Origin of the sequence: Isoptericola sp. NPDC019693 (assembly GCF_044389085.1) — a bacterium.
In the GTDB taxonomy this organism is placed as follows: domain Bacteria; phylum Actinomycetota; class Actinomycetes; order Actinomycetales; family Cellulomonadaceae; genus Isoptericola.
In genome coordinates this window covers 361659-592344 of the sequence record NZ_JBIRXP010000003.1, presented here as the reverse complement: position 1 = coordinate 592344, position 230686 = coordinate 361659, and the positions used below count along the sequence as shown (strand labels likewise).

Below are 230686 nucleotides of genomic sequence, written 5' to 3'. Positions count from 1 at the left end.
CGGAGCGTGGCTACGACGCGATGGGGTCCTACCGGCAGTCGAAGCTGGCCTGCGCCCTGTTCGGGTTCGAGCTGGGCCGCCGCGCCCGGGCGGCCGGGTGGGGTGTCACGAGCGCCGTGTCGCACCCGGGGGTGGCCCCGACGAGCCTGCTGGCGGCGCGCCCGGAGGTGGACCGGGCGTCGGACACCCGCGAGGTGCGGGTCATCCGCTGGCTCTCGGCGCGCGGCCTCGTCGTGGGGACGGTCGAGTCGGCGGCGCTGCCCGCGCTGCTCGCCGCGACGTCGCCCGCGGCCCGCGACGGCGGCTTCTACGGCCCCGGGTGGCCGGGGCACATGGGCGGCCCTCCTCGTGAACAGGCGCCGTGGCGGACGCTGCGCGCCACGGCGGACGCGGCGCGGCTGTGGGCGGTGTCCGAGGAGCTGACGAGCGTCGCGTTCACGTGACCCGGGCACGCAGGCACGCGGGCACGCGTGCCCGACGGGGAGGTTCGTGCCCGCCCGGTTCAGGGAGGACGGGCGAGCGCGTCAGTCGCGCAGCGCGAGCCGGCGCGCGAGCACGGCGCAGACCACGAGCTGGAGCTGGTGGAAGATGATCACGGGCACGGCGATCACGCCGGCCGCGGCGACGGGGAACAGCACGCTGGCCATGGGCAGGCCGGTGGCGAGGGACTTCTTCGACCCGCACATGAGCAGCGCGACCCGGTCCTCCGCCGGCAGCCCGAGAGCCGCCCCACCCCACCAGGTCAGGCCCAGCATGATCGCGAGGAACACCCCGCTGACCGCAACCAGCGCGACGATCGCCCAGGCCGAGGTGCCGGCCCACACGCCCGCGGAGCTCGCCGCCGCCACGGCCGAGAAGACCACGACGAGGATGGTGCCGCGATCGACGGACAGGGTGAGCCAGCGCCGGGCCCGGACCGCGTCGCCCACCCACGGCTGGAGCAGCTGACCGACGACGAACGGGAGCAGCAGCTGCAGCAGCACGGTCTGCAGCCCGTCGAGCCCGTGCCCTGCCGTCGCGCCGGCACCGCCCTCGGCGTCGGTCATCAGCCACAGCACCAGCAGCGGGGTGAGCACCATGCCGAGCACGTTCGACACCGTGGCGCCGCAGATCGCGCCCGCGACGTTGCCGCGCGCCACGGACGTGAACGCCACCGACGACTGCACGGTGGAGGGCAGCAGCGACAGGTAGAGCATCCCGGCGGCGAGCGGCGCGCCGACCAGCGGCGTGACCGCCCACGCGACGACGAGGCCGATCACCGGGAACACCACGTACGTGGCGGCGAGGATGCCGCCCTGCAACCGCCAGTTGCGCAGCCCCGCCCACACCTCGCTGGTCGACAGGCGCGCGCCGTAGACGAGGAACAGGACCGTCACCGCGACGTCGGCCACGACGTCGACGACCCGCTGCACCCCCGGGCCGACCGGCACCACCAGCCCGAGCACCATCACCACGACGAGCGTGACGACGAACGGGTCCACCCACCGGCTCAGCACACGACGCACCGGGCGAGTGTAGTGAGGTTCGTGCCCCGGGCAGCGGCATGCCCGGGGCACGGGACGTCAGACCCCGACGCCGGGGGCGGCGGCCTGGGACTCAGGCGGCGAGGCCCTGGCGCAGCCCCTCGGCCAGCGGCGTGGTGGGGCGACCGATCAGCCGGGCGAGGTCGCCGGTCGTCTCCGCGAGGAGCCCGTCGCGCGTGTTGCCGTCGAGGGCGACGACGAACCCTGCGGTCGCCTCGTCCAGGCCGGCGCCGCGCAGGATCTCGAGGTGCTCCTCCGGGCTCACCCGCCGGTAGGTGACGGGACGGCCGAGCACCTCCGCGGCCGTGCGGGCCAGCTCGTCGAAGTCCCACGCGACGTCGCCGGTGAGCTCGTGGACGGCGTCGTCGTGCGCGCCGTCCTCGGCGAGGGCGACGACGGCCGCGGCCTCGGCATAGTCGGCGCGGCTCGCGCTGGCGACGCGGCCCTCCCCGACCGAGGCGACGATCTCGCCGGTCTCCCGGGCCCGCTCGACGTCGGGCAGGTAGTTCTCCGTGTACCAGCCGTTGCGCAGGATCGTCGTCGTCAGGCCGGAGGCCGCGAGCAGCTCCTCGGTGGCCTTGTGCTCGGGGGCGAGGATCAGCGGCGAGGTGTCGGCGTGCGGGGCGCTCGTGTACACGACGCGGCGGACCCCGGCGCCCTTGGCGGCGTCGATCACGGCGCCGTGCTGGCGCACCCGCTGCCCCACGGCCGAGCCGGAGACCAGCACCAGCACCTCGACCCCGTCCAGGGCGGGGGCGAGCGTCTCCGGGCGGTCGTAGTCGGCGTCGCGGACGACGACGCCGCGCTCCGCGAGGTCCGCGACCTTGTCGGTCGAGCGGGCGAGCGCGACGACGTCGGCGGGCGCGGCGCCGCGGGCGAGGAGGGACTCGACGACGAGACGGCCCAGGTGGCCGCTGGTGCCGGTGACGGCGATGGTCATGGTGATGCTCCTTCGGTGCAGGCTTGTCGGTCGCGCGCGGCCGGTCCGTCGACCGGACCGCCCCGCCAACATGCGCTTACTTTTCGATAGTGCCAACCACTAGAGAGTGCGGCGCTCGTCACAGTGCCTGCGCGCGGAGCGCGCCGTATCCTGTCCGGGTGACCCCCGACTCCCCCACCGTCGATACCGTCGACACCGTCGACACCGGCCCGACGGACGCGATGATCGCCGACGTGTTCTCGCGCGGGTGCACCTCACGCCAGGCGCTGGAGGCGGTCACCGGGCGGTGGGGCGTGCTCACGGTGGCCGGGCTGCGCGACGGGGCCGTGCGGTTCAACGCCCTGCGGCGCCGCATCGAGGGTGTCAGCGAGAAGATGCTCGCCCAGACCCTGCAGACGCTCGAGCGCGACGGCATGGTCGTGCGCGAGGTCCGCACCACCATCCCGCCGCACGTCGAGTACTCGCTCACCGACCTGGGCCGGCGCGTCGCCGACCGGCTCGTGGGCCTGCTCGACGTCCTCGAGGGCTCGGTCGACGAGGTCGACGCGGCCCAACGGGCGTACGACGCGCGCCGCGGCGCCTGACGCTCACGTCCGCGACGTCACGTACCAGAGGACGAGCGCCGCGACGACGAGGAGCCCGACGACGACCGCGACGGCGATCTTCACCGCGCTGAACGGCCGCCGCCCGACCACCTGGCCCGTGTTCGCGTTGACCATGACCTGCCACTGCCGGCCCGCGTACACGTAGGTCGCGATCCACAGCGGGAGCAGGACCAGCTTGAACATGACGTCGGCGTAGGCGGTCGTCACCGTGCCCACCCGCTGCTCGTCGCCGCCGATGTCACGGCGGACGTCGGCCCGGACGGCCTTCGCCATCGTCCCCTTGGCCCGCTCGAGCCCGGCGGCAGGCTCCACCTCGTACCGGGCCGCCGAGTACCCGGCGAGGTACTCCGCCCGGAACGGCACGGCGTCCTCGAGAGGCCACGGCCCCAGCCGGCGGAGGTCGGTCTCGGACACCTGGGACGACGCCGGGACCAGGACGTCGTCGAAGGACCGCTCGACCCGGCCCGAGACCGGCGTCCAGCGCACCCGCCGCTCCTGCCGCTCGGTGTCACCGTCCTTCACGGTGACGTGGTAGGCGTCGCCGCGCTGGCCCGTGTACGACGACGACGTCTCGGCGTCGAAGGTCCAGTGGGGCACGTACGAGCCGTGCAGCGACTCCGTGTCGCCGACCTTCTTGAGCTCGCTCGGCGCGAACGGGCGCGAGCGCACCCAGCGGCGGAACGCCTCGCGCGCCCGCGCCCGCTCCACGCCGAACGGCACGACCGCCTCCGGCTGCACGAGCCCCTCCACCTCCGCGGCCGCGACGAGGTGGCCGCCGCAGAAGCGGCACGCGGCGGACAGGTCGGTGCCGCGCGTCGTCGCGCCGCACCCGTCGCACGTGAGCAGACGGTCGTCGAGCACCCCCGCGTGCGACCCGTCCTGCGCGGCGGACCAGGCGTCGAACGAGTGCTCGTCGACGGCGTCGCCCGCCGCATGGACGATCCCCACCTCGCCGCCGCACGCCCCGCACCGCAGGTGCTGCGTGCCGGGCACGTAGGCCAGCTGGGACCCGCACGCGTCGCATCGCGTGCGGACGAGGTCGTCCCGCACGTCGCTCACGGTCGCGCCCCCGTGCCGCTCGACGGGCCGGCCTGGGGCGGCAGCGGGGGCGGCGTCGCCGCGAAGAGCGGGGCGAGCGCGGGCACCTGCCCGGCCGGGGTCCACGCGGTCATGCCCTGCTGCCACACGAGGGTCTCGCGCGCCACGTCGCCGGCGCGGACGAGCGCGGCGACGTCCGCGGCGGTGCCGGGCCCGGCCTGCGCCCCGCCGGCCGACCAGTACCACGGGGACTCGGCGGCCGGCAGCGGCGGCGGGCCCGCGGGGGCCGGCGTCGCCGCCCCGGCGGGCTGCACCGTCGAGGCCAGGGCCTGGGCCATCTGCTGCCCCATCGCCACGCCCATCCCCATGCCCATCCCCGTGCCGAGCCCCTCACCGGCCCCGCCCGGGTTGGCGGCGGCGGTCTCGATCGCGGTCGCCGACTGGAACTTCGTGTACTGGTCCAGGTCCCCGATGACGGCCATCCGGGACCGCTTGTCGAGCGCCGCCTCGACCTCCGGCGGGAAGGAGACGTTCTCCAGGACGAAGCGCGGCACGGCGACGCCGTACTCCGACAGGTCCTCGGAGAGCTGGCCGGCCAGGCGGCCGGCGAGCTCGCGCTGGTTCGCGGCGAGGTCGATCACGGCGACCCCCGCCTCCGCCAGCGCCGGGCCGAGCCGGCCCACGACGAGGCTGCGGAACCAGTCGCCGATCTCGTCGGTGCGGAACTGTGGGTCGGTGCCCACGAGCTGGCGCAGGAGCGCGGCCGGGTCGACCACCCGCAGCGCGTAGGTGCCGTACGCCCGGACCCGGACCGCGCCGAGCTCGGGGTCCCGCAGGATCACCGGGTTCTGCGTGCCCCACGTGAGGTCCGTGAACTGGCGGGTCGCGACGAAGTAGACCTCCGCCTTGAACGGCGAGCTGAAGCCGTGCTTCCAGCCCTGGAGAGCGGACAGGACCGGCAGGTTCTTCGTCTCCAGCGTGTACGTGCCCGGGGCGAAGACGTCGGCGAGCCGCCCCTCGCTGACGAACACCGCCGCCTGTCCCTCGCGCACGACCAGCCTCGCCTGGTTCTTGATCTCGTTGCCCTGGCGGGGGAAGCGCCAGACGATCGTGTCCCGGCTCTCGTCGAGGAACTCGACGATGTCGATCAGCTGTCCGCGCAGCTTCTCCAAGAAGCTCATCCGGAATCCTTCCGTGTCGTTCGGGTCGCACCGTTCGGGTCGCACCGTTCGGGTCGCACCGTTCGAGTCGGGCCGTCCGGGTCGCGCGACCGCGGCGCCGCGCCGAGCATAGCGGCGTCTGGGACTGCCGATGACGGGATCAAGTCCCGGCAAAACCTCCTGGTCGGCGCGATGCTGCCACGGACTCTCCGGCCCCGCCGCGCGCGGGACCTATCCTGGCCGGGTGCCCGCCGCGCCCGTGTCCCCCGACCCGACGGACGCCGTCGCGGTGCTCCTCGCGGCCGGCGCCGGGACGCGGCTGGGACGCGGTCCCAAGGCCCTGCTCCCCCACCGGGGACGCCCGCTGGTCGCGCACCTCGTGGACGTGCTGCGCGACGGCGGCTGCGTGCCGGTCGTCGTCGTCCTCGGCGCCGGGGCGGACCGCGTGCGCGCGCGGGCGCCCCTCGACGTCCCGGGGGTCCGGGTCGTGGTCAACGCCGACTGGGCGACCGGGATGGCCTCCTCCCTGAGGTCCGGCGTCGCCGCGGCGCTGGGTGACCGGGCGCAGGACGGCGGGGCCGCCGGGCCCGTGGTCGTCGCGCACGTCGACCAGCCCGGTGTCACCGCCGCGGACGTCGCGCGCCTGCTCGCGGCGCACCGTCCCGGCCGCGTCGCCGCCTCACGGTGGGCGGATGCCCCCGCCGCCGCCGCCGCGGCGAGCGGGCCGGACGGCGCCCGCCCGCGCTGGGCGCACCCCCTCGTGCTGGACGCCGCGCTCGCCGGGCCGGCCGCCGCGAGCGCCGTCGGCGACGCCGGGGCGCGGGCGTTCCTGCGCGCGCACCCGGACCTCATCGACGTCGTCGTGCACCCCGGCGACGGCCGCGACGTCGACACCGAGGCCGATCTCGACCTGCTCGCCTGACCGCGAGATCGAGGTACCCGCGCCGAGATCGACCCTCGGTGGGTCGACGTCGCGACGGATACCTCGATCTCGCGCTCAGGACGTCGCGTCGCGCATGCCCAGGTAGACCTTGTCCCGCGAGAGCGGGAGCTCGGTGAACCGCACGCCCGTGGCCGCGCGCAGCGCGTTGGCGAGCGCGGGGGCGACGGGGTTGAACGGGCTCTCGCTCATCGACTTCGCCCCCATCGGCCCGGTGGCGTCCGAGGTCTCGGCGAAGTAGACCTCGCTACGCGGCACGTCCGCGAAGGTGGGCAGGTGGTACTGCCGGAAGATGTCGGTCGTGACGCGGCCGGCGCCGTCGACGACGACGTCCTCGTACAGCGCGGCGCCGAGGGCCTGCGCGATGCCGCCCTCGACCTGGCCCCGGCACTGCCGGGGGTTGACGACCTCGCCCGCGTCGGCGGCCTGCACGCTCTGCAGGATCCGGATCTCGCCGGTGCCCCGGTGCACCGCGACCCGGAAGCCGTGCACGTTGAACGCCACGGAGCGCGGGGTGCCGCCCCAGCGGCCCTCGGCCTCGAGGCGCACGCCCGCCGCCTCCGCGTGCCGGGCGACGTCGGCGAGGGGCACCACGGCACCGCCCTCGTACTCGACCCCGCCGGGCACCAGCCGGCAGTCCGCCGACGGCGTGCCCGTGAGCGACGACGCGACCACGCGCACCCGCTCGGCGAGCTCGGTCGCCGCCGCGAGCGACGCCTTGCCCGCCACCACCGTGCCGGTGGACCCGAAGGCCCCGGTGTCGTGCTCCACGAGGTCGGTGTCGGACTGTCGCACGACGACGTCGGCCGCCCGCTGCCCGAGGGCCGACGCGACGAGCTGCGCGTGCACCGTCGTGGTGCCGTTGCCGAACTCGGCCGTGCCGACCTCGGCCTCCACCACGCCGTCCGGGCGCAGCCGCGCGCGGGCGTGCGCCACGTGGCCCCGGGGCGGCACGGTGTCGATCATCGACACGGCCGTGCCCTCGCCGACGCCCCACTCCTCGCCGAGCCACGGGCGTGCCGGGTCGGCGGGGTCCGCGCCGTACGCCGCGACGTCGCGCGCCCGGCCGCGGGCGAGGGCGTCGTCGGCGAGCTCGATGCACTGGTCGAGGCCGTAGCTGCCGTACAGCACGTCCTCCTCGGGCTCGGGGCTGGTGGAGAGCATCGGGTCGCCGGCGCGCACCACGTTGCGGCGGCGCAGCTCCAGCGGGTCGAGGCCGAGCTGCCGCGCGAGCTCGTCCATCGCGGACTCGACGGCGAAGATCATCTGGCTCAGGCCGTAGCCGCGGAAGGCGCCGGCGGGCAGCGTGTGCGTGTACACGCAGTGCGCGTCGACCTTCTTGTTGGCGCACGTGTAGACGGCGATCGACTCGCCGCAGCCGTGGAACATCACGCCGGGCCCGTGGTTGCCGTACGCGCCGGTGTTGCTCAGCACGTCGAGGTGCAGCGCGGTGAGGGTCCCGTCACGCCGGGCCCCCGCCCGCACCCTGATCCGGAAGGGGTGCCGCGTCGTCGTGCCCACGAACGTCTCCGTGCGCGTGAGCTCGAGCTGCACGGGGCGGCCGAGCCTCAGCGCCGCGAGGGCCGCGACGTCCTCGACCAGCACCTCCTGCTTGCCGCCGAACCCGCCGCCGACGCGCTCGCAGTACACGCGCACGCGGTCCGCCGGCAGGTCGAGCACGCGTGCCAGGTGACGGCGGGCGAGGAACGGCACCTGGGTGGACGAGCGCACCACGAGGCGGCCCTCGTCGTCGAACGACGCGATCGCGGCGTGCGTCTCGAGCGCCGCGTTCTGCACGCGCTGCGTGCGGTACGTCGCCTCGTGCACGACGTCGGCCTCCGCCAGCCCCGCCTCGACGTCGCCGAGCTCGCTGTGCAGCTCCGCGACGACGTTCGCCTGCGGGCGCGACACCCGCGCCTGCGCCGCGTCGAGCTCCGGGTGCACGAGCGGGACGCCGGGCGTCATGGCCTGCTCCGGGTCGATCAGGGCGGGCAGCACCTCGTAGTCGACGCGCAGCCGGCGCACGCCCTCCTCCGCGGCGGCGACCGAGTCGGCGACGACCGCCGCCACCCGCTGCCCGACGTACCGCACGACGTCGTCCAGGATCCGCGTGTCGTCGGGGTCGTCGGTCCACAGCTCGTGCTGGGCCGTGCTGAACCGCGCGGTCGGCGTGTCCTCGTGCGTGAGCACCGCGTGCACCCCGGGCACCGCGAGCGCGTCCGTCCGGTCGATCGACCGGATGCGCGCGTGCGCGTGCGGCGAGCGCGCGAGCCTGAGGTGCAGCAGCCCCGGGTAGGCCGCCGGGTCGACGTCGAGCGTGTAGCGCACCTGCCCCGTCACCACGCCCCGGCTGGCGGGGGCGGGCTCCGAGGTACCGAACGCCGTACCGCAGCCGCCGATCGTCTCGGCGTTCTCGGTGCCCCGCACCGCGTCCTCGATCGCCCGGTAGCCAGTGCAGCGGCACAGGTTGCCCTTGAGGCTGCGGGGCAGGTTCGCGCGCTGCTCGTCGTCGAACGTGGCCGCGGTCATGACCATGCCCGCGGTGCAGAAGCCGCACTGGAAGCCCTGGGCGTCGTGGAACCGCTGCTGCACGGGGTGCAGCCCGTCCGGCGTCGGCTCCTCGGCCGTGGCCGCGAGGCCGCCGATGGTGGTGACGTCGCGCCCGGCGGCGCGGCGCGCGGGGTACACGCAGCTGTGCACCGGCACACCGTCCACGTGGACGGTGCAGGCGCCGCAGTCGCCGCCGTCGCAGCCCTTCTTGACGCCGAGCGCACCCTGCTCCCGCAGGAACGTGCGCAGGCACTGCCCGGCCCCCGGGACGGCGTCGACGTCGCGGCCGTCGACGCGCAGCGCGGGCAACGCCCCGGTGGGCGAGGTGGTGGGTCGGGTGGTCGCGTCGGTCATCGCCTGCCTCCGTCGGTCCTGCCGGCGCCCGCGTCGGGCGCGGTCGGCGGGTTCGTCAGCTCGGCGCGGATCTCCTGCGCGAGCCGGTAGGTCATGTCGCGGCGCCACGCGGGCAGGCCGTGGATGTCGTCGTGGTAGAGGTCGGCCGGGATCGCGGCGTCGATCGTGGCGGCCAGCCCGGCGGCGTCCGGGTGCGCGCCGGCGGGGAACCGCAGCTGCACGGGCCGGCGGGTCGACGCGGTCACCGTGATGACCAGCTCGCCGCCGTCGTCGGGGGCGTCGACGCGTCCGATCAGCAGCACGCCCGAGCGGCCGAGGTTCGACAGCGACAGGCGACGGAACGCCGTGCGGGCGCGCAGCGCGGCGGCCGGCAGGCGGATCGCGCGCAGCAGCTCGCCCGGTGCGAGCGTGTTGCGCATCTCGCCCGTGACGAGCTCCGACACGGGCTGCGTGCGCCGGGCGCCGCCCGGCCCCCACACCTCCACGACACCGTCGAGCGCGGCGGTGAGCGACGTCATCGGGCCCGCGGGCAGCGACGTGGCGACGTTGCCGCCGACGGTCGAGGTGTTCCAGATCTTGAACGAGGCGACGAACGCGTCGCAGCACGGCCGCACGAGGTCCAGCGCGCCCCAGGAGCCCCACACCGGTGCGGCCGCCGGGGCCTCGGGGAAGGCGTACAGCTCGGCGATCGTGCAGGTCGCCGCGATCTCCAGCCCGTCGTCGGTCACCGTGAGCGCCGGCCACCCCGCGCTCGTGAGGTCGAGCAGCCGGCGGAGCGTCCGGCTGCCGTAGGAGAACAGGACGGTGCCGCCGGCCAGCCACGCGTCGCCCTCGCGCCAGTCGGCGGGGTCGGCCGTGGGGACCAGGTCGGTGACGGTGTTCAGGTCCACCGGTGGTGCTCCTTGCTGTGCGTGGTTCGGGGTGTGTCCGGCGGCGCGTGCAGCGGGCCGTCGGTGCGGCTCAGGGGGACGGCGGCGTCGCGGCCGTGGCGGACCGCGACGAGCTCCGCGACGACGGACACGGCCACCTCCTCGGGGGTCACCGCGCCGAGGTCGAGCCCGATCGGCGAGCGCAGCCGGGCCAGCTGGTCGGACGTCACGCCCTCGTCGTGCAGGGCCCGCACCCGCTGCGCGTGCGAGCGGCGCGACCCCATCGCGCCCACGTAGGCCAGCGGCAGGCCGAGCGCGAGCCGCAGGGTCGGGACGTCGAACTTCGCGTCGTGGGTGAGGACGGCGACGCCCGTCCGTTCGTCGAGGCGGCCCGCGGCGGCCTCGGCCGCCAGGTAGCGGTCCGGCCAGTCCACGACGACCTCGTCGGCCTGCGGGAAGCGACGCGGCGCGGCGAACACCTCGCGGGCGTCGACGAGGGTCACGCGGTACCCGAGCAGCCGCACGGCACGCACGAGCGCGCCCGCGAAGTCGTTGGCGCCGACGACGACGAAGCGCGGCGGCGGCAGCCGCGTCTCGACGATCAGCGTGACCGGCTCGTCGAGGGCGCCGTCGTCGCACGCGCCGTCGGGCACACCGGGAGCCGCGTGCACGGTGGCGGTGCCGCCCGCCCGCAGCACGGCCGCGACCTGCGCGGACACCGCGGGCAACGCACCGTCGTCGACCAGCCCCCGCAGCGAGTTGTCAGGGCCGGCGCCGGGAATATCGCTCCCTGGTCCTGACAGGTCCCCCAGGACGACGGCGGTGGGGCGTGCGACGTCGAGGCGGCGCACGAGGGCGGCGGGGGCCCCGACATCGCCGGCGGCCAGGCGTGCGAGCGCGACGGCGGCGGGGTCGCCGTCGTCGCCGGGCCGCACGGGCTGGACGTGCACCTCCAGGCTGCCGCCGCAGGTGAGCCCGACGGCGAACGCGTCGTCGTCGGACCACCCGAAGGTCTCGCGGTGGCACGCGCCGACGCCGATCGCGTCGAGCGCGGCCGCGTGCACGGCGGCCTCCACGCAACCGCCCGACAGGCTGCCGATCACGGCGCCGTCGGCGCGCACGGCCATCGCCGTGCCCACGGGCCGTGGCACGGAGCCGGACGCGCCGACGACCGTCGCGACGGCGAACGGCTCCGCGCCGGGCTCGAGCCACGCGGTGAGCTGGTCGACCAGGGTGAGCATCAGGGTCCTTCCCCGCCGGTCGGGGCCGCCAGGTCGCGGCGGCCCCGACCGACGTCGCCGTCAGGCGCCGAGCGCCGCCGAGAGCGGGCCGCGCACGAAGTACACGAGGAACCCCGCGGCGACCACCCACAGCAGCGGGTGCAGCTCGCGCGCCCGGCCGCAGGCGAACCGCAGCAGCACCCACGTGATGAAGCCGATCCCGATCCCGTTGGCGATGGAGTACGTCAGCGGCATCGTCACGACCGTGAGGAACACCGGCAGGGCGACCGAGAAGTCGCCCAGGTCGATCTCCCTGATCTCTCGCATCATCATCGCGCCGACCACCACGAGGGCGCCGCTGGCGACCTCGATCGGCACGACGGCGGTGAGCGGCGTGAGGAACATGGCCACGAGGAACAGGCCGCCCGTCACGACCGACGCCAGGCCGGTGCGCGCCCCCTCGCCGACCCCGGCGGCCGAGTCCACGAACACCGTGTTCGAGGAGGACGACGAGGCGCCGCCGACGACGGCGCCCACGCCCTCGACCACCAGCGCGGACTTGATCCGGGGGAAGTTCCCGTCGGCGTCGGCGAGGCCGCCCTGCTTGGCGAGGCCCGTCATCGTGCCCATCGCGTCGAAGAAGTTCGTGAAGAACAGCGTGAACACGAGCATCGTGGCGGCGAGCGCCCCGATCCGGTCGAACGCGCCGAGGCTGAACTGCCCCAGGAGGGACAGGTCGGGCACGGAGACCAGGGAGTCCGGCAGGGCGGGCACCGACAGGTGCCACCCGCCGGGGTTGTCCTCGCTCGCGGGCCCGAGCTGGAGCACGGCCTCGACGACGATCGCCACGACCGTCGTGGCGACGAGTCCGATCAGCAGCCCGCCCTTGACCTTGCGGGCCACGAGGACGCCCATGAGCAGCAGGCCGAGGACGAAGACCGTCGTCGGGACGGTGGTGATCGAGCCGCCGTCGCCGAGCTGCACCGGCGGGCCGCCCGCGGTGCGGGTGACGAAGCCGGCGTCGACGAAGCCGATGAAGGCGATGAACAGCCCGATGCCGACCGTGATCGCCGCCTTGAGCTGGCGCGGGACGGCGTTGAAGATCGCCGACCGCGCGCCCGTCGCGGCGAGCAGCACGATGAGCAGGCCGTTGACGAGCACGAGGCCCATGGCCTCGGGCCAGGTGACGTCGCCGACGACGGCCACGGCGAGGAACGAGTTGATCCCGAGCCCGGCCGCGAGCGCGAACGGCAGGTTCGCGACCAGCCCGAACACGATGGTCAGCACGCCCGCGGCGAGGCCGGTGACGGCGCCCACCTGGGCGGTCTGGAGCCAGCCGCCCGCGACGTCGGTCGGGGCGTTCTCGGCGCTGGTGCCGCCGAGGATCAGCGGGTTGAGGATGACGATGTACGCCATCGCGAAGAAGGTCACCAGCCCGCCACGGATCTCGCGTCCCGTGGTGGAGCCTCGTTCGGTGATCTTGAACAGCCTCTCCAGCAGGCCGCGGCGGGCGCTGGTGGGGGGCGTCTCGTCGTTCTCGGCGGTGTCCCGCCGGGTTCCCAGGACGGTCACGTCTTCGGGTCCTCTCCGGGTCGCGCGCGTCAGTAGTCGACGCGGGTCTCGAGGACACGCCACGCGTCGAACGGCGCGAGCGCGCTGCCGGTGCGCTCGTGGCGCACGAGCATGACGCCGGCGCCCGGGCTCCCGGGCTGCTCCCGCAGGCGCGCGGCGAAGAAGTCGTAGAACGCGGCGTCGTCGAACCCGGCCGCGGCCGCGTCGTGACGGTCGGCGGCGAAGTAGACGGCGTCCACCCGCGCCCAGAGGGCGGAGGCGAGGCACATCGGGCACGGTTCGCAGCTGGAGTAGAGGACGGCGCCCGACAGGTCGAAGGTGCCGAGCTCGGCGCACGCGCGCCGGATGGCGGTCACCTCCGCGTGCGCGGTGGGGTCGTTGTCCTGGGTCACGCGGTTGTTGCCCTCGACGACGCGACCGTCGCGGGTGACGACGACGGCGCCGAAGGGGCCGCCGGCGTTCGCCACGCTGTCGACGGCCAGGGCGACGGCCTGCTCGAGGTGCGCTGCGACCGGAGGGCCGGCCGGAGCGTCGGCCGGGCTGACTGCGTGCGGGTGGATCACGGCATTGCGGTCCATGGTGAGTCTCCACGGTTCGGGCAGCGGCCCCCGGGTGCTCGGGTCCATCCGTCGGCCCTTCGAGGTCCCGGTGGAGGCCGGGCGCTCGGCGGGTCGCTGCAGGCGAGTTGTCCTTCATGCCGCCTGGTAGATAGCTGCCGGTGTCGGATCGATGTCGTCGACCACCGCGCGGCCGTCGTCGTCGACGTCTGCGCGGCCCGGGCCCGCCGTTGGCAGCTGCGACGCTAGCACCCGGTGACGCGCGCCACAACCATTTCGGAATCACATTTCCGTATCGCGGTTGTTTCGTCGGGATAAATCGCGTCTCGCATCGTGGTCCCACATGATGGACACGGGCTGTCGCCGCAGGTCCGCCTGTTCCTAGAGTGTGCGAGGACCCGAGCGGCCACGACCCACCGCTACCCGGGCGGCGCCCCGACGCCGCACAGATGGAGGAACCCATGCCTGCACCCACCGACCCGACGCCGCGCCTCGCCGAGTACGCGCACCCCGAGCGCCTCGTGACGACGTCGTGGCTCGCCGAGAACCTCGACACCCCGGGCCTGGTGGTCGTGGAGTCCGACGAGGACGTGCTGCTGTACGAGACCGGCCACATCCCGGGCTCCGTGAAGATCGACTGGCACACGGACCTGCTGCAGCCGGTGGAGCGCGACTACCTCGACGGTGCCGGCTTCGCCGACCTGCTCGCGAGCCGCGGCATCTCCCGCGACACGACGATCGTGCTGTACGGCGACAAGAACAACTGGTGGGCCGCGTACACCGCGTGGGTCTTCACGCTGTTCGGCCACGAGGACGTCCGCCTGCTCGACGGCGGCCGCAACCTGTGGGTGGCGGAGGGTCGCGAGCTCACCACCGACGTGCCCTCCCCCGCCCGCGGCGAGTACCCCGTCGTCGAGCGCGACGACTCGACGTTCCGCGCCTTCAAGGAGGACGTGCTCGCCCACCTCGGCAACGGCCCCCTGGTGGACATCCGCTCCCCGCAGGAGTTCTCCGGCGAGCGCCTGCACATCCCGGACTACCCGGAGGAGGGCGTGCTGCGCGGCGGCCACATCCCGTCGGCCCGCAACGTGCCCTGGGCCACCGCGGTCGCCGAGGACGGCACCTACAAGCCGCGCGCCGAGCTCGAGGCCATCTACCAGGAGGGCGGCCTGGGCCTCACCGAGGGCGACTCGGTGATCACGTACTGCCGCATCGGCGAGCGTTCCAGCCACACGTGGTTCGCGCTGCGCTACCTGCTCGGCATCGACGACGTCCGCAACTACGACGGCTCCTGGACCGAGTGGGGCAACGCCGTGCGCGTCCCGATCGTCGCCGGCTCCGAGCCCGGCGAGGTCCCGGCGAGCGTCAAGCAGCAGCAGGCCGCCTGACCCTCCCCTTCGCGAGGTAGTTCAGCTGCTGGCGAGGTAGTTCAACCTCCGGCGAGGTAGTTCCCCTCTCGCCGAGGTAGTGGTCCAGTCCACTACCTCGGCGAGACGAGAACTACCTCGCGCCGTCTCGGACTACCTCGCCGGAACTCGAACGACCTCACGCTGAGCGAGACTGGAGCCATGACCGACGCCGCCACCCTGCCCGAGCCGCTCGCCGAGATCCGCGAGGAGTTCCTCGCCCTGCCCGAGCGCGACCGGCTGCAGCTCCTGCTCGAGTTCTCCCGCGAGCTGCCGGGGCTGCCGCCGCGCTACGAGAGCGCACCGGGGCTGCTCGAGGCGGTCGAGGAGTGCCAGTCCCCCGTCCGCGCGTTCGCCGAGGTCGACGGCGACGTCGTGCACTTCTTCGCGACCGCCCCGCAGGAGGCGCCCACCACCCGGGGGTTCGCGTCGATCCTCGCCCAGGGGCTGTCCGGGCTCTCGGCCCAGCAGGTGCTGGACGTGCCCGACGACTTCCCGCTGATGATCGGCCTCACGCGCGCGGTCAGCCCGCTGCGCCTCAACGGCATGGCCGGCATGCTCACCCGCGCCAAGCGGCAGGTGCGCGAGCAGCTCGCCGCCGCCTGACGGCGCCCGGCGTCAGAAGTCGAACAGGTCGCCGAGGAACGAGTCCTTCTTCTTGCGCTTGCGGTAGCGGGGGTCGTACCCGCGGTCGTCGTACCGCTTGTCGTCATAGCGCTTGTCGTCGTAGCGCTCGTCGAAGCGCCGTTCGTCGTACCTCGGCCCGTCGTAACGCCGCTCGTCGTACGACGCCGGGGGCGGCCCGGGGGACGCCGGCGGCGACACCGGACCCCGCGCCTCGGCCGCGATCTCCGACTCGAGGGAACGCTCGATGATCTTGTCGAGCTCGCCCCGGTCGAGCCACACGCCACGGCACTGCGGGCAGTAGTCGATCTCGATCCCCTTGCGCTCGGACATCACGAGGACGGACTGGTCGTGGGGGCACTGCATGATGCGCTGCTCCTTCGTCGGCTGGAGTGGTCAACGGGCCGGACCGGCGCGAGGTTCCCTCCGTGTGCGAGAGTGTGCGCATGACGGTGCTCGTGGCCTACAACCCGTCGCCCCACGGTGAGGCGGCCGTCCGGACGGCGATCGCGGAGGCGTCCCGGCGGGGGGTCCCCTTGCACGTGGTCCACCTCGCGCGTTCGGAGGACCCCGAGGGCGGCGACCCGCTCGACGGCCTGCTCGCCGCGGCCGGCGACGGCGTCGAGGTCCGGCCGGTCACCCGCCGGTCCCCCGGCACCGAGCCCGCGGACGTGATCCTCGACACCGCCGAGGCCGACGGTGCGACGCTCGTCGTCCTCGGCTCCCGCAAGCGGTCCAGCGCCGGCACCTTCCTCATCGGGACGACGACGCAGCGCGTGCTGCTCGACTCCCCCGTCCCCGTGCTCGTCGTCAAGGACGCCTACGACGGCTGAGCGCGCCACGGCGCCTCGGGCTTCCGGCCGCCGACACGCTCCGGTACGCCCGCCCGGGTGACGCCGGCCACGGGTTACGGTGCGCGGCGTGGATTCTTTCGCTGACTTCATCGCCGCAGCCAGCTCCTTCGTCTGGGGCCCGTTCCTGCTGATCCCGTTGCTGCTGGGCACGGGCCTGTTCCTCACGATCCGGCTCAAGGGGCTGCAGTTCCGCAAGCTCGGACCCGCCCTCCGGCTCGGCCTCCTGCAACGCAAGGAGGCCTCGGCGGGCGGCGAGGGCGACATCTCGCACTACCAGGCGCTGACCACCGCGCTCGCGGCCACGGTCGGCGTCGGCAACATCGCCGGCGTCGCGACCGCGATCGGCATCGGCGGTCCCGGCGCCCTGTTCTGGATGTGGGTCACCGGGTTGCTGGGCATGGCGTCCAAGTACTCCGAGGCGTTCCTCGGCTCGAAGTTCCGCGTCGTCGACGAGAAGGGCGAGCAGCGCGGCGGGCCGCAGGAGTACCTCAAGCGGGGCATCCGCGGGCCGCTGGGCAAGATCCTCGCCGTCGCGTTCGCGGTGTTCGCCGCGCTCGCCGCGTTCGGCATCGGCAACATGACGCAGACCAACACGATCGCGCAGTCGCTCGACGACACGTTCGGGGTGCCGCCGCTCGCCACCGGCATCGTCATCGTGCTGTTCGTGGGCGTGGTGCTGCTCGGCGGCATCAAGCGGATCGGCGCGGTCACGGCGTCGTTCGTGCCGACCATGATCCTCTTCTACATCGTCGCCGGGCTCCTCGTGCTCGGTGCCAACGTCACCGCGATCCCCGACGCCCTCGCGCTCGTGTTCACGGACGCGTTCACCGGCACCGCCGCCACCGGCGGCTTCGTCGGCTCCACCGTGGCCCTCGCCCTGCAGTTCGGCGTCGCGCGCGGCCTGTTCTCCAACGAGTCCGGGCTGGGCTCGGCCGCCATCGTGGCCGCGGCGGCCAAGACGCACCACCCGGTGCGCCAGGGCCTGGTGTCCATGACGCAGACCTTCATCGACACGATCATCGTGGTGTCGTTCACCGGCCTGGTCATCATCACGTCCGGCGCGTGGACCTCCGGCGAGGAGGGCGCCGCGATGACCTCGACGGCGATGTCGTCCGGCCCGCTCGGGCAGTTCGGCGCCGCCGTGGTGGCGATCGCCGTCGTCTTCTTCGCGCTCTCGACGGTGATCGGGTGGGCGTACTACGGCGAGCGGTGCGCCACGTCGCTCTTCGGCATCAGGGTGTCGCTGCCGTACCGGGCGATCTTCACCCTCGTGTGCCTCGTCGGCGCCCTCTGGGAGCTGGACCTCGTGTGGGGCGTGGCCGACGTCCTCAACGGGCTGATGGCGCTGCCCAACCTCGTCGGGCTGCTCCTGCTGTCCGGCCTCATCGCGCGGGAGACCAAGGCCTACCTCGCGAAGGACCCGGACCTCACCGACCCACCGGCAGCGCTCGAGGACTTCGCGCCGGTGCGATGACGTCGTCCCCGGGGACCACGAACGGGCGCAGGTCCCCGCGGGCGGCCTCCACCCGCTCGACGGGGACCCGCTCCACTCCCCCGGCCTCGGTGATCCACCAGCCGAGGTTGGGGGCGAGGGCGGCGTAGCCGTCGCGCAGCACGTGCCGCAGCACGGTGTCCGCGAGGCGCACGCCGTCACGCCACGCCCGCACGGCGTCAGCGGCCACGACGTCGTGCGCGGAGGTGCCGGCCGGGAGCTCCGCCGGGGCCGACGTCGCGGCCGGCAGCGCGAGCACCCGCAGGCCGCGGCGGAAGACGACGCGCCCGTCGACCGTCGCGTACCGCGGCCGCACGCGGGTGACCGCGTTGAGGATGCGGAACGGCCACGGTGGCGCCTGGTCCAGGATCAGCGCGGCACGCGGGGTGAGCTGGCGGGCGAGGCGGCGCTCGTCGAACTGCACGCCCACGGCCCGCAGCTCCGCCGCCATCCACTGCAGCGCCACGTCGGAGAGCCCGCAGCGTGCGCCCCCGCCGCCCACGTCGCCGTGCGTGCCGGGGAACCACACCTGCTGCACCCGGTCGTGCGGGTCGCCGTCCGGCACGGACCACAGGCAGGGCGCGAACGTGAGGCGCCGCTCGTCGATGGCGAGCGCCTGGCGCGCGGTGCGCACGACGGGCGACAGGGAGACGTCGTGGAACCGGTTCTTGCGCCGCGACGGCCCGGGGACGCCCAGCGCGCCGACGGTGTCGAAGACGCCGAGGAACCGGACCGGCACCTCCGTCCCGTGCTGCGCGCGGAACCGGTCCTTCTCCTGCCGGACCTCGTCGCCCTGCCGCAGCACGGCCTCCGCGCGACGTCGCCGCCACGACCCGGGCCGCGTCCGACCGGCGGTGCGCTCCGCCCGGGCGACGCGGCGCGCCGTCGGCGGCTTGAGCCGGTAGACGCGTTCGGCCTCGCAGAGCAGGCCGGCGTCCGTGGCCTCCGGCGTGAGCAGGCCGACCTGCGACAACATGCCCACGACGCTGCGGGCCGTGTACGCCCCACGCGAGTAGCCGAGCACGACGATCTCGTCGCCGGGCTCGTAGTTCATGGCCAGGAACCGGTAGCCGTCGACCACGTTGCGGGTGAACCCGTACCCGAACGCGCCGCCCAGCAGCTGGTCCACCAGGTAGCCGCGGGCGCCGACGCCCGCCACGTACCCGACGACCTGCTCGACGTCCGGATCCGCGCGCCCGCCCGAGCGCAGCACGGAGCGCGCGAGCTTCTCGATGTTGGACACCTGCGGGTTCACCGCGTGGTTCCACGTCCCGTCGCAGCACAGCACCAGTCGCTTCATCGTCGTCCCCTCCATGTACCTCGGAGGGGCGCGGGGCAGCTCTGATACGCCGCTGATACGCCGGGTCAGACGACGACGCGGATGACGGCGCTGTGGTCGAGCTCGGCGTCGCCGCGGTCGACCATCCGCCGGTACCGGTCGCGGGCGACCGCCGTGAGCGCCGTGTCCACGCCGAGCCGCTCCCCGACCGCGAGGCCGAACTCGAGGTCCTTGAGCTGGGTGCGGCACGCGGCGCCGTGCGCGTAGTCGCCCGAGAGGTAGCGCCGCGACTTGTCCGTGAGCACCTGCGAGCCGGCCAGGCCGGCGCCCAGCACCTCCAGGACCGTGGCGAGGTCCAGGCCGCCGGCCTGCGCGACGGCGACCGCCTCGGCGAGCGCGTTGAGGGTGCCGCCCACGACGATCTGGTTGCACGTCTTGGTGAGCGAGCCGGCGCCGACCGGGCCGAGGTGGCGGACGGTCGACCCCATCGCCTCCAGCACCGGGCGCACGGCGGCGAGGTCGTCGTCCGCGCCGCCCGCCATGATGCTGAGGCTGCCCGCGACCGCGCCCTCGACGCCGCCGCTCACGGGCGCGTCGACCAGTCGGATCCCGTCGGCGGCGAGCTCCTCCGCCCACGCCGTCACCTCGACCGGGCTCACCGTGCTCATCACGACCAGGACGGGGTCGGGCACCTGGGCCGCACGCCATCCCGCCCGCAGCCCGTCCGGGCGGTCGACGACGTCGCGCACCTGCGGCAGGTCGGGGAGCATCACGACCACCACCGGCCGGGCGACCTCCGCAGGCGTCGCGGCGACCGTCGCCCGTGCCTGGCCCTCGGCGACCGCCTCCGCCTTCGCAGCGGTCCGGTTCCACAGCGCGACGTCGAACCCCGCCGCCAGCAGGTTCCGCGCCATCGGCGCCCCCATCGGCCCCGTGCCGACGAAACCGATCGACATGCCCTGCATCCCTGACCTCCACGCCGTCGTCGCCGGTCGGACCGTCCCTGGCGCCCGGTACGACGGCGGCACCGGGCCGCCTCAGGCTAGCCCGGTGTCGTCTCGCGTCGGACCGCGGCTCAGTAGACGCTGGCCTCGACGACCTCGAAGGTGGCGTCCCTCATCGCGTCGAGGTCCCCCTCCTCGACGAACTGGAACACGTCGACCTGCTGAGACTGGCCTGCCCGGAGATCGGACACGTAGGCCACGTCCTCGGCGATCCGCTGACCGGACTCGTCGACGGCCTCGACAGTCACGTCGTACGACTGCGTCTCGTCCGAGGTGTTGGTCAGGGTCACGGGCAGCGCGGTCGTGGCCAGGCCGTACTCGTCCTCGTCGGCCGTGAAGTCACCGATCTCGACCGTGACGTCATCGGCGAGGACCTGCTCCGTGGCGTCACCGGAGATCTTGTCGAGGTCTGCCGACACCGAGTCGAGGGCGTTGCTGTAGAACGCCTGCGATGCGACGACGCCGATCCCCGCGATGACGGCGACGATGATCGATGCGATCGCGATCCCCTTGCGGGGCGCACCCTTGCGCGTCTTGACCAGGCCGATGATCCCGAAGACCAGGCCGACGAGCGCCAGGAAGAACGCGAAGTTGTTGATGATCGGCACGAAGCACAGGACGAGCGCGACGACCGCGATCACGAACCCTGTGATGGCCATGGCATTGCCCCGCGTCGCAGGCGGCGAGACAGGGGCGCCCGGGACCGGCGGGACGGGGTAGCCCTGGCTGGGCGGGAGGGTCTGAGACACGGGAGTGCTCCTCGGTGCGATGCGGTGAACGGTTGCGGGTCCGTTGCCGACATCGGGCACCGGACGATCTGCCGTCCACCACGGTGCGCCCGGACGACTGTCGGCCACATCGCCCGATCGGGCACACCGGGGGTACCCGGTCGGGCATGCTGGTGATGCGGCTCGAGCCCGGTCGGCGGACGCGCTCCGGAGCGTCCCGCCGTACTGTCGACGCATGTTCGCTCGAGCGACGGGCCGCTCGGAGCCGCGACGGGCTGCGGGCCAGGGACGCGCCGCCGTGCTGCGCTGGGCTCCTGTGGCCGGCACTGTCGTCGCCGTCGCGGTGTCGGCGGGGAGCTCCCTCATGGCGGTGGGTTTCGCATCGCGCGCCGCCGACCCGCAGAGCGTGCTGCACCCCGCCCTGTACGCGGTGAGCGCGCTGGTGGGACTCGTGCTCGCCGGCCTGCTCGTGCTCCGGCAGCGCTACCCGCTCGCGCTGTGCCTGGGCGCGTCGGCGTGCTCGGTGCTCCTGCCGCTCGACGCGTCCGCCGCCCTCCTCGCGCTGCCGTGGGTGCTGGCCACCCGCACGGTCCGCACCTGCCTGGTCGCGGTCGGGGCGACCGCCGCCGGGACGGGCGCGTCCCTCGCCCGGGACGCCCTGCGCGGCCATGAGGCCCGGGTCCTGTTGACGATCGACAGCGAGACGCACGTCCTCGCGTCGGAGCCGACGGCCGCCGCGTTCGTCGTCGTGGGTCTCGCCCTCCTGGCGCTGTCCGTCGGTGCGGGCGTGGTGCGTCGCGCGCAGGAGGCGGCGGTGCGGGCGCGTGACGCGCAGGAGGCGCAGGCGGCCGCCACGGCCGTGCTGCGCGACCAGGTGCGGCGCCAGGAGGAGCGGCGCCTCATCGCGCGCGAGGTCCACGACACCGTGGCCCACCACGTCGCCGAGATCTCCCTGCAGGCCTCCGCCCTCGAGGTCACCAGCGCGGACGACCCGGATGCCGCGCGAGCGGCGAGAGAGATGCGCGCGTCGGCCCAGCAGGCCATCCGGGAGCTGCGCTCCCTGGTGACCACGCTGCGCTCCGGCGACACGTTGACCGGGTTCCCCGGCGCGACCCTCGACGACCTGTCCTCCCTCGTCGACCGCATGAGCCGCGACGAGCCCCGCACGACCTCGACCGTGTTCGTCGCGGGCGGGGCCGACGCCGCACCCACCCTGGTGCGTGCCACCTTCCGGGTGGTGCAGGAGGCCGTGACCAACGCCCGCAAGCACGCCCGCGGGCAGCCGGTCGACATCCGTGTCGATGCGTTCCCCGACCGCGGGGTGGACGTCGTGGTGCGCAACGGCCTGCCGGACCACGCCCTTCGTGACGGCGCCGCCCGGGGGGCTGCGGTGCCGGGCACGGGCTCGGGGATCCTCGGCATGCACGAGCGTGCCGACTCCGTCGGGGGCACGCTGTCCGCCGGCCGTGAGGACGCCGCCTTCGTGGTGCGCGCCCACCTGCCGTGGGTCGCCCGCGAGTCGTGACCTGGGCGTTCACCCGGCGAGCTCCTGCGCCCGAGGCTATGGTTCGCAGGCATGGAGGTCCGAGTCCTCGTGGTCGACGACGACCCGATGGTGCGGCGGCTCCTCACGACGGTGCTGGCCGCCCAGGGCATCGACGTCGTCGGCGAGGCGACCGACGGCGACGAGGTCGTGCAGGCCGTCGCCGAGCACCGGCCCGACGTCGTCCTCATGGACCTGCACATGCGCCGCACCGGCGGTCTCGAGGCGATCCGCGAGCTCCGGCGACGACCGAACCCGCCGGCAGTCATCGCCCTCACCTCGTTCGGCACGGACGAGACCGTCGTCGCCGCGCTGACGGCGGGGGCGCAGGGCTTCCTCGGCAAGGACGATGACCCGGAGGACATCGCCGCCCACGTGCGGGACGTCGCCGCCGGGTCGGGTGCGCTGGACCATGCCTCCGCGGGAGCGGTGATCCGCCACCTGAGCGGCGGCCGCCGGCTGGACAGCCGACGCGACGAGGCGCGGCTGGCGCTCGACGCGCTCACGGCCCGCGAGCAGGAGATCGCCTCGTTCCTGCCGCACGGCCTGTCGAACCGCGAGATCGGTCGGCGGATCTTCCTCTCCGAGTCGACCGTGAAGGCCCATCTGGGGCGCGCGATGGCGAAGCTCGACCTCACGGCGCGCGAACAGCTGGCCGTGCTCGTGGACCGGGCGGGCGCGACGGCGACGGAACGCGGCACCTGACCGGGTCCTCGACAGGCACGACCAGCGGCCTCAGCGCAGTCGGCGCAGGAACTCGCGCGTCCGCTCCTGCTGCGGCTGGCTCAGCACCTGCTCGGGCGTGCCGCGCTCGTGCACGCGCCCGGCGTGCAGGAAGACCACCTCGTCGGCGACCTCGCGGGCGAAGCCCATCTCGTGCGTGGCGACGAGCATCGTCGTCGGCCGCCCGGCGACGCCGTCGCTGCGCAGCGAGAGCAGGAGGTCGAGCACCTCCCCCACCAGCTCGGGGTCGAGGGCGGACGTCACCTCGTCGAGCAGGAGCAGCTCGGGCCCGTTCACCAGCGCGCGGGCGATGGCGGCGCGCTGCTGCTGCCCGCCCGAGAGCTGGTCGGGGTACGCCCGCGCCTTGTCCGCGAGGCCGACCCGCTCGAGCATCGCCATCGCCGCCGCCTCGGCCTCGGCGCGGGGCACCCGGTGCACGACGCGCGGTGCCAGGGTCACGTTGTCGAGGACCCGCAGGTGCGGGAAGAGGTTGTACTGCTGGAACACCATCGCGAGCCGGGCGCGCACGGCGTCGGCGTCCACCCACGGGTCGGCGACGTCCTCGCCGTCGAGCAGCACCTGGCCGTCGTCGACCTCCTCGAGCAGGTCGACGACGCGCAGCAGCGTGGACTTGCCGGACCCGGACGACCCGACCACCACGACGCACGACCCCTCGTCCACGTCGAGGTCGACGCCGTCGAGCACCACCTTGCGGTCGGCGCCGGTGCCGAAGGACTTGCGCACGCCGCGCAGCGCGAGCAGGGGCGTCCCGTCGACGGTGGTGCGGGAGGTCATCGGACCACCCCCGCGCCGGCGACGCCGCGCAGCTCGCCGCGCCAGCCCTGGCGCGCCGACCAGGCGTCGACCAGCCGGGTGAGCGGGATCGAGATCGCCAGGAAGAGCAGGCCCGCCACCACGTACGGCGTGAAGTTGTAGTCGCCGGTGGTCGCGATCTGCGCCGCGCGGATCGCGTCCACGGCGCCGAGGATCGAGATCAGCCCGGAGTCCTTCTGGAGCGACACGAGCATGCTCGCCACGGGCGCGGTGACGTTCCGCACCGCCTGCGGCAGCACGACGCGCCGCACCGCCTGCCCGCGGGTCAGCCCCAGCGACCGGGCGGCGGCCACCTGGGACGGGTGCACGGCCTCGATGCCCGCCCGGAAGATCTCCGCGAGGTAGGCGGTGTAGCAGACGACGATCGACAGGCCGCCGAGGAACGCCGCGCTCACCGGGAGCCACGGCAGCCGCAGCGCCGGCAGGCCGAAGCCGACGAGCAGCAGCACGAGCAGCAACGGGACGCCGCGGAAGACGTCCACGTACCCGACGGCGAACAGGCGCAGCGGGAACAGCGCCGGCACCCGGGACGTCCGCACGACGGCGAGCAGCAGCCCCACGACCAGCGCGACGACGCTCGCCACGACCCACACCCGCAGGTTGAGCCACAGCCCCGCCGCGACCTCGGGCAGCACCTCCCAGGCTCTCTCCGGGGAGAAGAACGCCTCGCGCGCCCGCTCCCACCCGGGGGCCGTCGTCACGACGGACACGACGGCGGCGACCACGAGCGCCGTCGCGACACCCGCCACCAGCAGCGCCCGCCAGTGCTGCGCCCGCCGGTACGCCGCGCGGGCGCGCGCCCGCTCCGACGGCTGCCAGCCGCCGGTGGGCGTCGTCGCGGGCCCGGTCACGTGCGTCAGGACAGCTCGGGGACGTCGTCGGACTTCAGCCAGGTGGTGCGCAGCTCGGCGAGGGTGCCGTTCTCCTCGAGGGTGTCGACGGCGGCCGAGACGCACGCCGTGAGCGACGAGCCCTTGTCGAGCACGAGCCCGAGCTGCTCAGGCTCGCCCACGGGCGGCAGCGAGCCGACCACGTGCGTGTCCGGGAAGTACACGGTCGAGGCGGCGACACCCTGGTCGACGTCCATCACCATGGCGTCGATGGTGCCCGAGCTCAGCGCGGTCATGCCGTCGCCCGCGGCGTTGAACGGCGTGACCTCGACGTCGTCGCCCCACGCCGCCTCGGCGACGTCGAGCGACGTCTGCGAGGCGGTGACGCCGATCTTCGCGCCCTGGAGGTCCGCGAGGCTCGCGGCGTCGGAGTACTCGCCGTCGTCCGCGACGATGACACCCTGCCGGCTGGTCAGGTACGGGCTGGAGAAGTCGACGGCGTTCCTGCGCTCGTCGGTGATCGTCGTCTGGTACGCGGCGACGTCGAACGGCTTCACGGCCGGGCTGATGATCTGCTCGAACGTGACCGACGTCCACTTCACGTCGTCCTTCGCGAAGCCCAGCTCGTCGGCGACGGCGTACACGAGCGCGGACTCGAACCCCTCGCCGCTGGTCGGCTCACCCACGTACCAGGGCTCGAACGGGTCGCTCGCGCCCACGGTCAGCGTGCCGTCGGTGAGGGTCTGCATCCCCTCGGGCGTGCAGTCGGCCGCGCTGCCGGAGGCCGCGGGCGCGCCGTCGCCGCCGTCGTCCGACGACGAGCAGCCGGCGAACGCGAGCGTGGCGGCCGACGCGAGGGCGACCGCGAGGACAGGACGGGAGGTGCGCACGGGTGGAGCCTTTCCGACGAGGGTAGACGCGGCGGATCACGCCGCCGACGAGCCTATGCCGACGGCGGGTCCCTGCGGCATGGCGGTCGTCACAGGGGAACCTCGTCGGGGTTGTCGATCTTCCCCGGGTTGTCGAACCACGTCGTCCTCGCGCGTCATCACCGTGTACGAGCCGCCACGAGGAAGGACGATGGAACCATGACCACGTACGTCGTACTGCTGCCCGGCGTCGAGGACGTCTGGGAGCGGGCGAGCGCCGAGGAGCGCGCCGCCGTCTACGCGAAGCACGAGGAGTTCGCCCGGCTGCTCGCGGAGCGCGGCCACCGCGTCACCGGGGGCGCCGAGCTCACGCACTCCCGCACCACCAAGCAGGTCTCCCGCGACGCCGCGGGCCGGGTCGTCGTCACCGACGGGCCGTTCGCCGAGACGGTGGAGCAGCTGTCCGGGTTCTACCTGGTCGAGTCGGACGACCTCGACGACCTGCTCCAGGTCAGCGCCGTCCTCGTCGGTTCGACCGGCGGTGGCGACGCCGACGGTGTCGTCGAGGTGCGCGCCGCCGTGGACCACGAGGAGGGGAACGCATGAAGGTCGTCGTCCTGCTCACGCAGCCGAACCACTACGAGATCTGGGGCGCCGCCGACGACGCGCACCGCGAGCGCTTCTACGCCCGGCTGGAGGCGTTCGACTCGGCGGTCACGGCGCGGGGCGCGGTCGTGGCCGGCGAGGGCCTCGGCCACCCCGGTACGGCCCGCACCCTCGGGCCCGGGACGAACGGGGACCGCGCCGTCACGGACGGCCCGTACGCCGAGGCGGCCGAGCAGCTCGGCGGCTTCTACGTCGTCGACGTGCCCGACCTGGACACCGCGGTCGAGCTGGCGCGGCTGCTCCCGGACGAGCTCACGGTCGAGCTGCGGCCGGCCGAGGCCGGGTAGGGCGGCCGTGGAGGGACGCCGGTGACGGTCCTCGAGGCCCTCATGCGCGACGAGTGGGGCCGCCTCCTGGCGCTGCTCGTCGCGCGGTACCGCCGCCTCGACCTGGCCGAGGACGGGCTCGCGGACGCGTTCGAGGCGGCGGCCCGCACCTGGCCGCGCGACGGCGTGCCGGCGAACGGACCGGCCTGGCTGCTCACCGCCGCCCGGCGCCGGGTGCTCGACCGGCTCCGGTCGGAGCGAGTGCTGGCGCGCTCCATGCCGCTGCTGGAGGTCGAGGCGGACCTCGCCGCCCGCGCACAGCGGGTGATGGCCGACACGGGCGAGCCCCTGACCGACGAGCGGCTGCGTCTCGTGCTCCTGTGCGCGCATCCTCGGCTGTCGCGGGAGACGGCTGCCGCGCTCTCCCTGCGCCTGGTGCTCGGCGTGCCCACGGCCGACGTCGCCCGCCTGTTCCTCCGGTCCACGCCGACGATGGCGGCGCGCCTCACCCGGGCGCGCAAGAAGCTCGCCGGCGAACGGTTCGCGCTGCCGCCCGCCGACGAGGTCGCCGGCCGTCTCGGCGTCGCGGCCGACGTCGCCTACCTCGCGTTCACCGCGGGCTACGCGCCCGCCAGCGGGGACGACGTCGTGCGGGCCGGGCTCGCCGGCGAGGCGGTACGCCTCGTCCGCGTGCTGCGCGACGTGCGCCCCACGCTGGGCGGCGGCGGGGAGCGCGACGGCGCGGGCGACAGCGTGGCGGCACGCGACCTCGACGCGCTCCTCGCGCTCGTCCTGCTCCAGCACTCGCGCCGAGACGCCCGTGTGCACGACGGCGCCCTCGTGCTGCTGCCGGACCAGGACCGCTCGCGCTGGCACCAGGACGAGATCGCCGAGGCGCTCGACCTGCTCACGCCGCTGGCTGCCGCTCCCCCGACGCCGTACCTGCTGCAGGCCCTCGTCGCCGCCGAGCACGCCGTCGCCCCCACGCCGGACGCGACGGCGTGGGACCGCATCCTCGCCCGCTACGACGAGCTGTTGAGCCTGACGGACACCCCGGTGGTGCGCCTCAACCGGGCCGTCGCCGTCGCGGAGGTCGCGGGCCCGCGGGCGGGCCTCGACGCCCTCGCCGGGGTGGCCCTGCCCGGCCACCGGCTTCCCGCGCTGCGGGCGGAGCTCCTGCGGCGCGTGGGCGACCCGGAGAACGCCCGCCGGGCCTACGACGCGGCGCTCGCGCTGTCCGGGAGCGGCCCCGAGCACGACCACCTGCGTCGCCGCCGGGACGAGCTGGGGTGAGCCCGCGCCGCGACCCCGTCAGGATCGTCAGGGATGCACGTGCGCGCGATGCCCCGTCTGGGTGGAGATGTCCTGCTCCGCCTGGTCGAGCAGTGCGTCCGCCAGCCGGCGCAGCGCCCGCGCCGCCGCCACCTCGTCCCCGATGACCGGGATCTGCAGGTCGCCCGGGTCCTTGCGCGCGTGCCCGACGCCGCGCAAGGAGCCGACGTCCGGCCCGGGGGTCAGCATCGCCTCCGCCGTCGTGCTCCCGGCCGACTCCACGAGCGACACCCGCACGTCCCAGGTGAGGGCCCTCGCCGGTGACGACCGCGGCGGCCGTGCCTGCTCGGACGCACCGCCCTCGTGCTGCACGAGGGTGTCGGCGCCGGGGAAGACCAGCGTCTCCTCCCCCGAGTCCGACCAGCGCACCTGGTACGGCGGAGAGCCGTCCTCGTGGGGGCAGCCCACGACCACGCCGTCGCGCACCGCCCCGCCGACCACCCCGGACGCCACCACGATCCGGTCGCCCACCGTGGCTCTCATCGCCGCCTCCTCGCGTCGTCGGGTGCCCGCCGCCTGGGCGGTGGCTCCCTCCATCATGCGCCGGGCGCGGGCCTCCGGCACGGCGCGGTCAGTGCGAGCGCAGCGCCTCGACGAGCTCGGCCTTGCGCATCGACGACCGACCCTCGATGCCGATCTCCGACGCCCGCTTCCGCAGGTCGGCCACCGTCCAGTCGTCGTAGGAGCCGGACTTCCCGCCCTTGGCGCCGACCTTCTTCCGGCCGCGCGCCGCGGCGGCGTTCGCGATCCGCGCCGACTTCTCCTTACTGTTGCCCTCGTCGCGCAGCTCCTCGTAGAGCTCCTTGTCCTTCACGCTCGGTCCCGCATCCCGTCGCGGCATCCTTGAGCTCCCTCCGGTCCGTCGTCGGCGGCCGCGCGTGGTCTCCACGCGTCCGTTGCTGTGCGAGGTGTCAACCACCACCGAGGCTAGGCCGGGTGCCAGGTCCTCGCCCGACCGGGCCGGTCACCGTCACCGCACCGGGCCGGCCGTCGGCCTCGCGCGGGGGATCACCATCGGTGCGCCCGTCTCAGGATCGGCGACGATGCGGCACGGCAGCTGGTACACGTCCTCGATCAGCTCTTCCGTGATGATCTCCGAGGGCGGACCGGCGGTGACGACGGCCCCGTCCTTCATGACGATGAGGTGGGAGGCGTAACGAGCCGCCTGGTTCAGGTCGTGCAGCACGATGACGACGGTGCGATCGAGGTCTCGCCGCAGGTTCTCGAACAGCTCCAGCAGGCCGAACTGGTGGGTGATGTCGAGGAAGGTCGTCGGTTCGTCGAGCAGGAGCACGGGCGTCTCCTGCGCGAGAACCATCGCCACCCACACCCGCTGCCTCTGACCACCGGAGAGCTCGTCGACCAGACGCCCGGAGAGGTCGGAGATGCCGGTGGCCTCCATCGCCTCGGCGACGATCGCCTCGTCGGTCGCGGACCAGCGGTCGAACATGCCCTGGTGAGGGTGGCGACCGCGGCCGACGAGGTCGGCCACGCGGATCCCCTCCGGCGAGAGGGAGGTCTGCGGGAGGAGTCCCAGCCGGGTGGCGAGTCCTCGGGTGGGGATCGCGGCGATCTCCTCGCCGTCGAGCAGGATGCTGCCGGAGCGGTATGGAAGGATGCGGGCGATCGCGCGCAGCATCGTCGACTTCCCGCACGCGTTCGGTCCGATGATGGCGGTGTAGCTGCCTCGGGGGATCGTGAGGCTCAGGTTGTCGCAGACGACGTGCCGGTCATAGCCGACGCGCACACCGTCCAGCCGGATCGCGGCCTGTTCGGCCTGTGCGGTTGCTGTGGTTGTCATGGTGTCCTTCGGTATTCGGCCGTCAGCAGCCAGACCAGATATCCGCCACCGACGCTGACGGTCACGACGCCTACGGGGAAGCCGAGCTGTTGGGCCGCGACGTCGGAGGCGAGCAGGAGGAAGGCCCCCACCAGCGCGGAAGGCACGAGGACGAGACCGCTGCCCCGGGTGAGGCGACGCGCGACATGCGGCGCCGCCAGGGCGATGAACGCGATGGGTCCCGCGGCGGCGGTGACCAGAGCCGTCAGCGCGACGCCGACGATCACCGCGCTGACCTGCACCCGGCTCGCGCGGACGCCGAGGCCACGCGCGGCGTCGTCACCGAGCTCCAGCTGTCGCAGGCTGGGGGCGAGCAGCGCCGCCAGCGGCAGCAGCACCAGGAGCAGGGCGACCATCGGCCAGAGCTGGGCATGACCGAGCCCGTACAGGGACCCCGCAGCCCACACCGCGGTGAGCATGGCGGCGTCCAGGTCCGTGGAGAGCATGAGCGCGGAGTTGAGGGAGCCCAGCAGCGCGCCGACGCCGATGCCCATGATGATCAGCCGGAACGGACGGACGCTGTTGCGGCTGAGCGAAAGCAGGTAGACGACAGCGGCCGTGGCGCAGCCACCGACGAGGGCGGCAGCGGCCCGGTCGAGGTATCCGGTGGAGCCGACCACGAGCGTCATCAGCACCACGCCCGTGTAGGAGCCCGTCGAGAAGCCGATGACGTCAGGGGAGCCCAGCGGGTTACGGGTGAGGGACTGAAAGATCGCGCCGGAGATGGCCAAGGAGATGCCGCACGCGACGGCGAACAGCACCCGGGGCAGGCGCCAGGTGACCACGAGCAGCCGCGCCTTCGCGTCGTCGTCCGTACCCAGCAGCGCACCGACCACCTGGGCCGGCGACAGCTGATAGGTGCCGATCCCCAGCGCGACGATCCCCAGCGCGAGGACGAGGGCGACGAGGAGGGCGCACACGACGGCGCTGCGGACGCCGACGAGCCCCGACACCCGGCCGCGCCGCACGACGAGCGTCCGGTAGCCGTGGTCGAGGGTGCGCGGCGGCGGCTGCCGCACCGCGCTCACAGGGCGCTCGCCGACGTACGGCGGGCGAGCAGGATCAGCACCGGGGCGCCGATGATCCCCGTCACGAGTCCCACGCGCAGCTCCCCGCTGGGGAGGACGATGCGGCCGACGATGTCGGCGACCAGCAGCAGGATCGGTGACACCACCATGGTGAACGCGAGGATCCATCGTTGGTCCGGACCGACGAACCAGCGCACCACGTGGGGAACCATCAGGCCGACGAAACCGATCGGCCCGGCGAGCGCGGTGGCCGTACCCGCCAGGAGCGTCACGGCGACCACCACGACGACACGGGTGCGCCCGGTCCGGACCCCCAGCGAGACACCGAGGTCGTCGCCCAACGCGAGGGCGTTCAGCGGACGCGCGACACAGAGACCCAGCACCAGCCCCACGGCGATCAGTGGTGCGAACGACAGGACGACGTCCAGCGAGCGGCCGCCGATGGCGCCGACGCCCCAGAACCGCATGTCGTCGAAGGTCTCCCGGTCGGCCAGGATGATCGCGCTGGTCATGCCGCCGAGCACGGCACTGATGGCGACGCCGGCCATGGTGAGCTTGACCGGCGTCGCCCCGCTCCCCCCGATCGCTCCGAGGGCGTAGACGAGGAGGGTGACCGCAGCGGCTCCGGCCAGCGCGAACCAGATGTAGGCCAGCGGGGCGACCAACCCGAGCAGCCCGGTCGCCAGTGCCACGCCGAAGGTGGCTCCCGCGTTGACGCCCAGGATGCCCGGGTCGGCGAGCGGGTTGCGGGTGTAGGCCTGGATCAGGGCTCCGCACACACCCAGCGCCGGTCCGACGATCAGGCCGACGACCGTGCGGGGCACCCGCAGCTCCCGGATCATGACGTGCTCGTCGTTCGCCGCGCTGAAGTTCGTGATCGCCTCCCAGACGGTGGCAGGCGCGATCTCGCGCGCACCGACCCCGATGCTGGCGACGACGGTGACGGCGAGGGCCGCGACGGCGACCAGCAGGCACAGCAGCCGCATCCAGTCGGTCGCCGCGACGCCGGTGACGCCCGCGGAGCGCCGGGCTTCGAGGGTCACCGGTGCTGTCACAGCCCGGCGACCTCGTACATCCGCTGGACGTCGTCGACGATCTCCTCCGAGTCGCGCTCCTTGTCCGTCCACAGCGTGCGGATCCTGTCCCGGAACTCCTCGCCCAGCTCGTCGTAGCGGGCGCGCCATGCCTCGGAGTCGTCCTGCCAGTACGCGATGCACTTGTAGTGGCCCGCGGGGAGCCCCAGGCCGTGCCGAAGGTACTTGCGGATGGCCCGGTTCAAACGGCCCTCGGTGGCGACCCAGACATAGGTGTCGTCGCCGATGTCGAGGCGGCGCAGCGCCTCCTCGAGCTGGCTGGGCGTCTGCCCGTTCCCCGTGCCGCACAGCCACCGGTAGCTCGCGCCATCGACGTCGGCGACCATCCGGTGGCCCTCACCGCGGACCTCGAGGACAAGCGTGGTGGGCACCAGGCCGGCCGTCTGCTCGGCGACGCGCAGGGCGGCGGGCAAGCCGGGCTCGTCCGCCACCAGGATCTGGCGCCTCGCGGTGCCGGGCAGCTCGTACTGCCCGTACGGCGGGTTGATGCCGAGCACCTGGCCGGGACGGGCCTGTGACGCCCACGCGGCGGCGATGCCGCCGTCGTGGACGACGAAGTCCACCGTGATCTCCTCGGGGGCATGCCTGCGGATGGTGTACACCCGCGCCTCGGACGGCTTCACCCCGTCGGCGAACGCCCACCCGCGCTCGGAGACAGAGGGCAGGCGAGGAATCTCGTCGGGGTCCTCGGGGAAGAACAGCCGGACGTACTCGTCGCCCACCCCCGTGGTGGGGAAGTCACGCAGGTCGGCGCCGCCGAAGGTCACGCGGACCATGCCGGGCCCCACCCTCCGCGCGGCTGTCACTTCCGCTCGGTGGATGCGTGGTTCATAGGTCGCTGGCAACGGGGGCATGCGGGCTTCACTTTCTAGGACGAGGAGGTGCGAGATCAGGGGGCTTCGTGTCCCTAGCGGATGACGGCACCGCCGGCGACGGCGCTGGACAGGTCGTCGAGGAAGCCTTCGTCGAGCACCCACGGGATGCTCAGCACCGTCGGTGCGCTGGTCGCCATCGCGAAGCCCTTGTCGTTCATGACGTAGTACGTACCGGCGGCGATGGGACCCCAGCGGGACACGAGCGGGTCCTGCAGCGTCGCGTCGGTGCGTCCCGCGCCGCCCTCCCAGGCCACGAACACGTCCGTCTCGAGGGTGTCGAGGTTCTCCAGGCTCACCCCACCGGCGAAGTCCTCCGCGTCCTCCGTCGCCGCCTCGAGGCTCGGGCTGATGACGAGGCCGAACTGCTCGACGAACTGGACCCGTGGGTCGTCGGACACGTAGATGCCCATCTCGGTCTCCCCCTCCCACAGCGTCACCCCGTAGATGAAGTCGGTGCCCTGCAGCTCCGGGTGCTCGGCCGCGGTCTGCGCGATGGTCTCCTCGGTCTGGTCGATGCGTTCCTCGGCCAGCTCGCTCTCGCCCATGGCCGTGCCGATCTCCCGCGTGAAGTCCTGCCACGGGCCGGAGAGCCAGGGGGTCTCGGCGTAGGGGACCGTCGGGGCGATCTCGCTCATCCGCTCGTACTGCACCTCGGTCATGCCCGAATGGGGCGCGAGGATCAGGTCCGGCTCCAGGGCGAGGATCTGCTCGAGGTCGAACTCTCCCTCGCCGTCGACCTCGATGATCTCGGGCAGCTCGCCGTCGAGCTCCTCGGTCACGTACTCGCTGAACCAGGGCGAGTACCCGTCCTCGCCCGCATAGTTGGTGGGCACTCCGACCGGGACGATTCCGAGGGAGGCGACCACGTCCTCCGCCATCCAGCCGAGGGTCACGATGCGCTCGGGCTTGGCATCGATCGTCGTCGTCCCGTGCGCGTGCTCGAGGGAGACGGGGAAGGCGTCGTCGGAGGACGCCGGAGCGCCGGTGCCGGCGGCCGCGTCCGGGTCGGCGGCGCCGCACGCCCCGAGCATCAGGGTGGCGCTGACGAGGAGCGCGGCAAGACTGGACGAACCGGGACGACGACGCATGAAGGCTCTCTCTGTAGACGTGGAGGGACCACGAGGTGAGGTTAGGAATGCCTAACCGATGGTAGGAGGGAGCGCTGTCGGCTAGCCGACACGTCCTTTCGCGGATCAGACACCTCGGCGCTGCCGGCCCTGCCCGTCAGTCGCGCGTCGCCTGGTAATGACGCGGCGGGCGGCCCATCGTCCGGCTGAAGGCGGCGCTGAAGGCGCTGATGGTCGCGTACCCGACCCGCCTGGCCACGACCCCCACCGGCTTGCCGGCACCCAGGAGCTCGACGGCGTTCACCATCCGCACGCGGGTGCGCCACTGGGTGAAGGTCATGCCCGTCTCGGCACGGAAGGCTCTGGCGATCGTCCGTGCGCTCGTCGAGGTGCGCCAGGCCCACTCCTCGAGCGACCGGTCGTCGGACGGGTCGGCCATGATCGACTCGGCGACCGTCCTGATCCTGGGGTCGCGTGGCACCGGAAGCGTCACCACGGGCCGGGCCTCGTCGGCGATCGTCTCCAGGCACACCCGCTGCGCGCGGAGCCTGCGATCACGGGGCATCCCGGTGCGGGCGAGATGGAGCAGCATCTCGCGCAGGGCGGCGTTCACGGTGACGATGTGCGGCTCGCCGACGTCCCCTTCCCAGGCGAGGGGTTGGATGTGCGTGCAGCACAGCACCGTCGAGCTCTCGCCGTTCGTCGAGTGCGAGGTGCCTGCGGGCAGCCAAGCGCCTTCACCGAGCGTGAGCGGCCACAGCTGCCCCTCGACGGTGATCGTCGCCGACCCGACCTCGGGCCACACGACGACGTGCTCGCCGTGGCGATGGGGCGTGCTCGAGCACCGATGCTCGATCGTGCGGTGCCACCCCACGTTCTGGCTGGTGGTCGTGAGCAGGTATCCGTCGGGCACCGCTCCCGAGCGGAGGCCGGGTCCCCCGTCATCGATCGACAGTTCACCCACCGCCGCCGTCATGGGGCCTCCACGCGTCGAGTCTTCATAGGTAAGGGCAACCTTACCTCTCGGGACCAGGGGTGGAGATCGGGGCTGTCCGATCGGCGACACCATCCGTCCGCCACGGACGAGCGGCTCTGGCTACTGTCGCTGGCCATGCAGACCAGCCCCGAGCCGCCCCCCGCCGTCACGGTCCGGTCGATGCTCGAGGTCGCTCTGTCCCGGGAGGGACGCGGCCGGCGCCTCGGCCTCGCCACGTTCGGCTACGTCCTGCACCAGGCCTGCGAGACGGCCGTCCCGATCCTCATCGGCGTGATCGTGGACCAGGCGATCGTGCGCCGCGACGCCGCGTCCCTGGCCCTCTGGCTCGGGGTGCTCGCCGTGCTCTTCGTCGTGCTGTCGCTGAGCTACCAGGGGGCGGCGCTGGGCATGGTCCGCGTGTACGGACACGGTGAGCACGACCTCCGCCAGCTCGCGATCGGCAGGGTGCTGCACCCTCGAGGCATGGTCGCGCACCGCGGGGCCGGGGAGGTGCTGTCGGTCACCAGCTCCGACACGTACCGGGTGGCAGGTGTGGCCTGGAGCATCGTCCAGCAGGGCGCGACGGTGGCCGCACTGCTGACGGCCAGCATCGCGCTGCTGGTGATCTCGGTGCCCCTCGGGGTCGGCGTGCTCGCCGGAGCCGTCGTGGTCCTCCTGGGGATGCAGGCTCTCGCACGGCCGCTGGAGAGGGTGGGTCTGGCGGAGCAGTCGTCGGCCGCCGCGGCCAGCGAGCTGGCCACCGACGTGATGTCGGGGCTGCGGATCGTGCGCGGGCTCGGTGCCGAGGACGAAGTGGTGCGGCGCTACCGAGAGGCATCGGCGGCATCGTTGCGGGGCGCCGTGGCGTCGGCACGCAAGCTCCTCACCTATCAGACTGTGAGCACCGCCGTCTCGGTGGTGTATCTGGGCGGCCTCACGTTCGCGGCGGCGTGGATGGCACTCCGCGGGGACATCACGCCGGGTCAGCTGGTGACCGTCGTCGCGCTGGCGCAGTTCCTCCAGGGGGCGCTCGCGCACATCGGCACCTTCGGCGCCAACTGGGCGCACAAGCGCGCGTCGTCGCACCGCGTGCACGCGCTCGTGGCCGAACCGTTCGCCCTCCCCGCGGGTGGCCGGGCTCCCGCCGCGACCGGGGCCGCCGCGTTGGCCTGGCAGACGGGGTCGGGCGTCGTGGAGGCGGTACCCGGCCGCCTCGTGGGTCTCCAGGTCAGCGGTGCCGCGACGGCGCGTGCCGTCTCGGCGCGGCTGGGGCTGCGCGTCAGGCCGGATGTCGGCGAGCTGAGAGTGAACGGAGTCGATGCGCTGACGCTCGGTCCCGAGCAGTACCGGAAGGTGGTGGCGTCACCGCCGCACGACGGGACGGTCTTCACGGGCACGCTGCGCGAGAACGTCATCGGGATCGGGGCCGGCGCGCGCTCCCGCGCCTGGGACCAGGACGTCGTCCGCGCGGTCGCGCTCGACGACGTGCTGGAGCATGTCGGGTCGCCCGAGGCCCTGGTCGGGGAGAGCGGCAGGCGGATCTCCGGCGGGCAGCGCCAGCGAGTGCTGCTCGCCCGCGCGCTGCACGAGCCGGTCGACGTGGTCGTCCTCGACGAACCGACGTCCGCACTGGACCCTCTGACCGAGCAGCACGTCGCCGACGGGCTGCGCCGGCTCAGGCGCGCGATCGTGGTCGTGACCTCCAGCCCACTGCTACTGAGCGCCTGCCATCGCGTCTACGACCTGACCGCCGTCGCCCCCTGCCCGTCGGGCCGATCTGCCCACGCCCCCATGACGGAGGCCGCACGATGACGACCGACCCCGGGACCGCGAACGGCACCGCTGACGGCGAGCTCGCCGTCGCGGGTGCCCGCCAGAGCTGGGGGCATGTGGCGGTGCTCCTGCGGCGACAGTGGGGCACGCTGGTGGCGACGACGGCGCTGCTGCTGGTCGGGTCGGCGTCGTCCCTGCTCACGCCGTTCCTCCTCGGCCGCATCGTCGACGCCGTCCTCGCCGGCTCCGGGCCCGGGGAGATCGCCGTCCTTGCGGGCCTCGTGGCCGCGGCGGGCATCGTGTCGGCGCTGTTGCTGCTGTGGGGCGGACGCCTGCTCGTCGCCTGCCTGCAGCGGGCACTCGCCGAGCTCCGCGAAGAGGTCTTCGCCGCTGCGGTGCGCCTCGATCAGGGTGTCGTCGAGGACGCCGGGACCTCGGACGTCGTCTCCCGTGTGACCGGCGACGTCGAGGCGATCACCCGATCGGCCTCGGGCGTGCTGCCGCGCGTCGTACAGGCCGGTTTCGTCATCCTGCTGACGCTCGCGGGCCTGACGGCCCTCGACCCCTGGCTGGCGCTGGCAGCCCTGGTGGCCGTACCGGCGGAGGCGTTCGCGACCGTGCGGTTCCTGCGCCGGTCGCGCCCGCTGTACCGGCGACTGCGCCGCGAGGAGTCCGCGCGGGGCCAGGCGATCATCGAGGGCGTCCGTGGTGCTGACACCGTGATCGCCGGCAGCTCCCACACCCACCACCTGGCGCGGATCTCGCTCCGGAGCCGCATCGCCGTCGAGACCCAGCGTGAGGCAACCCGAGCCCGCAACCGGTTCAACGGCGGCCTCAACCTCGGGGAGTTCCTCGGCCTGGCGGCCGTCCTCGCCGTGGGGTTCTGGCGTATCGAGAACGCCGGGCTGACCGTGGGCGCCGTGACCGCAGCGGCGCTGTTCTTCCACCGCCTGTTCGCCCCCGTCGGCGCGCTGCTGTCGAGCATCGACGACCTGCAGCGCGCGGCCGCAGGGCTCGGGCGCCTGGTGGGTGTGCTCCTGGTTCGTCCCCGCCGGACAGCGCACACGGAGATCGCCGACGCAGGGATCCGCGTCCGCTCGCTGGCGTACCGGTACCGGCCGGATGCCGCGGACGTCCTCGACGACATCACCCTCGAGGTCCCTGAGGGGACCACCGCGGTGCTCGTCGGCGCCTCGGGTTCGGGCAAGTCCACCCTCGCGCAGCTCATCGCGGGCGTCTTCGGACCCACGTCGGGAGAGGTCCTCGTCGGCGGGGTGCCCGCCACCCAGGCCTGGCACGACGGACGGCCGGCGGTCCAGCTGGTCACGCAGGAGACCCACCTGTTCGCGGGGACGCTCGCCGCCAACCTCAGGCTGGCCGCGCCCGACGCGTCCGATCCTGAGCTGTGGCAGGCGCTCGACGAGGTGGGTGCCGGGTGGGCTCGTGAACTGGCTGACGGCCTCGACACCGTGCTCGTGAACGACCTCGACGACGCCCGTGTCCAACAGCTCGCGCTCGCCCGTGTCCTGCTGCTCGACCCGCCGGTCGTCGTGCTGGACGAGGCCACCGCCCAGGGCGGTGCAGACGGGGGCCTGGACGCGGCCGTGCGCGCCGTGCTCCGGACGCGGACCGCGGTCATCGTCGCTCACCGCTTCGCACAGTCCGAGACTGCCGACCGCATCGTCGTCCTGGAGCGCGGACGCATGCTCGAGAACGGCACCCACGCCGAGCTGCTCCGCGCGGAGGGCGGCGCGTACGCCCGGCTGCACGCCGCGGCGCACGGGACCCGCCCCGGATAACGCGAGTCGAGGGAAGTCCGACAGAGGCAGAAGAGGGTGGGCGACACGCATCTCCGCCACTCACCCGTAGCCCGCTCATCCGACATCACGAAGGCCGGACATGACGAAGGCCCCGACCGGATCCCGGTCGGGGCCTTCTGGATGTCGACGACATCCCCTGGTAGCGGGGGCAGGATTTGAACCTGCGACCTCTGGGTTATGAGCCCAGCGAGCTACCGAGCTGCTCCACCCCGCGTCGACTCCCTGAACATTACGGCGTCCCCCGGCGCGAATCAAATCGGATCGGGCGAATGGGACTCAGGTCACACCTGGCCGCCATCCTGCCCGGCCGTACGCCCGGCCTCCCCGACGACGACGGGGCCGCCGGTCCCGACGGACCGACGACCCCGCGCCTCGCACCACCGACCGGTCAGCCGGCGGCCTCGATCTCCTTCTCCGCGGCGACCGCGTCCTCGATCGCCTTCTGCAGGCGGTCCTGCGCCTGGCCGTACGCGGTGAAGTCGCCCGCCTTCAGCGCCTCGTCGCTGGCGGTCATCGCGTCGTTCGCCTCCTGCAGGGCGGTGTTCAGCCGCGACTGCGGGTCACCGGCCGGCGTGGAGCCACCGGTCGGCTCCGCGCTCGGCTCCGTGGTGGGCTCGGCGCTCGGCTCCGTGGTGGGCTCCGCGGACGGCTGCGTCGCCCCGTCCTCGCCCTCGACGGGCGCGGTGGGCACCTCCGTCTCCACCTCGCCGTCGGCGTCGCCGGCGTTCGCCCCGGAGTCGCCGCCGAAGACCTGGTCCAGGGCCTCGTCCAGCGTCTCCGCGTACCCGGTCTGGTCACCGAAGGCGACGAGCACCCGACGCAGCAGCGGGTAGGCCGTGCCACCCGCCGACTGGATGTACACCGGCTGCACGTACAGCAGGCCACCGCCCACGGGCAGGGTCAGCTGGTTGCCTCGCACGACGTTCGACGAGCCGCGCTCCAGGATGTTCAGCTGCTCCGAGATCGTCGGGTTCGAGTCGAAGTTGTTCTGCACCTGACCCGGTCCGGGGACGGTCGAGTCGCGTGGCAGCTCGAGCATCCGTAGCTTCCCGTACCCCTCCGACACCTCGCCCGCGGTCGACCCGGCGTCGCCGTCGGCGGCCAGGTACCCGGTGAGGATCTCGCGGTCGGTGTTACCGCCCGGGATGAAGGTGCTCGTCAACGAGAACGCCGAGGCGTTCTGTCCCGGCATCTGCAGCGACATGTAGTACGGGGGCTGCTTCGCCGCGTTCGGGCCCGTGGCGCCACCGGTCGACACCGGGTCCGCCGGGTTCGCCCAGAAGTCCTGGCCGGAGAAGAACTGGCCCGCGTCCTCGACGTGGTACTGGGTCAGCAACGTGCGCTGGACCTTGAACATGTCCTCCGGGTACCGGATGTGGCTCATCAGGTCGCCGGAGATCTCGGACATCGGCTCCACCGAGGTCGGGAACACGTCGGACCACGCCTTGAGGATCGGGTCCTGCGTGTCCCAGGCGTACAGGGTCACGGAGCCGTCGTAGGCGTCGACCGTGGCCTTCACCGAGTTGCGGATGTAGTTGACCTCCGGCGGCATCTCCACCGGCACGCCCTGGGCGGCCAGCGTCAGCGAGTCCGCCGTCGCCTCCTGCATCGGGCGGCTGGTCGAGTACGGGTACGCGTCCGAGGTGGTGTACCCGTCGATGATCCACTTGACCCGGCCGTCGACGACCGCGGGGTACATGCCCTGGTCGAGCGTCAGCCACGGGGCGACCTTCTGCACGCGCGTCATCGGGTCACGGTCGTAGAGGATCTGCGACTCGTCGGTCACACGCTCGGAGAACAGCATCTCCTGCGCGCCGAACTTCAGCGCGTAGAGCAGCTTGCTGCCGAACGACCCGACGGACGGGCCGGCGGTCACCTCGTCGGTCGGGAACGTCGTGTTGACCTGCTGGCCGCCCTGCTCGTCGTCGGCCTGGTAGTCGAGCTCCCACGGCTCGACGTCCTCCGGTGCGCCCACGATGGAGTAGTCCGTGGTGGACGGGCTGAAGTAGATGCGCGGCTCGTACCCCTTGTCGGTGAGCGCACCCTGGGTCGGGATGCCGCCCTCGTAGAAGGCGGGCTGCCCGTCCGGGCCGGGCTGGTTGCCGTACGCGGCGACGACGCCGTAGCCGTGCGTGAAGACCGTGTGGTCGTTCACCCAGTTGCGCTGGCCGTCACCCAGGCCGTCGAGGTTCAGCTCGCGCACCGCGATCACGGTGTCGCGCGACTCCCCGTCGATCTCGTACCGGTCCACCGACAGGTTGTCGGCGAAGTTGTAGTACTGCTTGTTCTGCTGCAGCTGCCGGAACGACGGGCTGACGATCTGCGGGTCGAGCAGACGCACCGACGCCGTCGTGTCGGCGTCCTCGCGCAGCGCGCCCTGCTCGGCCTCCGTCGTGGCGTCGTACGGCTGGGTCTCGATGTCGTCCAGCCCGTACGCCGCGTGCGTGGCGTCGATGTTGCGCTGGATGTAGTCGGCCTCGAGCTCCTGGGCGTTGGGGTTCACCTGGAAGCGCTGCACCACGGCGGGGTAGATGCCGCCGATCGCGATCGCCGAGACGACCATGAGCCCGACGCCGATGGCCGGCAGCCGCCACGTGCCGCGGACGGCCGCCACGACGAACAGCATCGCCACGAGGACCGCGACGCCGGTGAGGATCTCCTTCGAGGGGATGACGGCGTGCACGTCCGAGTAGGAGGCGCCGTTGTAGGTAGTCGCGGTGCCGCCGTTCGTCGCGGTGAGCAGCGAGTACCTGTCGAGCCAGTAGTTCGCGCCGATCACGAGCATCAGGACGGCGCCCAGGACCGCGAGGTGGACGCGGGACGCACGGGTGGTGCGCGGGGTGCCCGCCGGGACGGGGCCGAGCCGCAGCCCGCCGTACAGGTAGTGGGTCACCAGCGCGGCGATCCCGGCGACGATCACGACCGCCATGAGGAAGCTGACCGCGAACCGCAGCGCGGGCAGCGAGAAGACGAAGAACCCGAGGTCGATCCCGAACTGCGGGTCCTTCTCGCCGAACGACGAGGGGTTGAGCGCCAGGAGCACGGTGCGCCACTGCGCGGACGCCGCGACGCCGGCGAAGAACCCGACCACGACCGGTCCAGCGATCGTCACGACGCGCCGCAGCGGCTCGACCGCCTCGCGGTACTGGTCGAGGGTCGCCTGCTCAGGCGTCGACGGCGCGTAGACCGGGCGCACCCGGTACGCGATGGCGAAGGACGAGAACACGGCGGCCGCCATCACGAGGAAGCCGACGACGAAGAGGATGCCGCGGGTGATCCACTCCGTCCAGATCACGTTGCCGAAGCCGAGCGCGTCGAACCACATGATCTCGGTCCAGAACTGCGCGAGGAGCAGCAGCGCGACGACGACCGCGGCGACCACGACCAGCGTGATCGCGAGGGGGCTCCGGCGACGCTTGGCGGGCGGACCGCCTGGTCGTCGACGGGGTGGGGCAGCGAAGGACACGGTGCGGGCACCTCACTCGTGCTCGGGACGGACGGACGTTCTGATGGGGAACGTCCCTGTCATCCCTCAGGTTCCCACGCTTCGCCCACCGGTGGGCGACCGGCGCTTCACCAGCCGGTCACGAGCACGTCGGCAGGTCCGCGCCCTTGCCCGCGCCGATCGCCTCGACGGCGGCCCGCGCCTCCTCGAGGGTCGCCACCCGGGCCACCCGCAGCCCGTCGGGCACGTGCCCGACGACCTCGTCACAGTTGTCCGCCGGGGCGAGGAACCATTGCGCGCCGTCGTCCACCGCGCCGAACAGCTTCTGCTGGATGCCGCCGATCGGGCCGACCGTGCCGTCGACGCTCATCGTGCCCGTCCCCGCGACGCGCGCCCCGTCGAGCTCGTCCTCCGGCGTCATCTTCGTGATGATGGCCAGCGCGAACATCGTCCCCGCGCTCGGCCCGCCGATGTCGCCCGGCCGGATCGTCACCTGGACGGGCCACGCGTACTTGGGGTCCAGGAGCACGCCGAGCGCCGCGCGCCCGTCACCCTCGGACGTCGTCACCGTGACGTCCGTCGTCGTGCCGTCCCGCTCGACGCCCAGCGTGACCTCCTCGCCCGGGGTCACGTCGTCGAGGCCCTCGAGCAGGTCCTGGTGCGTCGTGACCTCCTGGCCGTCGATGCTGCGCACCACGTCGCCCGGCTCGACGACGCCGTCGGCGCCGGAGTCCGGCACGGTCCCGGCCACCGTGAGGGTGGCGGGCACCTCGTACCCCAGCTCCGTCAGCGCGGCCACGGTCGCGGCCGACTCGGAACCCGCCATCTGCGCCTGACCGACCTCCTGCTGCTGCTCGCGCGTCGTCTGCTGCGGGAAGACCGCCTCGACGGGCTGCACCGACCGTTCGCGCGAGCCCCAGCCCCACAGCACGTCTCCCAGCAGGACGTCGCCACCGGGCCCGCCGTAGACCGACACGGTGGTGAGCCGCAGCTCGCCGGACACGTCGTAGGTCTCGGCGCCCTTGATCTCGACGACAGGCTTCGCGGTCGCGCTCCCGCCGCCGCTCGACGTCTCCCCCGAGTCGCCCTGCACGTCCGCGCCCTGCAGCCCGAGGGTGTCCTCCGTCGGACCCGGGGCGCGGATGGCGTACGGGGTCGGGAGCACCAGGAGCACCGCGGCGAGGAGCGCGGTCACCAGCAGCGACACGCCGAGCGTCACGCTGCGCCGCGACGCTCGCGCGGCGGGGAACGTCTCCTCGTCGGGCGACGACGGGTCGTCGGGCGCGAGGACGTCGCGGTCGAAGGTCACCGGCACATCATCGCCGACGTTCCTGGGCGCTGCGTGCGGGCGCCGGCCCCGCCCCAGGGTCTCCGGGAGATCTGCGCCCAGAGCGAACTGCCGGAACCCCACGGCCCGGCCGGGCGTCGTCGGTGGTTACGGTGAACCCGTCGGGCGACGGCCGCCGTCGCCGCCGCCCGTCCCCCGCCGCGTCCCTCCACCGCACAGCCGAGGAGTCCCCGCATGAGCAACCTTCCCGACGACCCCGAGGGTGCCGAGGAGCGCGAGCGCATGCTGCGCTCGATGCTGGAGGGCTTCTTCGGCGACCGCACCGACGAGGTCCTCGCCCAGATGCGCGCGCAGGGCATCGACCCGGCAGCGCTCGCGGGGATGCCGGGCGCCGGGACCCCCGACCCGGCGACGATGCAGCACGTCCTGGCGCAGGTGCAGCGGCTGCTGTCGGCGTCCGGTGACGGCCCCGTCAACACCGACGTCGCGCACGACATCGCGCGCCAGGTGGCGGTCGCCGAGGGCGACCCGTCCCTCACGGGCGGGCAGGCCAAGGCGGCGACGGACGCGCTCGGGGTGGCGGAGCTGTGGCTCGACGCGGTGACCGACCTGCCGCCCGCCGGCGGCCGCGCGCACGCGTGGAGCCGTTCGGAGTGGGTCGAGGCCACCCTGCCCGCGTGGCACCGGCTGGTGGCACCGGTCGCGACGTCCGTCGCCGACGCGCTCGCCACGGTGCTGCGCGACCAGCTCCCCGGGGACCTGGGCGACGCCGACGCGCTGGGCATGCCGGGGCTCGCCGGGCTGCCCGCCGGCGCCCTCGGCGGCGGCCTCGATCCGGCGCAGATGATGCGGCGGCTCGGGTCGGCCGTCTTCGGCATGCAGGTGGGTCAGGCCGCCGGGACCCTGTCGCGGGAGGTGTTCGGCGCCACCGACGTCGGCGTCCCGCTGCTGTCCGAGCCGGCCACCGTGCTGCTGCCCACGAACGTCGCCGCGTTCGCCGACGGGCTCGACGCGCCGATGGAGGAGGTGCGCCACTTCCTGGCGCTGCGCGAGGCCGCGCACGCCCGCCTGTTCACGCACGTCCCGTGGCTCGCGGCGCACCTGCACGGGCTCGTCGAGCAGTACGCGCGCGGCATCACGATCGACCTGGACGTGCTCGAGCAGCAGGTGCGGGACATCGACCCGGGCGACCCCGAGGCGCTGCGCGGCGCGCTGACCGGTGGCGTCTTCGGCCTGCAGCACACGCCGGAGCAGGAGGCCACCCTGCTGCGGCTCGAGACGGCGCTGGCGCTCGTCGAGGGCTGGGTCACGGAGGTCGCGGCGACCGCGGCGCTGCCCCACCTGCCGCACACCTACCCGCTGCGGGAGATGATCCGGCGCCGCCGCGCCGCGGGCGGGCCCGCGGAGCACACCTTCGCCACGCTCGTCGGGCTCGAGCTGCGCCCGCGCCGCTCCCGCGACGCCACGGCGCTCTTCGCGCACGTGCTCGCCGAGGGCGGCCCCCAGGCCAGGGACGCCGTCTGGGAGCACCCGGACCTGCTGCCCGGAACCGCGGACCTCGACGACCCCGCCGGTTACTTCACGCGCCGGCAGGCGCAGGCGGACGAGCAGTCCGACGTCGACGCGGCGCTGGCGCAGATCCTGGACGCGGCGGACCAGACCGGCACGGACCAGACCGGCACGGAACAGACCGGCACGGAAGGATCCGGCGAGGACGGGGACAAGCCCGCCTCCTGAACCGGGCCGTGGCGCTCAGCCGGCGGCGGCCCCGTCGTCGGAGAGCGCCGGCGACACGCCGCCGTCGTCCTGGACGAACGACACGCCCTCCAGGAACCCGCGCGCCCGGTCGGTGCGCGGGTAGGCGTCGAGCAGCTGCCAGAACGCGGGGCCGTGGCCGGCGTGCAGCAGGTGCGCCAGCTCGTGCAGCAGCACGTAGTCGAGCACCCACTCGGGCATCCCCTGCACCCGGGTGGAGATCCGGATCGAGCCGTCGACCAGCGTGCACGACCCCCACCGGCGCCCCTGGTGGGGCGACCAGGAGACGCTCGTCGGATGGGCGCGACCGCCCAGGTACCGCTCGGAGAGCTCCTTGGCCCGCTCGACGAGCTGCTCGTCGGACGGGCGCCGACGGCGCTCCTTGTCCTCGAGCCGTGCGAGCATCTTCGCCACCCACTCGCGCTCCTGGGCGCGCGAGAAGCGCGCGGGAATGGCCACGACGGTGCGTTCGCCGTCGCGGTACGCGCTCACCGTGGCGGTCCGCCGACGGCTGCGCCGGACCTCCACCGACGTCATCATCGTGTCGTGGGCCACGGCACGACGGTACCGGGGAATCATGAATTTTGTGTGTCAGAACACACGAACCGGGCGGCGTCGAGGGCGGCGCGGACCGGCCGAAGGGCCTGTGGACGACGCCCCGGACCGCCCACCGGCACGTGCCAGGCTGGCCGCATGGCAGACGCCGACAGCCCGCCCGCCGTGACGGCCCCCCACCTCACGCTGCGCCCGGCGACCCCCGTCCTCGACCACGGCGACGGCGAGATCCAGCTCGGGACGGACCCCCGGTGGAGCCTCGTGCTGTCCGGGCTCGACGACCACGAGGCGCGCTGGCTGCGCGACGCGGGGTCGCGGCGGCACCGGTCCCTCGACCGCGGCGCCCGGCGCTGGGGCGTGAGCCCGGAACGCCGCGAGCTGATCGTGCGCGCGCTGCGCGACGGCGGGTTCCTCGTCCGTCCCGCTGCGGACCGGGCGCCCACGTCGGCCGGGACCGGGGCGGACTGGACGCCGGACGCCACCGTGCTGGGCGCCCTGCGCCCCGACGGGGCGGGCGCGCACACCCTCGCCCGCCGCGACGCCCGCACCGTCGGGGTGCACGGTCTCGGCCGGACCGGCACCGCGCTGGCAGGCCTCCTCGCCGGCGCCGGCGTCGGCACCCTGGTCCTGGACGACCGGAGCCCGGTGCAGGTGGGTGACCTCGGGCTCGGCGGGCACGGCCCCGGGGACGTCGGTCGTCCGCGGGAACGCTCCGCGGCCGAGCGGCTCGCGGCCGCGCACCCCCGCCTCCGGGTGCGCACCGAGCTCGAGGTCACCGCAGGCGGAGAGCCACGGCTGCCGGACGTCGTCGTGGTCGTGGAGTCGCACGCGGCACGCCCGGAGCGGTACGAGCGGCTGCTGGGGGCGGGCATCCCCCACCTGCCGGTCGTCGTGCGGGAGGCGGACGTCGTCGTGGGCCCGCTGGTGCTGCCCGGGCGCTCGGCCTGCGTGGGCTGCTGCGACCGGCACGCCGCCGACGCCGACCCCGGCTGGCGTCACGTCGTGGCGGACCTCGGACGCCGGCCGGCCGACGCGGCCCAGGAGACGACGCTCGCCGCGACGGCCGCAGCGCTCGCGGCCGGCCAGGTGCTCGCGCTGCTCGACGGCGCAGCGCCGGCGACCGTGGGGCGTCGCCTGGAGGTCGCGCTGCCCGAGGCGGTGCCCCGCGCACGCGACGTCGCGGCGCACCCCGGCTGCGGGTGCACCACCTTGCCGGTCCCGGCCTGCAGGACGGCAGGTGGTACGACAGAGCGCGAGGCCGGCCGAACGCTCGCGAGGTAGTGGTGCACCACCTGCGAGGTTCGGGCGACCTCGCGCTCTGTCGTACCACCTCGGCCCGCCCGGGCGAGGTGGGGGATGCCGCTCGACGCGGCCCCCGCGGTCATGCTGCGACGGTCTCCGACTTCCGGGGCCGGCCGCGACCGCGCTTGCGGGCCACGACCTTGCCGTCGACGAAGACCTCACCACCCCAGACGCCCCACGGCTCCTGCCGCTCGAGAGCGCCCGCGAGGCAGCCGGACTGCAGCGGGCAGCCGCGGCACAGGGCCTTGGCCTCCTCGACCTGGGCGGTGTGCTCGGCGAACCACAGCTCCGGGTCGTTGGTACGGCACGGCAGCAGCGCCGCGAACTGGCGGTCGAGCTCGGCCACCTCGGCCGGGCTCTGGGTGAGGGGTTGATGCGGGGTCCAGGGGCCGGATCCGCCCTGGGGGATCGTGTCGAGCAGCCGCTCGTCCAACAGCTGTGCGAGGCGCACGAGTTCCTCCGTCAGGTCCTGGGTCTTGAAATGAACGTCGGTGTTCAGGACCTGCGGGTGGACCTCTGGTGTCAGAGGTCCGGCTCGAACGACCTGGTGAGGTCTTCTTCCCTGAGCGGAAAGACGAAGGCCGCGGGTCCCGGGGGGACTCCGCGGCCTGGATCCGGTTCTAGACCGGATGGCTCCAGGGGGCGGAGTCGGGTGCGATGTGGAGATCGGCGTTGCCTGCTCCGTGCTTGCGCGCGCGGAACGGACGGACGGCGCTGAGCTCGCCACGGGCAGACGTGTACCCGGGCGCGCCGGCAGACGCGGTCGCCATCACGATCTGAGTCATCGTGTCCATCTTGTGCACCCACCTCCTCACTGCTCTCGGACCTCCGCCTCTCGGCAGACGCCACTCCGTCTGGGACTCTCCGAGCATAGACGGCCTCGCCCGGGCCGCCACATCTTTTTTCGAGTTTTTCTTCGGCGAGTTTTTCCGGGCGTCCGATCGGGGCCCGAGAGGGGCCGGATCGGGGCCGGATCAGCCCGCGTGCTCCGCGACGATCGCCAGGATCGTCTGCCCGTAGCGGTCGATCTTCGCAGGGCCCACGCCGTTCACGCGGGCGAGCTGTGCCACCGACGTCGGCCTGAGCTCCGCGATGGCGGCCAGCGTGGCGTCGCCCAGCACGGTGAACGCCGGCTTGTCGGTCTCGCGCGCCACCGACAGCCGCCACTCGCGCAGCGCGTCGAACAGCGCGACGTCGTGCTCCCCCGTGAGCTGCTGACGGGCCTGACCGCGCACGGCACGCCCGCGGCCCCGGCGGTCGGACGGGTCGTCCGGCCACAGCCCGTCGAGGAAGCGGGTGCGCTTGCGCGTCGCCCGACCGCCCGGGTTGCGCGACCGCGCGAACGACAGCTCCAGGTGCTCGCGGGCGCGGGTGATCCCCACGTACAGGAGGCGCCGCTCCTCCGCGACCCCCTCGTCCGTCTCCGCCAGCGAGATGGGCATGAGGCCCTCGCTCACCCCCGCGAGGAAGACGGCGTCCCACTCGAGGCCCTTCGCCGCGTGCAGCGACGCCAGCGTCACGCCCTCGACGGTGGGCGCGTGCTGCGCCGAGGCCCGCTCCTCCAGCTCGCCGACCAGCGTCGCCATCGTGGCCGGCGCGTCCTCGGGCGCCGCTGCCGCGACGTCGTCGGCCAGCCCGACGAGCGCCTGCATCGCCTCCCACCGCTCGCGTGCGGCACCGCGCGCCGCCGGCGGCTGCTCCGTCCAGCCGGCGGTGGTGAGCACGTCGCGCACCTGCTCCGGCATCGGCTGGTCCGGGTCGGCTGACCGGGCGGCGCCGCGCAGCAGCACGATCGCGTCGCGCACCTCCTTGCGCTGGAAGAACCGCTCGCCCCCGCGGACGAGGTAGCTGATCCCCGCGTCGGCGAGCGCGGACTCGAACGCGGCCGACTGGGCGTTCGTGCGGTAGAGCACCGCGATCTCGCTGGGCCGGACGCCCGACGCGATCAGCCGGCCCGCGCGAGCGGCGATGCCTGCCGCCTCCGCGTCGTCGTCGTCGTACGCCGTGAAGCTCGCGGGCGGGCCGGCCGGGCGCTGCGCGACGAGCTCGAGCGCCCCCGGGACGCGGCCGCGCCGCAGCACCTGGTTCGCGAGGTGCACGACCTGCGGCGTGGAACGGTAGTCGCGCACCAGCCGCACCACCTGCGCGTCGGCGTAGGTGCGCGTGAAGTCGAGCAGGTAGTGCGGCGTCGCGCCCGTGAAGGAGTAGATCGTCTGCGACGGGTCGCCCACGACGCACAGCTCCCTGCGGTCGCCCAGCCACTGGTCGAGCAGGAACTGCTGCAGGGGCGAGACGTCCTGGTACTCGTCGACGACGAAGTGCCGGTACTGCGAGCGGACCTCGTCGGCCACCTGCCGGTGGGAGTTGAGCATGTCCGCGAGCATCAGCAGGACGTCCTCGAAGTCGATGACCCCGCGCTCGGTCTTGACGTCCTCGTACGCCGTGATGAGGCGGGCCACCGTCTGGTGGTCGTAGCCCGACGGCGCGGGACGGTCGTCGACGAGCGCCGCCTTGACGTAGTCCTCCGCGGTGACGAGCGACACCTTGGCCCACTCGACCTCGGAGGACAGGTCCCGCACGGCGACCCGGTCCACGCTCACACCCACGCGGCGGGCGGCCTCGGCGACGGCGGGCGCCTTGTGCTCGAGGATCCGCGGCGGTGCGCCGCCCACGACGCGCGGCCAGAAGTACCCGAGCTGGCGCAGCGCCGCCGCGTGGAAGGTGCGCGCCTGGACGCCCACCACGCCCAGGTCGCGCAGCCGGGTGCGCATCTCCCCTGCCGCGCGGGCCGTGAACGTCACCGCGAGCACCGACGTCGGCTTGTAGGTGCCGGTGCGCACGCCGTAGGCGATGCGGTGCGTGATCGCCCGCGTCTTGCCGGTGCCCGCACCCGCCAGCACGCAGACCGGCCCCGTGAGGGCCAGCGCCACGTCCCGCTGCTCGGGATCGAGGGCGTCGAGGATCGCGTCGGGATGAAGCGGGGCGCTCGGGGAGTTGGTGGTGGTCGACATCGTCTGCGATTCTCGCAGCCGTCGCCGACACGCCGCTCCCGTCGTCCCCAGGCCGTGGCACGGGGTACCGGGAAGCGGCACCCATGATCAGGAGGACCCGATGACCACCGCCACCCCGCAGCTCCCCGAGCCGGGCACCGTCACGATGTACTCGACCGCGTGGTGCGGCTACTGCCGGCGCCTGCGCACCCAGCTCGACTCCGAGGGCATCGCGTACACGGTCGTCGACATCGAGGAGCAGCCGGAGACGGCGGAGTTCGTGGAGCAGGTCAACGGCGGCAACCGCACCGTGCCGACGGTCGTCTTCCCCGACGGCAGCGCCGCGACCAACCCGTCGCTGCTCGACGTGAAGGCGCGCCTCACCGCCTGACCCGGGCCGCGGGGTCGCGCGGTCGCGGGGTCGCCCGGACCTCAGCCGGGCAGCTCTCCCCCGTACCACTCCTCCACGAGCGCGCGGGCGATCGACGGGCGACCCGGCAGGCCCACCTCGCCGGCCCGCACGCCCGCGAGCAGCTCGTCACGGGTGAACCAGCGCGCCGCCGTCACCTCCGCGCCGTCCACCTCGACGTCGGTCGCCACGGCCCGCGCCCGGAAGCCGAGCATGAGCGAAGCCGGGAACGGCCAGGGCTGGCTGCCGCGGTACACGACGTCGCCGGGCCCCTCGCCGATCACGACGGACGTCTCCTCGGCCACCTCCCGGCGCACCGCCTGCTCCAGCCCCTCCCCCGGCTCCACGTAGCCGGCGAGGGTCGAGAACCGCCCCTCGGGCCAGTGCGCGGCGTGCCCGAGCAGCAGCCGGTCGGCGTCGTCGACGACCGCCATGATCACCGCCGGGTCGGTGCGCGGGTAGATCTCGACGTCCTGCGCCAGGCATCGGCGCACCCACCCCGCCTGCTCCACGACCGTCGGCTCGCCGCACCGCGGGCACCGTTCGTGCGACGCGTGCCACGCGGCGAGCGCCACCGCCTCCGCGGCAAGGGCGTCGCCCGGCCGCCCGCCCACCTCGCGCAGCCCGGCCCACCGGTGCTCGCGCGCCAGCCGCGGGGCCGGGGCCGCCGGGGAGACGCCCTCGATCCCCACGGCGTCCGCGTCCGCCTCGTCGGGCAGCACGAGACCGAGCAGCCCCGCGCCGTCCTGCACGCCGAGGAACAGCCAGCGGTGACCCGGCACGTGCGCGTCCGGGCGGTCGGCCCGCTCGGGCTCGGCCGGCAGGCCGTCCGCGTCCGCGACGCCGACCAGGGCGAGGTCGCCTGCGTCGTCGACGGCGACGCGGCCGCGCAGCACCAGGACGACTCGCGTGGCGGGGTCGGCCAGCAGCCGCGGGATCAGGCCCGGCTCGGCACGGCGCTCGGACGCCCGGTCGTGGGTGGCGCGGGTGTAGGAGAGGTCAGGGAGCGGGGTGGCGGGCGTCACGGGGAGACGGTACCCGCCGTCGTGGCTAGACCGCCTCGGCCGGCATCTCGAGGTCGTCCACGTGCAGCGCCTCGCCGCAGCGTGCGCACCGCACCTCGGCGTGCGTGGCCTCCCCGCACGTGCGGTGCCGGTAGACGACGGGCGGCCCGTCCGGACCGGCGAGCCAGCGGTCGCCCCACGCCGACATCACGAGGAGCACCTCGCACAGCTCGCGCCCACGCTGCGTGAGCCGGTACTCGGAGCGCGGCGGGCGGTCGCTGTAGGGGACGCGGTCGAGGACGCCCTGCTCGACCAGCCAGCCCAGGCGTTCCGTGAGGACCTTGCGCGAGACGCCGAGATCGGCGCGGATCTGGTCGAAGCGGTGGAGGCCCATGAGCACGTCGCGCAGGACGAGCGGGGACCAGACCTCGCCGACGACGTGGAGCGTCCGCGCGATCGAGCAGTGCATCTGGCTGAAGTCGGTGCGTTGCACCCTGCCAGCCTACGTCAGTGGGTTCCCTGAAGAGACCATCGGGTCTACCGTGGAACGGTTCCCTGAAGAGACGGAGCAGCCATGTCCCCCGACCGCACCCCCCTGCCGCAGGGCGACCCCGCCCTGCTCGACACACCCGTCGCCCGCGAGCTCCTGGCCGGCACCGCGCCGGCCCGCGTGGCCTACCTCGCCCCCGACGGATCCCCGCGCGTCGTGCCGACCTGGTTCCACTGGACCGGCACCGAGCTCGTGACGGTCACCTACGTGGCCGGGCCGGCCGTCCGGCACCCGGCCCGGCGCCTGGCCGCGCTGCGTGCGGACCCTCGCGTCGCGGTCACCGTCGACGACGACGGGCCGCCGCCCCGCGTCCTCACCCTGCGCGGGCGCGTCACCCTGGCCGAGGTCCGGGGCGTGGCGCCCGAGTACGCCGCCGCCGCGCGACGCTATCTGGGCACGGAGGCGGCCGCCGAGATGCTCGCGGAGGTCGACCACCCCGCGCTGCGCCAGGCGCGGATCGGGCTGCGGCCGGAGTGGGTCGGCCTGCTCGATTTCACCTCCCGGCTCCCGAGCGCCCAGGGCGGCCTCGTGCCGGAGGCGGCGCACCTCGGGTGAGCGGGCCCGGCCAGGTCCGGCGCCCGGCGGCGCCGTCCGAGCAGCAGGGCGCGCCACACGTCCGAGGGAGCCCCACGAATCGCGGCACACGCGCGTGGTGGAGCCATCGCGCTTCGGCGAGCGTCTACGGTGGGCGGGTGCCACGCAGCCCGCTCGCCCTCGCCGCCCTCGCGACGGCCGCCGTCCCGGGCCTGGACGCCCGCTCGGTCCGCCCCGAGGAGCTGCCGGGCGACTACGACGTCGCCGTCGTCACGGCCGACGACGGCGTCGACTGGCTCGTGCGCGCGCCCCGCACCACGATGGCCGGCGCCGCCCTCGAGGCGGAGACCGAGCTGCTAGAGGCCCTGCACCTGTACGTCGACGCGGGCGTGCTGCCCTTCACCGTGCCGCAGGTGGCCGGGTTCGCGCTGCTGCCCGAGGGCGGGCGCGCCGTCGTGCACCGGCACGTGACCGGCACGGCCCTGGACCTCGACGCCCTGCGCCCGGGCCCGGGCCTCGCCGCCGACCTCGGCCGCACCCTCGCCGCGGTGCACGAGCTGCCCGCGTCCGTCGTCGAGTCCTGCGGCCTGCCGTCGTACACCGCGGCCGAGTACCGCGAGCGCCGGCTCGTCGAGCTCGACGAGGCGGCCGCGACCGGCAAGGTGCCGCCGACGCTGCTGCGGCGCTGGGAGGCCGCGCTCGAGGACGTCGCCCTGTGGCGGTTCCAGCCCGTCGTCGTGCACGGCGACCTCGCCACCGACCAGATGCTCGTCACGGGCGGGCGGGTCACCGCGATCAGCGGCTGGTCCGACGCGCGGGTGGCCGACCCGGCCGACGACCTCGCCTGGCTGCTCGTCGCGGCCCCGCCCGACGCGGTGGACTCGATCATGGAGGCGTACCAGCTGCGGCGCACCGAGCTGCACGACCCGCGGCTCGTCGACCGCGCCCTGCTGGTCGGCGAGCTGGCCCTCGCCCGCTGGCTGCTGCACGGCGTCCGGCGCGGCCTGGACGACGTCGTCGCCGACGCCGAGGCGATGCTCGCCGACCTGGACGAGGCCACCCGCGAGGACGCCCCCGCCTGACCCCGCCGTCGCAACGTGCGTGCTGACTCTTTCCTCTACGTAGCGCTGTGAGGAAAGAGTCAGCACGCACGTTGCTCCTCACCGGCTCCCGCCCTGGCCTGCGAGGTCGGCGAAACCTCGGGCTCACCGGTCCGGGACGGACCGAAACACGACCTCAACGTCGTGGCGACGTGCCCACAACCTGCGACGACGAGACTCGGCGGCGACCCAGCGCCTCCACCCCCGCCGAAGGATCCGTCATGTCGTACGTGATGCCGCAGGACTTCGTCTCGCAGATGATCGCCACGGGCGAGAAGAAGCTGTTCATGTCCACCCGGGACACGCTCATCCGCTCGTTCATGGGTGGTGCCATCCTCGCCCTGGCCGCGGCCATGGCGGTGACCATCTCGACCAACACCGGGAACCCGCTCCTCGGGGCGGCGTTCTTCCCGATCGGTTTCATCATGCTCTACCTGATGGGCTTCGACCTGCTCACCGGCGTCTTCACCCTCGTGCCGTTCGCGGTCATCGCCCGCCGGCCCGGCGCCACCTGGGCGGGCATGTGGCGCAACTGGGGCCTCGTGTTCTGCGGCAACTTCGCCGGCGCGTTCATGGTGGCCCTGCTCATGGCGATCACCTTCACCTACGGGTTCTCCACGCCGCCCAACGAGATCGGGCAGGCCATCGGGCACATCGGCGAGGGGCGCACCGTCGGCTACGCCGACCACGGCGCCGCCGGCATGCTCACGCTGTTCGTGCGGGGCGTGCTGTGCAACTGGATGGTCTCCACCGGCGTGGTCGCCTTCCTGATGTCGAAGGACACGATCAGCAAGGCCGTCGTCATGTGGATGCCGGTGTTCCTGTTCTTCTACATGGGCTTCGAGCACTCCGTGGTGAACATGTTCCTGTTCCCCTCCGGCCTGCTGCTGGGCGGCGACTTCACCGTCATGGACTACCTGGTGTGGAACGAGCTCCCGACCGTGGTCGGCAACCTCGTCGGCGGCCTGACGTTCGTGGGGCTGCCGCTCTACCTCACCCACTACCGGACCCGGCCCGAGCGCCGTCGGCCCGTGCCCGCCGCCCCCGTCGAGGAGCGCGTGGCCACGCCGGTCGGCTGAGCCGCCGCCAGGCACCGCTGTCAGACCGAACGTCCCCCGACCGAAGGACCCCGATGGACCCGATCATGACCAAGGCCGCCGCCGCCGAGCAGGTCGTCACCGCCCGCCTGCGCTCCGGCCTCACCTGGCAGGAGATCGCCGACAAGGTCGGCGCACCCGTCGTCTGGACGACGGCGGCCCTGCTCGGCAACCACCCGATGACGGCCGACCAGGCGTCCGCGGCGTGCACGCTGCTCGGCCTGGGCGAGGACGTCGCGGAGGCGCTGCGGCTGCAGCCCTACCGCGTGCGCGACGAGGCGGTGCTCACCGACCCGACGATCTACCGCTTCACCGAGGCGCTGGCGGTGTACGGGCCCGCGCTCAAGGAGCTCATCCACGAGGAGTTCGGCGACGGCATCATGTCGGCGATCAACTTCCAGGTGGACATCGCCCGCCGGCCGCACCCGGACGGCGACCGGGTCGTGGTGACCCTCGACGGGAAGTTCCTCGACTACCGCTGGTGAGCCGCGGGCCCCGCCGTCAGGCCCCGCGGACCAGCGCCTCCAGCTCGGCCTCGTCGAGCAGGCGGCGCGGCCGCACGGTGGTGCCGCTCGCGACGTAGACGAACGCGGCGGACACCCTGTCGAGCGGCAGCCCCGTGTAGCGGGACCAGGCGAGGCGGTAGACGGCGAGCTGCACCTCGCGGGCCGACCGCGCCCCCGCGTCGCGCGGCTCGTGCCCGGTCTTCCAGTCCACGACGACGACGGCCGGCGCCTCGCCCTCGCCCGGGGGCGGGGCGTCCGGGTCGGGGAAGACGGCGTCGATCCGGCTGCGGAGCATCACGCCCGCCACCGGCGTCTCGACGTCCACCTCGACCGCGAGCGGGGTGCGCGACGCCCACGGGGACTCTGTGAACCGCTGGCGCAGCGTCTCGAGGTCGACGTCGGGCGCGATCTCGCCGTCCTCGGCGCCCGGCAGGTCGTCGACGTCGACCAGCGACGAGGACGTGAAGAACCGTTCCACCCACTCGTGGAAGTGCGTGCCGCGACGGGCGTGCACGGTGGGCTCCTGCGGCACGGGACGGCGCAGCTGGAGCGCGAAGCCGTCGCGGTCCCCCGCGAGCCGGACCAGGCCCGACGCCGAGACGTGGGCCGGCAGCTCCACCTCGCGCGCCCCGCGCTCGCCGCGCTCGGTGAGCAGCGTGCGGGCCAGGAGCACGAGGTCGCGGCCGGACGCGTCGCGCAGGACTCCCGTGGGGATACCGTCCGACCTCCCCGGGTCACGACGCGCCGCGTCGACCCGGGCCGCCGACGCGCGCAGGACGTCGCGCGGGCTCGGCCCACCGTCGGCGCCGGCCGTCTCGGCGGGGTCGGCGGTGTCGGCGGGGTCGGCGGGGTCGGCATCCTCGGCGATGTCCGCGGGGCGCTCGGGCACGGGCCACGGCGCGGCGTGCTCCACCGCGTCGCGCGGGTTGCCGGCCGCGGGGTCGGGCTGGTCGGCCCAGCCGCCGGCGTCCACCACCCCGGCCTCGACGAGCTCCGCGAGGAACGGCGAGACGCGGCGCGGCGTGCTGCCCGTCCCCCACCAGTGCGCGGTGAGGAACAGCTCGCGGCGGGCGCGCGTGAACGCGACGTAGGCGAGCCGCCGCTCCTCGGCGAGGCGGTGCGCTCCGCTGTCCGCGCGGAACTGGTCGCGGCGCGCCGCGAGGTCCTTGGTGTCGACGGCCTCCGCCCAGCTGAACTCGGGCAGGTCGGGCGCGTCGCCGCGCAGGTGGTAGGGCAGGGCGGAGACGTCGGTGAGCCAGCCACCGTCCAGCCGGCCCTGCGAGGACTCGGCCTGGCTCGGGAACACGCCGTCGACCAGCCCGGGCACCGCGACCACGTCCCACTCCAGCCCCTTGGCGGCGTGCGCCGTGATGACCTGCACCGCGTCGGGGTCGGGCTCGCGCACGGGCATGTCGAGACCGCGCTCCTGGTCCCCGGCGACGCCCAGCCAGGCGAGGAACGCGCCGAGCGTCGCGACGTCCGCCGACTGCGCGAAGCCGGCGGCCACGTCGCGGAACGCGTCGAGGTGCTCCCGGCCCCGCAGGCTCACGCCCGCGGCCGCGCCGCCACCGGGTCCACCGCCGGGTCCGCCACCGGGCCGACCGCCGACCACCGCGGGCGCGAGCGTGTCCGCGAGCACCTGCGCCGTGGCGACCTCGACGTCGAGCCCGAGGGCACGCTCGGCCGTCACCACCAGCTCGGGCAGCGACAGGTAGGTGAGCCCTCGCAGCTCGCGCAGCAGCCGTGCCAGGGCGGTCAGCCGGCCGTGGCCGGCGACCGACAGGACGCGGCCGTCGCGCGCCGGGCGGCCCGGGGCGGGCAGGTCGTCGAGCGCGTCGACGATCGAGCGGTGGTCCACGACGTCACCCTCGACGACCACCGGGGCGTCGCCGTCGTCCTCCTCCCCGCCCGCGGCGTGGCCGCCCGGGCGGGCCCCGTCCGCGCGGGCCAGGTCCGACGCCCACGACCCGAGCGCGTGCAGGTCGGACGCCCCGAGGTTGACGCGCGGCCCGGTGAGCAGCCGCAGGAGCGAGTCGCCGCGCGACGGGTCGTGCACGGCCTCGAGCAGCGCGACGACGTCCACCACCTCCGGCGTGGACAGCAGCCCGCCCAGGCCGACGACCTCGACCGGCAGCCCCCGCCGGCGCAGCGCGACCTCGACCGTCGCGAACTGGGACCGCGCCCGGCACAGGACGGCGGCCGTCACGCGGTCGGAGCCGTCCCGGCGGGTCGCGCGGCGCCAGCGTGCCGCGACGAACTCGGCGGCGGCCTCGGCCTCCTCCTCGCTGGTGGCGGCGACGTGGGCGCGCACGGCGCCGGTGCCCGCGCCGGGACGCAGGTCCAGGGGCGGCACGTCCACGCCCGTGCCGGTCTGCCGGGCGCGGTCGCGCAGCGGCGCCGCGGCCACGTTCGCGGCCGCCAGCACGGCGGCGTCGTTGCGCCACGACGTGCTCAGGTAGCGCACGGCCGCCGGGGCCCCGGCGCGCGTCCGGAACCGCTCGCCGAAGCGCGCCAGCCCGGACGCCGACGCGCCCCGCCAGCCGTAGATCGACTGGTGCGGGTCGCCCACGGCCGTGACGGCGTGCCCGCCGCCGAAGAGCCCCGCCAGCAGCTCCACCTGGGCGTACGAGGTGTCCTGGTACTCGTCGAGCAGCACCACGGGGAAGCGGGAACGCTCCGTCGCCCCCACGGCCGGCACCGACCGCGCCAGCTCGGCCGCGAACGCGATCTGGTCCCCGAAGTCCAGCGAGTCCGCGACGCGCTTGCGGCGCCGGTACTCCGCGACGAGGTCGAGCAGCCGGGTGCGCTCCGCCACCGAGTCGATCAGCCCCTGGATCTCCTTGGTGCGCTTCTTCTGCCGTGGCCCGAGCGGCAGCGCGTCCATGCGGGCGACGACGTCCGCCAGGGCGTCGCGCGCCTCGTCCACGGGCAGCAGGTGCTCGCCGAGCTCGCCCGACAGCGCCAGGACCGCTCCGGTGACCGTGCTCACCGCCCGGTCCGTGTCGAGGTCGCCGGCCCACGACTCCACGACCTGCGCCGCGAGCTGCCACTGGTTCGCCTCGCCCAGCAGGCGCGAGCCCGGCTCGATGCCGAGCCGCAGCCCGTGGTCGGTCACCAGCGACGCCGCGTACGCGTTGTACGTCGCGACGGTGGGCCGGGCGAGCAGGTCCAGCCCCGACGTCGCGCGCCCCTGCGCGCGGGCGAGCTGCGCGAGGCGGGACTGCACCCGCTGGGTCAGCTCGGCCGCGGCCTTGCGCGTGAACGTCAGCCCGAGCACCTCCTCGGGGGCCACGAGATCGTTGGCGATGAGCCACACCACGCGCGCCGCCATCGTCTCCGTCTTGCCCGAGCCGGCGCCCGCGACGACGAGCACGGGCTCCAGCGGCGCCTCGATGACCGCGACCTGCTCGTCCGTGGGCGCCGGACGCCCGAGCAGCTCGGCGATGGCGCGCGCGGACAGCCGCGGCTCCGCGGCCCGGGGTGCGCCCGGCCCGCCGTCGGCCGCCGTGCCGCCGGCCGGGTCGGCCGCGGCGAACAGGGTGTCGTCGTCGAACAGCACCGCGTCGGGGGACGTCGCGGCGACCCCACCGAGGGCACCGGGCCCTGCGAGCTCGGGAAACCCGAGGTCGTCCTCCCGGCCCGGCTCGCCGAGCGCCGCCCAGGCGTCGTCCGCGAACGCCCCGGCGAGGTCGTCGGCGTCGGGTCCGTCGCCGTCGCGCCGCGGCTCGGGTGCGGCCGGGCCGGTGGCGGGGTCGCCGGTCACTCGATCACGTTCCTTCCCTCGGGCTGCACGGGGCACGACCGGCGCACCGGGCACATGGGGCACAGGTCGTTCTCGTGCGCGGTGAAGCGCCCGGCAGCCATGGTGTCAGCGGCGGTCTCCACCAGCGCCCGCGCCCAGCTCGACCCGTCGTCGCCGACCTCCAGCGCCGGCTGGTCGCGCAGCGTCGGCGCCACGGTGGGCGTCCCGACGTAGACCAGGCGCGCGCCCGCGCTCGGCGTCCCCGGCGGCAGGTCGAGCGCCCCCTCGGACACCGCGAGCTGGTAGGCGCCGAGCTGCGGGTGCTCGGTGGCCTTCGCGCGCGCGGGTGCGCTGCGCCCGGTCTTGAGGTCGGCCACGGTCACGCCCTCGTCCCCCGCGTCCTCGACCCGGTCGATCTTGCCGCGCAGGTGCGCCCTGCCCACGGTCAGCTCGAACTCCGGCTCGACGAGGACCGGGTCGCCCGCCTCCGCGTAGTAGGCGGCGAGGCGCTCGATCATCCGCTCGGCCCGGTTCCGCAGCTGGCGCGACGGCCAGCCGTCGGGGAGCGCGAGCTCGGGCCAGCGGCGGTCGAGCTCCGCACGCAGCTCGGTGAGCGACGCCTTCGGGAGGTCCTCCGCGATCGCGTGGACCAGGGTGCCGAGCGTCTGGTGGGTGGCGTCGGGCGCCGTCGCCCCCGCGGACTCGAACGCCCATCTCAGGGCGCACGTGCTGACGGTCTCCACCTTGGACGGCGAGACCGTCACGACGTCGTCCGGCCCCCACAGCGGCGCCTCGCTGGACGTCGTCGCCACCCCGTACCAGGTGCGCGGGTCCGCCTCCGGGACCCCCGCGTCGGCCAGGTCGGCGAGGAGGGCGGCGGCGACGTCTGCCGGGTCGTCGCCGGGGCGCCCCGCGTCGGTCTCCCCCGCGGCACGCACCAGGGTGGCGCGGGCCTCGGCCACGACTCCCCGCAGGTCGAGCGGCGGGCCCACCGTCACCCGGCGCGGGTCCGGACCGTCACCGGAGGCACCGTCGGCACCGTCGGCGGCGGGCGGTGCGACGAGGTCGAGGAACACCGACGGTGCGTCCTCGGCGTCCTCCACCGCCGTGACGACCAGACGGCGCCGCGCACGCGACGTCGCGACCGCGAACGCCCGCAGCTCGTCCGCCAGGACCTGCCGGCGGGCCTCCGGGCCCATGCCGTGAGCGTCGTCGGAGCGGCCTGCGAGCAGCTCGACGAGCGCCTGCGAGCCCAGCAGCGAGTCACGGAGCCGCAGGTCGGGCCACACGCCGTCCTGCACGCCCACCACGACGACGACGTCCCACTCCCGTCCCGCCGCGCCCGCGGGCGTCAGCGCCTCGACCGCGCGCGCGCCGCTCGCGGAGGCCGCGAGCGAGTCGGCGGGCAGGTCCTGCGACGCCAGGTAGTCGACGAAGGCGGCCACCGGGGCGCCGGGCATGCGGTCCACGTAGGTCTCGGCGGCACGGAACAGCGCCAGCACGGCGTCCAGGTCGCGGTCGGCGCGCGCACCGGCCGGCCCGCCCGCCAGCGCGGCGTCCCGCCACCGGTCCGCGAGCCCCGTGGCCGCCCACACGGCCCACAGCACGGTCTGTGCCGTGGCCCCGGGCTCCCCCGCCGCCGCCCGACCGGCAGCGAGCACGCGCGCGACGGCGACCGGGCCGCGGCGCACGGGCGCGGGGAGGGTCTCGGCCCGCGCCGGGTCGTCCAGCACCTCGACGAGCAGCGCGTCGGACGACCGTCCGCCCCCACCCGACAGCTCCTCCGCCCGCAGCGCGCGCCGCAGCCGGCGCAGCGCCACGGCGTCGAGCCCGCCCACCGGTGAGGTGAGCAGCAGCGCCGCCGTCTCCGGGTCGAGCGCGGAGCCCACACCAGGATCCCCGAGCTCGTCCGCGATCAGCCGGTCGACACCACCGCCCGCGGCGCACACGCGCAGGGCCGCCAGCAGGGGCGACACCGCCGGCTCGTCGCGCAGCGGGAGGTCGGAGCCGAGCAGCGCCACCGGCACCGACGCCGCGACCAGGTCGCGGCGCAGGGACACCAGCCGGTCGCCGCTGCGCGCCACGACCGCCATCCGCTCCCACGGGGTGCCGTGCAGCAGGTGCTCGGCACGCAGCTCGCGCGCCACGAACGCCGCCTCCTGCGCCGGCCCGGCGAGCACCGCGACCTGCACGCCCGTGGGCTGTCCGGCGTCGGGCCCGCCGGCGTCCGCCGCGGCGTCGGACGGCCCGTCCGCCTCGCGCTCGTCGCGGACCGGGTCGACCTCCGCGGGCGTCCCTGCTCCCTCCGGCCGGGGGCCGGCGCCGCGGTGCAGCGCGCCCGAGACGGTCGCGATGCGTGACGTCACCGCCCGCGTCACCGCTCGCAGCCCCTCCGGCTGGCGCCACGCCGTGCCCAGCACCACGGTGCGCGCGTCGAACGCGCCCACGACGCCGCCGCGCGCGGGTGCCGCCGCCCGCCCGACGAGCCCCGGGGACGCGCCACGGAACCCCTGCACCGCGGAGTCCGGGTCCGCCAGCAGCACGAGCCGCGCGCCCGCGTCCCGCAGCACGTGCAGCAGCCGTGCCGTCGCGACCGTCGCCTCCTGGTAGTCGTCCACGACGACGAGGTCCCACGACGGGCGCGGCACGTCCGGCAGCTCCTCGTCCCACGCCGCCAGCGCGTGCGCCGCCTCGTCGATCACGCCCGCCGGGTCGTACCGGGCGCCCGCGTCCGGGGTGCCCAGCCGCAGCGTCGTGACGTCCAGGTACTCCTCGTAGAGCTGCGCGGCGAGGACCCACTCGGGTCGGTCGTGCCGCCGGCCCAGCTCGTCGAGGTCCACCGGCCCCAGCCCGCGCTCGGCAGCGCGCATGAGCAGGTCGCGCAGCTCCTGGCGCAGCCCGCGCAGCCCCAGCGACTCCTCGGGCAGCCCGGGCGGCAGGGCGAGGCCGGTGCCCTCCCCCGACAGGTGGCCCTCGAGCAGCTCGGCGAGCACGAGGTCCTGCTCCGGGCCCGAGACCAGCGTCGGGGTCGCGTCGCCGTGCGCCGCGGCCCGCGACCGCAGCACCGCGAACGCCGCCGACGCCGGCGTGCGCACCATCGGCGCGCCCAGCGTCCGGCCCGCGCGGGCGGTCACCTCGTCGCGCAGCCTCGCCGCCGACCGGCGGGACGCCGCGAGCACCAGCACGCGGCCCGGGTCCAGCCCCGGGGTTCCGCCGTCCCCCGCGAGCGCCCGCACCGCGACGGTCGTCGCCACCGTGGTGCGCCCCGTGCCCGGCGCGCCGACCACGAGGGTCACGTCGCCGTCGAGCGCTGTCGCGACCGCCGCCTCCTGCGTCGGGTCGAGCGCGACGCCGGCGCCCACGACGTCGGCCGGCTCCGGCGCCACGAGGCGCACGGCGGGAGAGGCTGCTGACGTCACGGCACCGATTCGACCATGCCCCACCGACAGCCCCACCGAGAGCCCCACCGACAGCCCCACCGACAGCTCCAACGCCGGCCGGAGCGGCAGCCGCGCGCCCCGCCCGCGACGCGCCGGTTTCACCCTCCGCTGACAAACGCGTCCTGGGCCCGGCGCCGGCCCGGCCGTGACTAGGATCGACCAGACGTCCGGGTGACCGGGAACGACAGACGAGCGCCGTCCGGCGGCGCTGCTCGCGAAGGAGACAACGTGGAGATCACGATCGGTGTGCAGAACCTGGCCCGCGAGCTGGTCGTCGAGACCGACCAGACGGCCGAGGACGTGACCGCCGCGGTGCGCAGCGCGATCGCCGACGGCGGGATCCTCGAGCTCACCGACTCGCGCGGGCGCACGATCCTCGTGCCCACCGCCACGATCGGGTACGTCGAGGTCGGCTCGACCGAGCAGCCCCGGGTGGGCTTCGGCGCCCTCTGACCCCGGGCGAACCCCAGCGGGCCCCCAGCGCCCGCCGGCGTCGCGTCAGGCCGCGAGGCCCAGACGGTCCATCCGCCGCGTGTGCTCGGCCGTGAGGCGGGAGACGAGCCACGCCTGCACGGACGCCCCGCCGTCGTCGTCGGCCGCCCGTGCGCGGGCGGCCAGCTCGGCGAGCGGCGGGTGCGCCGCGAGCAGCACCGGCACGAGACCCAGCGCCTCGCCGACGACACGCCGCCCCCAGAGCGCCAGGCGGGCCGAGAGCACGCCGTCCGCCGCCGCGGCCGCCGCCAGCACGGCGGTCGCGGGGTCGGCGGGGCGGGGCTCGCCCACCGCGGCGACGAAGTCCGCCGCGTCGTCGGCCAGCCCGGCCGCGAGCTCGCGGCACAGGTCCTGCGCCACGCCCAGCCCCACGACGGCCTTGAGCAGGCCCTCCGCCCAGCCGGACGGCGTCGTGCGGGCGTCGAAGTCGGCGAGGACCCCGTCGAAGGGGGCCATCGCCGCCGCCGCGCCGCCGGGGCCCACCACGGTCGTCAGCCCGAGCAGGCGCTCCTGACGGCCGAGCGAGTCCCCCGCCGCCGTCGCCAGGGTCTGGCGGGCACCGAGGTCCGGGGCATCCGCCGACCGGGCCGCGAGCAGCCCGAACGCCGCCAGCTCCGTGTAGGCCGCGAGCCCCACGAGCGTCGTCAGGGCAGGGTCCGGGGTGCTCGGCTGCTGGCTCACGCGCCCAGGATAGGGGCGGCGGACCGGCCTCGGCGGGGTCGCCGTCGTGTCCCGCCCAGCTCCGCGCCCGGTCGCGTACCATGGAGGAGTACTTCGGTTGCCCGGTCGTCACGCTATGGGTCTTCATGCATCGACTCGACCGCCGCGGCCAGGCGGGACTCCGCCGGCCTGAGCGACGTTCTTCCACGATCGGCTGCCGACCACCTCGGCGCTCCTCGCGACCCGACGAGTGTGACCGGAACGGTGCGGCCCGTCGACGGACCCGGCCCGTTCGGGAGCCCCTCGGTTCGCACGCGCCGACGAGCAGACGAAGGTACCCGTGACCACGACCGACCCCGCCGCCACCGCGGCCCCCACGACGCCCGCCACCGGCGAGCCCGACTACTCCACCCCCGCCGCCATCCAGGCGCAGGACGTCTCCTTCGCCGACTTCGGCGTCCGCCCGGAGATCGTCGAGGCCCTGCGCGAGTCCGGCATCACCCACCCCTTCCCCATCCAGGCGATGACGCTGCCGGTGGCGCTGCAGGGGCACGACATCATCGGCCAGGCCAAGACCGGCACGGGCAAGACCCTCGGTTTCGGCGTCCCGCTGCTGCACCGCGTCGTCGCGCCCGGCGAGCCCGGTTTCGACGAGCTGCCCGCCCCGGGCAAGCCGCAGGCCATCGTCGTCGCGCCCACCCGCGAGCTCGCGGTCCAGGTCGCCAACGACCTCGCCACCGCCTCGAAGAAGCGGTCGGTGCGCATCGCGCAGATCTACGGCGGGCGCGCCTACGAGCCCCAGATCGACATGCTGAACAACGGCGTCGAGGTCGTCGTCGGCACGCCGGGGCGCATGGTCGACCTCCTCAACCAGGGCCACCTCAACCTGACCCGTGCGGCCACGGTCGTGCTGGACGAGGCCGACGAGATGCTCGACCTCGGCTTCCTGCCCGACGTCGAGAAGATCCTCGCCCGCACGCCCGCGGTGCGGCACACGATGCTGTTCAGCGCGACGATGCCCGGCCCGGTCGTCTCGATGGCCCGCCGCTACATGTCGCAGCCCACGCACATCCGCGCGGCCGAGCCGGACGACGACGGCGCCACCGTGAAGAACACGCGCCAGGTGGTCTACCGCGCCCACGCCCTCGACAAGGTCGAGGTGCTCGCGCGCCTGCTGCAGGCCGAGGGTCGCGGCCGCACCATCGTGTTCGCGCGCACCAAGCGCACCGCGGCGAAGGTCTCCGACGACCTGCGCGACCGCGGGTTCGCCGCCGGCGCCATCCACGGCGACCTGGGCCAGGGCGCCCGCGAGCAGGCGCTGCGCGCGTTCCGCCACGGCCACATCGACGTCCTCGTCGCGACCGACGTCGCGGCGCGCGGCATCGACGTCGACGACGTCACGCACGTCGTCAACTACCAGTGCCCCGAGGACGAGCGCACCTACCTGCACCGCATCGGCCGTACCGGCCGCGCGGGCAAGCAGGGCACCGCGGTGACCTTCGTCGACTGGGACGACGTGCCCCGCTGGCAGCTCATCGACCGCACCCTGAACCTGGGCTTCCCGGAGCCGGTCGAGACGTACTCCAGCTCGCCGCACCTCTACACCGACCTCGGCATCCCCGAGGGCACCAAGGGCCGCCTGCCCAAGGAGAAGCGCAAGCTCGCCGGCCTGGAGGCCGAGGAGCTCGAGGACCTCGGCGAGACGGGCAAGCGGCACAGCTCGTCCGGTCAGCGCGACGGCCACCGCGGTGGACGTGACGGCGGTCGGGACGGCGGTCGTCGGGACGGCGGCTCCCGCGGCGGCCGCGGCGGCTCGCGGTCCGGCCAGGGCTCGCGCGAGGCCTCCGGCGAGCGCTCCGCGGCCTCGGCCTCCGGTGCCGGTGCCGGTGCCGGTGCCGGTGCCGGTGAGCAGCGCGACGGCGAGGAGCGCCGCCGCCGCAACCGCAACCGTCGCCGTACTCGCGGCGGCCGTCCGGTCGAGGGCGGCTCGGCCCCGCAGGCTCCTGCCGAGGGCTGACCCTCCCGCACGACCACCGGTACGCAACGAGCGTGCTGACCTGATCCTCACCTGCCATGCGTGAGGTTCAGGTCAGCACGCTCGTTGCGTCAGGGGGCATGTCCGGGGCGGGTCGTAGCGTGCGGATATGCGTCTGACGTTCTCCGCCCCGCTGTGGCAGTGGCAGGTGCGCACGGACTCGTGGTGGTTCGTCACCGTGCCGCCGGAGGAGTCCGACACCCTCGCCGAGCTCCCCCTGCCGCCGCGCGGGTTCGGGTCGATCAGGGTGACCGTCACCGTCGGCGCCACCACATGGTCGACGTCGGTGTTCCCCAGCGACGAGCAGCAGGGCTACGTGCTGCCGATGAAGAAGGCCGTCCGCGAGGCCGAGGGTCTCCAGCCGGGCGGCACGGTGCGGGTCACGCTGGAGCCGGTCGGCCTCTGAGCCCTGCTCCGGCGCCGGGGTCAGCGCACGATCTCGTCCCGCCCGGCGAACCACGCCGCCACGCCCTGCACCAGCGACGCCACCACGAGCAGCACCAGCGGCACCGTCCAGGAGCCGGTGGCGTCGTGCGCGACGCCGAGTCCCAGCGGCCCGCAGGCCGCCAGCACGTAGCCCGCGCTCTGCGCCATGCCCGACAGCTCCGACGTGCGGGCGGCGTCCTCGGTCCGCAGGGCCATGAGCGTCAGCGCGAGGCTGATGCCGCCGCCCTGGCCCAGCCCCAGCAGCACCACCCAGAGCACGGCCGCGCCGGGGGCAAGGATCAGCCCCGTCAGGCCCGCGGTGATGAGCGCGACGATGACCACGCCGATCCCCCGCTGCCGTCGCATCCGCCCCGCGAGCACGGGCGTGACGAACGAGCCGACGATGCCGAGCAGGTTGGTCAGCGCGAGCAGCCAGCCGCCCACCGCGACGCTCCGCCCGGCGGCGACGAAGATCTCCGGCAGCCACGCGTTCACCGCGTAGAACGACAGCGACTGCGTGCCCATGAGCACCGTGACCGCCCAGGCCAGCGGGCTGCGCCACACCGACCGCGCGGCGTCCGCGGGGGTGGCCCCCGGCGGACGGACCCGTGCGGCCCGGCCGCCCGCACGCAGCGCTCGCGGCGCCCAGACGACCGCGCCCAGCACGGCCAGCAGCCCCCACGAGGCCAGCGTGGCGCGCCAGTCCATGCCCGTCGCCGTCGCGATGGGCACGGTGAGGCCCGCGGCCAGCGCGGCGCCGCCCGACAGCGCCATGGAGTACAGCCCCGTCATGAGGCCGACCCGGTCGGCGAAGTCGCGCTTGATCAGGGCGGGCAGCAGCACGTTGCCGAGCCCGATCGCGGAGCCGACGGCGAGCGTGCCCACCAGCAGCGGCCCGGTCCCGGGCACCAGGCGCAGGGCGAACCCGAGGCACAGCAGCACGAGGCTGCCGAACAGCGCGCGCTCCAGCCCGACCCGGCGGGCCAGCCCGGGCGCCACGGGGGCGAGGATCCCGAAGCACAGCACCGGGAGCGTCGTGAGGACGCCGCCGGCCGTGGCGCTCAGCCCTTCGCTGGCAAGGATCTCGCCCAGCAGCGGCGAGACGGCGACGACGCCGGGGCGCAGGTTGAGCGCGGCGAGGACGATGGCCAGGACGGCCCCGGCACCGAGCGGGCGACGCAGCCTCACGCGCCCTCCCCCGCCGTCGGGCCGGACGCGGGGCCTGCCGCCGCGGCGGCACGCTCGACCAGGTGCGCCCGGACGGCGGCCATCGTGACCTCGACGGCGCGCTCCGCCGCGTCGGGGTCCCCCGCGGCGACGGCGTCCACGACCTCCCGGTGCCCGGGCACGTCCCGGTGGTGGCGCCCGTGGGCGTCGGTCGCGAGCGTGCGGACCAGCACGTGGTCGATCCCGTCGTACAGCTCGGCGAGCAGCGTGTTCCCGGCCGAGCGGACCAGCTCGGCGTGGAAGGCGATGTCCGCGGCACGGAACTCGTCCTCCCCGCCGTCGCGGGCGGCCGCCTCCTGGGCCTCCAGGGCGGCACGCAGCCCGGCCAGGGCGTCGCCGTCGGACCGGCCGGCGGCGAGCCGCGCGGCGCCGCGCTCGAGCACGCTGCGCACGTCGAGCACCTGCAGCGCGTCGGAGGTGCGCGCCCGGCGCCCGATGGCGGCGTCCAGGCCGCTGGCGGCCCGCACGTAGGTGCCGTCGCCGCGGCGCGGCGCGAGGATGCCCGCGTGCTCCAGGGCGCGCACGGCCTCGCGGACGGTGTTGCGCCCGACGCCGAGCTGGGCGACGAGCTCCGGCTCGGCGGGGATGCGGGACCCGACGGGCCACTCGCCCCGCTCGACGAGGCCGGTCAGGTGCTCGACGACGAGCTCGGAGACCTTGCGGGGCGGGGAGATCGGCGACGTCATGGGCAGGGCCGGGGGGAGGGCGGGTTCGGACACCGAAAGACCCTAACATCCCATGTTTCCGCGCCGACGCCGGCCGGGAGGTTCCCCGGCCGGCTGCCGCCCGCGGGCGCTACTGCGCCATCTTGACGAACTCGGTGACCGCCGTCGCGATCTGCTGCACCGCGATCGCCGCGAGCAGCAGGCCCGCGATCCGCGTGACCAGCGTGACGCCCGACTCCCGCAGCACGCGGTGGATGACGTTCGCGAACCGCATCGACAGGTACAGGCACACGTGCACCAGCACGATCGCCACCGCGATCGCGACCAGCTGCGGGGCGCCGCCCTCGTCCGACACCCGCGTCTGCTGGACGAACACCATCGTCGCGACGATCGCGCCCGGCCCCGCCAGGAGCGGGGTGCCCAGCGGGACGAGGGCCACGTTGACGCCCTTGTTGCCCGACGGCGACGGCTCCTCCATCTTGCCGGTGAGCAGCTCCATCGCGATGAGCAGCAGCAGCAGACCCCCGGACGCCTGGAGCGCCGGCAGCGTGATGCCCATGTAGTGCAGCACCTGCTGGCCGAACAGCGCGAAGACCACGATCACGCCGAAGGCGACGAGGATCGCCTGGCGCGCCGCCCGGTTGCGCTGCTTGGCCCCCATCGCCGACGTCAGCCCCAGGAAGACGGGCACGGTGCCGGGCGGGTCCATGATGACGAACAGGGTGACGAACACCTCGGTGAACAGTGCGGTGTCCAGCACCGCGCTCACGGACGGATCACGTCCAGCCGACCTCTTTCCTCGATCTGTGCGAGCACCTCGGGAGCGGTGGTGTGCTCCCCGATGCGGTTGAGCTTTCCGGTGCCGTGGTAGTCGCTGGAGCCGGTGACGAGCAGGCCCAGGTCCCCCGCCAGGCCGCGCAGCCGGTCGCGGGTGCCGACGTCGTGGTCCCGGTGGTCCACCTCGAGCCCGGCCAGCCCGACGGCGGCGAGCGCCGCGATCGTCGCCTCGCTCACCGTGCGGCCGCGGGCCCCCGCCCCGGGGTGCGCCATCACGGGCACGCCGCCCGCGCCCAGCACGGCCCGGACGGCCGCGTCGGTGTCCGGGGCGTAGTGCGGCACGTAGTAGCGGGCCCCGGGGTGCAGCATCGTGGCGAACGCCTCGTCGCGCGACGCGACCACGCCGGCCGCGACCAGCGCGTCCGCGAGGTGCGGGCGGCCGACCGTCGCGTCGTCACCCGTCTGCGCGACGACGTCCTCCCACGTCAGCGGGAAGTCCTCCGCGAGACGCTCGGTCATGCGCCGGGCCCGCGTGAGCCGGTCGACGCGGGTGCGGTCGCACTCGGCGCGCAGGACGGCGTCGTCGGGGTCGTGCAGGTAGGACAGCAGGTGCACCGAGATGCTGCCGCCCTCGGTCGTGACGCGGGTGGAGATCTCGGTGCCGCGCACCAGCGCGACCCCCGTCGCGACGACGGCGTCGGCCGCCTCGTCCCACCCGGCGGTGGTGTCGTGGTCGGTGAGAGCGACGACGTCCAGCCCGGCCCCGGCCGCCGCCTCGAGCACGCCACGCGGGGAGTCCGTCCCGTCGGACGCCCGCGAGTGGGTGTGGAGGTCGATCCGGGACGGTGTCACGATCACCGATTCTAGGGACGCCCGCCCGCCCGCACGCGCGAAAGGGCGCCCCCGCGGTGCGACGTCCGACACCTTCGGCCCCCGCACCCGTGAAGGAGTCGGCACAACCTCTCCACCGCCCCCGCCGCCGGCGCCCCCCACACGCCCCGACGCGCAGGGGACGATCGTTCGCGATGAACTTCCCCAGCGCCGACGTCGCCCCTGCCCCCGCCGCGCCCGCAGCGGCCGGCACCTCGCTCGACCCCGCACCCCGGCAGGCCGGGATCGTCTTCGTGCACGGCATGCGCACGTCGTCGGCCATCTGGGAGCGGCAGGTCGAGCACGTGCACCAGGCCGGGCACGACGCCGTCGCCGTCGACCTGCCCGCCCACGGCGCGCTCCACCGGGAGCGGTTCTCCATGCCCCGGGCCTTCGAGGTGCTCGACGAGGCGGCGGCGTCGTTCGGCGCGGGGACCCCCGTCGTCGTCGTGGGGCTGTCCCTCGGCGGGTACACCTCGCTCGCGTGGGCGGCGCACCAGGCGGCCGCCCCCGCGGGGTCGCCGCTCGCCGGCGTCGTCGCCGCGGGCTGCTCGTCGGACCCCAAGGGCAAGCCCGTGGCCCTGTTCCGCGACGTCGCGCACCTCGCCGTCACCGGGACGACGGCGGTGCGCCGCGGGCTGCGGGACGCCTCGCAGGCCTGGCGCGCGGCCCTCACCGGCGGCCGGTCGCGCGCGGGCGGGCTCGAGGTCGCGGCGCTGCTCGGCGACGGCGTCCCGCGGCCGGGCTGGGACATCGTCACGGACGCGCTCACGCACCTCGCGGGCCGCTCGTCGGTGGCCAGCACGCGCGCCCTGCAGGTGCCCGTGTGGTTCGTCAACGGCGCCCGCGACCGGATGCGGCTCGAGGAGTCGCGTCACGTGGCGGCCGCCGAGCGCGGTGCCCTCGTCGTCGTGCCGGACGCGGGGCACGACGTCAACTCCGACGCCCCGGACGCCTTCAACCGCGTCCTGAGCCGCGCCCTGCACGACTTCGCGCGCGTCTGACGCGTCGTCCGGGGGCCCGGCCGGTGGCCCGTCGAGCGGTGGGACACTGGGGAGCATGACCGACACCACCCCCGTCGACGAGACCGCGCCCGCTCCCCGCTCGGAGGACCGCGGCAGCAACCGTTCCCAGCGCCCCGTCTCGGAGGCGTTCAAGGCGTTCATCACCTCGCAGTGGGGCGAGCGCGCCGACCTCGACGTCGAGCCCGGCGAGGCCGTGCCGTACACCGCCGAGCGCCGTGCGAAGCTGTCCGCCCGGTTCCCCGGCGCGCGGCTGGTGGTCCCCGCCGGCCCGCTCAAGGTGCGCTCGAACGACACCGACTACCGGTTCCGTCCGCACTCCGCGTTCGCGCACCTCACCGGGCTCGGCACGGACCAGGAGCCCGACGCCGTGCTCGTGCTGCACCCCGTGGCCGACGGCGAGGGCGACCCCGACGGGAACGGCAACGGCACGCACCACCACGCCGTGCTGTACGTGCGGCCCCTCGCGGCGCGCGACACCGAGGAGTTCTACGCCGACGCCCGCTACGGCGAGTTCTGGGTGGGCGCACGGCCGTCGCTCGACGACGTCACGACGCTGACGGGCGTCGAGGCCCGCCACGTGGACGAGCTGCGCGACGCGCTCGCCAAGGACGTCGGCGTCGACGGCGTGCGCGTGCTGGTCGTGACCGGCGCGGACGAGACCGTCGAGACGCTCGTCGAGGCCATCCGCGAGGAGGCCGGCGTCGAGTCCGAGGCCGACGACGCGGAGCTCGTCGAGGCGACGTCCGAGATCCGCCTCGTCAAGGACGCGCTCGAGCTGGAGCACCTGCGCGAGGCCGTGGCCCGCACCGTCGAGGGCTTCGAGCAGGTCGTGCCGGCGCTGCCCCGCGCCGTCGCGCACCGCCGCGGCGAGCGCGTCATCGAGACGACGTTCGACGCGCACGCCCGCCTCGAGGGCAACACCGTCGGCTACGAGACCATCGCCGCCGCCGGCGAGCACGCCACCACGCTGCACTGGATCACCAACGACGGCGTCGTGCGCTCGGGCGAGCTCGTGCTGCTGGACGCCGGCGTCGAGGTCGACTCCCTCTACACCGCGGACATCACCCGCACCCTGCCCGTGGACGGCGAGTTCACCGACGTGCAGCGCCGCATCTACACCGCGGTGCTCGACGCCGCCGACGCCGCGTTCGCCGTCGCGAAGCCGGGGACGAAGTTCCGCGACATCCACGCCGCCGCCATGGAGGTCATCGCGGCCCGCCTCGAGGAGTGGGGCCTGCTGCCCGACGGCGTGACGGCGGAGGTCTCCCTCTCCCCCGAGGGCCAGCAGCACCGCCGCTGGATGGTGCACGGCACCAGCCACCACCTCGGCCTCGACGTGCACGACTGCGCCCAGGCGCGGCGCGAGCTCTACCTGGACGGCGTGCTCGAGCCCGGCATGGTCTTCACCATCGAGCCGGGGCTGTACTTCAAGGCCGACGACCTCGCGGTGCCCGAGGAGTACCGGGGCATCGGCGTGCGCATCGAGGACGACGTCCTCGTCACCGCCGACGGCAACGAGAACCTCTCCGCCGCCCTCCCCCGCCGCCCCGAGGACGTCGAGGCCTGGATGGCCCGCCTGCGCGGCTGATCCCCCTCGTCCGTTCGGCACCGGGTGGATCTCTTCGGCACGTGAGCATGCCGAAGAGATCCACCTGCTGCCGAACAGACGGCGCCCGTCCACAGGCCGCCGCCGGAAGGCGGGGAGTTGCGGCACGCTCGTGCGCATGATCGACGACGAGCCGGTGATTCTCGCAGGCGAGCTCCAGCGCCACGTGCTGGATCAGGCGCGGCGCGGCGGTGAGCTCGAGCGGCTGCGTCGCGGCGCCTACCGGACGGTCGAGAAGCGCCGCGACGAGCACCGGTCCCAGACGGCACGACGGCGTGCCCGGGCGCTCGCCGCGGCCGCGCACCGCCAGCTCGACGCGGACCACGTCTTCAGCCACGAGACTGCTGCGATGCTCCACGGTCTCCGGCTGTGGCGCGTCCCCGCCGTGACGCACGTCGTGCAGGCGTACCGCCGGTCAGGGGGCGCGGCTGCGGACCTCGCGCGGCACCTGGGCACGGTGCCCTCCGCACACCGCGTGGACCAGGGCGGCCTGCCCGTCACGACCGTCTCACGCACGGTGGCGGACTGTGCCCGGTCGATGCATCCCCTCGAAGGCCTGGTGATCGCCGACCACGCCCTGGCACGGGGCGTCGACCTCGATGAGTGCCGTGCCGCGCTCGAGGTCACGCGCCGGCGCAACGGCACGCGCCGGGCGAGGTGGGTCCTGGACCATGCGGACGCCGGCGCCGACTCCGCCTGGGAGACCTGGCTCCGGTACGTGGCGCTGCGATCCGGCCTGCCCCGGCCGATCACCCAGGCGCCGATCACCACCGCACGCGGCGTCTTCCACTGCGACCTCGGCTGGCCGGACTGGTCCGTGTACGCGGAGTTCGACGGGCTGGTGAAGTACCGCGACGACGGCGTGCGGCCCGGTCACCACGCCGCCCAGGAGCTGCTGCGGGAGAAGGAGCGCTTTGATGCCATCCGTGCGACCGGCATCAACCCCGTGCGGGTGACCGCCGTCGGCAGCTCCCGCCTCGGTGAGGTCACGCGAGCACTGACCGCACGCTTTCCGGAGCAGCTCCGACGGACGCTCCGGCAGCACCCCCTGCTGCCGCCACCGCCGTGAGCGCGGTTCTGTTCGGCATGGCCTTGATCTCCTCGGCAGGCCGACGTGTCGACCAGATCACAGGGCTGCCGAACTGATCTGGGCAGGGCGATTCAGGGCTGCGGCGGACGGTACGGGTCGTCGTGCTCCGGCGCCTTCGGCTGCTCGGGGTCGCCCTCCTGCGGCTGCCGAGGCTCAGGCTGGTGGGTGCCCGGCTGAGGGCTCTGCGGCTCCGGCGTCGGGGTGCCCTCCGGCGCAGGAGCCTGCTCCTGCGCGGGCCGCATCGCGCCGTACCGCGGCGCGCCGCTGGGGGTGGTCCAGCGCGGGTCGGGCGTGCGCGGCGCGGCGGGGGCCGCGGGGGCGGCCGGGCCGCCGGCGACCGGGGACCCGACGGCGGGGGCGCCGACCGGCGGGGTCGGCGCCGCGCCGGCTCCCCGGCGCGCCTTGCCCAGCCCGCCGGGCGACTGCATCAGCATCGAGCGGGCCTCGCCCGCCTGCTCCGCCGCGCAGAGGATGGCGTAGGTGGACGCGACGATCTGCGACGACGACGTGAAGTCACGACGCCCGCCGGTGAGCGCGTAGGACAGCACGGAGAACAGCAGGCCGAAGCCGGCGCCGAGGCCGATGCCGACCAGCAGCACCCCGCCCGCCTGCGCACCGCCGAACAGGCTGAGCAGCAGGCCCACGAAGAACCCGAACCAGGCGCCCGACAGCGCGCCGGCGAGCGCCACACGCCCGTAGGTCAGCCGCCCGGTCACCCGCTCGACCATGCGCAGGTCGGTGCCGACGATGGTGACGTGCTCGACGGCGAACTTGTGGTCCGACAGGTAGTCGACGGCCTGCTGGGCCTCGAGGTACGTGTCGTACGCGGCGACCTCGTCGCCCGCCGGGAGGGTCGGGACGCGTGGCACGGCGTTCGGGCGGCTGAAGCTCATGGGCCCAGTCTGGCCCAGCCGCGCCCCTGACACCACCAGGCCACCGGCGCCCCGCGCCTCCTACCAGGACCGACGGGGCCGCCCCGCGTAGGCTGACCGACGTGAGCGCGGCAACCAGGGTCTTCGTGGCACGGCTCGCCGGCACCCAGGTCTTCGACCCGATCGGTGACGAGGTGGGGCGCGTGCGCGACGCCGTCGTGCTGGTCCGTGCCAAGGGCGCGCCCCGCGCCGTCGGCCTGGTCGTCGAGGTGCCCGGCCGGCGACGTGTCTTCCTCCCGCTGACGCGGGTCACCGCGATCGACGCGGGCCAGGTGATCTCGACCGGCCTGCTCAACATGCGCCGGTTCGAGCAGCGCGCGATGGAGTCCCTCGTGCTGGGCGAGCTGCTGGACCGCACCGTGCGGTTCACGGACGGGTCGGGCGAGGCCACGGTCGAGGACCTGTCGATCACGCGCCAGCGCACGGGCGACTGGCTGGTGGACCAGCTCTTCGTGCGCCGTCGGCAGGCGAGCAAGGGCCTGTCGCTGCGCCGGCGCGGCGAGACGCTCGTCGTGCCGGTCGACGCCGTCACGGGGCTCGCCGGTTCCACTGAGGAGCAGGGCGCCACCAAGCTGCTGGAGGCGTACGAGGATCTCCGGCCCGCGGACCTGGCGGACGTGCTGCACGAGCTGGGCGACATCCGGCGCCTCGAGGTGGCGAGCGCCCTCGACGACGAGCGCCTGGCCGACGTGCTCGAGGAGCTGCCGGAGGACGACCAGGTCGCGATCGTGTCCCGCCTGGACTCCGGCCGTGCGGCCGACGTCCTGGAGGCCATGCAGCCGGACGACGCCGCCGACCTGCTCAACGAGCTGCCCGACGAGCAGGCGACCCGCCTCCTGGAGCTCATGGAGCCGGAGGAGGCGAAGGACGTGCGCCGCCTGCTGTCCTACGACGAGGACACGGCGGGCGGCCTCATGACCACCGAGCCCGTCATCCTCGGCCCGGAGACGACGATCGCGACGGCGCTGGCGCAGATCCGCAAGCAGGACCTGCCGCCCGCGCTGGCCTCGATGGTGTTCGTGGTGCGCCCGCCGCTGGAGACCCCGACCGGCCGGTTCCTCGGCGTCGCGCACTTCCAGCGGCTGCTGCGCGAGCCCCCGCACGCGTCGGTCGGGTCGGTGCTGGACACGGACACGGAGTGGCTGACGCCGGACGCCCCGGTGGGCCGGGTGACCCGCCTGCTGGCGGCCTACGACCTGCTCGCGCTGCCCGTCCTCGACTCCGAGAAGCGGCTGCTGGGCGCGGTCTCCGTCGACGACGTGCTCGACCACATCCTCCCGGACGACTGGCGCGAGCACATCGACGAGAACCTGGAGGAGGTGCCGCGTGGCTGACCGCCTCGACCAGCCGAAGGAGTCCCGCCGCACCCTCATCCCGCGCCCGCAGATGGACCAGGACGCGGTGGGCAGGGCGACGGAGGCGATCGCCCGCTTCCTCGGCACGCCGCGCTTCCTCATCTACCTGACGGTGTTCTGCGCGCTGTGGCTGGCATGGAACTCGTGGGGCCCGGAGTCGCTGCGGTTCGACAGCGCGTCGAACGGCTTCACCGCACTGACCCTCATGCTGTCGCTGCAGGCGAGCTACGCCGCGCCGCTCATCCTGCTCGCGCAGAACCGGCAGGACGACCGCGACCGTGTCACGGCCGAGCAGGACCGCCAGCGCGCGGAGCGCAACCTCGCCGACACGGAGTACCTGGCGAGGGAGATGGCGGCGCTGCGCATCGCGCTGGGCGAGGTCGCCACGCGCGACTTCGTCCGGTCGGAGATCCGCAACCTCCTGGAGGAGCTGGACGAGAAGGACTCGGGGCGCAGTCGCGACGCGGCGCCGTGAGCCGGGACCGCGGTCACTGCATGGCGCCGACGGCGGCCGCCCGCAGCGCGTCGGCCGCGCCCGTCGCGCCGGTCACGCGCAGCTCCTGGCGCCCGGACCGTCCCCACAACCACAGGTCGAGGTCGGCGGCGGCGCCGGCGACGACGGCGTCCGGCTCGCCGCCGTCGTCGACCAGCAGCCCGCCGGGCACGTCGTAGTACCGGCCCGACCCCGGGCCGGTGCCGCGCACCCGCCCGAGCCCCACGTCCCAACGGTGCGGCGCCTCGCCCGGGGCGTCCACCACGACGGCGACGGTGCCGCCGTCCGGGGCGAACGTCGTCCATGCGGGGTGACCGCCGAGGAGGACGTCGAGCACCTCGTCCACGCCGTCGGCCGCGATGTCGGGGTCCAGGGGTGTGACGCCCTGGCCCGCCGTCCGCTCGGCGTCGACGCGGTGGACGAGCGCCTCGTGCTGCTGTCGCCGGGTCACCCACCCCACGGAGCGCCCCTCGGGGTGCCACGACCAGCAGGGCTCGAGGGGGTCACGACCCGCGAGCGCGGTGACGAGCCGCGCCGTGGCGTCGCGCAGGAGACCGGCGAGCAGGGCGTCGTCCGCGGGCCGCTCGAGCGGGACGACGTCGCCGCCCGGACGCCCGGAGCCCGGCTCGCGCCCCACCACGGACGCCCAGAACGACTGCACCAGCGCCACGTGGTGGGCCAGGTCGGCGGCGGTCCACCCCGGGCACGCGGGCACCTCGGCGCCGGTGGGCGCGGCCTCGACGGCCGTCACGAGCAGTGCCGAGTCTCGGGCCAGCGAGGCCAGGGCGTCCATGCGGTCAACGTAGCCGCGGGCAGGGCCGACCGCGCGGCGCCCGGACGGCGCCGGGGTGGGGACGTTAGTCTCCCGTGGACGGATCCGGTGACGAGCGGGCGGTGGGCGTGGCACGGCAGGTGGTGCTGGTCAACGGGCTTCCCGGGGCGGGCAAGACGACGCTGGCCGGCCCGCTCGCGGCCCGCCTGGACGCCCCGTCGCTGGGCAAGGACAGCGTCAAGGAGGCCCTGGCGGACGCCGTCGGGCCGGGCGCACCGACCCTGGTCGGGACCGACACGGTCGGCGCCGTGGCGATGGAGGCGGTGTGGCGCCTGGCCGCGGCCCCCGTGTCGCGCGTCGTCGTCGAGTCGTGGTGGTTCCGGCCCCGCGACCTCGACCACGCGCTGCGCGGGCTCGCGACCGCGGGCGCGGACGCCGTCGTCGAGGTCTGGTGCGACGTGCCGCTCGAGGTCGCCCGACGGCGCCACGCGGCCCGCGCCGGCCGCCGGCACCCCGTGCACGCCGACGACAGGGACATGACGGCCGAGTGGGCGGCGTGGGCCGCCGGGGCCGCGCCGCTCGGGCTCGGCCCGGTCGTGCGGCAGGACACCATCGCACCGGTGGACGTGCCCGCGCTGGCCCGCCGGGTCTCGGCCGCGCTGTCCGGCCGGGGCGCCCGGCCGTGACCCACGACGCACCGGCGCCGCCGCCGGGCGGACCTAGGATCGAGGCATGACCTCCGGCTCCCCCGACGGCCCCGTACCGCTGAGCGACCGCGTCCGCACCGCCCTGACGTCGGTGGTCGACCCGGAGATCAGGCGGCCCATCACCGACCTGGGCATGGTGCGCTCGGTGGACGTGCACGACGGCGGCCGGGTCACGGTGGGCGTGGACCTCACGGTGGCCGGCTGCCCCATGAAGGGCACGCTGGTGCGCGACGTCACCGCCGCCGTGGAGGCGCTCGACGACGTCACCGGCGTGGACGTGCAGCTGGGCGTCATGACCCCGGAGCAGCGGCAGTCCCTGCGCTCGCAGCTGCGCGGCGGTGCCGGCGACCCGGTGATCCCGTTCGCCCAGCCCGGCTCGCTGACCAAGGTGTACGCGATCGCGTCGGGCAAGGGCGGCGTGGGCAAGTCGAGCGTGACGGCCAACCTCGCGGCCGCGATGGCGGCCGACGGGCTGAACGTCGGCGTCGTGGACGCGGACATCTACGGCTTCTCGATCCCCCGCATGCTCGGCGTGGACCGCCAGCCCACCCGCGTGGACTCGATGCTGCTGCCCCCGATCGAGCACGGCGTGAAGGTCGTGTCGATCGGCATGTTCGTGCCCGAGGGGCAGCCGGTCGTGTGGCGCGGGCCGATGCTGCACCGCGCCCTGGAGCAGTTCCTCGCGGACGTGTTCTGGGGCGACCTGGACGTGCTGCTCCTCGACCTGCCGCCCGGCACCGGCGACATCGCCATCTCCGTGGCGCAGCTCCTGCCGGGCAGCGAGATCGTCGTCGTGACGACGCCGCAGGCCGCCGCCGCGGAGGTCGCCGAGCGCGCCGGGTCGATCGCCACCCAGACCTCGCAGGGCGTGGTCGGCGTGGTGGAGAACATGTCGTGGCTGGAGCAGCCGGACGGGTCCCGGCTGGAGGTGTTCGGGTCCGGCGGCGGGCAGCGCGTCGCGGACCGGCTGGGCGCCACCCTCGGCACGCAGGTGCCGCTGCTCGGCCAGGTGCCGCTCGACGTCGCCGTGCGCGCGGCGGGCGACGACGGCACGCCGGTCGTGCTCTCCGACCCCGACTCCGCGGGCGCGCGGGTGCTGCGCGACGTCGCAGGCACCCTGGCGGGCCGGTCGCGCGGCCTCGCGGGGATGCGCCTGAACCTCAGCCCTGTCACCAGCTGACCCGCGATACCCTCCCCCGGGCGCCTCGCCGGCGCCCCGCAATGCCGTCCCCTGCGAAGGAGCTGTCCTGCCATGAGCACGCCCGAGTGGCTCGAGTCCTGGTCCGACGACGAGGGCGCGCGGCGCGTCCGGGACCTGTTCGCCCAGACCTTCGGGGACGGCGGCGCGCCCGACGGCGTCTGGTCGGCGCCGGGCCGGGTCAACCTCATCGGCGAGCACACCGACTACAACGGCGGTCTCGCGCTGCCGACCGCGCTGCCGCACCGCACCTACGTCGCCCTGCGGCACCGGGACGACGACGTCGTGCGCCTCGGGTCCGCGCAGGCGCCGGGCGAGGTCTGGTCGGCGCGGCTGGCCGACGTCGCGCCGGGAGCCGTGACGGGCTGGGGCGCGTACGTCGTCGGGGTCGCGTGGGCGCTCGCGCAGGACGGGCACGAGGTGCGCGGCTTCGACGCCGTCGTCGACTCGTGCGTGCCGTTCGGCGCGGGGCTGTCGTCGTCGGCCGCGCTGGAGTGCGCGGTCGCGGTCGCGCTCGACGAGACCGGGCGCCTGGGGCTCGCCGACGACGACGCCGGCCGCGCGGCCCTCGTCGCGGCCTGCGTGCGCGCGGAGAACGAGATCGCCGGCGCACCGACCGGCGGCATGGACCAGGCCGCGTCGCTGCGCGCCACCGCCGGGCACGCGCTGCTCGTCGACTCCCGGCCCGGGCTGTCCGCGCTGGAGTCCGGCACCCCCGTGCCGTTCGACCTGGCGGCGGCCGGGCTCACGCTGCTCGTCGTGGACACGCGGGCGGAGCACGCCCTCGTGGACGGCCAGTACGCCGAGCGGCGCGCCACCTGCGAGCGCGCGGCCGCGCTGCTCGGCGTGGAGACCCTGCGCGACGTCGACCCGGCACGCCTGGACGAGACGCTCGCCGCGCTCGCGCCGCACGACGCCGAAGGCGTCCTGGCCCGCCGCGTGCGGCACGTGGTCACGGAGATCGACCGCGCCGCCCGGTTCCGCGACCTCGTCGCGGCCGGCCGCGCGGACGAGGTCGGGCCGCTGATGGTCGCCTCGCACACCTCCCTGCGCGACGACTACGAGGTCTCGGCCCGCGAGCTGGACCTCGTCGTGGACGCCGCGCTGGCCGCCGGCGCTCTCGGGGCCCGCATGACCGGCGGTGGCTTCGGCGGCTCGGCGATCGCCCTGGTGCGCGCGGACGCCGTCGACGACGTGGCGGCGGCGGTGCAGGAGGCGTTCGACGCCGCCGGCCTGCGCTCCCCCGGCTTCCTCCTCGCGCCGCCGTCGGCGCCCGCGGGCCGCACCGCCTGACCCCGGCGCGGCCCCCCGGCCGGCCGCGACCTGCGGCGACGTCGCCCGGATGCCGGTGACGCGGGGGCCTGCCTACGGTGCGAGGGCGCGGCGGCACGACCGCCGCCGTGCCCGATCGTTCGAGGAGGAGCGATGCCAGCACGCACCACCATGCGCCGCGTCGGGGCGGCGGCGCTCACGGCGCTCGTCGCCGCGGGGGCGGCCGTCGGGTCGACGGCCGCGAGCGACCGCGGCCACGGCAACCACCACGGGGGCAAGGACCGGGCGCGGAACGTCATCGTGCTCCAGGGCGACGGCATGGGCCTGGCCGCCCGGGAGCTGATCCGGCTCGCGAGCGTGGGCAAGGACGGCCACCTCGTCATGGACTCCCTCGACGAGGCCGGCTGGACCGCGACCGACTCCGCCGACCCCGAGGACGCGGTCACCGACTCCGCCGCCGGCGCGACGGCGTTCGCCACGGGCGTGCGGACGTTCAACGGCGCCGTGGGCGTCGACGCCGACGGCACCCCGGTCCCGACGCTGCTCGAGGACGCGAGGCAGGCCGGCAAGGCCACCGGGCTCGTCTCGACGGCGCAGATCACCGACGCCAGCCCGGCGGCGTTCGGCGCGCACGTCACCGACCGCTACGACCAGAGCGAGATCGCCCGGCAGTACCTCGAGGAGTCACGCCCCGACGTGCTGCTCGGTGGCGGGGAGGACTTCTGGTACCCGGAGGGCGAGCCCGGCGCGTGGCCGGACAACCCGCCAGAGGATCCCGAGGAGCAGAGCAAGGGCACCGAGGGGAACCTCGTCGAGCGGGCCCAGGAGCTCGGGTACACGTACGTGAGCGACGCCGAGGGGCTCGCCGGCGCGGACGGCCGGAGGCTGCTCGGCCTGTTCGCGAACGAGGAGATGTTCCAGCAGGCGAACGAGGGCGAGGGCGACGTCTACTCCCCCGAGGTGCCGCTGGTCGACATGGCCGCCAAGGCGCTCGACGTGCTCCAGCGCGACCGCGACGGCTTCTTCCTCTTCCTCGAGGAGGAGGCGATCGACGAGTTCGCCCACCAGAGCAACGCGACCCGCACCATCGAGGCCGGCCGGTCGCTCGACGAGACCGTGGCGCTCGCCCTCGACTTCCAGAAGAAGCACCGGGACACCCTGGTGCTCGTCGTCGGCGACCACGCCACGGGCGGGCTCGCGATCGAGAACGTCGACCCCGAGGACGAGTCGGGCGAGGGCCAGACCGCCGAGGACGGACCGTTCCCGATCCCCGGCACCGACCTGGAGTTCACCGTCGACTGGACCACCGGCGGCCACACCGGCGAGGCCACGCCGATCACCGCGCAGGGGCCGGGCGCCGAGCGGCTGTCGGGGCCGCAGCTCAACACCGACGTGCACGACGCCGTGCAGAAGGCGATGTTCCCCCGCGGCCACCGCTGACCAGGGTGTGGTGAGCGGGCGTCTGGCCCTGTTCGGGATCGACACAGGGCCAGACGCCCGCTCACAGCGTGCCTACAGGTCGTAGGTGGCGACGACCGCGGCGTGGTCGGACCAGCGCTCCTCGTACGTGGGCGCACGGTCGACCTCGACCTTGACGGCGCGCGGCGCCAGCGCGGCGTTGGCGAGCTGGTAGTCGATGCGCCAGCCGCGGTCGTTGACGTACGACTGCCCGCGCCACGACCACCACGTGTACGGGCCGGGGCCCTCGCCGCCGTGGGCCCGGCCGAGATCGGCCCAGCCGAGCTCGCCCGTCCAGCGGTCCACGTAGGCGCGCTCCTCGGGCAGGAACCCCGCGTTCTTGAGGTTGCCCTTCCAGTTGGCGATGTCGACGTTCCGGTGGGCGATGTTGAGGTCGCCGGCGACGACGGCGGGGTGCTCGGCCGCGGCGAGCTCGGTCAGGCGCGCCGTCACCTTGTCCAGGTGCGCGTACTTGGCGGTCATCGTGTGCTCCTGGCCTGGGCCGGTGGACCCGGAGTGCAGGTAGGCGGAGACGACCGTCAGCAGGCCGCCGTCCGGCAGCTCGACGTCGGCCTCCACCCAGCGGCCCGTGTCCACAGGCGGCTCGGGCTCCCCGTCCGGGCCGTGGGCGGCGAGGCCCATGCGCACGGCGCGCAGCGGGAGCCGCGAGGCGACGGCCACCCCGGCACGGCCCTTGAGCTCGCTGGGCAGGTGCGCCACGTGCCAGCCGTCGAGGTACTCGTGCACCAGCTCGTCGGGCGCACGGACCTCCTGCAGCAGCAGGACGTCGGGGGTGCGGGTGGCGATCCAGGCGTCCATGCGGCGGCGGAAGGCGGCACGGATGCCGTTGACGTTGGCGGTGGCGACGGTCAGCACGCCGGCCATTCGATCACACGCACCCGACACCCCCGCCCTGCGGGCGCGTCGGGTGCGTCACTCCCCGCGGTACGCGGCCTCCAGGGCGGCGACGTCGATCTTGTGCATCTGCAGCATCGCGTTCATCACCCGCAGGTTCGCCTCGGTCGTGTAGTCGCCGGACAGCTCCTCGAGCTGGCGCGGGATGACCTGCCACGAGATGCCGAACCTGTCCTTGCACCAGCCGCACGGCCCGGGCTCGCCGCCGTCGGACGTCAGGACGTCCCAGAAGTGGTCGACCTCGTCCTGGGAGTCGACCCGCAGGTAGAAGCTGAACGACTCGTTCAGCCGGAACTCCGGCCCGGCGTTCAGACCGGTCACCGGCAGACCCGCCACCGTGAACTCCACGACGAACGGGGCCCCGGCCTCCGCGCCCGGCACCCCCTCGGGCGAGATGAGCACCGACTCCACCGACGACCCCGGGATGTGCTCGGCGTAGAACGCCGCCGCCTCGTGCGCGCGGTTGTTGCCGAACCACAGGTGGGTGCGTGCGTCGACCATGTCCGTCTCCCGTCGTCGGGGCCCGCCGCAGGTGGTGCGCGGTGCCGTCAGCAGGGGTGACCGCCACGGCCGCGACAACTCATCGCCCGGCGTGCCCCACCCTGCCGACCGCGCCGGTGACGAGAGGCACGACGGTCACGACGCCGCGAGGCGCGCCTTCTCGTGCTCGACGTCGAACGTCGCGACGGGCCACTGCGGGTCGATGTCCTCGAGGGCGTCCAGCAGCAGCGCCTGGACCGCCAGGCGCGCGTACCACTTGGCGTTCGCGGGCACGACGTACCACGGCGCGTGCTCGGTGGACGTGCGCTCGAAGACGGTCTGGAACGCGTCCATGTACGCCGGCCACAGGAGGCGCTCGTCGACGTCCCCGGGGTTGTACTTCCAGTGCTTGTCCGGGCGCTCGAGGCGTTCGCCGAGACGCGCCTTCTGCTCGTCGGGCGAGATGTGCAGCATCACCTTGACGATCCGCGTGCCCCGCGCGACCAGCTCCGCCTCGAACGCGTTGATCGCGCCGTACCGCCGCTCGATCTCCTCGGGCGGCGCGAGCTCGCGCACCTTCCCGATGAGCACGTCCTCGTAGTGCGAGCGGTCGAAGACCCCGATGTACCCGGCCTCGGGCACCTCCTTCTCGACGCGCCACAGGAAGTCGTGCGCGAGCTCCTGCGGCGTCGGCTTCTTGAACGCCACGAGATGCACGCCCTGCGGGTCGGTGGCGCCGATGACGTGCCGCACGATGCCGCCCTTGCCCGCCGAGTCCATCGCCTGCAGCACCAGCAGCACCGCGGGCGCGGACGGGTCCTCCCGGCTCTGCGCGTACAGGCGCTCCTGCAGCTCGTCGAGCTCCTCCTCGCCCGCGAGGAGGTCGGCCGCGCCGTCCTTCTTCTTCCCGTCGTACCCGGGCTTCGCGTCCGGGTCGACGTCCGCGAGGCGGAACCCCGGCCCCACCCTCAGCAGCTCGCCCGGTTCTCCCGACCACCCACGCTGGCTTCTCGCGACCATGCGCACATCATGCCCCGAGTCCGACCCGACAACGAGCGTGCTGACTTGTTCCTCAAACCTCGGGTTTGAGGAACAAGTCAGCACGCTCGTTGCAGGGGCGGGCCTGCGTCAGGCGACCGCTCGCTCCGCGGCCTCGACCGCGTTGCGGAACAGCATGGCGATCGTCGTCGGTCCCACGCCGCCGACGCGCGGCGTGATCGCCCCGGCGACCTCGGCGCACGACTCGTCCACGTCCGGCAGGAGCCTGCGGCCCTCGTACCGCACACCGCCGCCGACCACCGTGACGCCGGGCGACAGGTGCTCGGGCTGCAGGATGCCCGGCACGCCGGCGGCCGCGATCACGATGTCGGCGCGCTTCGTGTACTCGGGCCAGTCCCGCACCCCGGTGTGGACCACGGTGACGGCGGCGTTCGCCGTCGGGCGCTTCTGCGAGAGCAGCAGGGCCAGGGGCCGCCCGAGCGTCGTGCCGCGGCCCAGGATGCAGACCTCGCGACCGGCGACCGGGATCTCGTAGTGCGCCAGGATCGTCTCGATCCCGGCCGGCGTCGCCGGCACCGGACCGGGCATGCCCAGCGCCAGGCGCCCCATGTTCACGGGGTGCAGGCCGTCGACGTCCTTGTCCGGGTCCAGCGCGAGCATGGCCGCGTCGAAGTCGATCTGCGGGGGCGTCGGGTTCTGGATGAGGACGGAGTCGACGTCGTCGGCGTCGTTCATCTCGCGGACCGCCGCCAGGACGTCCGCCTGGGTGGCGTCCTGCGGGAGGTGGATGTGCGGCGAGGTGAAGCCGAGCTCGGTCGCCTTGTCCATCTTCATCCGGATGTACCCGGCGCTCGCCGAGTCGTCCCCGACGAGGATCGTGCCGAGCCCGGGCCGGTGCCCGGCGGCGACGAGGGCGTCGATCCGCGGGGCGAGGTCCGCGAAGACCGCGTCCGCGACCGGCTTGCCGGGCAGCAGGCGGGCCGTCACTGCTGCAGCCCGGGGTAGAGCGGGAAGTCGGCGGTGAGCTTCGCGACGCGGGCCGCGAGGGCGTCGACGTCGGCCGCGGCGCCGTCCCGCAGCGCGACGGCGATGATGTCGGCGACCTCGGTGAACTCGGCGTCGCCGAACCCGCGCGTGGCGAGGGCGGGCGTGCCGATCCGCAGGCCGGAGGTGACGCGCGGCGGGCGCGGGTCGAACGGCACGGCGTTGCGGTTCACGGTGATGCCGGCGTCGTGCAGGAGGTCTTCGGCCTGCTGGCCGTCGAGCGCGGAGTGGCGCAGGTCCACGAGCACCAGGTGCACGTCGGTGCCGCCGGTGAGGACGGAGACGCCCTGCTCGGCGACGTCGGCCTGGGACAGCCGCTCGGCGATGATCTGCGCGCCGCGCAGCGTGCGCTCCTGGCGCTCCTTGAACTCGTCGGTGCCGGCGACCTTGAACGCCACGGCCTTGGCGGCGATGACGTGCATGAGCGGGCCGCCCTGCTGGCCGGGGAACACGGCCGAGTTGATCTTCTTGGCGTGCTCCTCCTTGCTCAGGATGAAGCCGGAGCGGGGCCCGCCGATCGTCTTGTGCACGGTGGAGGACACGACGTCGGCGTGCGGCACGGGGCTCGGGTGCAGCCCGGCGGCCACGAGGCCGGCGAAGTGCGCCATGTCCACCCAGAGCTTGGCGCCGACCTCGTCCGCGATCTCGCGGAACGCGGCGAAGTCGAGGTGGCGCGGGTACGCGGACCAGCCGGCGATGATGACGTCCGGGCGGTGCTCGAGGGCGCGCTTGCGCACCTCGTCCATCTCGATCCGGTACGACTGCGGGTCCACGCCGTAGGCGCCGACGTCGTAGAGCTTGCCGGAGAAGTTGATCTTCATGCCGTGCGTGAGGTGGCCGCCGTGCGCCAGCTCGAGGCCGAGGATCTTGTCCCCCGCGTTGATGAGGGCGTGCAGCACGGCCGCGTTGGCCTGCGCGCCCGAGTGGGGCTGCACGTTGGCGGCCTCGGCGCCGAACAGGTCCTTGGCGCGGGCGATCGCGAGGTTCTCCGCGATGTCGACCTGCTCGCAGCCGCCGTAGTACCGGCGGCCCGGGTAGCCCTCGGCGTACTTGTTCGTCAGGACGCTGCCCTGCGCCTGCAGCACCGCGCGCGGGACGAAGTTCTCGCTCGCGATCATCTCGAGGGTGTCGCGCTGGCGGGCCAGCTCCCCGTCGAGGACGGCCGCGATCTCCGGGTCGAGCTCGGCCAGGGGCGCGTTGAACGTGGGGTCGGGAGTGCTCATCGGCGTTCTCCAGCTGTGTCGGACGGACGTGTCGGACGACGACCGGGCCCAGGCGAACGACCCGTCGTCTGCACAGCGCGTCGCTCCCCGGTGGTGATCCACCTGTACGCCAGTCGCGACCTTCGCGATCCTAGCCGATCACCCCGTCCCGGTCGCCCTTCCGACCAGGACGCCGCGTCGAACTACCTCGGCGGCTCGCGAACTACCTCGGCGAGCGATGAACTACCTCGGCGGCCCGCGAACTACCTCGGCGAGCGATGAACTACCTCGGCAGCCCGCGAACTACCTCGGCGGGCGGCGGCGGGTTCTTCATCGTTGCAGATGCGTGACCTGGGCCACTTGACCCGGGCTGCGGGCCCATGCCAGATTGGGCGCCGTCGATGGTTCTTCATCGATGTAAACCGCATCGGGGCGACGCCGCGCCGGGGCGGAACCGATCTCCCCGAGAGGACCCCGTGATGAGGAAGTCACGCCTGATCGCCGGCATCGCCGCCGCCCTGGTGGCCACCAGCACCCTCGCCGCCTGCGGCTCCGGCGCCGGCGGGAGCAGCGCCGAGGACGGAACGCTCACGTTCATGTTCCGCGGTGGCGACGACGAGAAGAAGGCCTACCAGGACGCCATCGACCGCTTCACCGAGGACACCGGTGTGAAGGTGAAGGTCATCGTCACGGACGCGGACCAGTACGCCACCAAGCTGCAGGCCGCCGTCGCCGGGAACAAGGTGCCCGACGTCTTCTACGTCGAGCAGGGCAGCCTCCAGTCGTACGTGAGCTCCGGCGTCCTCATGGACATCACGGACGAGGTGGCCGAGCAGGGCGTCGACCTCGACAACATCTGGCCCTACGGCATCGACTCCTACCGCTTCGACGGCACTCTCCAGGGCACCCCCGACGGTCAGCTCTACGCGCTGCCCAAGGACGTCGGCCCCATGGCGCTGGGCTACAACAAGACCATGCTCGAGGAGGCAGGTGTCGAGCTGCCCGACGCCGACGAGCCGATGACCCGCGAGGACTGGCTGAAGGTCCTCAAGAAGGTCACGAAGGACACGGACGGCGACGGCGAGGTCGACCAGTGGGGCACCGGCCTCAACGTCAACTGGACCCTGCAGTCGTTCGTCTGGAGCAACGGCGGCGACTGGACCAACGACGACCGCACCCAGGTCACCGTCGACACGCCGGAGTTCGCCGACGCGCTGCAGTTCTTCGCCGACCTCACCACCAAGGACAAGGTCACCCCCGACCCGGAGCAGGCGGCGACGCTCGACACGTACCAGCGGTTCATGGAGGGCCAGATCGCCTTCTTCCCGGTGGGCCCGTGGGACGTGAGCACCTACAACGACCTCGACTTCGACTACGACCTGATGCCGTGGCCGACCGGCACGACCGGCGACCCCGCCACGTACATCGGCTCGCTCGGCATCGGCGTCTCGAACACCACCGCCCTGCCCGAGGACGCGGTGAAGCTGGCCACCTACCTGTCCACCGACGAGACCGCGCAGCAGACCCTCGTCGACGCCAACATCCAGATCCCCAACCGCATCGACACGGCGGAGCAGTGGGCGACGGCGGAGGACGCCGAGCCGGCCAACCGCCAGGAGTTCCTCGACATCATCGAGCAGTACGGCCGCGCGATGCCGGCGGCGTACACCTACAGCCCGCAGTGGTACGACGAGCTGTTCGTCGGCATCCAGCCGGTGCTCGACGGCAAGACCCCGGCCGCGGACTACCTCGCCGAGGTGCAGCCCCGCATGCAGGAGCTCCTCGACCAGACGAACGAGCAGGCCGAGCAGGCGGCCGCGGCCGGCTCCGCGCCGTGACGCACCAGGTCCGCGCGCGGGCCTGACCCCCTCCCCTGCCCCCTGGCGCGGTGCGGCCACCCTCCTGGGCGGCCGCACCGCCCGCCCCCGCACGTTCCTGGACGAAGGAGTCTGCGATGACGTCCACCGCCACGCCGGCGCAGACCGGCACCCTCCCCGCGGCGCCGGGCCCCGACCTCGCGCCGCCCCCACGCGGCGGGACCTCGCGGCTCCACCGCATCGAGAAGAGATGGGCGCTGCTGTTCGTCGCCGCGCCCGTGCTCGGCTACCTGATGTTCGTCCTGTACCCGACGCTGTTCGCGCTGTACGCGTCGCTGACCAGGTGGAACGGCCTGGGGCCGATGCAGTTCATCGGCCTCGACAACTACGTCGCCCTGCTGAGCGACGAGCGCTTCCACCAGGCGCTCTTCAACACGTTCTTCTACATGATCGGCATCCCGATCGGCCTCGCGATCTCCCTCGCGCTGGCCATCGCCATGAACCGCAAGATCATCGGGCTCACCGCCTTCCGCACGATCTACTACATCCCGGTGATCTCGTCGATCGCCGCGGTCGCGATCCTGTGGCAGTGGGCCTACAACGGCGACTTCGGCCTGGTGAACCAGTTCCTCGGGTTCTTCGGCATCGACGGACCCAACTGGCTGGCCGACACGACCTGGGCCAAGCCCGCGATCATCCTCATGGCGGTCTGGAAGGGCCTCGGGTACTCGATGCTGCTCTACCTGGCCGCGATCCAGTCGGTGCCGCGGTCCCTGTACGAGGCGACGGCGCTCGACGGCGCCGGCGCGTGGCGCCAGTTCCGCGCGATCACGCTGCCGATGGTGCGCCCGGTGACGTTCTTCCTCGTGGTCACGCAGGTGATCGCCGGCGCGATGATCTTCACCGAGATCAACATCATGACGCCGACGGGCGGGCCCGAGTACTCCACGGCGTCGGCCGTCTTCTACATCTGGAAGCAGGCCTTCCAGTACCGCCAGATGGGCTATGCGACGGCGGCGGCGATCGTGCTCGGGGTCCTCATCCTCATCATCACGCTCATCCAGTTCCGCCTGAACAAGCGCAACAGCTTCGCGATCGACTGAGGCCCGGAGACTCCCATGACCACCACCACGGCCCCGGCCGCCCATCACCTCGGCCGCAAGGCACGCTCGCGGCTCACCGACACCGCCGTCTGGATCGTCCTCGCCGCCGGCGCGATCTTCATGATCGCGCCCCTGGTGTGGATGTTCTCCACGTCCCTGAAGACGAAGCTCGAGGTCTTCGCCCTGCCGCCCGTCTGGATCCCCGAGGTGCCCCAGTGGGACACCTACGTGCGGATGTGGACCGACTCGTACGTGCTCGACGGCATCCGCAACAGCCTGGTCGTCTCGCTCAGCGTCACGGTGGTCGGGACGTTCACCTGCGCCCTGGCCGCGTTCGCCCTGGCCAAGATGCGCATGCCGTTCAAGAACGCGATCTTCATCGGGCTGCTGTCGGGGATCATGATCCCCTTCCCGACGCTGATGATCCCGCAGTTCGTCATGTTCTCGAAGATCGGCTGGGTCGACACGCTGCTGCCGCTCATCGTCCCGGCGGTCTTCGGCAACATCGTGATGATCTTCTTCCTGCGCCAGTACCTGTCGAGCGTGCCCGACTCGCTCGTCGAGGCGGCCAAGATCGACGGCGCGTCCCACTGGCAGATCTTCTGGCGCATGATCATGCCGATCATCCGCCCCGCCGTCGCGGCGCAGTTCATCCTCTGGTTCATGGCGGTCTGGAACGACTACCTGGCGCCGATCCTCTACCTGAACACGCCCGAGCGGCAGACCCTCCAGGTGGTCATCGCCAACATGAACGTCCAGTACGCGACGCAGCGCGACTACCCGCTCATCATGGCGGCCTCCGTGGTGGCGCTGCTGCCCATCCTCGTGGTCTTCCTGATCTTCCAGCGACAGATCATCGAGTCCGTCGCGCTCACCGGCACGAAGGGCTGACGATGACGGACACGACGGCACGCACCGTCCCCGACGTGCCGGCGCCCGCGCAGGTGGACACGGCCGCCTGGGGCGGCCGCCACGTGCACGACCCCACCGCGGTGCGCGACGACGACGGCACCTACTGGCTCTTCTCCACGGACGCGCGGTCGGACGGCCCCGTGCGCGGGGGCGTGCAGGTGCGCCGCTCCGCCGACCTCGTGACGTGGGAGGTCCACGGCTGGGCGCTGCCCGGCGTGCCCGCACCGGCGGCGGCCTGGTCCGGGGCCGAGGGCCTCTGGGCGCCGGAGGTGGTGCGCGTCGAGACCCCGGCCGGAACCACGTGGCGGATGTACTACTCGGCGTCGACGTTCGGGTCGCGCCGCTCGGCCATCGGGCTCGCGGAGGCGCCGCACCCCGGCGGCCCGTGGGCCGACCGCGGGATCGTCGTGGCGAGCGACCACGCCGACCCGCCCGTGGGGCTCGGCCACCCCAACGCCATCGACGCCAACGTCGTGACGGAGCCGGACGGGTCGCAGTGGCTCGTGTACGGGTCGTTCTTCAGCGGCATCCACGTGCTCCCGCTCGACGCCGGCACGGGGCTCGTGGCCGACGGGTTCGCCCCGGCGCCCGGCGAGCTGCACACCGCGCCGGGCCGTCTCCTGGCGCGCCGGGCCCGGGCCGCCGACGGCGCGGTCGAGGGGGCGTTCGTGCTCCCCCGCCCCGGCGGCGGCTGGGCGCTGCTCGTCTCCTACGACTCCCTCGGCAACAGCTACCACCTGCGAGCCGCCGTGGGGGACGCCGTCACCGGCCCGTTCCACGACCGTCGCGGCCTGCTGATGACCGACATCGACGCCGACCCGTGGTCGGTGGGCGTGCCCGTCCTGTCGGGGCACCGGCTCGGCGGCGGGCCTGGCGTCCTCGCCCCGGGCCACGCCTCGGTGCTCACCGAGCGGGTGCCCGCCGCGGCGCCCGAGACCGGCTCGCACGTGCGCCAGCTCCTGGTGCACCACGTGCGCGACGCCGACGCCCCCACCGAGCACCGGCTCCAGCTGCGGCGCCTCGTGTGGACGCACGACGGGTGGCCGCTCGTCGCGCCGCAGCCGTGGTCCGGCGCCGGGCGCGAGGTGGACGACGTGTCGCTCTGGCCCGCCGACCCCGCCGTCCTGGACGGCACGTGGGAGGTCCTGACGCCGGGCACCGACCCGACGGGCGTGCAGGACGGCGTCGTCGCCCCGCTCGACGCCCGCGAGCAGGTGCGGGCGCTGGGCGGCGGCCGCTTCGCCTGGACCGCCCCCGACGGCGCGGCCGTGACCGCCGTCGTGCACCCCGCGTGGGACGCCGTGCGCGACCGCGCCACGCTGTGCCTCGAGTCCCTGGACGACGCCGGCCGCGTCACCCTCGCCACGAGGCTCCCGTGACGGCCCCCGCACCGGACCGCACGGCCGCGCGCACCTCCGTCGCCGAGGCGGAGGTGCCCGGCTGGGCGGGCGGGGTCATGCTGGCGCTGCGCTGGGTGACGCTCCTGGTCGAGGTCACCGTCATGGTCGTGCTCGGCACCCTCGCCGGTGGCGTGCTGCTCGGCCTCGGTCCGGCGCTGCGCGCCGGCGGCGTCGTCGCCGCGCGGATGACCGCGGAGCCCACGCCCTGGCGCACGTTCTGGGGCGCCTGGCGCGACGGCTTCGGGCGGTCCGCGGCGCTCTTCGCGCCCGTGTGGGTCGTCGCCGTCCTGCTGTGGCTCGACGGCGTGGCGCTCGGGCTGCTCGACGGGCCGGCGCGCGCCCTGCTCACGGGCGGCCTCCTCGTCGTCGGCGCGTGGGGCGCCGTCGTGCTCGCCTGCTGGCCGGCGGTCGTGACCCGCTACGCGAGCGGGGCCGCCGCCACGTGGCGGCTCCTGCTGCTGCTCCCCCTGCTCGCCCCGGCGACGTCGCTCGCGGTGCTGGTCGTGACGGCAGCCCTGCTCGCCGCGGCCTGGGTGCTCCCCCTGCTGGCCGTCCTCGTGGGCCCCGGGTTCTGGCTGTGGGCGACCGGCCGCCTCGCGACCGACCGCCTCGAGCGGATCGACGCCCAGATCACGCCGTCGCGCTGACCGGCGGCAGGATCTCCTCGTTGCCGCCGCCCTGGACGGCGACCACCTTCTCCCGACCCTCCGGCGCGTCGCCGGTGGACTCGCGGCCGACCACCCGGGAGTCGGGGACCACACGGCGGTACGGCCGCCCGTCGCCCCCGGCGATCCGCTCGACGAGCAGGTCCACCGCGGTGCGCGCGATCTGCTCGCGACCAGGGTCGACGGAGCTGATGGTCGGCACGGAGTACCGCACGTCGTCGACGTCGTCGAAACCGATCAGCGCGACGTCGCCCGGGACCTCGATCCGGCGGGCGTGCAGCGCGTGGAGCGCGCCGAGGGCCATCGCGTCGTTGAGGGCGAAGACGGCGTCCAGCTCGACGCCCGAGTCGAGCAGGCGGCCCATCGACTCGGACCCGGTCGAGCGGTGCCACAGCCCCGCCTCGGCCACGAGCGCCGGGTCGTACGGCAGGCCGGCCGCCTCCAGGCCCTGGCGGTAGCCCTCGGTGCGGAGCGCCGCCGAGCCGACCAGCTCGCCCTCGTGCGCGCCGAGGACGGCGATCCGCCTGCGGCCCAGCGACGCCAGGTGCAGCGTGGCCGCGCGGGCCGCGGCCACGTTGTTCATCGTGACGTGGTCGGCGGGGGCGTCGAAGACCCGCTCGCCCAGCACCACCAGCGGGAAGTCGACCGCGAAGAGCGCGACGTCGTCCTGGCCGAGCGCCAGCGGCGAGAAGATCACGCCGTCCGTGAGGTGACGCCGTCGGCCGTCGAGCAGCTCGATCTCGCGGTCGCGGACCGCGCCGGTCTGCTCGATGAGCACCGTGAGGCCCTGCTCCTCCGCCGAGCGGATGACGGAGTCCGCGAGCTCGGCGAAGTACGGGAGCCGGAGCTCCGGCACGGCCAGCGTGATCATGTCCGTGCGCTGCGTGCGCAGGTTGCGGGCCGTGGTGTTGAGCCGGTAGCCGAGGTGCTCGATGGCCTCCTCGACGCGCTCGCGCGTCTCCGGCCGGATGTGCGGGTACCCGTTGACGACGTTCGACACCGTCTTGATCGACACGCCGGCCCGCTGGGCCACGTCGTGCATGGTCACACGCATGCCGCTCACCTTCCCGACCGCCGTCGGTCGCCGGGCCGCGGGGGTGCCGCGACCGGGATCCAGACCCGCATCGGGCCCTCTCCTCGATTGCCCCACACAGCGTAGGGCACGGCCCGGACAGGCAGCTCCACGCCACCCTCCACGCCACCGCCGGCGGCGTCCCGGGCACGGTCGCGGTACAGCGGCGTGCCGGCGGCCGGCGTGGCACGCCCGGTGCCGACCAGCGTCGCGCCCACGCCGAGGGTGTCGTCGGGCGGCCCCACCTCGAGGCCGGCGGCGACGTCGAGCACCACGTCCTCGAGGACGACCCCGGCATGGTCGACCTGCTCCAGGCAGTGCACCACCGGCCCGCGGGCCAGGGCGACGCAGCCGCGGACGGCGTCCACGTGGGGGTGGGCGGTGATCGCCCGGGGCTCCATCGGCAGGCTCAGGCGCACGACCCGCGCGCCCGCGCCGATGCGCAGGTAGCCGCGGCCGTCGAGCGCGGTGGGGACGTCGACCTCGACGCCGTCCACGTCCAGCCGGGTGCGCGCGGCGTCGGCCCAGCCCGGCAGGCGCAGCGCGAGCGGCACCGGCGACGGCGCGTCCGCCGTGAGCACGACGTCACCGTCCCACGGGTAGCCGGTCCGCATCGCCAGGCGCAGGGGCGCGCCGGTCCCGGGGCCCGCCCCGAGCTCGGAGCCGAGGTCGGCCTCGAGGTCCGCGTCGCCGTACAGGTGCACGACGAGCGCGCCGTCGCCGTCCCGGGTGGCGACCATCGTGTGCAGCGACGCGACGAGGCGCGCCAGGTTCGGCGGGCAGCAGGCGCAGGCGAACCAGCCGCGCCGGCCGGACGCCTGGTACTCGTCCGCCCCGTCGTGCCCCGTGCGCACCTGCAGCGGGTTGGAGTAGAAGAACGCCGTGCCGTCCGTCGAGGTCGCCGCCGCGACCACGTTGAGCAGGGCGTGCTCGAGGGAGTCGGCGTACCTGGCCTCGCCCGTGGCGAGGAGCATCCGCCAGTCCCACAGCACGCTCGCCACCCCGGCGCACGACTCGGCGTACGCGCGGTCGGGCGGCAGCTCGAACGGGTCCCCGAAGGACTCGTCCTTGTGCCGCGAGCCCATCCCGCCGGTGACGTAGGTGCGGCGCCCGTGCACGTCGTCCCACTGCCGTGCGGCCGCCGCGAGCAGCGCGTCCTCCCCCGTCTCCAGGTAGAGGTCGACGACGCCCGCCAGCAGGTAGAGCTGGCGCACCGCGTGCCCCGCCACCTCGGTGGCCTCGCGCACGGGGGTCGCGTCCTGGTGATAGGCGGGTTCGAACGGGCCGGAGCCGAGCCGGCCGTGCCCGCGCAGCTCGAGCATCCGCCGTACGGCCTCGAGGTACGCGGCGTCGCCCGTCTCGCGGAACAGCTCGACGAAGGCCGACTCCACCTCCGGGTGCCCGCACACGAGCTCCTCGCCGGCGGCCAGCCGGGACACGACGTCGTCGGCCCACGTCATCGCGACGTCGAGCAGGTCGTCCTGGCCGGTCGCCCGTGCCCGTGCCACGCCCGCCTGCACCAGGTGGCCGAGCACGTACAGCTCGTGCCCCCACCGCAGGTCGGCGTACGGCTCGGGGGACGGCGCCGTGCCGGCCGTGCCGTCGGAGCCGAGCACGTGCGAGTCCAGGTAGCCGGACGGGCCCTGCACCCGGCGCAGCAGGTCGACGACGCGCCGCACCTCCGCCTCGTGCGGCGCCGCGCCGGAGCGCGCCGACTCCCAGGCGATCGCCTCGAGCGTCTTGTGCACGTCCGAGTCGGCGAAGTTGAAGCCGCGGTACGGGCCGGCGTGGTGCTCGGGGTCGGCAGGGTCGAGCAGGCGGCGCAGGTTGTCCAGCGCCCCCGACGTCTCGAGCGCCCCGAGGCAGTGCGGCACGGTGGCGGCGGCGTTGCGCTGCTGCCACCGTCCCAGGAGCCCGGACGGCCCGAGGCGGACCGCCCCGGCGGGCAGCGGACGGGTGCGCGCGGACGGGAGCGTGCCGCCGACCGGCCCGGGCCGGGCCCCCGTCCCGGGCGCCGTGGCGGTCACTTGATCGACCCGAGGGACAGCCCGCCCTGCCAGTACTTCTGCAGGCCGAGGAACGCCACGATCAGCGGCAGGATCGAGACGAGCGCCCCCGTGGTGATGAGGTTCCACACCTGCTCGCCGCCCGCTCCCGCGTTCGACAGCGCCTGCCACTGGTTGATCCCCACCGTGACGGGCAGCAGCTGCGGGTCGCGCAGCACCGCCAGCGGGAGGAAGAAGTTGTTCCACGTCGCGACGGTCGTCAGCAGCAGGACCGTGACGAACGCCGGCCGCAGCAGCGGCAGCGCGACCCGGAAGAACAGCCGCAGCTCCCCCGCGCCGTCGACGCGCCCGGCGTCGAGCATCTCGTCCGGGATGGCGTCGACGGCGTACACGCGCACGAGGTACACGCCGATCGGGCTGAGCAGGGACGGCAGGATCACGGCCCACATCGTGTTGATCATGCCGAGCTGGCTGAGCAGCACGAACGTGGGGATCGTCAGGGCCGTCAGCGGCACCATGACCGAGCCGAGCAGCATGGAGAAGTAGAGGTTGCGCCCGCGGAACCGGTACTTGGCCAGGGCGTACCCCGCCAGCACGGCGAGCACCGTGGACCCGACGCCGCCGACGATCGCGTACACGAACGAGTTGCGCATCCACGTCCAGAAGATGCCCCCGGAGTACGTGAAGAGCTGCTTCAGGTTGTCCCACAGCGCGAACTCGTCGTTGAACCACAGGGCGCCGCCGGACCCCACGAACAGGCCGCTGTTCGACTTGGTGGAGCCGACGACGAGCCACCACAGCGGCACGACGAAGTACGCCACCGCGAGGAGGAGGAACAGGTGGGAGCCGATCCGGCGCTGCCCCGGCCGGCGCGAGTTGGTCTTCGGCGTCGTCACGGTCGTCATCACTTCAGTCCGCTCTGCTTGCGGGTGGCGTACAGGAAGACGTACGACCCGATGAACACGAGGATCCCCAGCGCGAACGCGATCGTGGAGGCGTAGTTGAACTGGCTGTAGGAGAACGCCATCGAGTACGCGTACATGTTCGGGGTGTAGGTGGTGGGGATCGCGCCCTGCGCGACCGACCGCAGCACCGTCGGCTCGGTGAAGAACTGCAGGGTGCCGATGAGGGCGAACACGACGATCATCACCATCGACGACGCGATCATCGGGATCTTGATCCGGAAGGCGATCGCCCAGTTCCCGGCGCCGTCGAGCTTGGCCGCCTCGTACACCGACGGGTCGATCGCCCGCAGCGCCGCGTAGACGATGATCATGTAGTAGCCCACCCACTGCCAGGTCACGATGTTGACCAGCGAGCCGAACACGAGGTCGCGGCTGAGGAAGTCGGGGGCGGCCAGGCCGAAGACGCCGAAGATGTCGTTCGCCGGGCCGAAGCGCGGGCTGTACAGGAAGCCCCACATGAGCGCGCCGATCACGGCCGGGATCGCGTACGGCACGAAGACGAGCAGCCGCGAGGCCTTCGACAGCCGGGTGGCCAGCGTGTCCAGGACCAGCGCGATCGCCACGGCGAGGCCGATCTGGATCGGCACCATGACCAGCACGAACTGGGCCACGCGCCCCATGCCGGACAGGAAGTCCGCGTCGGTGAACACGCGCACGTAGTTGGCCACGCCGGTGAAGACGCTCTCGCCACCGGTCGCGATGCCCTTGGTGTGGAGGCTGAGCCAGAAGGCGTACGCCAGCGGCACCAGCAGGAAGAGGACGAACACGACGGTGAACGGGGCGAGGAAGAGCCAGCCCCACCACTGCCGCTTGGTGTCCAGCAGGCTCTGCCCGCCGCGCCGGGCGGCGGCCCGGGCCGGCGCGGCGGCGGGCTTCGTCGTCGTCGAGACCATCGAGGCGCTCCCTCCGGTCGGTCGTGTGCTGGTCGTCTCTGCGCGTGTCATCGGACCGTGAACCCCTGCTGCTCGGCGTACCGCACCAGGCTGTCCTGGATGGTCGCCAGGGCGTCGGCGGAGGTCGAGCCGCCCTCGACCATGTCGTAGAGGGCCATGGTCTGGCGGTCGTAGGCGTACACCTGGAACGGGCTGAACGTGAAGCCCGGGTACTGCGCGGCGGCGTCCAGGAAGACGTCGCGGTTGACCTGCTGCCCCCCGAAGAACGGGTAGCGGCGGTCGGTGAACCACGGTGCGTCGAGGGCGAGGTTCCACAGCGGGAACAGGCCGGCGTCCTCGACGCCGATCTTCCAGGTGGCCTCGTCGTCGAAGAGCTCCATCGCGACGGTGGCGGCCGCCTCGGGGTCGGTCGCCTGGGAGGTGACCGCGAGGGCCGAGCCGCCCTGGTTGACCTGCACCGGGTCCGCCGGGTCCCACTGCGGCAGCGGCGCGGCCTTCCACTCGGCGCCGGAGTCGGCGTCCGACAGCCCCTCGAGGTAGCCCGGCCCCCAGGCGGCGGCGATGTACACGGCGTAGGTGCCGTCCACCAGGGACGTGTTGTAGTCGCTGGTGAAGGCGTCGTCGCTGGACACGAGGCCGCGGTCGATCAGGTCCTCCCAGTAGGACAGGACGTGCCGCGCCTCCGGGGTGTCGACGTCGATGCCGATCTGGTCGCGCCGGGCGGGGTCGTACTCGAAGGGCGCCCAGCCGGCCTGCGCGAACAGGGCGTAGTTGAACGCGCCGCCGTTCGTCGCGTAGTTGGTGATGTAGCCCTCGTAGCCGCCGTCGCGCAGGTCCTGCGCGGCCCGGGCGAACTCGTCCCAGGTGGTCGGCGGCTCGACGCCGTACTTCTCGAAGATGTCCGCGCGGTAGAGCATGCCCACGGGGCCGCCGTCGACCGGGACCGCGTACACCGAGTCGCCGGAGGAGACGTCGGACCACGCGCCCGCCGGGAACTGGTCCTCGAGGTCGGCCGCGCCGTAGGGCGCCAGGTCGGCGAGGCCGTCCAGGATCGTGTACGTCGGCAGGATCTCGGACTCGAGCTGGATGACGTCGGGCGCCCCGGTGCCCGCCTCGAGGGCGGTGGAGAACTTGCCGTACTCGTCGGCGCCCTGGCCCGCGTTGGTCCAGCAGATCTGGACGTCGTCGTGCTCGGCGTTGAACGTGTCCACGATCTGCTCGACGGCGGGGTACCAGGCCCACAGCGTGACGCGGGTGGCGTCGGGCTTGGGGATGTCGTTGGTGCAGCTCGTGTTGTTCGCCGTGGGGGCGTCGCCGCCGGGCGCGCACGCCGCGAGCGACAGGCCGGCCAGCCCCGCGGCTGTCGCCGCCACGGCGCGTCGCAAGCCTCTGCGCATGCCGATTCCTCCTCGAGTCGTCCGGACCCAGATCCTCCTGGGCCGATTGGTGCCGCGCACGGCGACCGTGGTTGACTCTACATCGTTGTACAAGGTGGCTTCACCATCGCCCACTTCGACGAGGAAGAGACCCATGACGGCTCCCCAGACCGATGCCCGCCCCGACACCGCTGCCCCCGAGCAGACCCCCGGCGCCGCCGCCGGTGCCCGCGTCACCCTGCACCCCGACTTCCGCCGCGGCGCCGTCGACCGTCGCCTGTTCGGCTCGTTCGTCGAGCACCTCGGCCGCGCGGTGTACACCGGCATCTACGAGCCGGAGCACCCCACCGCGGACGAGCACGGCTTCCGCCGCGACGTCGCCGACCTGGTCCACGAGCTGGGCGTGCCGATGGTGCGCTACCCGGGCGGCAACTTCGTCTCCAACTACGTGTGGGAGGACGCCGTCGGCCCCGTCGAGCAGCGCAAGCCGTTCCTCGACCTCGCCTGGCGCACCGTGGAGCCGAACCTCGTCGGCACCGACGAGTTCCTGCAGTGGGCCGAGCGCGAGGGCGTCGAGCCGATGATGGCGGTCAACCTCGGCACCCGCGGGGTCGCGGCCGCCGCCGCCCTGGTCGAGTACTGCAACGGCGAGGCCGGCACCCGCTGGGCCGACCTGCGCATCGCCAACGGCCGCGAGAAGCCCTACGGCGTGAAGCTCTGGTGCCTCGGCAACGAGATGGACGGTCCCTGGCAGATCGGGCACAAGGACGCCCACGAGTACGGCAAGCTCGCCGCCGAGGCCGGCAAGGCCATGAAGCTCGTCGACCCGTCGATCTCGCTCATCGTGTGCGGCTCGTCGTCGATGCAGATGGCCACGTTCGGCGAGTGGGAGCGCACCGTCCTGTCGTACACGTACGACCTGGTCGACCACATCTCCATGCACGCCTACTACGAGGAGGTCGGCGGCGACCGCGCGTCCTTCCTCGCCTCGGGCACCGCCATGGACCGCTTCATCGACCGCGTCGTCGCCTCCGCGGACGCCGTCGGCGCCGAGCGCCGCAGCGACAAGAAGATCACCATCAGCTTCGACGAGTGGAACGTCTGGTACCTCGAGACCCGCTTCCCCGGCGAGGAGAACCTGCCGATCCAGCGAGACGCCCCACGCATCATCGAGGACGTCTACTCCGGCCTCGACGCGGTCGTCGTCGGCGACCTCATGGTGACGCTGCTCAACCACGCCGACCGCGTGCCGGTCGCCTGCCTCGCGCAGCTCGTCAACGTCATCGCGCCGATCATGACCGCCCCGGGCGGCGAGGCGTGGCGCCAGCCCACGTTCCACCCGTTCGCGACGACGTCGCGCCTCGCCCGCGGCACCGCACTCGACGTGCGCGTGGACGCGCCGTCGTACGACACCGCGCGGCACGGCGCGGCACCCGTCGTGACGGCCGCCGCGACGGTGGACGACGACGGCTCGCTCGGCCTGTTCCTCACCAACCGGTCCGACCGCGTGGTCGAGGTGGAGCTGGCCCATGTCGGCGCCGAGCTCGGCCTGGCCGAGGGCTGGCAGATGGTCGCGGACCACGAGCCCGCCGTCGAGGGCCCGGAGCACGCCGCGAAGGTCGCCCAGACCTGCTGGTCCGTCGTCGACGTCGCGTCCTCCACCACGGCGGGCGACGCCGGCACCACGCGCGTGCGCCTCGCCCCCGAGTCCTGGACCGCCTTCGGCGGGACCTTCGCCCGCGCCTGACCCGACGCGAGATCGAGGCATCCGTCGCGAGATCGACCCACTGAGGGTCGATCTCGCAGCGGGTGCCTCGATCTCGTCGTGGCGGCCCCTGCCAGGACTCAGACGGTGGCGTACCGCTTCACGACGCGGCTCACCGTCGCGCGCGACACGTCGAAGCGCTCGGCGATCTCCCGGTGCGAGAGCCCGTCGTCGGCGAGCTCGACGATCCGGCGGTCGCGGTCGCCCCGGTCCTCGGGCTGCGCGTCGGCCGTCGTGGCCGGCGGCTCCTCCGCCGGGACCGTGGGCGCCTGCGGCGTGGCAGGCGGGGACACGTCGAGCTGGGCGTCGGCCGTGGCCGCCTCCTCCGTCGCCTCACCGTGCGCCGTGAGGAACGCCGACCGCTGGGCCAGGGCGCCGCCCAGCGCCGGGTCCGACTGCCGCAGCAGGTCGAACACCTCGACCCGGCGGGTGTGCCCCGTCTCCGGCAGCGGCTCGCGCGTGCCCGGCAGACCCGCCTCCACCTCGGCCTCCGCGGGCGCCGGGACGTCGTCGGCCACGACACCGCGGTCCTCCGCCTCGTCGACCGTGCCGCCGTCCTTCGCCGCGCCGTCGACCGCGCCGCCGTCCTTCGCCGCGCCGTCGACCGCGCCGCCGTCCTTCGCCGCGCCGTCGACCGGCGTGCCGTCGACCGCGCCGCCGTCGACGCCCGGCTCCTGCGCCGGGTCGGAGCCCAGGTCCTCGGCCAGGTCCCCGTCGAGGTCGTCGAACCAGGCCCGGACGGACTCGTCGTCCGCCGTCCCGGGCCGCCGCTCGTCCTCCACGACCGGCGTCGCACCCGTGAGCGCGGCCTGCAGGTCGTCGGCGAAGGCGTCCGACGCGCCGTCGGCCGCCGCCTCGTCGGCCGACCGCACGACGACCGGCTCCGCGTCCGCCCGGGGCGCCACGTCGGACGCCACCGGTGCGGCGATCGCCGGGACGGTGCGGGGGCCGTCGACGGCGGCGCCGCGGGCGACGCCGCGCTCCACCGAGCTGGCGCCGATGACGTCGAGGCGGCTGCCGTGCCGCTCGGCGGCCTCGAGCCGCTCCACCCAGACCTGCATGCGACGCTCGAAGTCCTCGACCGTGAGCAGCTTCAGCGCGGCGTCGCGGGCGGCCCGCTGACGGCCGTGCGCCGCGCGGACCTTGCGCATCCCACGGTGCGTGCCGCCGCTGTCGAGACGCGCGTCCCGCCACAGCTCGAGCGCCGTGACGTACTGGTGCACCCGGTGCTCGCGGCGGCGCTCGTCGAGCGTGTGCCCCGTGACGAGGTGGCGCTCGCCCACCAGCGCCAGGTGCCACATGAGCGCGGCGACCAGCGGCGGCACGAAGCGGAACGCGACCATGTACGGGGTGCTCGCGTCCGGCACGGCGATCTCGTGCAGCGCCGCGAACATGCCCGAGGTGCCCGACAGGATCCACGTCAGGGTGAGGAGCACGCCGTACGGCCGCCCCTCCAGGGCGGCGTTGCGCGCCATGAGGGCGACGGCGACGAGGCTGACCTCGAGGAAGCCGGCCAGGGCGTAGGCCTCCGCGGGAGACATGCCCGCGACCTCCAGGCCGAACAGCACCATGCCGCTGTACGCCAGGGCGGTCGCGATGGTCGCGGCGACCACGACCGCGACCATCGGCAGGTGCCGCCCGCGGTAGCGCACCGTGCTCCGGGCGGGTCCCCGGGTGTCCGTCGTCGGGTCGAGCTGGGTCACGTCGTTCCTCCGGGTGTCTGCTGATCAGGGCATATACCAGCATTCGGACTATCCCGGCGTCAATGACGGAACGGGTGAACGGTGCGGACGTGGGCGCGGACCCGTCAGGCCACGGGCGTGGTCGACTCCCGCGTGACGATGCGGCAGGGCAGCTCCTCGACGCCCGCCCCACGCTCCCCGTCGATCGCGGCGAAGAGCCGCTGCGCGGCCACGCGCCCGACCTCCTCCAGGTTCATGTCGATGCTCGTGAGCCGGGGGCGCGCGTTCGCCGCGAGGACCTCCCAGTTGTCGAAGCCGATCACGGAGATGTCGTCCGGCACGTCGCGCCCCGCCTCGCGCAGGCTGTCGAGCACGCCACGGGCGATCTGGTCGCTGCCGCAGAAGAAGCCGTCGACGTCGGGGTACCGCTCGACGATGGTCCGTGCGGCGCCACGACCCCAGCTCTCGCTCCACGCGCCGAAGAAGGCTCGGCCCCCCACGAGCTCCAGGCCGGCCGCGGCCATCGCCTCGGACGCCCCCTGGGACCGGTCCTGCGCGGCCTTGTAGCCGGGGTCTCCGGCCACGTACGCGATGCGCCGCCGGCCGCACGCCAGCAGGTGGTCGATCGCCATGCGCCCGGCGTCCACGTTGTTCGCGGTGATGGAAACGTCGGACGGGTCGCTCGACGGCGCATACGCGTACACGACCGGGACGGGCACGTCACCGGCGAGCGGCGGACGCGGGTCGGTCCGCGACCCGACGACGATCAGGCCGTCCACCCGCCGCGACAGGAGCGCCCGGATGTGGTGCTGCTCGCGGATCGCGTCCCCGCGCGCGTCGCAGAGGAACACCGAGACCTGGCCCGCGCCGAACGCGTCCTCGGCGCCCATGAGCACGGGGATCGAGAAGCGGCCCTCGAGGTCCGAGGTCAGCAGGCCGACGGTGCCCGTCCGCCCCTGCAGCAGTCCCCGCGCCAGCGCGTTCGGCGCGAACGACAGCTGCGCGGCGGCCTCCAGCACCCGCGTGCGCGTCTCGGCGCGCACCTGGGCGCGGCCGTTGATCGCCTTGGACGCGGTGGCGATGGACACGCCCGCGAGCCTCGCGACGTCCGTGAGCGTCGCGGCCCGCGCCGACGCGGCGTCCTCTGCCGCCATGCGGTGCCTCCCTCCCCGTGGCGGTCGCCACGGTGGTCATGATCGCACTGCGGGAAGCCCGCCCCGCGCAGCGCGGACCAGGGACGTCAGGAGGCGACCGGCTCGCGCCGGGAGCCCAGCGCGCTGCGGACGGACTCCTCCTGCCGCTCGTACCGGCGGTACGCGAGCACGACGAGCGCGCCGATCGCGAAGAAGATGGCCGGCAGGAGCGAGACGCTGAACTGGATGGCGTCCTGCACGGCCGGCGTCTGCTCCTGGTTCGCGACGTAGCCGGCGTTCCCCAGGATGACCGACGGCACCCAGCCGCCGATGCCCGAACCGAGCTTGATCGCGAAGGAGCTCCCGATCGCGGTGAGGAAGCCCGCCGCGCGGACCCCGTTGCGCCACTCGCCGTAGTCGACCGTGTCCGAGAGCATCGCGAAGGGCATGGAGACCGCGATCCCGGTGCCGACGGACGCCACGCTCCACGCGACCGACAGGCCCAGCAGGGACCCGTCCACCAGCGGCAGCACGGCCTGCCCGAGCGCCGCGAGCGCGAACCCGAGGACGAGCGTCTGCCACTTGGCGAGCACCTTGACGAGGTACGGGATGGCGAGCATCCCGACGATCTGGAACATCACCAGGCCGTTGAGCACCGAGGCCCACTCCCGGTGCCCGAGGTTGTACTCGGTGTAGTAGATCAGCACCGAGGTGCGCGACGCGTTGCCCAGCCAGTAGAAGACGAACGCGACGACCAGGACCACCCACGGCCAGTTGTTCCGCGCCGCACGGATCGACTCCTTGATCGGCAGCGAGCGCACGCGGTCGCGGTTCAGCTCCTTGGTGTTGAAGAAGGCGAAGAGGAGCAGCGCGAGGCCCACGACGGCGAAGGCGATCGCCGTCCACCGCCACCCGGCCTGCTCGTCGCCGCCGCCGAACCAGGCGACGATGCTCAGCGTGAAGGTCGCGGTGATGAAGTACCCGACCATGCCGCCGATCATGCGGAAGCTGTTGAGCGTGATCCGTTCGCCCGAGTCGTTGCTGAGGTTCGGCAGGATCGCCGTGATCGGCGTGCTGATGCCGGTGTACGCGATGCCGAACAGCAGGTAGGACACGAGGGCCCAGACGTACTTGCCGCTGCTCGAGAGGTCGGGCGACCAGAACATCATGACGAGGAACAGCGCGAACGGCACCGACGCGAAGAGCCACCAGGGCCGCGACTGACCCCACCGGGTGTTCGTGTGGTCGATGATGAATCCCCACACGGGCGCGTCGAACGCGTCGAGGATCCGCGCGATCAGGAGGATCGACCCGGCCGCCGCGACCGACAGCCCGAACACGTCCGTGTAGTAGTACAGGACGAACGTGGACACGGTCGTGTACAGCAGGTTGCCCGCCATGTCGGTGCTCGCGTAACCGAGCCGTCGGCGCAGCGGCACCTTCGCCGTCCCGGTCGCGGGGTGCGTCTCAGCGGTCGTCGTCATCGTCCGTCCTCGGGGATCAGCGCGTCGTCGGTGAGGACGACCCGGGGGGTGGCGACCGGGGTGACGAGGTGCAGCCCTCGGTCGCGGTAGCGGAACTCGTGGGGGTAGGGGGCGAAGCTCTCGACGACGTAGCCGTCGGCCGTCCTGGTGAGCGAGCCGTTGACGACGCGCGGGGTGCCGTCGGGGCCGTCGTAGAGGTAGGTCGTGCGGCCGAAGCCGTCGAGGTAGGCGACAAGCTCCTCGCCCATGTCCCAGTCGGGCGACTGGTCGCCGTCGCTGAACAGGCGGGCGAAGATACCGCCGTCGCGGTGGAAGGTCGCCTGCCCGAAGCGGTTGCGGGACAGGTCGGGGCGGTTCACGTGCGGCCCGGTGACGGCGTAGGTCGACGCCGCCTCGCCGGGCTGCAGCCGCAGCGCGGTGGCCGTCGCGGCCGAGTCGTAGCAGTACAGCACCGCGACCGTCGCCCGGTAGGCGGCCTCCAGGTGGGCCGGGTCTCCCGTGGCGTCGTGGACCTTGAGCATCGCCGCGGCGGAGACCCCGCCCCACAGGGCGTGGATCATGGGGGCCAGCGCCTCCCACCAGCGGTCGGGGTTCTGCGCCCGGAAGTCGTTCGAGTACCCGATGTTCGCGAGCAGCAGCTCGGCGTACCGGTCCGCCTCCGCGCGCCCCGCGGCCGCGAGCGCACCCGCCGAGGGCCCGAATCCCGCGTTGTCGTAGTAGTGCTCGGTCACCGCACCCCGGTAGGTCGCGGAGTCCGCGGCGACGCGGTCGACGACCGCCTCCCAGCGGGCGCGGACGCGCTCGTACGTGTCGGTCATCCCGGCGTCCCGGATCGCGGCGAGGAGGTCGTCGACGTAGAGGAAGTAGACGCCGAGCATCTGCGTCTCCTCCTTCGCCCGCTCGTCGGTGTGCCGGTCGGGGTTGACGCGCAGGTCGAGGACGTCGGCCGCCCACCGCAGGTACGTCCTCGCCGGGTGGATCGTCAGGACGTCGTCGTCGAACCTGCTGAGCAGGTAGAACAGGTGGGCGACGTACTCCAGGTCCATCACGCGGTAGAAGGAGCCGTAGAGCGGCGCGGGGCGCGAGAGGTCGCCGTCGGTGAACCACTTCGCGCGCACGTACCGCACGGCGGACTCCTCGACGCGGCGGACCTGCGCCGGGTCGACGTCGCGCGCCAGGTTGGCGGCGAGCACGAGGTTGAGCTTGCCCAGCGACTCCCCCTGGTTCGACACCGGGGAGAAGGCGTGCGGCGTCGGCCCGTCCGGCCCCTGGTAGAGCACGTCGCTGATGTGGCGCACCCGCGCGTCGATCACGCGCGCCAGCGGCGGCACGACGTTCACGACGACCTGGTCGGCCGAGCCGTCGTCCAGCTCGACCCGCACCACGTGCTCGCCCGGGTCGTGCACGACGGCCCGCAGGTGGACGACGCCGTCCGGGGTCGCGCGGGGCACCGTGACCGGCGCGGTGCGGGCGCCGCCCTCCCCGTGCGTCACCTGCGCGCGCGCCACCGACCGCCCGGGCGGGGCGGTGACCGCGAGCTCGATCGCCCCGCCCGCGGGGACCATCGGCGAGTACTCCACGTCCGGGTGCCCGAGCTCGCGCCCGACGCGGGCGAGGTCGGCCCGGTCGTCGTACCCGCGCAGGCGGTACGACCAGCGCACCTCCTCGCCCGCGGTCAGGCGGAGGGCGTCGCTGCGGTAGATCCAGTCGTCGGGGCGCGCGTCCTCGCCCGGGTAGCCGCCGGCCAGGACGAGACGGTGGAACAGCACGCCGTCGAGCGACGGCGAGACGTCCTCGAAGAAGAGGTTGCGGTACGCGCAGTACGTCCCGACGGACAGCGTCTCCCCCGCGGTCTGGAACAGCCCGAGGTGCGGCCCGCGGCCGGAGCGGCGGTGCATCGCCAGGCGGGTGAACGACGGGGAGATCGACGGGAAGGCCGCGGCCGAGTGCTCGGTGTTCCGCCGCACGTCCGCGTCGCGGAACATGACGTGCGAGAACGGCACCCACAGCCCGAGGTCCTCGACGACGGCGTCGGCGTCGCTGACGACGGCGAACGTGAGCTCGATCCCGTCGGGGTCGCTGCCGAGGTCGTAGGTCGTCGTGACCCGCAGCCCCCCGAGGTCCGACCTGACGTCGACCCGGTCGCTCCCGACCCGGTCGCTCCCGACCCGGACGTCCCGCACGGCGTCCCGGCTCGTGCGCCGCACGCCCCCGACCATGAGGTCGAACTCTCCGAAGAGCTTGTCGTCCTCGGCGAACCCCGCACGGTCCAGGTACTCCGGGTCGACCACCCAGCTCATCCCGGTCGCGTCGCCGCGCCGGCGCAGGTCGACCAGGTTGCCGGCCGCGGAGAAGCGGGCCGAGAACGCCCGGTTCGCCGTCATCGGGCGGCCAGGCCCGGACGACGACGGGAGGAGCCCCGCGCCGGGGCCACGCCTCCTGCCGGGGCCCCGCTGGGAATGCACGCCATCGGTCGTCCTCCTTCACCGCGTCTGCGCGACGTCGCCGACGGGGCGCCCTCGGCCCCGACGGAAAGGTTTCGGCCATCACGAGATCACTGTTGATCCCGAGATCTCGGCCCGTGGCTGCCTACCGTACGTTCCGATCCCGAAAATCCCGAAATGCATTTCCGTGATCTGCGCCACGCCCGCGTGGAGCCCGCCCCGTCCCGTGACGCACGACGGCGCCCACGCCCCAGGACGGGACGTGGGCGCCGCAGAGAGCTGCCCGCAGTCGGCGCGACTACCTCCGGGAGGCGCGGACCGTGAGCCCCTTCGTCACCTCGCTCGGCGCGTAGCGCGCGTCGCCGCCGTAGCGGACGACGACGTCGTGCCGGCCGGGCTCGACGCCGGCCGTCGGCAGCGACACGGTGGCCCGCCCGTCCTCCAGCGCCGCCGTCACGGTCTCGCCGCCGAGCTCGACCGTCACCGTCCCGGTCGCCCGGGGCGCCTTCCCACGGGCCCGCTCCGCCGTGACCGTGACGTCGACGCGCGCGTCGTCGCCCGCCACCACGGACCCGGGCTTCACCTGCGCGCGGACCGCGCTGGCCGTGTCCCCGGTCTCCGGGCTCGACGGCGCGAGCCGGAGGAACGTGATCGAGTGCGCCGGGAAGTCGTAGGTGAACGACGTCCCCGCCCCCTCGAACGTCCGGTCCACCGGCACCACGCGCTCGGGCCGGGTCTTGGTGTTGGTCGCCGTCGGGTCGGCCGACATCTCGGTGACCCGGGCGGTGCCGGCCGGCTCGAAGCCGCCCGTCACCTCGACGTCGGTCCGCGCGACGGCGTCGCCGACGTTGACCACCTTGGCCACGAGCTCGCCGGTCTCCTCGTCGTGGGTCACGACCTGGAACAGCGACTTCGTCACCGGCTCGGTGTAGGTGAGCTGCAGCTCGCCGTCGAGGTAGAGCTGGATGGTGCGGCCCTCGACGACGACCTTGACCCGGTAGTCGCGGCCGTTCTCCAGCGGAGTGAACGACTCCGCCGCGGCGACCTCGCCCTGGCGCGCGCCGTCGGCCCGCTCCAGCACGGACCGGGTGTTGCCCCAGCCGCCCACGTTCCACCAGTAGAAGTCGTCGCTCGCGCTCGCGCCGAACCCGACCAGGAAGCCCTCGGCGCCTCCCGTCTTCCGCGCCGTCACCTCCATCGTGTAGTCGTGCCAGTCCTCGTCGTAGGCGCCGGTGACGATGCTGCGCGCGTCCTCGACGCCCGCGTCGGACTGCACGTACCGGCCGTCCTGGACCGACCAGGCCCCGCGCTGCGCCTCCCAGCGCGACGCGTCGTCGAACGAGTCCGCGAACAGCACGTCGCCCGTCGCGTTGTCGGTGACCCGCACGTCGTCGTACTGCGCCTGCGTGGCCCACGTGGACAGGAAGACGCCGCCGTCGACGTCCGGCGGGACGACGTCCGGCCCGTCACCCAGCTCCGACGGGACCACCTGGTCGCCGGTGTTCGTCATGAACAGCTGCTGGGTGTAGTAGTTCACCGAGCCCCACGACTGGTCGTTGTCGAACCACATCATGTCGGGCGACCACTGCACGTAGTCCTCGTTGGCGAACATCGGCGCGTACGAGGCCAGCTCGACGACGTCGGAGTTGCGCTCCAGGCCGGTCATGTACGCCGCCTCCGCGAGCGCGTTGCCGAAGGTGTTGCCCTTCGACGCGTACTCGCCGAGGAAGACGTGCGGGCCGTTCCGGTCGTAGGAGTCGTACCGCTCGGTGTTAGTGAGGAACCACGACGGGTCGTTGTAGTAGTGCTCGTCGACCATCGCGACGCCCTGCTCGCGGTTGAAGTCCCACAGCTCGTCGAACCGGGTCCCGGCGTCGTCGGGCCCGGAGTTGGAGATCACCGTGATGTCGGGGTACTCGGCCTCGATCGCGTCGCGGAAGGCCGGGAAGTTCTCCTGGAACTTCGGGGTGTTCTCCTCGTTGCCGAGCCCGATGTACGGCAGCTCGAAAGGCTCCGGGTGCCCCAGCTCGGCGCGCTTCGCGCCCCACTCGGTGTCGGTGGAGCCCGTGGCGAACTCGATGAGGTCGAGCGTGTCCTGGATCCAGCGCGGGCGCTGCTCGTCGGTCATCTCGGGAATGCGCGAGCCGCAGCCGTTGGCGCCCACCGACACGACCGGCAGGGCGAAGGCACCGAGGTCCTCCGCGAACTCCAGGTACTCGAGGTAGCCGATGCCGTACGACTGGTTGTAGCCCCAGAAGTTCCAGTTGGTCGGCCGCTCCTCGACCGGGCCGATGGTCTCCTTCCACTGGTACGTGCGCTGCCGGTCCTGGCCGTCGGACTCGAGGTAGGAGTCGAAGGTGCCGACGTTGGTCACGCAGCCGCCCGGGAACCGCAGGAAGCTCGGGTCGAGCTCCGCCACCTTCTCGGCGAGGTCCTTGCGCAGCGCGCTCTTGCCGTTGACCGGCCCCACCCACGTGTCCTGCGGGAACAGGGACACCATGTCGAGCCGCAGCGTGCTCTCGGCGCCCGAGGCCACCTGCAGGCGCGCGGCGTTCGTCGTCGCGGACGCCGTCACCGTCGCCGTGTACCTCGCCCACTCGTCCGAGCCGTCGACGGCGACCGTCGCCGTCCCGTACGTCGTCGCGCCGTCGGCGGAGACGAGGGTCGCGGTGACGTCCTGCGCGACGTCGGACCGCGCCCACACGGAGAAGTCGTAGGACGCCCCCTCCTCCAGCGCGACGCCCTCGTTGTAGGAGGAGTTGGCGACGCCGGTGGAGCCGTCGGAGGTCACCGTGAGGTAGTGCCGGTTGCTGTCGTTGAGCCACTCGCCCCGCTCGGACTGGACGGCGACCTCACCGCCGCCGGTCTGCTCCCAGCCGGTCATCGCGGTGAAGCTCGCGTTGTCCTCCGTGGCGAACTCGAAGGACCGGTTGCGCACCAGCTCGGCGTACAGGCCGCCGTCGGCGGCGTAGTTGATGTCCTCGTAGAACACGCCGTACAGGTCGTCGCTCATCTCGGTGCGCTCGGCCGCCGAGTCGATGGTGAGCCGCTGCTCCACGACCTCCGGCTCCGCTGCCGGGTACGCCTCGAGCAGCGCCTGCTGCTCCGCGGTGGTGATCGGCAGCACCGTGCCGTGCCGCGGGTGGCTCGGCAGCTCGGCGTCGGGCACGGACGTCCAGTCCCCGCTGGCCAGGTCGTCGGTGCGGAACAGCATGTAGCCCTGGCCGCCGTGGTACGACGGCTGGTCGATCATCATGAACCAGGAGTCGTCGGTGAGGGACGGGAAGACCGTGGGCCCCTCCCCGGCGGTGAACTCGCCGCCCCAGGGGTTGGGCTCGCCGACACCGACCTGCTCGGCGACCAGGTCCCACCCGTCGCCCTCGGTCACGCCCTGCGTGCGGGACAGGTCGTCGGAGGACTCCTCGCGGACGGTCATGTCCGCCTCGTCCTTGGTGAAGCGGTAGTAGACCGCGCCGCCGTCCCCGTCCGGGACCGCGGCGATCGTCGAGTCGATCATCCCGCGCCCGGCGCCGCGCTTCTCGTCGATCCAGACCTGCGGCTCGGAGAAGCTGCCCGCGGAGAAGTCGGGCGTCGTGGCGGACAGCATCCGCTGGTACGACGTCGCGATGTCGCGGTCCTCGGGGGCGACGTCGTCCGGGTACAGGGCCGACGCCCAGTACACGAGGAACTGGCCCGACTCGGCGTCCCACGTCGCCTCGGGGGCCCAGAGGTTGCCGGCGTCCGGGGGCGCCACCTCGACCTCCTGCTGGTCGGACCAGTGGATCAGGTCGTCCGAGGACCACACCATCATCGACCGGCTGCCGGTCTCCTGGGCGTCGCCGAAGTTCCCGCCGCCCGCGATCTTCAGGTCGGTGGCGAGCAGGTAGTACGTGCCGGTCTCGGGGTTGCGCGTGAGGAACGGGTCGCGCAGGCCCTGCGTGCCGAGGGTGGACTCGAGGACGGCCTCGCCGCCGTTGAGCGTCGTCCACGCGGTCGGGTCGTCGGCCTCGCTGACGGCCAGGAAGATCTTCTCCCCGCCGTCCTGCTCACCGGCGAAGTAGGGGAAGACGTACGCGCCGTACGCGCCGTCGGCGGCTGTCGTCGACGGGGACGTCGCGGGGGCTGCCCGCGGTGGGACGGCCGCGGCCGCCGTGGCCGGCAGCGCGAGGGCGAGGGCCACCGCCAGGGGCGTCGACCATCGGGATCGGGTGTGCATCGTTGTAGACCTCCGGTTCGAGTACGACGTCGTACAGGTGCGGGGGGTTTCTGGTGCGAGGTGGGACGGCGGGGCCGCCGGCGGCGCGCGCCGCCTGCCCCGCCGCCCGGACGGGCGTTCGTTCCCGAGGGCTACGAGCGCCGCAGCGCGAGCAGCCGCTGCAGGACCACGAAGACCAGCAGCAGCGCGCCGATGACGATCTTGGTCCACCAGGAGCTGAGGGTGCCCTCGAAGGTGATGATCGTCTGGATCAGGCCGAGCACGAGGACGCCCAGCACGGAACCGAGCACGAACCCGGTGCCGCCGGTGAGCAGCGTGCCGCCGATGACGACGGCCGCGATCGCGTCCAGCTCCATGCCGACGCCGGTCAGGGAGTAGCCCGACCGCGAGAACATGGCGAACAGCAGGCCGCCGAGGCCGGCGCAGGTGCCGCTGATGACGTAGACGAGCACCTTGGTGCGTGCGACGGGCAGGCCCATGAGCCGGGCCGACTGCTCCCCGCCGCCGATGGCGTACACGGTGCGGCCGAACTGCGTGTAGTGCAGCAGGTAGAACGCGACCGCCACCACGACCAGCGCGATCACGACGCTCGACGTGATCCGCCACTGTCCGCCCGCCCACGTGTCCCAGGCGGCGAGCGCGACGAAGGTCTCGTCGTCGATCGGGATCGACTCCGGGGCGATGAGGAAGCACAGGCCGCGGGCGAAGAACATCGCCGCGAGGGTCGCGATGAACGGCTGCACCTCGAAGACGTGCACCATCGCGCCCACGAGGAGGCCGATCAGCGATCCGACCAGCACGACCAGCGGGATCACCACGCCGGCGGGCACGCCGGCCTGCAGCAGGTACGCCGCCGTCACGCCGGACAGCGCCAGCACCGACCCCACGGAGAGGTCGATGCCGCCCGTGAGGATGACGAACGTCATCCCGACCGCCAGGACGATGAGGAACGCGTTGTTGATGAACAGGTTCGCCAGCACGCCGACGGACAGGAAGTTGTCGTAGCGCGCGCCGCCCAGCACGAGCAGCAGCACGAACACCACGAGCGTGCCCACCACCGGCAGGTACCGGCGGTCGACGCGCAGGCGGCGGCCCACGGCCGGCACGCCGTCCGGCGCGGGTGCCCCGCGACGCGAGGATGCGAGGGTCGTCATGAGGCCACCACCTTGTCCGTGGACACGTCGGCGGGCTTGTCGGACGGCGCGACGGGCGCCGTCCTGCCACGCCGTCGCGTGCGTTCCATGAGCTTGCGCCGCATCACCGGCGACTGGAGCAGCGTCACCGCGGCGACGACGAGCGCCTTGAACAACGGCGTCACGAGCGGGGAGATGCCGACGTTCGTCACCGTGAGCGACAGCGTCGCGATGATGAGCACGCCGACGAACGTGCCGGAGAGGGAGAACTTGCCGCCCGCGAGCGACGTGCCGCCGATCACGACGGCGAGGATCGCGTCCAGCTCGATGAACAGGCCGGCGTTGTTCGCGTCGGCCGCCATGACGTTCGAGGACAGGATCAGCCCGGCGAGGGCCGAGAAGAGCCCGGACAGCGCGAAGACGGTCCACACGATGGTCCGCGCCCGCACGCCGGCGAGGCGGCTCGCGGCCGGGTTGATGCCGACCGACTCGACGAGCATCCCCAGCGCCGTGCGCCGCACCAGGAGCGCGACGAGCGCGTAGACGCCGAACGCCACGAGCGTCGCGACCGGCAGCCCGAGCCAGAACCCGGCGCCGAGGGTCTTGAACGGCGCGCTCGTGACCGTGGTGATCTGCCCCTCGGTGATGAGCATGGCGACACCGCGCCCGGCGGTCATGAGGATGAGGGTCGCGATGATGGGCTGGATCCCGAGCACCGACACGAGGAAGCCGTTCCACACGCCGAGCACCAGGCCGAGCGCGAGGGCCATCCCGATCGCCAGGAGCACGGTCGTCGGCGAGGCCGGGTCCTCGGCGCCCGCGATGAAGGTCAGGGCCACCGCCCCGGAGATCGCCACCACGGCGCCCACCGAGAGGTCGATGCCGCGCGTCGCGATCACGAGCGACATGCCGAGCGCGACCAGCATCAGCGGGGCGCAGTTGCGCAGGATGTCGATCGGCGAGCCGAAGAGGTGGTCGTCGAGGATCGACACGGACAGGAAGCCCGGGCGGACGGCCGTGTTGACGGCGAGCAGCACGACCAGCGCGACCACGGGCCAGAACAGGTGGTGGCGCACGACGGCGCCGAAGCCGCCGGCGGCCTGGGACGTGGGCATCAGCGGTTCCCTCCGCTCGCGATGAGCTCGACGACGTCGTCGACGCCGACGGTGTCGGTGTTGGTCAGCTCGGCGACCTTCTGCCGGTCGCGCATGACGGCGATGCGGTGGCTGAGCCGCACCACCTCCTCGAGCTCGGCGGAGATGAACAGGACCGCCATGCCGCGCGCCGCGAGGTCGGACACCAGGCGCTGGATCTCCGCCTTGGCGCCGACGTCGATGCCGCGCGTCGGCTCGTCGAGGATGAACAGCTCGGGCGCGGTCGCCAGCCACCGGGCCAGGAGCACCTTCTGCTGGTTGCCGCCCGACAGGTTGCGCAGCAGGGCGTCCGGGTTCGCGGGCCGGATGTTCAGCGCCTCGATGTACCGGTGCACGATCTCGTCGACCTGCTTGCCGGGCAGCGGCCGCAGCCAGCCGCGCTCCGCCTGGAGGCCGAGCACGATGTTCTCGCGCACCGACAGGTCACCCACGACGCCCTCGGCCTTGCGGTCCTCCGAGGAGAAGGCGATCTTGCGCGAGATCGCCGCGCGGGGCGTGCGCAGCCGGGTCGGGGCGCCCTTGACGGACAGCGTGCCCTCGTCGGCCCGGTCGGCGCCGGCGAGCAGGCGGGCCAGCTCCGTACGGCCCGAGCCGAGCAGCCCGGCCAGCCCCACGACCTCGCCCACGTGCACGTCCAGGTCGAAGGCCTGCACGGCCCCCCGGCGGCCGAGGCCCACGGCCTGGACGAAGGGCTCGCCCTGCGCCGTGTCGGCGTCGCGCTCGGTGCGGACCTCCAGGTCCTCCAGCACCTCCATCGACCGGCCGATCATCCGCGAGACGAGCTCGGTGCGGCTGAGCTCCGCCGTGCGGTACTCCCCCACCCGCGCGCCGTTGCGGAGCACGGTCATCCGGTCGGACAGCTCGAAGACCTGATCGAGGAAGTGCGACACGAACAGGATCGCGACGCCCTGGTCGCGCAGCCGGCGGACGACCGCGAAGAGGCGCGCGACCTCGTCGGCGTCGAGGCTGGACGTCGGCTCGTCGAGGATGAGCACCTTGGCGTCCACCACCATGGCGCGGCTGATCGCGACGAGCTGCTGCACGGCGATCGAGTGCGCGCCGAGCGACGAGGCGGGGTCGATGTCGAGCCCCATGGTGGCGAGGTGCTCGGCGGCCCGGCGGCGCGTGCGGGGCCAGTCGATGGCGCCGAGCCGCCGGGGCTCGTTGCCGAGCATGATGTTCTCCGCGACCGTGAGGTTCTCGCAGAGGTTGACCTCCTGGTACACCGTGGCGATCCCCGCGGCCTGCGCCTCGCCCGGCCCGGAGAAGAGGTGCGGCTCGCCGTCGACGAGAATCTGGCCGGCGTCGATGCCGTAGACGCCCGTGAGCGCCTTGATCAGCGTGGACTTCCCCGCGCCGTTCTCGCCCATGAGGGCGTGCACCTCGCCGGGCAGGAGCCGGAGGTCGACCCCGTCGAGCGCCTTGACGCCCGGGAACTCGATGGAGATCCCGGTCATCTCGACGACGGGGCGCACCGCCTCCGGGCGGTCGTCGGTGGTGCTGCCGGCGTCGCCGGCGTCCGATGGCGTCATCGTTGACCTTCCGTGGAGCCTTCCGTGGAGCGCGGTGGGCGCGGGGCGGGCGTCCCGCACCGCACCCACCGCGGGTCTCGGTGGAGAGTACCGACGGTCAGTACTGACGGTCCGGCAGGGCCGCCTTCGCCGCCTCCTGGTCGAACGCCTCGTCCTTGACGACGATGCGCTTCTCGACCTCCTCGCCCGCCACGACCTTCTTCGCGATCTCCGCGAGGTCGGGGCCGAGCAGCGGGTTGCACTCGACGATGTAGTTGATCTTGCCGTCCGCGAGCGCCTGCATGCCGTCCTTGACGCCGTCGACGGTGATGATCTTGATGTCCTCGCCGGGCACCTTGCCCGCGGCCTCGATCGCCTCGATGGCGCCCAAGCCCATGTCGTCGTTGTGGGCAAAGACGAGGTCGATGTCGTCGTACTTCTGCAGGAAGCCCTCCATCACCTGCTTGCCCTCGGTGCGGGTGAAGTTGCCGGTCTGCGAATCGATCAGCTCGATGTCGCTGCCCGCGATCGCCTCGCCGAAGCCCTCCTTGCGGTCGTTCGCCGGGGCCGACCCTGTGGTGCCCTGCAGCTCCACCATCTTGTAGCCCTCGCCGTCGTACTGCTCCTTGGCCCACTCGCCGGCGCGCTTGCCCTCCTCGACGAAGTCGGAGCCGATGAACGACTCGTAGAGGGTGTCGTCGTCGGAGTTGACGGCGCGGTCCGTGAGGACGACCGGGATGTTCGCGGCCTTGGCCTCCTCGAGCACGGCGTCCCAGCCGGTCTCGACGACCGGGGAGAAGGCGATGACGTCGACCCCCTGCTGGATGTAGGACCGGATCGCCTGGATCTGGTTCTCCTGCTTCTGCTGCGCGTCGGAGAACTTGAGGTCGAAGCCGTTCTCCTGCGTGAGGGTGTCCTGGATGGACTTGGTGTTGGCCGCGCGCCAGCCGGACTCGGCCCCGACCTGCGAGAAGCCGAGGACGATGGTGTCCGAGGCCGCGGCCGACTCGCCGCCGCCCCCGCCGTCGCCGCCGCTCTGGGGCGCCTGCTCGCTGCTGCACGCGACCAGCGAGGCCGCGGTCAGGGCCGCGGCGAACAGCGCCGCGCCGGCGCGCCGGAAGTTCTTGCTCATGATCTCCTCCTTGAGACGCCGGCTGACCGGTGGACCCGGTCCGTGGGTCTTCTCTGACCCTCCGGCAACGCTTGTGTGACCGCTAACATAGCGGAGATGTGACCGGTCACAATAGGGGCCGTCCAGGAATCCACGTCACGATCGCGTAACGCCCTCGACGGGCGCTCCGTGGGTCAGTCGCCGGGGTCGGGCTCGTCCAGCTCCGCGGCGATCATCTCGACGATGGTGTCCACCGTGACGCCCGGCCCGTTGCTCAGCTCGCCGATCTTCTCGCGGTCCTTGAGCACGACGATGCGGTCGGCGAGGCGCACCACCTCCTCCAGCTGGGAGGAGATGAAGACCACGGCCACCCCCTCGCCCGCCAGCCGCGCCACCCGGCGCTGGATCTCCAGCTTGGCGGCGATGTCGATGCCGCGCGTCGGCTCGTCGAGGATGAGGACGTGCGGGCGGGTCGCCAGCAGCCGGGCGAGCAGCACCTTCTGCTGCGTGCCGCCGGACAGCTCGCCGGCCGGGCGGTCCAGGTCGTCGGGCGACAGCTGCAGCGCGTCGAGGTACGTGTCGACGACGGCGTCCTGCTCGCCGCGCGACAGCGGCCGCGACCAGCCGCGCAGCGCCTGCAGCGCGAGCACGATGTTCTCCCGCACCGTGAGCCCCGCGACGATCCCGTCGTCGCGCACGTTCTCGCTCGACATCGCGATCCGGTGGCGCAGCGCGGCACCCGGGCTCCGCAGCTGCACCCGGACGCCGTCGAGCCACAGCTCCCCGCGGTCGGCGCGCTCCGCGCCGCTCATCAGCCGGGCGAGCTCGCTGCGGCCCGAGCCGCGCAGCCCGGCGAGGCCCACGACCTCGCCCCGGGACAGCTCGAGGTCGGTCGGCTCGAGCACGCCGTGACGCCCGAGGGACTCGGCCCGCAGCGTCGCCTCGCCCGCCCCCGCGTAGTGGTGCGCGAGCCGCTGCGAGCGCAGCGCCTGGAGCGCGTCGATGTCTTCGCCGAGCATCTTGGAGATCACCTCGGCGCGCTCGACGTCCGCCGTCCGGAACTCCGCGACGACACGCCCGCCCCGCAGCACCGTCATCCGGTCGCTCACCTCGAAGACCTGCTCGAGGAAGTGCGAGACGAACAGCACCGCGACGCCCTGGTCGCACAGGCGCCGCACCACGCCCAGCAGGCGGGCGGCCTCGTCCGCGTCGAGGCTCGACGTGGGCTCGTCGAGCACGAGCACTCGCGGCTCCAGGACGATCGCGCGCGCCACCGCCACGAGCTGCTTGGTCGCGGGTGACAGCGCCGCCAGGGGGACGCGCGGGTCGATGTCCTCGATGCCCAGCGCCGCGAGCGCGGCCGACGCGCGCGCCCGCGTCCGCCCCCAGTCGATGCCGAACCAGCCGCGCACCTCGTGGCCGATCATGACGTTCTCCGCCACCGTCAGGTGCGGGCTCAGGTGCGTCTCCTGGAAGACCGTCGCGATGCCGTCGGCGCGGCTCTGGGCGACGCTCGTCGGCGGGCTCGTCACGCCGTCCACCACCACCGTCCCCGCCAGGATCGGCAGCGTCCCCGTCAGCGCGCCGATCAGGGTCGACTTGCCCGCGCCGTTCTCCCCCATGAGCGCGTGCACCTCGCCGGGCCGCAGCACCAGGTCCACGCCGTCCAGGACCCGCACCCCGGCGCGCTCCACCGTGATCCCGCGCATCTCCACCACGGGCGCCGCCGCCCCGGCCCGCGACGTCATCGGCCGGCCTTCCGCGGCGGGGCGCTCGACGCCCGCGCGACGAGCTCCGGGGGGATCTTCGTGACCGTCGGGATCTCCTGCTCCTCGATGGCGGCGCGCAGGACGTCGACGACCGACACGCCCAGGGCGTGGAAGTTCTGCCGCACGGTGGTCAGCGGGGGGATGACGTGCCGCGCCAGGGGGATGTCGTCGAAGCCGACGACGCTGAGGTCGTCGGGGACGGAGAAGCCCCGGTCGTGCAGCCCGTGCACGAGGCCCACGGCCATGTCGTCGTTCGCGGCGAAGATCGCCGTGTACTCCGGCAGCTCGCGGATCCCGCGCGCGAAGTCGTAGGCGAAGTCGGCCGTCCAGTCCCCCACGACGATGGGGCGCTCGCGCAGGCCCCACGACTTCGCGCGGGCGTGGAAGGAACGCTCGCGGGTCCGGGCGTCCAGCCAGTCGAGCGGACCGGCGAGGTGCAGGATGTCGCGGTGCCCGAGCGAGACGAGGTGGTCGACGGCGAGCGCCGTCCCCGCCTGCTGGTCGACGGTCACGGTGAGGAACGTCGGGTCCTTGTCGGGCTTGACGACGAGCACCGGGACCCCGACGGCGATGCGGCGCAGAGCGGCGATCGACGACGACCGGGGGGCGACGACGCAGAGCGCGTCCACGCCCTGCGCGACGAGGTGGTCGACCGCCTCCTGGGGGGTGATCTCCTCCCCCGCCCGCAGCAGCACGGAGCTGACCACGTACCCGGAGGCGCGGGCGGCCGACTCGACGGCGTACAGCGTGCTGGTCGGCCCGAACGTCGCCGCGCTCTCCACGAGGACGCCGATGCGGCGGCTGCGCTGCGTGGCCAGGGCCCGGGCCGTCATGTTCGGCCTGTAGCCGAGCTGGTCGATGGCCTCCTCGACCCGGCGTCGGGTGGCCTCGCGGATGTTCGGGTGGTCGTTGAGCACCCGCGACACCGTCATGTGGGAGACGCCGGCGAGCTGCGCGACCTGCCGGATGTTCGGCTTGTCGGCGGCGGGACTCGCCATGCGGGGCCTCCACGGGGTGCGTCCACCGGCCGGCCCGGCGGCTCGGCGGCGTCAGCCTACCGAACCGCCGGCCGGTCACCGGTGGTCGTGCTCAGAGCCCCTGGGCGAGGCGGTAGTACACCTGGTTCCACCGCACCTGGTCGGCGAAGCCGCGGCGCGTGGTGTCCTCGTCGATGACGAGGAGCTCGGTGCGCGCGATGTGGGCGAACACCTCGAACGCCTCGACGCCCGCCGCCGTCGACATCACGGTGTGGTGCGCGCCACCGGCGGTCAGCCACGCCTCGGCGGAGGTGGTGAAGTCGGGGCGCGGGGCCCAGACGGCGCGGGCGACGGGGAGGTTCGGCAGCTCGTGGGTCGGCGGCACGACGTCGACCACGTTCGCGGTGAGGCGGAAGCGGTCGCGCATGTCGGCCAGCGAGACGACGACGGCGCCCTCGGTCGCGTCGGCGTCGAACACCATGCGGACCGGGTCCTCCTTGCCGCCGATGCCGAGCGGGTGGATCTCCACCCGGGGCTTCGACGTCGTGAGGGAGGGGCAGACCTCGAGCATGTGGGCGCCGAGGATGAGCTCGGAGCCGGGCGTGAGGTCGTAGGTGTAGTCCTCCATGAGGGAGGCGCCGCCGGGCAGCCCCTCGCCCATGACCTTCGCCGCGCGCACCAGGACGGCCGTCTTCCAGTCGCCCTCGGCGCCGAAGCCGTAGCCCTTGCTCATGAGGCGCTGCACGGCGATGCCGGGCAGCTGGCGCAGCGCGCCGAGGTCCTCGAAGTTCGTGGTGAACGCCTTGGCGCCGCGCTCGACGAGGAACGCCTCCATGGCGATCTCCTGGCGGGCCGCGTACCGCAGGGACTCGTGCCGCTCGCCGCCCTGGCGGAGCTCCTCGGCGACGTCGTAGAGGTCCTCGTACTCCGCGACGAGCGCGTCGACCGCCGCGTCGTCCACGGCCTCGACCGCGGCGACCAGGTCGTTGACGCCCCACGTGTTCACCGAGACACCGAAGCGCAGCTCCGCCTCGGTCTTGTCGCCCTCGGTGACGGCGACGTTGCGCATGTTGTCGCCGAAGCGCACCAGCTTGAGCTCGTGCGTGGCGGCCCAGCCCGCGGCGCCGCGCACCCAGGTGCCGACGCGGCGGGTCACGGCCGGGTTCGACACGTGACCCACGACGGTGGTGCGCGCGACGCCCAGGCGCGTGGCCAGGTAGGCGTACTCGCGGTCGCCGTGCGCGGCCTGGTTGAGGTTCATGAAGTCCATGTCGATGTCCGCCCACGGCAGCTCGACGTTCGCCTGCGTGTGCAGGTGCAGCAGCGGCTTGCGCAGCGCGTCGAGGCCGGAGATCCACATCTTGGCCGGGCTGAACGTGTGCATCCACGTGATGACGCCGAGCACCTTGTCGTCCGCGTTCGCGTCGAGCATCGCGCGGCGGATGGAGCCCGCGTCCTTGAGCACGGGCTTCCAGACGACCTTCGCGGGCACGTCGGACGACGCGTCGAGCGCGCGGGCGACCTCCTGGGACTGCTGGGCGACCTGCTCCAGCGTCTCGGGGCCGTACAGGTCCTGGCTGCCGGTGAAGAACCAGACCTCGCGGTCGGCGTACGGCTTGCTCATGGGTTTCCTCTCTGGATCAGGTCTGGTTCGGGGCGGCCGGCTCAGTGCTGGCCGTAGACGTTCTGGTAGCGCGCGTAGAGCGAGTCGATGTGCTGCTGCTCGATCGGCAGCGGCTCGCCGAGCTGGCGCGACACGTGCACCGTGCGGGCCACCTCCTCGACCATCACGGCGGCCTTGACCGCGGCGCGCGCGTCCTTGCCGATGGTGAACGGGCCGTGGTTCTGCATGAGGACCGCCGGGCTCCGGTGGCCGCTCAGGGTCTTGACGATGCCGCGGCCGATCGAGTCGTCGCCGATGATCGCGAACGGGCCCACGGGGATGGGGCCGCCGAACTCGTCGGCCATCATCGTGAGCACGCAGGGGATCTCCTCGGCGCGCGCGGCCCACGCCGTGGCGTAGGTGGAGTGCGTGTGCACGACGCCGCCCACCTCGGGCATGTGGCTGTACACGTAGGCGTGCGCGGCGGTGTCGGACGACGGCGAGCGGTCGCCCTCGACGAGGTTGCCGTCCAGGTCGCAGACCACCATGGCCTCGGGGGTGATGTCGTCGTAGGACACGCCGGACGGCTTGATGACGAGCAGGTCGTCGCCCTCGGGGTTCGCCACGCGCTCGGACACGTTCCCGGCGGTCCACACCACGAGCTCCCAGCGGGGCAGCTCGGCGTGCAGCGCCGCGACCTTCTCCTTGGCGGCGTCGACGGCGGCGCGCAGGTGCGCGGGGACCTCGGTGCGGGTGCTCATGTGCTTCTCCAGTGCGGGGTTCGGGTCGTCGGGGCGTCGACGGTGCGACGTCAGAGGGCGGTGGTGGCGGCGCGCTCGACCGCGAGGCCGGCGGAGTACCGCTTCAGGTAGGCGGCGAAGCCCGCGACGTCGTCGGCGGCGGGCTCGGCGACGTCGAGCCGGGCGTCGGCGAAGACCTGCTCGGCCAGGTAGGCGTCGAGGGCGGGTGCGTCCTGGCCCGTCGCGTCGGCAGCGGCCCGGGCGTAGGCCGCGAGCAGGGCGATGCCCCAGGCGCCGCCCTCCCCCGCCGTCTGCCCGACGGCCACGGGGGCGTCGATCGCGCCGGCCAGCAGCCGCTGGGCCACGCCGGCGGTCCTGAACAGGCCGCCGTGGGCGAACATCGTGTCGATCGCGACGCCCTCGCCGTGCAGCACGCGCATGCCGAGCGCGAGGGTGCCGAACACCCCGTAGAGCTGCGTGCGCGCGAAGTTCGCCAGCGTGAGGCGGCTGTCGGGCGTGCGCACCACGAGCGGGCGGCCCTCGTCGAGGCCGGTGATCGGCTCGCCGGCGAGGTAGTTGTAGGCGAGGAGGCCGCCGCCGTCGGGGGCGCCGTCGAGCGCGGCCCGGAAGAGCGCGCCGAAGACGGCGTCGGGCTCGGCGGGGGCGCCGAGCGCGGCGGCGAACTGCCCGAAGACGCCGGCCCACGCGTCGAGCTCGCTGGCGCCGTTGTTGCAGTGCACCATCGCGACGAGGTCGCCCGCGGGCGTCGTGACGAGGTCGAGCTCGTGGTGCACGGAGGTCAGCGGACGCTCGAGCACCACCATCGCGAAGATGGACGTGCCCGCGCTGATGTTGCCGGTGCGCGGGGCGACGGAGCCGGTGGCGACCATGCCCGTGCCGGCGTCGCCCTCGGGCGGGCAGAGGAGCACGCCGGGCTGCAGCGTGCCCGAGGGGTCGAGCAGCGCGGCGCCCTCGGGGGTGAGCCGGCCGGCGTCCGCGCCCGCGCTCAGGACCTGCGGCAGCAGGCCCCCGACGTCCAGCCCCGGCCGCTTGGCCGCGGCGAGGTGGCGGAACTGCTCCAGCATCCGCGCGTCGTAGTCGCCCGTGGCGGGGTCGATCGGGAACATGCCCGACGCGTCGCCGACGCCGAGCACGTGGCGCCCCGTGAGCGCGCGGTGCACGTACCCGGCCAGCGTGGTGAACGACGCGACCTGCGGCACGTGCGGCTCGTCGTCGAGGATCGCCTGGTAGAGGTGGGCGATCGACCAGCGCAGCGGGATGTTGTACCCGAAGAGGGCGGAGAGCTCGGCGGCCGCCGGGCCGGTGTTCGTGTTGCGCCAGGTGCGGAACGGGACGAGCAGCTCGCCGTCCGCGTCGAACGGCAGGTAGCCGTGCATCATGGCCGAGACGCCGAGGGCCGCGTAGGTGGTGGGGCGCACGCCGTAGCGTCGCTCGACGTCGGCCACCAGCGCGGCGTAGGCGCCCTGCAGCCCGGCGTGCACGGCGTCGAGCGAGTACGTCCAGACGCCGTCCGCGAGCTCGTTCTCCCACGCGTGGGAGCCGCTCGCGATCGGCGCGTGGTCCGGCCCGATCAGGCACGCCTTGATGTTGGTGGAGCCGAGCTCGATGCCCAGCGTGGCCCTCCCGGTGGCGATCGCCTCCCGGACCTCGGTCCCGTCGTCCGGCTGCGTGCCCTGCTCCGCCATCCCTGCTCCGTCCCCGCCCGGCCGGGCGTCGTGGTGTCGTTCCATGTTAGCGCTCACATGGGTCGCTACCCAACCCGTGAGGCAGCACCAGTCTCGCCGAGGTAGTGCATGTCTCGCCGAGGTAGTCACGGGCTCGCCGAGGTAGTGGTCCAGACCACTACCTCGGCGAGCCGTGCACTACCTCGGCGAGGGCCGGACTACCTCGTCGGGCGCCCGGGGCTCACGACGTCGAGCTGCGCCGCCTCGCTGCGCGCCTCGCCGTGGGCGTTGGCGACGACGGCGCGCACGAGCAGGCCGTCCGGCTCGCGCCCGGCGTGCTTGAGGGTCCAGCGTGCGGTGCCGTCGACGGCGCGGGTCGCGCCGACCGGCGCGGCCGACCAGGTGTCGCCGTCGTCGTCGGAGACCTCCCACGTGACGACGGGCACCGGCGTGCCGGACACCTCGACCTCGAAGGTGGCCGGCCGGTTGCCGCGGACCGTCACGTCGCGCGGGTCCGCCGTGACCACCGGCTCCTCGACCGTCTGGTCCACCACGGGCCAGCCGTCCTCCCAGCCCAGGCGCTGCAGCCCGAGCGTCGGGAAGCCGGGGATCTCGGCGTTCGCGGCGTCGTAGTAGTGGAAGGCGAGGACGCCGTCGGACACCGACTGGCCGCCCGGGCCCACGACCGCGCCGTGCGAGGAGAGCAGCACCGTGCCGCCGCCGTCGGCCATGTCCCGGCCGTCCTGGTCGAGGTACGGGCCGGCGACGTCGCGCGAGCGCCCGACCGCCACCTGGTAGGTGCTGTCGAGACCCTGGCAGCACCGGTCGAACGAGACGAACAGGTAGTACCAGCCGTCACGCTCGTAGACGTACGGCGCCTCGACCGGGTTGCCCGCCATCATGCGGTCGACCAGGTGGGTGGCGTTCTCCAGCGCACCGTCGGCGAGCTTGCCGCTGGGCCACTCGAGCTCGACGAGGAAGACGCCGTACCAGTACGAGCCGATCGCCATGTACGGGGTGCCGTCGGCGCCCTCCACGATGCCCGCGTCGATGGCATTGAAGGTCTTGCCGCCGGCGATGTCGTTCGGCGAGCTGATCACCGGGCCCTGGTCGACCCACGCGTAGTCCGGGTCGGCCGGGTCCAGCGTCGTGTTGGTGGCCAGGGCGGTCACCGAGGTGTTCGTGCCGAAGCGCGACGCCGAGTAGTAGAGGTAGTAGGTGCCGTCGTGCTCGTACACCTCGGGCGCCCAGAGGTTGTCGGGCAGCACGCCGTCGCCGTCGGCCGCGAAGCGCTCGTCGATCCAGGCGGGGATCTCGTCCCAGATCGTGCCGTCGTAGGCCCAGGTCACGCCGTCGTCGTGACTCGACCACATCTGGATGGTGCCGCCCTTCTCGCGGTTCACCAGGCCCGTGGTGTAGACGCGCCAGGTGCCGTCGTCGTCGACGACGAGCGCCGGGTCGTGCACCGGCGAGGTCTCGCCGGTCACGGACAGGCCTCCGGTCGGGGCGGACGACGCCGAGCTGTCGTGCCCGCCGCGCTCCGCCGCGCCGGGCGTGGCGGTGGCGGGGCCGACGGTCGTGGCGGCGACCAGCGAGGCGCCGAGCAGCACGGTCGTCAGCACCCCGGCCGCGGCGGCCCGGGCCTGCCTGAGGGATCTGCGCATCATGTCTCCTCTACAACGATGTAGAACTGTGGATGCGGAGAATCTACCCAGCCGCGGGGACGGCGGTCAACGGTGCGCCGGGTCGTCCGCGGCGAGCGGTGCGCCCGGCGGGGCCACGGCACGCGCCGCGGGTCAGCGCGCCGGCGGCGCCGTGCTCGAGCGCACCACGAGCTCGGGCACGATCCGCTCGGTCGGGACGCTCGCGTCGGCGAGCGCCGCGACGACCATCGCGACGCTGCGCTCCCCCAGCACCCCGAACGGCTGGCGCACCGTGGTCAGCGGCGGCACGAAGTAGGCGGCGCCGGCGACGTCGTCGAAGCCCGCCACGGACACGTCGTCGGGCACGGAGAGGCCCCGCTCCCAGAACGCGCGGAGGATGCCGAGCGCGAGCTGGTCGTTCCCGGCGAACACCGCCGTCGGGCCCTCGTGCGCCACCACGGCCTCCGCGAGGTCGCGGCCCGCGGCGTACCCGTCCTCGGCCGACCAGGTGCAGTACCGCGGCCGGCTCGGCACGATCCCCCGCGCCTCGAGCGCCTCCCGCCAGCCGGCGGCGCGCTCGCGGGCGTCGAACCAGTCCTGCGGCCCGGCGACGTGCAGCACGTCGCGGTGCCCGAGGGCGAGCAGGTGCTCCGTCGCGGCGCGCGCCCCGGCACGCTGGTCGACGGCGAGGGACAGCGTCGTCGGCCCGGCCGCCGTCGTGCCGGCGTCGCGCGGCAGCTTCTCGAGGGCCGCGACGACCAGCACCGGGACGGGCGCGCGGAACGACTCGACCGCCGCGGCGACGTCGTCCTGCGGGGCGATGACGACGATCGCCTCCACGCCCTGGTCCATAAAGTGCTCCAGGGCCTCGTGCATCGCCTCCGCGTCGTAGCGCCGCAGCGTCGCCACCGAGACGAAGTACCCCTGGTCGCGCGCCGCCCCCTCGATCGCGATGAGGGTGCTCGTGGGGCCGAACAGCGCCGAGCCGGTCGTGACGACCCCGAGGGTCGTGGAGCGCGCCGTCGCGAGCGCACGGGCGGCGCTGTTGCGCCGGTAGCCGAGGGACGCGATGGCCTCCAGCACCCGCTCGCGGGTCTCGCCGCGCACGCTCGGGTGGCCGTTGAGCACCCGGGAGACCGTCTGGTGGGAGACCCCCGCGACCGCCGCGACGTCGGCCATGGACGGGCGCCGCGAGCGCGGACGCGCGGCAGCCCGACCGCCGACGTCGGTCATCGTTCCTGAGCCGCGTTCCTCGCGTCGACCTCGTCGAGCACCCGGCGCAGGTACGTCAGCGTGAGCTTGCCCGCCGCCCGGTCGTACTGCTCCTCGTACCCGTGCTTGGTGTACATGGCGAGGTTCTTCTTCGAGTCCTTGCCCGTGAACGCCCACACCTCCGTGACCTCGGAGGGCAGGAACTGCAGGATGGCGAACATCAGGGACGTGCCGATGCCCTTGGCCTGCTGGTCCGGCGCGACGGCGAGCCGGCCGATCGTCGCCTTGGGGCCCTCGATCTCCAGGCGCAGGGACCCGACGAGGCGGTGCCCCTCCCACGCGCCCACCGTCACGACGTCGTCGCGCGCCATGTCGTCGCGCAGCTCGTGCAGCGTCTGCGTCAGCGGCGGGATGTGCGGGTCGTCGTACAGCTGCGCCTCGCTGACGAACGCCGCCCGCCGCAGCGTCAGCAGCTCGCCCGCCTGGGCGTCCTCCACCAGTGCGATCCGCAGCGTGTCGTCGCCGCTCTCCTGCTGGACGTCCTGGGCGTCGGTGCCGGGTGCCTCGCTCATGGGGACATCGTGGCAGACGGACGGCGGACGTGTCGTCGCGCGCCCGGGACGGTCGGTGACAATGGGCGGGTGACGACCGAATGGGTGCTGACCCTCTCCTGCCCCGACCGCCCCGGGATCGTGCACGCCGTCGCGGGCGTGCTGGCCGAGCACGGCGGCAACATCACCGAGTCGCAGCAGTTCGGGGACCCGGCGTCGGGCCTGTTCTTCATGCGCGTGCAGGTGGCGCTCGACGTCGAGGAGACGGCCGGGCGCGAGGCCCTCGCCGCGGCGCTCACGCCGGTGGCGGAGCGGTTCGGCATGACCTGGCAGCTCGACGTCGTCGGCCGCCGCCTGCGCACGCTGGTGCTGGTCAGCAAGGCGCCGCACTGCCTGGTCGACCTGCTGTACCGCGAGCGGTACCAGGGCATGCCCATCGACGTCGTCGGCGTGGTCGGCAACCACGACGACCTGGCGGACATGGCCGCGTTCTACGGCAAGCCGTTCCACCACGTGCCGGTGACGAAGGACACGAAGGCGGCCGCGGAGGACCGGCTGCGGGAGCTGGTCGCCGAGCTCGACGTCGAGCTGGTCGTCCTCGCCCGGTACATGCAGATCCTGTCGGACGAGCTGTGCCGCGACCTCGCCGGCCAGGTCATCAACATCCACCACTCGTTCCTGCCGAGCTTCAAGGGCGCGCGCCCCTACGCGCAGGCGCACGACCGCGGCGTGAAGCTCATCGGCGCGACGTCGCACTACGTGACGGGCGACCTCGACGAGGGCCCGATCATCGAGCAGGACGTCGAGCGCGTGGACCACTCGCGTGCCGTCGCCGACCTGGTCGCGATCGGCGAGGACGTCGAGCGCCGCACCCTCGCGCGCGCCGTGCGGTGGCACGCCGAGCACCGGGTGCTGCTCGACGGCCACCGCACCGTCGTCTTCCGCTGACCTCCGCCACCCCCGCCCGCTGCCGAACAGGCGGTTGACACCGTTATGGGGGGACTTCGCCGCCCATAACGGTGTCAACCGCCTGTTCGGCGGAACGGTGGGTCAGGCCACCGAGACCTCGACGAGCGTGTTCCACGGGTCGTCGAAGCGCAGCGTCCGGCCGTCGTCGCGCGCCGCGACGCCGGCGTGCCTCAGCCGGTCCGCGAGCGCCCCGACCTCGTCGCGCGTGGGCACGGTGAGCGCCACCTGCCCGAGCCCGAGGGTCGCCGCCCGCGGGCCGGCGCCGGCGCTGTTCCAGGTGTTCATCGCCATGTGGTGGTGGTACCCGCCGGCGGCGACGAACAGGGCGCCGTGGAACGTCGCCATGATCTCGAAGCCGAGGGTGTCGACGTAGAACTTCTGCGCCGTCGGGATGTCACCCACCTGGAGGTGGACGTGCCCGACCTGGGCGGCCTGGCCCGCGGTGCCGGCGAGGGCGTCCTCGGTCAGGTGCCGCTGGAGGAACTCCTGCGGGTCGAACCAGTCGGAGCCCATCGCGACGCGGCCGCCGCCGTCGTGCTGCCAGACGTCGCGCGGCCGGTCCCAGTACAGCTCGATGCCGTTGTCCTCGGGGTCGGTGAAGTAGAACGCCCGCGACACCCAGTGGTCGGAGTTCCCCGCGAACCGCGACAGCGGGTGCTGCGCGGCGTGCGCGACGGCGGCGGCGAGAGCCTCCTCCGTGTCGAAGAGGACGGCCGTGTGGAACAGCCCGGCCTGGTTCCGCGACGTCGCCGGCAGCCCCGGCGTGTGCTGCAGCGCCACGACGGGCACCCCGCCGCGCCCCAGCACCACCCGCCCCGGCTCTCCGAGCGCGGGGATCTCCTCGAGCGCGATCGCCTCGCGGTAGTAGGCGCTCATCGCGCCGAGGTCGCCCACGTGCAGCGTCACGGCGCCCATCGCGGTGTCCGCCGCGAGGAGGTCGGGGCGGCGGCTCGGTGCGGTCGACGACGAGGTCATGGTCGGCTCCTGGTGCTGGGGCTGAGGCTGGGGCTGGGGCTGGGGCGGGTGGATGATCGAGAGGATCTCAGAGCAGGGCGAAGCCCGTGGTCCACTGGGTCTTCTCGCCGGCGGCCAGCGTGAGCTGGAGGAAGCCGAGGGACTCGAGCTCGCGGGCGCGCTTGAGCGAGCCGGCGTCGACGACACGGACGGCGGAGCCGTCGAACGCCGCGGAGAACGCGGCCTTGGCGTCCGCGTCGTCGCCCGCCACGAGGACGGTCGTGGGCACGTCACCCACGGTGCCGCTGACGAGCGTCGCCGCGAAGTTGGTGTTGAACGCCTTGAGCACGGACGCGCCGGGAAGCTTCGCCGCCAGCTCGGCCGCGGCCGAGGAGTCGGCCGGCACGACGAGCGCGTCGAAGGTCGCGAAGTCCAGCGGGTTGGTGAGGTCCACGACGGTGCGGCCGGCGAGCTGGTCGCCGTAGGTCGCGACGACGTCGTCGAGCGCGGGGTACGGCAGGGCCAGGACGACGATCTCGCCCGTGAGCGCCTCACCGAACGCGGCGGCGGTGACGCCCGCGTCCACGGCCGCGGCCTTGGCGACGTCGCGGGCGACGACCTGGACGTCGTTGCCGCCGGCGAGCGCCAGGCCCGCGATCGCGGAGCCCATGTTCCCGGTGCCGAGGATGCTGATGGTGGCCATGGTTCCTCCTGAGGATCCGTCGTCGACCCGTTTGGTTGACGCTACAACCAACATAGACCCGCTATAGTTGTAGCGTCAACTTTCGCGGGGACAGGGACGGAGGGCACGGTGACGACCACGCAGGGAACACCCCGGGGCGCACAGCAGGACGCGGGCGAGCCGCGCTGGCTCGACGCCGAGCAGATGCGCACGTGGCTCCGGCTCCAGGCGGTGATCGAGCTGCTGCCCGCGGCCCTCGACCAGCAGCTGCGGCGCGACGCCGACCTCACCCACTTCGAGTACATCGTGCTCGCGATGCTCTCGGAGGCACCCGGCCGCGACCTGCGGATGACCGAGCTCGCCCGGCTCACCAGCGCCACCCTCCCCCGGCTCTCGCACGTGGCGCGCCGCCTCGAGGCGCGCGGCTTCGTCGAGCGCTGCACCGCCCCCGACGACCGCCGCGCCACCATCGCCCACCTGACCGACGAGGGCTGGCGGAAGGTCGTCGCCACCGCCCCCGGCCACGTGCGCACCGTGCTGGAGAACGTGTTCGACGACCTCGACCCCGCCGAGCTCCGCACCCTCACCGGCGCGCTCGACAAGGTGCTCACCCACATCGACCCGCACGACCAGTTCGGCCGCAACGACCGCTCGCGAGGCTGAGGGCCGCCGCCACCTGGAGCGCCGAACGCGTCGCCCGCGCAGGAATTCACCCGCAGGGGTTGTCTCGAAAACGTTTTCTACCTAGCCTCAGGACGTCGGCGACCCCGACCGCTCGATGACGAGGCCTCGTGGCAGAGCATCACTCAAGGATGAGCACGCTCGAGAACGAAGGATGGGATCGATGAAGCGCACGACGACGCGATGGCGCGCGGCGGTGGGAGCGGCGGTGGCCGGGATCGGCCTGCTCGCCGGGACGGCCCTCAGCGCGCAGGCCGCAGGGAGCACGCTGCACGAAGCCGCCGCGGACCAGGGCCGCTACTTCGGCACGGCGATCGCGCAGGGCAAGCTGAACGACGCGCAGTACACGACGATCGCGAACCGCGAGTTCGGCATGATCACGGCCGAGAACGAGATGAAGATGGACGCCACCGAGCCGCAGCAGGGGGTGTTCAACTATGCGGCCGGCGACCGGATCGTCAATTGGGCCACCAGCAACGGCAAGCGGGTGCGCGGCCACGCGCTGGCGTGGCACTCGCAGCAGCCGGGCTGGATGCAGAACATGAGCGGCTCGCAGCTGCGGCAGGCGATGCTCAACCACGTCACCCAGGTCGCCACGCACTACCGCGGCAAGATCTACGCGTGGGACGTGGTCAACGAGGCGTTCGCGGACGGCTCGTCCGGCGCCCGGCGTGACTCCAACCTCCAGCGCACCGGCAACGACTGGATCGAGGCGGCCTTCCGAGCCGCCCGGGCCGCGGACCCGAACGCGAAGCTCTGCTACAACGACTACAACACCGACAACTGGTCGCACGCCAAGACGCAGGGCGTCTACGCCATGGTCAAGGACTTCAAGGCCCGCGGCGTGCCGATCGACTGCGTGGGCTTCCAGGCCCACTTCAACAGCGGCAACCCGGTGCCGAACAACTACCACGAGACGCTGCAGCACTTCGCCGACCTCGGCGTGGACGTGCAGATCACCGAGCTGGACATCGAGGGGTCCGGCACCTCGCAGGCCGAGCAGTACCGGGGGGTCACGCAGGCGTGCCTCGCCGTGTCCCGCTGCACGGGCATCACCGTGTGGGGCGTGCGCGACTCCGACTCGTGGCGCGCCAGCGGCACCCCGCTGCTCTTCGACGGCAACGGCCAGAAGAAGGCCGCCTACACCGCGGTGCTGAACGTCCTCAACGACGGCCAGGGCGGCGGCGATCCCGGCCCCGGCGAGAGCACTCCGCCGCCGACCGGTGGCAGCGGCTGCACCGCCACCTACTCCGAGGGCCAGAAGTGGGGCGACCGCTTCAACGGGACCGTGACCATCAGGGCCGACCGGAACATCTCGTCCTGGACCTCGACCGTGACCGTCAGCTCCGCCCAGCGGATCAGCGCCACATGGAACGGCACGCCCACCTGGGACTCCTCGGGCAAGGTCATGACGATGCGCCCGAGCGGGAACGGCACGCTGGCCGCCGGGCAGTCGACGTCGTTCGGGTTCACCGTGACGCACGGCGGGGACTGGACCTGGCCGACCGTCAGCTGCTCGGCCTCCTGGGCCGCTGACCCGAACGCCTGAGGGTCGCGGGGCCCGCCCCCGCGGCCCTCAGGCCGCGCCGGTGATCGCGGCGAGGATCTCCTCGTGCGTCGCGGTGGCCGGGAACGACCCGTTGTTCCGGCCGTGGCGCAGCACCTCGATGCGGTCGGAGACCGCGCGCACGTCGTTGAGGTTGTGGCTGATGAGGACGACCCCCAGCCCGAGCTCGCGCAGCCGTTGGATGTGGGTGAGCACCTCGGCGGTCTGGGCCACCGAGAGCGCCGCCGTCGGCTCGTCGAGCACCACGATGCGGGGCTGGCCGATGAGCGTGCGGGCGATGGCGACGGCCTGGCGCTGCCCGGCGGACAGGTGCCGCAGCGGCGTGCGCACCGACGGGATCCGGACGGTGAGGTGCTCCAGGAGCGCGCGGGTCTCGGTCTCCATCTCGCCGTCGCGCAGCAGGCCGGCGCGCCCCCGCAGCTCCTGCCCCAGGAAGACGTTGGCGGTGACGTCCAGGTTCTCGCACACCGCGAGGTCCTGGAAGACGCTCGCCACGCCGAGCTGGTAGGCCGCCGAGGGAGACGTGATGGACACCGGCTCGCCGTCGATCTCCAGCTGCCCCGAGCTCGGGCTCAGCACGCCCGCCACCACCTGGGCGAGGGTCGACTTGCCCGCACCGTTGTCGCCCACGAGGGCCACGACCTCGTGCGGGTGCACCTCGAGGTCCACGTCGACGAGGGCCTCGACGGCGCCGAAGTACCTGCTGACCTGCCGCAGCGCGAGCAGCGGCGTGCGTCCCCTCACCGGTTCCCCTCTCCTGTGCGGACCTGCCCCACGGCCACGGCGCCGTGCGGCCCGTCGTCCGGCTGCTCCAGCAGGTCGGTGTGCTGCAGCGCGAGCGCGATGGCGCCCTCCAGCTCGGCGCGCGTCCCCAGCGCGGCGGGCACCACGTCCAGGGGCGTGACCTGCTGCAGCATGGTCCGGCGGCGCAGCGCGTCCCGCAGCGGGCCGAGGAAGACCTCGCCCGTGTCGGCCAGCGCTCCCCCGACGACGACGAGCTCCGGGTTGAGCGACGTCGCCAGTCCGGCCACGACGCCGCCGACCACGGTACCGGCGTCGGCGACGATCTCCCGACAGCCCGGGTCGTCCTCGTTCGCCAGGCGCACGACGTCGGCGAGGGTCAGGCTCCCGTGGCTGCTGCGCAGCGGCTCGAGCAGCGCCCGGTCCCCGACGACCGTGTCGAGGCAGCCGCGGCTCCCGCACGAGCAGATGTTCCCCGCCGGGTCCACCTGCACGTGCCCGATCTCCCCCGCCGTGCCCGCGACCCCACGGTGCACGCGGCCCGCCAGCACGATGCCGGCCCCGACGCCGTGCCCGGCGCGCACGTACAGCGCGTCGTGCACCTCGCGCGCGGCGCCGACCGTGCTCTCGGCCAGCGCTCCCAGGTTGGCGTCGTTGTCCACGAACACCGGCCGGGCCAGCCGTTTGGCCAGCACCTGCGCCACCGGCACGCCGTCCCAGCCGCGCAGGATGCCCCGCACCGTGACCTGCCCGCTGGAGGCGTCGACCGGGGCCGGCAGCCCGAGGCCGATGCCGAGCACCTCGTCGAGCTCCGACCCGACGCGCTCGAGCAGGTCGACGACGAGCAGGGCGGCCCGGTCGAGGCTCGTGTCGGCGCGGTGCTCCGCGGGCAGCGGCAGCACCTGCTCGGCGAGGACCTCGTGCGACACGTCGGAGATCGCGACGGTCAGGTGCCGCGTGCCCACCAGGACGCCGGCGACGAGCCCCACGCGGTGGGCGAGGGTGACGAGCTGGGCCCGCCGGCCGGAGCGGATCGTGTTGCGCACCTCGACCAGCTCGGCGGCCACGAGCTCCTTGACGATGGTCGACACCGTGGCGGGCGAGAGGCCGGTGGCCCCGGTGAGCTCGACCTGGGTCAGCCCCCCGTGGCGCTTCACCGCGTCGACGACGCGCGCGCGGTTCGCCTCGCGCAGCGACGACTGCGATCCCACCATCGGCAGCCGTCCTCTCACGCCGGGGAGTCTAAGGTGCGACGACGCGCGGGGCGGCGGTCGTCCGCCGCCCCGCGCGTGGCGCGAGGATGGTCCGGCCCCGGCCGGACCCCCGGGATCAGCGCAGCACCGAGGCGCGGCGCTTGTTGTAGATGTCGAACGCGACCGCGAGCAGCAGCACGAGGCCCTTGACGACCTGCTGCATCGACTGCGGCACGCCCATCAGCTGCATGCCGTTGGACATGACGGCCATGATCAGACCACCGATCATGGCGCCGCCCACGCGGCCGACGCCGCCGGTGGTCGACGCGCCACCGATGAAGCACGCGGCGATGGCGTCGAGCTCGAACATGTTGCCGGCGCCCGGCTGGGCGCCGTTCATGCGCGAGGAGTAGACGACACCGGCCACCGAGGCCAGGACGCCCATGTTCACGAAGATCCAGAAGTTGACCTTCCGCACCTTGACGCCGGACAGCTCGGCGGCGTGCCGGTTGCCGCCGACCGCGTAGACGTGGCGGCCGAAGACCGACTTCTGCGTGACCAGCGTGTAGGCGATGATCAGCACCGCGAGGATGATGAGCACGATCGGCAGGCCGCGCGAGATCGACAGCTGGTAGCCGAACCACATCACCACGGCGGCGACGACGACGAGCTTGGTGACGAACAGCGGCATGGACTCGACCGTCTGCTGGTAGGCGATCTTGCCCTGGCGCGTGCGCCACTGGCTGACGGCGAAGCCCACCACGGCGATGCCGAAGATCACCAGCGTGAAGACGTCGAACCCGTTGCCGCCGAGCAGCCCGTTGAGGAAGCCGTTGGCGATGTCGTAGTAGGTGCCGCCGAAGGGCGACAGCGACTTGTTGTCCAGCACGAGGAACGTCAGGCCGCGGAACAGCAGCATGCCCGCCAGGGTCACGATGAAGCCGGGGATCCCGACGTAGGCGACCCAGAAGCCCTGCCAGATGCCGACGAGGAGGCCCACGAGGAGCGCGGCCAGCACACCGACGTACCAGGGCATGCCCTGGCGGATGACGACCACGGCGCTCACGGCCCCCGTGAGGGCCACCACCGAGCCGACGGACAGGTCGATCTGCCCCGCCACGATGATCATCACCATCCCGATCGCGAGGATCAGGATGTAGGAGTACTGCAGGACGATGTTCGTCAGGTTGGTCGGCGAGAGGAAGTTCGGGTTCAGGGCGGCGAAGAGCACGACGATCGCCAGGAAGGCGATGACGATGCCGCTCTGGCGCATGTTCCGGGTCAGGATGTCCCGGACCGAGTCGATGGCGTTCATGAGGCGGATTCCTTCGTGGGCAGGGGCTGGTCGCGCTCGATCGTCATGAGCTCCATGAGGCGCTCCTGCGTCGCCTCGGCGACGGGGAGCTCACCGGTGATCCGACCGAAGGCGAGGGTGTACACGCGGTCGCAGATGCCGAGCAGCTCGGGGAGCTCGGAGGAGATGACGACGACCGCCTTCCCCGCCGCGACCATCTTGTTGATGATCGTGTAGATCTCGAACTTGGCGCCGACGTCGATCCCTCGGGTGGGCTCGTCGAGGATGAGCACGTCGGGGTCGGTGTACAGCCACTTGGACAGCACGACCTTCTGCTGGTTGCCGCCGGAGAGCTTGCCGACGTCGACGAGGACGTTGGGCGTCTTGATGTTGAGGGAGCCGCGGTAGTCCTCGGCGACCCGGAGCTCCTCGTTGCCGTTGACCCAGCCTCGCGGGGCGAGCTTGGGCAGGCCCGCCGCGGAGATGTTGTGCCGGATGTCGTCGATGAGGTTGAGGCCGTAGTGCTTGCGGTCCTCGGTCGCGTACGCGAGGTTGTGCCCGATCGCCTCGGACACGTTGCGGACCTGGATCGGCTTGCCGTCCTTGTAGATCTCGCCGCGGATGTTGCGGCCGTAGGTGCGGCCGAAGATGCTCATCGCAAGCTCGGTGCGCCCGGCACCCATGAGGCCGGCGATCCCGACGACCTCGCCGGCGCGCACGTTGAACGAGGCGTCGACGATGATCTGCCGGCCGATCTGCGTCGGGTGGTCGACGTTCCAGTGCTCGACGCGCAGCACCTCGTCGCCGACGACCGACGCCCGCTCGGGGTAGCGGTGCTCGAGGTCGCGGCCCACCATGCCGCGGATGATGCGGTCCTGGGTGGAGCCCGGCGCGGACATGTCGAGGGTCTCGATGGTCCGGCCGTCGCGGATGATCGTCGTGCGGTCGGCGATCTCCTCGATCTCGTTGAGCTTGTGGGAGATGATGATCGACGTGATGCCGTGCGCCTTGAGCTGGCGCAGCAGCTCGAGCAGGTGCTCGGAGTCGTCGTCGTTGAGCGCAGCGGTCGGCTCGTCGAGGATCAGCAGCTTGACCTCCTTCGAGAGCGCCTTGGCGATCTCGATGAGCTGCTGCTTGCCGACGCCGAGCTGGCCGACGGGCGTCGTCGGGTTCTCGTCCAGGCCGACGCGCTCGAGCAGGGCGTGGGCCTTGCGGTTCGCGGCGTTCCAGTCGATCATCCCGAACCGGTTCCGGGTCTCGTTGCCGAGGAAGATGTTCTCGGCGACGGACAGGTACGGCACCAGGGCGAGCTCCTGGTGGATGATGACGACGCCACGGGCCTCCGAGTCGTTGATCGACCCGAACTCCGCCGGCGTCCCGTCCAGGATGATCTCGCCGTCGTAGGTGCCGTGCGGGTAGACGCCCGACAGCACCTTCATGAGCGTGGACTTCCCCGCGCCGTTCTCGCCGCAGATGGCGTGGATCTCGCCCTGCTCGACCGTCAGCGTGACGTCGGACAGCGCCTTGACGCCGGGGAACTCCTTGGTGATGGAGCGCATCTCCAGGATCGTGCTCATCTGCGCTCTCGTCCCTCCTTCGGTGGGGTGCGCCGCCGTCGGACTCGTCCGCGGCGGCCCCGGGGGCGGACCCGCCCGTCGTCCGCCCCCGGGAGGGAACGACGACGGGCGGGCCCGCCCGTGCGGGTCATGACCTGCGGATCAGTCGTCCGCCTGACCGGCCTTGACCTCGTCGGCGGTGTAGTAGCCGGCATCGATCAGCACGGGCTGGATGTCGTCCTTGAACACCGTCTGGACCTCGAGCAGGTACGACGGCACGACCTTCACGCCGTTGTCGTACGTCTCGGTGTCGTTCGCCTCGGGCTCCTCGCCCTCCACGAAGGACTGCGCGGCCTTGACGGCCTGCTCGGCGAGGAGGCGCGTGTCCTTGAAGATCGTCGAGGACTGGACGCCGTCGTCGATCAGCTTGATGTTGGCGATCTCGGCGTCCTGGCCGGTGACGACGGGCAGGCCGTCCTCGAGGGTCGGCCCCATGCCCGCGCTCTTGAGCGCGTTGATGATGCCGCGGGAGAGCACGTCGGCCGGCGCGAGCACGCCGTCCAGCTCCTCGCCGCCCTGGTACGTCGAGGTGAGCAGGTCCTCCATGCGCTTCTGAGCCGTCTCCAGCTCCCAGCGCTGCGTCGTGACCTGGCCGAAGTCGGTCTGGCCGGACGGGACGACGATCGTGCCGTCGTCGATGAGCGGCTGGAGCACCGACATCGCGCCGTCGAAGAAGAACCCGGCGTTGTTGTCGTCGGGCGACCCGGCGAAGAGCTCGATGTTGTACGGGCCCTTCTCGCCGGTCTCCTTGCCGTCGGCGTCGAGGTAGCCGAGGCCGCGGAGCAGGGCGTTCGCCTGCGCGACGCCGACCGCCTCGTTGTCGAACGTCGTGTAGAAGTCGACGTTCTCGCTGTCACGGATCAGGCGGTCGTACGCGATGACCGGGATGTTCGCCGCGGCGGCCGCGTCGAGCTGGCTGGTCAGCGCCGTGCCGTCGATCGAGGCGATGACGAGGACGTCGACGCCCTCGGTGATCATCGAGTCGATCTGCTGGGTCTGGGTGGGGATGTCGTCGTTGGCGAACTGCAGGTCCACGGAGTAACCGAGGTCCTCCAGGCCCGACTTGACGTTGTTGCCGTCCTGGATCCAGCGCTCGTAGGTCTGGGTCGGCATCGCGACGCCGATCTTCACGTCGTCGTCGCCGTTGCCCGCGGCGCCGTCGGCACCGCCGCCACCGCCGGCCCCGGAGCCGCCGCACGCGGCGAGTCCCAGCGTCAGCGCCGCACCGGCGGCCACCGCGCCCATCGTCTTGGCGAGTCGCATCCTCGCGCTCCTTCTCGTCGTCGAGTGTCCCCCGGCAGCGACCTTCGCCGCCGGTGCTCGGACGCCGGGGAGGTCCCCGGACGGCCGAGCCGGTCCGCGTACAGATTGCTGCGTTCGAGTTCCGAAGTCAAAGCCTCGGCGGGTGGAAAGCGATAACGATCCCGTCACGGCCGGCCCCGGAGCCCGGGAACCCTGGCGGAAACATGCGAAAAGGCCGTGGGGCGGCGTCCGCCCCACGGCCTTCCCGCGCCGAGGTCACCCGCGACGGTTGGTTCGCACGTCGAACACAACCGCGCGGCGCCCCGCACTCAGCGCTGCGGCTCCTCCAGCACCGCGACGGTCCGCGCGGGCACCGTGACCGTGCCCGTGCGGGCGTCCCAGCGGCTCCCCTTCACCACGGGGTCGTCGCCCGCGCGCTGCACGCCCGAGAGCCGGAAGTCGCGGCCCCGGAGCTCTCGCAGCTCGAGCGTCACCGGCTCGGGGGACGCGTTGAACACGGTGAGCAGGCCGTCCAGGCGGCGGTCCGCGTCGCGGCCCACGGTGTCGTCGACGACCATGGCGACGACGCCGGGCGCCGCGTCGGGCCCGGCCTCGGGGAACGAGACCTTCTGCTCGATCGCCTCGGCGCTGCCGAGCCGGAACAGCCGGGTCGACGAACGCAGCTCCAGCAGGTCGCGCGCGGCGGCGGACGCCGTGGCGATGTCCGACGGCGCGGGCTTGAGCGCCGGGTCCGCCAGGAGCGGCGCCATGACCGGCCAGGCGTCCTCGTTGTCCGCCGCCGGCGGCAGCCCCCGTCCGAACCCGTTGTCCTTGCCCGACCAGTCGATCGCGTTGAACCAGTCGCCGGAGTCGTAGGAGTTGCGGTCCAGCGACTTCGATCGCAGCAGGTCGGTGCCCGCGTGCCAGAACGAGGGCGTCTGGGCGAGCGCGGTCGTCGCGAGGGAGACGGTGTTCATCCGCACCCGGTCGTCCATCGCCGTCTCCTGCGGCAGCTTGAGCGTGAGGAGGTCGAAGAGGGTCTCGTTGTCGTGCGCGTCGACGTACGTGACGACCTCCTCCGGCGAGTCGGCGTACCCGGCCGGGGCGCCGCGGTAGTCGAGGTCCTCGCCCTTCGTGACCTCGCCCGCGGCGTCGTCGGACGCCCGGAACGCGAAGTCCCGCAGGTTGCCCGCGAGGCCCAGGCGGACCAGGTCGGTCTGGTGGCCAAGGTCGGCGCGTTCGTCGGCGGACCCGTCGTTGACGCTGCCGGCCTCGCCCTCGCGCGCCTCGCGACCGTTCGGGTCGGTGAAGAGCCCGGTGCCGAAGCCCTGCGTGAACCGGGACGCGGCGTCCACCGGCGACCCGCCGTGCACGGCGTCGCGCAGCCGGTCGCTGAACGTGCCGATGCCGGTGCCACCGAGCTGCCCCTGCGTGGCCTGCGTGAACAGGGCGTCGTCCGCGACCTCGCCGAAGTTCCAGCCCTCCCCGTAGAGGTACACCGCCGACCCGTCGACGCCGTCCTCGCGGACGGTCAGGTCGTCGAGGGCCTCGCGCACGGCCAGCATGTTGTCCCGCGAGTGGTGGCCCATGAGGTCGAAGCGGAACCCGTCCACCTTGTAGTCGCGGGCCCACGTGACCACCGAGTCGACCATGAGCTTGCCCGCCATCGCGTGCTCGGTGGCGACGTTCTGGCAGCAGGTGCTGGTCTCCACGGCGCCCGTCGTCGGGTTCAGCCGCTGGTAGTACCCGGGCACGACCCGGTCCAGCACGCTCTTCGCGTCCTGCCCGCTCGCGGCGGTGTGGTTGAACACCTGGTCGAGCACCACCTGCAGGCCCGCGTCGTGCAGCGAGCCCACCATCGTGCGGAACTCGGCGACGCGCGCGCCGCCGTCCGGGTCGGTGGCGTACGAGCCCTCGGGGACCGAGAAGTGGTACGGGTCGTAGCCCCAGTTGAAGCCGTCGCTCGCCGCGACCTGGGCCACGGCCGCCTGCTGCTCCGTCCCGTCGGGCGCGAACCCGGACAGGTCGCCCGTGGTCGCCTGGTCCGCGCGGTCCTCGGGGATCGTCGCGATGTCGAACGTGGGCAGCAGGTGCACCGTCGTCATGCCCGCGTCGGCCAGGTCGCGCAGGTGCGTCATGCCGTCCGAGCCCTGCCGTGCGAACGCGAGGTACGTGCCGCGCTCCTTCGCGGGGACCGACTCGTCGGAGATCGAGAAGTCGCGCACGTGGAGCTCGTAGATCGTCTGGTCCACGGCCCGCTCGACGACGGGCTGGCGCGCCTGGCGCCAGGCCTTCGGCTGCCAGCGCCTGTCGGCGAGATCGACGACGACGGAGTGCGTCGAGTCGAGCGTGAGTCCGTGCGAGTACGGGTCGGTGACGACGTTCGTCTCCACCTTCCCGGTGCTCGGGACGTACACCTGCACCGCGTAGCGGTAGCGCGCGCCGTCCCACGGGAGCTTCTTGGCGGCCTGCTTGCCGTCGAGCGTCCACGCGCCGTCTCGCTGCCGGGCGGCGTCGAAGCGCTCCGGGTCGTCGGCCAGGTCGCGGCCCTCGGGCCACACCAGCAGGTCGACGTCCTTGGCGGTCGGGGCCCACAGCGCGAACGACGCCCACCTGCCGTTCGGGTGCACCTCGGCGCCGAACGTACGCTTTGACGCCTGCGCGCTGTACAAGTCGTCGAGGACGCCCGGGAGCTGCACGCCGGTGGCGGCCGTCAGGCCGTCGCCCGACGTGCGCGTCACCAGGAGCTGACCCGTGAGGAGCCTCTCGACCACCGCGCGGTCGAGCGGCTTCCCGTCCTCGCCCACCGGGGCGAGCGCCGTGTGGCCCGCGAGCGCCGGGAAGTCCCGTGCGACGTCGTCGGGGACGTCGCCCGCCGGGGTGAGGTCGTACGAGGCGGCACCCTCGGGACGGTCCCCGCCGTCCGCGCCGCGCACCTCGCCGTCGGCGACGTCGAGACCGCCCTCGGGCGCCGTCCACAACGTCCAGCCGTCGCCGGCCCCCAGGTCGCCGGGCGCGAGCACGAGTCCCTGCCGCACCCAGTGCGCGGCCTGCTGGCCCGTGCCGGGCAGCGGAGGGTTCTCGACGCCGATCGTCAGCACGTGCGTCGCGAGGTCGTAGGAGAAGGCCACCGTCTCGCCGTCGCCCACGCTGAACGAGTAGTTGGCGCCGTCCGGCTTGCCGCCCACGCCGTAGTTCTCCGCCCAGCTCAGGCCGTGCGCCACCTTCACCTCGTAGGCCCCGGCGGCCAGCTCGTCGGTGGTCCAGGTGTACGTGCCGTCACCGTCGGGGTCCTTGAGCCACGTGGCGAGGCAGTCCGGCGACCAGGCGGCCGGGCAGCCGACCTGGTCCTGGAACGACCCGGCCAGCGTCACGACCGGCCCCTGGGCCGTGGACGAGAAGTCGTGGCTCACGGGGTCCCAGTAGAACGTGACCGTGCCGCCGTCGTGCGAGTACGTGGCGTTGCCGCCGTCGGGCACTCCCCCGACGCCGTAGTTGACGGCCCACGAGCCGTTGACGGCGACCTTGTACTCGTAGTCGCCGGCGGGCAGGTCGAAGGTGCCCTCCCACACGCCGTCCGGGCGCTCCGTGAGTCGCGCGCCCTCGCAGTCCGGCGTCCAGTCCCCCGCGCAGCCCATCTCGCTGTTGTGGCTGCCCGGCACGGTCACCAGGTCGATCTCGGGCTCGGGCTCGGTGTCGCCGACCACGCCGGAGACGTCCACGCCCACGGAGGCGAAGGTCGACGAGGCGGCGCGGTCGCCGTCCGCGTCCTGCGTCACCGCGCGGTACTCCACGAGGGTGCCCTCGGCGAGGTCACCGGTGTCGTGGAAGACGCGGGGCGTGGTGTCCTCGGCCGTGCCGAGGGCGTGCCACGCGTCCGTGCCGACCTCGCGCCACGCGAAGGACGTCTCCGCCCACGCGTCGTCGTCGACGTCGGCCGCGACGGCGGCCGTGCCGGTCATGGCGGCGCCCGCCGTAGGGACCGCGACCTCGACCGTGCCGTCGGAGTCCGCGCCGACGGTGCGGTCCGCGCGCAGCACGACGGCCGACGTCGCGGGCACCCGCACCGTGACCTCGCCGGCCTCGTCGGCGGTGACCGCCTGGCCGTCGCCGTACAGCACCTCGTAGGACGCGCCCGGGGTGAGGGTCGTGAACGTGGCGCTCTTCTCCCCGGAGGCGTTGTTCACGGCGACCAGGTGCTCGACCTTCTCCTCGCGGTCCACGCGGCTGAAGGCGTAGACGCCCGCGCCGTTCTCGGCGTACCGCTCCACCTGCGCTCCGGTCGCGAGGGCGGGGTGCGCCTCGCGCAGCGCCGCGAGCTCGGCGATGTGCGTGTACAGCGGGGCGTCGGTGCCGTACCGGTCGACGCTGCCCGCCTGCTCGCCCGTCACCAGCGGCTGGTCGGCGTACTCGTCCACCTGGGTGGCGAACAGCGTCTGCCGCGCGTCCTTGTCGCCGCCGGTGCCGGCGAAGCCCTGCTCGTCGCCGTAGTAGACCACCGGCTGGCCGCGCGTGAGGTACATGAGGTCGTGCGCCAGCTCGTCGCGCGCCAGCGGCGCGTCCGTGCCGGCGAGCATGTACCCGACGCGGCCCATGTCGTGGTTGCCGAGGAACGTCGGCAGGGCGGACGCGGACTTCGTCGGCGTCGTGTACCGGTCGTCGCTCGCGAACAGGCTCGCCAGGCCGCGGGCGCTGTTGCCGCTCGCGTAGCTGGTCGCGGCGGCCTGGAAGGAGAAGTCGAGCACGGAGCTCATGTCCGTGTCGCGCACGTACGGGGACGTCTTGGCGGCGTCGGCGTCGTACACCTCGCCGAACATGAAGAAGTCGTCCTTGCCCTGGGCGTGCGCGTGGTCCATGACCTCGGCCGACCACGTCTCCCAGAACTCGGGGTTCACGTGCTTGACCGTGTCGATGCGGAAGCCGTCGATGCCGAGATCGATCCAGTCGGAGTAGACGTCGACGAAGCCCTGCACGACGCGCGGGTCCTCGGTCATGAGGTCGTCGAGGCCGTCGAAGTCGCCGTAGGTGACGGACTCCCCCGTCCACGTCGAGTTGCCCCGGTTGTGGTAGAGCGTCGGGTCGTTGAGCCACGCCGGCACCTTGACCTCGGCGTCCTCCTGCGCGATCACCGGCGTGTACGGGAAGGACGTCGCGGCGTCGAGCTCCGGGAAGTCGCCGCTGCCCGCGACGTCCGCCGGGTCGAACACGTTCCCGGCGGCGTCCGTGTACGGCGACGTGGCCTGGTCGACGTAGCCGTACTCGCCCTCCGCGTAGTCGATGACGTCCGCGGTGTGGTTGGTGATGATGTCGAAGTAGACCTTGATGCCCTTGGCGTGGGCCTCGTCGATCAGCGCGCGCAGCTCGTCGTTGGTGCCCAGGTGCGGGTCGATCCGCGTGAAGTCGGTGATCCAGTACCCGTGGTACCCCGCGCTCGCGTCGTCGCCCGTGCCCTGGACGGGACGGTTGAGGAACGACGGCGTCAGCCAGATGGCGGTGGTGCCGAGGCCCTCGATGTAGTCGAGCCGCTCGCGCAGGCCGGCGATGTCCCCGCCCTGGTAGAAGCCCTTGTCGGTCGGGTCGAGGCCGTGCTCGAGCCGGTCGCCCTCGATCCCGCCGGTGTCGTTCGAGGCGTCACCGTTCGCGAACCGGTCGGTCATGACGAAGTAGAACCGCTCGTCCGAACCCGCCTGGCGCACCGGCGGCAGCACGAGGTCGCCGTCCGCCGCCTCGTCGTAGGCGCCCGCCAGCGTGAGCGGGGTGAGCGCGACCCGGTGCGTCGCGTCGTCGTACGTGACCCGCACGCGCGCGTCGCCGCCGAGCACGAGCGGCGCGTTCTCGTCCGTGCCCTCCCGGCCGTACGACTCGTCCCACGCGTCGTCCAGCGCCACCTTGTAGGCGTAGGTGCCGGCCGGCAGGTCGAACTCCGCCGCGAACGTGCCGTCGCCCGCGGGGGCGAGCTCCGTCGCCTCGCACGCGGGGTCCCAGTCCTGGTCGCAGCCGAGCTCCGACTGCAGGTCGCCCACGAGGGCGGCCGAGCGCTCCGCCGCGGCGGCGGGTGCGGCCGCCACCAGGGCGGCGGCGCCACCCAGTCCGAGGACCGAGGCGGCGGCGAACGAGGTGGCGGTGAGCGCCGCAGCGGTGCGGCGCGAGGTGCGCGTCATGAAGACCCCTTCGTCGTGTGACGACACGGACAGTAACGTTGCAGCAAACATGCAGCAAGACGTACGGGCCGATCGGGGCAGGTCGGAAGCTCGGCACGACGGGACGGCGGCGCCCGTGCCGGCGGCGCGGAGGCGGCGGCTCAGCCGGCCAGGAGGGCTCCGCGGGCCGCGCTCGCCAGCACGTCGGCCAGCTCGGCCACCCGCTCGGGGCTCGCGGGCAGCTGGGGGGTCGCCACCCGCAGCCAGGCCGGGCGGGGCGGCGTGACGAACGTGCGCGACGACGGCGTCAGGACGATGCCGCGCGCGCCCAGCTCGGCCAGCGCCTCGTCCTCGTTCTCGGCACGCAGCCAGACGACGAGACCGCCCGGCGGGGTCGACGTGGGCACGTCGTGGACCGCCAGGGCCGCCTCGAGGTCCGCGGCCCTGGCGGCGTACCACCGTGCGGAGTCGGCGACGAGCTCGCCCACGCTCGGCGTCGTCAGCAGGTGCGCGAGCGCGTTCTGCAGGATGCGGCTCTGGGCGAGGATCCCGTGGCTGCGCAGCCGCCGCACCCCGAGCACGACGTCGCGCGCGCCGCCGACCACCGTGGTGCGCAGGTCCAGGCCGAAGGCGCGACAGAACGACGTGACCCGCACGACCCGCCCGGGCAGCAGCTCGCCCAGGCTCAGCGGCAGCGCCGGCGCGAGCGGGCCGAGGACGTCCTCCTCGAGGACCCACGCGTCGGGCGCGTGCGCGCGCAGCACGTCGGCGAGCTCCGCGAGACGCCCGGGCGTCACCCCGCCCGCGAGCGAGAACTCTCCGCCGGGCTGGTACACGAAGGTGCGGACCCCGGCCGCCAGCGCGCGCTCGAGCGCGTCGGGCAGCGGGCCGGAGGCGTCGCTGGCGACCCCCACGACCTCGAAGCCGACCGACCGCAGGTTGCCGATCGTGCCCGAGACGGCCGGCTCCTGGACGGCGATCAGCCCACCGGGGGCGGTGGCGGCCTCGGCCGTCAGGAGCGTCGCCTCGCCCGCGCCGCTGACGGTGACCCACTCGGCGGCGTCGAACGGCCAGTCGTGCCGGACGGCCTCCAGCAGGGCGGGGGTGATCGCCTCGCGGTGCAGCGAGTTGGTCTGCGGCTCGCGCAGGCTCCGGGCGAAGGCGTCGAGCAGGTCGGGCAGCCGGTCCGTGGTCGGGTGGGCGGACGCCAGGTCGACGGACGACCAGCCGGTGAACTCCGGAGGCTCCCCGGCGCGCGGCCACCCCGGTCCGGAGACCGGGCCCAGGACGGTGGTCCCGCCGCGGCGGCGCGTGCGCACGAGGCCCCGGTCCACCAGGAGCGACCAGATCCCGGCCACCGTCGACCGGCCGAGCCCCGCGGCCGTCGCGACCTCCTCGATCGTGGGCAGGCGCGTGCCGGGCGCGAGCACGCCCTCCTCGATCCAGGCGGTGAGCCGTTCCGCGAGCGCCGGCCCGGAGAGCCCTCGCACCGACGCGAACAGCTCGGCCGGCTCGGCCGGGGGCGCGTCGCGGGGGTCGGGTCCTGTGATCGTCATCGCTCCTCGCCGGTCGGGAAGGCGCACCCCGTGGCGACGGGACGCTTTTCATCCAGATGTATATCAGCCCCGCAGTGCCCGGGGCCACCGGCGGGTCGCGCCTCCCCCGGCGGTCTCAGCAGACGGACGGCGCCACCTGCTGGCTTGGAGCGACCACCCCCGCATGGTTTAACGTCTCCCCGTGACCACGAATCTTCCATCACATATGTCTGTGGTGGACACGGCCGACCGGATCCGCTCCGGCCGGACGAGCGCGCGCTCCGTGGCGGAGCAGGCGATCGCCCGAGCCGACGCGGTGGACCCGGCCGTGCGGTCACTCGTGTGGCGCGACGACGCCGCGACCCTCGCCGCGGCCGACGCCGTGGACAGGGCGCGCGCGGCCGGGACGACGCTCCCGGCGTTCGCCGGGGTCCCGCTCACCGTGAAGGACACCTTCGCCGTCGCCGGCCAGCCCTGGACCCGCGGCTCGCTCGCGATCGACGAGACCCCCGCCACCACCACCGACCTGCTGCCGGCCGCGGCGTTCGCCGCCGGGTTCGTCCAGCTCGGCCGGGCCGCCACGCCCGAGCTCGCCATGACGACGTCGTGCGAGAGCCCGCGCTCCGGCGTCACGCACAACCCCTGGGACCTGACCCGCTCCCCCGGCGGGTCCAGCGGCGGGTCCGCCGCCGCGGTTGCCGCCGGGATCGTGCCCGCCGCGCTCGCCAGCGACGGCGGCGGCTCGCTGCGCGTGCCCGCGGCGTTCTGCGGGCTCGTCGGCCTCAAGCCCGGCCGCGGCGTGCTCCCCCAGCGCGTGCAGGGCTGGGAGGGCGGCGCGACGGAGGGCGTCGTGACCCGCACGGTGCGCGACACGGCCGCCGTCGTGCGGCACCTGGCCGCCCCCGACCCGCTGGCGTGGCAGGTCCCCGCCGCCGCCCCCGACCTCACCGGCCTCGACCGGGCACGCGGCCCGCTGCGCGTCGGCGTGCTCACGCACTCCTTCGACCCGCGCATCGAGGTCGATCCCGCGTGCGTCGCCGCCGTCGAGGACGTCGCCGACGTGCTGCGCACCGCCGGCCACCACGTCGTCGCCCTCCGGGCGCCGGCCGGCGGCGCCGCGCTCATGGACCTGTACCCGTCGGCCGTCATCCCCGCGTGGCTGCGCCAGGTGCCGCTCGACCACCCCGAGCGCCTGCAGCCGTACATCCACCGCGTCATGGCGCAGGCGGACGACCTCACCGCCGCCGACTACGTCCGCGCGGCCGTCCAGGTCCGCCACCTGGCGCGCGACGTCACGGCGGCGCTGCTCGGCGACGTCGACGTCGTGCTCACCCCCACCACCGCCACCCGCGTCCCCGCGACCGGCGTCGTCCTCGACGAGCTGACGCGGCTCGCCCCCACGCGCGACGCCGTCGTGTACGAGCGCACCCTCGCGTTCACGACCGTCCCGAGCATGATCGGCGTCCCCGCCCTGACGCTGCCCACGCACCTGGACGACGACGGCCTGCCGCTCGGCACCCAGCTCGTCGCCCCGCAGGGCGGCGAGGGGCTGCTCCTGCGCCTCGGCCAGGTCCTCGAACGGCACTACGCCTGGGACCGCCGTCGCCCGCCCCGCCACGCCGACCAGGCCGACCAGCCCCGCCAGGCACGACCTGGCCCCGCACCCGAAGGAACGAGACAGCGATGACCCACCGCACCACGCGCCGGGCCTCCCGGCCCCTGCCCCGCACGCTCGCCGTGACGACCGTGCTCGCGCTCACCGGCGGTCTCACGGCGTGCGCCACGGACGACGAGGGCTCCGGCGACGCCGCGTCCGGCGACCTGTCGGGCCAGACCCTCAAGGTCGCCGTCTACGCCGGCTCGTGGGGCGAGTCGTTCACCAAGGCGTTCGTCGACCCGTTCGAGGAGGAGACGGGCGCCACCGTCGAGCTCGTGCCCGGCGGGCCCGCGGACTGGCTGACCGCCCTGCGGTCCACGAAGGGCGGCACGCCCGCCTACGACGTCGTCGCGTTCACGCCCAACGTGGTCCCGAGCGCCGTGTCGGCGGGCGTCGTCGCGCCGCTGGACACCGACCGCATCGCCGAGTTCGGCCAGCTCAACACGGTGCTGGCGGAGCAGAGCAACGTCGACGGCACGCAGTACGGCGTCCCGCTCACGGTCGGCTCCACCGGCATCGCGTACCGCACCGACAAGGTCGACGAGCCGCCGACCGACTGGTCCGACCTGCTCGACCCGCAGTACTGCGGGCACGTCGCCGTCTCGCCGCTGACCTTCAACACGGGCATCGAGTTCGTCGCGGGCCTCGTCAACGAGGCGGGCGGCTCCATCACCGACCCGGCGGACGTCGACGCCGCGTTCGAGCAGCTCGAGACGCTCAAGGACTGCGCCTCGTCCTTCCCGGCCGACGGCACGAGCGTCGAGACCGCGCTCGCGAACGGCGACGCCTGGATCGCGGCGCACTGGGACGGCCGCGCGTTCGTGCAGCAGAACCAGGGCGAGCCCATCGGCTTCGCCTACCCGGCCTCGGGCTCGGTGGGCGCCCTGACGTCGCTCTTCGTCACCGAGGGCAGCGAGCAGGAGGACGCCGCGTACGCGTTCCTCGACTACGTGGCCTCCAGCGAGCACCAGCCCGTGTTCTCCGAGGGCACCTGGTACGCCGCGTCGAACGACGAGAACACCTACACCGAGCAGTTCGACGAGCAGATCACCAGCGGCAAGGGCGCGTACGACGACTTCGTGTGGGTCGACTACGAGGCCATCACCCCGCAGCTGCCCGACCTGCAGGCGCGCTGGCAGGAGATCTTCGGCTGATGACGGCGACGACGACCCCGGCGGCCCCCACCACCCCGACGACGCAGGGCCGCGTGGAGATCCGCGGCCTCAGCGTCGGGTACGGCGGCCCGCCCGTGCTCGAGCTCGACGAGCTGACCATCGAGGCGGGCGAGTTCGTGTCCGTCCTCGGTCCCTCGGGCTGCGGCAAGTCGACCCTGCTCGGCGTGCTCGCCGGGTTCGTCGCGCCGACCACGGGGACGGTCGCGATCGACGGGGACGACGTCACGCACGTCGCCCCGAACCGCCGCGAGACGGGCCTGGTCTTCCAGAGCTACGCCCTGTTCCCGCACATGACGGTGCGCCGCAACCTCGAGTACGGGCTGCGCACGCGGCGCGTGCCGCGCGACGAGCGGGCGGCCCGCGTCGCCGACGCGCTCCGGCTGGTCGACCTCGAGGAGTTCGCGGGCCGCTACCCGCAGCAGCTCTCGGGCGGCCAGCAGCAGCGCGTGGCGATCGCCCGCGCGCTGGTCACCCGCCCCCGGGTGCTGCTGCTGGACGAGCCGCTGTCCAACCTCGACGCCAAGCTGCGGCGCCAGATGCGCCACGAGCTGCGCGAGCTGCAGCGCGAGGTCGGCACGACGACCGTCTTCGTCACGCACGACCAGGCGGAGGCGCTCGCGCTGTCCGACCGCGTCGCGCTGCTCGCGCACGGCGGCCTCGAGCAGCTCGGCACCCCCGAGCAGCTGTACCGCGCCCCGCGCACCCGCTTCGCGGCGGACTTCGTCGGCGCGGCCAACCTGCTGGCGGTGCACGACGGCGACGGCGGGCGCACGGTGCTCGGCCGGCCGGCGCCCGACGACGCCGGCTCCACGGTCGCGCTGCGCCCCGAGCACGTGCGGCTCGTCGAGCCCGGCGGGGACGCCGCCGCGGCGACCGTCCGGTCGGTCGCGTTCGCGGGCGAGCGGTACGAGTACCGCCTGCGCACCGCGGACGGCACCGAGCTGCTCGCCTCCCCGGCGGACGCGTCCCGGCGGTTCGCCGAGGGCGAGGCCGTCGGGGTCGCCTGGGCGGACGACGCCCTGCTGCCGCTCGGGGCGGCCTGACGTGACGTCCGCCCCCGCCCCCGCCCCGATCGCCGTGCCGCCCCGCGCGGCCGGGACGCGCCGCACCCGCCGTCCGCGCGACCTGCGCGGCCACGTCGCCGCGATCGTGCCCACGCTGTTCGTCGTGGTCGCGTTCCTGGTGCCGCTCGCCGGGCTGCTCGTGCTGAGCCTGCGGCCGACGGACGCGATGAACAACGTGCTGCCCGGCATCACCGGCGCGCAGTACGCCGAGGTGTTCGCGACGCCCTACCTGTGGGGCTCGGTCGTGGAGAGCCTGTGGCTCGCCGTCCGGGTGAGCGTCGCGTGCCTCGTCCTCGCGTTCCCCGTCGCCTGGTACCTGGCGCGCTCGACGTCGCCCGTCGGCAAGAGCATCGTCTTCGTCGTCACGCTCTCCCCGCTGCTGACCAGCGAGGTCGTGCGGTCCTTCGGCTGGCGGGTCGTCATGGCCGGCGAGGGGCCGGTGAACGTGCTGCTCCAGTCGCTCGGCCTGATCGACGAGTCGCTGCCGCTGCTGCGCTCGCCGTGGACGGTGTTCCTCGCCGTCGTGCACGTGCTGCTGCCGTTCGCCGTGCTCGCGCTGTCCGCCTCGCTCGGCGCCATCGACCCGCGCCTGCTCCAGGCCTCCGCCGACCTCGGCGCGTCGGGGCTGCGCACGTTCCGGTCCGTCGTGCTGCCGCTCGCCACCCCGGGCGTCGTGGCGGCCACCGTCATCGTGTTCTCGCTGAGCATGGGCGTCTACGTCACGCCCCTCATGGTGGGCGGGGCGAACCAGTCGCTCGCCGGCCTGCGCATCCAGACCGAGGCGATGGTGGCGTTCGACCAGCCCCGCGCCGCCGCCCTCAGCTTCGTGCTGCTGGCGGTGACGCTCGTCGTCTGCGGGATCGTCGGCCTCCTCGGCCGCCTCGCCGAGAGGGGCCGTCGTGGCTGACCACCGTCTCCCCCGCGCCGCCGGCCGCGGCGCCCGCACCCGTCGTGCCCTGGGCCTCGTGCCCGTCGTCCTGGTGTGCGCGTTCCTCCTGCTGCCGCTGGCGGTCGTCGCGCTGAGCTCCTTCAACACCGCGAACAACTTCCGGTTCCCGCCGTCCGGCCTCTCGCTGCGCTGGTACGCCGAGGTGTTCGGCTCCACCCAGTGGCTCGACTCGCTCGGCTACTCGCTGACGCTGGTGCTGCTGGTCGTGCCGGTGGTCGTGGTGCTCGGCACGCTCGGCGGCTACGCCGTCGGCGCCGGCACCTTCCCCGGACGCCGCGCGCTCGGGCTGCTGTTCCTGTCGCCGATGGCGGTGCCCGGCGTCATGGTCGGCCTCGCCCTCCTCTACCAGCTCCAGCGCACCGGCATGGTGGGCTCGGCGACCGGCCTGTGGCTCGCGCACCTCGTCGTGACATTCCCGTTCTGCGTGCGGGTGGTCGCGGTGAGCGCCGCCGCGCTCGACCCCGCGCTGCCGCGCGCCGCGCGCTCCCTCGGCGCGACGCCCCTGCGCACCTTCCTCACCGTCACCGTCCCGCTCCTGCGGCCGGGCATCGTCGCCGGGGCGTTCCTCGGCGCCGTCATCTCGCTCGGCGAGGTCGCGGTGTCGGTCCTCGTCGCGGGCGCGGGCGAGGCCACCGTCCCCGTGCGCATCTACTCCGCGGTGCAGGTCCAGCTCGAACCCACCGTCGCGGCCGTCTCGACGCTCCTGCTCCTCGTGAGCGTCGTGACCATCGCCGTGCTCGACCGCACCGTCCACGTCTCGAGGTTCCTGTAGACCATGGATCGACCCGCAGCACCCGCAGCGCGCCGCTGGCGCATCGGCATCGACGTCGGCGGCACGTTCACCGACCTGGTCGCCGTCCCCGGCGACGGCGCGACCTGGTCGCTCGCCGACGCGGTCACCCACAAGGTGCCGAGCACGCCGCACGACCCGTCCGAGGGCGTCGAGACCGGGCTCGCGCAGCTCCTGGACCGCGGGGTCGACGTCGCCGACGTCGTCTCCGTCGCCCACGGCACGACCATCGGCCTCAACGCGATCCTCCAGGGACGTGTCGCGCGGGCGGCCCTCGTCACGAGCGAGGGCCACCGCGACGTGCTGCAGATCGCCCGCGCCCGCATGCCGCGGTCGTTCGACCTGCACGCCGTCCCCGCCCGTCCGATCGTCCCCCGCGAGCACGTGCTCGAGGTTGCGCACCGCTTCGCGGCCGACGGCCGCGCCGTGGGCGGTGCCGCGGCCGACGACACGGAGCTGGACCGCCTGGTCGGGCGCCTGCGGGCCGTCGACCCCCAGGTCGTGGCCGTGAGCCTCCTGGGCGGGTACGCCGCCCGCGAGGCGGAGCAGCACCTCGCCGACCGGCTCGCCGCCGCTCTCGGCGTGCCGGTGACGTCCGCGGCCGCGGTCTGGCCGGAGGCCGGCGAGTACGAGCGCACGACGCTCGCCCTCCTGGACGCGCAGATCACCCCGCTCATGACGGGCTACTTCACCGCGCTGCGCGAGCGCCTGCGCCGCCTGGGCGTCGACGCGCGCGTCTACATCACGACGTCGAACGGCGGGTCGGTGTCGATCGACTCGGCGATCCGACGGCCCGTGCAGACCGTCCTGTCCGGGCCCGCCGGGGGCGTGTCCGCGGCCGCGACCGCGTGGCCCGGCACCGACATGGTGACGGTGGACATGGGCGGCACCAGCAGCGACATCGGCGTGCTGCGCGGCGGCACGCCCGTGCTCACCACGACCGCGACCGTCGGGCCGCACCCCCTGATGACGCCCGTCGTCGAGGTGTCCGCGATCGGGGCCGGCGGCGGCTCCGTCGTGTGGGGCGACCGGTCGGGCTCCCGGCCGGTGCTGCGCGTCGGGCCCACCAGCGTCGGCGCCGTCCCCGGGCCGGCCGCCTACGACGCGGGCGGCACGCAGCCCGCCCTCACCGACGCGTACGTGCACGCCGGCATCATCGACCCGGCGACGTTCCTGGGCGGCGCGTTCCCGCTGCGCGGCGACCTCGCGACCGAGGCGCTGGCGCGCGTGGCCCAGGACGCCCGGGCCGAGGGCGACGACCTGCCGCCCGGCCCCGGCGCGCGGGCGGACGGCGTCGCCGACGCCGCCTTCCAGGTCGCCTCGGCCGGCATGGCCGCGCGGCTGCGCACCGTCCTGGCCGCCCACGGCGAGGTGCCCGAGCGCTATACCTTCGTCGCCTTCGGGGGCGCCGGCGGCACCCACGCGGCCCTGCTCGCCGACGAGGTCGGGGTCTCCCGGGTCCTCGTGCCCGCGGCGGCGGGCACGTTCTGCGCCCTGGGCGCCGCCATCGCCCCCGTGCGGCGCGACGTCGCGCGCACCGTGCGCACCGTCGTGGCCGACGACGGGCTCGACCCGCTGACCGCGGCGTGCGCCGACCTGGAGGACGAGGTCCTCGGCTGGCTGCGCACGCAGGACGTCGACGCCGTGGGCACCGTGACCGTGAGCGCCGACCTGCGGTACGCGGGCCAGCCGACGACGCTCGAGGTGGTGCTCGCCGAGCGCTCCACCACCGAGGCCGGCACGCAGCCGCTGCGGCTCGACACCCGCGTGGCCCTGGACCGCTTCGCCGCGCAGCACGACCGCGTGCACGGCTTCGTCGACCCGTCGGCGAGCGTCCGGGCCGAGACCGTCCGCGCCAGCGTCACCGTGCGCCTGGGCGAGGTCCGCACGGGCCGCGGCGGCACGGGCTTCGTCAAGACCGGCGCGCGGGACGTCCGCTACGACGGCACGTCGCGCGCGGCGGGCGTCTGGGCGCTCGCGCCGGGCGGCGGCGAGGCCGCCGTCACGGGCCCGGCGGTCGTCGAGAAGCCCGACACGACCGTGCTCGTGCCCGCCGGCTGGACGGCGACGAGCGACGACGGCGGGAACCTGCACCTCGTGCGGGACCGCTCCGAGCAGGAGGACTGAGGCGTGGCGACGACAGGGCCGGGGACGGCAGGCGCGGCAGCGACGGGGCTCACGACGGTCGCCAAGGACGTCGCGCACACGCGGCTGCAGGCCGCCGTCGAGGAGATGTGCCTGACGCTGCGGCGCGCGAGCCGCAGCCTGTACGTGCGCGACGCCGCGGACTTCGCGTGCGCGGTCGCCGACCTGTCCGGCCGCTTCGTCGCCTACCCGCAGGACGTCGGGGTCTCCGGCTTCGTGGGGCTCGACCTCACGCCCGCGATCGAGGCCGCGACCGCCCACGGGCCCCTCGGCCCCGGCGACGTCGTCCTTACCAACGACCCGTACCTCTCGGGCGGCCTGTCGACCCACCTGCCCGACGTGCACGCGATCGCGCCGTACTTCGACGGCGACGAGCTGGTCGGGTACGGCTGGGCCTTCGTGCACGTGTCGGACGTGGGCGGGCGCGTGCCGTCGTCGGTGAGCGTCGTCAACGACTCCGTCTTCGCCGAGGGCCTGCGGGTCCCGCCCGTGCGGTACGTGCGGGCCGGGACCGTGGTGCCCGAGGTCGAGGCCATCCTCGCGGCCAACACCCGCACGCCGGACGCCAACCGCGGCGACCTGCACGCCATGCTCGCCGCCCTGGACACGGGCCGCCGGCGCGTCGGCGAGCTCACCGCCGAGCTCGGCCCGGCCGGGGTCGCCGACGTCGGCGCGTTCGCCCGCGAGCAGAGCGCCGCCCGCGCCAGCACCGCCCTGCGCGCCCTGGCCGACGGCACCTACCGCTTCGAGGACTACCTCGACAACGACGGGGTGAGCGAGGTGCCGCTGCGCGTGGTCGTCACGGCCACCGTCGCCGACGGCACGGTGCACCTCGACCTCACGGGCACCGACCCGCAGGTCGAGGCCGCGCTCAACATGGTGACGTTCGGGCGCGCGCACTCCTGGGTCGTGACGCGCCTGTTCGCGCTGGTCGGCACGCTCGACCCGGCCGTCCCGCTCAACGGCGGCCTCATGGACGTCATCGGCTTCACCGCGCCCGCGGGCACGCTGCTCAACGCCACGGGCACGGCCGCGACCGGCGTGCGCCACGCCACGACGTCGCGCGTCAACGACGTGGTGTCCGGGGCGCTGATCCAGGCCGCGCCCGAGGTGCTGCCCGCCGCGTCGAGCGGCCTGGTCGTGCCCGTGGTCTTCGCGGCGGCGGACGGCTCGCGCGTCGACGTCGTCGAGCCGATGGTCGGCGGCACCGGGGCGCGGCACGGCGCGGACGGGGCGGACGGCCGCGACTCCGGCATCTCCAACCTGTCGAACAACCCCGTCGAGACCGTCGAGGCGAACGTGTCGGTGCGGGTGCTGCGGTACGCGCTGCGGCCGGACTCCGGCGGCGCGGGGCGCTGGCGCGGCGGCAGCGGGCTCGAGCTCGAGTTCGAGGCCCTCACCGACGGCGGCCTGCTGGCCCGCGGCCTCGAGCGACTGCGCTTCCGGCCCTGGGGCTTCGCGGGCGGCCTGCCGGGCGCCCCGACCGAGCTCGTCGTCAACGAGGGACGGCCCGGGCAGCAGCGCCTGTCCGTGGTCGACGTGCACCCGCTGCGCGCCGGCGACCGCGTCGTGCTCCGCACGTCCGGCGCCGGCGGCTACGGCGATCCCCTGGAGCGCGACCCGGCGGCCGTGCTCGCCGACGTCGGGGCCGGGCTGGTCACCGTCGAGCACGCCCGCGAGGCGTACGGCGTGGTGCTGCGCGCCGGGGCCCTCGACGAGGCCGCCACGGCCGCCGAACGCGCCGGACGGCGGACGGGCGCGGGGCCGGACGCGCCCGGGACCACGGCGGCCGGGCACGGCCTCGGGCCGGAGCGGGAGCGCTGGGAGCGGGTCTTCCCGCCCGCGCTCGCCGACCGCCTCGACGCCCACCTGCGCACCCTGCCGACGACGGTGCGCGCCGCCCGGCGGCGCGAGCTGCTGTCCGGCGTCCTCGCCGGCCTGCCCGACCGGTTCCCCGGCGAGGCCGCGGCCCCGGACGCCCTCGGAGCGGCCGCGAGGGAGTTCGCCGCGGCGGTCGACGCCGTGGTCGACGCGCAGGCCGGTGCAGCGGTCGAGGCGGAGGTCGGCGCCGGGGCCGGACCGGCGTGACCGGGCAGCCCGTGGTCCTCGCGGGGACCGCGCCTGCCGCCGCCCCGGCTCCCGTGGCCCGGTTCGACGCGGTCGTCGTGGGCGGCGGGCCCCGCGCGGTCGCCGTCGTGGCCCGGCTCGCCGCCCGCCGCCGTCCCGGCGCTCCCTGGGGTGCGGCGCCCGACCCGGCGCTGCCGGTGCTGCGCGTGGCACTCGTGGACCGGGTGGAGGTCGGTGCCGGGGCGACCTGGCGCACCGACCAGTCTCCGCTGCTGCTGAACAACACCTGGGCCGCCCGCACCACGGTGCACGCGGACGACTCGACCCCCATGACCGGTCCGGTCGTCGCGGGCCCGGACCTCGTGGCGTGGGCGCACGGCGACGACGCGGGCGACGGCGACGCCGAGAGTGCCGGTGCCGGCGCCGCCACCGGTCCGCGCGCGGCGTGGGCCCGCGACGAGGCGCGGCGTCTGGGGCCGGTCTCGTACCCCTCGCGACGCCTGCAGGGCGCCTACTACGCCGACCAGCTCGCCGAGGCCGCGCGGCGCGGGGCGCTCGAGATGGTGCCCGTGCACGGCGAGGTGATCGACCTGCGCACCCCGCGACCTGGCGTGCGCCAGGTCGTGCTGGCCCCCACGCCGAGCGAGCCGGAGGACCCGGCTGTCCTGGAGGCGCCCGTCGTGGTCCTGGCCCAGGGCATGGTGCAGGCACGCCGCTCCGACCGCACGCGCCGGTTCGTCGAGGCCGCGGGGCCGGGCGCCGCCGGCCGGCTCGTCTACGTGGAGCCCGGGATGCCCGCCGAGCGCGACTGGGACGCCGTACCGGCGGGCGAGGACGTGCTCGTGGCGGGGCTCGGCGCCAACTTCTACGACGTGCTCGCCGTCCTCACCGTGGGGCGCGGTGGCCGCTTCGTGCACGCCGCCACCCGCGCGGCCGACGACCCCGCCGGGCGGCCGTGCGACGACGGCGGGGCCGACGGCCCGCACGCGGGCGACGCCCTGGTCTACGTGCCGTCCGGCGCCGAGCCGCGGCTGCTCGCCGGGTCCCGACGCGGCCTGCCCTACCGGGGCAAGGGCGTCCTGCCCGACGGGGTGCCCACCCCGTACCGGGCGCACCTCGCCACGCGGGACCGCTTCGACGCCCTGCGTGCCCGCGCGGGCGGGCGCCCGGTGCTGGACCTCGCCCGCGACGTCTGGCCGCTCGTGTCCGCCGAGCTGGTCGTGGCCCACCTCACCGCGCTCGCCGAGCACCGTCCGTGGACGCTGCGCGGGCCGCTGTCGGCCCCCGACCTGGTCGCACGCCTCGCCGCGGCCGACGACCCCGTGGCGGCGGGGGCCGGGCTCGTGAGCCGCCGCGCCGACGCGCTGGACCCCGCGCGGGCCGACCGGCCGCCGCTCGTCGACCCTGCCGCGTGGCCGGCCTGGGTGGAGCACTGGGTGCGCGAGGAGCAGGAGTCGGTCGCCTCCCCCGACCGCTCGCCCCGCGCCCGGGTGAACCAGGCCATGGAGACCCTGCGCGGCGAGGTGGCGCGCCTGGTGCGCGCCGGCGTCGTGGACGGCGCGTCGTGGCAGACCACCGGAGAGGGCCTCCTGACCCCCCTCGGCCTCGCGCTGGCCTCCGGGCCGCCGCCCCGGCGCACCGCACAGCTGCTCGCCCTGGTGCGCGCCGGCGTCGTCGAGCTGCTGGGCGAGGGCACGCGGGTCGACCTCGACGGCGACGCGTTCGTCGCGCGCAGCCGCGTGCGGGGGCCGGTGCGGGCCCGGGCCTTCGTCGAGACCCGGATGTCCCGCGGCGCCGTCGGCCCGACCGACGACCCGCTGCTGCGCGCCCTGCTCGACACCGGCCGCGCCCGCCGGCACCCGCTGCCCACCGCGGAGGGCACGACCGTGCCGTCCGACAGCCTCGACGTGACGCGCGACGGGTTCGCCCTCGTCGACGCCGCGGGCACCCCGGACGACCGCGTGGTCGTGCTCGGCATCCCCGCCGAGGCGGTGCAGCGCGGCTCGGCGATCGGCGCCGCTCCCGGCGTACCCTCCCCGCTGCTCGCGGGGGCGGACGTCGCCGCCGCGCGCATCCTGCGCGACGCCGTGCCGGGCGCCGCCGACGACGCCGCCTGACGGCCGCCTGGCACTGCCACCGCTGCCGCCACGGCCCCGTGTGCCGAGGTCAGCCGGCCAGGTGCCCCCACCGCGGCGCGAGCTCGTGCCACGGGCCGATCTCGGCGATCTCACCGTCGGCGAGGACGACGACGCGGTCGGCGCGCGACAGGGCCGCGCGCTTCGACGTCGCGCCGACGACGGTCGTGCCGCGCTCGCGCAGCGACGCCCACAGCTCGATCTCCGTGGTGGCGTCCAGCGCGCTGGAGACGTCGTCGGCGAGCAGCAGCTCGGCGTCGGTCGCCAGCGCGCGGGCGAGCGCCAGGCGCTGCACCTGCCCGCCGGACAGCCGCACGCCGCGGTGCCCGACCAGCGCGTCGGGGCCGCCGGCCTCGTCCACGTCCCGGCCGAGCCGCGCGGCGGCGACCGGGCCGTCGACGTCGCGCTCGTGGTCCAGCCGCACGTTCTCGCTGAACGTCCCGGACAGGACGCGCGGCACCTGGGCCACGTGCGCCACCTGACCGGGCCGCAGGAACGCCTGCGGGTCGGCGACGTCCCGCCCGTTCCAGCGGATGGTGCCGGAGTGCTCCATGAGACCGCTCAGGGCGGACAGCAGGCTCGACTTGCCGGAGCCGACCTGGCCGAGCAGCAGCACGAGCTCGCCGCGCCGCACCTCCAGGTCGACGCCCGACACGCCGATCGTGCCGTCGTCGTGCACGGCGGTGACGCCCTCGAGGCGCAGCCGCTCCAGGGTCTCGCGCGGGCCCGCGGCGGGCCGCGGGGCGTCGCCCGTGAGCAGGTCCACCCCGGCGGGCAGGTCCATGAGGTCGGTCCCCGCGGCGAACCGGCCCGTGGCACGCTGCCACGACCGCGTGCCGGGCGCCTCCGTCACGACGGCACCCGCGACGACGCCGAACCAGCCGAACCCGTTCACGGCGTTCGCGACGAGCAGCGCGGTGGCGAGCCCCCACGTGCCGGTGAGCAGGCCGGCCCAGGCCGCGACGACGCCGAGCTGCACCATGATCATCGGCACGCCGTCGAGGGCGGCCTGGATCCGGTGCTCGAAGATCGCGGCCCGCACGCGGCCGGCGTCGACCTGCCGCAGGTGGCCGTGCACCTCGGGCGTGCGCGCGGCGAGCTTCACCGTGCGCGCCGAGTCGAGCGCGGAGACGAGGGCGCGGCCGAACCGGGCCCGCGCGGCCGACGACCGGGTGGCGGAGCGGCCCGCGATCGGTCGGCCGATCGCCGACGCGGCGGCCGAGACCACCATCACGGCCAGCAGCACGCCGCCGGCCAGCCACGACCCGCTGAGCAGCGCCGTCACGCCGGCGATGACCAGGCCGTTGACGAAGTCGACCCAGCGGTCCGCGTAGCGCACGAACCGGTCCGCGTCCATCGACCGGGCCACGACCTCGCCCGGCGGGGTGGCCCGCAGCCGCTCCTGCCGCGTCTGGCCAGCCATCACCGCCATCCGCACCCGCAGCAGCACCTCCACCCACCACCGGGGGTAGACGAACAGCGCCCAGGCCAGCGCCAGCGGCGCGACGACGAGGAGCAGGGCGAACGCGACCATGAGCGCGGTGGGGAAGCCCTCGTCGAGGCCTTCGACCGCCCGCCCCCACAGGAACCCGGTGAGCGCCCCCTGCGCGGAGACGAGGCTCGCGACGAGGAACAGCGCCGCGCCGACGACGCCCCACGCGGGCCGCACGAACAGCGCGTGCAGCACGCCCCGCGCCAGGCTGGGGCCATCCCCCGGGTCGGCGAGGTCCGGCGCCGCACCGCGGCGGCGCCGGCCGCCCACCTCGTGCGAGGCCTCCGGCACGGCCCCGGGCGCGGGGGACGACGTCGCCCCGTGCCCGGTGAGCGCGGCCGCGACCTCCTCCGCGGCACCCGCGCTGGCGACGGGCGCGTCGGCGGCGTCGCTGGCCAGGAGCAGGTCGCGGTACGGGCCGTCCTCGCGCGCGAGCCGCGCCCGCGGCCCCTGCTGCACGACGCGACCGTGGTCCAGCGCGGCCAGCAGGTCCGCCCGCTCGATCGTGGTGAGGCGGTGCGCGACGAGCACGCCCGTGCGGCCGGCGAGCAGCCGCTCGGACGCCGCGACCACACGGGCCTCGGTCAGCGGGTCCATGCGGGCCGTGGCCTCGTCGAGCACGACGACCTGGACGTCGCGCACGAGCAGGCGGGCGAACGCGACGAGCTGCTCCTCCCCCGCGGACAGCGAGGTGCCGCCGGGGCCGAGCAGCGTGTCGAGCCCGTCCGGCAGCCCGGAGACCCACGCGTCCAGCCGCAGCTCGCGCACCGCGGCCTCGACGTCCTCGCGGGGGACGTCGGCGAACAGCGCGATGTTCTCGGCGAGCGTGCCCGCGAGGATCTCCGTGCGCTGGGTGACGACGCCCACCGCGGCGCGCAGCTTCTGCAGGTCCAGATCGCGCACGTCGACCCCGCCGAGGAACACCGTGCCGGGCTCCGGCTCGACGGCGCGCGACAGCAGCGACGCGAGCGTCGACTTCCCGGAACCGGTGCGCCCGACGAGCGCCACCGTCTGCCCCGCCGGCACGTGCAGGTCCACGCCCTGCAGGGCGAACGTGCCCTCCGCGTACGAGAAGTGCAGGTCGCGCAGCTCGATCCCGACGGGGCCCTCGGGCAGGTCGCGCCCGCCGGTCGGCTCCGGCTCGACGGACAGCATCTGCCGGATGCGCGTGATCGCGCCCAGCCCCTCCTGGATGTCGGGCAGGTGGTGGATGAGGTTGTCCACCTGGCCCACGAACATCGACGTGACGAGGAAGAGCGTCACGAGGTCCTGGACCGCCATCGTGCCGCCCGAGGCCAGTGCGGCCCCCGCCACGGCGACGCCGGCGAGCAGCGAGGCGAGCACCAGGCCCGCCCGGCGCAGCATCTTCGACTCGACCGTCACCACGGCGCGGAACTTGCGGTGCACGTCCGCCGACCGCTGCGCCAGGCGGCGGATCGCGAACGGCTGGCCGAGGCTGGTGCGCAGGTCGTCGCGGGCGGCCACCGACTCCTCGAAGGCGGCGGCGTGGTCGGTCCACGCGGCCTCCTCGATCACCTTGCGGCGGGCGATCTCGCCCAGCATCGGGCGCACGAGGACGCCCGCGAGCGCGCCCAGCACCGGGAACAGCGCCCAGGCCGGCCACCAGGTCACGCCCGCGACCACGTACATGGGCACGACGCCCACCACGGTGCGGCCCGCGCCCCACAGCTGGCGGCGCACCAGCGTGCCGACGGCGTGCGTGTCGTCGTCGACCCGGTCGAGCACCTCGCCCACCGCCTGCTCGGTGAGCGTCGCGAGCGGCTGGTGCAGCGCCGCGGTGAGCAGGTCGCCGCGCAGCCTCCCCTCGGCGCGGTCGACGACGCCCGCCCACACGACCTGCCCGGCGGTGTCGAACAGGGCGGCGCCGACCACGCAGAGCGCGAGCAGCGAGAGCAGCGCCGCCGTCGGGTCCTCCGCGAGCCGGCCCGCGACGACGGTGCCGAGCGCGGCCCCCACCGCCCCGAGGGTGAGCGCGACCAGCGCGACGGCGGCGACCGGCCCGCGCAGCCGCCGCCAGTCGAGGCGGCGGGACGGGTCCGTCGACGTCGAGGTCGCGGTGGGGGTGGTGTGGTCCGCGCGGGCGGCAGGGGCGTCGATCATGGCCCGAGAAGCCTATGCGGCGCCCCCGACGCTCCGCCGCAGAATTTTCGTCAGATCAGGCCGAGCGCGCGCACGGCGTCCCGTTCCTCGGAGAGCTCCTGCACGCTCGCGGCGATGCGCTCGCGGGAGAGGTCGTCGATGTCGAGCCCCTCGACGACCTCCCACGCCCCGCCGGACGAGGTCACCGGGAACGACGAGACGAGCCCCTCGGGCACGCCGTACTGCCCGGTCGACCACAGGCCCGCGCTGGTCCAGTCGCCCGCCGGCGTGCCGAGCACCCAGTCGTGCACGTGGTCGATCGCCGCGTTCGCCGCGGACGCCGCCGACGACGCGCCGCGCGCGTCGATGATCGCCGCGCCGCGCTTGGCGACCGTCGGGATGAAGTCGTCGGTGAGCCAGAGCCGGTCCTCGTCCGCGAACCGCGCACCCGGCGTGCCGGCGACGTCGGCCCGGAACACGTCCGGGTACTGGCTGGCGGAGTGGTTGCCCCAGATCGTCATGCGGCGCACCTGGGAGACCGGCACGTCCGCCCGCTTCGCCAGCTGGGACAGGGCCCGGTTGTGGTCGAGGCGCGTCATCGCGGTGAACCGGTCCTTCGGCACGTCCGGCGCGTTCGACGCCGCGATCAGCGCGTTCGTGTTGGCGGGGTTGCCCACGACCAGCACGCGCACGTCGTCCGCCGCGCCCGCGTTGATCGCCCGGCCCTGCGGCCCGAAGATGCCGCCGTTCGCCTCGAGGAGGTCCGCCCGCTCCATGCCCGGACCACGGGGGCGGGCCCCCACCAGCAGCGCGATGTTGGTGCCCGCGAAGCCCGCCGTCGGGTCGTCGTGGATGTCGATGCCGTCGAGCAGCGGGAAGGCGCAGTCGTCGAGCTCCATCGCCGTGCCCTCGGCGGCCTTCATCGCCTGCGGGATCTCCAGCAGCCGCAGCCGCACGGGGGTGTCGGGGCCGAGCATCGCGCCTGACGCGATCCGGAAGAGCAGCGCGTACCCGATCTGGCCCGCCGCCCCGGTGACTGTGACGTTCACTGGTGTGGTCATGCCCCTACTCTGGCGCAGCCCGGCGCGCGGGTCGACCGCCACTCCGGGCGCACCGTCGCCGCGGCTGCGCCACCGCTCGGGAACGGGGCGAGAACGACTCGAGAACGGCGCGGGAACGGCGCGCCGACCGCCGTGGCGGAGCGCGACCTGGGACGACGCGCGGTAACGTGCCGGGAGCGCCACCGTCGGCCCGCGCTCAGCAACCGTTCAGACCACGGTGGAAGCATGCCCGCGCAGCCGGCCGTGAGGCCGGTCACGCACGACCGGCCCTCCCCTCATCGCGGGGGGCACACCGAGACGCCCGTCTCCCGAGCAGAGAAGGACCCTCATGTCCCAGCACATCGCCGCCGAGGGCGGTACGGCTCCGGCCGACGTCGACACCGCGGCCGGCACCCCGCAGCACGGCCTGTTCGCCCGGCTCGCCGCCGAGGCGTTCGGCACGTTCGTGCTGGTGCTCGGCATCGTCGGCACCGCCACGTTCAACCTGTTCAACAACGGCCAGATCATCACGGTCGCGCTGGCGGGCGGCATCCTCGTCATGGGCGCCATCGCCGCCGTCGGCGGCATCTCCGGCGGCCACTTCAACCCGGCCGTGACCTTCGGCCTGACCCTCGCCGGGCGCGCGGAGTGGCGCGACCTCGTGCCGTACTGGGTCGCCCAGCTCGTGGGCGGCACCGCCGCCGCGGCCGTGATGTTCTCGATCATCCCCGAGACGGTGCTGCCGTTCGCGCGCGTCGAGAGCAAGGCGGCGCTGTTCCAGGGCACCGCGAACGGCTTCGGCTCGCACTCCCCCGCCGCGCAGCTCACCGCGGCCGCGGCGCAGCAGGGCGGCTCCCCCGTCGAGTTCACGATGTGGGCCGCGATCCTCGTCGAGGTCATCGTCACCGCGGTGTTCGTCGGCATCATCCTCGGGGTGACGAGCAAGCGCTCCACGGTCACCTTCGCCCCGGTCGTCATCGGCCTGGCGCTCGGCGCGATGCTCATCGTCGCCTGGCCGATCACCAACGGTTCGCTCAACCCGGCCCGGTCGTTCGCCTCCGCGGTGTTCGGCGGCGGCTGGACGTGGGGCCAGCTGTGGGTGTTCGTCGTCGCGCCGCTGCTGGGTGGAGCGCTCGCCGCCCTCTTCTACCGGGCGTTCGCGCCGGTGCCCGCCGTCGTCCAGGTCGAGGTCGGCTCCGCGGCCGGCGACGACCTCGGCGAGGAGCCCCGCAGCCACGACGTCGTCGACGACGGCGCCCTTCCCGCGCGGTCGGAGGTCGACGAGAACGAGGGCGAGTGGGACGGGCAGAACCCTGACGACGACGCCGCTCCCGGCACGGCCGACGAGCCGAAGGGCGACGCGCCGCGCGCCTGACGACCCGGATCACGCGCGAGGGCCGGCACCCGGTGGGGTGCCGGCCCTCGTCGCGTCCGCAGGGGATTTCACCCTCTGCGCGCGGAGCACGAAGTCGGACCTCTGGTACAAAGGGCGCGCCGCCGTTGGGGCGGCCACCACTCTCCTGGTGTCCGCCCCCGATCGGAGTCTGCGTTGACCCCGTACGCACCCCCCGCGCCGACCGCCGCTCCCCCGGGGGCGACACGCCACGCCACCGGGTGGGCCGTCGCCGCGGCGGTCCTCTGCTGGCCGCTCGGCATCGCCGCGCTGCTCGGTGCCCAGCGGTCGGCCCGCGCGCACGGCGCCGGCGACCTCGCCGCCGCGGCCGGGCACGCCCGCGCCGCACGGAGGTACGGGATCGCGGCGGTCGTCGTCGCCGTCGTGCTGAGCGTGCTGCTCACCGCCGCTCTGCTGGCTCTGCTCCTCACCGCCCTGGTCGACCTGGGCTGGCCGCACAGCGTCCCGGCCGGGAGCGCCCGTGGCTGAGCCGAAGCCGGCACCCGCCGCCCGGACGGGCACCGCCTGGGCGATCGTGTCGATGATCTTCTGCTGGCCGTTCGCGTTCGCTGCCGTGCCCGCGTCGATCCGCGCGTCGCACGCCCGGGGCGCCGGGGACGACGCCGCGGCCGTGGCGCACCTCCGGCACGTGCGGGCGCTCGGTATCGCCGCCGTCGCCACCGGCGTCGTCGTCCATGTCGTCAGTGCGGCAGTGCTCGTCGGGGCCGTGAACCTGGCCGACCGCGCCGCCCCTGTGCTGCTCGCCGCGTTCGCCGACGCCGCGCCGGCGCGCGAAGTGCCGGCGCGCCCCATGCTCCCGGCCCCGCCGGCCTCCCCCGTCCCCGAGGAGGACCAGTCTCGCGACGGCCACGGGGAGGATCTGGGGGACGACGTCAGCTTCGCCCGGGCGAAGCCGTGGACCCTGCTGGCACCCGGGGACTGTTTCGATGCCGGCGAGTTCGTCACGCTGGTGCACCTCGTCCCCTGTGCCCGATCCTCGGCCTTCGCCGTGTACTACGCCGGCGACGCCCCGCCGGGCACGCCCTGGCCGGGGAGCGCCGCCGGGGAACGCGTCGCGACCGCGACCTGCGACGCCGCCCTTCGTGACCTCGGCCGACGGCCGCAGGACGTGCCCTGGTGGTCGTGGTTCACGGAGGAGGACGGGTGGGAGACGTCGCCGCACGTGATGTGTGCGGCACAGCCGGCGGACGGCGTGCCCGCGGCGTCCCCGACGCCCGAGCCCGACGGTCCGTCCGCCGAGGGCAGTGCGACGTACCTGGGCCTCGTCCCGTCGCCGTCGTGCTTCGACGCCGAGCCCCTCGTGGAGCGGGGAGACCTGTACGTCCCCGTCGTCGGGTTCTGCGACGAACCGCACACCGGCCAGGTGTTCGCCGACGACCGCCTCACCCTCGCGGACGCCGTGGACGACGCGACGATCTGGTCGGTCGCCCGGGAGATGTGCGCGAGCGCCTGGACGGAGTTCGTCGGCGGCGAGTACAGCGGGCCGCCCCTGGAGATCTGGACCGTGGCCCCTCGCTTCACCGAGCTGTCGGCTGGCAGCAGGGTCGTGACGTGCGCGGTCACCTCCGACGAGCCGCTGACCACGAGCTTCGTGGGAGCGGCGGGCTGACCGGCGTCCTCAGCCCAGGCCGGGGGCGGTCAGCGCCAGCGCGCCGATGACGACGGCGCCGCCCCAGCACAGGAAGACGTCGAAGCCGCGGCTGCGCACCACGAGGCCGACGGGGCCGGTGGCCGACGTGGCCCGCCAGGTGCCCGCGACGGCGAGCGTCAGGGCGATGGTGCCCGTGCCGACGCGAGCCCCGACCAGCACCCCGAGCACGACGGCCAGCACGATCCCGGCGAGCACGGTGACGATGGCACGTTCCGGGCCGGGCAGGGTGCGCGACGGCTCGTCGTCCGCCGCCTCGACGGAGTGCCACGTGGGCGCGGGCTCGCGCCCTCCGGGCTCGCGTCCAGGGTCGGGCAGCGCACGGGGATCCACGGCAGCCGAGCCTACCGTCGCGCGACCGGGGCGAGCGTCGGCCTTCCATGTCCCGGCGCCCATGTCTCCGCGCCCCTGTCTCCACGCCCACGCATCGGCGCCCACGTCTCGGCACCGCGGCTCGCCGGCGCGCGTCCGGGGAGGGTTACGGTGAGGCAGTGCCTGAGCCGACCACCGACGCCGACCACCTCGCCGCCGCCCCCGCCGGCACCCTCCCGGTCCCCCGCTCCGTCGTGGTCGTGGGCGCCGGCCTCGCCGGGGCGCAGACCGTCGCGGCGCTGCGCGCGCACGGCTTCGACGGCCGCATCACGCTGCTCGGCGCGGAGGGCGTGCCCCCGTACGACCGGCCGCCGCTGTCCAAGGAGCTGCTGACGCGGCCCGAGCCCGTGTGGCTGAGCACGGACCTCGGCGTCGACGTCGAGGCGCTGGGCGACGACGTGCGGCTGGGCGAGCCCGCGCTCGCGCTGGCGGACGGCGTGAACGGCATGAACGGCACGGACGGCGTGGTCGTGACGACGTCGCGCGGGGAGGTGGCGGCCGACGCGGTCGTGCTCGCGGTGGGTTCCGTGCCGCTCGTCCCGCCGGGGTTCGGCGCGACGTCCCTGCTGCACACCGCCGCGGACGCGGACCGCCTGCGGGCGGCGCTGCGCAGCACCCCGGGGCTCCGGCTGGTGATCGTCGGCGCGGGCTGGATCGGCGCCGAGGTCGCGGGCGTCGCGGCGGGCGCGGGGGCCGACGTGACGGTGCTCGAGGCGGCCGGCTCGCCGCTGTCGCGCCAGCTCGGCCCGGCCGTCGGCGGGCTGCTCGCGGGCTGGTACGCGGACGCCGGCGTGCGCCTGCGCACGGGTGCCGCCGTCACGGCCGTCGAGGCCGGCGGTGTGCTCCTGGCCGGGGGCGAGCACGTGCCCGCCGACCTGGTGCTCACCGCGGTGGGGGCGCGGCCGGCGTCGGGCTGGCTGGTCGGCACGCTGCCGCTGGACGCCCGCGGGGCGCTGCTCGTGGACGGCGACGGCCGCGTCCCCGGGCACCCGCGGGTCTGGGCGGTCGGCGACGTCGCGTCGCGCGCGCACCCCGTGTTCGGCACCGTGCCGGGCGGGCACTGGTCGGCCGCGCTGCACGACCCCGACCCGACCGTGCGCGCGATGCTCGGCGTCGAGCAGGCCGGCGCGGGGCACGCGCCGTACGTCTTCTCGCAGCAGCTCGGCCACGACCTCGCGCTGCTCGGGCTGCCCGCGGACGACTCCCCCGTGCTGCTGCGCGGTACCCCGGGCGTCGGCCCGTGGGCGGCGCTCTACCTGGACCCGGCGGAGGGCCCGGCGCCCGTCGGCGTCGTGGACGGCGTCCGCACCGTCCGGGCCGTGCTCCTGGTCGACTCGCCGCGCGACGTCGGCGGCGTCCGGCGCCTCATGAGCCGCGGCGAGCCGCTGCGGCTGGACCTCGCCCGCGCGACCGACCCCGGCGTCCGGCTCAAGGCCGCCGTCGCCGACCCCGCCTGACGCCTCGGGCGTGCCGGCCCTGATCCTCGCTCACGCCGTGAGGAGCAGGCCGGCACGCCCGGTGCGTGCGTCTCGGGTCAGTGCGCGAAGTGGCGCGTCCCGGTGAGGTACATCGTGACGCCGGCGGCCTGGGCGGCCTCGATCACCTCGGCGTCGCGGATGGACCCGCCGGGCTGCACGACGGCGCGGACCCCGGCGTCGAGCAGCACCTGGAGGCCGTCGGCGAACGGGAAGAAGGCGTCCGAGGCCGCGACGGCGCCGCGCGCCCGCTCGACCGGGCCGCACTCGCCCTCGGCGAGGGTGTTCGCGCGCTCCACGGACAGGCGGCACGAGTCGACGCGGTTGACCTGACCCATGCCGATGCCGACGGCGGCGCCGTCGGCGGCGAGCAGGATCGCGTTGGACTTGGCGGCGCGCACGGCCTTCCACGCGAACGCGAGGTCGGCGAGCGTCGCCTCGTCGGCGGCCTCGCCCGCGGCGAGGGTCCACGACGCGGGGTCGTCGCCCTCGGCCTGGAACCGGTCGACCTCCTGGACGAGCATGCCGCCCGAGATCGGGCGGTTCTCGGCGGCGGCCTGCGGCGGGGTGCCCACGACGAGCAGGCGCACGTTCTTCTTCGCCTGCAGGATCTCGAGCGCCTCGGGCTCGAAGCCGGGGGCCACGACGACCTCGGTGAACACGGGGGCGATCTGCTCGGCCGCCGCCTTCGTGATCACCCGGTTGGCCGCGATGACGCCGCCGTACGCCGAGACCGGGTCGGTGGCGTGCGCGCGGGCGTGCGCCTGCGCGATGTCCTCGCCCACGGCGATGCCGCAGGGGTTGGCGTGCTTGATGACGGCCACGGCGGGCCCCTCGTGGTCGTGCGCGGCCCGCCAGGCGGCGTCGGCGTCCACGTAGTTGTTGTAGCTCATCGCCTTGCCGTGCAGCTGGGTCGCCTGGGCGAGGCCGGTGGCGCCGTCGGTCCGCGTGTAGAGGGCGGCCTTCTGGTGCGGGTTCTCCCCGTAGCGCAGCACCTCGGCGCGCTCGTACGCCGCGCCCACGACGTCGGGCATGTGCGACTCGACCGCGGTCTCGTCGGGCGCGTAGACGCTGGCGAACCAGGACGCCACGGCGACGTCGTACTGGGCGGTGTGCGCGAACGCGGCGGCGGCGAGGCGCTTGCGCTGCGCGAAGGTGAAGCCGCCGCCCTGGACCGCGGCCACGACGTCGTCGTAGCGCGCCGGGTCGACGACGACGGCGACGCTCGGGTGGTTCTTCGCCGCGGCGCGGACCATGGACGGCCCGCCGATGTCGATCTGCTCGACGACCTCGTCCGGGCCGGCGCCGGACGCGACCGTGGCCGCGAACGGGTACAGGTTCACGACGACCAGCTCGAACGTCTCGATGCCGAGGTCGGCGAGCTGGGCGAGGTGGTCGGCCTTGCGGGTGTCGGCGAGGATCCCGGCGTGCACGCGCGGGTGCAGCGTCTTGACGCGGCCCTCGAGGCACTCGGGGAAGCCGGTGAGCTCCTCGACGCGGGTGACGGGGACGCCGGCGTCGGCGATCCTCGTGGCGGTGGAGCCGGTGGAGACGAGCTCCACGCCCGCGGCGTGCAGGGCGGTGGCGAGCTCGGTCAGGCCGGTCTTGTCGTAGACGCTGAGCAGAGCGCGGCGCACGGGGCGCTGCGCGTCGTCGGCGAGCTGGACGTCGGGGGCGGTGGGTGCACCGGACATGAGTGTCTTCTCCTCGGGCGGGTTCTCGCGGAAAGACCCTCGCACCCAGGCGGGCGGCGCGCATGACGGGACGTGTCGGCCGCTCCCCGGTGGTGACCCACCCTCGCCAGTCACGGCCGCGGCGAGTCTACCGAACGCCGCCGGGCAGCGTCACGGGTTGCCACGGGTCGTCACGGGAGCACGACCTGGATACCGAGCAGCCTCCAGGCCCGCGCGGCCATCGGTGCGCGGTCGGCCGCGGGACGGCGGGTGAGCGCGCCGGCCACGAGCTCGACGCCGAGCATGAGGTCGTCGACGGTCGTGCCGGGCGGCACCTGGCCGGCCTCCGTCGCCGGTCCGTGCCGTGCCGCGAGCACAGCGAGCACGCGGTCGCGCAGCTCGAGCATGCGCGCGGGCCGGTCCTCGGCCAGGAGGTCGACGACGCCGACCGACTCGATGGCGTGCCGGGTCACGAGCCCGAGGAGCTCGGGCAGCCCGGCACCGGCCGCCGCGGCCGCCTCGAGCGCGTCCACGTTCTCCTCGACGACGGCGGCCACCAGGGAGACGCGGTCCGGGAAGTGGCGGTAGAGGCTGCCCTGACCCACGCCGGCACGGCGGGCGATCGAGCTCAGCGGGGCGGCGGTGCCGGACTCGGCGAAGACGGCGTGCGCCGCCTCGAGGAGCGCCGCGCGGTTGCGGGCCGCAGCAGCGGGCCCGGGGTTGCTCCTGGGCGGGTGAGAGTTGCTCCGAGCGGTCGGCACGGGCCTACACTAGCAACCGGACAGTGTTGTCCGGATAGGTCGTACGACGACGACGCAGCAGCCCGCGAGGGACCGCCCAGCAAGGAGAGCATCATGGCCCTGTCCGCATCCTCGACCGTCGGAGAGTGGCTCGACCACCCCGTCGGAGGCCGCATCCTCGGCACCGTCCTCGAGCAGGCCGGGGCCTCCGCCGACGCGCTCGCCCCGGCGCGCAACCTGCCGCTCGAGCAGCTCGTCACGCTGTCGAACGGGCAGTTCCCCGCCGAGATGATCGACGGCCTCGTCGCCGCGTACCGCGAGCAGGCGCCGGACGACGCGTCCGACGACGCCGCCGAGGGCCGCTCCCCCGCCCCCTGGACCGAGCAGGTCACGCCCGGCCGCTTCGCCGGCCAGACCGTCGTCGTCACCGGCGCAGCCTCCGGCATCGGCCGCGCCGTGGCGTCCCGCGTGGCCCGCGAGGGTGGCCGCGTCGTGGCCGTCGACCTCGCGAAGGAGAAGCTCGACGAGCTCGCCGCGACCCTCGCCGGCGTCGCCCCCGGGGCCGAGGTCGTCGCCGTCGCGGGCGACATCACCTCGCCCGACTCCGTCGAGGAGATCGTGCGCGCGGCCGGCGACCGGGTCGACGCGCTCGCCAACGTCGCCGGCATCATGGACGACATGGGCGCCGTGCACGAGCTCACGGACGCCACCTGGGAGCGCGTGATGCGCGTGAACGTCGACGGCACGATGCGCCTCATGCGCGCCGTCGTCCCGGGGATGCTGGCCGCCGGCGGCGGCCGCATCGTCAACGTGGCCTCCGAGGCGGGCCTGCGCGGCTCCGCCGCCGGCGCCGCGTACACGGCGTCCAAGCACGCCGTCGTGGGGCTGACCAGGTCGTCCGCGGTCATGTACGCCGGCACCGGCGTGCAGGTGAACGCCGTCGCCCCGGGCGGGGTCGCGACCGGCATCCAGGTGCCCACGCAGGCCGAGTTCGGCGGCGCGCGCCTCGGCCGGTTCATGGGCAACATCCCCGGCGTCGCGACGGCGGAGCACCTCGCCGCGTCGATCACGTTCCTGCTGTCCACCGACGCCGTGAACCTCAACGGCGCGATCCTCGCCTCCGACGGCGGCTGGTCCGCCGTCTGACCTCCCACCTGTCAGGACCAGGGGCGGGTATACAGCCCCCTGGTCCTGACAGGTCGCGCATCACTCGGCGGGCATCGGGAGGGCGTCGTCGGCCCACGTGTCCGGGGTGCCGACCCGCCACAGCGAGCGCACCAGCCCGAGCGCGACGGTGGTCACCGCGAGCAGTGCGACCAGCACCCACAGCACGGCACCGATCCCGCCCGCGCCGAGCAGCACGCCGCCGACCAGCGGCGCCAGCGGCATCGCGGCCACCCCGCTGAGGCCCAGCACCGACGACAGCCGGCCCTGCATCTCCCCCGGCGTGATCGCGGCGACGTAGCCCGCCATCGCCGCATTGACGGCCGGCACCAGCAGCACCCCGACACCGACCAGGACGACGTAGGCGAGATACTCCTGCACGACCGCCATCGCGGCGAAGGCCACGACGAGCAACCCGAGCGCCAGCACCGTCAGGGCGCCGAGCCGCACCCTCGCCACGAGCGGGGGCGCGATCACGGCTCCCAGCAGCATCGATCCCGCCGCGACCGTGTCGAGGACGCCGATGAGCACGGGCGAGGTACCGCTCCCGGCGAGCTCGAGGTGGATGCCGATGAGCATCCCGCTCAGCGCCACGTTGACCACGACGAACATCCCGAGGCACGCCCGGAACAGCGGCAGCGACGCCACGAAGCGGAGCCCTTGGCGCAGCGCGACGACGGGGCGGACGGCGCGCTGGTCCGCGACATCACCGTTCAACGGCTCCTTGACGAGGGCCGCGCAGAGCGCCGTGGCCGCCTCGCCCACGACCGCCCCGAGCATCGGGACGACGTGGCCGATGCCGTACAGCACCCCGCCCAGCGGTCCGCCCACCATCCCGGCGACGGCGTCGCGTCCCTGCGCGACGGCGTAGGCGGTCGGCAGCTGCGGCTGGGGGACGACGGCCCGGAACGCACCGCTGATGGCCGGGTCGAGGAACGCGGTGGCGACCGCCGCCCCGAAGAGGACCACGGCGAGGTGCCATGCCGTGAGCCCACCGAGGACGCCCGCGACGACGACCGTCACCCACAGGAGGGCCGCGACGCTCGCGGCGACCACGACCAGGCGGCGCCGGTCCGTGCGGTCGGCGACGACACCCGCGGGCAGGGCGGCGAGCAGCGCGCCGGTCTGCCCGATCGCCGCCACCACCCCCGCCGCCGTGGGCGAGCCCGTGAGCTGGAGCGCCAGCAGCGGCACCGCGAACTTGGTGATGCTGCCGCCCAGGGACTGGGTCGTGAGACCCGTCATCAGCAGCATGTACGGCCGGTTGCGGCGCAGGGGCGAGAGCCGTGCGGTCTCGTCGGCGGTGACGGCTTCGCTCGCGGTGGACGGCGCAGCGGCCGCCGTGGTCCGGGTCATGGGGACGACGGTAGACCCGCAAGACTTGTTGCGCAATGGTTATTGCGCGTTGATCGTTGCGCATTACTCGTTGCGGGATCTTGCTAGGCTCGGGACGTGCTGGAGGAGATGGAGATCAGCGACCCGGAGTCCCTTCGCGCCATCGCCAACCCGGTGCGGCAACGGATCCTCATGCAGCTCGCCGTGGTGGGCCACGCGCGTGCGGCTGACCTGGCCGAGGCGATCGGGCACCCGGCGAACTCCGTGAGCTTCCACCTCCGGGTGCTGGCCAAGGCGGGGATGATCGCCGAGGCACCCGAGCACGCTCGCGACAAGCGCGACCGCGTCTGGACGAACGTCGCGACCAGCTACAACGTGAAGCCCACGGCCGGCGGCGCCGCCGACCTCATCCTGCGCCCCACCCTCGACTGGCTCTCCGAGGTGTTCGCCCACGGCGACCACGAGTCGACGCGCGACGCAGGACGCACGTTCATGCTCACCACGTTGCTGCTCACCCGCGAGGAGGCGAACGAGCTGGTGCACGAGCTCTCGGCACTCCTGAGCCGCTGGTCCGAGTGCAGCGTGGAGGCGACGCGGGCCGCCGGCGACACCACACGCGAGGTGTACCAGGTGCTGACCGCCGTCGCGCCGCGGGACGATCCCCGCGGGGACTCCGCGCCTCCGGGCTCCTCGTCTCCGGACCCCGCCGCCTCCTGAGCCGCGACGTCAGCCGATCGTCGCGCGGCGGCCCTCGACCCGCAGCCCCTCGCGCGCGACGCGACCCACGGTCTCCACGAGCAGTGCACGCTCGGCGACCTTGATCCGCTCGTGCAGCGAGGCCTCGTCGTCGCCGTCGAGGACGGGCACGGTCGCCTGGGCGAGGATGGGGCCGGTGTCGACGCCGGCGTCCACGACGTGCACGGTGCAGCCGGTGACCTTGACGCCGTAGGCGAGGGCGTCGCGCACGCCGTGCGCGCCGGGGAACGACGGCAGCAGCGCGGGGTGCGTGTTGACGATCCGGCCGGCGAACCGCTCGACGAACGAGGGCGCGAGGATGCGCATGAACCCGGCGAGCACCACGTAGTCCGGCCGGAACACGGCGACGGCCTCCGCCACGCCGTCGTTCCATGCGGGGCGGTCGTCGAAGTCCTGCGGGGCGACGGCGACGGACGCCACCCCGGCGTCGCGTGCCAGGTCGAGCGCCCCGGCGCCGGGCTTGTCCGAGACGACGCCGACGACGCGGGCGCCGTAGGCGGGGTCGTCGTGGGCGGCGAGCAGCGCCGCGAGGTTGGAGCCGCCGCCGGAGGCCAGGACGACCAGCCGGGCCTGGGCCGTGCCCTGGGTGGACGTGGACGCGACGGGGTGGCCGGACGGGGTCTGCACGACGTCACCCTACCTGCGCGCCGCCGCCGGTCGGCGGTGGCCTACTGCCCGCGCGACCCGGGCCCGACCCGCAGGTGCATGCCGAGCAGCACCACGGCCGCCCCGACCCCGACCTCGACGGCCACGACCGCGCCGGTGAGCAGCGGGTCCGCCCCCACCTGCGCCAGGCGGCCGGCACCGACCGCTCCCCCGGCCCAGTGCTGCAGCAGGCCCATGACGGCGCCCGCGAGGAGCATCGTCCCCGCCAGCACCTGGGCCAGGTCGGTCCAGCGCACCCGGTCGGGGTCGAGCCGCCGCCAGGAGAACCAGCCGGCGAGCGCACCGCAGGCCACGACGGCCAGCGGCCCCGCGACCGCCGCGGTCGAGCCCGACCAGTCGGGCCCGGGCAGCGCGCCCAGCAGGGGCACGGCGGGCAGGGGGCCCGTCTCGGTGCCGCCCGGGGCGTACAGGGTGCCCTGTCCCACGGCGAAGCCGGTGCCGGCCAGCCACGAGGTGGCCCAGAGCACGAGGTTCGGCAGCAGCGCGAGCTGCGCGACGGCGAACACCACTCCCCCGATCCAGCCCGGGTCCAGCCCGGTCACGACGTCCTCCGACGTCGCCCGCCCGGCCACGACCCACACGAGCGTGAGCGCGGCCCCCAGCCCCGCCAGCGCGGCGAGGGCCAGCGTGCCGGCCTGCAGGCCGAGCCGCGCGACGTCGGGCACCACCCGGTCGAGCAGTCCCCCGGGGACGACCACCTCGGGCCGGTCCGGCGGGACGAGGATGCCGAGCGCCGCCCCGGCGCCGCCCACGACGGCGCCGCCGAGCGCCGCCAGCGCCAGGCGGGGTCCCGCGGCCGCCAACCCGTCGCCACCGGCCACACCGGCGGTCGCGGCGGCGAGGGCGGCGGTCACGGCGGCATAGGTGGCGGTCGCCGCGAGCCAGGCCGCCAGGGTGGGCAGCGCGGACCGCTTGACGGACACGTAGGTGGTGAAGACGGCGAGCGCGCCGATCCCGAGCGGCACGAGGGTGATCACGCCGGAGCCCGCGTCGATCGGCACGCCGTGGCCCAGCAGCCACAGCCCCGTGGCCACGCCGACGGCGCCCGTCCAGGCGGAGTCCGGCGACCCGCCGAGCACCCCGACGACGGCGAGGAGCACGACGACCGCCCCGGACAGCACGATCCCCTGCGCGGTGGCCCACGCGCCCGACGTCGCGGCCGCGAACCGCTCGCCCCCGCGGCCGACGGACCGGGCGGGGGCGCCGCCGTCGACGGTGCGGGGAGATCGGGTGCCGGGTGGTGCGCTCACCGGCCCATCGTCACCCGGAGCGGCGCCCGCACGGCGCAGACACGACGACGGCGCCCGCCCCGGGCAGGGGCGGACGCCGTCGCACGTCGCGTCAGGACGACCGCGTCAGAGCGCCTTGAGGATCTCGCGCATCAGCTCGGCGGTCTCGGACGGCGTCTTGCCGACCTTCACGCCGACGGCTTCGAGGGCCTCCTTCTTGGCCTGCGCGGTGCCCGCGGAGCCGGAGACGATGGCGCCGGCGTGGCCCATCGTCTTGCCCTCGGGGGCGGTGAAGCCCGCGACGTAGCCCACGACCGGCTTCGTCACGTGCTCGGCGATGTACGCCGCCGCGCGCTCCTCGGCGTCGCCGCCGATCTCGCCGATCATGACGATCGCCTTGGTCTCCGGGTCGTTCTCGAAGGCCTCGAGCGCGTCGATGTGCGTGGTGCCGATGACCGGGTCGCCGCCGATGCCGATGGCGGTGGAGAACCCGAGGTCCTTCAGCTCGTACATCATCTGGTAGGTCAGGGTGCCCGACTTCGACACGAGGCCGATCGGGCCCTTGCCGGTGATGGTGTGCGGCGTGATGCCGGCGAGCGACTCGCCCGGCGTGATGATGCCGGGGCAGTTCGGCCCGATCATGCGGGTCTTCTTGCCCTGGAGGTAGGCGAAGACCTCCGCCGAGTCCTGCACCGGGACGCCCTCGGTGATGACGACGATCAGCGGCATCTCGGCGTCGACGGCCTCGATGGCCGCGTCCTTGGTGAACGCCGGGGGCACGAACAGGACCGACACGTTCGCGCCGGTCTCCGCCATGGCCTCCTTGACGGTGCCGAAGACGGGCAGCGTGACGTCGTTGCCCTCGTGGTCCTTGTGGCTCACGGTGGTGCCGGCCTTGCGGGCGTTCACGCCGCCCACGATCTGCGCGCCGGAGTCGAGCATCAGGGCGGTGTGCTTGGCACCCATCCCGCCGGTGATGCCCTGGACGATGATCTTGCTGTCCTTGTTCAGGTAGATCGACATGGTTCTGCTATCTCTGCTTTCGACGTCGGCGGGGCGCTCAGAGGTGGGCGAGCTCGGCGGCCTTGGCCGCGCCGCCGTCCATGGTCTCGGCCAGGGTGACCAGCGGGTGGTTCGCCTCGCGCAGGATGGCGCGACCGAGGTCCACGTTGTTGCCGTCGAGACGCACGACCAGCGGCTTGCTGGCCTCGTCACCGAGGATCTCCAGCGCGCCGACGATGCCCTTGGCGACCTCGTCGCAGGCGGTGATGCCGCCGAAGACGTTGACGAACACGCTCTTGACCTGCGGGTCGTTGAGGATGACGTCCAGGCCGTTCGCCATGACGGTGGCGTTGGCGCCGCCGCCGATGTCGAGGAAGTTGGCCGGCTTGACGCCGCCGTGCTCCTCACCGGCGTACGCGACGACGTCGAGGGTGCTCATCACGAGGCCCGCGCCGTTGCCGATGATGCCGACCTCGCCGTCGAGCTTCACGTAGTTGAGGCCGTTCTCCTTGGCCTTGGCCTCCAGCGGGTCCGCCGCGGCCTTGTCCTCGAGCGCCTCGTGGTCGGGGTGGCGCACCTCGGAGGCGTTGTCGTCGAGCGAGACCTTGCCGTCGAGGGCGACGATCGCGCCGTCCTCGGTGCGGACCAGCGGGTTCACCTCGACGAGCGTGGCGTCCTCGGCCGTGAAGACGGTCCAGAGCTTCTGGATGACGTCCGCGACCGCGGCCTTGAGCTCCTCGGCGAAGTTCGCGGCGTCGACGATCTCGCGCGCCTTGGCCTCGTCGATGCCCACGATCGGGTCGACGGCGACGCGGGCGAGGGCGTCGGGACGCTCCACGGCGAGCTGCTCGATCTCCATGCCGCCCTCGACGGAGCACATGGCGAGGTAGTTGCGGTTCGCGCGGTCCAGGAGCACGGAGAAGTAGAACTCCTCGGCGATCTTGGCGCCCTGCGCGACCATCACGCGGTGGACCGTGTGGCCCTTGATGTCCATCCCGAGGATCTCGGTGGCCTTCTCCTCGGCCTCCGCCGGGGAGTGGGCCAGCTTGACGCCGCCGGCCTTGCCGCGGCCACCGACCTTCACCTGGGCCTTGACGACGACGGTCCCGCCGCCGAGCTTCTCTGCACCTGCGCGAGCCTCTTCGGGCGTCGTCGCGACGACGCCGCCGAGCACGGGCACGCCGTGCTTCTCGAAGATGTCGCGAGCCTGGTATTCGAACAGGTCCACCCTGCTGCGTCCTTCCATCGGTGGTGCCCCTGGGTCGGCAGAGGCCGGCACGAACGGATGTCTCGACATCAAGACATCCCCGAACAGGGTAGTCCGACCCGCACGACGCCGGGAACATCGGCCCGGTATTCCCCTGCCGCAGGTGACCGATCCCACACGTCGCCGCCCGAGTTGTCAGGACCTCCGCCGGGCATACCGCGCGCTCGTCCTGACAGACGCGTCAACCAGGGTTGACATGCGGTCCTGCCGTCAACCATAGTTGACGGCATGACCGAGAAGACGCTCGTCGGCGCGGCCGCCGGCGACGACCCAGGAGAGGGCCTGCGGGCCGTCCGCGCGCTGCGCGACCTGGCCGACCGCCTCGAGACGCTCCAGGTGGAGCGGGCCCGGACGCTCGGCTGGTCGTGGCAGGACGTCGCGGACGCGCTCGGCGTGACCAAGCAGGCGGTCCACAAGAAGCACGGCAGGAGGCTCTGATGTTCGAGAGGTTCACCAAGGACGCGCGCGCCGTCGTCGTCGACGCGCAGGAGGTGGCGGTCGACCTGCGCACCGCCACGATCGACACCCGTCACCTGGTCGTCGCGCTGGCGCGGCGCGAGGGCACCGCCGCCGCGCTCCGGACCACCGGCCTGGACCCGGCCGACGTCGAGGCCCGCTGCCGGCGCGCCGTCGAGGCGGACGACTCCCTCGACGGTGCCGCGCTGGCCTCCGTCGGCGTCGACCTCGACGAGGTCCGGAGGCGCACGGACGAGGTCTTCGGACGTGGCGCCCTCGAACGCGCCGGGAAGCCGCGTCGGCAGCGCTCGCACCACCCGTTCACGCCCGACGCGAAGAAGTCCCTCGAGCTCGCGCTGCGCGAGGCGGTCCGCCTCGGCGACAAGAGCATCGGCGAGCGCCACCTGATGCTCGGCGTGCTGCGCGCCGACTGCCCCGGCGGCCGGGTCCTCCAGTCCGCGCTGCACGACGCGGGGAGCGACGTCGCCGCGCTGCGCGCCGCCGCCCAGGAGCCGCGCGCGGCCTGAGCGCACGGCCCGACGGCCCGGCGTCGCGGCACCCTCGGACCGCTCGGTGGGCCGGCTCGGTGGGCCAGGCCGGTCGGCCGGCTCGGTCGGTCAGCGCGCCGGGGACCCGTCCCCCGGCCCGTCGTCCGCGGTGGCCGCCAGGTAGGCGCGGCCGCGGGGCGACAGCCGGTACCCGACGTCCAGGCTCTCGGTCAGGCCGAGCTCCTTGAGCCGACGCACCCGGATCTTGAACGGGTCGCGCTCCATGCTCAGCCCTTCGGCGAGCGTCCGCGCGACGACGGCGGGCCGCGCCTCGACGAGCTCCAGGTAGGCGCGGGTCCACGGCTCGGGGGCGGCGCGGTCCATGCGCGCGAGCCGCGCGCGGATCTGCTCCACGGCGGCGCCGTCGAGGTCGTCGTCCTCGCGCAGCGCGACCCGCGGGTCCGGGCCCGCGAGCCGCAGGCCCACGCGGTACAGGTCCCCCTCGCCGCGCCGCTCGATCCAGGCGCGGGCCGTGGCGGCCGAGCGGAACCCCGCGCCGCGGGCGGCGTCGTCGTCGACGCTCCCGAGCACCACGGGATCCACCGCCGTCACCTCGACGACGCCGATGCGGGTGCGCATCGTCGACCCGGCGCGCACGCGCACCACCGCCCACCGGCGGTAGGTGTGGGTCACCGTCCCGTCGGCGAGCCCGCGCAGCGTCCGGGCGTCCAGCAGCACACCGTCACCCTGCCAGCGACGACGGCGCCCCGCCCGGCGGCCGTCAGAGCTTCGTGACCGGGGAGTAGCGCAGCAGCAGCCGCTTGGTGCCGTCCGCGCCGAAGTCGATGCGGGCGACGGCGTTGGGGCCGCTGCCCTCCAGCGACACGACCGTGCCGAGCCCGTACGCGTCGTGCGTCACCTTGTCGCCGACGTCGAGGGACGGGACGTCCGCGTCCTTGCGCGGGGTGGCCGAGCCGAACGTCGCTCCGGTGCTCGTCGTCGCGCCGGAGTCCTTCGGGCGGCCGATGCGCCCGCCGACACCCTCGGACGGCGAGCGCCGCTGGGGCGACCAGGTGTCGCCCGACGAGCCTCGCGCGCCGCCCCGGCGGTCCCGCGCCGCGCCGCCCCACGCCGACCCGCCGCGGCGCAGGTACTGGGTCGACGACTCGCGCCGCCGCCAGTCCCACAGCTCCTCGGGGATCTCCTCGAGGAACCGGCTGGGCGGGAACTCGTTGGGCGACCCCCACGCCGACCGCACCGCCGACCGCGAGATGTACAGCCGCTGCCGCGCACGCGTGATCCCGACGTACGCCAGCCGCCGCTCCTCCGCGAGCTCGGAGTCGTCGTGCAGCGAGCGCATGTGCGGGAAGGTGCCGTCCTCCATGCCGGTGAGGAAGACGACGGGGAACTCCAGGCCCTTGGCGGTGTGCAGCGTCATGAGCGTGACGACGCCCTGGTCCTCCTTAGGCTCCTGCTCGGCCTCACCGTCGGCGACGTCCTCGTCGGGGATCTGGTCGGCGTCGGCCACGAGCGAGACCCGCTCGAGGAAGTCGGCCAGGTCGCCCTCGGGGTCGAGCTCGCTGAACTCCGCCGCGACGGCGTGCAGCTCGGCGAGGTTCTCGACGCGGGAGGCGTCCTGCGGGTCGTCGGACGCGCGCAGCTCGGCGAGGTAGCCCGTGCGGTCGAGGACGGCGCCGAGGATCGTCGCGGGCGGCTCGCCGCCGTCGACGAGCGCGCGCAGCTCGCGCATCATGTCGCGGAACGCCAGCAGCGGCTTGGACGTGCGGGACGTCATGCCGGCGATCTCGTCAGCCCGCTCGAGCGCCGCGCCGAACGAGATCCGCTCCCGGTCCGCGAACGACGCCACCAGCGACTCCGCCTTGTCCCCCAGTCCGCGCTTGGGCACGTTGAGCACGCGGCGCAGGTTGACGTCGTCGTCGGGGTTCGCCAGTGCGCGCAGGTACGCGACGGCGTCCTTGATCTCGCGGCGCTCGTAGAACCGGGTGCCGCCCACCACCTTGTACGGCAGCCCGACGCGGATCAGCACCTCCTCCAGCGCCCGCGACTGGGCGTTGGTGCGGTAGAACACCGCGACGTCGCCCGGCCGCACGCCGTCGGAGTCGCCCAGCCGGTCGATCTCCTCGGCGACGAACCGCGCCTCGCCGTGCTCGTCGTCGGCCACGTAGCCGACGATCTTCTCCCCCGCGCCAGCGTCGGTCCACAGCCGCTTGGGCTTGCGGTCCGGGTTGCGCGCGATCACCGCGTTCGCGGCGGTCAGGATCGTCTGGGTGGAGCGGTAGTTCTGCTCGAGCAGGATGGTCGTGGCGTCCGGGTAGTCCTCCTCGAACTCCACGATGTTGCGGATCGTGGCGCCGCGGAACGCGTAGATCGACTGGTCCGCGTCGCCGACCACGGTGAGCTCGGCGGGGTCGAGGCCGTCGACGCCCGGTCCGTCCGCCGTGGCGCCGGCCAGCTCGCGCACCAGCACGTACTGCGCGTGGTTGGTGTCCTGGTACTCGTCCACGAGGATGTGCCGGAACCGGCGGCGGTAGTGCTCCGCGACGTTCGGGAACGCCTGCAGCAGGTTCACGGTGGTCATGATGATGTCGTCGAAGTCGAGCGCGTTCGCCTGCGCGAGCCGCTGCTGGTAGCGCCGGTAGACGTCGGCGAGCACGGTGTCGAACTCCGGCGCCTGCGCGGGCAGCGAGCCGGACGACGCCGCGCGGGCGGCGCGCTCGCGCCAGCCCTCCTCGGTGGCGTCGGCGCCAGACGACTGCGCGTACGCCTCGGGGTCGATCAGCTCGTTCTTGAGGTCGCTGATCTTGTGCGCCAGCGAGCGCGCGGGGTGCTTCTTCGCGTCGAGGTCCAGCTCGCGCGTCACCAGGGTGATGAGGCGCTGGCTGTCCGCCGCGTCGTAGATCGAGAAGCTGGAGCGCAGGCCGAGGGTCTTGGCCTCCTTGCGCAGGATCCGGACGCAGGCGGAGTGGAACGTGGAGACCCACATCCGCCCGCCCGCCGGGCCCACGAGGTGCTCGACGCGCTCCCGCATCTCGGCCGCGGCCTTGTTGGTGAACGTGATCGCGAGGATCTCCCCGGCCCGCGCGCGGCCCGTGGCCAGCAGGTGGGCGATGCGGTGCGTGAGCACGCGCGTCTTGCCCGACCCGGCGCCCGCGACGATGAGCAGCGGCGAACCGGCGTGCTCGACGGCGGCCCGCTGCTGCGGGTTCAGCCCGTCCACCAGCGCCTCGGGGTCGAGGTGCGAGAACGCGCCGTGCGACCGCGGGCGTCCGTCGCCCGGCCGGCCGTCGTGGGCCTCGGACGCGGCGTCGCGCACCCAGGCGGGCGCGCCGGACGCCGGGTCGGCGGCGTCGTCGTCCCAGCGCGGCGCGGTGGACGGCAGGCGGGCCGTGTCGTCCTTCGCGGCGTGGTCGAACCCGGGCAGGGACAGGCTGTCGAACAGGGAGGTCATCGTGGACCAAGCCTAGGCTCCGCTGCCGACATCTCGGTGCCGCCCTCCCGTCAGCGGCGCAGCCGCATCGGCGTGTGCGGGATGTCGTCCTCGAGGTACTCGGGCCCGTCGGGGGCGAAGCCGAACCGCGCGTAGAAGCCGGTCAGCGGCGACTGCGCGCCCAGCACGACGTCGGCCTGCGGCGCGGCGGCGGTGGCGACCTGGACCGCGGCGCGCATGAGCACGCCCGACGCGCCCGTGCCGCGCACGTCCGGGTGACACACGACACGGCCGATGCGCTGCACGTCCCCGTCGTCGAGCACCCGCGCCGTCGCGACCACGCGGCCGTCCCCCTCGCCGTCGAGCAGGACGACGTGCCGCGCCGCGGGCTCGGCGTCGCGGCCGTCCAGGTCGGGGTACGCGCACTCCTGCTCGACGACGAACACGTCCTGCCGCAGCCGCCACGCCTCGTACGCGGTGCGCGCGTCCAGCTCGTCGAGCGTCGCCACACGCACCGTCCACCGGTCGTCGTGCCGCGCTGCCGGGTCCTGCGTCGTCATGGGTCCCCCCTCGTGCCGTGCCTGCCGCCGACACCCTAAGCCGCCGATGAGATCCACCTCCGCCGCCGGTCCCACCCGTACCGCACCCCGCGCGACCGGCGCCGGGTCGTCGCCCGAGGAGGTACCACCGTGGCCGCAGCACGATTCACCGGGGTCCAGACCGTCGCGGTCCCGGTCCGGGACCAGGACGCCGCGCTCGCCTTCTACACCGGCCCGCTCGGGCTGGAGGTCCGCTTCGACGCCGAGCTGCAGCCGGGCTTCCGGTGGGTCGACGTCGCCGCGCCGGGCGCCGCGACGTCGCTCGCTCTCGTGCGCGCCGGCGACGGCCTGCCCGCCGGTGTGGACACCGGGGTCCGGCTCGTCACGCCCGACGCCCGCGGCGCGCACGCGGCCCTGGCGGACGCGGGCGCCGAGGTCGGCGAGCTCCTCCTGTGGGAGTCGGCGCCGCCGATGTTCTCCTTCCGGGACCCCGACGGCAACACCCTGTACGTCACGGAGCACCCCGCCGGCTGACGGCCCGGGCTCGCGGCGGGCCGATCCGGCGGGCGAGACTCCTGGGCATGACCACCCTGCGCTCGATCGTGCTCTTCCTCGCCGCCGCCGTCTTCGAGATCGGCGGCGCCTGGCTGGTGTGGCAGGGGGTGCGCGAGCACCGCGGCTGGGTCTGGATCGGCGCGGGCGTCCTCGCCCTCGGCGCGTACGGGTTCTTCGCGAGCCTGCAGCCGGACGCGAACTTCGGCCGGATCCTCGCGGCGTACGGCGGCGTGTTCGTCGCCGGGTCGCTCGCGTGGGGCATGGTCGTCGACGGCTTCCGCCCCGACCGCTGGGACGTGGCCGGGGCGCTGATCTGCCTCGCCGGCGTCGCCGTCATCATGTACGCGCCGCGGACCGGTGCCGCCTGACCTCGGCCCGTCGGCCCCGCGTCCGGCCCCGGGCGCCGGGCCTCAGGTGAGGACCAGCCCGACCACCCACGCGACGGTCGCGACGAGGCCTCCGGCGAGCTGCACGCCGATGGTGATGAGCGTGGCCTTGAGGGCCGCGCGGGTGGCCGTCCAGGCGACGGCCGCGTCACGCCGCCGGGCCAGCTCGACGAGGAACACCGCGGCGGCGAAGAAGAGGAACAGCCCGACGACCGGCACCACGAAGAACCCGACGATCCCGGCCACGCCGGCGACCGCGAGCGTGCCCCAGGGCACCTCGGCGCGGCGCATGTGGCGGCCCGCGAGCAGCCACTGACCGGTCTCGGCGAGCGCGATCGCCACGGCGGCGACGGCGAAGCACACCCACGCCGTCGTGCCGCCGGTGACCCACGCCCACACGAGGACGCTCCCCAGCACGAGGACGTTGCCGGGGAGTACCTGCACGACGATGCCGACCAGGCCGACGGCGATCGCCAGCCCGACCAGCACCTCCCCCAGGACGCTCATCGCTGCCGCCCCTGGGGCACGGGGACGGTCACCAGAAGACGGCGACCAGGATGTTGACCAGCGTCAGGGCGCCGATCGAGTGCTTGAGGCCGGGGGCCACGGCACCCGTGCCGTTGTCGCCCTTCGAGCCCTGGCGCTTGGCGAGGAACGCGAGCACGGTGATGATCAGCGCGATCACGAGCTTGACGCCGATCTTGGCCATGCTGGGACCCTCGGTGTCCCACATGCCGCTCATCTCGGCGATGCCGACCATGAGGACACCCGCGACGAGCGCCGTCGCGGCGCCGTGGAAGACCCCGCGGTAGAGCCCGGGGCTCTTGATCGACGCGATGTAGCCACCGAGGACGATCGCCCATCCCACGAAGTGGAGGGCGACGAAGACGTGGTAGAGGAACTCCATGCGGGCAGCCTAACCGCGCGCACCCCGGGATCTGACACCGGTGTCCGCAACCGGTCACACGTCACACCCGGGCGGCCCGACGCAAGCCCGTCCCGGCATCGTCCCACTATGTGGTCCCAACATATGGACGCCGTCTCGCGCGACAGCGCTGCATACCGTTACGGTCATCCCCATGACCACGGCCGCGCACCGCCTCCTCGTGACGACTCGTCACGAGATGCCGGCGTGCGTGCGTCGCAGCATGCGCAGCTGTCTGTGCTGCTGTCGCTGATCGCGCCCTACCTCAGCCCCGCCGCCCCCGCGCGGCTCCTGAGCACCGGCGCGCGCCGTCGGTCCTCGGCCCACCCCCGCTGAGTCGCTCGTCGTCGCGCGTCCCGCCCCCGAGGACCCGAGGAACTCCCCCAGATGACGACGCAGACCACCGCAACCGCCCCGACCGGCGAGAACGCCGCCACCGCCCGCGTCCGTCCGCCGCGCGCCGCGCGACCGAACGGGCAGTGGAAGGTGGACGGCACGGAGCCGCTCAACCACAACGAGGTGTTCAAGCAGGAGGCGGCGCCCCTCGGGGTCCGCGAGCGCATCGAGTCGATCTACGCCCGCGAGGGCTTCGACTCGATCGCCGACGACGACCTGCACGGCCGGTTCCGCTGGTGGGGCCTGTACACGCAGCGCAAGCCCGGGATCGACGGCGGCCGCACCGCGACGCTCGAGCCGCACGAGCTCGAGGACCGCTACTTCATGCTGCGGGTCCGGTCCGACGGCCAGGCCCTCTCCCCCGACGCGCTGCGGGTGCTGGGCGGCATCTCCGCCGACTTCGGGCGCGGCTCCGCCGACATCACCGACCGGCAGAACATCCAGTACCACTGGATCGAGATCGAGAGCATGCCGGAGATCTGGCGCCGCCTCGACACCGTCGGGCTCGAGACGACGACGGCGTGCGGCGACTCCCCCCGCGGCTTCCTGGGCAGCCCGGTGGCGGGGATCGCCGCGGACGAGATCATCGACCCGACCCCGGTGATCCTCGAGATCAAGCGGCGCTACATCGGCGACCCGGAGCTCGCGAACCTCCCGCGCAAGTTCAAGACGGCGATCACGGGCCACCCCAGCCTCGACGTGGTGCACGAGATCAACGACATCTCGCTGGTCGGCGTGGTGCACCCGGAGCTCGGCCCCGGCTACGACCTGTGGGTCGGTGGCGCCCTGTCGACCACGCCCCGGCTCGGCGAGCGGCTCGGGGTGTTCGTCACCGAGGAGCAGGCGCCCGACGTCTGGCACGGCGTCATCCGGATCTTCCGCGACTACGGCTACCGGCGGCTGCGCAACAAGGCCCGCCTGAAGTTCCTGCTGGCGGACTGGGGCACGGAGAAGTTCCGCGAGGTGCTGGAGACCGAGTACCTCGGCTACGCACTGCCGGACGGACCCGCCCCGGCGCCGGCCACGCGCCCCGGCGACCACGTGGGCGTGCACGAGCAGAAGGACGGGCGGTTCTACGTGGGCGCCGCGCCCGTCGTCGGGCGGGTGGGGGGCAACACGCTCACCGGGCTGGCCGACCTGATCGAGCGGGTCGGCGCGGAGTCCGCCCGGCTCACCGCGCACCAGAAGGTCGTGATCCTCGGCGTCCCGGGCGACCGCGTCGACGAGCTCCTGGACGGCCTCGAGCCCCTGGGCCTCACCGCCCGCCCGAGCCTCTTCCGCCGCTCCACGATCGCCTGCACGGGCATCGAGTTCTGCAAGCTCGCGATCGTCGACACCAAGGACACCGCGGCCCGCGTGATCGGTGAGCTCGAGGACCGGCTCGGGGACGTGACCTCCCGCCTCGGGCGGCCCATCGAGCTCAACGTCAACGGGTGCCCCAACTCGTGCGCCCGCATCCAGACCGCCGACATCGGGCTCAAGGGCCAGATCATCACGGTCGACGGCGAGCAGATGCCGGGCTTCCAGGTGCACCTGGGCGGCGGCCTGGTCGGCGAGGGGCGCGACGCCGGCGGGCTCGGCCGCACCGTGCGCGGCCTCAAGGTGCCGGCCTCGGAGGTCGGCGACTACGTGGAGCGCGTGGTGCGCCGGTACGACGCCGAGCACGACGGCGACGAGACGTTCGCCCAGTGGGCGCACCGGGCCGACGAGGAGGCCTTGCGGTGACCGCCGTCGAGCTCTCCTCCCCGGTGACGCTGTTCGCCTCCCCGGCCGGCGGGGGCCGGCTCGCCGAGGTGCGGGCCCGGGCCGCGGCGCGCGAGGAGTCCCGGACTGCGCGCCAGCACGCCCGGGCGGCACGGCACCGGCGCTCCGTCGAGGAGCTGCGCCACGTCGTCGAGCGTGGCCAGGCGCAGCTGCACGCCGACGGCGACCGCCCCGAGGCCACCGCCGAGGAGGTCGTCGCGTGGGCGGTGCGGGAGTTCGGCCCGTACCTGGCGGTCGCGTCGTCGATGCAGGACCTGGTCCTCGCGCACCTGGTCTCCCGGCAGCTCCCGTTCGTCGACGTGCTCTTCGGCGACACCGGCTACCACTTCGCGGAGACGCTCGGCACCCGCGGCGCGGTCGAGATCGAGCTGGACGTCGACGTGGTCGACGTCCGCCCCGAGCTCACCGTCGCCGAGCAGGACGCGAAGCACGGCCCCCGCCTGCACGACCGGGACCCGGAGGCCTGCTGCGCCATGCGTAAGGTGGCTCCCATGCGACAGGCCCTGCAGGGCTACGAGGCCTGGGCGACCGGCGTCCGCCGCGGCGAGACCGCGGCCCGCGCGAACGCGCCCCTGGTCGCGTTCGACGAGCGCAACGGCGTCGTGAAGATCAACCCCCTCGCGGCCTGGACCGACGAGGAGGTCCAGGAGTACGCCCGCACGCACGGCGTGGTGGTGAACCCCCTGCTCAGCGACGGCTACCCGTCCGTGGGCTGCGAGCCCTGCACCCAGCGGGTCGAGGCCGGCCAGGACGCCCGGGCAGGGCGCTGGGCCGGTCGGGACAAGGACGAGTGCGGGCTGCACGTATGAGCCGCAGAAGGACGTCCTCGACCGGCGCGCGGGCCGCACGGCCCGCGCCGCCGCACGACACGTACCCCCTGGGCCTGCGCGTCGCCGGACGGCTCGTCATCGTCGTGGGCGGCGGCCCGGTGGCGCTGCGCCGCGTGCGCGGCCTGCTCGCGGCGGGCGCGCGCGTGCGGGTCATCGCGCCCGACGTCGTGCCGGAGCTCGCCGCGCTCGTGGCGGCGGGCACGATCGAGCGCATCACGCGCGGGTACTGCGACGGGGACCTCGACGGCGCCTGGCTCGTGCACACCGCGACCGGCGACCCCGACGTGGACGCCCGCGTGGCCGAGGACGCCGAGCTGCTGCGGACGTTCTGCATCACGGCGGGGGACGCCGGCCTCGGCTCGGCATGGGTGCCCGCCGTGGCCCGTACCCCGGTGACCGACGCCGCCGGGCGGCCGGCCGGCGACCTCGCCGTCGCCGTCACCGCCGGTCGGGACCCGCGTCGCGCCGTGCGGGTGCGCGACGCCGTCGTGGCCGGGCTCGACGACGGCAGCCTCCCGCTGCGCGCCGTGCGGGCCGTGGACGCCGCCGACGGGCGGCCCGCGACCGGCGGCGCGCGGGTCGGCCGCGTCGCCCTCGTGGGCGGCGGCCCCGGGGACCCGGGCCTCGTCACCGTCCGCGGACGCCGGCTGCTCGCCGCGGCCCACGTCGTCGTGGTCGACCGCCTCGCTCCGCGCTCGCTGCTGGCCGGGCTGGGCGACGACGTCGAGGTGGTCGACGTCGGCAAGACCTCCGGGCACCACCCCGTGCCGCAGGAGGAGATCACCGCGCTGCTGGTGCGGCACGCCCTCGCCGGGCGCGACGTGGTGCGGCTCAAGGGCGGCGACCCGTACGTCTTCGGCCGCGGGGGCGAGGAGCTCGACGCCTGCCGCGCCGCCGGGATCGAGGTGGAGGTGGTGCCGGGCGTGACCTCCGCCGTGTCCGTGCCGGCCGCCGCCGGCATCCCGGTCACCCACCGCGGCCTGGCCCGCGGGTTCAGCGTGCTCACCGGGCACGACGACGTCGGGCAGGTGCCGGGCGGCACCGACCACACGCTCGTGCTGCTCATGGGCGTCACGCGGCTGGCGGACACCGCCCGCGCGCTCGTCGCCGCCGGCCGGCCGGCGGACACGCCCGTCGCCGTCGTCGAGGACGGGTTCGGTGCCCGCCAGCGCACGACGGTGGGCACCCTCGCCGACATCGCCGACCGGGCGCGCGCCGTCGGCGTGCAGGCCCCGGCGGTCACCGTCGTGGGTGACGTCGTGCGGCGCAGCCCGGCGTGGACGGGTCCGGCGTCTCCGCACGACCCCGCTCACACGACCACCACCCCCGCGGTGAGGTCGTCGTGACGGAGGTTCACGCGGGCGAAACGGCACGGGACGGCGAGCGCCCTAGGGTCGCGGCATGACCACGCCCGCGCTCCTCGCCGTCTCGCACGGCACCGCGTCCGCCACCGGCGCCGGCGCGGTGGCGACCCTCGTCGAGGCGGTCGCCGCCCGCCTCCCCGACGTCCCCGTGCACGCCGGGTTCGTCGACGTGCAGCAGCCGGACGTGCCCGCCTGCCTGGGCGGCCTGCGCGCGGCCGCCGCGGGGGCGGTCGTCGTGCCGCTGCTGCTGTCCGCCGGCTACCACGTGCACGTCGACCTGCGCGAGGACGTCGACGCCGCGACCACGGCCGGTGACCAGGTGACGCTCGGCGGCGCGCTCGGGCCCGACGACCGGCTCGTCGGCGTGCTCGAGCGGCGTCTCGCCGAGGCCGGGGTGCGCGACGACGACGTGGTGGTCCTGGCCGCGGCCGGGTCCAGCGACGCGCGCGCCGTCGCCGACTGCGAGGCCACCGCCGCCCGCCTGGGGGACCGTCTCGGCAGCCGTGTCGGCGTCGGGTACATCGCCAACGCCGTCCCGCGCGTGCACGAGGTGGTCGCCGCGGCCCGCGCGGAGCACCCGGGGCGCCGCGTCGTCGTCGCGTCCTACCTGCTCGCCCCGGGATTCTTCGCCGACCTTGCCGCCCGCGCGGGCGGCGACGTCACGACCGCGCCGCTCCTGGTCGCCGACGAGGACGCGCCCACCGAGCTCGTGGACGTCGTCGTCGAGCGGTACCGGGCCGCGGTCACAGCAGCCGGCGCGCCGCTGCCCACCGCGTGAGCTCGTAGCGGCTCGACAGCTGCAGCTTGCGCAGCACGGCCGACACGTGCGTCTCGACCGTCTTGATGGAGATGAACAGCTCGCTCGCCACCTCGCGGTAGGAGTAGCCGCGCGCGATGAGGCGCATGACCTCCTGCTCCCGCTTGGACAGCCTGTCCAGCTCGTCGTCCGCGACGGCGACGTCACCCGCGGCCGTGCCGAACGCGTCCAGGACGAAGCCCGCGAGGCGCGGCGAGAACACGGCGTCCCCTCCGGCCACGCGGACGACGGCGCCGGACAGGTCCGACGCCGAGATGTTCTTCGTGACGTAGCCCCGCGCGCCCGCGCGGATGACCGCCACGACGTCCTCGGCCGCGTCCGACACGGACAGCGCGAGGAACTTCGTCTCGCCGAGCAGGTCGGCGCAGCGCCGCACGACCTCCGCCCCGCCGCCGTTGCCGCCGGGAAGGTGCACGTCGAGCAGCACGACCGGCGGCCGGTGCTCGTGGACGACGGCGACCGCCTGGTCGACGTCCGCCGCCTCGCCCACCACCTGCACCCGGGCGTCGAGGCTGGCGCGGACGCCGGTGCGGAACATGTGGTGGTCGTCGACGAGGACGACCGGGACCGGCCCCGTCGCCTGCGTCGTCGCGTCGGTGGGAGTGGTCACGCGCGTGCTCCTTCGTTGTCGCTGGTCGGACCCGGGGTCCGCTGAGGATCGGGCGGCGGGGCCTGGCCGTCCCGCGGCATGCGCAGCCGCACCTCCGTGCCCCAGCCGGAGCGGCTCGTCACGTCGGCCGTGCCCCCGCGCCGGTGCACGCGCCCGAGGATCGACTCCCGGACACCGAAGCGGTCCGGCGCGATGTCGTCCATCTCGAAGCCGTCGCCGCGGTCGCGGACGAACACCTCGACGGCGGCGTCGGTGACCTCGAGGTACACGGTGACGGGCGGGCGGCCGTGCACGACGGCGTTCACCAGCGCCTCGCGGGACGCCTGCAGCAGGGCCGACGTCTCCTCCGTGGGGGCGCAGTCGCCCACCACGACCGTCTCCACCTCGACCGCACGCCCGTCCTCGACCTCCGCGACGAGCGCGCGCAGCTCGGCCGCGAGCGACGTGCCCGGGGCCGTGCGGTCGGTGTACAGCCACTCGCGCAGCTCGCGCTCCTGGGCCCGCGCCATGCGGGCCACGGCCTCCGGGTCGTCGGCCCGCGAGCGGATGAGGGCGAGGGTCTGCAGCACGGAGTCGTGCAGGTGGGCGGCGATGTCGGCGCGCTCTGCCTCCCGGGCGCGGGCGGCCCGCTCGTCGCCGAGCTCCCGCACGAGCCGCAGCCACCACGGCGCCAGCATGAGCGCCGCGCCCGCGAGGACGGCCAGCGACGCCACGGCCGCCTGCAGCAGCACCGGGACGGGGGCGTCCTGGCCGATGAGCAGCAGCACCCCCACCATGACGAGGACGACGCCGCCGACGAGCCGCAGCACCAGCGTCGAGCGCCGCGCGTGCGGCGACCCGTCGGCCGGACGCCCGCGCTGCGCGGCGTCGAGCTGGCTCCACGCGAGCGCCAGGCCACCGACGGCGACGAGCGCCGGGAGCACCCAGGACGCGCCGATGTCCCAGCCCGCCCGGACGGCCACGAGGATGAACGCGCCCACGATGAGGCCCGCGCCGATGAGGACGTCGCGCACGGGCAGGGCCGCCACCGGGCCCCGGAGGCGCAGCCGCGGCGCCAGCCGCTGCAGCGACGTGGGCGTGGTGTCGGCGGCCTGCCGGGGGTCGCCCGACGGCACGGTCACCCACCAGAACACGTACGCCACCGCGCCCGCCCCGCCCGCGAGGGTGAGGATCAGGAACGCGAGCCGCACCACCGCGACCGGGACGCGCAGGTGCGCGGCGAGCCCCGCGGCGACGCCGCCCAGCACCCGCCCCTGAGGGGGCCGGCGCAGCGGGAGGCGCGAGGGTCGCTCGGTGGTCATGCTCCCGATCCTGGCACGTCAGGGACCCCTCGGGGCGCGACAGCCCGAGGATTCAGGGTGGCCCGTCCCACCGAATCAGGGTCGTGTCAGGGCAGCACCCGATGCCGCGCGGGCCGCCCGGTCGCCAGGATGGAGCCATGACCACCGACGACCTCCCCCAGCCACCCGGGCCGCAGCCCGGCCCCGGCGGCGCCCCCGCGGGCGGCCCCCCGCCGCGCCGCACCGGCGACGGCTTCTTCGACTCCATCCGCCGCATGGGCGTCACCCGGTCCGACAACCGCTGGGTCGGCGGCGTGGCGGGCGGCGTGGCCGACCGGTTCGGCCTGGACCCCCTGCTGGTGCGCGGCCTGCTGATCCTCAGCTTCTTCCTCACCGGCGCCGGCATCGTCATCTACGCCATCGCGTGGGCGCTCCTGCCGGAGCGGGACGGCCGCATCCACCTGCAGCAGGCCTTCCGCGGTGACTTCGACGTCGCGCTGCTCGGCGCCGTCGTCGCCCTGATCGTCGGCTTCGCGTGGGGCGACGGCCTCAGCTGGTGGGGCTTCGGGATCGAGTGGGTCGGCGCGCTCCTGTGGGTCGCGGTGTGGGTCGCGATCGTCTGGCTGGTCGTGAAGCTGGTCCGCGACCGGCGCCCGCGGGGCGGTGGCCCCGGCGCACCCCCCGCGCCGCCGTACCCCGCCGCTCCCCCGTACCCGTCCGCCCCCGCTCCCGGCTCGACCGACGACCCGGCCTCGGACGGACCTCGGCCCACGGGCTCCTTCACCCCCGCGCCGCCGGCGCCGTACCTGGCGACGCCTCCGGCGCCGCAGGACCCGCCGGCCGGCCCGTCGGGCTCGTGGGCGGCCGCACCGTCGACGCCCGTACGGTCGGCGCCCGCAGCGCCGGCGCCCGTGCCGTCGGCACCGTACGGCAGCTGGGCGGCGGCGCCCGCTCCCGCCGCTCCCGTCGTCCCCGCGCCCCGTCCCCCGCGCCCCGTGCGGCGCGGGCCGGGCGCCGCGGCGGTCGGGATCGTCCTCGGGATCGTCCTGCTCGGGGGCGCGCTGCTCCTCGTCGCCGACCGCACCGGCAACCTCGACCTGCCCTTCGGCCCCACCTGGCTGGGCGCGTCGATCGTCGTCCTCGGGCTCGGGCTGGTCGTGACCGGCCTGCGCGGCCGCCGCGGCGGCACCCTGACGTTCTTCGCGATCCTCGCGCTGATCGCCGGCCTGGTCACCTGGCCCTTCGTCGGCGACCGCGGGTCCTGGGACTTCTGGGACGACTCCCCGCAGCAGTCGGGCGCCGCGGCGGTCATCAGCGAGGGCACCGTCACCCCCCGCAGCATCGAGGAGGCCGAGGACGGCGTCCACGTGCGGTTCGGCAGCGCCGTCGTCGACCTCACGGAGCTGGACCTCTCCGGCGTGACGCCCGGCGACCCCGTCGTCGTGCCCGTCTCCATGGCCGCCGGCAGCACCGTGATCCGCATCCCCGGCGACGAGGCGGTGGAGGCCGAGGTCCAGGTCATCGCCGGCAACGCCACCTGGCACGCGGACGGGCAGAACAGCTCCGTCAACACCTACACGAACGGGCCCGCCCGCTTCCGCACCGACGAGGTGCACGAGCTCGACGGCGCCCGCCTGCTGCTCGACGTCGACGTGCGCGCCGGCGACCTGACCATCGAGGAGTCCCGATGAGCGACGACAAGCCCACCACGCCCGGCCCCGAGCCGGACGAGACGCAGGCGCTGCCGGCGTCGGACGAGACGCAGGCCCTGCCGCCTGCCGACGCGACCCAGGCGCTGCCCGCGAGCGACGAGACGCAGGCCCTGCCCGCGGCCGACGCGACCCAGGCGCTCCCCGCGGCCCACGAGACACGCGCTCTCCCCGCGGCCGACGCGACGCGCGCGTACCCCGTGGCCGGGCCGGACGACCCGCTGTCGATCTTCGACCAGCCGGACCGTGCCGGGTCCGGTGCGCCCGCGCCAGCCGGTCCCGCACTCACGGAGCCTGCCTCCACGGAGCCTGCCTACTCGGAGCCGGCGTCCTCGCAGCACGAGTCCGCGACGCCGGGGCCTGAGACGACCCCGGCCGGCACGACGTCGTCGGCGCCCTTCGCGCCCGAGCCGCCGGCCGCGGTGGCCCCCGTGGTCGAGGACGAGCCGCCGCACGTCTCCGGGCCGCGCGCCAGCACGATCGTCTGGGGCTTCATCGTCGTGGCGGTCGGCGTGGGCCTGATGGCCAACGCCGCGGGCGCGCACATCGACGTCGAGCTGGCCGCCATCGTGCTGCTCGCCGCGGCGGGCGCGCTGCTGGTGATCGGCTCGGTGATCAGCGCGGTGCGCCGTCGACGCCGCGCCACCACCGCCCGCTGACCACGGGCACGACGACGCGGCGGTGAGCCCCAGGGCTCACCGCCGCGTCGTCGTGCTGGTTGGGTCGGGCCTCAGGCCGACGGGGACCTGCCGTCGCCGGCGGGCGGGGTCTCCGGCGGCGTCGTGGGTGACGTCGAGGGGGACGCGGGCGGAGGCGTCGACGTCCCGGCGGAGGGGGCCTCCGGAGCCGTCCGAGTGGTCGGGCGCTCGGGCGGCGGGGCGGGCGTCGTCGGGGAGGTCGGGCGCCGGGGCTCGTCGGGCTCGGCGCGGTGGGCGGCGTGCGACAGGCCGCCCTCGGACGTGAGCGACGGCGAGTCGACCACCACCTGCGGCCCGCCCGCGAGCTTGCGTAGCGCGCTGCCGAGCAGGATGAACACGATGCCCAGGCCGATGACGAGGGCGCAGACGCCGAACGCCACGACGGACGTGAACAGCGACGCCCGCAGGAACGACGCGTTCATCACCGTGTCCCGCGTCGGGTCGTCCTGCGCGAGCTGGGCGTACGTCTGCCCGCCGGAGGCCTCGAGCGCGTGCTTGTCGATCACCTCGGCCTGCGCGTAGGCGGTGAACGGGCCGGCGACCTTCTGCCCGGCGAACATCGAGGCGTCCTCGGAGACCGTGATCTCCTCGTCCGCGAGCGTCTGGGACACGACGACCCACACGCCCAGGCCGGCGATGATCATGACGATCCCGGCGATGATGGTGACCAGGCCGATCCCGCGGACGCCTTTGGTCGGTTGAACGGTGACAGTGCTCGACATGTCGCACCTCTCCTCAGGTGTGTGCCGTGGCGCATGCGCTGGGGGTACCGCTCCTCGCACGGTATCGCCACCGCCCGTCCTCGGCTCGGCGAAGCCGCAGGTGGCCGCCCCGCCGCCGATGGCAGGATGACCCGGTGCGCATCGTCCACGTCTCCGACTCCTACCTCCCGCTGCTCGGCGGCATCGAGACCCAGGTGGCCCGGCTCGCGCGCCGGCAGGCGGAGGCCGGGCACGACGTCGAGGTGATCACCACGACGCCGGGGGCGCCGGGCGAGCGCGGCGTCACCACCCGCCCGGACGACGACGGCGCCGTGGTGCACCGCATCGCCGCCCGCGTGCCGGGCGGCTACCCCGTGCACCCGCGCTCGACAGCACACGTGCTGGCGCGGCTGCGGGAGCTCGAGGCGGACGGCCGCCGGCCCGACGCCGTGCACCTGCACATGGGCGTGCTCGCCCCGACGGTCGAGCTGGCGCTGCGGCCCGTGACCCGGCTCGGGCTGCCCACCGTGCTGACGGTGCACTCCGTGTGGGGCGGGTGGGAGCGGGCGTTCGCCGCGCTGGACCGGGTGTCCCGATGGGCGGCGTGGCCGGTGCAGTGGTCGGCGGTGAGCGACCTGACGGCGGACCCGCTGCGCCGGGTCGTGGGTCGGCGCCTGGGGGCGGACGCCGCCGCGGACCGGGTGTCGGTGCTGGGCAACGGCATCGACGTCGAGGCCTGGCGCCTGCCGCGCGTCGAGCGCGGCGAGCGGGCCGAGGGCCACGAGGTGCACGTGGTCTCCGCCACCCGGTTCGCCCCCCGCAAGCGGGTGCTGCCGATGCTGGAGGCGATCGCCGCGGCGGTGGAGAAGGCCCCCGGGCGCCTGGTCGCGACCATCGGCGGCGACGGCCCGCAGCTCGCCGAGGCCCGCCGCTGGGTGCGCGAGCACGGGCTCGCCGACACGGTGCGGCTGGTCGGCCGCCTCTCCCCGACCGAGCTCAAGCGCCTCTACGTGCGCGCCGACGTCTTCGTCGCTCCGGCAGTGCAGGACGCGTTCGGCATCGCCGCGCTGGAGGCGCAGGCCGCCGGCCTCGCCGTCGTCAGCCGGTCCCAGTCGGGGGTCGCGGAGCGCCTGGTCGACGGGCGCGACGCCCTCCTCGTGGACGACGACGCGGCGATGACGGGCGCCCTCGTCCGCCTCGCGGACGACCCCGCCCTGCTCGACGCGATCATCGCGCACAACCGCACGGCCGAGCTCGCGACGTCGTGGCCGCGCGTGCTCGCCGACGTCGAGGCCGCCTACGCGAAGGCGGCCGCGCTCACGCGCTGACCGACCGGCCGCCGTCGGCCCTGGTCACGGACAGATCGGTGCCTCGGCGTATCACCGTGGCCGGAGGACCCCTCGTCACATCATGACCGGCGACGAGGGGATCGCCGGCTGACGTGAGGAGCAACGATGACCATCACGACACGCACCCGCACCCGCCGCGCACGGCTCGCCGCCGTCGTGGGCGGGCTCGCGGCGATCGCGGCCCTGGGCATGACCGCCCCGGCCGCCACGGCGGCGCCCGACGACGGCGCCGTGCCCGTCCGGGTCGAGGCGGTGACCAGCGACAAGCCGGTCATGGTCGAGGATCTCAAGATCTCCGCCCAGGCGGCCCGCACCACCTACTACTGTGCCGTCCTCGACGGCACGTTCGGCTGCAAGAACGCGAAGCCGGGCACCGGCCTGGTCGTCGCGCGCCTCTACCAGCACATCGACTACGGCGGCTTCCAGGTCGTGGTCTACAACCCGAAGTACCGGCAGGGGTGCACCTCCGGCACCGGCGACAACGAGGGCGGCGCCAACCTCGGCACCGCGCTGGCCAACCGGGTCACGTCGGTCAAGACGTACAACCACTGCGACGTGCGCCTCTACAACGGCAACAACAAGACGGGGGCGCACACCACGTTCATCGACCGGGACAACTACCTCGGCAGCTTCAACGACCGGGCGAACTCGTTCCGCATCTCCTGACAGATCCACCGACGGGAGGCAGCTCCCGCCACCACTCTGCGGGCGTGGTGCGCGGTGGTGTCGTTCGTGAGAGCCGAGCGAGGCACGAGCGAATCATCCGAACGAACGACACCGCCGCGCACCGCGCCCGACCCTCTCACTCCCACTCGATCGTGCCCGGCGGCTTGCTCGTCACGTCGAGCACCACGCGGTTGACCTCGCTCACCTCGTTGGTGATGCGGGTGGAGATGATCGACAGCACGTCGTAGGGCAGGCGCGTCCAGTCGGCCGTCATGGCGTCCTCGGACGACACCGGCCGCAGCACGATCGGGTGGCCGTAGGTGCGGCCGTCGCCCTGCACGCCGACGGAGCGGACGTCGGCGAGCAGCACCACGGGGCACTGCCAGATCTCGTCGTCCAGGCCGGCCTTGGTGAGCTCCTCGCGGGCGATGGCGTCCGCCTTGCGCAGCGTCTCGAGGCGCTCGGCGGTGACCTCGCCGACGATGCGGATGCCGAGGCCCGGGCCGGGGAACGGCTGGCGGGCGACGATCTCCTCGGGCACGCCGAGCTCGCGGCCCACCGCGCGGACCTCGTCCTTGAACAGGGTGCGCAGCGGCTCGACCAGCTCGAACTGCAGGTCGTCGGGCAGGCCGCCCACGTTGTGGTGGCTCTTGATGTTCGCCGCGCCCTCGCCGCCGCCGGACTCCACGACGTCGGGGTAGAGCGTGCCCTGCACGAGGAACTTGACCTCCTCGCCGTGGGCGCCCGCCTCGGCGACGATGTCGCGCTGCGCGTCCTCGAAGACGCGGATGAACTCGCGGCCGATGATCTTGCGCTTGGTCTCGGGGTCGCGCACGCCGTCGAGGGCGGCCAGGAACCGCTCCTTCTCGTCGCGGATGATGAGCCGCACGCCGGTGGAGGCGACGAAGTCGCGCTCGATCTGCTCGACCTCGCCCTCGCGCAGCAGGCCGTGGTCCACGTGCACGCAGGTGAGCTGGTCGCCGACCGCGCGCTGCACGAGCGCGGCGGCGACGGCGGAGTCCACGCCGCCGGACAGGGCGCAGATGACGCGCGCGTCGCCGATCTGCGCGCGGATCGCGGCGACCTGGTCGGCGATGACGTTGCCGGGCGTCCAGTCGGGCTTCAGGCCCGCGCCCTCGTAGAGGAACTTCTCCAGCACGGCCTGGCCGTGGGCGGAGTGCTTGACCTCGGGGTGCCACTGCACGCCGTAGAGGCGGCGGCCGGTGTCCTCGAACGCCGCCACGGGCGAGCCGGAGGACGTCGCGAGCACCTCGAAGCCCTCGGGGGCCGCGTGCACGGAGTCGCCGTGGCTCATCCAGGTGGTCTGGTGGTCGGGGGTGCCCGCCAGGAGCACACCGGCCTCGCACACCTCGACCTCGGTGCCGCCGTACTCCCGCTGCCCCGTCTGCGCGACGGTGCCGCCGAGCGCCTGCGCCATCGCCTGGAAGCCGTAGCAGATGCCGAGCACCGGTACGCCGGCCTCGAACAGCCCCGGGTCCACGAACGGCGCGCCCTGGGCGTACACCGACGACGGGCCGCCCGACAGGATGATCGCCGCCGGGTTCTTCGCGAGCATCTGCTCCGTGGTGAACGTGTGCGGCACGATCTCGGAGTAGACGTTGGCCTCGCGCACGCGGCGAGCGATGAGCTGCGCGTACTGGGCGCCGAAGTCGACGACGAGGACCGGGCGCGGCGTGGCCGCGAGGTCGGCGGTGGTGGGGGTGTCGGTGGCGGGAGACGTCACCGAGCCATCGTAGCCGCCGGACGGCACCGCTCCCCGGCCCGTCCCACGGGTCACGCGGTGGGGTAGGTCACCTCGACGCGGCGGTTGAGCGCGCGGCCCGCCGGGTTGTCCTCGCCGCCCACCTCGTTGTCCGCGACCGGGTTCGCCTCACCGTGGCCCTTGACCTTGAGCGTGAGGTCCGGCCGCTCGGCGCCGAGCACGTCGGCGACGGCGTTCGCGCGCTGCTTGGAGAGCCTGAGGTTCTTCGCGTCCGTGCCGATCGAGTCGGTGTGTCCGTCCACCCGGACGGTGGCGTCCTGCGGGATGTCCCCCGCCAGCTCCGCGACCGCCTTCTCCGCCTCCGGCGTAAGTGCGGCCTTGCCGAAGTCGAACAGCAGGTCCGAGGTGAGCGTGACGACCGTGTCGTCCTTCTCCTCCGCCTTCTTCTCCAGCGTGGTCGTCGAGTCCGCCGGGTCCAGGACGAACGTCGAGTCGTCCGCGCGCAGGGCGACCGTCGAGTCCGCGCGCATCTCGTCCGTGATCGTGGCCCTCTCGACCTTCGCATCCTGCTCCGCGAGCGCCGCCTGCGCCTGCTGCATCAGCTCCGGGTCCGCCGACGGCGCGGCGCTCGACGACGGGCTGGGCGACGTGCTCGGGTCTGACACCGCCGCAGCCGGGGCGACGGTGCCCACGCCGAGCAACGCGGCGAGGGCCGCGACCACGACGCCCTGTCCGCGCACGGTCACTTCGCCGCGCCGTCGACGTAGGTGACCGTCGCGTCGGTAAACAGCGGCAGCCCCTCCGCCGGCAGCACGTCGACCGTGGCGGGGTTCCCCTCCGGGGCAGGGAGCACGGCGGACACCTCGATCGTGCCGTGGTTGGGGAACGCGAAGGTGTGCTTCTCCAGCGGCGAGACGAGCATCGACTCGCGGCACCTGATCTGCGCGATTCCCGCCTGCGTCGCGTCGTCGGTGTCCGCCTGCCACGCCCCGTCGGTACAGAACGGTCGGTACGCCTTGAGCGCCGCACGGTCGGTCACCGTCGTCGTGGGTTCCACGCCGAGGTCGTAGTAGCTGACCCCCGCGTCCGCGGGCGACTCGTCGTCGTCCCAGCGCAGCGCCCAACGCACCGTCGTCGTGCCGTCACCCACCTCGACGGAGCGCAGCGTCACGGTGACCTCGCCGCCCCGGACCTGGCCGCCGCCGTGCGGGGTGGCGATCTTCTGCTCCGCCATCACCTGGTCGGCGACGGTCGCCGTCCCCGGACCGGTGGCCTCGCCGCTCGCCTGCGGTGCGGACCCACCGCCTTCCGTGCCGTTGTCACCGTCGTCGCCGGTGCAGCCGGCGAGCAGGAGGGCTCCTGCCAGGGCGAGGGCTGCGGCGGCGCGGGCGCGGGTGGTGGTCCGTGCGGTCATGGGGTCTCCAGGTCAGGGGCGCGGGAGATCCCGGGCCGGCGCGAGGCGTCGACCCAGGGTGGCACGGGCGCCGTTGCCGGGCCACACCGTCTCATGGGGACTTCTCCCCATCCCGGCTCTCCGTCGGTGGTCAGCCCAACCGCGCCCGCAGCTCGCGGGCGGCGCGCTCCGGGTCCGGCGCCTGCGTGATCGCCCGCACGACGACGACGCGGGTGGCCCCGGCGTCGAGCACGGCGTCGAGGCGCTCGGCGTCGACGCCTCCGATGGCGAACCACGGCGTCGTGGGGCGGGTCGCGGCGACCTCGCGCAGGAGATCGAGGCCCACGGCGGCGCGGCCGGGCTTGGTGGGCGTGGCCCACAGCGGGCCCACGCAGAAGTAGTCGACGTGCGGGTCCGCCTCCGCCTCCGCCGCCTGCGCGGCCGAGTGGGTCGAGCGGCCCAGCACCGGCGCCGGCCCGAGCAGCGAGCGGACCACGGGCACCGGCAGGTCGCGCTGCCCCATGTGCACCACGGGCGCCCCGGCGACCTGCGCGACGTCGGCCCGGTCGTTCACCGCCCACAGCGCCCCGTGCTCGGCGGCCACGCGGGCCACGACCTCCTGCAGCTCGAGCTCGCGCGCGACGTCGAGCGTCTTGTCCCGCAGCTGCACGGCGTCCACCCCGCCCGCGAGCGCCGCGTGCAGGAAGTCCTCGAGGTCGCCCCGGTCCTCGCGGGCGTCGGTGCACAGGTACAGGCGGGCGTCGGCGAGGCGCGCGCGGGTCGCGTCGGCGGCAGGCGTGGTCGTGGTCACGGCGGCCAGGGTAACCACGGCCCGGGTTACAGTGGCCGCGCACGGGAGCCCCGCTCGGGGCTGAGAGGGCGTAGGAGCCGACCGTCGAACCTGATCTGGGTCATGCCAGCGAAGGGAGCGCACATGCCCGCCTCTGCACCCGCTCCGGGATCCGTCCCTGCGAGCGCGCCCGTCCGCGACGTCGTCGTCGTGGGCGGCGGGATCGTCGGCCTCGCGGTCGCCTGGCGTGCCGCCTCGGCAGGGCTGTCCGTCACGGTGCTCGACCCCTCGCCCGGCGACGGCGCCACCCGCGCGGCCGCCGGGATGCTCGCCGCCGTGAGCGAGGCGGACTTCGGTGAGCGCGAGCTCGCGCGCCTCAACCTCGCCTCCGCCGCACGCTGGCCCGCCTTCGCGGCGGACCTGGCTGCCGCGATCGGCCGCGACGTCCCCCTGCTGCGCGCCGGCTCGCTCGCCGTCGCGTACGACGCCGACGACCTCGCGTTGCTGCGTCGCGTGCTGGCGCTGCACCGGGAGTGGGGGCTCGCGTCCGCGGAGGTCGGCGTGGCCGACGCGCGACGGCGCGAGCCCTACCTCGGACCCCGGCTCGCCGGGGCCGCGCTGGTGGAGGCCGATCTCGCCGTGGACCCGCGCGCCGTGCACACGGCGCTGTGCGCGGCGCTCGGCCCCGCCCTGGTCCGCCGCACCGCCGTGCGGCTCGAGCGCGACGCCGCGGGCCGGGTCACGGCGGTGCACGACGACGCGGGAACACGGCACGCCGCGGGCGCCGTCGTGCTCGCGACCGGTCACGGGGCGACGGCGGCGCTGCTCGACGCCGTGCCCGAGGTCCGCGTCCCGGTGCGGCCGGTCAAGGGCATCACGCTGCGCCTGGACGCCGGCCCGGACCTCGCGCTGGAGCACGTGGTGCGCGGCACGGTGCAGGGCCGCCCGGTGTACGTCGTCCCGCGGGCGGCGGGCACCGGCACGGGACCGGGCAGCGGGCCGGGGCACCGCGAGATCGTCGTGGGCGCCACCAGCGAGGAGCGCCCCGACGACCGCCGCGCCGAGGCCGGCGGCGTCTTCGCCCTGCTGCGCGACGCCCGCGCCCTCGTGCCCGGGATCGACGAGGCCGCGCTGGTCGACGTCACGCCGCGCGCCCGCCCGGCCACCCCCGACAACCTCCCGCTGCTCGGCGCGACCGCCGTGCCCGGGCTGCTCGCCGCCGTCGGGCACGGGCGCAACGGCGTGCTGCTCGCGCCGCTGACCGCCGACGCGGTCGTGGCGGAGCTGACCGGCGCGGCTCCGCCCGACGAGGCGCTGTCCGCCGCCGACCCGCGCCGCTTCGCACCCGCCGACCCTCTGCCCGAAGGAGCCGTCCGATGACCGCCACCCCTGTCACCCGCACCGCCGTCGTGAACGGCGAGGCCTACCCGCTCGACGGGCCGCACGGCGACGGCGTCGAGGACGTCGTCGCGGCCCTGGTGCCCGCCTTCGTCGCCGACGGATCGGTGCAGGGCATCGCCGTGGCCGTGAACGACGAGGTCGTCCCCCGCGGCCTGTGGGCCGGCACCCGGATCGCGCCCGGCGACCGGGTCGAGATCGTCACCGCCGTCCAGGGCGGCTGACCAGGAAGCACGGAGGAACCCATGACCAGCACGCATGTCACCGACACGGCGCCGCTCGCCCACCCGCTCGTCGACCCCCTGGTGGTCGCCGGCACGGAGATCGGCTCGCGCCTCGTCATGGGTACGGGCGGCGCGTCGAACCTCATGACGCTCGAGGGCGCGCTGGTCGCGTCCGGCACCGGGCTCACCACGGTCGCCATGCGCCGCGTCGCGGTGCGCCCGGGCGGCGCCGGGTCCGAGGACGGCGGCATCTGGGGGCTGCTGGAGCGGCTCGGCATCCGCGCGCTGCCCAACACCGCGGGCTGCTTCTCCGTCGCCGAGGCGGTCCTCACGGCGCAGCTCGCGCGTGAGGCGTGCGGCACCGACTGGGTCAAGCTCGAGGTGATCGCCGACGACGTGACCCTCCTGCCCGACCCCCTCGGCCTCGTCGAGGCGGCCGACCGGCTGGTGCGCGACGGGTTCGTCGTCCTGCCCTACACGAACGACGACCCGATCCTCGCGCGCCGCCTGGAGGACGTCGGCTGCGCCGCCGTCATGCCGCTCGGGGCCCCCATCGGCACCGGCCTGGGCGTGCTCAACCCGCGCAACATCGAGGCGATCGCGGCCGCCGCGCGCGTGCCGGTCATCCTCGACGCCGGGGTGGGCACGGCGTCCGACGCCGCCCTCGCGATGGAGCTCGGCTGCGACGGCGTCCTGCTCGCGACCGCCGTCACGCGCGCCGCCGACCCCGTCCGGATGGCCCACGCCATGCGCCTCGCCGTCGAGTCCGGCCGCCTGGCCGCCGGAGCCGGCCGCATCCCCCGCCGCGAGGGCGCCCTGGCCAGCTCCTCCCCCGACGGCCGCCTCGACCTCGCCCTCTGACGCCGAGGTAGTTCCAGGTCTGCTGAGGTAGTTCCAGAATGGCCGAGGTAGTGGTCTGGACCACTACCTCGCGGAGGTTCGGACTACCTCGGCAGGGCCGGAACTACCTCGCGGGCAGGCGGTCAGACGGCGAGGAGCAGCGCGGGGGCGCCGCCCTCGACGGAGCGGGCGTCGAGACCTGCGGCGCGCGCGACGTCGGCCACGCGGGCCGAGCGGGCCCCGGCGGCGCAGACCAGCAGCACCGGGCGGTCGGCGGGCAGCTCGGCGCGCGCGACGTCGGCGCCGTCGGGCCCGAGGAACGCGCCGCTCGGCACGAGCCGCGAACCCGCGACGGGCAGGGCCTGCGCCTCCCAGTCCTCGCGGACGTCGACGAGCGCGACCGGAGCGTCGCCCGCGAGCAGCGCGGCGGCGTCCCGGGCGCTCATGCTCGCCGGCCCCAGGCCCGCGCCCGCGGCGCCCGCAGCGTCGGCCGAGCCGCCCACCGGGGCGGGCAGGCCGCAGAACGTGGCATAGGCCGCGTCGTCCGCGAGCAGCTCAGCGACGGGCTCGCGCGTGGGGTCCGGCCGGACGGCGAGCTGCCGCCACGACAGCTCGAGCGCGTCGTAGACGGCGATGCGGCCCAGCAGCGTCGTGCCCGCACCGGTGATGAGCTTGACCGCCTCGGTCGCCATGACCGACCCGACCGTGCCGCACAGGGCGCCGAGCACGCCGCCGGTGGCGCAGTCGGGCACGGTGCCGGGCGGGGGCGGCACGGGGAAGACGTCGCGGTAGGTGGTGCCGCGCTCCCTGCTGCCGTCGGCGAGCACCGGCGCGCCCCAGAACACGGCGACCTGGCCGTCGAACTGGTGGATGGCGCCCCACACGACGGGGACACCGAGGATCTCGGCCGCGTCCGAGACGAGGTATCGCGTGGGAAAGTTGTCCGCGCCGTCGAGCACGACGTCGTACCCGCCGACGATCTCGAGCACGTTCTCGGGGGTGAGCCGCACCGGGTGGGCCACGACCTCGACGTCGGGCGCGAGGTCCGCGAGCCGGTCGCGCGCCGACTCCACCTTGGGGCGGCCGACGTCGGCCGTGCCGTGCACCACCTGGCGCTGGAGGTTGGAGAGGTCCACGACGTCGTCGTCCACGACGCCGAGCGTGCCGACCCCCGCCGCCGCGAGGTACTGCAGGGCCGGGCTGCCGAGGCCGCCCGCCCCGACGACGAGCACGCGCGCGGCCGCGAGCCGGCGCTGCCCCTCCGCGCCGACGCCCGGCAGCGGCAGGTGGCGGGCGTACCGGGCGAGCCGTGCGGCGTCCAGCTCCGGGCCGGGGGCGACGAGAGGGGCGAGCGACGTCATGCCGTGTACCGCTCCTCGAGGGCCACCAGCTTGGCGTCCGCGTCGGCGTGCACGCGCTTCTCGAGGACGAACGACATCACCGGGACGACGCCCGCGAACACCATGGTGGCGAGGCGCCCGAAGCCCCAGCGCATCTTGGACCACAGGTCGAGCACCGTGACCAGGTAGACCACGTAGATCCACCCGTGCGCGAACGGCACCCAGCCCAGGTAGTCGATGACGACCTCGACCGGCACCACGTACTTGAAGAACAGCTCGACGCACAGGATGAGCAGCATCACACCGGTGAGGATCGCCATGAACCGGTAGCGCTTGAGGGCGCCGCGAGCCTTGCGGATCGCGGCCTCGGCCTGGGCCTGGCTGGCGCCGCCGCCGGCGGGCGACGACGAGGGCTGCGGGGCGGGGGTCTGCTGCGGCGTGCTCACCCCAGCATCGTAGGCGCGAAACGGTGCGGTTAATCCGTGGCCCGGTGTCGGCGGGCGTTCGTAGGCTGGATCCTCGTGCGACCCCTCCCTCTGCCCGACGTGGGCAACCCTCCCCTGACGTCCCCCGCCCGGCTGCTGGCCTGGCAGGGCTGGCGTCAGCGCGACGTGCTCGCGAAGTCCCTGGTGGCGGGCGTGGTGGCGATGCTCGCGTCCGCCGCGGCGCCGCTGCTCATCGGCCGCGCCATCGACGAGGGGCTGTCGCAGGGGTTCGGCGGCCCGCTGTTCGCCTGGTGCGGCGCGATGCTCGCCGCCGCCGCCGTCATCGTGGTGGCCGGCATCTTCAACCACATCTGGGACGTCGAGAACTGGGTGCGGGCGTCGCTGTCCTTCTCCCAGCTCGTGGGCTACAAGGCCTCGCGCGCCGGGCACGCGATCACCCGCAAGCTCCCCACCGGCGAGGTGGTCTCCGCCGTCGCGAACGACGCCCTGCGCGTGGGCGACATGTTCTCCATGGCCGGCCGGTTCACCGGCGGCGTGCTCGCGTACGTCGTCGTGGTGGCGATCATGCTGTCGCAGCACGTGCAGCTCGGCCTGGTCCTGGCGCTCGGCATCCCGGCGGTGGCCGTCGTGCTCGGGCTGCTGGTCAAGCCGCTCCAGTCGCGCCAGACGACGCAGCGCGAGGCCACCGGCCGGCTCACGTCCCTCGGCGCGGACACCGTCTCCGGGCTGCGCATCCTGCGCGGCATCGGCGGCGAGGACGTGTTCGCGGCCCGCTACGCGCGGCAGTCGCAGGTCGTGCGGCGCGAGGGCGTGCGCGTCGCCGTGCTGCAGTCGGTGCTCGACGGTCTGCAGGTGCTGCTGCCGGGCCTGCTCGCGGCCCTCGTGCTGTGGCTGGGCGCCCGCGCCGCGGTGCGCGGCGAGATCACGAGCGGCCAGCTCGTGACGTTCTACGGCTACGCGGCGTTCCTCGCCTGGCCGGTGCAGATGGCGACGCAGATGCTGCAGATGGTCATCCGGGCCGTGATCTCGTCCCGCAAGATCCTCGACGTCCTGCGCGTCACCGAGGCGACGCCGTCCGCGGTGGCGCCGGCCGACGCGCCGGCCGCCGGGGCCGAGCTCGCCGACGAGGCGAGCGGCCTCGTGCTGCGCCCCGGCCGGGTCGTCGGGCTCGTCAGCGCCGACCCGGACGCCTCGGCACGCGTCGCGACGCGGCTCGGACGGCTCGACGACGAGGCGGAGGCCGGCACCCCCGTCCGCCTCGGCGGCGTGCTGCTGGCCGACCTCGACAAGGAGGCGCTGCGCCACCGCGTCGTCGTCTCCGAGGCGACGCCGCACCTCTTCTCGGGCGTGCTGGGCGAGGCGCTCGACGCCCGCGGCCGCGCCAGCGAGGCCGACCTGCTGGCGGCGATGGTCACCGCCGACGCGCACGACGTGCTCGACAGCGTGCCCGGCGGCCTCGCCGGAGAGCTGCCCGAGAAGGGCCGCTCGCTGTCCGGCGGGCAGCGGCAGCGGGTCGCGCTCGCGCGGGCCCTGCTCACCGAGCCCGAGATCCTCGTGCTCGTGGAGCCCACCAGCGCGGTGGACGCCCACACCGAGGCGCGGATCGCGGAGCGCGTCGCCGAGGTCCGCCGCGGCCGCACGACGCTCGTCGTCACCGCCAGCCCGCTCGTCCTCGACCACCTGGACGAGGTCGTGCTGCTCGACGACGACGCCACGGTGGCCACCACCGGCACGCACGCCGAGCTGCTGGCCCGCCGCGACGCGCACGGCGCCGCGTACCGCGCCGTCGTGGGCCGGAGCATGGCCGAGGACACCGACGGCGACGCCGCAGACGACACCGACGAGCTGACCGACACCGACCTGGAAGGAGCCGCGCGATGAGCGCCCCCGCCGCCGCGACCCCGTCCGGCACCGTCAACCCCAACCTGCTGCCCATCGCCGACCGGGCCGAGGTCAACCGCACGGTGGGCCGTCTGTTCCGCCGCCACCGCGGCCAGCTCGGCGGCGTCGCCGTCCTGCACACGCTCGCGGCGCTCGCCGGCCTGGCCGGGCCCTTCCTGCTCGGCCGGATCATCGACCTGGTCGCCGGGGGGACCACGCTGTCGGCCGTCGACTCCCTCGCGCTGGTGCTCGTCGGCGCGGTCGTCGCGCAGGCCGTCATCACGCGGTACGCGCAGCGGCTGTCCATGGTCTTCGGGGAGCGGGTCTTCGCCGACCTGCGCGAGGGGTTCATGGAGGCGGTCACGCGGCTGCCGCTGTCCACGGTGGAGAAGGCCGGCACCGGCGACCTCGTCGCGCGCACCACCAACGACGTCAACAAGCTGCAGCACGCCGTGCGGTTCGGCGTGCCGCGGGTGCTGGTGTGCGTCGTGACGATCGTGCTCACGCTGGTCGCGTCGTTCCTCGCGAGCCCGCTCGTGGCGGTCGGCCTGCTCACGGGCGTCCCGCTGATCGTCGTGGCCACCCGGTGGTACCTCAAGCGGGCGACGCCGGGCTACCTGCGCGAGTCGGCCGCGTACGCGACGATCAACGGCGCCATCACGGAGGCCGTCGAGGGCGCGCGCACCACCGACGCCCTGCACCTCGGGGCCCGCATCCGCCGGCGGGTCGACCGCGACCTGCGCGAGGCGTTCGACGCCGAGTCCTACACCCTGGGCCTGCGCCTGCGGCTCATCCCGGCGCTGGACGCCGCCGTCGCGATCGCGCCGATCGTCGTCATCCTCTGGGGCGGCTGGCTCGTGTCGCAGGACCTGGTCACCGTGGGCACGGTCGCGACCATCGCGATGTACGGCCACCAGATGGGCGGCCCGGTCTTCGACCTCGTGTTCTGGCTCGACGAGCTGCAGGTGGCGGCCGTGGCGCTGGCGCGCGTCGTCGGCGTCGGCCTGGTCGGCCCGGACCGCACCGCCGGCACCGCCGTCCCGACGTCGGAGGAGGTCCGCGCCCGGTCGGTGCGGTACGCGTACCGCGAGGGTCGCGACGTGCTGCACGGCATCGACCTCGACCTGGCGCCCGGCGAGCGCCTCGCCGTCGTCGGGCCGTCCGGCGCCGGCAAGTCCACCCTCGGCCGCATGCTCGCGGGCATCCACCCGCCCACCGGCGGGTCCGTCACCGTGGGCGACGTGCCGCTCGTCGAGCTGCCGCTGGACGACCTGCGCCACCACGTGGCGCTGGTCACCCAGGAGCACCACGTGTTCGTCGGGTCGCTGGCGGAGAACCTGCGGCTGGCGGACACGTCGGCCACCGACGACGCCCTGTGGGGCGCGCTGGGGGCGGTCGACGCGGCCGCGTGGGCCGCGGCGCTGCCCGAGGGCCTGGAGACAGCGGTCGGCTCGGGCGGGCACTCCCTCACGCCCGCCCAGGCGCAGCAGGTCGCGCTCGCGCGGCTCGTGCTGCTCGACCCGCACACCCTGGTGCTCGACGAGGCGACGTCGCTGCTCGACCCGCGCGCGGCCCGTCACCTGGAGCGGTCGCTCAACGCCGTGCTCACCGGCCGCACGGTGGTCGCCATCGCGCACCGCCTGCACACCGCGCACGACGCCGACCGCGTCGCCGTCGTGGACGGCGGCCGCATCACCGAGATCGGTCCGCACGACGAGCTCGTCGCCGCCGGCGGCGAGTACGCCAGGCTCTGGCAGAGCTGGCAGCACGAGTAGCCGCCCTCCCCCGCGCCGAGATCGAGGCACCCGTCGCGAGATCGACCCACTGAAGGTCGATCTCGCGGCGGGTGCCTCGATCTCGCGTGGTTGTCCACAGACGCCGCACCGCGCACGGGCCGCTTCTGACACGCTCCCTCGGCATGACGACGCCGCCCCCACGCCCAGGCGACCGCCGAGGGCTCACCCCTCCGGTCGTACCGCCCGCCACGCTGTTCAGCGAGGGCCGCCGCAGCGACATCGCCGCCCGGGCATCGCGAGGCACCCTCGAGCGCGTGCGCAAGGGCGTCTACCTGGCGCCGGTCGATGCCGACGGGCCCGCCCGTGCCCGGCGGGCCGAGGTCCTGCGACAGGTCCGCGCCGTCGAGGCCCGGCTCACGACGGCGTTCTGGTACTCCCACGCGACCGCGGCCGTGCTGCACGGATGCACGACCGTGCGGTTGTCCCCCGCGGTCCACGTCACCCAGCTGCGCGCACCCAACGCCGACCAGTCCCGGGAACGTGGCCTCCGCCGCCACTGGACCGCTCTGCCTGAACGCGACGTCGCCGTCGTCGACGGCTTGCCCGTCACCACTCTCGAGCGGACCGTGGTCGACTGCGCGCGGACGCTCGCACCCGACCAGGCCCTGGTGATCGCCGACTCCGCGCTCCGGGGCGGCGCCGATCTCGGGCTGATCGGGACCATCGTCGAGGAGTCCGTCGGCAAGCGGGGAGTGCGCAGGGCGCGCGAGGTCGTCGACCTGGCCGACCCGCGGGCCGAGTCGGCCGGCGAGTCCTTGCTCCGCTGGATCGTCCACGACGCCGGCCTGCCCGCCGTCGAGGTGGGGCACGGCGTCACGACGCGGCGCGGCGACGCCTGGCTCGACCTGGCGTGGCCGGACCGCAAGGTCGCGCTCGAGTTCGACGGCGCCGTCAAGTACTCCGGGGGAGCGTACGGAGACCCCGCCCGGCGTCTCTTCGACGAGAAGCTCAGGCAGGACGCGCTGGAGGAGGATGGATGGCTCGTCATCCGTGTCGTCTGGGACGACCTCCAGCGCCCGGAGGCCCTCGTCGCCCGGATCAGGTCCGCCCTCCGGTCGCGAGCGCCGAGATCGAGGCACCCGTTGTGAGGTCGACCCACCGAAGGTCGATCTGGCGACGGCTACCTCGATCTCGGCGCGACGGGCTGGCGGATCACGGTGCGCAACCTCTCCGGGGCGGTGCGGCGCAGGTCGGACAGGTAGATCTCGTGGTGCAGCCCGCGCAGCGCGAGCCCCTCGGCCTCGATGAACGCGTGCAGCCGTTCGATGGTCGCGGGCTCGGTGGCGAACGGGCCGACGTGCAGCACCTGCGCCGCCTCGCCCTCGTCGTAGCGCTCCATGCGGACGCTGTCACCGGCCGGCGGCTGCTTCGCCGCGACGGCGCGCGCCAGCACGTCGGCGGCGTCCACGTGCTCGACGGCGGCCGGCAGGCCGATCATCAGCGTCCAGCGCCACTCGTCCTTGGCATCCACGCTGAACCAGCTCATGTCGTCGGCCCACCACAGGCCCTCGAGTGGAAGCACGGTGTACGCGTCGCCCGTCGCCTCCTTGACCGCGGCCCGCAGCGCGTACGCCAGCGGGTACAGCGTCTCGACCGCCTCGCGGTAGGCCGGCGCCGTGTTCGGGTCGCCCGCACCGTCGATCATGAGGAACGGCCGCGGCGGCACGGTCACGAGCGCCGGCGTCGTCGTCGCGCGGTAGTGCAGCCGTGGGTCGCGCTTGAGGTCGATGCTCGCCATGTCGACAGCGTCGCAGCCACCGCCGACACCGCAACGTCCGTGCTGAACGCGCGGCCCGCGGGATCAGCCGGGGAGGCCCGCGATGCCCGTGCCGACGGGGTCGTCGGAGCCGTCGTGCGGGCTCCCGCGACGCGCCCCGGCCGCTTCGTCGCGCACCAGCCGGATCCACAGCAGCACGGCGAAGAGTCCGAAGACCCACCACTGCAGCGCGTAGAACAGGTTCTGGAGGTTGACGCCGTCGCTGCCCTCGAGCACGGGCCGCGGGAGCGGCGCGGGACCGCCCTCGGAGGCCGCCGCCTGCGCAGGGGCGGACGTCGTGAGCACCGCGTACCCGGAGTACATCGGCCCGCCCCAGGTGTTGACCAGCGCGCCGGTCGCGATGGAGTGGGTGAGCGGCGGGCCGCCCGGGTTGTCGGGCAGCGGCTCGGCGCCCTCGAGCACCGACTCGGACGCCTGCAGCCACCCGGTGATGCGCACCTCGCCCCCGGGCACGTCGAGCGCCGCGTCCCCCGGCGTGGGCGAGTCGACCCAGCCGCGCACGACGGGCAGGACCGGCGGCCCCGACAGGTCGGCCCACGACGCGCCGCCCGTGCCGTCGTCGGTGACGCGCAGCGGCGTGAGAACCAGGTAGCCGGAGCGGCCGTCGAGCGAGCGCCCGGCGACCAGCATCTGCCCCTCGGGCTCGTACTCCCCCGTGACCCACGCCTCGGTGCCGACCAGCTCCCCCGGGAACGAGGTCTGCGGCGCCAGCAGGTCGCCCAGCGCCTCGGGGCCGTGCGCGGCCTGCTCGGCCGCCTCCTGCTGGGCGGCGAGCTCGGCCCGCAGGTAGGCGCGGTCGAGCTGCCACACCCCGAGGCGGCCGCAGACGCCGGCGGCGAGCAGGAAGAGGAGCAGGATCCCGATCATGCGGGGCTGGAGGGCCACCGCCCAGAACGACCTGCGGGCGGGCTGGGGGCTGGGCACGGCACCACCGTAAACGGCCCGGGCCCCGTCCCGGGAATCCGTGCGCCGCAGGCACCTGACACCCCGCCAGATCGACGTCACGCCCCCTGACCTCGGCTGTCGTGCTGCATTCGGGCACCGGGTGCGGTGGAATGAAGGCGCTGGCCTTCCCCGAGCCACTGGAGCGTGTGATGAGCACCACGACCACCCCGTCCGTCCGCCCCACCTCGTGGCGCGCCGGAGACCGTAGCGAGCTCTCCGACGAGACCATCGACCGCATCGACCGGTGGTGGCGAGCGGCGAACTATCTCTCGGTCGGGCAGATCTACCTCCTGGACAACCCGCTGCTGCGCGAGCCGCTCACCCGTGACCACGTCAAGCCCCGCCTGCTCGGGCACTGGGGCACGACACCGGGCCTGAACTTCCTGTACGCGCACCTCAACCGTGCGATCAAGGAGCGCGAGCAGTCCACGATCTACGTCGCCGGCCCCGGCCACGGCGGCCCCGGCCTCGTGGCGAACTCGTACCTCGAGGGCACGTACTCCGAGACCTACTCGGACGTCACCCAGGACGACGAGGGTCTCACCCGCCTGTTCCGGCAGTTCTCGTTCCCCGGCGGCATCCCGTCGCACGTGGCGCCGGAGACCCCCGGCTCGATCCACGAGGGCGGCGAGCTCGGCTACGCGCTGAGCCACGCGTACGGCGCGGCGTTCGACAACCCCGACCTGCTCGTGGCGGCGGTCGTCGGCGACGGCGAGGCGGAGACCGGCCCGCTGGCGACGAGCTGGCACTCCAACAAGTTCGTCAACCCGCTCAACGACGGCGTCGTGCTGCCGATCCTGCACCTCAACGGGTACAAGATCGCCAACCCGACGGTGCTGGCGCGCATCAGCGACGACGAGCTGCGCGACCTCATGATCGGCTACGGCCACACGCCGTACTTCTTCGTCGGCGGGTTCGACGGCGAGGACCACGCCGAGGTGCACCGGCGGTTCGCGCAGCTCCTGGACGAGGTGCTCGACCACATCGCGCGCATCAAGGCCGAGGCCGCGGCGGGCAACGACGAGCGGCCGGCGTGGCCGATGATCGTCTTCCGCACGCCGAAGGGCTGGACGTGCCCGCCCGTCATCGACGGCAAGAAGACCGAGGACTCGTGGCGCGCGCACCAGGTGCCGCTCGCGAGCGCCAGGGACACGCCGGAGCACCTCGAGGTGCTGCGCGGCTGGCTGGAGTCGTACGGGGCCCAGGAGCTGTTCGACGAGCACGGGACCCTGCTCGACGACATCGCCGACCAGGCGCCGGCGGGCGAGCTGCGGATGAGCGCCAACCCGCACGCCAACGGCGGCCTCCTGCTCAAGGACCTGCGCCTGCCGGACTTCCGCGACTACGGGGTGGACGTCAAGGCGCCGGGCGGCGCCGTCGCCGAGGCGACGCGCGTGCTGGGCCAGTGGCTCACCGACGTCGTGCGGCTCAACCCCGACAACTTCCGGATCTTCGGCCCGGACGAGACGGCGTCGAACCGCCTGCAGGCGGTCTACGAGGTCACCGACAAGCAGTGGAACGCGGACTTCTTCGGGCCGGACGTCGACGAGCACCTCGCCCGCGCCGGCCGCGTCATGGAGATGCTCAGCGAGCACCAGTGCCAGGGCTGGCTGGAGGGCTACCTGCTCACCGGGCGGCACGGCCTGTTCACCAGCTACGAGGCGTTCATCCACATCGTCGACTCGATGTTCAACCAGCACGCCAAGTGGCTCAAGGTCACCAACCACATCCCGTGGCGGCGGCCGGTCGCGAGCCTCAACTACCTGCTGTCGAGCCACGTCTGGCGCCAGGACCACAACGGCTTCAGCCACCAGGACCCGGGGTTCATCGACCACGTGGTGAACAAGAAGGCCGAGATCGTCCGGGTGTACCTGCCGCCGGACGCCAACACCCTGCTGAGCACGTACAACCACGTGCTGCGCTCGCGCCAGTACGTGAACGTCGTGGTGGCGGGCAAGCAGCCGGCGCCGCAGTTCCTCTCGATGGAGCAGGCCGTCGCCCACTGCACGCGCGGCCTGGGCATCTGGGACTGGGCGGGCACCGAGGTGGAGGGCGAGGACCCGGACGTCGTGCTCGGCGCCGCGGGCGACGTGCCCACGCTGGAGATCCTCGCGGCGGCCGACATCCTGCGCCACCGCATCCCGGACCTCAAGGTCCGCGTGGTGAACGTCGTCGACCTCATGCGGCTGCAGGACGAGAAGGAGCACCCGCACGGCCTGTCGGACAAGGACTTCGACACGCTGTTCACGGCCGACAAGCCGGTGATCTTCAACTACCACGGCTACCCGTGGCTCATCCACCGCCTCACCTACCGGCGCACCAACCACGCCAACATCCACGTGCGCGGGTACAAGGAGGAGGGCACCACGACGACGCCCTTCGACATGGCGATGCTCAACGACATCGACCGGTACCACCTCGTGGTCGACGTGATCGACCGGGTGCCGGCGCTGCGCTCGCGGTACGCGGGCCTGCGCCAGGAGATGGTCGACGCCCGTCTCGCGGCCCGGCAGTACACGCGCGAGCACGGCGAGGACATCCCCGAGGTGCGCGACTGGGTGTGGCCGGACGTCGGTGAGACCGGCACCGAGAGCGGCGGGCCCCAGTACGACGCCGCGGCGGCGACGGGTGGCGACAACGAGTGACGAGCACCACCCGCAGCATCTACATCACCTCGCCCGAGGGGGAGACCGGCAAGTCCACGGTGGCGCTCGGCGTCCTGGACCTGCTGGTGCGGCAGGTCTCCCGCGTCGGGGTGTTCCGCGCCGTCTCCCGCGTCCCGTCGCCGCCGGCGACGGACGCGGGGGGCGACGCCCCGCGTGACCACGTGCTCGAGATGCTGCTCGCGCACGACGGCGTGGACCTGTCGTACGAGGACGCCGTCGGCGTCACGTACGACGACGTGCACGCCGACCCGGAGGTCGCGCTCGCCCGCATCCTCGACCGCTACCACGCGGTCGCGGAGCGGTGCGACGCGGTCGTCGTGGTCGGCACCGACTACACGGACGTCGCCGGCGCCACCGAGCTCGCGTTCAACGCCCGCGTGGCGGCCAACCTGGGCGCCCCGGTGCTGCTGGTGGCGTCCGGCCGCGAGCGTTCGCCGGAGGACGTGCGCGCCCTGGTGCGGCTCAGCCTCGCGGAGCTGCGCGCCAACCACGCGCAGCCGGTCGGCGTGGTCGTGAACCGGTGCCCCCCGCGGGTGCTGGCCGCGGGCGCGCCGGCCCTGGTGGGCGACGCCGACCTGCCCGCGTGGACGATCCCCGAGGAGCCGTTCCTGCACGCCCCCACGGTCGGCCGCCTGGCCGAGGCGGTGGAGGGCTCGCTCATGCTCGGCGACGCCGACCTGCTGGGCCGCGAGGCGCTGGAGGTCATCGTCGGGGCGATGTCGTTCGAGCACGTGCTCGACCACCTGTCCGACGGGGCCGTGGTCATCCTGCCGGGCGACCGCTCGGACGTGCTGCTGGGGCTGCTGTCCGCGCACTCCGCGGCCACGTTCCCGTCGCTGGCGGGCATCGTGCTCACCGGCGGCTACGTGCCGCGCGGGGTCATCGCGCAGCTGCTGTCGGCGCTCGGCCCGCGCGTGCCGGTCGTGGCCACGGCGCTCGACACGTTCCAGGCGGCCCGGCGTGCGGCCGAGACGCACGGCCACGTCACCGTCGCCTCGACCCGGAAGGTCGACGTCGCGCGCGCCCTGTTCGAGCAGCACGTGGACGGCGCCGCGCTCCTGGCCCGCCTCGACCTGCCGCGCACGCGCGTCGTGACGCCGCTGATGTTCGAGTACGAGCTCATCGAGCGGGCGCGCGGCGACCGGCGACGCATCGTGCTGCCGGAGGGCGACGACGACCGCATCCTGCGGGCCGCGTCGACGGTGCTCGCCCGCGGCATCGCGGACCTGGTCATCCTGGGCGACGAGACGACGATCCGGGCCCGCGCCGCCGAGCTCGGGCTCGACATCGCCGCCGCCACGGTGCTCTCCCCCACCGACCCGGAGCACGTCGAGCGCTTCGCGACGGAGTACGCCGAGCTCCGCTCCCACAAGGGCATGACGGTCGAGCGGGCGCGCGAGATCGTCACCGACGTGTCGTACTTCGGCACGATGATGGTGCACCTGGGCCTCGCGGACGGGATGGTCTCGGGCGCGGCGCACACGACGGCGCACACCATCCGCCCGTCGTTCGAGATCGTCAAGACGCAGCCGGGCGTCTCCGTGGTGTCGTCGGTGTTCCTCATGTGCCTGCAGGACCGGGTGCTGGTGTACGGGGACTGCGCCGTGATCCCCGACCCGACGGCGGAGCAGCTCGCGGACATCGCCATCTCGTCGTCGGCGACGGCGGCGCAGTTCGGCGTCGACCCGAAGGTCGCGATGCTGTCCTACTCGACGGGAACGTCCGGCTCCGGCGCGGACGTCGACAAGGTGCGCACCGCCACCGGCCTGGTCCGCGAGCGCCGCCCCGACCTGTCCGTCGAGGGACCGATCCAGTACGACGCCGCCGTGGACGCGTCGGTCGCGGCGTCCAAGCTGCCCGAGTCGTCGGTGGCCGGGCAGGCGACGGTCTTCGTCTTCCCCGACCTCAACACCGGCAACAACACCTACAAGGCCGTGCAGCGCTCGGCCGGCGCCGTCGCCGTCGGCCCGGTGCTGCAGGGGCTGAACAAGCCGGTCAACGACCTGTCGCGCGGCGCGCTGGTCGCCGACATCGTCAACACGGTCGCCATCACGGCGATCCAGGCCCAGTCGTTCGACGCACAGGCACAGGAGGCCACCGCATGAGCATCGTCCCCGAGGCCGAGCGGCCCAACCCGTACAGCGCGTACGGGGCGCACGGCTCCGTGCTGGTGCTCAACTCGGGCTCGTCGTCGCTCAAGTACCAGCTGGTCAACCCCGTGGGCGGGGAGGCCATCGCGGCCGGCACGATCGAGCGGATCGGCGAGCCGTCCGGGATCGTGACGCACACGTTCGCGGGCAACAAGACCCGCCGCGAGCTGGAGGTGCCGGACCACGGCGAGGCGCTGCGGCTCGCGCTCGGCATGTTCGACGAGATCGGCCCGCGGCTCGCGGACGCCGGGATCTACGCCGTCGGGCACCGGGTGGTGCACGGGGGCGCGGAGTTCTCCGGGCCGGTCGTGGTGGACGACGACGTGGTGGCGCGGATCGACGCGCTGGTGCCGCTCGCCCCGCTGCACAACCCGGCCAACGTGCAGGGCATCCGGGTGGCGCGCGAGCTGCTGTCCGACGTCCCGCACGTCGCGGTCTTCGACACCGCCTTCTTCCAGGGACTGCCCGCCGAGGCGTACACGTACGCCATCGACCGCGAGGTCGCGCAGGAGCACGACGTGCGCCGGTACGGCTTCCACGGCACCAGCCACCAGTACGTGGCGGGCAAGGTGGCGCGGGTGCTGGGCCGCCGCGTGCAGGACCTGCACACGATCGTGCTGCACCTGGGCAACGGGGCGTCGGCGTCGGCGGTGGCCGGCGGGGTGCCCATCGACACGTCCATGGGGCTGACGCCGCTGGAGGGCCTGGTCATGGGCACGCGGTCGGGCGACGTCGACCCGGCCGTCGTCTTCCACCTGGCCCGCAACGCCGGGATGGGCATCGACGAGCTGGACACCCTGCTCAACAAGCGCTCGGGCATGCTGGGGCTGTCGGGCGTGAACGACTTCCGCGAGCTGCGGCGCCTCATCGACGACGGCGACGAGGCGGCCGCGCTCGCGTTCGACGTGTACGTCCACCGCCTGAAGAAGTACGTGGGCGCGTACGCCGCGCTGCTCGGCCGGGTGGACGTCATCGCGTTCACCGCGGGGGTGGGCGAGAACGACACCGACGTGCGGGCCGCCGTGTGCGCGGGGCTCGAGGGCATGGGCATCGCCGTCGACCCCGAGCGCAACACGGCGTCCCGCCGCGACGAGCGCATCATCTCCCCCGACTGGACGTCCACGCTGGTGATGGTGATCCCCACGATGGAGGAGCTCGCCATCGCCCGGCAGTGCGTCGAGGCGGTGGAGCACCTGCGCCCGTCGTCGTCGGTCACGACCGGCTGAGCGCCGGCCCGCCCGCTCAGAACAGCGCGAACGCCAGGCAGGCGATCCCGAAGCCCATCACGCCGATCGCGGTCTCCATGACCGTCCAGGTGCGCAGGGTGGTCTTGACGTCCATGCCGAAGAACCGGCCGACGAGCCAGAAGCCCGAGTCGTTGACGTGGCTCAGCACCACCGACCCGGCGGCCACGGCGACGACGACGGCGGCCGTCGCGAGCGGGGTGTACCCGCCCGCGGCCACCGCCGGGGCGATGAGCCCCGCCGCGGTGGTGAGCGCCACGGTGGCGGAGCCCTGCGCGACGCGCAGCACCGCGGCGATCACGAAGCCGGCGACGATGACGGGCAGCCCCAGGTCCGCGAGGACGTCGGCGAGGGCGTCGCCGATGCCCGACGCGCGCAGCACCCCGCCGAACATGCCACCGGCGCCGGTGATGAGGATGACGGAGCAGACCGGGCCCAGCGCGGAGTCGAGGATGCGCTCCAGCGCCGAGCCCTCGACGTCGCGGCGGCGCCCGAGCGCCCAGGCGGCCACGAGGACGGCGAGCAGCAGCGCGACCGGCGTCGAGCCGATGACGCCCGCCCAGCTCACGACGGGGTTCCCCGCGTCGACCCAGCCGGCCGACACCGCGGTCTCCAGCCCGGTGTTGGCGAAGATCAGCACGAGCGGGAGCAGCAGGATCCCGACCACGGTGCCGAACCTCGGCGGGTTCGTCACCTGCACGTCGTCGGCGTTCCCGAGCAGGTCGGGGACCGGCAGCGCGAACCGGCGGCCCGCGATCCGGCCGAACAGGTAGGCGGTGACGTACCAGGTGGGGATCGCGACCACCAGGCCGAGCAGCAGCACCATGCCGACGTTGGCCCCCAGGAACTCCGAGGCGGCGACCGGTCCGGGGTGCGGCGGCACGTAGATGTGCATCACGGAGAAGGCGCCGGCCACGGGCAGGCCGTAGAGCAGCATCGAGCCGCCCAGGCGCCGGGCCACGGCGAACACGATCGGCAGCATCACCACGAGGCCGGCGTCGAAGAAGATCGGGAAGCCGAAGATCAGCGAGGCCACGCCGAGGGCGAGCGGTGCCCGCTTCTCCCCGAAGCGGGCGATGAGCACGTCGGTCATCACCTTGGCGCCGCCGCTGGTCTCGATCAGCCGGCCGAGCATCGCGCCGAGGCCGACGAGCAGGGCGACGGACGCCAGCGTGGAGCCGAAGCCGTCGAGCAGCACGTCCAGGATGCCGCCGCTGGGCAGGCCGGCCGCCACGGCGGTGAGCAGGCTGACCAGCACGAGGGCGAGGAACGCGTGCAGGTGCACCTTGATGATGAGGAAGAGCAGGAGCGCGACGGCGCCCGCGGCGATGGCGAGCAGCGGGCCGGCCGTGAGGGTCTGGGTCCACTCGTCGGTGGGCGCGGCGGTGAGCACGCTGGTGGGCACGTCGGTGGGTATGGCTGTGGGCAGGGCGGTGAGCATGGCGAGGTCCTCGCGGTGCGGTGGTACGGGCGGGCTGGTCAGGCTCGGTCGGCGAGCCAGGCGAGCACGGAGTCGACGATCTCCTCCGGCGGGGCGGCGACGTCGATCCGCACGCCGTCCTCGTCGTCGGTGAGCGGCTCGAGCGTGGCGAGCTGGGACGGCAGCAGCGCCGTGGGCATGAAGTGCCCGCTGCGGTGCGCCATGCGGTCGGCCAGGAGCTCGGGGCTGCCGTCGAGGTGCACGAAGCGCACGCGGCCGTGGGCGCCGCGCAGGACGTCGCGGTAGGACCGCTTGAGCGCGGAGCAGGTCACGACGGCGGTGCGGCCGGCGTCGGTCTCGCCCGAGAGCCAGTCGCGGATCGAGGCGAGCCACGGCGCGCGGTCGGCGTCGGTGAGGGGCGTGCCGGCCGACATCTTGTCGATGTTGGCCTGGGGGTGGAACTCGTCCGCCTCCGCGACGTCGACGCCGAGGCGCGCTGCGAGCAGCCCGGCGACGGTGGTCTTGCCCGAGCCCGCGACGCCCATCACGACGAGGTGCCCGGCGACCGGCGGCCGCGCCGTGCCCGCGGCACGAGCGTCACCGGTGGCGTTCATGACGACAGTGTCCATCTCGACTTCCCTGTTCGGTCGGTGACCCGCCGTGGCGGGCCCCGCGACGACTGCCGCGTCGCCGCGTCGTCCGAGCATGCATCATTGGTACTACTTTTGCCAAGACTGGTCACACCAATCGTGCGCGCGCCGGCCCCTCGCTAGGCTCCTGCGCATGTCGTCACCCTCCCTGCACGCCGGAGTGCTCGACGCGCTCGGCCGCGCGATCACCAGCGGCGACGTCCCGCCCGGCACGCCCCTGACGCTCGACGGGATCGGTGCCGAGCACGGCGTCTCGCGGACGGTCACGCGCGAGGTGATGCGGATGCTCGAGGGGCTGGGGATGGTGCGCTCGCGACGTCGGGTCGGCCTCGTCGTGCTCGGCATGGAGCACTGGAACGTCCTCGACCCGCGCGTCATCCGCTGGCGCCTGCAGGGTCCCGGCCGCGACGCGCAGCTGCGCAGCCTCACCGAGCTGCGGCACGCGGTCGAGCCGCTCGCCGCGGCCGGCGCCGCGCGGCACGCCAGCCCGCAGGTGCGCGGCGAGCTCGTGGACCTGGCCCGCCGGATGCGCACCCTCGGCGAGGCGGGCGACCTCACCGAGTTCCTCGCCCTGGACGTGCGCATGCACGAGCTGCTCCTGCGCTCCAGCGGCAACGAGATGTTCGGCCCGCTCGCGGACGTCGTCGCCGAGGTCCTCGCCGGGCGCACGCACCTCGGCCTCATGCCCCCCTCCCCCGCGCCCGAGGCGCTCGACCAGCACGAGGCCGTCGCCCGCGCCGTCGCCGAGCACGACCCCGACGCCGCCGAGGCCGCGATGGCGCGGATCGTCGGCGAGGTGCGGCGTGCCCTCGACGACCTGCCCGACCGCCTGCCCGACGACGAGGACGGCGCCTCCCGCCAGGGTTAGTCTCGACCGCGATGCTGCGCTTCACGCCTCCCTGCGGCCCGGTCACCGGCTGGGCGGACGACGACGTCGTCCGCGCCACCGGCATCCCGTACGCCCGGGCGGACCGCTTCGCCCGGCCCGCGCCCCTGCCCGACCGGAGCGAGCCGTACGAGGCCACCTCCTGGGCGCCCGCCTGCCCGCAGGCTCCGGTGCCGTTCCTCGACGAGGTGCTCGGGTCCCCGGGCGCCGGCGTCCCCGGCGACGAGCACTGCCAGCGGCTGTCCGTGACGATGCCCGCCGACGTGCGCCCCGACGACCGCCTCCCGGTCATGGTGTGGATCCACGGCGGCTCGTACACGTCCGGCGCGGGCGACCTGCCGATCATGGATCCCCGCCCGCTGGTGGTGGAGCAGCGGGTGGTCGTCGTGGCGGTCACCTACCGGCTCGGGCTGCTCGGCTACCTGGGCGACGGCCCCGAGCGGCCCGCCAACCTCGGCCTCCTCGACCAGCTGGAGGCGCTGCGCTGGGTGCACCGCAACATCGCCGCGTTCGGCGGCGACCCGGCGCGGGTCACGCTGTTCGGGCAGTCCGCCGGCGGCGACGCCGTCGCGCACCTCCTCGCCGTCCCGGCCGCCGCCGCGCTGGTCTCCCGCGCGATCGTGCAGAGCGCGCCGCTCGGCATCTCCCGCGGCCGGGCCCGGATGAACGCCGCCATGGCTCAGGCGGCCGCCGGGATCTCCGCCCGGACGCCGGTCGAGGACGTCGTCGCCGCCGAGGCGCGGGTCGCGCGGGCCGCGACCGGGGCCGGGCTGCGGGCGGCGATGCCGTTCGGCACCCAGTACGGCCACGACCCGCTGCCGCCCGAGGACGAGGTCGACGACGCGTGGGACGCCGCCGCCCCGCACGTCGCGCTCCTCGTCGGCAGCACCCGCGAGGAGACGCGGCTCTTCGTCCCCCGGCTCCCCGCGGTGCGGCGCCTCGCCGCGCTGCCGCTCGTCGGGCCGTGGGCACGACGCGCGCTCGTCGCGGCCAGCACCGCGGCGATCTACGGGGCCCCGGCCCGCCGGTTCGCCGCCCGGCACGCCGCGGCGGGCGGCACCGCCTACCGGTACGTCGTCACGTGGGCGGCGCCGGGGGGCTCGTGGGGCGCCGCGCACACCGTCGACCTGCCCCTGCTCTTCGGCGGCGAGAAGGCGTGGGCGGCGGCCGCGCTCACCGACGGCGCGTCGTGGGAGGAGCTGCAGCGCTCCGCGCGCCGGGTGCGCGCCGTCTGGGGCGCGTTCGCGCGGGGCGAGGACCTCGGCGACCGCCTCGAGGTCCCCGGCGCGCTCAGCGTGCGGAGGGTGGGCCGATGACGCTGCTCCTCGACCCGCCGGCCTGGCCCGCCCACGGCACGCTCTGGTCGCACCTGGTCTCGGACACGTCGCTGCACGAGCTGCGGTCGTTCGCCCGCGCCCAGGGGGTCGGCGACCGGGCGTTCGACCTCGACCACTACGACGTCCCCGCCGAGCGCTACGAGGCCCTGGTCGCCGCGGGGGCCGTCCCCGTCACCGGCGGCGAGCTCTCCCGCCGCCTTGCCGGCTCCGTCCTGCGGGTGCCAGGCCGCGAGCGGCGGCGGGCGTCCCGCGACGCGCTGCTCGCACGGTGGGCGACCCTGTGGCAGCCGGGCGACGGCGCACGGTCCTCCGCGGGCGACACGGGCGAGGCCGGGCGCGACCTCGTCGACCGGTGGCGCGAGCCGCACCGCGTGTACCACTCGCGCCTGCACCTCGCGGACTCCCTCGACGCCCTGGACCTCCTGGTCGCCGACGGCGCGCCGGGGTCGCGCTGGCACGCGGCGGCGGCGCTGTGGTTCCACGACGCGGTGCACGACGGCGAGGCGGGCCGGGACGAGGAGCGCTCGGCCGCGCTGGTGGGGACGCTGCTGGGGCCGCTGGCCGGTCTCGCCCGGCCGGCCGGCGCGGCCCGCACGCTGGGTGACGGCGACGTCGCCGAGGTGGCCCGGCTCGTGCTGGTGACCACCACCCACACCCCTGGGACGGCGGACGACTCCGGCGCGCTGGTCAGCGACGCGGACCTGGCCGTCCTCGGGGCCGACCCCGGCCGGTACGCGCGCTACGCCGCGCAGGTGCGGGCGGAGTACGGGCACGTGCCCGACGACGCGTTCCGCGCGGGCCGGGCCGCCGTCCTCGAGCAGCTCGCCGGGCTGCCGCACCTGTACCGCTCGCCCGCGGCCGCGTCCCGGTGGGCCGAGGCCGCCGGACGCAACCTGCGCGCCGAGCGCGCCGTGCTGCTGCCCGGGCGCTAGGTTGCGGGCGTGACCCCGACGACGCCCGCGACCGGTGCGACCCGCACGTCCCCCCGGCGACGCCGCGCGCTCCGGGTCACGGCCGCGACGGCCGGCGCCCTCGCCCTCGCCCTCGTCGTGCCGGTCGCGTGGGTGCAGCTCACCGGGCAGGCCCGGGTGCGGCCGTCCGTCGCGTCCGTGGAGCCGGTCGACGCGATCCTCGTGCTCGGCGCGGGCGTCCGGCCCGACGGCACCCCGTCGCCGTACCTGCGCCGGCGCCTCGACGCGGCGGCCGAGCTCTACCACGCCGGCGTCGCCGACCGGGTCGTGCTCAGCGGCGACGGGCAGCCGCGCCGCGACGGCACCCCCTACGACGAGCCCGCGTCCATGCGCGCGTGGATCCTGGGGCGGGGCGTGCCGGACGAGGCGCTCACGCTGGACCGCGAGGGCCTCGACACGACGGCGTCCTGCCGCCGCACCGCCGAGCTCACCGGAGCCCGCACGGCCGTGGTCGTCACGCAGGACTACCACCTGCGCCGCGCCCTGTTCAGCTGCGCCCGCGCGGGCCTGGACGCGCAGGGCGTGGGCGTCTCGGCGGCGACCACGTCGCACCGCAGGTGGGCCTGGTGGCACGTGCGCGAGGTCCCGGCGTCGTGGCGGGCGGCGCTGCGCGAGCTCTGAGGGGGCTATCGTCGCGGCATGACCGACGTCGTCCTCACCAGCGTCGCCGAGGGCGTCGCCACCGTGACCCTGAACCGTCCCGCGAAGAAGAACGCGCTCACCACCGCGATGTACACCGCGCTGGCCGACGCGCTCGACGCCGCCGAGGCCGACGCGGACGTCCGTGTCGTGCTGCTGCGGGGCCACGAGACCGTGTTCTGCGCGGGCAACGACATCGGCGACTTCCTCGACCGTCCGCAGTCCGGGACCGACGCCCCGGGGTTCCGGTTCCTGCGCACGATCGCGCGGTTCCCCAAGCCGCTGGTCGCGGCCGTCCGCGGCCCCGCCGTCGGCGTCGGCGCGACCATGCTGCTGCACTGCGACCTCGTGTACGCCGGCGAGGGGGCGACGCTGCTCTTCCCGTTCGTGGACCTCGGCCTCGTCCCCGAGGCCGGGTCCAGCCTGCTGCTGCCGCAGGTCGTCGGCCACCAGCGCGCCGCCGCGGCGCTGATGCTCGGGGACCCGCTGCGCGCCGCCGCGGCGGCGGAGGCCGGGCTGGTCAACGCGGTGCTGCCGGACGCCGAGGTGCTCGACGTCGCCCGCGCGCAGGCCGCCCGGCTGGCCGCCAAGCCCGCCACCGCGCTCCTGGAGACCAAGCGCCTGCTGCGCTCCGGCACCCAGGCCGCGCTGCTCGACCGGATCGAGGACGAGGGGGCGGTCTTCACCCGCCTGCTCGGCGAGCCCGAGGCGCGCGCCGCCCTGGGCTCCTTCCTCGCCCGGCGCTGAGCGCGCCGCGCGGCTACGGCAGGCGCAGCCGCCGCATCGCGCCGAGGGCGACCGACAGCACGCGGCTCGGCGTCTCCCCGCCGAGCGCGTACAGCGTGTCCAGCGACAGCCCGAACCGGGCGCCGCGCTGGACGGCGACGGTCTGCACCTCGGTGACCGCCTCGATGCCCTCGCGGCCGTGGCGGCGGCCCTGCCCGGAGGCCTTGAAGCCGCCCATCGGCGCGCCGGCCGACCCCCAGGCCGAGGCGTACCCGTCGTTGATCACGACGGTGCCGGACTGCACGCGCGCGGCGAGGCGCCGGGCCCGGGCGACGTCGGTGGACCAGATGCTCGCGTTGAGGCCGAACTCGGTGTCGTTCATGACGCGCACCGCCTCGTCGTCGGAGGCCACGCGGGTCACGGCGACGACGGGGCCGAACGTCTCCTCGCGGGCGCACAGGGCGTCCTCGGGGACGTCGTCCAGCACGGTCGGGGCGTAGAAGAACGGGCCGACGTCGGAGCGGTGCACGCCGCCGACGACCGCGCGGGCGCCCTTGGCGAGCGCGTCGTCCACGTGCCGGGTGACGCGCTCGAGCTGTGCGGCGGAGACCAGCGAGCCCACGTCCGCCGTGTAGTCGAGCCCCGTGCCCAGGGTGAGGTCGCGCACCGCGGCGGCGAACCGCTCGAGGAACGCGTCCGCGACCCGCTCGTGCAGCACCAGCCGCTCGATCGACATGCACAGCTGCCCGGCGTTGGCGAAGCAGGCCCGCACGACGCCCGGCACGGCGGAGTCCAGGTCCGCGTCGGCCGCGACGTACAGCGGGTTCTTGCCGCCCAGCTCGAGCGTCGTGCCGATGAGCCGCTCGCCCGCCCGGGCGGCGACCTTGCGGCCCGTGGCCGTGGAGCCGGTGAACGCGATGTGGTCCACGTGGTCCACGAGCGCGGCGCCGATGTCGCCGCCGCCGGCGACGACGAGGAAGAGGTCGTCGGGCAGCCCCGCCTCCTGCAGCAGCTCCGCGACCCACAGCGACGAGAGGGTGGTCTGCGGGTCCGGCTTGAGGACCACCGCGTTCCCGGCGAGCAGCGCCGGGATCGCCTCGGACAGCACGAGGGAGAGCGGGTAGTTCCACGGGGCGATCGCGCCGACCACGCCGACGGGACGGCGGTGCACCCGCGCGCCGGTGAGGACCGGCAGCATCCCGGGCACCCGGCGCTCGCCCAGGTACCCCGGCCCCCGCACCGCGTAGTGCCGGCACGCCATCGCGACGTCCGCGACCTCCTCGAACGCGCTGCGCCGCGCCTTGCCCGACTCCATCTGGATCAGGTCCAGGATCTCCGACTGCCGCTCCAGCACCAGGGCGCCCAGGCGGTCCAGCACGGCCGTGCGCTCGCGCAGCGCCGTGCCTGCCCACCCGCCCTGCGCGGCGCGCGCCCGGCGGGCCGCCGAGGCGACGTCGTCGGGCGACGACAGCGGGAACGCCGCCAGCGGCGCCCCGGTGAAGGGGAGGGTCGAGCGGTGGGTGCCGGCCGTGTGGGACGTGACGATGCGCCGCGTCAGCGGCTCCACGACGTCGGGCTCCAGGACATAGGTGGCGGCGGGCAGCTCGGGGTCGAGGAGTTCCCCGAGAGCGCCTTCGCCCTCGTGAGCGGTGGACATGGCCGACACCCTACGCGGGTACGGCGACACCTCGGCAACCGTCGCACGCCGTCGCGCGGGTCGTTCGCTCTCAGCGCGACCCGTCGAACCTCTTGCCGAGCACGACGGTCTCCTGGTCGGCGTACCCGAGACGCTCGTAGAAGCCCACGACCTGCGCGTTCGTCGCGCGCACCATGAGCTGCACCTTGCGGGCGCCGGCCGCGCGCAGCCACGCCTCCGCGGCCTCGACGGTGGCCCGGCCGACGCCCGTGGCCTGCTGCGCCGGCGCGACCGCGACGTAGTAGAGCCAGCCGCGGTGGCCGTCGTACCCGGCCACCACCGACGACACCACCCGCGCCCCGGACAGGCCGACCAGGACGGTCGACGTCGGGGTGCGGCGGGCGTCGGCGAGGTCGACGTGCGGGTCGTTCCAGGGCCGGGTCAGCCCGCAGGCCTCCCACAGCGCGACGACCTCCTCGACGTCGCCGTCCACGATCTCCCGGAACGCGACGTCGAGCGCACCTCGGGTGGTGGCGTCGGCGGTCACCGGGGTATCACCGGGGCTGGTACGGGGACACGACGACCTCGACCCGCTGGAACTCCTTGAGGTCCGAGTAGCCGGTCGTGGCCATGGCGCGCCGCAGCGCGCCGACCAGGTTCAGGGTGCCGTCTGCGGTGCCGCTGGGCCCGAACAGGACCTGCTCGAGCGTGCCGGCCGTGCCGACCTCGACGCGCTCGCCGCGGGGCAGCGCCGGGTGGTGGGCCTCCGGGCCCCAGTGCCAGCCGCGGCCCGGCGCCTCGGCGGCGCGGGCGAGCGCGGCGCCGAGCATGACGGCGTCGGCGCCGCAGGCGACGGCCTTGACGATGTCGCCGGAGCGGCCCACGCCGCCGTCGGCGATGACGTGCACATACCGGCCGCCGGACTCGTCGAGGTAGTCGCGGCGGGCCGCGGCCACGTCGGAGACGGCGGTGGCCATCGGCGCGTGGATCCCGAGGCCCACGCGCGTCGTGTGGGCGGCGCCGCCGCCGAAGCCGACCAGGACGCCGGCCGCGCCCGTGCGCATGAGGTGCAGCGCGGCGGTGTACGTGGACGCGCCGCCGACGACCACGGGGACGTCGAGCTCGTAGATGAACCGCTTGAGGTTGAGCGGCTCGGCGTTGCCGGAGACGTGCTCGGCGGAGACGGTGGTGCCGCGGATGACGAACAGGTCCACGCCCGCGTCGACCACCGTCTGGTAGTGCTCCTGCGTGCGCTGCGGGGACAGGGCGCCCGCCACGGTGACGCCCGCGGCGCGGATCTCCTTGAGGCGCTGCGTGATGAGCTCGGCCTTGATCGGCTCGGAGTAGATCTCCTGCATGCGCTGCGTCGCACGGTCCGCGGGCAGGTCGCGGATCTCGGCCAGCAGCGTCTCGGGCGACTCGTACCGGGTCCACAGGCCCTCGAGGTCGAGGACGCCGAGGCCGCCGTGGTTGCCCAGCGCCACCGCGGTGGCCGGGCTCATCACGGAGTCCATCGGCGCCGACATGATCGGCAGGTCGAAGTGGTAGGCGTCGATCTGCCACTCCACGGAGACGTCCTTCGGGTCGCGCGTGCGCCGCGAGGGCACGATCGCGATGTCGTCGAAGGAGTATGCGCGGCGGCCGCGCTTTCCGCGTCCGATCTCGATCTCGTTGCTCACCCGGACAGCCTACCGGCGCGTGCTGTCGGTGGCCGGTGGCACAGTCCGGGGGCATGACGACGTACGCGGAGCTCGGCGCACCGCCGGCCGGCCCCGACCCCGGATGGTCGCGCGGCCCCCTGCTCGGCTTCGACACGGAGACCACGGGGCTCGACGTCGAGTCCGACCGCATCGTCACCGCGGCGCTCGTGCTCCGCTCCCCCGGCGGCGCCGGGGAGGTGCGGACCTGGCTGCTCGACCCGGGCGTGCCGATCCCCGCCGAGGCCACCGCCATCCACGGCATCACCACGGCCCACGCCCGGTCCCAGGGGCGCGATCCCGTCGGCGCGCTCGAGGAGATCGCGGCGATCCTCGTGGCCCGGGTGCGCGACGGCGTTCCGCTGGTCGCGTACAACGCGTCCTTCGACCTGACGCTGCTGGACGTCGAGCTCGCCCGGCACGGACTGCCCACGGTCCCGCAGCGGCTCGGGCGTCCCGTGGCGCCGGTCCTGGACCCGCTCGTCCTGGACCGCTGGCTCGACGGCGCCCGCGCGGGCAAGCGCCGGCTCGGCGACCTGTGCGCCCTGTACGGGATCGAGGGCGACGGCGACCTGCACACGGCGGACGTGGACGTCCTGGCCACCCTCGACGTCCTCGACGCGCAGCTCGCCGCGCACCCGCACCTGCGCAGCGTGGCGCTGGACGCGTTGCACGCCGCGCAGTCGGGCGCGCACCGGGCCTGGGCCGAGCGGGTCAACGCCGAGCGCGCCGCCGACGCCGAGGGGCGTCCGCCGACGTCGACGGCCTGGCCGGCGGCCGGGGCAGGCTGAGGAGAGGTATCTCACCAGGCGAATGGGAATCCCGCACACCACGGCAGGATCCAGGCCGTGCCCGGGTGTTCCACCTCCCCGATATCTCATCCATGAGATACCGTCGCTCGCATGACGATGATCGACGATGCACCCCTGAGCCAGGTCGGCGCCCTCATCCGCGGCGCCCGCCAGAACCGCGGCCTCACCCAGACCCAGCTCGCGGAACAGCTCGGCACCAGCCAGAGCGCCGTCCACCGGATCGAGCAGGGCGCGCAGAACATCAGCCTCGAGATGCTCAACCGCATCGGCCTCGCCCTCGACTCCGAGATCATCAGCCTCGGCGGCCCCAAGCACGCGCACCTGCGCGTGCGCGGCGGCCAGACGCTCTCGGGCCGCATCGACGTCAACTCCTCGAAGAACGGCGCGGTCGCGCTGCTGTGCGCGTCGCTGCTCAACCGCGGCAGGACCACGCTGCGCGGCGTCGCCCGCATCGTCGAGGTCGACCGGATCGTCGACGTGCTGCGCTCCGTCGGCGTCCGCGCGACCTGGACCACCGGCGGACGGGACCTGGAGATCGTCGTCCCCGAGCAGCTCGACCTCGCCGCGATCGACGTCGACGCCGCGCGCCGCACCCGCTCGATCATCATGTTCCTCGGCCCGCTGCTCGGCCTGCGCGACACGTTCGAGCTCCCCTACGCCGGCGGCTGCGACCTCGGCACGCGCACCGTCGAGCCCCACATGATCGCGCTGCGACCCTTCGGCCTGGCCGTCACCGCCACCGGCGGCAACTACCACGCCACGGTGGCGCCCGCCTCGGGCGCCGACCTGTCCGTCGTGCTCACCGAGCGCGGCGACACCGTCACCGAGAACGCGCTCATGGCCGCCGCCCGCCGCGACGGCGTGACCACCATCCGCAACGCCAGCCCCAACTACATGGTCCAGGACCTGTGCTTCTACCTGGAGCTGCTCGGCGTCCGGGTGGAGGGCATCGGCACGACGACCCTGCGCGTCCACGGCCGCACGGACATCGACGTCGACGTGGAGTACGCGGTCTCGGAGGACCCGGTCGAGGCGATGAGCCTGCTCACCGCGGGCATCGTCACGGGGTCGGAGATCACCGTGGCCCGCGTCCCGATCGAGTTCATGGAGATCGAGCTCGCCACGCTGGCCGAGATGGGGCTGCGCTACACGCAGAGCGACGAGTACGTGGCACGCAACGGGCGCACGCGCCTCGTCGACGTCACCGTGCACCCCAGCGAGCTGCACGCGCCGATCGACAAGATCCACCCCATGCCGTTCCCGGGCCTCAACATCGACAACCTGCCGTTCTTCGCCGTCATCGCCGCGAACGCCACCGGCACCACCCTCATCCACGACTGGGTCTACGAGGGCCGCGCCATCCACCTCACCGACCTCACCCGTCTCGGCGCCGACGTGCGGCTGCTGGACGCCCACCGCCTGCAGGTCACCGGCCCCACGCGCTGGTCCGGCGCCGAGGTGAGCTGCCCGCCGGCGCTGCGCCCCGCCGTCGTCATCCTGCTCGCGATGCTCGCCGCGAAGGGCACGTCCGTGCTGCGCGGGGTCGACATCATCGCCCGCGGCTACGAGGGGCTCACCGAGCGCCTGCGCGAGCTCGGCGCCAACATCGAGACCTTCAAGGACTGACGGGTCGGCCTCCCGGGCGGCGCGCCGGCGCGCCCGCCGCCCGGGAGGCCCCGCCCGCGCGCCGTCAGGCCTACCGGTCGTAGACGGCGTCGACCTCGACCTCGACCAGCCAGCCGTCGACGGGCAGGTTCTCGATCTCCAGCGCGAAGCGGGAGGGCCGGGCCGCGTTGACCACCATGGGCGCCCCGGTCGCCGAGCCCAGCGCGACGTCCAGCGTCTCGCCCGTGGCGAGGTTCGTGTTGGCGAAGAACTGCCGGTAGGCGCGGTTCCAGCCGGCGAAGTCCATGGCCCCCTCGCCGTCGGGGTTCTGCAGGAAGACGCGCATGGACACGACGTCGTCGTAGGACAGGCCCGCGCGCTCGAGGTTCTCCCCGATCCGCATCAGCGCGTTGATGCCCTGCGCCTCGGTGACCGTCACGCCCGCGGGCAGCTCGCCGCCCGGGAAGACGTCGGTGGGGATGTAGCGCTCCTCCGCCGAGACGCCCGGCGCCCGGTTCATCGCCGACGGCCCCAGCCCGGAGGACTTGTACCAGGCGACGTTCTTGCCGATGGCCACGCCGTCCGCGATCGAGGGCGTGGCGCCCGTGACGAACGAGTGCGCCTCGGTCGGGCGGGGCTCGAAGAGCCTGCTGCCCGCCACGGCGGTGCCGGGGACGGCGACGGCCGCCGTGACGACGACGGCGAGGACGACCTTGGTGCGGTTCTTCATGCGGGCCTCCGGGACGGCGGGCGCGCGCCGTCGTGGCGCACGCGATGGGGCGCCGGCCGTCGACGGGCCGGCGCGGGAGGCCGAAGGTAGCCGCGGGGGATTTCGTGCCCGTGTCCGCCGCGGGTCGTCGCGGGGTCGGGAGCGGACGCCCGCGATCTCGTCCTGACCTGCGCCCGACCCGCGCCCGACCAGCACCCGACCAGCACGGACGGCGCGAAACGAGGTGGTTACCGAGGGCGACGACCGGCGACCGCGCGGTAACCGGGACGACCCCGCCACGTGACGCGAGGCTTCTACCGTCGGCCGCGGTGCTGACGGCGGCGCCCGGCATCCAGGGCCGTCCGCGACCGTCCGTCAGACCTTTCGACGTGAGAGGTAGTGCCACATGGTCACTGACACGGTCACCGGCAAGGACCCCGGCAGCCCGTCCGGCGTCTCCCGCCGCGGCTTCCTCCAGGCCGTCGGCGTCGGCTCCAGCGCCGGCGTCATGTTCGCCACGATGGGGGCGATGGGCCTCGCCCCCACGGCCGCGGCCCAGCCCACCGCCGCAGCCTGGACACCACCCCGGGGCAGCGACTTCTCGCTCACCGGCCGGGCCGCGAAGAAGGTCGTGGTCGTGGGCGCGGGCCCGGCGGGCCTGGCGTCGGCGTACGAGCTGCAGAAGGCGGGGTACCGGGTCACCGTGCTGGAGGCGCGGCACCGGCCCGGCGGGCGCACGCTGACCGTCCGCGGCGGAGACTCCGAGACGGACCTCGACGGCGTCACCCAGACGGCGCGGTTCGACGACGGCGTGTACATGAACGCCGGCGCGGGACGCATCGCGCAGTGGATGGTCACGATGGACTACCTGCGCGAGCTGGGCGTGCCCTACGAGGTCTTCACCAACGCGAACGCCGACGCCTACCTCTACAACGAGAAGACCGGCGCCACCCCCGGCAACCCCGTGCGCTACCGCACGGCCAAGGCCGACGTCTTCGGCTACACGTCCGAGCTGCTGAGCTACGCCACGGACCAGGGCGCGCTGGACCAGCGGCTCAGCGCGCAGGACAAGGAGAACCTGCGGTCGTTCCTGCGCAGCTGGGGGTCGCTGAAGGCGGACGGCACGTACGCCGGCGGCGACAACCGGGGGTTCTCGACCTACCCGTCCGCGTGGAACGAGCACGGGACGCCGCTGCCGGGCCCGGGCACGGTCTCGGAGGTCCTGGCCTCGAAGGTCGGCCAGTACTTCCCGTTCGAGATCAACTGGGAGCAGTCGATGCTCATGTTCCAGCCGAAGGGCGGCATGGACACGACCTACCAGTACTTCGTGCGGGCCATCGGCAAGCAGAACGTCCACTTCGGCTCCCCCGTCACCGCGGTGGAGAACACGAGCGACGGCGTGCGGGTCACCTACACCCCGGGCCACGGCCGTCCCCGGCAGATCGAGGCCGACTTCGCGATCGTCGCGGCACCCGCGGGCATCATGCGCCGCTGGGACACCAACTGGGGCGCGGGGATCGACGCCGCGCTCGGCGAGTTCGCCACCGGCTCGCCCGCGGGCAAGATCGGCCTGCAGTACCGGTCGCGCTGGTGGGAGGACGACCACCGCATCTACGGCGGCATCACCGAGACCGACATGGACCTCGCGCACATCTGGTACCCCTCCTACGGGTACGGGGAGCGCAAGGGCCTCGTGGTCGGCTACTACAACACGGGCGCCAACGCCCGTGCGTACGCCGACCTCACGCCCCGCGAGCGGGAGCGGCGCGCCGTGGCCCAGGGCGTGAAGATCCACGGCGAGAAGTACCGCACCGAGCTGGAGTCGTCGTTCTCGATCGCCTGGCACAAGGTGCCGTACATCGAGGGCGCGTGGGCCTACCCGAACACCTCGTCCTCGGGCTTCAAGCAGCTGCAGCAGGGCGCCGGCCGCGTCTACTTCGCGGGCGACTGGATGTCCGAGGTGTCCGCCTGGCAGCACGGCGCGTTCTGGTCCGCCCGGTACGCCGTCCAGGCGCTGCACGCGCGGGTCATGGCGAGCTGACGCGGGGACGACGAGGCCCGGCCCTCCGGTGGAGGGCCGGGCCTCGTCGCGCGCGTCGTGCGGGCCGGCTCAGAAGCCGGTGTAGTTCGGCGCCTCGACGGTCATCTGCACGTCGTGCGGGTGGCTCTCCTTGAGCGACGCGGACGTGATGCGCACGAAGCGGCCCTTGGCCTGGAGCTCGGGGATGGTGCTGGCGCCGACGTAGAACATCGACTGGTGCAGCCCGCCGACCAGCTGGTGCGCGACGGTGTGGAGCGTGCCCTTGTACGGCACCTGCCCCTCGACGCCCTCCGGCACGATCATG

At 74.2% G+C, this 230686-nt stretch carries 194 protein-coding genes, 1 tRNA gene and 2 riboswitches (2 of these 197 only partly in view); of the genes, 85 read left to right on the top strand and 110 right to left on the bottom strand.

What is annotated here, in order from left to right; translation table 11 throughout:
• Window positions 1–443: the end of an SDR family oxidoreductase gene (locus ACH436_RS11800; protein ID WP_430560371.1), read on the top strand. 496 nt of this gene lie to the left of the window's left edge; 443 of the gene's 939 nt are visible here — the last part of the coding sequence; its start codon lies beyond the left edge, outside the window; the stop codon is at window positions 441–443.
• Window positions 444–524: 81 nt separating this feature from the next.
• Here ACH436_RS11800 and ACH436_RS11795 read toward each other — a convergent pair whose 3' ends face one another.
• Window positions 525–1505, bottom strand: coding sequence for a bile acid:sodium symporter family protein (locus tag ACH436_RS11795; RefSeq protein ID WP_430560370.1), 981 nt, complete (start codon window positions 1503–1505; stop codon window positions 525–527).
• A 91-nt stretch (window positions 1506–1596) separates the two neighbouring features.
• A complete protein-coding gene (locus ACH436_RS11790) occupies window positions 1597–2463 on the bottom strand; it encodes an SDR family oxidoreductase (RefSeq protein WP_430560369.1) in 867 nt (288 codons plus the stop codon).
• A 158-nt stretch (window positions 2464–2621) separates the two neighbouring features.
• On the opposite strand from ACH436_RS11790, the gene ACH436_RS11785 reads away from it, so the two are divergent.
• On the top strand, window positions 2622–3047 hold the full coding sequence (locus ACH436_RS11785; protein ID WP_430560368.1) for a winged helix-turn-helix transcriptional regulator: 426 nt from the start codon (window positions 2622–2624) through the stop codon (window positions 3045–3047).
• Between the two features lie 3 nt (window positions 3048–3050).
• On the opposite strand, the gene ACH436_RS11780 is transcribed toward ACH436_RS11785, so the two are convergent.
• Both ACH436_RS11780 and ACH436_RS11775 read right to left on the bottom strand, forming a co-directional pair.
• Window positions 3051–4127: a hypothetical protein gene (locus ACH436_RS11780; protein WP_430560367.1), complete on the bottom strand. Its 1077-nt coding sequence runs from the start codon at window positions 4125–4127 to the stop codon at window positions 3051–3053.
• Window positions 4124–5287 (bottom strand): SPFH domain-containing protein, encoded by a 1164-nt coding sequence (locus tag ACH436_RS11775; RefSeq protein WP_430560366.1) that lies wholly within the window; start codon window positions 5285–5287, stop codon window positions 4124–4126. Before ACH436_RS11775 ends, ACH436_RS11780 begins: the two co-directional genes overlap by 4 nt.
• 223 nt (window positions 5288–5510) lie before the next feature.
• On the opposite strand from ACH436_RS11775, the gene ACH436_RS11770 reads away from it, so the two are divergent.
• A complete protein-coding gene (locus ACH436_RS11770; protein ID WP_430560365.1) occupies window positions 5511–6188 on the top strand; it encodes an NTP transferase domain-containing protein in 678 nt (225 codons plus the stop codon).
• Window positions 6189–6263: 75 nt separating this feature from the next.
• Here ACH436_RS11770 and ACH436_RS11765 read toward each other — a convergent pair whose 3' ends face one another.
• Genes ACH436_RS11765 through ACH436_RS11745 form a run of 5 tightly spaced genes read right to left on the bottom strand, consistent with a single transcriptional unit; the run spans window position 6264 to window position 13349 of the window.
• Complete coding sequence (locus ACH436_RS11765; protein WP_430560364.1) at window positions 6264–9110, bottom strand: molybdopterin-dependent oxidoreductase; 2847 nt, start codon at window positions 9108–9110, stop codon at window positions 6264–6266.
• Entirely contained in the window at window positions 9107–10000 is an 894-nt protein-coding gene (locus ACH436_RS11760) for an FAD binding domain-containing protein (RefSeq protein WP_430560363.1), read from the bottom strand. Before ACH436_RS11760 ends, ACH436_RS11765 begins: the two co-directional genes overlap by 4 nt.
• Entirely contained in the window at window positions 9991–11220 is a 1230-nt protein-coding gene (locus ACH436_RS11755; protein ID WP_430560362.1) for an XdhC family protein, read from the bottom strand. Before ACH436_RS11755 ends, ACH436_RS11760 begins: the two co-directional genes overlap by 10 nt.
• 60 nt (window positions 11221–11280) lie before the next feature.
• Complete coding sequence (locus tag ACH436_RS11750) at window positions 11281–12771, bottom strand: NCS2 family permease (RefSeq protein ID WP_430560361.1); 1491 nt, start codon at window positions 12769–12771, stop codon at window positions 11281–11283.
• 29 nt (window positions 12772–12800) lie between these two features.
• Window positions 12801–13349, bottom strand: a complete 549-nt coding sequence (locus tag ACH436_RS11745) for a nucleoside deaminase (RefSeq protein WP_430560360.1) — start codon at window positions 13347–13349, stop codon at window positions 12801–12803.
• A gap of 440 nt (window positions 13350–13789) precedes the next feature.
• Between ACH436_RS11745 and ACH436_RS11740 the strand changes: the two genes are divergently transcribed.
• Window positions 13790–14716, top strand: a complete 927-nt coding sequence (locus tag ACH436_RS11740; protein WP_430560359.1) for a sulfurtransferase — start codon at window positions 13790–13792, stop codon at window positions 14714–14716.
• Between the two features lie 180 nt (window positions 14717–14896).
• Entirely contained in the window at window positions 14897–15340 is a 444-nt protein-coding gene (locus tag ACH436_RS11735) for a SufE family protein (protein ID WP_430560358.1), read from the top strand.
• Window positions 15341–15352: 12 nt separating this feature from the next.
• Here ACH436_RS11735 and ACH436_RS11730 read toward each other — a convergent pair whose 3' ends face one another.
• Entirely contained in the window at window positions 15353–15724 is a 372-nt protein-coding gene (locus tag ACH436_RS11730; RefSeq protein ID WP_430560357.1) for a zf-TFIIB domain-containing protein, read from the bottom strand.
• A gap of 80 nt (window positions 15725–15804) precedes the next feature.
• On the opposite strand from ACH436_RS11730, the gene ACH436_RS11725 reads away from it, so the two are divergent.
• Entirely contained in the window at window positions 15805–16191 is a 387-nt protein-coding gene (locus tag ACH436_RS11725; RefSeq protein ID WP_430560356.1) for a universal stress protein, read from the top strand.
• An 88-nt stretch (window positions 16192–16279) separates the two neighbouring features.
• Window positions 16280–17686: an alanine/glycine:cation symporter family protein gene (locus ACH436_RS11720; protein WP_430560355.1), complete on the top strand. Its 1407-nt coding sequence runs from the start codon at window positions 16280–16282 to the stop codon at window positions 17684–17686.
• Here the strand turns inward: ACH436_RS11720 and ACH436_RS11715 are convergent.
• From ACH436_RS11715 to ACH436_RS11705, 3 genes are all read right to left on the bottom strand, one after another.
• Entirely contained in the window at window positions 17640–19004 is a 1365-nt protein-coding gene (locus tag ACH436_RS11715; protein WP_430560354.1) for a DUF2235 domain-containing protein, read from the bottom strand. The genes ACH436_RS11720 and ACH436_RS11715 overlap by 47 nt on opposite strands.
• A gap of 65 nt (window positions 19005–19069) precedes the next feature.
• Complete coding sequence (locus tag ACH436_RS11710; RefSeq protein WP_430560353.1) at window positions 19070–19939, bottom strand: NAD(P)-dependent oxidoreductase; 870 nt, start codon at window positions 19937–19939, stop codon at window positions 19070–19072.
• A 119-nt stretch (window positions 19940–20058) separates the two neighbouring features.
• Window positions 20059–20646 (bottom strand): FxLYD domain-containing protein, encoded by a 588-nt coding sequence (locus ACH436_RS11705; protein ID WP_430560352.1) that lies wholly within the window; start codon window positions 20644–20646, stop codon window positions 20059–20061.
• Between the two features lie 304 nt (window positions 20647–20950).
• On the opposite strand from ACH436_RS11705, the gene ACH436_RS11700 reads away from it, so the two are divergent.
• Together ACH436_RS11700 and ACH436_RS11695 are read left to right on the top strand one after the other, a co-directional pair.
• Window positions 20951–22240 carry a sensor histidine kinase gene (locus tag ACH436_RS11700; protein WP_430560351.1) on the top strand — a complete coding sequence of 430 codons (1290 nt, stop codon included), beginning with the start codon at window positions 20951–20953 and terminating at the stop codon, window positions 22238–22240.
• Window positions 22241–22291: 51 nt separating this feature from the next.
• Window positions 22292–22963 carry a response regulator gene (locus tag ACH436_RS11695; protein WP_430560350.1) on the top strand — a complete coding sequence of 224 codons (672 nt, stop codon included), beginning with the start codon at window positions 22292–22294 and terminating at the stop codon, window positions 22961–22963.
• 30 nt (window positions 22964–22993) lie between these two features.
• Here the strand turns inward: ACH436_RS11695 and ACH436_RS11690 are convergent, their stop codons facing one another.
• The 3 genes from ACH436_RS11690 to ACH436_RS11680 are packed head-to-tail and all read right to left on the bottom strand — an operon-like array spanning window position 22994 to window position 25535.
• On the bottom strand, window positions 22994–23776 hold the full coding sequence (locus tag ACH436_RS11690) for an amino acid ABC transporter ATP-binding protein (protein WP_430560349.1): 783 nt from the start codon (window positions 23774–23776) through the stop codon (window positions 22994–22996).
• On the bottom strand, window positions 23773–24666 hold the full coding sequence (locus tag ACH436_RS11685) for an ABC transporter permease subunit (protein ID WP_430560348.1): 894 nt from the start codon (window positions 24664–24666) through the stop codon (window positions 23773–23775). Before ACH436_RS11685 ends, ACH436_RS11690 begins: the two co-directional genes overlap by 4 nt.
• A 5-nt stretch (window positions 24667–24671) precedes the next feature.
• Window positions 24672–25535, bottom strand: a complete 864-nt coding sequence (locus tag ACH436_RS11680) for an ABC transporter substrate-binding protein (protein WP_430560347.1) — start codon at window positions 25533–25535, stop codon at window positions 24672–24674.
• Between the two features lie 198 nt (window positions 25536–25733).
• On the opposite strand from ACH436_RS11680, the gene ACH436_RS11675 reads away from it, so the two are divergent.
• From ACH436_RS11675 to ACH436_RS11665, 3 genes are read left to right on the top strand one after another with little or no spacing between them, the layout of a single operon-like run.
• Window positions 25734–26120: a YciI family protein gene (locus tag ACH436_RS11675; protein ID WP_430560346.1), complete on the top strand. Its 387-nt coding sequence runs from the start codon at window positions 25734–25736 to the stop codon at window positions 26118–26120.
• Window positions 26117–26467, top strand: coding sequence for a YciI family protein (locus ACH436_RS11670; protein ID WP_430560345.1), 351 nt, complete (start codon window positions 26117–26119; stop codon window positions 26465–26467). Before ACH436_RS11675 ends, ACH436_RS11670 begins: the two co-directional genes overlap by 4 nt.
• 21 nt (window positions 26468–26488) lie before the next feature.
• The gene (locus tag ACH436_RS11665; protein WP_430560344.1) at window positions 26489–27739 is read left to right on the top strand and encodes an RNA polymerase sigma factor; all 1251 of its coding nucleotides are present in this window, start codon (window positions 26489–26491) and stop codon (window positions 27737–27739) included.
• Between the two features lie 27 nt (window positions 27740–27766).
• Here ACH436_RS11665 and ACH436_RS11660 read toward each other — a convergent pair whose 3' ends face one another.
• The 8 genes from ACH436_RS11660 to ACH436_RS11625 all read right to left on the bottom strand — a co-directional run bounded on the left by ACH436_RS11660 (window position 27767) and on the right by ACH436_RS11625 (window position 34595).
• A complete protein-coding gene (locus tag ACH436_RS11660; protein WP_430560343.1) occupies window positions 27767–28261 on the bottom strand; it encodes a dsRBD fold-containing protein in 495 nt (164 codons plus the stop codon).
• Between the two features lie 88 nt (window positions 28262–28349).
• On the bottom strand, window positions 28350–28619 hold the full coding sequence (locus ACH436_RS11655; RefSeq protein ID WP_430560342.1) for a Rho termination factor N-terminal domain-containing protein: 270 nt from the start codon (window positions 28617–28619) through the stop codon (window positions 28350–28352).
• 129 nt (window positions 28620–28748) lie between these two features.
• Window positions 28749–29579 carry an ABC transporter ATP-binding protein gene (locus ACH436_RS11650; protein ID WP_430560341.1) on the bottom strand — a complete coding sequence of 277 codons (831 nt, stop codon included), beginning with the start codon at window positions 29577–29579 and terminating at the stop codon, window positions 28749–28751.
• On the bottom strand, window positions 29576–30646 hold the full coding sequence (locus ACH436_RS11645; RefSeq protein WP_430560340.1) for a FecCD family ABC transporter permease: 1071 nt from the start codon (window positions 30644–30646) through the stop codon (window positions 29576–29578). The genes ACH436_RS11650 and ACH436_RS11645 overlap by 4 nt, the downstream gene beginning before the upstream one ends.
• Window positions 30643–31689, bottom strand: coding sequence for a FecCD family ABC transporter permease (locus tag ACH436_RS11640; RefSeq protein ID WP_430560339.1), 1047 nt, complete (start codon window positions 31687–31689; stop codon window positions 30643–30645). The genes ACH436_RS11645 and ACH436_RS11640 overlap by 4 nt, the downstream gene beginning before the upstream one ends.
• A gap of 8 nt (window positions 31690–31697) precedes the next feature.
• On the bottom strand, window positions 31698–32594 hold the full coding sequence (locus ACH436_RS11635; protein WP_430560338.1) for a siderophore-interacting protein: 897 nt from the start codon (window positions 32592–32594) through the stop codon (window positions 31698–31700).
• A gap of 53 nt (window positions 32595–32647) precedes the next feature.
• Window positions 32648–33703 carry an iron-siderophore ABC transporter substrate-binding protein gene (locus tag ACH436_RS11630; RefSeq protein WP_430560337.1) on the bottom strand — a complete coding sequence of 352 codons (1056 nt, stop codon included), beginning with the start codon at window positions 33701–33703 and terminating at the stop codon, window positions 32648–32650.
• 136 nt (window positions 33704–33839) lie between these two features.
• Entirely contained in the window at window positions 33840–34595 is a 756-nt protein-coding gene (locus ACH436_RS11625; protein ID WP_430560336.1) for an AraC family transcriptional regulator, read from the bottom strand.
• 198 nt (window positions 34596–34793) lie between these two features.
• On the opposite strand from ACH436_RS11625, the gene ACH436_RS11620 reads away from it, so the two are divergent.
• Both ACH436_RS11620 and ACH436_RS11615 read left to right on the top strand, forming a co-directional pair.
• Window positions 34794–36470, top strand: a complete 1677-nt coding sequence (locus ACH436_RS11620) for an ABC transporter transmembrane domain-containing protein (RefSeq protein WP_430560335.1) — start codon at window positions 34794–34796, stop codon at window positions 36468–36470.
• The gene (locus ACH436_RS11615; protein WP_430560334.1) at window positions 36467–38230 is read left to right on the top strand and encodes an ABC transporter ATP-binding protein; all 1764 of its coding nucleotides are present in this window, start codon (window positions 36467–36469) and stop codon (window positions 38228–38230) included. The genes ACH436_RS11620 and ACH436_RS11615 overlap by 4 nt, the downstream gene beginning before the upstream one ends.
• 158 nt (window positions 38231–38388) lie before the next feature.
• On the opposite strand, the gene ACH436_RS11610 is transcribed toward ACH436_RS11615, so the two are convergent.
• The 3 genes from ACH436_RS11610 to ACH436_RS11600 all read right to left on the bottom strand — a co-directional run bounded on the left by ACH436_RS11610 (window position 38389) and on the right by ACH436_RS11600 (window position 43005).
• A tRNA-Met gene (locus tag ACH436_RS11610) sits at window positions 38389–38465 on the bottom strand.
• Between the two features lie 174 nt (window positions 38466–38639).
• Complete coding sequence (locus ACH436_RS11605; RefSeq protein ID WP_430560333.1) at window positions 38640–41717, bottom strand: UPF0182 family protein; 3078 nt, start codon at window positions 41715–41717, stop codon at window positions 38640–38642.
• Window positions 41718–41835: 118 nt separating this feature from the next.
• Window positions 41836–43005 (bottom strand): PDZ domain-containing protein, encoded by a 1170-nt coding sequence (locus ACH436_RS11600; protein WP_430560332.1) that lies wholly within the window; start codon window positions 43003–43005, stop codon window positions 41836–41838.
• A 213-nt stretch (window positions 43006–43218) separates the two neighbouring features.
• Between ACH436_RS11600 and ACH436_RS11595 the strand changes: the two genes are divergently transcribed.
• Window positions 43219–44721 carry a zinc-dependent metalloprotease gene (locus tag ACH436_RS11595; protein ID WP_430560331.1) on the top strand — a complete coding sequence of 501 codons (1503 nt, stop codon included), beginning with the start codon at window positions 43219–43221 and terminating at the stop codon, window positions 44719–44721.
• A gap of 15 nt (window positions 44722–44736) precedes the next feature.
• Here ACH436_RS11595 and ACH436_RS11590 read toward each other — a convergent pair whose 3' ends face one another.
• Window positions 44737–45318: a M48 family metallopeptidase gene (locus ACH436_RS11590; protein ID WP_430560330.1), complete on the bottom strand. Its 582-nt coding sequence runs from the start codon at window positions 45316–45318 to the stop codon at window positions 44737–44739.
• Window positions 45319–45432: 114 nt separating this feature from the next.
• Here ACH436_RS11590 and ACH436_RS11585 point away from each other — a divergent pair, with 114 nt between their 5' ends.
• Window positions 45433–46575, top strand: coding sequence for a ThiF family adenylyltransferase (locus ACH436_RS11585; RefSeq protein WP_430560329.1), 1143 nt, complete (start codon window positions 45433–45435; stop codon window positions 46573–46575).
• A gap of 100 nt (window positions 46576–46675) precedes the next feature.
• Here the strand turns inward: ACH436_RS11585 and ACH436_RS11580 are convergent, their stop codons facing one another.
• Both ACH436_RS11580 and ACH436_RS11575 read right to left on the bottom strand, forming a co-directional pair.
• Window positions 46676–47047 (bottom strand): WhiB family transcriptional regulator, encoded by a 372-nt coding sequence (locus ACH436_RS11580; protein ID WP_430560328.1) that lies wholly within the window; start codon window positions 47045–47047, stop codon window positions 46676–46678.
• 523 nt (window positions 47048–47570) lie between these two features.
• A complete protein-coding gene (locus ACH436_RS11575; protein WP_430560327.1) occupies window positions 47571–49607 on the bottom strand; it encodes an ATP-dependent DNA helicase UvrD2 in 2037 nt (678 codons plus the stop codon).
• A gap of 100 nt (window positions 49608–49707) precedes the next feature.
• On the opposite strand from ACH436_RS11575, the gene ACH436_RS11570 reads away from it, so the two are divergent.
• Window positions 49708–49977, top strand: coding sequence for a mycoredoxin (locus ACH436_RS11570; RefSeq protein ID WP_430560326.1), 270 nt, complete (start codon window positions 49708–49710; stop codon window positions 49975–49977).
• 41 nt (window positions 49978–50018) lie between these two features.
• Here ACH436_RS11570 and nudC read toward each other — a convergent pair whose 3' ends face one another.
• Window positions 50019–51020 (bottom strand): NAD(+) diphosphatase, encoded by a 1002-nt coding sequence (nudC, locus tag ACH436_RS11565; protein ID WP_430560325.1) that lies wholly within the window; start codon window positions 51018–51020, stop codon window positions 50019–50021.
• A 25-nt stretch (window positions 51021–51045) separates the two neighbouring features.
• The gene (locus ACH436_RS11560; protein ID WP_430560324.1) at window positions 51046–51492 is read right to left on the bottom strand and encodes a winged helix-turn-helix transcriptional regulator; all 447 of its coding nucleotides are present in this window, start codon (window positions 51490–51492) and stop codon (window positions 51046–51048) included.
• An 81-nt stretch (window positions 51493–51573) separates the two neighbouring features.
• Here ACH436_RS11560 and ACH436_RS11555 point away from each other — a divergent pair, with 81 nt between their 5' ends.
• The 4 genes from ACH436_RS11555 to cynS all read left to right on the top strand — a co-directional run bounded on the left by ACH436_RS11555 (window position 51574) and on the right by cynS (window position 54765).
• A complete protein-coding gene (locus ACH436_RS11555; protein WP_430560323.1) occupies window positions 51574–52104 on the top strand; it encodes a pyridoxamine 5'-phosphate oxidase family protein in 531 nt (176 codons plus the stop codon).
• A gap of 137 nt (window positions 52105–52241) precedes the next feature.
• Window positions 52242–53165 carry a macrolide 2'-phosphotransferase gene (locus ACH436_RS11550; RefSeq protein WP_430560322.1) on the top strand — a complete coding sequence of 308 codons (924 nt, stop codon included), beginning with the start codon at window positions 52242–52244 and terminating at the stop codon, window positions 53163–53165.
• A gap of 239 nt (window positions 53166–53404) precedes the next feature.
• Entirely contained in the window at window positions 53405–54262 is an 858-nt protein-coding gene (locus ACH436_RS11545; RefSeq protein WP_430560321.1) for a formate/nitrite transporter family protein, read from the top strand.
• A 53-nt stretch (window positions 54263–54315) separates the two neighbouring features.
• Entirely contained in the window at window positions 54316–54765 is a 450-nt protein-coding gene (gene cynS, locus ACH436_RS11540) for a cyanase (protein WP_430560320.1), read from the top strand.
• Window positions 54766–54781: 16 nt separating this feature from the next.
• Here cynS and ACH436_RS11535 read toward each other — a convergent pair whose 3' ends face one another.
• Both ACH436_RS11535 and ACH436_RS11530 read right to left on the bottom strand, forming a co-directional pair.
• Window positions 54782–58549: a UvrD-helicase domain-containing protein gene (locus ACH436_RS11535; protein ID WP_430560319.1), complete on the bottom strand. Its 3768-nt coding sequence runs from the start codon at window positions 58547–58549 to the stop codon at window positions 54782–54784.
• A complete protein-coding gene (locus tag ACH436_RS11530; RefSeq protein ID WP_430560318.1) occupies window positions 58546–61947 on the bottom strand; it encodes a PD-(D/E)XK nuclease family protein in 3402 nt (1133 codons plus the stop codon). The genes ACH436_RS11535 and ACH436_RS11530 overlap by 4 nt, the downstream gene beginning before the upstream one ends.
• A gap of 249 nt (window positions 61948–62196) precedes the next feature.
• On the opposite strand from ACH436_RS11530, the gene ACH436_RS11525 reads away from it, so the two are divergent.
• Window positions 62197–62421 carry a DUF3107 domain-containing protein gene (locus tag ACH436_RS11525; protein ID WP_430560317.1) on the top strand — a complete coding sequence of 75 codons (225 nt, stop codon included), beginning with the start codon at window positions 62197–62199 and terminating at the stop codon, window positions 62419–62421.
• Between the two features lie 45 nt (window positions 62422–62466).
• Here the strand turns inward: ACH436_RS11525 and ACH436_RS11520 are convergent, their stop codons facing one another.
• A complete protein-coding gene (locus tag ACH436_RS11520) occupies window positions 62467–63141 on the bottom strand; it encodes a ferritin-like fold-containing protein (protein WP_430560316.1) in 675 nt (224 codons plus the stop codon).
• Window positions 63142–63460: 319 nt separating this feature from the next.
• Here ACH436_RS11520 and ACH436_RS11515 point away from each other — a divergent pair, with 319 nt between their 5' ends.
• Both ACH436_RS11515 and ACH436_RS11510 read left to right on the top strand, forming a co-directional pair.
• Window positions 63461–65137, top strand: coding sequence for a DEAD/DEAH box helicase (locus tag ACH436_RS11515; RefSeq protein ID WP_430560315.1), 1677 nt, complete (start codon window positions 63461–63463; stop codon window positions 65135–65137).
• Window positions 65138–65264: 127 nt separating this feature from the next.
• A complete protein-coding gene (locus tag ACH436_RS11510; protein WP_430560314.1) occupies window positions 65265–65561 on the top strand; it encodes a DUF1905 domain-containing protein in 297 nt (98 codons plus the stop codon).
• Between the two features lie 20 nt (window positions 65562–65581).
• Here ACH436_RS11510 and ACH436_RS11505 read toward each other — a convergent pair whose 3' ends face one another.
• The 4 genes from ACH436_RS11505 to ACH436_RS11490 all read right to left on the bottom strand — a co-directional run bounded on the left by ACH436_RS11505 (window position 65582) and on the right by ACH436_RS11490 (window position 69102).
• A complete protein-coding gene (locus tag ACH436_RS11505; RefSeq protein ID WP_430560313.1) occupies window positions 65582–66769 on the bottom strand; it encodes a CynX/NimT family MFS transporter in 1188 nt (395 codons plus the stop codon).
• A complete protein-coding gene (locus tag ACH436_RS11500) occupies window positions 66766–67527 on the bottom strand; it encodes a FadR/GntR family transcriptional regulator (protein WP_430560312.1) in 762 nt (253 codons plus the stop codon). The genes ACH436_RS11505 and ACH436_RS11500 overlap by 4 nt, the downstream gene beginning before the upstream one ends.
• Window positions 67528–67603: 76 nt before the next feature.
• Entirely contained in the window at window positions 67604–68242 is a 639-nt protein-coding gene (locus ACH436_RS11495) for a MarC family protein (protein WP_430560311.1), read from the bottom strand.
• Entirely contained in the window at window positions 68239–69102 is an 864-nt protein-coding gene (locus ACH436_RS11490; protein WP_430560310.1) for a PHP domain-containing protein, read from the bottom strand. Before ACH436_RS11490 ends, ACH436_RS11495 begins: the two co-directional genes overlap by 4 nt.
• A gap of 173 nt (window positions 69103–69275) precedes the next feature.
• Here ACH436_RS11490 and ACH436_RS11485 point away from each other — a divergent pair, with 173 nt between their 5' ends.
• The 3 genes from ACH436_RS11485 (at window position 69276) to ACH436_RS11475 (ending at window position 72820) form a co-directional block, all read left to right on the top strand.
• The gene (locus tag ACH436_RS11485; RefSeq protein ID WP_430560309.1) at window positions 69276–70124 is read left to right on the top strand and encodes an alpha/beta fold hydrolase; all 849 of its coding nucleotides are present in this window, start codon (window positions 69276–69278) and stop codon (window positions 70122–70124) included.
• Window positions 70125–70179: 55 nt separating this feature from the next.
• Complete coding sequence (locus ACH436_RS11480) at window positions 70180–71733, top strand: aminopeptidase P family protein (RefSeq protein ID WP_430560308.1); 1554 nt, start codon at window positions 70180–70182, stop codon at window positions 71731–71733.
• Between the two features lie 136 nt (window positions 71734–71869).
• The gene (locus ACH436_RS11475) at window positions 71870–72820 is read left to right on the top strand and encodes a hypothetical protein (RefSeq protein WP_430560307.1); all 951 of its coding nucleotides are present in this window, start codon (window positions 71870–71872) and stop codon (window positions 72818–72820) included.
• Window positions 72821–72912: 92 nt separating this feature from the next.
• On the opposite strand, the gene ACH436_RS11470 is transcribed toward ACH436_RS11475, so the two are convergent.
• The gene (locus tag ACH436_RS11470) at window positions 72913–73734 is read right to left on the bottom strand and encodes a general stress protein (protein WP_430560306.1); all 822 of its coding nucleotides are present in this window, start codon (window positions 73732–73734) and stop codon (window positions 72913–72915) included.
• A 101-nt stretch (window positions 73735–73835) separates the two neighbouring features.
• On the opposite strand from ACH436_RS11470, the gene ACH436_RS11465 reads away from it, so the two are divergent.
• Together ACH436_RS11465 and ACH436_RS11460 are read left to right on the top strand one after the other, a co-directional pair.
• Window positions 73836–75107, top strand: coding sequence for a magnesium transporter MgtE N-terminal domain-containing protein (locus ACH436_RS11465; protein ID WP_430560305.1), 1272 nt, complete (start codon window positions 73836–73838; stop codon window positions 75105–75107).
• A complete protein-coding gene (locus ACH436_RS11460; protein WP_430560304.1) occupies window positions 75100–75603 on the top strand; it encodes a DUF1003 domain-containing protein in 504 nt (167 codons plus the stop codon). The genes ACH436_RS11465 and ACH436_RS11460 overlap by 8 nt, the downstream gene beginning before the upstream one ends.
• A gap of 13 nt (window positions 75604–75616) precedes the next feature.
• On the opposite strand, the gene ACH436_RS11455 is transcribed toward ACH436_RS11460, so the two are convergent.
• Window positions 75617–76414 (bottom strand): maleylpyruvate isomerase family mycothiol-dependent enzyme, encoded by a 798-nt coding sequence (locus tag ACH436_RS11455; RefSeq protein ID WP_430560303.1) that lies wholly within the window; start codon window positions 76412–76414, stop codon window positions 75617–75619.
• 74 nt (window positions 76415–76488) lie between these two features.
• Here ACH436_RS11455 and ACH436_RS11450 point away from each other — a divergent pair, with 74 nt between their 5' ends.
• The 4 genes from ACH436_RS11450 to ACH436_RS11435 all read left to right on the top strand — a co-directional run bounded on the left by ACH436_RS11450 (window position 76489) and on the right by ACH436_RS11435 (window position 81010).
• Window positions 76489–77079: an AAA family ATPase gene (locus tag ACH436_RS11450; RefSeq protein WP_430560302.1), complete on the top strand. Its 591-nt coding sequence runs from the start codon at window positions 76489–76491 to the stop codon at window positions 77077–77079.
• Between the two features lie 46 nt (window positions 77080–77125).
• The gene (locus ACH436_RS11445; protein WP_430560301.1) at window positions 77126–78280 is read left to right on the top strand and encodes a P-loop NTPase; all 1155 of its coding nucleotides are present in this window, start codon (window positions 77126–77128) and stop codon (window positions 78278–78280) included.
• A 72-nt stretch (window positions 78281–78352) separates the two neighbouring features.
• On the top strand, window positions 78353–79591 hold the full coding sequence (galK, locus tag ACH436_RS11440) for a galactokinase (protein WP_430560300.1): 1239 nt from the start codon (window positions 78353–78355) through the stop codon (window positions 79589–79591).
• A 132-nt stretch (window positions 79592–79723) separates the two neighbouring features.
• The gene (locus ACH436_RS11435) at window positions 79724–81010 is read left to right on the top strand and encodes an alkaline phosphatase (RefSeq protein ID WP_430560299.1); all 1287 of its coding nucleotides are present in this window, start codon (window positions 79724–79726) and stop codon (window positions 81008–81010) included.
• Window positions 81011–81082: 72 nt separating this feature from the next.
• Here the strand turns inward: ACH436_RS11435 and ACH436_RS11430 are convergent, their stop codons facing one another.
• The 5 genes from ACH436_RS11430 to glyA all read right to left on the bottom strand — a co-directional run bounded on the left by ACH436_RS11430 (window position 81083) and on the right by glyA (window position 85689).
• Complete coding sequence (locus ACH436_RS11430) at window positions 81083–81904, bottom strand: exodeoxyribonuclease III (RefSeq protein ID WP_430560298.1); 822 nt, start codon at window positions 81902–81904, stop codon at window positions 81083–81085.
• Window positions 81905–81961: 57 nt separating this feature from the next.
• Window positions 81962–82444: a VOC family protein gene (locus tag ACH436_RS11425; RefSeq protein WP_430560297.1), complete on the bottom strand. Its 483-nt coding sequence runs from the start codon at window positions 82442–82444 to the stop codon at window positions 81962–81964.
• 135 nt (window positions 82445–82579) lie between these two features.
• Window positions 82580–83443: a polyphosphate kinase 2 family protein gene (locus tag ACH436_RS11420; protein ID WP_430560296.1), complete on the bottom strand. Its 864-nt coding sequence runs from the start codon at window positions 83441–83443 to the stop codon at window positions 82580–82582.
• Between the two features lie 108 nt (window positions 83444–83551).
• Window positions 83552–84409 (bottom strand): bifunctional 5,10-methylenetetrahydrofolate dehydrogenase/5,10-methenyltetrahydrofolate cyclohydrolase, encoded by an 858-nt coding sequence (locus ACH436_RS11415; protein WP_430560295.1) that lies wholly within the window; start codon window positions 84407–84409, stop codon window positions 83552–83554.
• On the bottom strand, window positions 84406–85689 hold the full coding sequence (gene glyA / locus ACH436_RS11410; RefSeq protein WP_430560294.1) for a serine hydroxymethyltransferase: 1284 nt from the start codon (window positions 85687–85689) through the stop codon (window positions 84406–84408). The genes ACH436_RS11415 and glyA overlap by 4 nt, the downstream gene beginning before the upstream one ends.
• 39 nt (window positions 85690–85728) lie before the next feature.
• Window positions 85729–85816, bottom strand: a riboswitch (ZMP/ZTP riboswitch).
• Between the two features lie 331 nt (window positions 85817–86147).
• Here glyA and ACH436_RS11405 point away from each other — a divergent pair.
• The 5 genes from ACH436_RS11405 to ACH436_RS11385 all read left to right on the top strand — a co-directional run bounded on the left by ACH436_RS11405 (window position 86148) and on the right by ACH436_RS11385 (window position 91547).
• Window positions 86148–87506 carry an ABC transporter substrate-binding protein gene (locus tag ACH436_RS11405; protein WP_430560293.1) on the top strand — a complete coding sequence of 453 codons (1359 nt, stop codon included), beginning with the start codon at window positions 86148–86150 and terminating at the stop codon, window positions 87504–87506.
• A gap of 116 nt (window positions 87507–87622) precedes the next feature.
• A complete protein-coding gene (locus ACH436_RS11400; RefSeq protein WP_430560292.1) occupies window positions 87623–88588 on the top strand; it encodes a carbohydrate ABC transporter permease in 966 nt (321 codons plus the stop codon).
• A 15-nt stretch (window positions 88589–88603) separates the two neighbouring features.
• Window positions 88604–89479, top strand: a complete 876-nt coding sequence (locus ACH436_RS11395) for a carbohydrate ABC transporter permease (protein WP_430560291.1) — start codon at window positions 88604–88606, stop codon at window positions 89477–89479.
• Window positions 89480–89481: 2 nt separating this feature from the next.
• A complete protein-coding gene (locus ACH436_RS11390; protein WP_430560290.1) occupies window positions 89482–90879 on the top strand; it encodes an arabinan endo-1,5-alpha-L-arabinosidase in 1398 nt (465 codons plus the stop codon).
• Window positions 90876–91547, top strand: coding sequence for a DUF624 domain-containing protein (locus tag ACH436_RS11385; protein WP_430560289.1), 672 nt, complete (start codon window positions 90876–90878; stop codon window positions 91545–91547). Before ACH436_RS11390 ends, ACH436_RS11385 begins: the two co-directional genes overlap by 4 nt.
• On the opposite strand, the gene ACH436_RS11380 is transcribed toward ACH436_RS11385, so the two are convergent.
• Genes ACH436_RS11380 through ACH436_RS11360 form a run of 5 tightly spaced genes read right to left on the bottom strand, consistent with a single transcriptional unit; the run spans window position 91531 to window position 97898 of the window.
• Window positions 91531–92619 carry a LacI family DNA-binding transcriptional regulator gene (locus ACH436_RS11380; protein WP_430560288.1) on the bottom strand — a complete coding sequence of 363 codons (1089 nt, stop codon included), beginning with the start codon at window positions 92617–92619 and terminating at the stop codon, window positions 91531–91533. The genes ACH436_RS11385 and ACH436_RS11380 overlap by 17 nt on opposite strands.
• A 5-nt stretch (window positions 92620–92624) precedes the next feature.
• Window positions 92625–94664: a glycoside hydrolase family 127 protein gene (locus tag ACH436_RS11375; RefSeq protein WP_430560287.1), complete on the bottom strand. Its 2040-nt coding sequence runs from the start codon at window positions 94662–94664 to the stop codon at window positions 92625–92627.
• On the bottom strand, window positions 94661–95548 hold the full coding sequence (locus ACH436_RS11370; protein ID WP_430560286.1) for a carbohydrate ABC transporter permease: 888 nt from the start codon (window positions 95546–95548) through the stop codon (window positions 94661–94663). The genes ACH436_RS11375 and ACH436_RS11370 overlap by 4 nt, the downstream gene beginning before the upstream one ends.
• Window positions 95548–96501: a carbohydrate ABC transporter permease gene (locus tag ACH436_RS11365; RefSeq protein WP_430560285.1), complete on the bottom strand. Its 954-nt coding sequence runs from the start codon at window positions 96499–96501 to the stop codon at window positions 95548–95550. Before ACH436_RS11365 ends, ACH436_RS11370 begins: the two co-directional genes overlap by 1 nt.
• A 47-nt stretch (window positions 96502–96548) precedes the next feature.
• Window positions 96549–97898 (bottom strand): ABC transporter substrate-binding protein, encoded by a 1350-nt coding sequence (locus tag ACH436_RS11360; protein ID WP_430560284.1) that lies wholly within the window; start codon window positions 97896–97898, stop codon window positions 96549–96551.
• Between the two features lie 133 nt (window positions 97899–98031).
• Between ACH436_RS11360 and ACH436_RS11355 the strand changes: the two genes are divergently transcribed.
• On the top strand, window positions 98032–99624 hold the full coding sequence (locus tag ACH436_RS11355; RefSeq protein WP_430560283.1) for an alpha-N-arabinofuranosidase: 1593 nt from the start codon (window positions 98032–98034) through the stop codon (window positions 99622–99624).
• Window positions 99625–99722: 98 nt separating this feature from the next.
• On the opposite strand, the gene ACH436_RS11350 is transcribed toward ACH436_RS11355, so the two are convergent.
• From ACH436_RS11350 to ACH436_RS11270, 17 genes are all read right to left on the bottom strand, one after another.
• Window positions 99723–101345 (bottom strand): helix-turn-helix domain-containing protein, encoded by a 1623-nt coding sequence (locus ACH436_RS11350; RefSeq protein ID WP_430560282.1) that lies wholly within the window; start codon window positions 101343–101345, stop codon window positions 99723–99725.
• 104 nt (window positions 101346–101449) lie between these two features.
• Window positions 101450–102478, bottom strand: coding sequence for a LacI family DNA-binding transcriptional regulator (locus ACH436_RS11345; protein ID WP_430560281.1), 1029 nt, complete (start codon window positions 102476–102478; stop codon window positions 101450–101452).
• An 86-nt stretch (window positions 102479–102564) separates the two neighbouring features.
• The gene (locus tag ACH436_RS11340; RefSeq protein ID WP_430560280.1) at window positions 102565–103941 is read right to left on the bottom strand and encodes a glycoside-pentoside-hexuronide (GPH):cation symporter; all 1377 of its coding nucleotides are present in this window, start codon (window positions 103939–103941) and stop codon (window positions 102565–102567) included.
• Entirely contained in the window at window positions 103938–106325 is a 2388-nt protein-coding gene (locus tag ACH436_RS11335; protein WP_430560279.1) for a hypothetical protein, read from the bottom strand. Before ACH436_RS11335 ends, ACH436_RS11340 begins: the two co-directional genes overlap by 4 nt.
• 358 nt (window positions 106326–106683) lie before the next feature.
• A complete protein-coding gene (locus tag ACH436_RS11330; protein WP_430560278.1) occupies window positions 106684–110601 on the bottom strand; it encodes an alpha-L-arabinofuranosidase C-terminal domain-containing protein in 3918 nt (1305 codons plus the stop codon).
• Between the two features lie 131 nt (window positions 110602–110732).
• Window positions 110733–111755, bottom strand: coding sequence for a galactofuranose ABC transporter, permease protein YjfF (gene yjfF / locus ACH436_RS11325; protein ID WP_430560277.1), 1023 nt, complete (start codon window positions 111753–111755; stop codon window positions 110733–110735).
• On the bottom strand, window positions 111752–112849 hold the full coding sequence (locus ACH436_RS11320) for an ABC transporter permease (protein WP_430560276.1): 1098 nt from the start codon (window positions 112847–112849) through the stop codon (window positions 111752–111754). Before ACH436_RS11320 ends, yjfF begins: the two co-directional genes overlap by 4 nt.
• The gene (locus ACH436_RS11315; protein ID WP_430560532.1) at window positions 112849–114345 is read right to left on the bottom strand and encodes a sugar ABC transporter ATP-binding protein; all 1497 of its coding nucleotides are present in this window, start codon (window positions 114343–114345) and stop codon (window positions 112849–112851) included. The genes ACH436_RS11320 and ACH436_RS11315 overlap by 1 nt, the downstream gene beginning before the upstream one ends.
• Before the next feature lie 172 nt (window positions 114346–114517).
• Entirely contained in the window at window positions 114518–115531 is a 1014-nt protein-coding gene (locus ACH436_RS11310) for an ABC transporter substrate-binding protein (RefSeq protein ID WP_430560275.1), read from the bottom strand.
• Window positions 115532–115704: 173 nt separating this feature from the next.
• Entirely contained in the window at window positions 115705–117258 is a 1554-nt protein-coding gene (locus ACH436_RS11305) for a sugar ABC transporter ATP-binding protein (RefSeq protein WP_430560274.1), read from the bottom strand.
• Entirely contained in the window at window positions 117255–118277 is a 1023-nt protein-coding gene (locus tag ACH436_RS11300) for a LacI family DNA-binding transcriptional regulator (RefSeq protein ID WP_430560273.1), read from the bottom strand. Before ACH436_RS11300 ends, ACH436_RS11305 begins: the two co-directional genes overlap by 4 nt.
• Before the next feature lie 91 nt (window positions 118278–118368).
• Window positions 118369–119880 (bottom strand): L-arabinose isomerase, encoded by a 1512-nt coding sequence (gene araA, locus ACH436_RS11295; protein ID WP_430560272.1) that lies wholly within the window; start codon window positions 119878–119880, stop codon window positions 118369–118371.
• 41 nt (window positions 119881–119921) lie between these two features.
• On the bottom strand, window positions 119922–120620 hold the full coding sequence (locus tag ACH436_RS11290; protein WP_430560271.1) for an L-ribulose-5-phosphate 4-epimerase: 699 nt from the start codon (window positions 120618–120620) through the stop codon (window positions 119922–119924).
• A 50-nt stretch (window positions 120621–120670) separates the two neighbouring features.
• The gene (locus tag ACH436_RS11285; protein WP_430560531.1) at window positions 120671–122305 is read right to left on the bottom strand and encodes a xylulokinase; all 1635 of its coding nucleotides are present in this window, start codon (window positions 122303–122305) and stop codon (window positions 120671–120673) included.
• Between the two features lie 197 nt (window positions 122306–122502).
• Window positions 122503–123948 carry a glycoside hydrolase family 43 protein gene (locus ACH436_RS11280; protein WP_430560270.1) on the bottom strand — a complete coding sequence of 482 codons (1446 nt, stop codon included), beginning with the start codon at window positions 123946–123948 and terminating at the stop codon, window positions 122503–122505.
• Window positions 123949–124080: 132 nt separating this feature from the next.
• Window positions 124081–125106, bottom strand: a complete 1026-nt coding sequence (locus ACH436_RS11275; protein WP_430560269.1) for a LacI family DNA-binding transcriptional regulator — start codon at window positions 125104–125106, stop codon at window positions 124081–124083.
• A 50-nt stretch (window positions 125107–125156) separates the two neighbouring features.
• Window positions 125157–125711, bottom strand: coding sequence for a GNAT family N-acetyltransferase (locus ACH436_RS11270; protein WP_430560268.1), 555 nt, complete (start codon window positions 125709–125711; stop codon window positions 125157–125159).
• Window positions 125712–125780: 69 nt separating this feature from the next.
• On the opposite strand from ACH436_RS11270, the gene purU reads away from it, so the two are divergent.
• A complete protein-coding gene (purU, locus tag ACH436_RS11265) occupies window positions 125781–126638 on the top strand; it encodes a formyltetrahydrofolate deformylase (RefSeq protein WP_430560267.1) in 858 nt (285 codons plus the stop codon).
• Between the two features lie 102 nt (window positions 126639–126740).
• Here purU and ACH436_RS11260 read toward each other — a convergent pair whose 3' ends face one another.
• Window positions 126741–127634: a VOC family protein gene (locus ACH436_RS11260; RefSeq protein ID WP_430560266.1), complete on the bottom strand. Its 894-nt coding sequence runs from the start codon at window positions 127632–127634 to the stop codon at window positions 126741–126743.
• A gap of 67 nt (window positions 127635–127701) precedes the next feature.
• Entirely contained in the window at window positions 127702–128316 is a 615-nt protein-coding gene (locus tag ACH436_RS11255; protein ID WP_430560265.1) for an NADPH-dependent F420 reductase, read from the bottom strand.
• A gap of 108 nt (window positions 128317–128424) precedes the next feature.
• On the opposite strand from ACH436_RS11255, the gene ACH436_RS11250 reads away from it, so the two are divergent.
• Window positions 128425–128958 (top strand): MarR family winged helix-turn-helix transcriptional regulator, encoded by a 534-nt coding sequence (locus ACH436_RS11250; protein WP_430560264.1) that lies wholly within the window; start codon window positions 128425–128427, stop codon window positions 128956–128958.
• 181 nt (window positions 128959–129139) lie between these two features.
• Window positions 129140–130525 carry an endo-1,4-beta-xylanase gene (locus ACH436_RS11245; protein WP_430560263.1) on the top strand — a complete coding sequence of 462 codons (1386 nt, stop codon included), beginning with the start codon at window positions 129140–129142 and terminating at the stop codon, window positions 130523–130525.
• 27 nt (window positions 130526–130552) lie between these two features.
• Here ACH436_RS11245 and ACH436_RS11240 read toward each other — a convergent pair whose 3' ends face one another.
• From ACH436_RS11240 to ACH436_RS11210, 7 genes are all read right to left on the bottom strand, one after another.
• A complete protein-coding gene (locus ACH436_RS11240) occupies window positions 130553–131287 on the bottom strand; it encodes an ATP-binding cassette domain-containing protein (RefSeq protein WP_430560262.1) in 735 nt (244 codons plus the stop codon).
• Window positions 131284–132498: an ROK family transcriptional regulator gene (locus ACH436_RS11235; protein WP_430560530.1), complete on the bottom strand. Its 1215-nt coding sequence runs from the start codon at window positions 132496–132498 to the stop codon at window positions 131284–131286. The genes ACH436_RS11240 and ACH436_RS11235 overlap by 4 nt, the downstream gene beginning before the upstream one ends.
• 115 nt (window positions 132499–132613) lie before the next feature.
• Entirely contained in the window at window positions 132614–133792 is a 1179-nt protein-coding gene (gene mmsB, locus ACH436_RS11230) for a multiple monosaccharide ABC transporter permease (RefSeq protein WP_430560261.1), read from the bottom strand.
• Window positions 133789–135348, bottom strand: a complete 1560-nt coding sequence (mmsA, locus tag ACH436_RS11225) for a multiple monosaccharide ABC transporter ATP-binding protein (RefSeq protein ID WP_430560260.1) — start codon at window positions 135346–135348, stop codon at window positions 133789–133791. Before mmsA ends, mmsB begins: the two co-directional genes overlap by 4 nt.
• A gap of 141 nt (window positions 135349–135489) precedes the next feature.
• The gene (chvE, locus tag ACH436_RS11220; RefSeq protein ID WP_430560259.1) at window positions 135490–136650 is read right to left on the bottom strand and encodes a multiple monosaccharide ABC transporter substrate-binding protein; all 1161 of its coding nucleotides are present in this window, start codon (window positions 136648–136650) and stop codon (window positions 135490–135492) included.
• A gap of 308 nt (window positions 136651–136958) precedes the next feature.
• Window positions 136959–142790 (bottom strand): pullulanase-type alpha-1,6-glucosidase, encoded by a 5832-nt coding sequence (gene pulA, locus ACH436_RS11215; RefSeq protein WP_430560258.1) that lies wholly within the window; start codon window positions 142788–142790, stop codon window positions 136959–136961.
• A 140-nt stretch (window positions 142791–142930) separates the two neighbouring features.
• Window positions 142931–144325 carry an aminotransferase class I/II-fold pyridoxal phosphate-dependent enzyme gene (locus ACH436_RS11210; RefSeq protein WP_430560257.1) on the bottom strand — a complete coding sequence of 465 codons (1395 nt, stop codon included), beginning with the start codon at window positions 144323–144325 and terminating at the stop codon, window positions 142931–142933.
• A 211-nt stretch (window positions 144326–144536) separates the two neighbouring features.
• Here ACH436_RS11210 and ACH436_RS11205 point away from each other — a divergent pair, with 211 nt between their 5' ends.
• The 8 genes from ACH436_RS11205 to ACH436_RS11170 are packed head-to-tail and all read left to right on the top strand — an operon-like array spanning window position 144537 to window position 156268.
• Window positions 144537–145991, top strand: a complete 1455-nt coding sequence (locus tag ACH436_RS11205) for an amidase (protein ID WP_430560256.1) — start codon at window positions 144537–144539, stop codon at window positions 145989–145991.
• A complete protein-coding gene (locus ACH436_RS11200) occupies window positions 145988–147115 on the top strand; it encodes a PotD/PotF family extracellular solute-binding protein (protein WP_430560255.1) in 1128 nt (375 codons plus the stop codon). Before ACH436_RS11205 ends, ACH436_RS11200 begins: the two co-directional genes overlap by 4 nt.
• A complete protein-coding gene (locus ACH436_RS11195; RefSeq protein WP_430560254.1) occupies window positions 147115–148179 on the top strand; it encodes an ABC transporter ATP-binding protein in 1065 nt (354 codons plus the stop codon). Before ACH436_RS11200 ends, ACH436_RS11195 begins: the two co-directional genes overlap by 1 nt.
• Before the next feature lies 1 nt (window position 148180).
• Window positions 148181–149107: an ABC transporter permease gene (locus tag ACH436_RS11190; RefSeq protein WP_430560253.1), complete on the top strand. Its 927-nt coding sequence runs from the start codon at window positions 148181–148183 to the stop codon at window positions 149105–149107.
• A complete protein-coding gene (locus ACH436_RS11185) occupies window positions 149100–149921 on the top strand; it encodes an ABC transporter permease (RefSeq protein WP_430560252.1) in 822 nt (273 codons plus the stop codon). Before ACH436_RS11190 ends, ACH436_RS11185 begins: the two co-directional genes overlap by 8 nt.
• 3 nt (window positions 149922–149924) lie before the next feature.
• The gene (locus ACH436_RS11180) at window positions 149925–152066 is read left to right on the top strand and encodes a hydantoinase/oxoprolinase family protein (protein ID WP_430560251.1); all 2142 of its coding nucleotides are present in this window, start codon (window positions 149925–149927) and stop codon (window positions 152064–152066) included.
• A gap of 3 nt (window positions 152067–152069) precedes the next feature.
• A complete protein-coding gene (locus ACH436_RS11175; protein ID WP_430560250.1) occupies window positions 152070–154172 on the top strand; it encodes a hydantoinase B/oxoprolinase family protein in 2103 nt (700 codons plus the stop codon).
• A complete protein-coding gene (locus tag ACH436_RS11170; RefSeq protein ID WP_430560249.1) occupies window positions 154169–156268 on the top strand; it encodes an FAD/NAD(P)-binding protein in 2100 nt (699 codons plus the stop codon). Before ACH436_RS11175 ends, ACH436_RS11170 begins: the two co-directional genes overlap by 4 nt.
• 49 nt (window positions 156269–156317) lie before the next feature.
• On the opposite strand, the gene ACH436_RS11165 is transcribed toward ACH436_RS11170, so the two are convergent.
• A complete protein-coding gene (locus ACH436_RS11165) occupies window positions 156318–159899 on the bottom strand; it encodes an ATP-binding cassette domain-containing protein (protein ID WP_430560248.1) in 3582 nt (1193 codons plus the stop codon).
• Window positions 159900–159949: 50 nt separating this feature from the next.
• Complete coding sequence (locus ACH436_RS11160) at window positions 159950–160939, bottom strand: malate dehydrogenase (protein ID WP_430560247.1); 990 nt, start codon at window positions 160937–160939, stop codon at window positions 159950–159952.
• Window positions 160940–161267: 328 nt separating this feature from the next.
• On the opposite strand from ACH436_RS11160, the gene ACH436_RS11155 reads away from it, so the two are divergent.
• The 3 genes from ACH436_RS11155 to ACH436_RS11145 all read left to right on the top strand — a co-directional run bounded on the left by ACH436_RS11155 (window position 161268) and on the right by ACH436_RS11145 (window position 163941).
• Complete coding sequence (locus ACH436_RS11155; protein WP_430560246.1) at window positions 161268–162293, top strand: aquaporin; 1026 nt, start codon at window positions 161268–161270, stop codon at window positions 162291–162293.
• 174 nt (window positions 162294–162467) lie between these two features.
• Window positions 162468–162800 (top strand): CD225/dispanin family protein, encoded by a 333-nt coding sequence (locus ACH436_RS11150; protein WP_430560245.1) that lies wholly within the window; start codon window positions 162468–162470, stop codon window positions 162798–162800.
• Window positions 162793–163941: a CD225/dispanin family protein gene (locus ACH436_RS11145; protein WP_430560244.1), complete on the top strand. Its 1149-nt coding sequence runs from the start codon at window positions 162793–162795 to the stop codon at window positions 163939–163941. Before ACH436_RS11150 ends, ACH436_RS11145 begins: the two co-directional genes overlap by 8 nt.
• 9 nt (window positions 163942–163950) lie before the next feature.
• Here ACH436_RS11145 and ACH436_RS11140 read toward each other — a convergent pair whose 3' ends face one another.
• Window positions 163951–164313 (bottom strand): DUF3017 domain-containing protein, encoded by a 363-nt coding sequence (locus tag ACH436_RS11140; protein WP_430560243.1) that lies wholly within the window; start codon window positions 164311–164313, stop codon window positions 163951–163953.
• A gap of 158 nt (window positions 164314–164471) precedes the next feature.
• Here ACH436_RS11140 and ACH436_RS11135 point away from each other — a divergent pair, with 158 nt between their 5' ends.
• Window positions 164472–165809 carry an NAD(P)/FAD-dependent oxidoreductase gene (locus tag ACH436_RS11135; protein WP_430560242.1) on the top strand — a complete coding sequence of 446 codons (1338 nt, stop codon included), beginning with the start codon at window positions 164472–164474 and terminating at the stop codon, window positions 165807–165809.
• Window positions 165810–165886: 77 nt separating this feature from the next.
• On the opposite strand, the gene purH is transcribed toward ACH436_RS11135, so the two are convergent.
• Together purH and ACH436_RS11125 are read right to left on the bottom strand one after the other, a co-directional pair.
• Window positions 165887–167521, bottom strand: coding sequence for a bifunctional phosphoribosylaminoimidazolecarboxamide formyltransferase/IMP cyclohydrolase (purH, locus tag ACH436_RS11130; protein ID WP_430560241.1), 1635 nt, complete (start codon window positions 167519–167521; stop codon window positions 165887–165889).
• 170 nt (window positions 167522–167691) lie between these two features.
• A complete protein-coding gene (locus tag ACH436_RS11125; RefSeq protein WP_430560240.1) occupies window positions 167692–168261 on the bottom strand; it encodes a TetR family transcriptional regulator in 570 nt (189 codons plus the stop codon).
• 93 nt (window positions 168262–168354) lie between these two features.
• On the opposite strand from ACH436_RS11125, the gene ACH436_RS11120 reads away from it, so the two are divergent.
• On the top strand, window positions 168355–169386 hold the full coding sequence (locus ACH436_RS11120) for an SDR family NAD(P)-dependent oxidoreductase (protein WP_430560239.1): 1032 nt from the start codon (window positions 168355–168357) through the stop codon (window positions 169384–169386).
• A gap of 60 nt (window positions 169387–169446) precedes the next feature.
• On the opposite strand, the gene ACH436_RS11115 is transcribed toward ACH436_RS11120, so the two are convergent.
• Complete coding sequence (locus ACH436_RS11115) at window positions 169447–170760, bottom strand: MFS transporter (protein WP_430560238.1); 1314 nt, start codon at window positions 170758–170760, stop codon at window positions 169447–169449.
• Between the two features lie 96 nt (window positions 170761–170856).
• Here ACH436_RS11115 and ACH436_RS11110 point away from each other — a divergent pair, with 96 nt between their 5' ends.
• Window positions 170857–171456 (top strand): ArsR/SmtB family transcription factor, encoded by a 600-nt coding sequence (locus ACH436_RS11110; protein ID WP_430560237.1) that lies wholly within the window; start codon window positions 170857–170859, stop codon window positions 171454–171456.
• Between the two features lie 9 nt (window positions 171457–171465).
• Here ACH436_RS11110 and purN read toward each other — a convergent pair whose 3' ends face one another.
• From purN to sucC, 4 genes are all read right to left on the bottom strand, one after another.
• Window positions 171466–172122, bottom strand: coding sequence for a phosphoribosylglycinamide formyltransferase (gene purN, locus ACH436_RS11105; protein WP_430560236.1), 657 nt, complete (start codon window positions 172120–172122; stop codon window positions 171466–171468).
• A 41-nt stretch (window positions 172123–172163) separates the two neighbouring features.
• On the bottom strand, window positions 172164–173411 hold the full coding sequence (locus ACH436_RS11100; protein WP_430560235.1) for a DUF6350 family protein: 1248 nt from the start codon (window positions 173409–173411) through the stop codon (window positions 172164–172166).
• A 105-nt stretch (window positions 173412–173516) separates the two neighbouring features.
• Entirely contained in the window at window positions 173517–174413 is an 897-nt protein-coding gene (sucD, locus tag ACH436_RS11095) for a succinate--CoA ligase subunit alpha (protein WP_430560234.1), read from the bottom strand.
• Between the two features lie 37 nt (window positions 174414–174450).
• Window positions 174451–175620 (bottom strand): ADP-forming succinate--CoA ligase subunit beta, encoded by a 1170-nt coding sequence (gene sucC, locus ACH436_RS11090; protein WP_430560233.1) that lies wholly within the window; start codon window positions 175618–175620, stop codon window positions 174451–174453.
• A 267-nt stretch (window positions 175621–175887) separates the two neighbouring features.
• Here sucC and ACH436_RS11085 point away from each other — a divergent pair, with 267 nt between their 5' ends.
• Both ACH436_RS11085 and ACH436_RS11080 read left to right on the top strand, forming a co-directional pair.
• A complete protein-coding gene (locus ACH436_RS11085) occupies window positions 175888–176097 on the top strand; it encodes an RNA polymerase subunit sigma-70 (protein ID WP_430560232.1) in 210 nt (69 codons plus the stop codon).
• Window positions 176097–176642, top strand: coding sequence for a Clp protease N-terminal domain-containing protein (locus ACH436_RS11080; protein WP_430560231.1), 546 nt, complete (start codon window positions 176097–176099; stop codon window positions 176640–176642). Before ACH436_RS11085 ends, ACH436_RS11080 begins: the two co-directional genes overlap by 1 nt.
• A gap of 90 nt (window positions 176643–176732) precedes the next feature.
• Here ACH436_RS11080 and ACH436_RS11075 read toward each other — a convergent pair whose 3' ends face one another.
• The 3 genes from ACH436_RS11075 to ACH436_RS11065 are packed head-to-tail and all read right to left on the bottom strand — an operon-like array spanning window position 176733 to window position 180611.
• Window positions 176733–177341 (bottom strand): hypothetical protein, encoded by a 609-nt coding sequence (locus ACH436_RS11075; RefSeq protein ID WP_430560230.1) that lies wholly within the window; start codon window positions 177339–177341, stop codon window positions 176733–176735.
• Between the two features lie 43 nt (window positions 177342–177384).
• Window positions 177385–180072: a UvrD-helicase domain-containing protein gene (locus ACH436_RS11070; protein ID WP_430560229.1), complete on the bottom strand. Its 2688-nt coding sequence runs from the start codon at window positions 180070–180072 to the stop codon at window positions 177385–177387.
• A 50-nt stretch (window positions 180073–180122) separates the two neighbouring features.
• Complete coding sequence (locus ACH436_RS11065) at window positions 180123–180611, bottom strand: GNAT family N-acetyltransferase (RefSeq protein ID WP_430560228.1); 489 nt, start codon at window positions 180609–180611, stop codon at window positions 180123–180125.
• A gap of 129 nt (window positions 180612–180740) precedes the next feature.
• Here ACH436_RS11065 and ACH436_RS11060 point away from each other — a divergent pair, with 129 nt between their 5' ends.
• Together ACH436_RS11060 and ACH436_RS11055 are read left to right on the top strand one after the other, a co-directional pair.
• The gene (locus ACH436_RS11060) at window positions 180741–181124 is read left to right on the top strand and encodes a VOC family protein (protein ID WP_430560227.1); all 384 of its coding nucleotides are present in this window, start codon (window positions 180741–180743) and stop codon (window positions 181122–181124) included.
• Window positions 181125–181171: 47 nt separating this feature from the next.
• Complete coding sequence (locus ACH436_RS11055; protein ID WP_430560226.1) at window positions 181172–181513, top strand: YnfA family protein; 342 nt, start codon at window positions 181172–181174, stop codon at window positions 181511–181513.
• A 42-nt stretch (window positions 181514–181555) separates the two neighbouring features.
• On the opposite strand, the gene ACH436_RS11050 is transcribed toward ACH436_RS11055, so the two are convergent.
• Window positions 181556–182038, bottom strand: a complete 483-nt coding sequence (locus ACH436_RS11050; protein ID WP_430560225.1) for a DUF456 domain-containing protein — start codon at window positions 182036–182038, stop codon at window positions 181556–181558.
• Between the two features lie 28 nt (window positions 182039–182066).
• Window positions 182067–182438, bottom strand: coding sequence for a hypothetical protein (locus ACH436_RS11045; protein WP_430560224.1), 372 nt, complete (start codon window positions 182436–182438; stop codon window positions 182067–182069).
• Between the two features lie 405 nt (window positions 182439–182843).
• On the opposite strand from ACH436_RS11045, the gene ACH436_RS11040 reads away from it, so the two are divergent.
• Genes ACH436_RS11040 through ACH436_RS11025 form a run of 4 tightly spaced genes read left to right on the top strand, consistent with a single transcriptional unit; the run spans window position 182844 to window position 187588 of the window.
• On the top strand, window positions 182844–184577 hold the full coding sequence (locus ACH436_RS11040; RefSeq protein WP_430560223.1) for a nitrite/sulfite reductase: 1734 nt from the start codon (window positions 182844–182846) through the stop codon (window positions 184575–184577).
• Window positions 184574–185425: a phosphoadenylyl-sulfate reductase gene (locus ACH436_RS11035; RefSeq protein ID WP_430560222.1), complete on the top strand. Its 852-nt coding sequence runs from the start codon at window positions 184574–184576 to the stop codon at window positions 185423–185425. Before ACH436_RS11040 ends, ACH436_RS11035 begins: the two co-directional genes overlap by 4 nt.
• A complete protein-coding gene (cobA, locus tag ACH436_RS11030; protein ID WP_430560221.1) occupies window positions 185422–186792 on the top strand; it encodes a uroporphyrinogen-III C-methyltransferase in 1371 nt (456 codons plus the stop codon). Before ACH436_RS11035 ends, cobA begins: the two co-directional genes overlap by 4 nt.
• Window positions 186793–186847: 55 nt before the next feature.
• On the top strand, window positions 186848–187588 hold the full coding sequence (locus ACH436_RS11025) for a sirohydrochlorin chelatase (protein WP_430560220.1): 741 nt from the start codon (window positions 186848–186850) through the stop codon (window positions 187586–187588).
• Here ACH436_RS11025 and ACH436_RS11020 read toward each other — a convergent pair.
• Entirely contained in the window at window positions 187554–188237 is a 684-nt protein-coding gene (locus tag ACH436_RS11020; protein ID WP_430560219.1) for a response regulator, read from the bottom strand. The genes ACH436_RS11025 and ACH436_RS11020 overlap by 35 nt on opposite strands.
• The gene (locus ACH436_RS11015) at window positions 188234–189538 is read right to left on the bottom strand and encodes a PspC domain-containing protein (RefSeq protein WP_430560218.1); all 1305 of its coding nucleotides are present in this window, start codon (window positions 189536–189538) and stop codon (window positions 188234–188236) included. Before ACH436_RS11015 ends, ACH436_RS11020 begins: the two co-directional genes overlap by 4 nt.
• Window positions 189539–189675: 137 nt before the next feature.
• Here ACH436_RS11015 and ACH436_RS11010 point away from each other — a divergent pair, with 137 nt between their 5' ends.
• Both ACH436_RS11010 and ACH436_RS11005 read left to right on the top strand, forming a co-directional pair.
• Window positions 189676–191208, top strand: coding sequence for a PspC domain-containing protein (locus tag ACH436_RS11010; RefSeq protein ID WP_430560217.1), 1533 nt, complete (start codon window positions 189676–189678; stop codon window positions 191206–191208).
• Entirely contained in the window at window positions 191205–191885 is a 681-nt protein-coding gene (locus tag ACH436_RS11005) for a hypothetical protein (protein WP_430560216.1), read from the top strand. Before ACH436_RS11010 ends, ACH436_RS11005 begins: the two co-directional genes overlap by 4 nt.
• A gap of 71 nt (window positions 191886–191956) precedes the next feature.
• Here ACH436_RS11005 and ACH436_RS11000 read toward each other — a convergent pair whose 3' ends face one another.
• Window positions 191957–192646 (bottom strand): hypothetical protein, encoded by a 690-nt coding sequence (locus tag ACH436_RS11000; RefSeq protein WP_430560215.1) that lies wholly within the window; start codon window positions 192644–192646, stop codon window positions 191957–191959.
• Window positions 192647–192780: 134 nt separating this feature from the next.
• Between ACH436_RS11000 and ACH436_RS10995 the strand changes: the two genes are divergently transcribed.
• Both ACH436_RS10995 and ACH436_RS10990 read left to right on the top strand, forming a co-directional pair.
• Window positions 192781–193953: a glycosyltransferase family 4 protein gene (locus ACH436_RS10995; protein WP_430560214.1), complete on the top strand. Its 1173-nt coding sequence runs from the start codon at window positions 192781–192783 to the stop codon at window positions 193951–193953.
• A gap of 126 nt (window positions 193954–194079) precedes the next feature.
• The gene (locus tag ACH436_RS10990) at window positions 194080–194640 is read left to right on the top strand and encodes a hypothetical protein (protein WP_430560213.1); all 561 of its coding nucleotides are present in this window, start codon (window positions 194080–194082) and stop codon (window positions 194638–194640) included.
• Window positions 194641–194776: 136 nt separating this feature from the next.
• Here ACH436_RS10990 and guaA read toward each other — a convergent pair whose 3' ends face one another.
• The 4 genes from guaA to thiE all read right to left on the bottom strand — a co-directional run bounded on the left by guaA (window position 194777) and on the right by thiE (window position 198567).
• On the bottom strand, window positions 194777–196384 hold the full coding sequence (guaA, locus tag ACH436_RS10985) for a glutamine-hydrolyzing GMP synthase (RefSeq protein ID WP_430560212.1): 1608 nt from the start codon (window positions 196382–196384) through the stop codon (window positions 194777–194779).
• Between the two features lie 50 nt (window positions 196385–196434).
• Window positions 196435–197109 carry an OmpA family protein gene (locus ACH436_RS10980; RefSeq protein WP_430560211.1) on the bottom strand — a complete coding sequence of 225 codons (675 nt, stop codon included), beginning with the start codon at window positions 197107–197109 and terminating at the stop codon, window positions 196435–196437.
• Window positions 197106–197777 carry a hypothetical protein gene (locus tag ACH436_RS10975; protein WP_430560210.1) on the bottom strand — a complete coding sequence of 224 codons (672 nt, stop codon included), beginning with the start codon at window positions 197775–197777 and terminating at the stop codon, window positions 197106–197108. Before ACH436_RS10975 ends, ACH436_RS10980 begins: the two co-directional genes overlap by 4 nt.
• A gap of 130 nt (window positions 197778–197907) precedes the next feature.
• The gene (thiE, locus tag ACH436_RS10970; protein WP_430560209.1) at window positions 197908–198567 is read right to left on the bottom strand and encodes a thiamine phosphate synthase; all 660 of its coding nucleotides are present in this window, start codon (window positions 198565–198567) and stop codon (window positions 197908–197910) included.
• Between the two features lie 31 nt (window positions 198568–198598).
• Window positions 198599–198701, top strand: a riboswitch (TPP riboswitch).
• Between thiE and thiO the strand changes: the two genes are divergently transcribed.
• The 3 genes from thiO to ACH436_RS10955 all read left to right on the top strand — a co-directional run bounded on the left by thiO (window position 198691) and on the right by ACH436_RS10955 (window position 201029).
• Window positions 198691–199926 carry a glycine oxidase ThiO gene (thiO, locus tag ACH436_RS10965; RefSeq protein ID WP_430560208.1) on the top strand — a complete coding sequence of 412 codons (1236 nt, stop codon included), beginning with the start codon at window positions 198691–198693 and terminating at the stop codon, window positions 199924–199926. Its footprint overlaps the riboswitch before it by 11 nt.
• Window positions 199923–200168 carry a sulfur carrier protein ThiS gene (gene thiS / locus ACH436_RS10960; protein WP_430560207.1) on the top strand — a complete coding sequence of 82 codons (246 nt, stop codon included), beginning with the start codon at window positions 199923–199925 and terminating at the stop codon, window positions 200166–200168. The genes thiO and thiS overlap by 4 nt, the downstream gene beginning before the upstream one ends.
• Window positions 200169–200189: 21 nt before the next feature.
• On the top strand, window positions 200190–201029 hold the full coding sequence (locus ACH436_RS10955) for a thiazole synthase (protein ID WP_430560206.1): 840 nt from the start codon (window positions 200190–200192) through the stop codon (window positions 201027–201029).
• Window positions 201030–201151: 122 nt separating this feature from the next.
• On the opposite strand, the gene ACH436_RS10950 is transcribed toward ACH436_RS10955, so the two are convergent.
• Together ACH436_RS10950 and ACH436_RS10945 are read right to left on the bottom strand one after the other, a co-directional pair.
• Window positions 201152–202369 carry a ThiF family adenylyltransferase gene (locus tag ACH436_RS10950; protein WP_430560205.1) on the bottom strand — a complete coding sequence of 406 codons (1218 nt, stop codon included), beginning with the start codon at window positions 202367–202369 and terminating at the stop codon, window positions 201152–201154.
• On the bottom strand, window positions 202366–202794 hold the full coding sequence (locus tag ACH436_RS10945; RefSeq protein WP_430560204.1) for a DUF3817 domain-containing protein: 429 nt from the start codon (window positions 202792–202794) through the stop codon (window positions 202366–202368). The genes ACH436_RS10950 and ACH436_RS10945 overlap by 4 nt, the downstream gene beginning before the upstream one ends.
• A gap of 75 nt (window positions 202795–202869) precedes the next feature.
• Between ACH436_RS10945 and ACH436_RS10940 the strand changes: the two genes are divergently transcribed.
• The 3 genes from ACH436_RS10940 (at window position 202870) to ACH436_RS10930 (ending at window position 207559) form a co-directional block, all read left to right on the top strand.
• Entirely contained in the window at window positions 202870–204675 is a 1806-nt protein-coding gene (locus ACH436_RS10940; RefSeq protein ID WP_430560203.1) for an ABC transporter ATP-binding protein, read from the top strand.
• Entirely contained in the window at window positions 204672–206450 is a 1779-nt protein-coding gene (locus tag ACH436_RS10935) for an ABC transporter ATP-binding protein (protein ID WP_430560202.1), read from the top strand. Before ACH436_RS10940 ends, ACH436_RS10935 begins: the two co-directional genes overlap by 4 nt.
• Before the next feature lie 143 nt (window positions 206451–206593).
• Window positions 206594–207559 (top strand): hypothetical protein, encoded by a 966-nt coding sequence (locus ACH436_RS10930; RefSeq protein ID WP_430560201.1) that lies wholly within the window; start codon window positions 206594–206596, stop codon window positions 207557–207559.
• Window positions 207560–207591: 32 nt separating this feature from the next.
• Here ACH436_RS10930 and ACH436_RS10925 read toward each other — a convergent pair whose 3' ends face one another.
• Entirely contained in the window at window positions 207592–208209 is a 618-nt protein-coding gene (locus tag ACH436_RS10925; protein WP_430560200.1) for a GyrI-like domain-containing protein, read from the bottom strand.
• A gap of 63 nt (window positions 208210–208272) precedes the next feature.
• Window positions 208273–209172 (bottom strand): SURF1 family protein, encoded by a 900-nt coding sequence (locus ACH436_RS10920; protein WP_430560199.1) that lies wholly within the window; start codon window positions 209170–209172, stop codon window positions 208273–208275.
• 170 nt (window positions 209173–209342) lie between these two features.
• On the opposite strand from ACH436_RS10920, the gene ACH436_RS10915 reads away from it, so the two are divergent.
• The 3 genes from ACH436_RS10915 to ACH436_RS10905 are packed head-to-tail and all read left to right on the top strand — an operon-like array spanning window position 209343 to window position 215235.
• Window positions 209343–211838 (top strand): phosphoketolase, encoded by a 2496-nt coding sequence (locus tag ACH436_RS10915; protein ID WP_430560198.1) that lies wholly within the window; start codon window positions 209343–209345, stop codon window positions 211836–211838.
• Window positions 211835–213964: a phosphate acetyltransferase gene (pta, locus tag ACH436_RS10910; protein ID WP_430560197.1), complete on the top strand. Its 2130-nt coding sequence runs from the start codon at window positions 211835–211837 to the stop codon at window positions 213962–213964. Before ACH436_RS10915 ends, pta begins: the two co-directional genes overlap by 4 nt.
• A complete protein-coding gene (locus ACH436_RS10905) occupies window positions 213961–215235 on the top strand; it encodes an acetate/propionate family kinase (RefSeq protein ID WP_430560196.1) in 1275 nt (424 codons plus the stop codon). The genes pta and ACH436_RS10905 overlap by 4 nt, the downstream gene beginning before the upstream one ends.
• A 16-nt stretch (window positions 215236–215251) precedes the next feature.
• Here the strand turns inward: ACH436_RS10905 and ACH436_RS10900 are convergent, their stop codons facing one another.
• Window positions 215252–216694 (bottom strand): GntP family permease, encoded by a 1443-nt coding sequence (locus ACH436_RS10900; protein WP_430560195.1) that lies wholly within the window; start codon window positions 216692–216694, stop codon window positions 215252–215254.
• Between the two features lie 38 nt (window positions 216695–216732).
• Complete coding sequence (locus ACH436_RS10895; RefSeq protein ID WP_430560194.1) at window positions 216733–217287, bottom strand: gluconokinase; 555 nt, start codon at window positions 217285–217287, stop codon at window positions 216733–216735.
• 169 nt (window positions 217288–217456) lie between these two features.
• Between ACH436_RS10895 and ACH436_RS10890 the strand changes: the two genes are divergently transcribed.
• From ACH436_RS10890 to ACH436_RS10870, 5 genes are read left to right on the top strand one after another with little or no spacing between them, the layout of a single operon-like run.
• The gene (locus ACH436_RS10890) at window positions 217457–218191 is read left to right on the top strand and encodes a FadR/GntR family transcriptional regulator (protein WP_430560193.1); all 735 of its coding nucleotides are present in this window, start codon (window positions 217457–217459) and stop codon (window positions 218189–218191) included.
• A gap of 11 nt (window positions 218192–218202) precedes the next feature.
• Complete coding sequence (locus tag ACH436_RS10885; protein WP_430560192.1) at window positions 218203–219525, top strand: carboxylesterase family protein; 1323 nt, start codon at window positions 218203–218205, stop codon at window positions 219523–219525.
• Window positions 219522–220478: a DUF4031 domain-containing protein gene (locus tag ACH436_RS10880; RefSeq protein ID WP_430560191.1), complete on the top strand. Its 957-nt coding sequence runs from the start codon at window positions 219522–219524 to the stop codon at window positions 220476–220478. Before ACH436_RS10885 ends, ACH436_RS10880 begins: the two co-directional genes overlap by 4 nt.
• 9 nt (window positions 220479–220487) lie before the next feature.
• Window positions 220488–221138, top strand: coding sequence for a vancomycin high temperature exclusion protein (locus ACH436_RS10875; protein ID WP_430560190.1), 651 nt, complete (start codon window positions 220488–220490; stop codon window positions 221136–221138).
• A gap of 18 nt (window positions 221139–221156) precedes the next feature.
• The gene (locus tag ACH436_RS10870; RefSeq protein ID WP_430560189.1) at window positions 221157–221903 is read left to right on the top strand and encodes an enoyl-CoA hydratase; all 747 of its coding nucleotides are present in this window, start codon (window positions 221157–221159) and stop codon (window positions 221901–221903) included.
• A 13-nt stretch (window positions 221904–221916) separates the two neighbouring features.
• Here ACH436_RS10870 and ACH436_RS10865 read toward each other — a convergent pair whose 3' ends face one another.
• From ACH436_RS10865 to ACH436_RS10855, 3 genes are all read right to left on the bottom strand, one after another.
• On the bottom strand, window positions 221917–223539 hold the full coding sequence (locus ACH436_RS10865; RefSeq protein WP_430560188.1) for a succinic semialdehyde dehydrogenase: 1623 nt from the start codon (window positions 223537–223539) through the stop codon (window positions 221917–221919).
• Between the two features lie 70 nt (window positions 223540–223609).
• Window positions 223610–224065, bottom strand: coding sequence for a GNAT family acetyltransferase (locus tag ACH436_RS10860; RefSeq protein WP_430560187.1), 456 nt, complete (start codon window positions 224063–224065; stop codon window positions 223610–223612).
• Between the two features lie 7 nt (window positions 224066–224072).
• Window positions 224073–225197: a GuaB3 family IMP dehydrogenase-related protein gene (locus ACH436_RS10855; RefSeq protein WP_430560186.1), complete on the bottom strand. Its 1125-nt coding sequence runs from the start codon at window positions 225195–225197 to the stop codon at window positions 224073–224075.
• 53 nt (window positions 225198–225250) lie between these two features.
• Between ACH436_RS10855 and ACH436_RS10850 the strand changes: the two genes are divergently transcribed.
• Window positions 225251–226006 carry an exonuclease domain-containing protein gene (locus tag ACH436_RS10850; protein ID WP_430560185.1) on the top strand — a complete coding sequence of 252 codons (756 nt, stop codon included), beginning with the start codon at window positions 225251–225253 and terminating at the stop codon, window positions 226004–226006.
• 111 nt (window positions 226007–226117) lie between these two features.
• Window positions 226118–227653 carry a helix-turn-helix domain-containing protein gene (locus ACH436_RS10845; protein WP_430560184.1) on the top strand — a complete coding sequence of 512 codons (1536 nt, stop codon included), beginning with the start codon at window positions 226118–226120 and terminating at the stop codon, window positions 227651–227653.
• 70 nt (window positions 227654–227723) lie between these two features.
• On the opposite strand, the gene ACH436_RS10840 is transcribed toward ACH436_RS10845, so the two are convergent.
• A complete protein-coding gene (locus ACH436_RS10840) occupies window positions 227724–228362 on the bottom strand; it encodes a Rid family hydrolase (protein ID WP_430560183.1) in 639 nt (212 codons plus the stop codon).
• Between the two features lie 385 nt (window positions 228363–228747).
• On the opposite strand from ACH436_RS10840, the gene ACH436_RS10835 reads away from it, so the two are divergent.
• The gene (locus ACH436_RS10835; protein ID WP_430560182.1) at window positions 228748–230382 is read left to right on the top strand and encodes a flavin monoamine oxidase family protein; all 1635 of its coding nucleotides are present in this window, start codon (window positions 228748–228750) and stop codon (window positions 230380–230382) included.
• Window positions 230383–230451: 69 nt separating this feature from the next.
• On the opposite strand, the gene guaB is transcribed toward ACH436_RS10835, so the two are convergent.
• Window positions 230452–230686: the end of an IMP dehydrogenase gene (gene guaB, locus ACH436_RS10830; RefSeq protein ID WP_430560181.1), read on the bottom strand. The gene runs 1283 nt beyond the window's last position; 235 of the gene's 1518 nt are visible here — the last part of the coding sequence; its start codon lies off the right edge, out of view; it ends in the stop codon at window positions 230452–230454.

Coding starts and splice junctions, on each gene's coding strand:
- ACH436_RS11790 (WP_430560369.1), bottom strand. CDS start 2,463: ATGACCATCGCCGTCACCGGCACCAGCGGCCACCTGGGCCGTCTCGTC.
- ACH436_RS11775 (WP_430560366.1), bottom strand. CDS start 5,287: ATGAGCTTCTTGGAGAAGCTGCGCGGACAGCTGATCGACATCGTCGAG.
- ACH436_RS11765 (WP_430560364.1), bottom strand. CDS start 9,110: ATGACCGACGCGACCACCCGACCCACCACCTCGCCCACCGGGGCGTTG.
- ACH436_RS11755 (WP_430560362.1), bottom strand. CDS start 11,220: ATGCTCACCCTGGTCGACCAGCTCACCGCGTGGCTCGAGCCCGGCGCG.
- ACH436_RS11745 (WP_430560360.1), bottom strand. CDS start 13,349: ATGGACCGCAATGCCGTGATCCACCCGCACGCAGTCAGCCCGGCCGAC.
- ACH436_RS11740 (WP_430560359.1), top strand. CDS start 13,790: ATGCCTGCACCCACCGACCCGACGCCGCGCCTCGCCGAGTACGCGCAC.
- ACH436_RS11735 (WP_430560358.1), top strand. CDS start 14,897: ATGACCGACGCCGCCACCCTGCCCGAGCCGCTCGCCGAGATCCGCGAG.
- ACH436_RS11730 (WP_430560357.1), bottom strand. CDS start 15,724: ATGCAGTGCCCCCACGACCAGTCCGTCCTCGTGATGTCCGAGCGCAAG.
- ACH436_RS11725 (WP_430560356.1), top strand. CDS start 15,805: ATGACGGTGCTCGTGGCCTACAACCCGTCGCCCCACGGTGAGGCGGCC.
- ACH436_RS11715 (WP_430560354.1), bottom strand. CDS start 19,004: ATGAAGCGACTGGTGCTGTGCTGCGACGGGACGTGGAACCACGCGGTG.
- ACH436_RS11710 (WP_430560353.1), bottom strand. CDS start 19,939: ATGTCGATCGGTTTCGTCGGCACGGGGCCGATGGGGGCGCCGATGGCG.
- ACH436_RS11705 (WP_430560352.1), bottom strand. CDS start 20,646: ATGGCCATCACAGGGTTCGTGATCGCGGTCGTCGCGCTCGTCCTGTGC.
- ACH436_RS11700 (WP_430560351.1), top strand. CDS start 20,951: ATGTTCGCTCGAGCGACGGGCCGCTCGGAGCCGCGACGGGCTGCGGGC.
- ACH436_RS11695 (WP_430560350.1), top strand. CDS start 22,292: ATGGAGGTCCGAGTCCTCGTGGTCGACGACGACCCGATGGTGCGGCGG.
- ACH436_RS11690 (WP_430560349.1), bottom strand. CDS start 23,776: ATGACCTCCCGCACCACCGTCGACGGGACGCCCCTGCTCGCGCTGCGC.
- ACH436_RS11675 (WP_430560346.1), top strand. CDS start 25,734: ATGACCACGTACGTCGTACTGCTGCCCGGCGTCGAGGACGTCTGGGAG.
- ACH436_RS11670 (WP_430560345.1), top strand. CDS start 26,117: ATGAAGGTCGTCGTCCTGCTCACGCAGCCGAACCACTACGAGATCTGG.
- ACH436_RS11660 (WP_430560343.1), bottom strand. CDS start 28,261: ATGAGAGCCACGGTGGGCGACCGGATCGTGGTGGCGTCCGGGGTGGTC.
- ACH436_RS11655 (WP_430560342.1), bottom strand. CDS start 28,619: ATGCCGCGACGGGATGCGGGACCGAGCGTGAAGGACAAGGAGCTCTAC.
- ACH436_RS11650 (WP_430560341.1), bottom strand. CDS start 29,579: ATGACAACCACAGCAACCGCACAGGCCGAACAGGCCGCGATCCGGCTG.
- ACH436_RS11635 (WP_430560338.1), bottom strand. CDS start 32,594: ATGCCCCCGTTGCCAGCGACCTATGAACCACGCATCCACCGAGCGGAA.
- ACH436_RS11630 (WP_430560337.1), bottom strand. CDS start 33,703: ATGCGTCGTCGTCCCGGTTCGTCCAGTCTTGCCGCGCTCCTCGTCAGC.
- ACH436_RS11620 (WP_430560335.1), top strand. CDS start 34,794: ATGCAGACCAGCCCCGAGCCGCCCCCCGCCGTCACGGTCCGGTCGATG.
- ACH436_RS11615 (WP_430560334.1), top strand. CDS start 36,467: ATGACGACCGACCCCGGGACCGCGAACGGCACCGCTGACGGCGAGCTC.
- ACH436_RS11595 (WP_430560331.1), top strand. CDS start 43,219: ATGAGCAACCTTCCCGACGACCCCGAGGGTGCCGAGGAGCGCGAGCGC.
- ACH436_RS11590 (WP_430560330.1), bottom strand. CDS start 45,318: ATGATTCCCCGGTACCGTCGTGCCGTGGCCCACGACACGATGATGACG.
- ACH436_RS11585 (WP_430560329.1), top strand. CDS start 45,433: ATGGCAGACGCCGACAGCCCGCCCGCCGTGACGGCCCCCCACCTCACG.
- ACH436_RS11575 (WP_430560327.1), bottom strand. CDS start 49,607: ATGTCGACCACCACCAACTCCCCGAGCGCCCCGCTTCATCCCGACGCG.
- ACH436_RS11570 (WP_430560326.1), top strand. CDS start 49,708: ATGACCACCGCCACCCCGCAGCTCCCCGAGCCGGGCACCGTCACGATG.
- ACH436_RS11555 (WP_430560323.1), top strand. CDS start 51,574: ATGTCCCCCGACCGCACCCCCCTGCCGCAGGGCGACCCCGCCCTGCTC.
- ACH436_RS11545 (WP_430560321.1), top strand. CDS start 53,405: ATGTCGTACGTGATGCCGCAGGACTTCGTCTCGCAGATGATCGCCACG.
- cynS (WP_430560320.1), top strand. CDS start 54,316: ATGGACCCGATCATGACCAAGGCCGCCGCCGCCGAGCAGGTCGTCACC.
- ACH436_RS11510 (WP_430560314.1), top strand. CDS start 65,265: ATGCGTCTGACGTTCTCCGCCCCGCTGTGGCAGTGGCAGGTGCGCACG.
- ACH436_RS11485 (WP_430560309.1), top strand. CDS start 69,276: ATGAACTTCCCCAGCGCCGACGTCGCCCCTGCCCCCGCCGCGCCCGCA.
- ACH436_RS11480 (WP_430560308.1), top strand. CDS start 70,180: ATGACCGACACCACCCCCGTCGACGAGACCGCGCCCGCTCCCCGCTCG.
- ACH436_RS11475 (WP_430560307.1), top strand. CDS start 71,870: ATGATCGACGACGAGCCGGTGATTCTCGCAGGCGAGCTCCAGCGCCAC.
- ACH436_RS11470 (WP_430560306.1), bottom strand. CDS start 73,734: ATGAGCTTCAGCCGCCCGAACGCCGTGCCACGCGTCCCGACCCTCCCG.
- ACH436_RS11455 (WP_430560303.1), bottom strand. CDS start 76,414: ATGGACGCCCTGGCCTCGCTGGCCCGAGACTCGGCACTGCTCGTGACG.
- ACH436_RS11445 (WP_430560301.1), top strand. CDS start 77,126: ATGACCTCCGGCTCCCCCGACGGCCCCGTACCGCTGAGCGACCGCGTC.
- galK (WP_430560300.1), top strand. CDS start 78,353: ATGAGCACGCCCGAGTGGCTCGAGTCCTGGTCCGACGACGAGGGCGCG.
- ACH436_RS11435 (WP_430560299.1), top strand. CDS start 79,724: ATGCCAGCACGCACCACCATGCGCCGCGTCGGGGCGGCGGCGCTCACG.
- ACH436_RS11425 (WP_430560297.1), bottom strand. CDS start 82,444: ATGGTCGACGCACGCACCCACCTGTGGTTCGGCAACAACCGCGCGCAC.
- ACH436_RS11420 (WP_430560296.1), bottom strand. CDS start 83,443: ATGGTCGCGAGAAGCCAGCGTGGGTGGTCGGGAGAACCGGGCGAGCTG.
- glyA (WP_430560294.1), bottom strand. CDS start 85,689: ATGAGCACTCCCGACCCCACGTTCAACGCGCCCCTGGCCGAGCTCGAC.
- ACH436_RS11405 (WP_430560293.1), top strand. CDS start 86,148: ATGAGGAAGTCACGCCTGATCGCCGGCATCGCCGCCGCCCTGGTGGCC.
- ACH436_RS11400 (WP_430560292.1), top strand. CDS start 87,623: ATGACGTCCACCGCCACGCCGGCGCAGACCGGCACCCTCCCCGCGGCG.
- ACH436_RS11395 (WP_430560291.1), top strand. CDS start 88,604: ATGACCACCACCACGGCCCCGGCCGCCCATCACCTCGGCCGCAAGGCA.
- ACH436_RS11390 (WP_430560290.1), top strand. CDS start 89,482: ATGACGGACACGACGGCACGCACCGTCCCCGACGTGCCGGCGCCCGCG.
- ACH436_RS11380 (WP_430560288.1), bottom strand. CDS start 92,619: ATGCGTGTGACCATGCACGACGTGGCCCAGCGGGCCGGCGTGTCGATC.
- ACH436_RS11370 (WP_430560286.1), bottom strand. CDS start 95,548: ATGACGACCGTGACGACGCCGAAGACCAACTCGCGCCGGCCGGGGCAG.
- ACH436_RS11365 (WP_430560285.1), bottom strand. CDS start 96,501: ATGGTCTCGACGACGACGAAGCCCGCCGCCGCGCCGGCCCGGGCCGCC.
- ACH436_RS11360 (WP_430560284.1), bottom strand. CDS start 97,898: ATGCGCAGAGGCTTGCGACGCGCCGTGGCGGCGACAGCCGCGGGGCTG.
- ACH436_RS11355 (WP_430560283.1), top strand. CDS start 98,032: ATGACGGCTCCCCAGACCGATGCCCGCCCCGACACCGCTGCCCCCGAG.
- ACH436_RS11345 (WP_430560281.1), bottom strand. CDS start 102,478: ATGGCGGCAGAGGACGCCGCGTCGGCGCGGGCCGCGACGCTCACGGAC.
- ACH436_RS11340 (WP_430560280.1), bottom strand. CDS start 103,941: ATGACGACGACCGCTGAGACGCACCCCGCGACCGGGACGGCGAAGGTG.
- ACH436_RS11335 (WP_430560279.1), bottom strand. CDS start 106,325: ATGACGGCGAACCGGGCGTTCTCGGCCCGCTTCTCCGCGGCCGGCAAC.
- ACH436_RS11330 (WP_430560278.1), bottom strand. CDS start 110,601: ATGCACACCCGATCCCGATGGTCGACGCCCCTGGCGGTGGCCCTCGCC.
- yjfF (WP_430560277.1), bottom strand. CDS start 111,755: ATGACGACCCTCGCATCCTCGCGTCGCGGGGCACCCGCGCCGGACGGC.
- ACH436_RS11320 (WP_430560276.1), bottom strand. CDS start 112,849: ATGCCCACGTCCCAGGCCGCCGGCGGCTTCGGCGCCGTCGTGCGCCAC.
- ACH436_RS11315 (WP_430560532.1), bottom strand. CDS start 114,345: ATGACCGGGATCTCCATCGAGTTCCCGGGCGTCAAGGCGCTCGACGGG.
- ACH436_RS11310 (WP_430560275.1), bottom strand. CDS start 115,531: ATGAGCAAGAACTTCCGGCGCGCCGGCGCGGCGCTGTTCGCCGCGGCC.
- ACH436_RS11305 (WP_430560274.1), bottom strand. CDS start 117,258: ATGACGTCGCGGGCCGGGGCGGCGGCGCCCGTGGTGGAGATGCGCGGG.
- ACH436_RS11300 (WP_430560273.1), bottom strand. CDS start 118,277: ATGGCGAGTCCCGCCGCCGACAAGCCGAACATCCGGCAGGTCGCGCAG.
- araA (WP_430560272.1), bottom strand. CDS start 119,880: ATGAGCAAGCCGTACGCCGACCGCGAGGTCTGGTTCTTCACCGGCAGC.
- ACH436_RS11290 (WP_430560271.1), bottom strand. CDS start 120,620: ATGAGCACCCGCACCGAGGTCCCCGCGCACCTGCGCGCCGCCGTCGAC.
- ACH436_RS11285 (WP_430560531.1), bottom strand. CDS start 122,305: ATGGCGGAGCAGGGCACGCAGCCGGACGACGGGACCGAGGTCCGGGAG.
- ACH436_RS11280 (WP_430560270.1), bottom strand. CDS start 123,948: ATGCGCAGATCCCTCAGGCAGGCCCGGGCCGCCGCGGCCGGGGTGCTG.
- ACH436_RS11275 (WP_430560269.1), bottom strand. CDS start 125,106: ATGGCCGACGTCGCGGCGGTCGCGGGGGTCTCCCACCAGACGGTCTCC.
- ACH436_RS11270 (WP_430560268.1), bottom strand. CDS start 125,711: ATGAGCGAGGCACCCGGCACCGACGCCCAGGACGTCCAGCAGGAGAGC.
- ACH436_RS11260 (WP_430560266.1), bottom strand. CDS start 127,634: ATGACCTCGTCGTCGACCGCACCGAGCCGCCGCCCCGACCTCCTCGCG.
- ACH436_RS11255 (WP_430560265.1), bottom strand. CDS start 128,316: ATGGCCACCATCAGCATCCTCGGCACCGGGAACATGGGCTCCGCGATC.
- ACH436_RS11245 (WP_430560263.1), top strand. CDS start 129,140: ATGAAGCGCACGACGACGCGATGGCGCGCGGCGGTGGGAGCGGCGGTG.
- ACH436_RS11235 (WP_430560530.1), bottom strand. CDS start 132,498: ATGGTGGGATCGCAGTCGTCGCTGCGCGAGGCGAACCGCGCGCGCGTC.
- mmsB (WP_430560261.1), bottom strand. CDS start 133,792: ATGAACGCCATCGACTCGGTCCGGGACATCCTGACCCGGAACATGCGC.
- mmsA (WP_430560260.1), bottom strand. CDS start 135,348: ATGAGCACGATCCTGGAGATGCGCTCCATCACCAAGGAGTTCCCCGGC.
- chvE (WP_430560259.1), bottom strand. CDS start 136,650: ATGCGACTCGCCAAGACGATGGGCGCGGTGGCCGCCGGTGCGGCGCTG.
- pulA (WP_430560258.1), bottom strand. CDS start 142,790: ATGACGCGCACCTCGCGCCGCACCGCTGCGGCGCTCACCGCCACCTCG.
- ACH436_RS11210 (WP_430560257.1), bottom strand. CDS start 144,325: ATGACGATCACAGGACCCGACCCCCGCGACGCGCCCCCGGCCGAGCCG.
- ACH436_RS11200 (WP_430560255.1), top strand. CDS start 145,988: ATGACCCACCGCACCACGCGCCGGGCCTCCCGGCCCCTGCCCCGCACG.
- ACH436_RS11195 (WP_430560254.1), top strand. CDS start 147,115: ATGACGGCGACGACGACCCCGGCGGCCCCCACCACCCCGACGACGCAG.
- ACH436_RS11180 (WP_430560251.1), top strand. CDS start 149,925: ATGGATCGACCCGCAGCACCCGCAGCGCGCCGCTGGCGCATCGGCATC.
- ACH436_RS11165 (WP_430560248.1), bottom strand. CDS start 159,899: ATGATCGACGCCCCTGCCGCCCGCGCGGACCACACCACCCCCACCGCG.
- ACH436_RS11160 (WP_430560247.1), bottom strand. CDS start 160,939: ATGACCACACCAGTGAACGTCACAGTCACCGGGGCGGCGGGCCAGATC.
- ACH436_RS11155 (WP_430560246.1), top strand. CDS start 161,268: ATGTCCCAGCACATCGCCGCCGAGGGCGGTACGGCTCCGGCCGACGTC.
- purH (WP_430560241.1), bottom strand. CDS start 167,521: ATGTCCGGTGCACCCACCGCCCCCGACGTCCAGCTCGCCGACGACGCG.
- ACH436_RS11120 (WP_430560239.1), top strand. CDS start 168,355: ATGGCCCTGTCCGCATCCTCGACCGTCGGAGAGTGGCTCGACCACCCC.
- ACH436_RS11115 (WP_430560238.1), bottom strand. CDS start 170,760: ATGACCCGGACCACGGCGGCCGCTGCGCCGTCCACCGCGAGCGAAGCC.
- sucD (WP_430560234.1), bottom strand. CDS start 174,413: ATGTCGATCTACCTGAACAAGGACAGCAAGATCATCGTCCAGGGCATC.
- ACH436_RS11085 (WP_430560232.1), top strand. CDS start 175,888: ATGACCGAGAAGACGCTCGTCGGCGCGGCCGCCGGCGACGACCCAGGA.
- ACH436_RS11080 (WP_430560231.1), top strand. CDS start 176,097: ATGTTCGAGAGGTTCACCAAGGACGCGCGCGCCGTCGTCGTCGACGCG.
- ACH436_RS11070 (WP_430560229.1), bottom strand. CDS start 180,072: ATGACCTCCCTGTTCGACAGCCTGTCCCTGCCCGGGTTCGACCACGCC.
- ACH436_RS11065 (WP_430560228.1), bottom strand. CDS start 180,611: ATGACGACGCAGGACCCGGCAGCGCGGCACGACGACCGGTGGACGGTG.
- ACH436_RS11055 (WP_430560226.1), top strand. CDS start 181,172: ATGACCACCCTGCGCTCGATCGTGCTCTTCCTCGCCGCCGCCGTCTTC.
- ACH436_RS11050 (WP_430560225.1), bottom strand. CDS start 182,038: ATGAGCGTCCTGGGGGAGGTGCTGGTCGGGCTGGCGATCGCCGTCGGC.
- ACH436_RS11045 (WP_430560224.1), bottom strand. CDS start 182,438: ATGGAGTTCCTCTACCACGTCTTCGTCGCCCTCCACTTCGTGGGATGG.
- ACH436_RS11040 (WP_430560223.1), top strand. CDS start 182,844: ATGACGACGCAGACCACCGCAACCGCCCCGACCGGCGAGAACGCCGCC.
- cobA (WP_430560221.1), top strand. CDS start 185,422: ATGAGCCGCAGAAGGACGTCCTCGACCGGCGCGCGGGCCGCACGGCCC.
- ACH436_RS11025 (WP_430560220.1), top strand. CDS start 186,848: ATGACCACGCCCGCGCTCCTCGCCGTCTCGCACGGCACCGCGTCCGCC.
- ACH436_RS11015 (WP_430560218.1), bottom strand. CDS start 189,538: ATGACCACCGAGCGACCCTCGCGCCTCCCGCTGCGCCGGCCCCCTCAG.
- ACH436_RS11010 (WP_430560217.1), top strand. CDS start 189,676: ATGACCACCGACGACCTCCCCCAGCCACCCGGGCCGCAGCCCGGCCCC.
- ACH436_RS11005 (WP_430560216.1), top strand. CDS start 191,205: ATGAGCGACGACAAGCCCACCACGCCCGGCCCCGAGCCGGACGAGACG.
- ACH436_RS11000 (WP_430560215.1), bottom strand. CDS start 192,646: ATGTCGAGCACTGTCACCGTTCAACCGACCAAAGGCGTCCGCGGGATC.
- ACH436_RS10990 (WP_430560213.1), top strand. CDS start 194,080: ATGACCATCACGACACGCACCCGCACCCGCCGCGCACGGCTCGCCGCC.
- ACH436_RS10975 (WP_430560210.1), bottom strand. CDS start 197,777: ATGACCGCACGGACCACCACCCGCGCCCGCGCCGCCGCAGCCCTCGCC.
- thiO (WP_430560208.1), top strand. CDS start 198,691: ATGCCCGCCTCTGCACCCGCTCCGGGATCCGTCCCTGCGAGCGCGCCC.
- thiS (WP_430560207.1), top strand. CDS start 199,923: ATGACCGCCACCCCTGTCACCCGCACCGCCGTCGTGAACGGCGAGGCC.
- ACH436_RS10955 (WP_430560206.1), top strand. CDS start 200,190: ATGACCAGCACGCATGTCACCGACACGGCGCCGCTCGCCCACCCGCTC.
- ACH436_RS10950 (WP_430560205.1), bottom strand. CDS start 202,369: ATGACGTCGCTCGCCCCTCTCGTCGCCCCCGGCCCGGAGCTGGACGCC.
- ACH436_RS10935 (WP_430560202.1), top strand. CDS start 204,672: ATGAGCGCCCCCGCCGCCGCGACCCCGTCCGGCACCGTCAACCCCAAC.
- ACH436_RS10930 (WP_430560201.1), top strand. CDS start 206,594: ATGACGACGCCGCCCCCACGCCCAGGCGACCGCCGAGGGCTCACCCCT.
- ACH436_RS10925 (WP_430560200.1), bottom strand. CDS start 208,209: ATGGCGAGCATCGACCTCAAGCGCGACCCACGGCTGCACTACCGCGCG.
- ACH436_RS10915 (WP_430560198.1), top strand. CDS start 209,343: ATGAGCACCACGACCACCCCGTCCGTCCGCCCCACCTCGTGGCGCGCC.
- ACH436_RS10905 (WP_430560196.1), top strand. CDS start 213,961: ATGAGCATCGTCCCCGAGGCCGAGCGGCCCAACCCGTACAGCGCGTAC.
- ACH436_RS10900 (WP_430560195.1), bottom strand. CDS start 216,694: ATGCTCACCGCCCTGCCCACAGCCATACCCACCGACGTGCCCACCAGC.
- ACH436_RS10895 (WP_430560194.1), bottom strand. CDS start 217,287: ATGAACGCCACCGGTGACGCTCGTGCCGCGGGCACGGCGCGGCCGCCG.
- ACH436_RS10890 (WP_430560193.1), top strand. CDS start 217,457: ATGTCGTCACCCTCCCTGCACGCCGGAGTGCTCGACGCGCTCGGCCGC.
- ACH436_RS10885 (WP_430560192.1), top strand. CDS start 218,203: ATGCTGCGCTTCACGCCTCCCTGCGGCCCGGTCACCGGCTGGGCGGAC.
- ACH436_RS10880 (WP_430560191.1), top strand. CDS start 219,522: ATGACGCTGCTCCTCGACCCGCCGGCCTGGCCCGCCCACGGCACGCTC.
- ACH436_RS10870 (WP_430560189.1), top strand. CDS start 221,157: ATGACCGACGTCGTCCTCACCAGCGTCGCCGAGGGCGTCGCCACCGTG.
- ACH436_RS10865 (WP_430560188.1), bottom strand. CDS start 223,539: ATGTCCACCGCTCACGAGGGCGAAGGCGCTCTCGGGGAACTCCTCGAC.
- ACH436_RS10850 (WP_430560185.1), top strand. CDS start 225,251: ATGACGACGTACGCGGAGCTCGGCGCACCGCCGGCCGGCCCCGACCCC.
- ACH436_RS10845 (WP_430560184.1), top strand. CDS start 226,118: ATGACGATGATCGACGATGCACCCCTGAGCCAGGTCGGCGCCCTCATC.
- ACH436_RS10840 (WP_430560183.1), bottom strand. CDS start 228,362: ATGAAGAACCGCACCAAGGTCGTCCTCGCCGTCGTCGTCACGGCGGCC.
- ACH436_RS10835 (WP_430560182.1), top strand. CDS start 228,748: ATGGTCACTGACACGGTCACCGGCAAGGACCCCGGCAGCCCGTCCGGC.